This window comes from Kitasatospora sp. NPDC101447, assembly GCF_044767225.1.
GTDB lineage: Bacteria > Actinomycetota > Actinomycetes > Streptomycetales > Streptomycetaceae > Kitasatospora.
Window position 1 is genome coordinate 53,201 of the sequence record NZ_JBIWNL010000001.1, and the last position, 229,031, is coordinate 282,231.

Below are 229,031 nucleotides of genomic sequence, written 5' to 3' on the forward strand. Positions count from 1 at the left end.
GGGGGGGGGGGGCGGGGGGGCCGCCCGCCCCCCCCCCCCCGCCCCCCCCCCCCCCGCCGGGGGCCGGGGGGCGCCCGGGGCCCCGGCGCGGGGCCCCCCCCCCCCGCGGGCCGGGGGGCGCCCTTCCGCGTTACGCGGGGCGCCGGAACGCGTAGTTGAACTCGGCGCTGCCGAAGTGCCCCATCATCCGGAGCCAGAGCGGCATCATCATCTCCGTCGCCCGGGCGGCCGAGATGTCCCCGAGGTCGATGATCCACTCGGCCGGCCAGCCGAAGCCGCCGAGCAGCGCGACGGCCTCGGCCTTGGCCGCCGCGTCGTTGCCGGCGATGAAGAGGTTGTGCTCGCCGCTCAGCCGGCCCGGCTCCACCATCAGCTCGCAGTTGACGGTGTTGAGCGCCTTCACCACCCGGGCCTCGGGGAACTCGCGCTGGATCTGCTCGCCGACGCTGTCGGTGCTCACCGGGTCGAGCGTCACATGGCCCTCCGGGCCGAACACCAGCGGGTTGGAGACGTCGATCAGCAGCTTGCCCGCGAGGTGCTCCGCCCCGGCGGCCCGCAGCGCCGCGAGGGAGACCGTCCCGCCGGTGGCGTTCAGCACCACCTCGCCGAAGGCGGCGACCTCGGCGAAGGTCCCGCACCCGCCGCCGGGGCCGGCCTGCGCGGCCCAGGCCAGCCCCTTCTCGTTGTCCTTGCTGCGGGAGCCCAGCGTCACCTCGTGGCCGAGCGACACCAGCTTGCTCCCCAGGGTCTGCCCGACCATGCCGCTGCCGATGATTCCGATGCGCACTGTTTCCCCGTCTCGTCGGATGGCGGCGCGTTCCTGCCGAACGTGCCGGCGACGACCATAGTTGACCGAGGGTCAGTACCGGCGGAGCGTCCGGAACGCCGGTCAGGTGTTCCCCTCGATGCCGAACATCGCGACCACGGCGACCAGCAGCGCCACCCCCGGGAGCAGCGTGACCAGCACCCGGCCCCGGGGGACCAGGTACCCGACCGGCCACTGGAGCACGATCAGGGCGAGCAGCGCGAACAACCCGTAGTCCGCCACGGCCAGATGGGCGCGGGTCGACGGGCAGGACGCCGGGCCGTCGCAGGAGTCGGTCATCATCTCGGCGAGACCGCGGAGGACCCCCGCCGGGGGCAGCAGCATCAGGTACACCGCGGTGGAGTTCGTCACGGCGTTCCACCACTGCCCGCGGGCGGAGCCGGTCGCGCGGCCGGAGGTGCGGGGGAGTTCGCTCATGCGGCCCATGCTGCCGTCCGGTCCGGGCCGTCGGGCAGCGCCGGAGTACTCAGTGCGCCTGGGTGCGCGTACTCAGGTGCGGGGCTCGCCGAACCAGGTGCGCAGCGCCAGGGTGAGGCCGTCCGGGTCCGCCCCGCCGACCTCGCAGGCCCAGGCCACGTAGCCGTCCGGGCGCAGCAGCAGGGCGCCGGCCGGGGGCTCCGCGCAGTCGGCCGCGATGCCGTCGACCCGGTCCTTCCAGCCCGCCGCCTGCCCGGCGACCTCCCCGCCGGTGAGGTCGAGCAGCAACGGGCGGCCGCTGCGGGTGAGTTCGGCGATCCGGGACGGCCCGGCGGCGGTGCTGAGGGCGAGGTCGGGGACGAAGCGTCCGGCGAGCGGGTGCGGGCAGTCCGTGTCGTAGCGGATGTCGCTGCCGGCCATCAGCGCGGCGATCCGCCCGAGGTTGTCCTCGTGCGCCAGCAGCTCGCCGAACAGGGCGCGCACCGCCGTGGTCCCCGGGCCGGGGGACATCAGCGCCATCTGGACCTGGGAGTGCATGAAGACCCGTTCGCCGACCGGGTGCCGCTCGCGGTGGTAGCTGTCCAGCAGGCCGGGCGGGGCCCAGCCCCGCAGGTCGGCGGCGAGCTTCCAGCCCAGGTTGGCGGCGTCCTGCAGGCCGAGGTTGAGGCCCGGGCCGCCGGTCGCGGCGTGCACGTGCGCGGCGTCGCCGACCAGCAGGACGCGGCCCTGCCGGTAGCGCTCGGCGAGCCGGGTGTTGTGGCCGACCTGGCGGCGCGGGGTGAACGGGCCGGGCGTACGGGCCGGGGCGAGCGCGAGGTCGGCGCCGGTGACGCGGCGGACGCTGGCGCGCAGCTCGTCCAGGGTGAGCGGGCTCGACTCGTCCGCCGGCGGGCCGCCCCACTCCAGGGTGGCGACCATGGTGGCGTCCGGGCCGAAGGGGGCGAGGACGAGGACGCCGTGCTCGGTGCGGGTGTGGGTGAACGGGCGGACCGGGGTGGCGAATCCGGGCAGCAGGAACTCGCCGGTGCCGGTGGTGCGCACGTCCCCGGGGAGCAGGACGTGGGCGATGCGCGAGACCGGGTCGGGCGAGGTGACCCCGGGGAAGCCGATCCCGGCCAGCTTGCGGACGGTGCTGCGCCCGCCGTCGGCGCCGACCAGGTAGCGGGCCCGCAGCTGCCCGGAGCCGTCCGGACCCCGGTAGTCGACGGTCACGCCGGTGCCGTCCTGGGCGAGCCCGGTGACCTCGCAGCCGTGGCGCGCGGTGATGCCGAGTGAGCGGGCGCGCTCCTCCAGGACCTCCTCGATCCGGTGCTGCGGCACCGGCAGGGCGTGCAGCGGGTTGTCGTCGAGCCGGTGCAGCTCCAGCGGGAAGGCGCCGAACACGAAACGGGGCACGGGCTGCGGTGCGCCGGGGCCGCCGAGCGGCTCGTACAGGCCCCGGTGGTCGAGCAGGCGGATCACCTGGCCGACCAGGCCGTTGGCCTTCTGGACCGGGGAGCGTTCGGGCAGCCGCTCCAGCACCACCGGCCGGATCCCGGCCAGTGCCAGTTCGCAGGCCAGCATCAGCCCGTTCGGGCCGGCGCCGACGACGGCGACGTCGTGGATCATCTCAAGTCCCCCTCGGACAGGACGGTTTCATCGGGCCGACGGATCGGGCAGCCCGGCCGCCAGCAGCTGCAGCGCCGTTGTGAACAGCGGCTGGAACGGCACCGGCGGATCGGCGTTCAGGTACTGGTCGTTGGCGGCCTTGACCGCGGCCATGGCGGTCGCGGCGACCAGCTTCGGGTAGAGGTCCCGGGCCGCGTCCGTCCCGGTCCTGGCGGCCACCGCGGCGGCGAGCCCGGCCTCCGCCTCCGCCCCGCCGCGCCACAGTTCGGCCTGGAGCACCGGCTCGCGCAGCAGCAGCCGCACCGCGGCGGTCCACTGCGGATCCGGTTGCTCGACCACGGGCCCGAACGGTTCGAGCAGGGCGTGGGTCAGCGCCTCCCACAGCGGCTCGGCGGCGGGTCGTTCCCGCAGCGCCGCCGCGGCCTTCCGGACGCGCTCCTGGTGGCGGGAGACGATCGCCTCGGCCTTGCTGGAGAAGTAGTTGTTGTACGTGCGCGGGGACACGCCGGCCGCGGCCGCGATGTCCTCCACCCGGACGTTCTCCAGCCCCTGCTCCACGGCCAGGCGCAGCGCCGCCCAGCTCAGTGCCTCCCGCGTGGCGGCCTTCTTCCGTTCCCGCAAGCCGGGCTGATCCGTCGTCATGGCCCTCACTGTGGTGCAAAAGATGCGTGGCGCGCAAGAGTGCGCGGCACGCAACTTTTGGCCCGCGTCGGAGGAGGGGCGGCCCGCGGGAGTCTCGGCGCGTCGCCCACTGCCCCCATCTGGTCACTGATAGTAGTTGCCTGGTTGCGGAGCGATCCGCCACGCACAGCCCACTCCCGCGCGGCCGACCAGGCGGGACGACTCGACACGAGGAGCGGTCATGGGTGGCAGGCAGCGTCCGCCGAGAGCGCGGAACCCCCGCCAGAGCAGGCCCGCCGGGGCGGGCCGCCGGGCGGACTCCCGGGTGGGGCTCGCCCGCATCGAGGGCTTCCTGGCCTGGGAGGCGGAGGTCGCGGCGGCCGAGCGGGACGCCCGCGCCTTCGCCGGACAGTTCCCCTGGCTCCCGGCCGCGGAACGGGAGAGCCTCGAACAGGCCTACACCGCCGACCGGCTGCGCTACGCCGAGGAGGTCGTGGACCGCGCGGTCGAACGCTGCCGCCGGCTGGCCGCCCGCTACCGCAGCGAATGCCGCCGGATCTGCACCCGCTGGGCGGCGCTCTGCCTCTCCGTCACCATCGCGGCGGCGCTGTTCGCCGTCGTCCCGGCGGCCCTGCGGGGCTGAGCCCGTCCGGTCCGCCCGTTCGGTCCGCACGACCGACACGCAGGACGAGGGCCCGCCGTGCCGTTTCCGGCGCGGCGGGCCCTCGTCGTGCCCGGGAGCGGATCAGTGGTGGCCGTGGCCGCTGGTGACCTCCTCGTGCTCCTCGGCGGTGGGCTTCGGGATCTGGCTGCCCCGGCCGTAGAAACCGCGGGACAGCTTCACCCGGGCGCGGGTCCACAGACCGGTCTTGCGGACCACCCCGTTCTCGTCCACCTCCGGCGGCAGGACCCCGGGCTGCGGCTGCTCGTGCGACGTGAGGGTGTAGAGCCGGCCCGGCGACAGCGGGTCGTGGATCTCGACGTACTCGCCGTGCTGGAGGCGCTTGATGACGCCGGTCTCCCGGCCGTGCAGCACCTTCTCCTTGTCCCGCCGCTGCAGGCCCAGGCACCAGCGCTTGACGATCACGAAGACGACGATCGGCACGACGAAGACGCCGATCCGCACCGCGTAGGTGATCGCGTTGATCGACAGGCGGAAGTGGGTGGCCAGCAGGTCGTTGCCGCCGCCGGCCAGCAGGACCAGGTAGAGGCCCATCCAGGCCGCGCCGAAGGCCGTGCGGACCGGGGCGTTGCGCGGCCGGTCGGCGATGTGGTGCTCGCCGCGGTCCCCGGCGGCCCAGGCCTCCACGAACGGGTAGGCCCAGATGGCCACCAGGACGAGCGGGAAGACCATCAGCGGGATGAACACCCCGAGGTTGAGGGTGTGGCCGCCCCAGACACTGACCTCCCAGCCGGGCATCACCCGGATCAGGCCCTCGGAGAAGCCCATGTACCAGTCCGGCTGGGCGTCGGTGGACACCTGGTCGGGCCGGTACGGGCCGTACGCCCAGATCGGGTTCACCGTGGCGATCGCCGACATGAACGAGACCACGCCGAAGACCAGGAAGAAGAAGCCGCCCGCCTTGGCCGTGTAGACCGGCAGCAGCGGCATGCCGACCACGTTGTCGTTGGTCCGGCCGGGCCCGGAGAACTGGGTGTGCTTGTGGTAGAAGACCAGGATCAGGTGCGCCGCGAGCAGGCCCACCATCACTCCCGGGATCAGCAGGACGTGGACGGTGAACAGCCGCGGGATGATGACGAAGCCCGGGAACTGGCCGCCGAAGATGAAGAACTGCAGATAGGTGCCGACGATGGGCACGGCCAGGATCGCGCCCTCCATGAACCGGATGCCGGTGCCGGAGAGCAGGTCGTCCGGCAGCGAGTAGCCCATGAAGCCGTCGAACATGCCGAGGAACAGCAGCATCGCGCCGAAGATCCAGTTGATCTCGCGCGGCTTGCGGAACGCGCCGGTGAAGAAGACGCGCATCATGTGCGTCAGCATCGCGGCGACGAAGACGATCGCCGACCAGTGGTGGATCTGGCGCATCAGCAGGCCGCCGCGGATGTCGAAGCTGATGTCGATCGTCGAGGCGTAGGCCTGGGACATCTCGATGCCCCTGAGCGGGACGTACGTCCCGTCGTAGATGACCTCGCCCATGCTCGGCTGGAAGAACATGGTCAGCCAGACGCCGGTGAGGATGATGATGACGAAGGTGTAGAGCGCGATCTCGCCCAGCATGAAGGACCAGTGGTCCGGGAAGATCTTGCGCAGGTTGGCCTTGGCCAGGGAGTAGATGCCGAGCCGGCCGTCGGTCCAGTCGGCCAGGGACTCGGCCGCGTTCGCGGGCTTGGCGCGGGTGCTGGTCACCGGTCCCGGCTGCGACTGCTGGTCGGCTCTCACGACGTGCTCCCCGGCGTCCTCGACGTGCCGGACCGGAGCCCCGTCGGCGGGAACGGCGGCCGGCGAAGTGTTGTGATCATGGGACCTCTCGATACGGGCCCGCCGGTCGGACCGGCGCGCGGACCTGCGCGGCCCGCTGGACCCGTTGCTCAGGGTGATGGAGCGCTTACTCTGTCATGCTGTCGGCAGGGGGCCGACTGTGCACGTCCATCGGCCCGTCCGGCCGTGCGTGTCGGTCCGGACGGGGGTTCCTGACGCCCGATCGGCTGGCCGCCGGTCGGTCCAACGGGTGCCGATGCTGCGGTCGGGTGCCACTGGAGCCGTTCGGCGCGCGCCGTGTCCGGGGGTCGCGCGGTCCGCGGCCTACGCTGCGCCAATGGTGGATCACCGTGAACTCTTCGAGGACGTCACCGAGGCCCTGGCCCGGGCCGGGTTCGACACCGCGCCGGGCGCCTCACCGCTGTGGATCGACCACCACCCCGAGGGCGTGGTGGTCGGCTGGACGCCGGGCGCGGAGCCGGACGGACCGCCCACCCGGGAGGCGCGCGCGGCGGTGAGCGGCGCGGCCGCGCTCGTGCTGCGCGAGCGCGGCTACCTGGTCGCCGAGACGGAGGCGGGCGACCTGCTGGTGCGCTGCGCCGAACCGGTGACGGTCCCGGCCGAGCCGGAGCCGGTGCCCGAGCAGTGGTGGGGGTGACGGCCGGGCGGTGAACGCGCTGACGGCACCGAGGGCGTTGACCGTGCCGCCGGTACTGACCGAGTCGGCCCGCCGACCTGCCGCGTCGGGAAGCGCATGGAGGTTCCCATACCGAACCCTTACCTGAAGCGGGGGTGCAGTTGACCTGCGCGCCTCTAAGGTTTGCCTAAGCTAAGCCGCAACGCCCCGGACCGCCGTGTCCGGGGCGTTCGGCCGTGCCGCCCCACCGCCACCGCGGCGGGGCGAGGACAGGTGACGGCCCGGCACGGCCCGGGGGAGGAGCCCGCTGCATGTGGGATGAGGCGTTTCCCAGCTTCCTGATCGGGCTGCGCGAGGGACTGGAAGCCGGACTGATCGTGTCGATCCTGGTCGCCACGCTGGTCCGGGCCGGTCAGAAGGGACGTCTGCCCCAGGTGTGGACGGGCGTCGCGGCGGCCCTGGCGCTCAGTCTGAGCTTCGGCGCCGTGCTCACCTTCACCGCCGCCAACCTCTCCGGCCGCGCCCAGGAGGCGTTCGGCGGGGTGCTCAGCCTCGTCGCGGTCGGCTTCGTCACCGCCATGGTGTTCTGGATGCGCCGCTCGGCCCGCACCCTCTCCACCGAGCTGAAGGAGAAGGTCAGGGCCTCGCTGGCGATGGGCGCCGGCGCGCTGGTCCTCACCAGCTTCCTCACGGTCGCCCGCGAGGGCCTGGAGACCTCGCTCTTCCTGTGGACCAACGTGCGCACCGCCGGGGAGTCCACCGGCCCGCTGATCGGCGCGGCCGTCGGCCTGCTGCTCTCCACCGGGCTGTGCTGGGGCCTGTACCGGCGGGCGCTGACGATGAACCTCACCCGGTTCTTCACCGTCACCGGCGCCGGTCTGATCGTCGTCGCGGCGGGCGTGCTCGGCTACGGCCTGCGCGACCTCCAGGAGTCCGGCCTGGTCGGCGGGCGCGGCACGTACGCCTTCGACCTGAGCGGGCACCTGGACGCCGCGTCCTGGTACGCCACGCTCGTCCAGGGCACGCTCAACCTGACCGTCACCATGACGGTCCTGCAGGTCGTCGGCTACGTCGCGTACCTGGGCATCGTGATGACGATGTTCATCGAGGGCGTCCGGGGCGGTGCGGCCACGCCGGCCGCGGCACCGGCAGCGACGCCGACAGCGACGCCGGCCACGGGTTCCGCTGCCGGTTCCGCGGCGGCCGTGCCCGCCGAGGACGCCGCGCCCGTCGAGGACGCCGCGCCCGTCGAGGACGCGGCTCCCGTCGAAGGGAAGGCGGAGCCGGCCCGCGCCGGCCGTCCGCGCTGGGTGCTGCCGACCGCGCTGGTCGCCGTGCCGGTCGTGGTGGCCGGCGCCGTGATCGCGGTCAGCGACGGCAAGCCGGCCGGCTCCGCCACCGTCACCGTCTCCGAGCGGGACTGCGGCAAGGGCTTCGGCACCCCCCGCCCCGGCCAGCAGGTGTTCCAGATGCACAACGCCGGCGACAAGGTCTCCGAGGTGTACCTGGTGAACCCGGGCACCGGTGCCGTCTACGGCGAGGTCGAGGGCCTGGCCCCCGGCACCACCAGGGCCCTGACCGCCACCATCGGCGCGGGCGACTACGCCTGGCGCTGCGTGCCCACCGGCGGGAACGCCGTCACCTCCGCCGCCGTGCACATCAGCGGCGGCAGCGAGGTCAAGGCCGTCAAGCCGGTCGCCGAGGACGACCTCCAGGGCCCGCTCGACAGCTACCGGGGCTACGTCGACCAGGGCCTCGCGACCCTCATGACGCAGACCCAGAAGCTCCAGACCGACGTGCACTCCGGCGACCTCGCCGCCGCCAGGGCCGACTGGCTCACCGCGCACCTGCAGTACGCCTCGCTCGGCGCGGCCTACGGCACCTTCGCCGACCTCGACGGCAAGATCGACGGGCGCCCCGACGGCCTCCCTGACAAGTACCGGGACCCGGGCTTCACCGGCTTCCTGCGCCTGGAGTACGGCCTCTGGCACGGCCAGTCCGCCGCCGAGCTCACGCCCGTCGCCGACGAGCTGGCGCAGAACGTCGCCAAGCTGGTGCACGACTTCCCGGCGCAGGACTTCGACCCGGCCGACCTGCCGCTGCGCGCCCACGAGATCCTGGAGAACACCCTCCAGTTCGAGCTGACCGGCGACACCGACATGGGCAGCGGCACCAACCTGGCCACCGCCCAGGCCAACCTGGCGGGCACCCAGGAGCTGCTGACCCTGCTGCAGCCGCTGCTCGACGATCGGGACCCGCAGCTGCTGGTCCGGGTGAACGCCGGGATGAAGCGGGTCGGCGACCTCGTCGCCGCCGCCCGCACGCCCGAGGGCTGGACCCCGGTCGACCGGCTGCCCGCCGACACCCGCCGTCAACTCGACGGCGCCACCGGCCAGCTGCTCGAAGACCTCGCTCCGATCCCCGCCCTGCTCGAAATCCGGAAGGCCGCCTGATGACCGACGACACCGCAGCCGCCGGCTCCTGCCCGTACCCGCACACCACCGTCCGGGACGCCGCCGAGGGCGCTCCTCAGGCCACTGCTCGCGCCGATGCCCAGGTCGGGGCCCGGACCGGTGCCCAGGTCGGGGCCCAGGCCTCCGCCGGGGCCGTGTCGGAGAGCGGCTGTCCGGCCCGTCCGGCCCGGCGCAGCGTCGTCCGGGCCGCGCTGGGCGCGGGGGCCGGAGCGGCCGCGCTCGCCGGCGGCGCCCTCACGCTCGGGGCCGGCCCGGCCTCCGCCGGGGACACCCGGCAGTCGGCGAGCGGGGCCGTCCCGTTCCACGGCGCCCACCAGGCCGGGATCACCACCCCGGCCCCCGCCCACGCGGCCTTCGTCTCGTGCCAGGTGATCGCCCAGGACCGCAAGGGCCTCGAAGACCTCCTCCGGACCCTGACCGAGCGGATCCGCTTCCTCACCGCCGGGGGCACCCCGCCCGACCTCGGCGTCGGCGCGCCGCCCTCGGACAGCGGCATCCTCGGCCCGACCCTCCCCACCGACAACCTGACCGTCACGGTCGGTGTCGGGGCCTCCCTCTTCGACGACCGCTACGGGCTCGCCAAGGCCAAGCCGCTCAAGCTGACGCCGATGAAGACCTTCCCCAACGACAACCTGCAGGCCGCCGAACTGCACGGCGACCTCTCGCTGCAGATCTGCGCCGACCGCCAGGACACCGTGCTGCACGCGCTGCGCGACATCACCCGGCACACCCGGGGCGCGCTGCAGATCCTCTGGCGGATCGACGGCTTCCAGAACCAGTCCCGGCCGGACGGCGCCCAGCGCAACCTGCTCGGCTTCAAGGACGGCATCGTCAACCCCGACACCGGCTCGGCCCGGGAGACGGACCGGCTGATCTGGGTGAACGGCGCGACGGGCGAACCCGCCTGGGCCGCCGGCGGCAGCTACCAGGTGATCCGGATCATCCGGATGCTGATCGAGTTCTGGGACCGCGTCACCCTCACCGAGCAGGAGAAGATGTTCGGTCGCCGCCGCGACACCGGCGCTCCGCTCGACGGCCACCGGGAGACCGACGCACCGGACTACGCCAAGGACCCGGACGGCAAGGCGATCCCGCTCGACGCGCACATCCGCCTCGCCAATCCGCGCACCGCCGACACCGACGACTCGCGCATCCTGCGCCGCGGCTTCAACTACGACCGGGGCATCGACAAGGCGGGCAACCTGGACATGGGCCTGGTGTTCTGCTGCTACCAGCAGGACGTGGTGCGGCAGTTCGAGGCCACCCAGACCCGGCTCATCGGGGAGCCGCTGGTGGACTACATCTCACCGACCGGCGGGGGGTACTTCTTCGTCCTGCCCGGGGTGAAGGACGAGGCCGACTGGCTCGGGCGGGGACTGCTGACGTCCGTCTGGGTCTGACGTCCGGCCGGTTCCTGGGTCCGGGGGCCGGGCTCGGGGCGCACCGGGCCCGGCCCCGGCGTCGATCGGGGCCCGGCCTCCGGGCCCGTCAGCCGCCGAGCGTGAAGCCGATCACCGCGCCGCCGCCCTCGCGGTTGGCGGCGAAGGCGGTGCCGCCGTGCGAGCGGGCCACCTCGTGCACGATCGCCAGGCCCAGCCCCGAACCGGGCAGGCTGCGGGCGGCGGTGGCCCGGTAGAAGCGGTCGAAGACCCGGTCGAGGTCGGCCTCGTCGATGCCCGGGCCGCGGTCGCGCACCTCCACCCGCGGGCCGCGCACCACCACCTCGATCGGGCCCGCGCCGGCCGGGTCGAACTTGGCCGCGTTGTCCAGCAGATTGCCCACCGCGCGGGCCAGCGCGTCCGGGTGGGCGGTGACGACGGTGTCGTCCGCGTCCACCAGGATCTCCCGGTCGCTGCGCCGGCGGGCCTGGGCGGCGGCCCCGCGGACCACCTCGGCCAGCACCACCTCGGTCGGCGGCCCGTCCGACCTGCGCTCCGCGGCGAGCGCCACCAGCTCCTCCACCAGCTGGGTCAACTCCCGTGCCTCATCGGTCAGATCGGCCATCAGCGCAGCCTGCTCGGCGGGCGGCAGCCGGTCCAGGGCGGGCAGCACGGCGAGGTTGGTGCGCAGGCTGGTCAGCGGGGTGCGCAGCTCGTGTCCGGCGTCCTGGACGAGGCGGCGCTGGTTCTCCTTGGCGGTGGCGAGCCGGACCAGCATCCGGTCGAAGGCCCGGCCGAGCCGGCCCACCTCGTCCGATCCGGCGGCCGGCACCGGGACGTCCAGCCGCCCGCTCGCGGCGACCAGCTCGGCCGCCTCGGTGAGCCGCACCAGCCGGCTGGTGATCCGTCCGGAGAGCAGCCAGCCGGCTCCGCCCGCGATCACCGCGACGACCGCCACCAGGGCGGAGGTGCGGACCCGCAGGGCGGCCAGCAGCTGCTCGGTGGGGCCGACCTGCTGGATGATCTGGACGGCGCCGCGGTGGCCGCCGAGCGACACCACGCCCACCCGGAGGGTGTCCCCGTGCAGCCGGCGCAGCCCGGTCACGGTGCGGCCGGGCTCGTCGGTCCTGGCGAGTTCGAGATCCGTCGGCGTCGACGGCAGGTCGAGCCGGGCGGTGCCGGGGAGCAGCCGGGCGTCGGGGGCGAGCGCCTGCGAGGTCACCCGGATCGGGCGCAGCAGGTCGTCGCTCAGGCCGCTGGGGCCCGCGAAGTCGCCCGGGAAGAGGGTCTCCTGCGAGGCCTGCCGGGCGACGGAGTCGACGGCCGCGCCGAAGTCGGCCGTCTCGTCGTCCGTGATCAGCCGGGCGGCGGCATGGTAGCCGAGCGCGCCGATCAGGACCGCCACCAGGGCGGCGATCGCGGCGAAGGCGAGCGAGAGGGTGGTGCGCAGGCCCGGGCGCGGCAGGCGCGGGCGGCGCGGCGCCGGGCCGCTCACGGCTCGCGCAGCGTGTAGCCGACGCCGCGGACGGTGTGGATGAGCGGTGCCAGGCCGGGGCGGTCGAGCTTGCGGCGCAGGTAGCCGATGAAGACGGCGAGGTTCTTCGAACCGGGGCCGAAGTCGTAGCCCCAGATCCGCTCGTACAGGGTGGCCTGGTCGAGGACGGCGCCGGAGTGCCGGGCCAGCAGCTCCAGCAGGTCGAACTCGGTGCGGGACAGCTCCAGCTCCTCGCCGGCCCGCCAGGCCCGTCGGGCGGGCGGCTCGACCCGCAGGTCGGCGACGCTCAGGACCTCGGCGGTCGGGGCGTTCCGGTCGCGGCGCAGCAGGGCCCGCAGGCGGGCGAACAGCTCGTTCACGTCGAAGGGCTTGACCAGGTAGTCGTCGGCCCCGGCGTCCAGCCCGGCGATGCGGTCCGGGACCTCCACCCGGGCGGTGAGCATCAGCACCGGGGTGCGGTCGCCGGCGGCGCGCAGCCGGCGGCAGACCTCCAGGCCGTTCGGCTCGGGCATCATCACGTCGAGCACCAGGACGTCCGGGCGCTGTTCGGCGAGGACGGCCAGGGTCTGGGTGCCGTTCGCAGCGATCCGCACCCGGTAGCCCTCCAGCATCAGCGCGCGGACGAGCGAGTCGCGGATGGCCCGGTCGTCCTCGGCGATCAGCACGGTGTGGGTCATGACGGAGATTGTCCCTGGCGTGCTCACGGCGGATTCGCGCGGGTCGGAGGGGCGGTCGGGCGGGTGCGACCGGCCGCCTCTTCCGCGTGCTCATTCGTGGGCGTACGGTGGCCACACGGTGGCGTGCCGCCGGGTGGGCCGCCTGGTCAGTGTCGGCACGCCCTGCCGGAGGCCGCGATGGCAGACCGGATGGCCTTCTTCACCACCCCGCGCGCGGAGCGGGCGCGGCGGGACGCGCGGGAGCGGCTGGGGGACTGGCGGGAGGTGTACCGGCCGGGTGCGCTGCTGCCGGTGGTCGGCGGGCAGGCGGAGCGGTGCATGGACTGCGGGCTGCCGTTCTGCCACAACGCCTGCCCGCTGGGGAACCTGGTGCCGGAGTGGAACCAGCTGGTGGCGGCGGAGGACTGGCGGGCGGCCGCGGCCCGGCTGCTGGCGACCAACAACTTCCCGGAGTTCACCGGGCGGCTCTGCCCGGCCCCCTGCGAGAGCGCCTGCGTACTGGCGATCGACGGGGCCGCGGTGACCATCAAGAACGTCGAGCTGGCGATCGCCGACCGGGCCCTGGACGAGGGCTGGGACGGGCCGCACCCGCCCGAGCGGGTCGGCGGCCGGGGCGGCGGGCGGCGGGTCGCGGTGATCGGATCGGGCCCGGCCGGGCTGGCCGCCGCCCAGCAGCTGACCCGTGCCGGGCACGCCACCACGGTGTACGAGCGGGCCGACCGGCCGGGCGGGCTGCTGCGGTACGGCATCCCGCCGTTCCGGCTGGAGAAGCACCGGCTGGAGCGGCGGCTCGACCAGTTGCGGGCCGAGGGCACCACGTTCCGCACCGGGGTGTGGGTCGGCCGGGACGTGCCGGGCGAGGAACTGCGGGCCGAGTACGACGCGCTGGTCGTCGCGGTGGGTGCGACGGCCCGCCGGGAGCTTCCGGTGCCGGGGCGCGAACTGTCCGGGGTGCACCAGGCCATGGACTACCTGACCTGGGCGAACCGGGTGGACGAGGGCGACTGCGCGGCCTCGCCGCTCTCCGCCGAGGGCCGCCACGTGGTGATCGTCGGCGGCGGGGACACCGCGGCCGACTGCCTGGGCACGGCGCTGCGCCAGGGCGCCGCCTCGGTCACCCAGTTGGACATCAACCCGCGCCCGCCGGAGCGCCGGGCGCCCGGGCAGCCCTGGCCGGTCCATCCCAAGGTGTACCGGGAGACCACCTCGCACGAGGAGTCCGGCGCCGCCGCGGCCGGGCCCCGGGTCTTCGCGGCGGTCACCGTCCGCTTCGAAGCGGGCCCGGACGGCCGACTGGCCGCCGTCCGCCTGGCCGAGGCCGAGCCCGCCGACCGCAGCCCACTGGCCGGCACCGAGCGGATCCTGCCGGTGCAGCTGGCCCTGCTCGCCCTCGGCTTCACCGGGCCCGAGCCGGACCAGCGGCTGTTCGCCCAACTCGGCCTCGCCACCGGGCCGGAGGGCACCCTGACCAGGGACGACGGCTTCGGCACCACGGCGGAGGGCGTGTTCGTCGCCGGGGACGCCGGGCGCGGACAGTCGCTGATCGTCTGGGCCATCGCCGAGGGGCGGGCGGCCGCTGCGGCGGTGGACCGCTACCTGCGCGGGCGGACCGAACTCCCGGCGCCGATCGCGGCGTCGACCCGGCCGCTCACGGCGTGAGCGCGCCGCTGGGCCCCGCGGGCCCGGGGCGTCGGTGTCGGGAGGTGGGTCCCCGGCGGTCGGAGGGCGAGGGGTCTGCTTCATGCGCTGGGCTCCGCGGCCGGTTCGACGGCAGGTAGGGCGGCCGGTTCGAGGGCAGGTAGGGCGGCCTGTTCGGCGGTCGGCTGGGTGGCCGGTTCGGCTGACGGTGGCGCGGGGTGTGCGCGCTGGTCGTATCGCCAGAGCGCGGGGAGCGCGGCGGGCAGGAGCGCGGCACTGCCGAAGCAGAGCAGGCCGCCGGTCCGCAGCGCGGCCCGGATGCCCTGCCGGGCGGCGAGGCCGCCGGCCCGGAGGTCCCCCAGGGCCGGCCCGGCGGAACCGATCAGCATCTCCAACCCGGCGGCACGGCCCCGGAGTTCGTCCGGGACGGACTGGTTCCAGATCGCGCTGCGGAAGGTGTCGCCGATCCAGTGCGCGCCGCCCGCGACGACCAGGCAGAGCAGGACGACCCACAGGCCCGGGGCGAAGGCGGCGGCAGCCGTCGCCGCGCCGACCAGGACGGCGGAGAGCACGACCAGTCGGCCGTGCCGGTGCACCCGCTCCGTCCAGCCGCCGGTCGCCGCGGCGATCAGGCCGCCCACCGCACTGGCCGAGTAGAGCAGGCCGAGCGCCCAGGTGGCGTCCAGGTCCTCGGCCAGGAACGGGAACAGCGCGGTGGGCAGCGCGAAGACGGTGGCCGCGAGGTCGGCCAGGTAGGTGCCGATCAGGTCGGGCCGCCGGGCGGCGTACCGGGCGCCCTCGACGAACTCGCCCAGCCGGGGCTTCTCGGCGTCCCGCTCCGAGGGGACGGGACGGATCCGGGCGAGCAGGGCGATCGAGAGCAGGAAGGTTCCGAGGTCGACCAGGAAGGCGGCCGGGACGCCGGCCGTCGCGATCAGCAGACCGGCGGCGGCGGGGCCCACCACCCCGCCGACGCTCCAGCGCAGTGAGAGCAGTGCCCCCGCCGCCACCAGCTGATCGTGCGGCACCAGCCGCGGGATCATCGCCTCGACCGAGGGCTGCTGGATGCCCTGCAGCGCCGCCGCCAGCCCGGCGGCGACGTAGAGCGGCCAGACGGCGGGGGTGCCGAGCAGGGCGTTGGCCAGCAGCAGGGCGCTGAGCACGGCCAGTGCCACCTCGGAGACCAGGGCGACCGTGCGGCGGTCCGCCCGGTCGGCGAGGACGCCGCCGTAGAGGCCGAACAGGACGGTGGGCACGAGTTCCACCGCGCCGACCGCACCCACGGCCCACGGTGAGCCGGTGAGGTCGGCGATCTGCAGGGGGATCGCCGTCATGGTGAAGATCGAGCCGAACAGGGTGATCGTGCCGGAGGTCCAGGCCAGGCGGAAGTCCCGGGAGGACCGCCAGGGGGCGGTGTTCGGGAGCAGCCGGGACCGGAGGCGGTCGGGCGGGTCGGGCGAGCCGTGGGCGTCGGGTGTGCCGGGCGTGTCGGGGGCGTCGAGCGCATCGGGGGCGTCGGGGGCGTCGGGGGCGTCGGGGGCGGAGCTCATTCGGGGGTCGGTCCCTTCGTGGCCGTCGCCGCGACGGCCGTCCTTATCACTGATAAGTTCCAGCTCGGGAACTTATCGGCGATAAGGTGGGCCTGGCAAGCGATTAACCCGGGAGGGCGAACGGATGGCGCTGCAACGCGACGAGGTGGTGCGCACCGCGCTGCGCCTGCTCAACGAGGAGGGCATCGAAGGGCTGACCACCCGCCGGCTCGCCCGCGAACTCGGCGTCCAGTCACCGGCGCTGTACTGGCACTTCAAGAGCAAGCGGGAACTGCTCGACCTGATGGCCGAGGCGATGCTCGCCGAGGCGCTCCCGCCCGATCGCGAACCGGATCCGGAGCACTGGCCGGAGTGGATCGCCGCCGACGCCCGCGCCAAGCGCAACGCCCTGCTCGCCTACCGCGACGGCGCCCGGGTGCACGCCGGCACCCTGCCCACCGAGGAGGAACTCCCGGCCGTCGAGGTCCAGTTGAGCGCCCTCTGGCGGGCCGGGCTGCGCCCGCGTACGGCGCTGCGGCTGCTGCTGACCGTCGACCGGTACATCATGGGCTGGGTCACCGAGGAGCAGGCGTGGCGGCAGGACGCCGCGGACCGCGAGCGGCCGCCGTTCCCGGACGACGCGCTGCGTGAGCTGCCGCTGCTGCGCGAGGCGGTCGACGTGCTGCGGATGACCGACCACGACGCCGACTTCGAGTACGGGCTGCGCGTGATGATCGAGGGGTTCCGGGCCGAGATCGCCCGGGAGTCGGCGTCGCCGGCGTCGCCGGCGTCGCCGTCGGCACCCGAGGCACCCGAGGCACCCGAGGTGCCCGAGTCACCCGAGGCACCCGATTCGGTCGCGCCGGGGAGTGGGCTAGGTTGGCGTCATGACCACCCTTGATCCCCGCAGCACGGCCCTGGTCCTGATCGACCTGATGGACCGGATCGTCGCCAACCCGCTGGCACCGCGCCCCGGTTCGGACGTGGTGGCGGCCTCGTTGGAGCTCGCCCGGTCCTTCCGCGCCGCCGGTGCCCCGGTCGTCGCCGTCCGGGTCGAGCGGCCGAACGTCGCGGAACAGCCGCCCGGGAGCGAACTGCTCGCGGAGGTCGAGGCGGTGGCCGACGAGGTGGTGGTCAAGCGCACCATCGGCGCCTTCCAGGGCACCGGCCTGCACGAGCTGTTCCGGGAGCGGGGCGTGGAGACCCTGGTGTTCGCCGGGATCGCCACCAACCTCGGGGTGGAGTCGAGCGCCCGCGCGGCCGCCGACCACGGCTACGAGCTGGTGTTCGTCGAGGACGCGATGGCCGCGCTCACGGCGGAGGAGCACCGGGCATCGGTGGAACTGGACTTCCCGCGCCTCGGCGCAGTCGTGACGACGGGGGACCTCCGGCTGGGCTGAAGCCCGGCGGCGCCGCTCGTTGCGGAAGGCCGCTTCCCCGTGACCGCCGCTCTGCGACTGCTTCCCCGCGACCGCTGCTCCGCGACTGCGGTCCGGCTCCGCTTGACCTTGACACGGTGACAAGGCCTTCACTGTGGCCGAGGAGGTGGTCCGGATGACCATGTCGACGGAGAACACGACCACGGCCACGGCCACAGGCACGGCCACGGCGACGAGCACCGCCACGGCCACGGCCATGACCCCAGCCCTCCGGGCGCTGGAGCACGACGCCCCGTCGGTCCGGTTGCAGGCGGCGCTGGCGATCGGCACGACGCCCGACCCGGGGTCCGTGGGCAGGCTGATCGAGCGGTGCGCGGTCGAACCCGACTTCTCCGTGCGCGAGATGCTCACCTGGGCACTCACCCGCCACGCGGCGGGAACGACCGTCCCGGCGCTGCTCGACGAGGTCCGCTCGGAGCGTGCGCAGGCACGGAGCCAGGCCCTGCACACGCTCTCCAAGATCGGGGATCGGCGGGCGTGGCCGGCGATCACGCCGGCGCTGCTGTCCGACGCCGACGAGGAGGTCGCCCGCAGCGCCTGGCGGGCCGCGGTCGTCCTGGTGCCCGAAGGTGCGGAGCACGGGCTGGCCGTAGGGTTGGCCACGCAGCTCGGGCGCGGCGACCGCGCGACGCAGCTGAGCCTCAGTCGGGCGCTGATCGCGCTCGGGGAGGTGATGCTGCCGGTCCTCGGCGTCGCCGGGACGGATCCCGATCCCCTCGTGCGCGCGCACGCGATCGCCACGGAAGGGTTGTGGCGGGACCCGGACGCGGGATTCGAGTTCGCGATCGAGGAGGCGAAGCGCGTCGTCGCACTCGGCGGGGCCGACAAGGAGGGCCGGTAGGCAGTGTTGATCGGTGACGTCGCGCAGCGGTCCGGGGTCAGTGCCCGCATGCTCAGGCACTACGAATCGCTCGGCCTGGTGCGGCCGTCGGGTCGGACCGACTCCGGCTACCGGGAGTACTCCGAGGAGAACATCCGGCGGATCTTCCACATCGAGAGCCTGCGCTCACTGGGGCTGTCGCTGAGCGACGTCGGACGCGCCCTCGACGATCCCGGCTTCGCGCCCGCCGAGCTCGTCGACGACCTGATCCACCGGACGCTGGACCGCATCGCGGCGGAGACGGAGCTGCTCACCCGGCTGCGGCGGATCGGTGCCGCGGAGCCGGGCGGTTGGGAGGGCGTCCTCAGGATCGTCTCGCTCCTCCAGGGGCTGGAGTCGAACAACGCGGGGGCGCGGCAGCGCGCCGCGCTGTCCGCGGTCTCCGCCGTCGAGGAGACGTCCGTACCGGTGGAGGCCCTGGCCGAGGCGGTGCTGGGCGAGTCGGACCCGAACGTCGCGGGAGCCCTCCGCTGGGCCCTGGCGCAGTCGGGCGAGGATGCGGTCGCGCCGTTGGCGAAGGGGCTGGGCTCGCCCGAGGCGGCGGTGCGCGAACGTGCCGTCCGGTCCGTCGCCGAGCTCCCGACCGACGGGGCGACCGCGGTGCTGCGGGACGCCCTCGCGCACCCCGACGTCGTGGTCCGCGGGTACGCGGCCCTGGCGCTCGGCGAACGCGGAGTGGCCGACGCGGTCCCGACGCTGATCGACATGATCGTCGGGGCGAGGAATGACGCCGACGCGGCCGACGCGCTGAGCACCTTGGCGACTGACCCCGTGTCGGCGGACCGGATCGCCACCGGGCTCGTCGACCGCCTCGCCCTCGGCACCACCGGCACGCCGGCCCGCCGACGGCTGACCCAGGCGCTCGCGGATATTCCGGGCAGCACGGCGTCACGCGCCCTCGCGGGGCTGGCCCGGGACGACGACCGCGCCGTGGCGCTCACCGCCACCTACGTGCTCACCCTGCGCGACGACGCGCCGTAGCCGCGGTGCGCCGTAGCCGCGGTGCGGGGTGGCCGGGGAGTGGGCCAGCCGCGGAGTGGGGCAGGCGCGGTGGTACAGGGGCCGGAGACTACGCCGCCCGCGGGCTCACCAGCATGCGGATGTCGTCGGCGGCCCGCAGGACGAACCGCTCGATCGGGACCACCGGGTGGCCGGGCACGGGCCGGAAGCGGAAGCGCTTGAGCAGGACGGCCAGCAGCAACAGCGCCTCGACGGTGGCCAGTCCGGCCCCCTCGCAGCCGCGCGGGCCCAGGCCGAACGGGATCCAGGCCAGCCGGGGGCGGCCGGCCGACTCCTCCGGGGTGAAGCGCTCCGGCCGGAACCGTTCCGGCTCGGGCCAGTACGCGGGGTTCAGGTGGACGGCCCAGAACGGGTAGAAGACGACCGCCCCGGCGGGGATCAGGTACCCGCCGACGGTCAGGGGTCCGGCGGTCCGCCGGGCGCCGTACGGGCCGGGCGGGTAGCGGCGGAGCGATTCCCGGAGGACCATGCCGAGGTACGGCAGGTGCCGCAGGTCGGCGTGGTCCGGCGCCGCGCGGTCACCGAGCACGCGATCGAGCTCCTCGGTGACGCGCCCGGTCTCCTCCGGGTGCGCGCCGAGCAGGTGCAGGGTCCAGGAGACGGCCACGCCCGTGGTGTGGTGGGCCGCCAGCATCATCGCGAGGACGGTGTCTCGGATCCGCGCGGGGCGTTCGCCGGCCTCGACGAGGGCGCCGATCAGGTCGCTGCGGTCGCCGGGGCGGCCCGGACGGCGCGCCGCGATCACCCGGTCGACCGTCGCCCGCAGTCGGGCGAGCGCCTGTGCGGTCCGGTCGGCGCGGCGGTCCGCGGTCTGCTCCGGCGGGAGCAGGTAGAGACGCTCCAGGTAGTCGGTGAGCACCACTTCGAAGGCCTCGACCACGGCGTCCGGGTCCTCGACCTCACCGCCCAGGGCGTATCCGCAGATCATCCGGAGGGAGAGCCCGGTGAGTTCCCGTTGGAGTTCGACGGGCCCGCCGGAGGGCAGGGCGGCCCAGCGGTCGGCGAGTCCGGTCGCCAGGGCCGCGAAACGGGCGAAGTGCCGTTCGTGCGAGGGCCGTCCGGCCAGGACCGTGAGCAGCAGCCGGCGCCACGGGGTGTGCTCCTCGGCCGGGAGCACCTGGAGGTTTCCCGCCTCGAACAACGGGTCCAGGAAGGAGAAGAGCCGCTCCGGCCGCTCGTCGAGGTGTGCCGTGGCCTCCAGCAGTACCGGGTCGGCGATCGACACGGCCGTCCCGGCACCGGGCAGCTGGAAGCGCGCGACCGGTCCGAACTCGGCGTGCAGCCACAGCTGGTAGGCGTGCAGCCCGCCAGCCCGCGCGATGGCGCCCACCCCGCCGTCCGGCCGGGGTTCGGGACCGGGGATCTTCATCGGACCTCCTCGTGACGACCCGTCGGATTCTGCCCGCCACCGCGCGCCACTGCTGCGGACACCGGGGCGGCGTTCCGGGCGCGTCACCCGCAGGGGTGGTCCGGCGCGATGCGCCGGACGCGGTCCGGCCGGCGGCCTACGCTGGGACGCGCCGGAACCACCACCCGGATGCTTCAGAAGGAGTCCCGTGCCGCCCTGCGACCCCGCACACGCTCCCGTAGGCGATGTGAGTGCAGCACTGCTGGTGATCGACTCCCGGCTCAGAGCCGTCTACGACGGGAAGAGCGGGACCGACCCGGAACGGCAGCGGATGGTCGACGAGATCGTCGCGTCCTTCGGCCCCACGGAGGCCGAGGAGCTGCTGGAAGGCGTCTGCACGCTCATCTACATGTACATGAAATGGCTGCGATCGGCGTTCGAGGAGCACGACGAGGACGCGGTCGACCACGTGGTGCCCAGCCTGGTGGCCACGATGCGGATGATGCCGAGGACCTTCCGTCCGGAGGTGGTCCCCACGATGGCCGCGCTGCTCATCGCGGCGGGGAGCGGCCTGAGTCCGACGCTGTGGCGCGCCCAGTACGGTCCCTGGACGGAGGCCGAGATGAACCCCCTGGAGGCCACCGCGGTCCTGCTCGCCGAGTACATCAACCGGATCTCCGGCAACGGCAACGACTTCGCCACCCGGCTGGTCGGCGACGCGCTGGCCGCGCTGGACCAGGACTGACCCGGTCGGTTCGCGCAGTCGCCGCCCCAGCAGCGACCGTCGGGGCCGGCCCGCCGAGGGGCCGGTCGGCTCAGCCGTGGGTCGGTTCGCGGGTCTGCGTGTGACCCCCCGAGGTCGAGGCGCCGCTGGCCGAGGATCCCGCGGTGATCGGTGAGCCGCCCACGGAGGCCTGACGGGTCCGCAGGGCCGTACGGGTTCGCCGTTCCGTTCAGGCCGGGCCACCCGAAGGGGACGGCGTCGGTACGGACCGGCTGTCGCAGGCTGCCCTCAGGGCCTCGCGCAGGTGGCCGTTCGCGCTGGTGAGGAGCCGGGCCGCGGTGGGGGCGTCCACGTCGGCGAGCAGGAGCAGGATGGCGTCCTTGGCCCGCCCGTCGGTCGCGCTGAGGGCGTGGCTGATGCTCCGGTCGTCGGCTCCGGTGGCCTCGGCGACGATCCGGCGGGCGCGCTCGCGCAGCTTGGTGTTGGTGGCCCGGAGGTCGACCATCAGATTTCCGTACGTCCGGCCGAGGCGGACCATGACGGCCGTCGACACCATGTTGAGCACCAGTTTCTGTGCGGTGCCCGCCTTGAGCCGGGTCGAGCCGGCCAGCACCTCAGGGCCGACCTCCACCTCGACGGCCAGCTCGGCGGCGGCAGCCAGTGCCGAGCCGCGGTTGCAGGCCAGTCCGACGGTCAGGGCGCCGACGGCCCGCGCCGCCCGGACGGCCGCCACCGCGTACGGCGTGCGCCCGGAGGCGGAGATCCCGACCAGGGCGTCGGCGGGGGTGAGGGCGATCGCGGCCACGTCGGCCTCGGCGAGGTCGGGGCGGTCCTCGGCGCCCTCGGCGGCCTGGGTCACGGCCGTACGGCCGCCCGCGATCAGGCCGACGACGAGCGCCGGGTCGGTGCCGAAGGTCGGCGGGCACTCGGCGGCGTCCAGCACGCCGAGCCGGCCGGCCGTTCCCGCCCCGGCGTAGACCAGCCGTCCGCCGTGCGCCATCCGGGCGGCCACCGCGTCGACCACGGTGGCGATCCGCTCCAGCTGCCCCCCGACGACGGCGGCGACCGTGCGGTCCTCGGCGTTCATCAGGCGGAGCAGTTCGGCGGTGGGCAGTTCGTCGATCGAGGCCCACTCGGGGCGAATCGTCTCGGTCGGCGGCACGGCGGGCCGGTCCTGGTCGTCGTGGTCCGTCGGGCCGAGGCCGGTCGAGGGCCGGTCGGTTGCGTGCTTGTCCATGCGGCGAGCGTCCCCTGGTGCGAAGGGTCCGAATCCGGGCAAGCGTGGGAGGGAGGAGGTGATGGCCGTGGAGACGACCGTTTCCGAGCTGCTGGACCGGTTCGGCCGCACCTACGCGGAGGAGGCCGGGATCACGCTGCGCGACAAGCCATCGCCGCTCTACCGGCTGCTCGTCCTGACCGTGCTGTGCTCCGTGCGGATCAGCGCCGACACCGCGACGGCGGCGGCGCGCGAGCTGTCGGCCGTCGGGCTGCGGACGCCGCGCGCGATGGTCGGTGCCCGGCGCGGCACGCTCATCGCCGCGCTCGGCCGGGCCCACTACGTGCGGTACGACGAGAGCACCGCCACCGCGCTCGGGGAGGGCGCCGAGCTGCTGCTCGACCGCTGGCACGGTGACCTGCGGCGGCTGCGGGAGGAGGCCGGCGGCGAGTCGGGGCGGATCGGGGAGCTGCTGCAGGAGTTTCCCCGCATCGGGCCGGTCGGGGCCGGGATCTTCCGGCGCGAGGCGCAGGCGGTCTGGCCGTCACTGCGGCCGTACTTCGACGAGCGGGTGCTGACGGAGGCCCGGACGCTGGGGCTGCCGACGAGCCCCGCGGGGTTGGCGGCGCTCGTGGGGGCGAAGGACCTGGCCCGGTGGGCGGCGGCGCTGACGCGGGCGAGCCTGGCGCACGTCGGGGCTTCCTGAGCCGCCCGGCGGCGTGCGCCGCGGCGTAGGGCCGGCGAGCCATCGAGCCCGGCAGGGCCGTTGCGCCGTCGGGCCGTCACACCGTCAGGCCATCCAGAAGAACACCGCCGTCATCCGGCGCTCCGCCAGCTCGTTGCCGTAGTAGCCGGTGGCGCTGTGGATCAGGTTGGCGTTGTAGAGCAGCAGTTGGTTGTAGCGGTTGGGGACGCGGACGTCCTCGACGAAGTGGTCGGCGGGCACGCGGCGGGTGCCGAGCGCCTCGACGAGGTTGTTGTGCGGGGCGTCGACCACGTTGCCGCCGAGGCGGCCGCCGGGGAACTGCTGGCGGTAGAAGCTGGTGCCGGCGTCCTTGGGGGCGCCCGGGCTGAGGTAGAGCACGGCGGCGTAGCGGCAGAGCGCACGGGAGTCGGTGTGCGGGCGGGACTCCGACTCCCCGGCGCCGACCACCTGGACGCAGTTGTGGTTGAGCGTGCCGCCGCCCGGGGTGCTCTGCACCCAGAGCCGGGAGGCGCCGGTGGCCTTGCGGACCAGGGCCTCGACCCGGGCCAGTTCGTCGGGCTCCAGGCCCGGCATGGTGCGCAGGCCGGGCCAGGTCTCGGGACGGTGCGGGTATCCCTCGGTCCACTCGCCGCGGGCCAGGCAGCGCTCACGGACGGCGTCCGGATCGGGCAGGACGTCGTTCAGGACCCAGTAGTCGCGGCCCCGGGTGGGCTTGCGGTACGGCAGGACCGGCAGCGTGGTGGGCCTGATGGGCTGTGAGGGCATGGGCCGACGATAGAGGCGGTGATCGTCAATCTTCTGCCGTGAGCAGGTCAACCTTTCGTCAAGGGTTCTCCGTTCCGGCCGGACCACCGGGTTCCCGTACGGCGAAGCCGCCCAGCGCGCCCTCCAGGCGGTCGTAGGCCTGCACGGCCGAGGGGCGCACCGCGGCGGCGATCGCGGCGGGCGCCTCGTCGGCCAGGACACGACGGAGCACCTCGGTGAACACCGCCCGGTCGACGGCGGCGAGCAGCGCGGCGGCGACCCGGCTCTCGAAGCCGACGGGTCTCTCGTGCACGGCCTCGGCGAGCGCCTCGGCGAGGGCCGTCTCGCTCTGCTCGTGCACCTCGCGCAGCCGGGCGGCCAGGGCCGGGCTGTCGAAGACCGTGCGGACGAACGCCGGGCCGGAGAAGCCGAGCCGGGCGTCGTGGCGGTCGATCCCGGCCAGGCAGTCGCGGCGCAGCGCGGCGAGCGCGGACTCGCCGGGCGCGCGCTCGGCGACGGCCCGGGCGAGCCGGCCGACGAGCTCCTCGTGCAGGTCGAAGAAGAGGTCCTCCTTGCGCGGGAAGTGGTTGGTGACGGTCATCTTGGCGACGCCCGCGGCGGCCGCGACCTCGGCGATGGTCGTCCGGTCGAAGCCCTGCTCGATGAAGAGCCTGGTCGCGGCGTGCGAGATCGCCTCGCGGGTGCGGCGCTTGTTGAGCTCGCGGAGGTTCGGCGTGGTCCCGGTCTCGGTCATGGCGGGGAGCCTAGCGCAGGTCGCTGGGTCGGGTACAGGAATTAGGCTTGACCCAATCACTGTGTCCGTCCTAAGTTCTTCTCGGGCGGTCGGGGTGACCGCCGGGGCGACCGCCCGCCGGAGTGACATCCGGAGGGTCGGAGGGCGGTTCGCTCAAGGGCTGCCAAGGGGAGGGCGCATGACCACATCCGTCACTGCGAAGGGCCGCGGGGGAGTCCGCGCACCGGAGCCGGAGGCGATTCCGCCGGGCCTGTGGAAGATGGCCTCGGTACTCGCGCTGGGCCCGATCCTGGCGCTGCTGGACGCCACGATCGTGAACGTCGGCATCGACTCCGTCGGCCGCGATCTGCACAGCTCGATCGCGGCGGTGCAGTGGGTGGCCACCGGGTACCTGCTGGCGATCTCGTTGACCATGCCGCTCTCGGGCTGGGCCGCCGGCCGGTTCGGGGCCCGGCGGGCGTGGCTGGCCTCGGTCGTCCTGTTCGTCCTCGGATCGGCGCTGTGCGGCCTGGCCTGGTCGACGGGCAGTCTGATCGCCTTCCGGGTGCTGCAGGGGATCGGCGGCGGGATGATCCAACCGCTCGGCCAGGCGATCATCGTACAGGCGGCCGGGCCGTCCAGGGTCGGGCGCGTGATGGGCACCCTGATGCTCCCGATCAGCCTGGCGCCCGTCCTGGGGCCGATCCTCGGCGGGCTGGTGCTGGAGCACCTCGACTGGCGGTGGATGTTCCTGCTGAACATCCCGGTCGGCTTGCTGACGCTGCTGCTGGCCGCCCGCTGGCTGCCGGCCGACGAGGCGTCCGAGGCGCCGAAGCCCCGGCTGGACGTGACCGGCCTGCTGCTGCTCTCGCCCGGCCTGACCGGACTGCTCTACGGGTTCTCGACGATCGGTGACGGCGGGTCGGTCGGCTGGGCCGTCCTCGCCACGGGGGCCGTGCTGGTGGCGGTCTACGGCGGGTACGCGCTGCGGCTGGGGCGTGGCGGTGTCCGGACGCCGCTGATCGACCTGCGGCTGTTCGCCCGGCGCGGCTTCTCCGTGGCCACGGCGAACAGCTTCCTGCAGGGCGCCGCGCTCTACAGCTCGATGTTCCTGGTGCCGCTCTACTACCAGCAGGTGCAGCACGCCGGGGCGGTGGAGGCCGGGCTGCTGCTCGCACCGCAGGCCCTCGGCACGGCGGTCACCGCGATGCTGGCCGCCCGAATAACCGACCGCTTCGCGCCCCGTCCGCTGATCATGATCGGTATCGCCTGCTCGCTGGTCGGCACGCTCGCCTTCACCCGGCTGGGAAGTGGCTCCGATCCGGCCCACTGGCTGATCGCCGGCTCGTTGGCGCTGCGCGGCGCGGGCATGGGGATCATTGCGATCCCCGGCCTGGCGGCGGTGTACGGGAGCGTCGAGAAGGCCCAGGTCCCGGCGGCGGCCGGCGCGGTCAACGTGCTGAACCGGGTCGGCGGGGCGCTCGGCACGGCCGTACTGACGCTGGTCCTCCAGCAGGCGCAGCACGGTCATCCGGAGCGGCCGGGCGCGGCCTTCGGGGAGACCTTCTGGTGGGTGCTGGCCCTGTCCGCGCTGGCGATCGCACCGGCCTGGCTCTACCCGAACACCCGTAAGAACAGCGATGCCTGACCAGTCGTCAGTGACTCTGTCCCAGTCCGCGGCCCTTGAGTGGCCGCCGCCCTGGACCGACAGTCCTTCGGTCGACTGATCGACCCCTCGATCCCATGGAGGTCCCCGTGTTCACCAAGCACCCCGGCGATCTGCGCCTGCTCACCGTGCACGCGCACCCCGACGACGAGTCGAGCAAGGGCGCGGCCACCCTCGCTCGTTACGCCGCCGAGGGGGTGGAGGTCCTGGTCGCCACCTGCACCGGCGGTGAGCGCGGCTCGGTGCTCAACCCGGCGATGGACCGCCCCGAGGTCCGGGCCGACCTCGCCCGGATCCGGCGTGAGGAGATGGCGGCCGCCCGGGAGATCCTCGGGGTGCGCCAGCAGTTCCTCGGTTTCGTCGACTCCGGGATGCCGGGGCCGGACGAGCCGCTGCCGGAGGGCTGCTTCGCCGCCCAACCGCTCGACGTCGCCGCCGCGCCGCTGGTCGCGCTGATCCGCGAGTTCCGTCCGCACGTGGTGATCACCTACGACGAGACCGGCGGGTACCCGCACCCGGACCACGTGATGACCCACCGGGTCACCGTGGCGGCGTTCGAGGCCGCCGCCGATCCCGCGCGCTACCCCGGGGCGGGCGAGCCCTGGCGGGCCTCCAAGCTCTACTACCACCTGGCGCTGTCCCGGGCCTGGTTCCAGGCGCTGCACGACGGCATGACGCAGCGCGGCGTCCCGTCGGCGATGGGCGAGTTGCTCGCCGAGTGGCCCGACACCCCGCCCGCCCTGGCGACCACCACCCGGATCGCGTGCGCCGAGCAGTTCGCCGTACGGGACGCGGCGCTGCTGGCGCACGCCACCCAGGTCGCCCCGGGAGTCGCGTTCATGGCCCACCCCCGGGACATCGAGCGCGAGGTCTGGCCGACCGAGGACTACCACCTGGCCCGCAGCCTGGTGCCCGCAGCCGACGAGGCGGACGGAGCGTACGAGGCAGGCGGGGCCCTCGGGGCGGGCGGGGTCGAGAGCGACCTGTTCGCCGGGCTGCGGACGGGAGAGGGAGTGGGATGAGCCCGGAGCCGGAGAGCGCCGCGGCGTTCGTGGGTGCCGCGTCGCTTGCCGTCAGCTCAGGACTGGCCGGCAGCTCAGCACTGGCCGTCGGCGAGGACGTAGTAGCTCGGGCCGGTCTGCTTGAGGGTGTGGGTGACGAAGGTGTTCCAGAGGCCCATGCTCTGGCCCGAGCCGAGCGCGTAGGTCAGGCCGCTGCTCTGGGTGGCGCGGCCGGCCAGCACCTGGTCGTAGTTGCTCGCGGTGAAACACCGGGGAGCGTTCCCGGAGGTGGTCGCGGTGACCGCCGTCGATCGGGCGCCCACCGTGCCGGTCGCGTCGACCGCCGCCACGGCGTAGCCGTAGGTCGTGCCGGCGGCGAGACCGGTGTCGGTGAACGACGGTCCGTCGGTGCCGGCGACCTGGCTGCCGTCGCGGTAGACCCGGTACGAGGCCGCACCACTGACGGCCTGCCAGCCGAGGGTGATGGAGTTCGCCCCGGCCGGGCTCGCGGTCAGCCCGATCGGGGCGGGCAGGCCGGGGGAGGTCGGTCCGGTGCCGCCGTCCAGGCCCCAGAACTGGGCGGTGTAGTAGCTGGAGCAGATGGTGTCGAGGAAGTAGGCGCCGGTCGCCCCGCACCGGTCGTCGCCGGAGCCCGGGTGGACGGCCAGTCCGTGGCCCATCCCGCTGACGGTGAACAGTGCCACGACGGGGCGTCCGGCCGCGTCGGCGTAGAGCTCCTGGCTGGTGCCGCCCGGGAGGCTCCGGGTGCCGGTGGGCCGGGGGTCGACGCCCTGGACGTCGGTCCACTGGTCCCGCAGCTCGGTCGCGTTCACCGGCCGGACGACGGTGTCGGCGCTGCCCTGCCAGATCGCCACCCGGGGCCACGGTCCGGTGTAACCCGGGTACGCGGCCCGGACCTTGTCACCCCACTGCGTCGGCGTGAGCCCCTGGTCGCTGTTCTGGCAGCCCGAGGCGGCGCCCTGGGTGGTGGCGCAGTGGGCGGGCAGACCGGAGTCGACCGCCCCGCCGGCGAACACGTCGGGGTAGTCGGCCAGCAGGTCGGCGGTCATCCCGCCGCCCGCGGAGAGCCCGGTCACGAACACCCGCCGGGCGTCCGAGCCGTACAGGGCCTCGGCCTTGGTGACCATCTCGACCACCGACTCGGCCTCGCCGACGCCCCGGGCGTCCTTGCCCGCGTCGAACCAGCTGAAGCAGGACAGGCTGTTGTTGGCGCTGCTCGTCTGCGGAAACACCACGGCGAAGCCGTACCGGTCGGCGAACGTGGTCCAGCCGGAGTCGCGGTAGTAGTCGGTGGCGCTCTGCACACAGCCGTGCAGGGCGACCACCAGGGGCGCGCCGGCGGGCAGCGCGGCGGGGGTGTAGGTGTACATCGCCAGGTTGCCCGGGTTCGGACCGAACCCGGTGACCTGCTGGAACGTCCCGCTCACGGCGGCGGCCGCGGCGGAGGAGGCGGTCGTGGTCGCGGCGGGGACGGTCGCGGCGGTGGAGGCGCCGGCGGGCGCGGCGGCGGGGACCGCGAGGGCGGCAACGGCCAACAGCGCTGCGGCGAAGGGGCGCAGGGGCATCGGGACTCCTGGGTGGGGGAGGAGCGGGGGCGGATCCCGTGCAGCGTGGCGCGCCGCGCACCCCGGAGCCATGTGGTGGTCACCCGAGGTCCGCCGCCCGCACATGGCGCGATCCGCCATGGCTCGACCATCGCGCCGGGCGCGGGTCGAACGGAGGTTGACCCGCCGTACACCGGAAGGCACTTGAGACGGATCACCGAACCGGGCAGGTTGATCACATGACGACTTCCGAGATCGACTCCGACGAGCAGCAGCGCTCGGACGGCCAGGAGCTGCGCACCCGGACCCACACCTGGACGGCCGGCCCGCCGATCGCCGAGTACTCCCACCTGACCGGAGAGGAGATCCTGCTGGAGTGGATCGCCGGGCGGATCCCGGAGCCCTCGATCTGCAGCACCATGGGCTTCCACCTCACCGAGGTGAAGCCGGGAACGGCCGTGTTCGAGGGCCACTTCGGCGACCACCTGCACAACCCGATGAACACCGTGCACGGCGGCTACCTGGCCACCCTGCTCGACTCGGCACTCGGCTGCGCCGTGCTGAGCAAGCTGCCCGCCGGGCTGGGTTACACGACCACCCAGCTGAACGTGCACATGCTGCGGCCCCTGTTCGCGGACTCGGCGCCGGTGCGCTGCGAGGCCGAGGTGCTGCACCTGGGCCGGACGATGGCGACCGCCGAGGCCCGGGTGATCGGCACGGAGAACGGCAAGCTCTACGCGCACGCCACCACCACGTGCGCCGTCCTGGCCCCCCGTCCGGCGGTCTGACGGGTCCGAGGAGCGGGCGAGCATCCGATGGGACGACCGTGCCCCGGCCGCAGAAGCAGCCGGGGCACGAGCCGGCGCAGCCACACGGAGCCCTGTGAACCCCGACGAAGCCCTACGCGACCCCGGCGGACCCTACGCACCCCGGCGGAACCCGGAACCCGGAACCAGGGCCGGCTCAGAGCGCCGCGAGCACCCCGCAGAGCGCGAGGAGGCCGCAGATCCCGAAGTTGACGAGCTTGTGCGCGAGGAACACCGCCGCGAACTCGCGGATGGTCGCGGTCGGCCAGTAGTACCGGGCGGTGGGCGAACCGAGGACGTGCCCGTTGACACCGGTCTTGCGGGCGAGCAGCGCCGCCCGGAAGGCGTGGAAGTTGTTGGTGACCACGACGCACCGGTAGTCGGGCTTGGCCCGTTCCATGACGGCCTTGCTGAGGAGCAGGTTCTCCTCGGTGGTGCGCGAGCGGTCCTCCCGTTCGATGTGCTCGGCCGGGAAGCCGCGTTCGGTCAGGTAGTCGGCCATCGCGTGGGCCTCCGGCAGCTTCTCGTCCGGTCCCTGGCCGCCCGAGGTGATCAGCACCGGAGGGTTGCCCCGCGCGGCCTGCTTCTCGTACGCCTCGCGGCCCCGGTTCAGCCGGCTGGCCAGCAGCGGGGGGACGCGCTCGCCGTCGATCAGCCCGGAGCCGAGGACGACCACGAAGTCGACGTTCCGGCGCGGTCGGTGACGGCTGTAGAGGAAGGCGTAGCCGACGAAGCAGACGAACAGGAACGAGACGTAGAGCACCACCAGGACGGCGGTGCCCGCCAGGACGGCGAGCCGCCGGGAGCCGGTGGCGAGAGCGGCGAGCAGCAGCAGGGTGACGGCGATGATGCCCAGCCCGGCGAGCAGGGACAGCAGGTTGGCGGGCCGCCGGCCCTCCTTGCGGATCATGGTCATCCCGTTGGCGATCAGGAACCAGACCAGGGCCACGGTGCCGAAGGCCGGCAGCAGGATGATCGCGGCCGCCACGCCCTCCACCACCAGGCTGGGTGCTCTGCGGAGTTCGGTGAGCAGGGCGAGCGAGAGGAGCGAGACGGCGATGCCGAGGAGGACGGCGTTGCTGAACCGGCGGCGGTCGCGCAGCACCCCGACTCCGAACAACAGGAAGAACAGGGCGGCCGGGGCGTAGGCGATCATGCGTCGTATCGTAGGGGGTCATTGGTATGGGCCACTTGGGGCGAACGGGTCGGACGCGCCCTCGCGGATCGCGGATCGCGGATCGCGGATCGCGGCCCGCCGGCCGGGCCCCGGGGGCTCAGGCGAAGCGCTCGATCGCGGCCAGGACCGCTTCCGTCATCCGCGGGCTCCCGGTGTGCCCGGACTCGTCGACGACGGTCAGGCGGGCGTCCGGCCAGGCCTTGGCGAGCTTCCAGGCGATGCCGAGCGGTGCGCCGAGGTCCAGCCGGCCGTGGATCAGCTCGGCCGGGATCCCGGCCAGCCGCCCGGCGTCGCGCAGCAGTTGGCCGTCCTCCAGGAAGGCCCCGCGCGCGAAGTAGTGCGCGGTGATCCGGGTGAAGGCCATCAGGGCGTCGGAGGGGCGGTCGGAGTACGCGTTCGGCTTGCCCAGCGCCTCGTGCGAGATGACGGCGTCCTCCCAGGCGGCCCAGGCGTTGGCGGCGGCCCGTCGGACAGTCTCGTCGGGGCTGTCGAGCAGTCGGCTGTAGGCGGCGAGGAGGTCGCCGTCCCGGTCGGCGGCGGGCAGGAAGTCCCGGAACTCCTCCCAGGGGCCGGGGATCAGCCGGCTGACGCCCCGGTAGAGCCAGCCGAGTTCGTCGGCGTCGGTCGTGGTGACCCCGCAGATCACGATCCCGGAGACCCGCTCCGGGTGGGCCTGGGCGTAGGCGAGGATCAGCGTGGAGCCCCAGGAGCCGCCGTACAGCAGCCACTTGTCGATGCCGAGGTGCTCCCGCAGCCGCTCCATGTCGGCGATCAGGTGACCGGTGGTGTTGTGCTCCATCCCGGTCGACGGATCGGCGGCGTGCGGCAGGCTCTGCCCGCAGCCGCGCTGGTCGAACTGGACGACGTGGTAGCGCTCCGGGTCGAAGTACCGCCGGGAGCCCGGGTTGTGGCCGGATCCGGGCCCGCCGTGCACCACGACGGCCGGGGTCCCGGTCGGGTCGCCGGAGGCGTTCCAGTGCATCCGCTGCCCGTCGCCGACGTCCAACAGGCCCTGGGCGTACGGTTCGTAGAGCGGGTACGGGCCGGGCATCGGTGACTCCTCCGTGGTCGTACGGGCGGGCGCCCGGCGAGCCTACCCCGCAGGCCCGGTACGGGTGGGGCGGTCGGAAGCATCGGGCCGGGCCCGTGCACCCGGCCCGGCCTGATGCGGCCCGCCCCGGCCAGCCGGCCCGTCCGATCAGCGCCGTTCCGGCGGCAGCAGCGTCGCGAGGCCGTCGAGGATGCGCTCCACGCAGAACTCGAACCGGACGTCGAGGTCGGGCTCGGTGAGGTCCCCGGCCAGCTCGACCAGGTTGGGGAAGACCTCCACGGGCAGGGCGCGGAAGCGGTCGCGAACGGCGGTGACGGCGTCGAGCCGGCTGGCGCCGCCGGCCTCGGCGGCCGAGATCGGCGACTGCTCCTGCAGGACGAAGCCCTGGACGAACGAGCTCAGCAGGTAGGTCGTCAGGGCGGCGTGCGCATCGGAGAACCCGGCCTCCCGCAGCCGGTCCAGCTGGTCCTCCAGCAGCCCGAACAGGTGGGGGCCGGGGGCGAGGCGGCCGGCGACGACCTTCGCGGCGTCCCGGTTGTCGTGCAGGAGCTGTCGGTGACGCCAGCAGTAGCCGCGGAGTTGCACGCGCCAGTCGCCCTCGCGCGGCGGGGGCTCGGCCGAGGCCATGATCGCGTCGTTGAGCAGGTCGAGCAGCTCTTCCTTGTTGCGCACGTGCCAGTACAGCGAGGCCGCCTTGACGCCGACCTCGGCGGCGACCTTGCGCATCGAGAGCCCGGCGAGACCGTCCCGTTCCAGGACGCGCAGGGCCGCCTGGGCGAGGACCTCCCGGGTCAGGGCGGGCGTCCCGGGGCTCTTCTCCGGGGCGGCGGCGTCGTTCGCCGGTTCGGTCGCGCCGCTTCCTTGCGTGGTCGCGCCGCTCCCTCGTGCGGTCGCGTTGTTCCCGTGCGTGGTCGTGTCGTTCTCCGCCATGGCCGTGCGGACGCCTCCCGTGCCGTCGTGGATGTCCCACTTGCAATCTAACACCGTTAGGGGCACTCTGTGGCTGTCGAATCAGCCCCTAACGGTGTTAGGGGCTCTTGCTCGGGAGGGAATCCATGGACGGGTCGAGCGCCCGCCAGAGGCGGCTCGCGCTGCTCACGCTCTGCGTCACCATGTTCATGTCAATGCTGGACAACGTCATCGTCAACAACGCCCTGCCCCGCATCGGGCAGGACCTGGACACCGGGATCAGCGGCCTGCAGTGGATCGCCGAGGGCTACAGCCTGGTCTACGCGGCCCTCGTGCTGACCGGTGGCGCGCTCGGCGACCGGTACGGCCGCACCCGGGTGTTCCGCCTCGGCCTCGCCCTGTTCACGGCGGGCTCGGCCCTCGCCGCCCTCGCCGGGACGATCGGCGTGCTGGTCGGCGCCCGGATGCTCCAGGGCGTCGGGGCGGCGCTGCTCACCCCCGGCAGCCTCGCCCTGCTGCGGCACGTCTTCACCGACGAGCGCGAGCGGGCCGGGGCCATCGCCACCTGGTCCGGGGTCTCCGCGCTCGGCCTCTCGGTCGGCCCGGTGGTCGGCGGCCCGATGGTCGAGCACCTCGGCTGGGCCAGCGTGTTCTGGATCAACGTGCCGATCGGTGCGGCCGGGCTGCTGCTCGCGGTGCGCGTCCTGCCGGACATCCCGCCGCGACCGCGCCGGATCGACCTCGGCGGCCTCGCGCTGTCCGCCACCGGCCTGGCACTGCTGGTCTACGCGCTGGTCGAAGGGCCGTCCCGGGGCTGGACCGATGACCGGGTGCTCGGCTGCGGCGCCGTGTCCGTCGTCCTGCTGAGCGCCTTCCTGGTGCTCGAACTGCGCCTCGCCGAGCCGATGCTGGAGCTTCGGCTGTTCCGTGACGGGGCACTGGGCGGCGCGCTGCTCAGCGGATTCACGGTCAGTTTCGGGATGTTCGGCGCGCTGTTCTTCCTGCCGCTGATGATGCAGGGCACCCTCGGGTGGTCCCCGGCCGCGGCCGGCTACGCCGGGCTGCCGATGACCGCGATGCTGGTGGTCGCCGCGCCACTGTCCGGCCGGCTGACCGCGCGGTACGGCCCCAGGCCGCCGCTGGTGCTCGGCCTCGCCCTGTGCGCGGCCGGCCTCGGCGGCCTGGCGCTGTACGGCGACCACGCCCGCTACCCGCAGTACCTGTGGACGCTGTTCGCGATGGGCCTCGGAATGGGGCTGACCTTCACCCCGGTGTCGATCGCGGTGATGATGCGGGTCTCCCCGGCGCAGGCGGGGATGGCCTCGGCGACCGTCAACACGCTGCGGGAGCTCGGCGGTGTCCTCGGGATCGCCGTGCTGGGCGCCGTGCTGACCAACCGGCTGACGGACTCCCTGACGGCCGCCCTGCACCGGCTCGGCGTCCCGCCGGAGGCGGTCGGCCCGATCGCGGACGCGCCCGCCGGCGCGCTGCACGGCGCCGGCGGCCCCGGGGCGGCGGCGCCGTCGGCTCCCCTTCCCGGCCCGGTCCGGGACGCGGTGGACGGTGCGTTCATCGACGGCATTCACCTCGCCGTGCTCTGCGGCGCGGCAGCGCTCGCCGTCACCGCCGTCCTGGTCGCCGTACTGCTCGGCCGGGCCCGACCGGTCGTCCCTGGCGGTGCCGTCGCCGCCCGGCGCCCGCAGCCGGCGGACCCGGCAGAGCAGGCGGACCCGGCGGAGTCGCCGGCCTCGGCGGGTTCGGCCGGGGCCCACAGGGCCGAGGCCCACCGGGCCTGACCGGCCGCCGTCGTGGCGGCCGGTCAGTGGATCCCCTCGACCGCCGCCTGTGCCGCGCGGGCCAGGTCGCGGCGGGCGCCCGCGCGGGTGGGCCGCGGGGCGGGCGGCGGGATCGGCGGCAGGAAGGTCACGTCGGCGACCAGCCCGCGCGCCGCGACCACCCGCGAGAGCGAGGTGAGCAGCCCGTCGTCCCCGATGAAGGCGGGGATGCTGGTGGGCCGTCCGTCCGCCAGCCGGTAGCGGATGGTCACCGGCTGGACGCAGGCGCCGGCCTCCACCGCGGCCTGGAACAGCGCAGGCCGAAAGCGACCGCTCTCCCGCCCGCACCAGGTCGAGCCCTCCGGGAAGACGATCACCGGGTGGCCGGCGCGCAGCACCTCGGCCACCGCGGTGACGGTCTGCGGCAGCGTCCGCAGCCGGTCGCGGTCCAGGAACACCGTGCCGCCCCAGGCGACCAGCGGGCCGAGCACCGGCCACCGCCGGACCTCGGTCTTGGCCAGCGACCGGCCGGGCCGTCCGGCGGCCAGCAGCGGGATGTCCAGCCAGGACACGTGGTTGGCCACCACGAGCACCCCGCCCCCGCCACCGGGCGCGGCGCTCCCGCCCCCGCCACCGGGCGCGGCGCTCCCGGACCACCCGGACCCGGAAGCGGACCCGGTGCCGGGCCCGGCGAGGTGGACGGTCACCCCGAGCGTGCGCAGCACGACGCGGGCCCAGAGCCGGATCAGCCGCTCCCGCCCGCCGTGGGGGATGAGGCGGACCGGCAGGCTGAGCGCCACCCCCGCCACGACCACCGCCAGACAGGCCGTCAGTCGCAGCACCCGCCGGGCGTGGGAGACCTCCGGCGAGGGGTCGGCCAGGCAGGTCTCCGGCCGGCAGGTCGCCGTGGGAAGCCAGACGCTCATGACGCGGTGCCCGTGCCGGGCATTCCGGCGAGGAAGTGCCGCAGGTAGCGCGGGTCGGTGCGCTCCAGCGAGAGCAGCACGTACAGGTCGGCGCAGTCGAAGTCCGGGTCGTACGCGGGCTCCCCGCAGACCCAGGCGCCGAGCCGCAGGTAGCCGCGGAGCAGGGCCGGCAGGGCTCCCCGCTCGGCGCGCGGCACACCGGTGGAGTCCCAGCGGCGGTGCGGGGCGACCCGGTACTCGGCGGGGGCCAGGTGCTTGGCGCTGACGGTGTCCCAGACCCGGGCCGCGGTGGCGCCGCCGTCGTCGAGGCCGATCGAGCAGCAGCCGCCGACCCAGGTGTTGCCGGTGTCGGCGAGGTAGCGGGCGATGCCGCCCCACATCAGGTTGATGACGGCGCCGTTGCCCCGGTGGTCCGGGTGGATGCAGGAGCGCCCGAGCTCGACCAGGCCGGGGCGGACCGGCGCCAGGGCGGACAGGTCGAACTCGCCCTCGGAGTACAGCCCGCCGGCCCGCCGGGCCGCCTCGGGGCGCAGCAGCCGGTAGGTGCCGACGACGGTGCCCTGCTCGCCCTCGCGGACCAGGAGGTGGTCGCAGTACTCGTCGAACGGGTCGACGTCCAGGCCCGCGACCGGGCTGTGCAGGACGGCGCCCAGCTCGGCGCCGAACACCTGGTGGCGCAGCCGCTGGGCGGCGCGCACGTCGTCCTCGTCGCGGGCGAGGGAAACCGTGTAGGCGGGAGCGGCGGTGGCGGTGGCGGTGGCGGGGGCCACGGCCAGGGCGGGCCGGCGGCGGGGGGCCGGGACCGTCGGGGCGTCGTGGGTGGGGGCTACTGCGGACGGAGCGTACGTGGGGACGGTGGTCATGGCGGACCCTCCAGGGCAGCACGATCGGCGGTGCCGAGGATCACCAGGGCACCGTCCCGGTCCGCAGGTGGTTGGGCATGGACGCGAACCGGTCTCGGTATGTTTTTCCGAGTCGGTTGGCATTCACGTTGCGGCCCGGCGGAGCGCAGATGTGCACCTGTTGAATGGGACCACCCGTGGCCCGCCGGTCACCTGCTCGGCACCGGGCGCTCGCCCGCAGGGGGTGGACAACGGGGGCGTACGGCTGCCTTCCCCGTACGCCCCCGCGAACCCGGTCACCCCGGTCGCCCCGGTCGCCCCGGTCGCCCCCCGTCGTCACCCCGCTCACCCCGGGGACCAGGGCCGGCCCACCCTGCTCACCGGTGCCGCAGGGCATCCTGGTTCACCCGGAGCCGCAGGGCATCCTGCTCACCCGGTGCCCGCAGGCATCCCGCTCACATCGCCTGCCAGCCCTCCGGCTCGACGCCGCCCGGGACGGCGTCGGCCGGGCCGTACGGCTCGCGGGTGTAGACGAAGGAGCCGACGTCGAGGTGGCTGACCGTGCCGTCGGAGCGCCGGACCACCCGCAGGGTCTCGCCCGCGTAGTAGTTGTCCAGGCCGGTCCAGGTGCCGTCCGGCTCGGGCCGGAAGCGCGAGCCCCGGGTGCCGCCCGCGAGCTGGGTGAGCTCCAGGACGCCGCCCGGCCGCAGCCGCAGGACGTTCGGGGCGGCGCCCCAGTACCAGGGGCCGGTGAGCGCCAGCAGCTCCTGGTCGACCTCGGGCAGCGGCCGCCAGGGTTCGGGCAGCCGGGGCTCGTGCTCGGCGGTGAGTGCGATCAACTGGGCGGCCAGCAAAGGGGTGCTGGGGCCGCTGGTGGCGTTGGCGAGGGCGTACGCGGCCAGTCCGTCGGCCGCGCTGACCCAGAGGCCCGCCGTGAACCCGGGCATCGAGCCGGAGTGTCCGTACAGCAACCGGCCCTCGTGGCGGTGCAGTTGCAGGCCGAGGCCGAAGGCGGTGGTCCACCCGTCGTCGAGCGGGGCGACGACGGGGCGGCGCATCTCGGCGAGCGTCCCGGTGGCGAGCACCTTGTCGTCGCCCGAGGCGAGGAAGGCCGCCCAGCGGGCCAGGTCGGCGCCGGTGGACCAGAGTTGGCCGGCCGGGCCCATCAGGCCGGTGTCGGTGAGCGGTTCGGGTCGCATGACGTCGGCCCACGGGTGGACGGCGAAGCCCCCGGCGTGCGGGTGCTCGGGCAGCAGCGTGGTGCGGTCCATGCCGAGCGGGGCCAGCACCTCGCGGCGCAGCACCTCGCCCCAGGGTTCGCCGCGCAGTTTCTCCACCAGCGCGCCGAGCAGCGCGTAGCCGGGGTTGGAGTAGTGGAGGAGGCGGCCGGCCGGGTGCTTGAGCGGGCGTTCGGCCTCCAGCAGGTCGGCCAGGCCGGGGCGCAGCGAGCCCTCGGTCCGCTCCCACCACGGGCCGGGGGTCTCGGCGGCGAGGCCCGAGGAGTGCGAGAGCAGCTGGGCGACGGTCGCGTCGTCGGCCGCGGTGCCGGGCAGGTGGCGGGCGAGCGGGTCGGCGAGGTCGAGCAGGCCCTCGTCGCGCAGCCGCAGCACCAGCACGGCGACGAAGGTCTTGGTGAGCGAGCCGATCCGGAACTGGACGTCGGGGGTGGGCGCGTGCCCGTCGATCATGCTGCGGGCGCCGCTCCACACCGGCTGCCCGTCCCGCACCACCCCGGCGACCACGGCGGGCGCGCGCCCCTCGGCCTGGGCGACGGCGACCCGGTGCAGCAGGGCGCGGCGGGTGACCGGCAGCAGCTCGGCGGGCAGGTCGGTCATGTGGTCTTCGAATGTCGTCGACATTGGACGGACAGTAGCCCAGTCCGGCCGCGCCTCCGACCGGATATACCGCGCCCCGACCGGACCCGCCACGCCCCGACCGGACGACCCGCGCCCCCGACCGGACCAGCCACGCCCCCGACCGGACGAGTCGCACGTCCGGCCGGGTGACCGCCCCGCCCCGACGCGGGCTCAGCCCGGCAGCGGCGGCAGCTCCGGCCGTTCCAGCCAGGCCTCGAAGAGCGGGCCGAGCGGGGTGGTGGTGTACCGGGAGGCGTGCGCCCGCAGGTCGGCGGTGTTCACCACGCCGTGCCGGTTGAGGCTCGTCCAGTCCCGCAGCATCGCGAAGAACGCGTCGTCGCCCAGCGTGCGCCGCAGCGCGTGCACGACGAGACCGCCGCGCTGGTACAGCCGGTCGTCGAACATCAGCTTCCGGGTCGGGTCGCCGAGGATCAGGTCCTGCGGCTGCCCGCCGAGCAGCGTGTGCGCGACGGCCGCGCGGGTGGCCGCGGCGGGGCCGCCGGCGTGCTCGGACCAGAGCCACTCCGCGTACTTGGCGAAGCCCTCGTTGAGCCAGATGTGCCGCCAGTCGGCGATCGTGACGCTGTTGCCGAACCACTGGTGGGCCAGCTCGTGCGCGATCAGCCGCTCGCGCTCCCAGCCGCCGCCGAGGTGGTTGGTGCCGAAGGTGGCGACGCCCTGCGCCTCCACCGGGACGTCCAGTTCCTCGTCGGCGAGGACGACCGCGTACTCGCCGAACGGGTACGGCCCGAAGACCTCGCCGAAGTAGCTCAGCATCTCGGGCTGCCGGGCGAAGTCCCGGGCGAACCCGTCGGCCAGCCGCTCCGGCACGTGCCCGGTCTGCGGCACGGCGGGCCGGGCGGCCAGCGGCACTGCCCGGTAGTGGCCGATCGACACCGTCACCAGGTACGTCGAGGTCGGCGCGCTCTGCTCGTACACCCAGGTCGTGCTGGACGCCCGGGTGGTGCGGGTCAGCAGCCGGCCGCTCGCCACCACGGTGAACGGGGACGGCGTGGTCACCGCGATCTGGTAGGTCGCCTTGTCGGCCGGCCGGTCGTTGCACGGGAACCAGGACGGCGCGCCGACCGGCTGGCTGGCCACCAGCGCGCCCTCGGTCAGCTCCTCCCAGCCCAGGCCGCCCCACGGGCTGCGCACCGGGCGAGGGTTGCCGGTGTAGTGCACCTCGACGGTGAACGCGGCGCCCGCCGCGAGCGGCTTCGCCGGGCGGATGCGGAGCTTGCCGGCGCGGTGGGTGTAGCGGGCGGCCCGGCCGTCGACGAGCACCCGCCCGATCCGGAAGTCGGCCAGGTCGAGCGCGAACTCCGCCAGGGCGGTGTCCGCGACCGCGCTCAGCCGGGCCGAGCCGGCCAGCCGGTTGGGGCCGGGCCGGTAGTCCAGCGTCAGCTCGTAGCGGTGCACCCGGTAGCGGTGGTCGCCGCTGTTCGGGAAGTACGGGTCCGGGGCGCCGGCGGCCGCGGGGGCGTGCTTGGACTTCACGGGGACGTGCGCTTCCTGCGGGCCGGGACGGGTGGTCGTCGAGGCGGTCATGACGTGGTCTGCCACACCTCGATGGGGTTGCCCAGCCACCGCGTGTCGGCGGGGACGGACTCGGCGCGCATCACCAGCGAGGCCGGGCCCAGCGTGCTGCGCGCGCCCACCGTGCTGCCGGGCAGCACGATTCCGCCCGGGCCCAGGGTGGCGCCCTCGCGGAGGACCACAGTATCCATCCGCATGATCCGGTCGTGGAAGAGGTGGGTCTGGACGACGCAGCCCCGGTTGATGCTGACGCCGTCGCCGAGGGTGACCAGGTCCGCCTCCGGCAGCCAGTAGCTCTCGCACCAGACACCGCGCCCGACCTTCGCGCCGAGCCCGCGCAGCCACAGGTTCAGCACCGGCGTGCCCGGCACCGCGCCGACCAGCCAGGGCACCGCCAGCATCTCCACGAAGGTGTCCGCCAGCTCGTTGCGCCACACGAAGCCGCTCCACAGCGGGTGCTCCACCGCTCGGAACCGCCCGACCAGCAGCCACTTCGCGACCACCGCGACCACACAGGCCACCGCGCCGGCGCCCAGCAGCACCAGGCCCGACAGCAGCGCCGCGGTCAGCGGCGAGCCCGCCGCCAGCCAGGACAGCGCCGCCACCGTCAGCAGGCCCAGCGCCCCCGAGGCCAGCACCGGCACGACCCGGGCCACCTCGACCAGCCCGCGCGCCCACAGCAGCCGGGCCGGCGGCTCGTACGTCAGGCTCTGGTCGGCCTGGTCCGCCGAGCGGGGCAGCCGCATCGGGGGCATGCCCAGGTACGAGCCGCCCTTCTTCGCCTTCGCCGGGGTCGCCGACAGCACGCCCACCAGGCCGCGCTTGGGCACCGAACGGCCCGGCGCGGTCATCCCCGAGTTGCCGAGGAAGGCCCGCTCGCCGACCTTCGCCTCGCCGAGCCGCACCCAGCCGCCGCCCAGCTCGTACGGGGCGATCAGGGTGTCGTCGGCCAGGAACGCGCCGTCGCCGACCGTGGTCAGGCTGGGCAGCGCCAGCACCGTCGAGACCTCGGCGTGCCGGCCGATCCGCATCCCGAGCGCCCGCAGCCACAGCGGCGTGACCAGCCCGGCGTACAGCGGGAAGAGCACCTCACGGGCCCGGTCCATCAGCTGGGTGACCGTCCAGGCCTGCCAGCCGACCCGCCCGTGCAGCGGGTGCGTGCCGGGCACCAGACCGATGCTGAGCAGCCGGACCAGCGCCAGCAGCTGCCCCGCGTACACCGCGCCGTACGCGAGGGTCGCGGGAAGCAGGCCGAGCAGCGCGCCGCCGAGCGCCGGGCCGAGCGCGTCGCCCTCGTGGACGAAGCGGGAGAGCACGGCGAGGCCGGCCAGGGCGGGCAGTGCCGGGAGCAGGCCGAGCACGGCACCGCTGGCGCCGTACAGCGCGGCCCAGCGGGCCCGGCGGTGCGGGCGCTCCTTGGGCCAGGTGCGCTCGGCGCGGCCCAGCTTGGCGGCGGGCGCGCCGCCCCAGCGCTGGCCGGTCGGCACCTGGCCGGTGACGCTGGAGCCGGCCACCACCTGGGCGCGCTTGCCGATCCGGGCACCGGGCAGCAGTGTCGAACGGGTGCCGACCACGGCTCCGGAGCCGACCTTGACCTGGCCGATCAGCAGCCGGTCGCCGTCCAGCCAGTAGCCGCACAGGTCCACCTCGGCCTCGACCGCGCAGCCGCGGCCCAGCTTGAGCATCCCGGTGACGGGCGGCAGCGAGTGCAGGTCGACGTCGGACGCGACCTTGCAGCCCAGCGCGCGGGCGTAGCGCACCAGCCAGGCGCCGGACAGCGAGGTGGCGCCGCTCAGCTCGGCGAGCCGCTCGGCGGCCCAGAGCCGCAGGTGGACGGCGCCGCCGCGCGGGTGGCTGCCGGGGCGCAGGCCGCGCAGCAGCAGCCGGGCGCCGCCCGCCGAGACCGCGAGCCGCCCCGCCGGGGTGTACAGGGCCAGCGCGCCCGCGCCGACCCACCACCAGGAGGCGGTGGGCGCCCACGGGTAGTCCCCGAGGTGCGTGAGCAGGTTCCCGGCCGCCAGCAGGGCGACCGTCCAGCGCAGGCCGACCACCGTGAACAGCGGGATCAGCAGGAGCAGCTGCAGCAGCTTGGCCCGGGTCGGCACCAGGGTGACGGTGCGGGCCTCGGCGCTGTCGGCGGCGGTGCGCTCCAGGTGCCGGGCGAGCTTGCGCAGCGTCGGGTTCTGGTAGATGTCGAGGACGGCCGCGCTCGGGTAGCGGGTGCGCAGCAGGGTGGTCAGCCGGGCGGCGGCCAGGCTGCCGCCGCCGATCGCGAAGAAGTCGTCGCGCGCGCCGCCGACCTTGATGCCGAGGATCTCGGACCACTGCTCGGCCAGCCACGCCTCGGTGCCGTACAGCTGCTCGCCGGGGCCGGCGGTCTCCAGGTCGGGCAGCGGCCAGGGCAGGGCGGCCCGGTCCACCTTGCCGGAGGTCCGGGTGGGCAGGGTCTCGACGGTGGCGAGCAGCGGGACGAGGGCGGCCGGCAGCTCGGCGCGCAGCCGCTCGACGGCCTGCTCGCGGTCGAAGCCGTCCTGGACCACCAGGTAGCCGACCAGCAGTTGGTTGCCGCCGCGCGCGGTCCGTACGGCGGCGGCCGCGCCCGCCACGCCGGGCAGGGCCTGCAGGGCCGCGTCGACCTCGCCGAGCTCGATCCGGCGCCCGCCCAGCTTGATCTGCTCGTCGGTGCGGCCGAGGAACAGCAGGCCGGCCGGGTCGGCCTGGACCAGGTCGCCGCTGCGGTAGGCGCGCTCCCAGCCCAGCGAGGCCAGCGGGGCGTACTTCTCGGCGTCCTTCTCCGGGTCGAGGTAGCGGGCCAGGCCGACCCCGCCGATCACCAGCTGCCCGGTGCCGCCGGGGGCGACCGGCTCGCCGGCCTCGTCCACCACGGCGAGGTCCCAGCCGTCCAGCGGCAGGCCGATGCGCACCGGGCCCTCACCGGTGAGCAGCGCGGCGCAGGCGACTACGGTGGCCTCGGTGGGGCCGTAGGTGTTCCACACCTCGCGGCCCTCGGTGACCAGGCGCTGCACCAGCTCGGGCGGGCAGGCCTCGCCGCCGAAGATCAGCAGCCGCACCTCGTTCAGTGCCTCGGCCGGCCACAGCGCGGCCAGGGTCGGGACGGTGGAGACCACGGTGATCTCCTGCTCGGCCAGCCAGGGGCCGAGGTCGGCGCCGCTGCGCACCTGCGAGCGGGGTACGGGCACCAGGCAGGCGCCGTGCCGCCAGGCCAGCCACATCTCCTCGCAGGAGGCGTCGAAGGCCACCGACAGGCCGGCCATCACCCGGTCGCCGGGGCCGATCGGCTCGTCCTGGAGGAAGAGCGCGGCTTCGGCGTCGACGAAGGCGGCGGCGTTGCGGTGGCTGACGGCGACGCCCTTGGGCTTGCCGGTGGAGCCGGAGGTGAAGATGATCCAGGCGTCGTCGGCGGGGGTGGGGCGGCGTCCGACGGCGGGCGCGCGCTCGGCCGTGGTGGCGAGGGCACGGTCGGCGCCCAGCACGGCGGCGACACCGGCCTCGCCGAAGACCAGCTCGGCGCGCTCGTCCGGGTCCTCCGCGTCGACCGGCACGTAGGCGGCCCCGGCGGCGAGCACCGCGAGGATCGAGACGTACAGGTCGTTGGTGCCGGAGGGCACCCGCACGCCGACCCGGTCGCCGGGGGCGATCCCGGCGGCGGCCAGGCGGCGGCGCAGCTGCTCGACCTCGGCGGCCAGCGCGCGGTAGCTGAGCACGGCACGGCCGTCGTCCAGGGCCGGCTCGTCCGGGTGGGCGCGCACGGTGGCGTCCAGGACGTCCACCAGGGTGCGCGGCGCGGCGGCCGGGCGGCCCGGGAACAGGGCGCGCGGCGGCCGTGCGGTCTGCAGCGGTCGGCCGGGTTCGTTCGACTGGCTCGGTTCAGCTGTCATGGCAGCCCGTGCGCTCCTCGTCCTCGCCCCGTTCCGATCGATGCCCGGCCCTTGGGGGCGGTGGGACCACTCGCCGTAACCGGGTGACCCCACTCCGGGGCCGGAGCGGACAACCTGACCGATGGTAGCTCCGTATCTTCGGCGCTGCAGGAGGACGTGTGTGGCCAACTCGGCCGGAGGAGCGTGAATATGACGTGACGTCAGATCGCAACTCGGGCTCGGTCAAACCAGTGTGACGACCGGTCAGTCGAATTGACGGTTCGTCAGATCGTATTTTCGATCGTGATCCACACCACAGCGAATGTTGCTCCCTCCGGGTGGCGGGCCCGGCGTTTCGGCCGTCCGTGGGCCCCTTTCGGCCCCGCGGCCCGGTCGGTCCGGGCGCCTTTCGGCCCTGCAGCCCGGTCGGTCCGGGCCCGCCACCGGGGGCGGGAGGGTCAGCGGAAGCGGTGCAGGTGCTCCTGGAGGAAGGCTTCCAGGGTACGCGGACTGCGCCCGGTGGCGAGGGTGTAGGAGCCGTCCGGGGTCTCCCGGCGGACCACGGCGAGCCGCTGGATCTCCACCACGTGGGCGGCGAGCCAGTCCGGCATCCCGGCCCGCGCGACCAGGTGGGCGTGCAGTTCGGCCGGGGCGAGGTCGACGTAGCGGACCGGGCGGCCGAGCAGCTCGCCGAGCAGGGCGGTGAGCTCCGGGTGGCTGTAGGCCCGCCCGCCGGTGAGCGGATAGGTGCGGCCCGCCAGGTCCGGACGGGTGAGGACGTCGGCGGCGAGGTCGCCGATGTCCCGGACGTCCACGTAGTTGCAGCGCGCCGAGCCCGTCGCGCCGTGCACCACCCCGGCGGCGGCGATGCCGGGCGCCAGGAGCAGCAGCTTCTGCATGAACGCGTACGGGCGCAGGACGGTGGTGGTGACGTCGGAGGACCGCAGGCGCTCCTCGATCAGGTGGTGGCCGCGGGAGACCGCGACCGGGGAGTCCGGCTCGGCGGCGGGCGCGGAGACCTTCACGATGTGCTCCACCCCGCAGTCGAGGGCCGCGTCGATCGCGTTCAGCTCGTGGTGGACCTGGTCCGGGCTGTTGGCCATGGTGAGGAAGAGCTGGTGGGCACCGTGGAAGGCGGTGCGCAGGGAGGCCGGGTCGGCGGCGTCGGCCGGGAACGGCTCGGTGAGGGCGAGCGTGCGCTCGTCCAGTCCGGCGGCCAGGCGGGCGGGGTCGCGGCTGAGCGCGCGGCTCGGGGCGCCGAGGGCGGTGAGGCTGCGCAGGGTGGCGCCGCCGGTGGCGCCGGCGGCGCCCATGATGACGATCATGATGTCTGCCTTTCGGGTCGGGGTGCGGTGTGTCGGGGTGCGGTGGGGAGCGGGTGCTGCGGTTCGCGGGTGCGGCGGCTCCCGCGCCAGCGCCAGGTGGTGATGATGGCGGCGATGGCGGCGGAGACCGGCAGGTCGATCGGCAGCCGTTTCGGCCACGGGCTGTCGGCGAGGGCCGGGACGTGCGGGAGCCAGCGCGCGGCGGCCAGGCCCACGGCGAGCCCCAGTACGGCGGCGGCCAAGCCGAGGGTGGCCGCCGCCACGGCGCGCGGGATCCGGGCGGGCCGGGTGCGGGGCGGGCGGCGGCGCAGCACGGCGCCGAGCGCGGCGGCCACGAGGGCCGAGGTGCCGCCGATGGTGGTGAGCGCGGCGACCACCAGTTGCCGCTGCCCGGTGACGGCTCCGCCGAGGCCGGCCGTCACGGCGGGCATGAGGTAGGCGACCAGGACCTCGCGCCACAGGACGAACGGCGGGGGAGCGCCGGGGGCCTTCTTGCTCATGGGGTGTCCTCACGTTCGGGGTGGTTGTTCCGGTGGATCTCATTAGGTGCCTAAGTATTTGTGCTTAGGTGCCTAAGCAATGGGGCTTGAGAAAGGGCGGGCCGTCGGGCGGCCCGCCTACGGGGTCGGTCGGGGGTGCGGTCGGGGGTGCGGTTCGCGCCGGTCGGGGCCGGCTCGCGAGCGGTCCGGGGTCAGTCCGCGGTCAGCGCGTCGATGCCCGTGACCACCCGGGCCAGCAGGTCCAGGAAGGTGGTGCGCTCCTCGACGGAGAGGCCGGCGACCATCGCCTGCATCCGGGCGAAGTGCTCGGGTGCCACCTCGCGCAGCCGGTCGGCGCCGCGCGCGGTGAGGATCACCACGTTGCCGCGCCCGTCCTCGGTGGACGGGCGGCGGGCCACCAGGCCCTCCCGTTCCAGGCCGTCGACCAGGCCGGTCACGGTCGCCCGGGAGACGCCGAGGCTCGCCGCGAGCCGGGAGGGCGACTTCTCGCCGCCGTGGTCCTCCAGGTCGGCCAGCAGGCGGTAGCGGCCGGTGGAGAGCCCGAAGCGGCCGAAGTGCACCTCGCCGGCCTGGCCGAGTCGGGCGCCCGCCGCCATCAGCCGGGCCGCGACCAGGACCGCCTGCGGGTCGGCCGTGAGGCCGTAGCGGGAGATCTGGCGTCGGGCCTGGTCGAGGGTGGGAGCGCCGTGGTGGGCCTCGGGATGCTGCGTCATGAGAAGTAATATGGCGCCTAATCGGATGGCCCGTCAAGTGCGGGGCCGGACCTCGCCCGGGTGGCACGGAGCGCGGGCCGGGACCTACAGGGCCCGGCCGGACGGGCCCTGGGCGGCGCGGGGCGCGATCCGGGGCGGCGTCCAGTCGGCGTGCTTCAGGACGGTGCGGACCATCACGCCGGGCGGGGTGAGCCGGATCGCGGCGTTGCGCAGGCCGACCGCCAGCGGGTTCGCGAGCTGCTGGCCCATCCGGCCGGCCCGGCGGGCGTCGCGGGCGACGGTCTGGCTGCGCGGCCGGCGGACCGCGTCGTAGCGGGCGAGCGCGTCCTCGACCGTCCGCTCACCGGCGAGGGCCGCCGCCAGGGTCACCGCGTCCTCCAGCGCCTGGCAGGCGCCCTGGCCGAGGTGGGGCGTCATGGCGTGCGCGGCGTCGCCGAGCAGGGCGATCCGGCCCGCGACGTACGAGGGCAGCGGGGTGGCCAGCTCGTGGACGTCGTGGTGCAGCACCGCCTCCGGGCGGGTGGCGGCGAGCAGCGCGGGGACCGGTTCGTGCCAGCGCCCGAAGCGGCGGCTGACCTCCGCCAGCGGGTCGCGGTAGCGGACCCCGGCCGGGGCGTTGAGGACGGCGTGCCACTCGGCCGTGCCGTCCGGGAAGGCGATGTGGCCGAACTCGGCGCCGTGGCCCCAGCTGAGCTCGAAGTCTGCGGCCAGTCCGTCGACCGGGCGCTCGGTGATCGCCCGCAGCACCGTCGAGCCGCTGTACACCGGCCCGGGATGGGCGGGGAAGAGGCGGCGCCGGATGCGGCTGTTGATCCCGTCGGCCGCCACGAGCAGGTCGGCGTCCAGGGTGGTGGCCCCGTGGGTGACCCGGACCCGGGCGGGGTGAGAGGTGTCCGGGTCGGTCACCTCGGCTCCGACCAGCAGGGACCCGGCCGGCAGGGCCTCGCGCAGGATCCGGTGCAGGGCGGCGCGCGGAATGCCCACGATCGGCGCGCCCAGCTCCCGCTCCAGCGCCCGCCCGTCCATCGCCGCGAGCCGACGGCCGTCCGGCGTGCGGGTGCCGCCGGTGTACTGGCGGCGCGAGGCCGCCTCGACCGCGGCACCGACACCCAGGGCGGCGAGCGCGCGCATCCCGTTGGCGGCCAGGGAGATGCCGGCCCCCGCGTCGTCCAGGACGGCCGCCCGCTCGACCACGGTCACGTCCCACCCCGCCAGCCGGAGCCCGATCGCGGCCGCCAGCCCGCCGATCCCGCCCCCGACCACCACTGCACTGTTGCTGCCCATGCCCGGCCCTCCCGTGCCACACGCTGCTTTCTACAGATGTAGAAGGAGCGTACTACGGGCCTACGGGAGCCTCGGCGGGGCCGGGGAGGACCGCAGCGCGGGCCGGTCCCGGGCGCGCGGGCAGGACCGGGACCGCCGTACGCCGCCCGTACGGGCCCCGGGGGTGGTGCCGGTAGAAAGGGGGGATGCGCAGAGACGAGGAGCAGGGGCGGCCGGACCGGCGGACGGTGTTGGCGGACGCGGCGATCGGGGTGCTCGCGGACCTGGGGGTGCGCGGGCTGACCCACCGGGCGGTGGACGCGGCGGCGGGGCTGCCGACCGGCACCACCTCGGCCTACCTGCGGACCCGGCAGGCGCTGCTCACCGCGCTGGTGCGCCGGCTCGTGGAGCTGGACCAGGGGGAGCTGCAGGTCATGGGCGAGCTGGTGCCCGTCCGCTCCGTGGAGGAACTGGTCGACGGCATCGCTGAGTTGATGCGGCGTCGGCTGTCCGGGGAGGGGCGGCGGCGCTCGCTGGCGCGCTACGCGTGCGCGGTGGAGAGCGTGCGCGATCCCGAACTGCGGGAGATCCTCGTGCCGCGGGAGAACGCGGGCCGCGCCGCCGTCCGGGCCTTCCTCGCCGAGCGGGGCGTGTCGGACCCGGACGGACGGACCGCCACGCTGCTCGCCTGCATCGACGGTCTGGTCTTCGACCGCCTGGTGGGCGGGGGAGAGCCCGGGGCCGACGAGATCCGGGGGCTGGTGGCGGCCGCGCTGCGCGGGGCGGCCGCGGTCTGACCCCGCCCTCGCCCCCGTACCCGGCGGCGACCGCGCGGATCGACCTCGATTGACCAATCGTCAGGTCAACCAACCGTCAAGTCGGTTCATTCACAGAATAATCTGCGGCCAACGGAATGGTGTGCGGAGAATTTGCGCTGCCCCGAGGTCTTCACACGGAGATCTCCGACTGACAGTCTGGGGCAGCCCTTTTCAGGACCGAGGAGGTTCCTTGTCCCGCATATCCACGATGGCCGGAGCGGTCGCCTGCGCTCTCGCACTTGTCACCGGTTCCGCCGTCGCCGCGTCGGCGGCGCCGGTCGACCAGGCCCCGGGCCTGGCCGAGGCGAAGGTCGACCCCGTTGCCTGGACCCCGTGCAACCCCGACCCGAGCAAGCCGGACCCGGGCATCTACGACTGCGCCGTCTACCCCGTGCCGCTGGACTACGACAATCCTTCGGGCGAGAAGATCGGCATCGCGATGATGCGGCGCCGGGCGAGCGACCCGTCGAAGCGGATCGGCTCGCTGTTCCTCAACCCGGGCGGCCCGGGCGGCAGCGGCTACCTGTGGGCGACGACCAGCCGCTTCGGCCCCGAGGTGCAGGCGAAGTTCGACCTGGTCGGCTTCGACCCCCGCGGCGTGGCCCGGAGCAACCCGCTCAAGTGCTTCAAGACCCAGGAGGACGCCGACGCGGTCAACAACCGCATGGTCGGCGTTCCGGTCACCAAGGCCGAGGTCAACGAGACGCTGGACGCGGACCAGGACTACACGGACGCCTGCAGCAAGAACGCCGGCCCGCTGATCGAGCACATGTCGACCATCAACGTGGTGCGCGACCTCGACCGGATGCGCCGCGCCGTCGGTGACTCCCAGCTCACCTTCGCCGGCTTCTCCTACGGCACCCTGATCGGTTCGACGTACGCGAACATGTACCCGAACAAGGTCCGCGCGGTCATCATCGACGGCAACGTCGACCCCAACCTGCGCCTGCACAACGGCCTGGAGTACGACCGCCAGCGCGCGGGCGGCTTCGAGCTGGCCCTGGACGAGTTCCTGAAGCGCTGCCAGGCGGCCGGCGCCCCGCGCTGCGCCTTCGGCGAGGGCGACACCCGGGCCAAGTTCGACGAGCTCCGCGACCACCTGCGGACCAGCCCGATCACGCTGGCGAACGGCACCCAGGTGACGCTGTCCAGCTTCACCAGCGAGGTCGCCGGCGCGCTGTACTCGCAGGCCAAGCTGGCCCCGCTGGCCAAGTCGCTGCAGGCGACGTACCAGGTGCTGCAGAAGCCGAACGCCGCCACCCTGCTGGCCCCGAAGGCGAACGTCGCGGAGGAGGACGCCAACCTCCTCACCGTGAACCTGCCGCGGGCGCTGCGGGAGGCCCCGGCGGACTCCGAGTACACCGCCGACGACTCCTACATGGGCGTCAACTGCCAGGACAAGCCGTACCCGTCGAACGACCGCGTGTTCGCCAACGTGGCCAAGACCTGGGAGCAGGAGTCGCCGACCTTCGGCCGCTACCAGGCCTTCGACGCGCCGGCCTGCGCCAGCTGGCCGGCCCCGGCCCGGGACGCCGAGCGCTTCTCCGGCCCGTGGAACAAGAAGACCTCCAACACCGTGATGGTCATCGGCAACCTCTACGACCCGGCGACCCAGTACAAGTTCGCGCAGCGGATGCAGCAGGAGCTGGGCAACGCGGTGCTGGTCAGCGTCGACTCGATCGAGCACTGCGCCGTCGGCCGGAGCAAGGCGCTGAACGACCTGGTCACCCGCTACCTGGTGGACGGCACCGCGCCGAAGCCGGGCCAGCTGCTGAAGCCGGACGCGGAGATCTTCCCGGCGGTCTGAAGGCCCGGACGTGTGACGGCCTGAGGGCCTGAAGGCCTGAGGGCGTGAGAATCCCGGGGCCTCACGAAACGAGGTGACGGTTGTGGTGGTCGGCGGGCGCCGGCCACCACAACCGTTTTTCTGGCCCGGAGCACTCCCGGAGCTCCCGGAGCTCCCGGAACTCCCGGAACTCCCGGAACTCCCTGGGCTTTCAGGGAAATCAGTGGAAGATCGCCGTCGAACATCCTGGGGGACGGGGTGGCGAATCGTCACACCCTCTCCCCGCAGCTCTTCCCCGGTCGAATTGCCGGGTCGGCACACGAACCAGCCGGCTGCCGATCGGATCGGATTCCCGCGATTTACGCGGCCTGCTCCGCCTCCGCCTCGACGATCCGCCCGTCCCGGAGCTCGATCACGCGGTCGGCGAGTTCCATCAGCGTCGGGTCGTGGGTGGCGACCAGCACCGTGACGCCCTCGCTGCGCACCACCGCGCGCAGCAGCTCCATGATCGAGCGGCCGGTCTCCGAGTCCAGCTGGCCGGTCGGCTCGTCGGCGATGATCAGGCCCGGCTCGTTGGCCAGCGCGCGGGCGATGGCGACGCGCTGCTGCTGGCCGCCGGAGAGTTCGCCGGGGCGCTGGTTGGCGTGGTCGGCCAGGCCGACCAGGGCCAGCAGGGTGTGCGCCCGCTCCTCGCGCTCGGCCGCCGCGACCTTGCGCAGCCGCATCGGCACGCCGACGTTCTCGGCGGCGGTGAGCATCGGGATCAGCCCGAAGGACTGGAAGACGAAGCCGATCCGTTCCCGCCGCAGGGCGAGCCGTCCGTCCTCGTTCAGCCCGCCGAGGTCGATGCCGTCGAGGGAGATGCCGCCGGCGGTGGGGGAGTCCAGGCCGCCGACCAGGTTGAGCAGGGTGGTCTTGCCGGAGCCGGAGCGGCCCTTGAGCGCGGTGAGTTCGCCGCGGCCGATCGTGAAGGAGACGCCGCGCAGGGCGTGCACGGCCCGCTCGCCGGTGCCGAAGCTGCGTCGGAGATCGGTCACGGCCACCATCGGTGCGGTGGTCGTGGCGGTGACGGTGGCGGCCTGGTCCTGCGTCATGCGTCGTCCCCCCAGTGGGCGTGGTTGCCCGGTTCCGTTCGGCTCTACGGGTGCGGCGGCTCCGCGGGTTCAGGATTCCGGGAACGGAATCCGTGCGGACGGAGTGTGTGCCGGTCGAAGGAGCGTGACGGAGCCGGAGTTGTGAAGTGTGCATGGCATTTCAATGGGTCATCCCGGCCGGGATGCTATCAATGATGGAATTTGCTCACTGCTTACTTGATTCGCGCAAGTCCCTTCCGTTCCTGGACTGTTTCTGACAGCATCGTCCGCTATCCGGTGATCGAATGCCGGTGATCAATGCGCCGGTGTGCCCTCGAAGTGTCCGCCCGTGGCCGATTTGTGCCCGGAACGGATCGATGGGCGGGGCCGGTCGACGCTACCGGGGACGTAATCCGGGGGAGGAACTCGATGCTCGGCTTCGTCGTGCGCAGACTGCGCGGACGACTGCCGCTGGCTGCTGCCGTCCTGCTGACGGTACTGATCACCACGGCGGTGCTGACCGCCCTGGTGACCTTCAACAGCGGCGTCGGTCAGGCGGGTCTGCGGCAAACGCTCCAGGGGCCGGGCCATGCCCGGACCACCGTGGTGGTGACCGCCGAACACGGCCTCGAAGAACGGCAGAAGGACGAGGAGGCGCTCGCCTCCTACCGGCAGAAGCTCTTCGGCGGGCTGCCCGTCCACACCGACAGCCTGCTGCGCAGCCGCTCCTACGGCCTCCCGGGCGGCGGCGACGCCGCCCCGGCCGCAAGCGCGACGGCCGGTCAGTCCGGCGCGGCCAAGGTCGACCTGACGGTCCTCGCCGACCTCGACCGCACCCGGGTGCGGCTCACCGCCGGCGCCTGGCCCGAGGCCGTCGGCGGGCCGGTCCAGTCCGCCGCTCCGCAGGTCGCCGTCCCGCAGGCCGTGTTGGCCCGCCTCGGCCTGACGGCCCAGGCCCTGCCCACGGACGTCCGGCTCGCCGACCGGGTGGACGGCAAGCCGCTGACCGTCCGGATCACCGGCACCTACCGGGCCGCCGACCCGTTCGCCCCGTACTGGCACATCGACCCGGTCGGCGGTCACGAGATCCAGACCGGCGGGTTCACCACCTACGGCCCGATGCTGGTCGACCCGAGTGCCTTCACCGCGGGCGGCCTGCCGCAGAGCAGCCGCGGCTGGCTGCTCGACGCCGACTTCGCGGGCGTCGACCAGGGCGCGGCCGAGGCCATCGGCGGCCGGGCCCAGCTCCTGGCCGACGATCTGCGGAAGACCTCCGGCCTCGCCGCGAGCACGGAACTCCCGGATGTGGTCCGTGAGTTGAAGGCCAGTCTGATGGTCGCCAGGTCGACCCTGCTGATCGGCGCCCTGCAACTCGCCGTGCTCGCCGCGGCGGCCCTGCTGCTGGTCGTCCGGCTGATCTCGGCTCGCCAGGAGCGGGAGAACGAACTGCTCGCCGCCCGCGGCGCCTCCGGCAGCCGGCTCGGTGGCTTCACCGCTCTGGAGTCGGTGCTGCTCGCCCTCCCCGCCGCGGTGCTCGCCCCCGTGCTCACACCGTTCCTGGTCCGCGTCCTGGCCGGCCTCGGCCGGTCCCACCAGGTCGCCCTGGACACCCAACTGCGCTGGACGCTCTGGCCGGTGGCCCTGGTCTGCGCCGTCGGCTGCGTCGTCCTGGCCACCGTGCCGAGCCTGCTGCGCGGCGCCGGCGCCGCCCTGCGCCGCCGGGCCGGCCGCCGCCAGGCGGTGGTCTCCGGCATCGCCCGCAACGGCGGTGACCTCGCGGTGCTCGCCCTGGCCGCGCTCGCCTACCAGCAACTCGACCAGTACGGCGGCGGGCTGTCCGCCGACTCCTCCGGCGACCTCGGCGTCGACCCGCTGCTGGTCGCCACCCCCACCCTGGCACTGTGCGCGGGCACCCTGATCGTGCTGCGGCTGCTGCCCGTGGTCGCCCGGCTGGGCGCCCGGGTCGCCGCCCGCGGCGACGGCCTCGGCCCGGCCATGGTCGGCTGGCAGCTGGCCCGTCAGCCCGCCCGGGCCACCGGACCCGTGCTGCTGCTGGTGATGGCCGTGGCCACCGGAGTGCTCGCGCTCGGCCAGCACGCCACCTGGACCGCCTCCCAGCGCGACCAGGCCTCCTTCGACACGGCCGGCGGCCTGCGCGTCTCCGCCGCGCGCACCTCGCTGATGGGCCAGGGCGGCCACTACGACGCACTGCCCGGCGGCGACCGGCTGATCCCGGTCGACCGCGAGGAGCAGACGCTGTCGAACGGCACCGGCCAGATCCTCGCGGTGGACTCCGCCGCGCTGGCCGACCGCGTCCCGTTCCGCGCCGACCTGCTCGGCGGGGCCGACCCGGCGAAGGTGTTCGGCACGCTCGCCCAGCCCGCGCCGACCGGCGCGCAGGCCGGCGTCCCCCTGCCCGGCCGTCCGCTGCGGATCGACGCCGACCTGGCCCTCCGGCAGGTGTTCGACACCAGCAGCGCGCGCCCGCCGCTCCCGTCCCCGCCGGAAGTGACGCTGCTGCTGCGGGACCGCTTCGGCTACGTCCACAAGGCCCCGTTCGTCGACCTCCCGGCCAGCGGCGAGCAGCGCGTCTCGGCCCCGCTGAGCGCGCTCGTCGACGCCCCGGTGGGCGCCGCCGCCGCGCCGCTGACCCTGGTCGGGGCGACCGTCTCCTTCGGCGACCGGGTCGTCGGAGAGGTGACCGTCGGCCGGCTGGCCGTCTCGGACAGCGCGGACGGGCCCGCGACCGACGTCCCGGTACCGGCCGGCCTCTCCTGGAAGGGGGGCGTGGTCGACGGACCGACCCTGCGGCCCGGAGCCGCGCCGCCCGTCACCGTACGGCCCGAACCGGCCGACGCCGCGCGGCTGATCACCGTCGGCTACGCCTCGGAGAAGGTCCCCCTGCGGGCCGTCGTCGGCATCGCGGGCGCGGAGGCGCCGAACGTCCTGAGCGGCGTCGCCACCCGGGACTACCTGAAGCTCGTCGGCGCCTCGGTCGGCGACGTCGTCCGGGTGCCGATCGCCGGCGCCGTCGTCCAGGTCAGGATCACCGGGGCGGTCCCGGCCGTGCCGGCGACCGGGCCCGACGCCCTGGTCGTCGACCTGGCCACCACCGCGCGCCTGTTGGCCGCCCAGGGCCGCACCCTGCCCAGCCGCGCCGAGTGGTGGCTGCCCGCCGCCGCGCCGGGCGACCGCGCCCCGGCCGAGCTGGCCGCCGCGCTGCGGGCCGCCCCGGGCTCCCAGGACGTCCGGCTGTACGACGAGGTCTCCGAGGGGATGCTCAGCGACCCGGTGGGCGCCGCCCCGCAGAACGCGCTGATGGCCATCGCGCTGGTCACCGCCCTGCTCGCCGCGATCGGCTTCGTCGCCGCCGTGGCCGGCTCCGCCCACGAGCGCGCCCGGGACTCCGCGCTGCTGCTCGCCCTGGGCGCGCCGCGCAAGCAGGTCACCCGCACCGTCGCCGCCGAACAGGCGCTGCTGGTCGGACTCGGCGGGGTCGTCGGACTGGCCCTCGGCGCCCTGCTCGTCCACCTGATCGTCCCGTTCGTCGTCCTGACGCCCGCCGCCCGCCGTCCGAGGCCCGAGGCGCTGATCACGCTGCCCGTCGGCCAGGCCCTGCTGTTCGCGGCGGCGATCGCCGTCGCCCCGCTGCTGTCGGCCTTCCTCATCGGACGTCGCCGTCGAGACGTGGCCAACCGGCTGCGCCACGTGGAGGAGATGTGACCACCCAGGCCGGCACCCGCGTGCCCACCACCGACACCGCCCACCGCCCCGCCGGCTGGGTCCGCACCAGGCTGCGGGCGAACCCGCTCGCCGCGCTGCTCATGGCGGCCCTCACGCTCGTCACCGTGTTCCTGGCCGCGGCCTTCCCCCGCATCGCGGACCGGGGCGCGGACGCGGCGCTCCAGGACTTCGTCCGCCAGAAGGGCCTCGTCCAGAGCAGCCTGCAGACCACCTCCAAGGTCCTCGCCGACGACGACGCGGGAAAGCTCGACCGGGTGCAGCAGACCCTGGTCGAGACGGTCGGCCGTGCACTCACGCCGGACCGGTCGGGCGAGGCCCACGGCGCCCGCGCCCTGAGCCCCCGCACCATGGGCAACCCGGGGTACGCCCGGATCGCGGAGAAGGCCCTCCCGGACCTCAGCCTGCTCTACCTGCACGAACTGCCGGGCCGGGCCACCCTCACCGACGGCACCTGGCCGACCCCCGGCGTCACCGGCAGCCCGCTGCCGATCGTGATCAGCAAGAAGGCCGCCGAGACGATCCGCATCAAGCTCGGCGACGTCATCGACAACGGCGAGGAGGGCTCGGGCGTCAAGCGGACCACCGTGGTGGTCGGCTTCTACCAGGCCAACGACCCCCTGGACCCGTTCTGGGACGACCTCGGCTGTTCGGTCCGCGCCTGCCTGCGGACCGACCCCGACAACGAGCACTGGACGACCAGCGGGTTCGTCGACGGCGGCAGCCTGCCGGCGATGGCGCACTGGGGTTCGAGCGCCGAGATCTTCTGGCGGCTGCCCGTCGACCCCGCGTCGCTGCACGCCGACCGGATCGACCGCACCCGCAGCGCCATCAGCTCCGTCCTGACCGGCCGCGACGCCACCGCCCTGGTCGGCGCGACCGGGCGCACCGACCTGCACACCAGCTCCAACCTGCCGGAAATCCTCAGCCGGGCGGACGCGCGCTACCGGGCCGCGCTGCCGCTCAGCGCGATCGGCCCGGCCGGCGTGGCGGGCGTCGCCACCGTGGTGCTGTTCCTGGCCGCCGCCCTCACCACCGACCGGCGCACCGCCGAGATCAGACTGCTCCGGGCCCGCGGCGGTTCCGCCGCCGGGGTGCTGCGACGGCTGATCGGCGAGGGCGCCGTCACCGTCCTGCCGGCCGCCGTGCTCGGAACGGCCCTCGCCCTGGTGCTGCTGCCCACCCCCCGCTGGGACCGCTCGGTGCTGACGGCCCTGGTGGCGACCCTGATCGCGCTGCTGGCCTTCCCGGCCCGGACGGCCCTGCTGTGGGCGCGCCGACGGGCGGCCGGCGGCCGGCGCCGACTGGTCGGCGAACTCGCCGTCCTGGCGGTCACCGCCGCGGCCGTGGCGGAGGTCCGGCGCCGGGGCGTCGGCACCGGCGCCGACGCCGGCGTGGATCCGCTGCTGGTCGCCGCCCCGCTCCTGCTCGCCGTCACCGGCGGGCTGCTGCTGGCCCGGATCGAACCGGTGCTGGTCGGCTGGCTGGCGGCCCTGGCCGGCCGGGGCCGCAGCCTGATCGGCTTCCTCGGGCTGGCCCGCGCCGCCCGTGACAGCTCGGGCCGCCGCAAGCCGTCCGTGCTGCCGCTTCTCGCCCTGCTGATCGCCGTCACCACGACCGGCTTCGGCGCCACCGTGCTCGACACCGTCGACCACGTGCGGACCCGCGCCGCGCGCATCGCCACGGGCGGGGACATCGGCGTCTCCCTCCCGGGCTACGCCGGCCTGACCGACGAGTTCACCAAGACCGCCGGCGCCCTGCCGGGCGTCCGGGCCTCGACCGCGGTCTGGGTCGAGCCCAAGACCCGCATCCTCGGCGCCGACCAGACCTACACCGAGGCCTACCTGGTGATGGTCGTCGATCCGGCGGCGTACGCCGAGATCGCCCGGACCCTGGGAGCCGGCGAGTTCGACCCGGCGAAGCTGGCCGGGGCGGCCGGCGGCCGGGACACCCCGGTGCCCGCCCTGGTCAGCCGCGACCTGGCCAAACGCCTGGCCGAAGGGTCCTCCCAGGTGCGCACGCCCAACGGCAACGACCTGCGCCTCACCGTCGCCGCGACGGTCGGCGCCACCCCCGCGCTGCCGGACCCCGGAAAGCCCTTCGTGGTCGTTCCGGCCGGCCCCGCCTGGGAGCGACTGCCGGACGCCAGGCGGGTGAACCAGTGGTTCGCCGTCGGCGACGTCGACCCCGAAGGGGTCAGGACGGCCCTGCGGGACAACAGCGGGGCCCGGCCGGTCGGCCTGGCCAAGCTGATCGCGGACGACGCCGCGGCCGGCGGCAAGGCCACCCACGGGCTGCCCGCCGGATACACCGTGCACAGCAGCCGGGAGACCGCCGCCGCCCTCGGGGACGACCCGCTGCAGCACGCCGCCGGGCGGCTGTTCTGGTACGCGGCCGCCGCCGGAGCCGGGTACGCCCTGCTCGCCGTCCTGCTCACGCTGTTCCGGGCCGCGCCCGACCGTACGGCCGTGCTCGCCCGGCTGCGCACCATGGGCCTGCGGCCCCGTCAGGGCCTGGCACTGATCGTCATCGAGGCGCTGCCGCAGACCCTGGCGGCCGCCATCGGCGGCGGGCTGGTCGCGGTGGCGGCGGTCGCCCTGCTGGGCGGCGGCTTCGACATCTCGACGCTGGTCGGCGCCAGGGTCGGGGAGGTCATCACCCCCGCGCTGATGCCGGTACTGCTGCCCACCGCGGGCCTGGCCCTGCTGGTCGGCCTCGGGGTGGTGCTGGAGACGCTGATCGCCGGCCGGCGCCAGATCGCCACCGAGCTGCGGGCGGGGGAACAGGCGTGACGGCGGAACCCGCGGCGCGGGCCGCGGCAGTGGAGGACGCCGGGAGTCGGCCCGGCGGGGCCGTCCTTGCCCGCCAAACCGTCCGTACCCGCGAAACCGTCCGTACCCGCGAAAGCGGCCGTGCCGGTGAAACCGTCCGAACCGGCGGAACCGTCGGTAGCAGCCAGACCGTCGAGACAGGAGACGAGCGGTGAACAGCACCCCCCAGGGGCCGACGGCCGTCGCGACCCCCAGCCTGCAGGAACTCCGGCAGCGGGCGCTCGCCGCCGCCTCGCCCAAGGCGTACGGCGAGGGCGCGGCCATCGTCTGCGACCGGCTGGTCCGGATCTTCAGCACCGAGGGCGTCGAGGTCCAGGCGCTCCAGGGCCTGGAACTGACCATCCGGCAGGGCGACCTGGTCGCCCTGGTCGGCGCCTCCGGCAGCGGCAAGTCCACCCTGCTCACCATCCTCGCCGGGCTGGACGTGCCGACCGCCGGCACCGCCACCGTGGCCGGCTGCGACCTGCTGGAGATGTCCGCCAAGGAGCGGCTGCGCTACCGGCGCGAGGTGGTCGGCTTCATCTGGCAGCAGACCGCCCGCAACCTGCTGCCGTTCCTCACCGCCGCCGAGAACATCGCCCTGCCCATGCAGCTGCGCGGCCGCCGGTCGGGCGCCGGCGGATCGAAGCAACAGGCCTCCCGGGTGGCCGAGTTGATGGAGGCGCTGGAGATCGGCGACCTCGCCCGGCGGCGCCCCTCCGAGCTCTCCGGTGGTCAGCAGCAGCGGGTGGCGATCGCGGTGGCGATGGCCAACAACCCGCCGGTGCTGCTCGCCGACGAGCCCACCGGTGAGCTGGACTCCGAGACCGCGGGAGTGATCTTCGAGGCCTTCCGCACCGTCAACCGCGAACTCGGCGCCACCGTCGTCATCGTCACCCACGACCCGATGGTGGCGGGCGAGGTGCGCCGTACGGTCGCCATCCGGGACGGGCGGACCAGCAGCGAGGTGCTGCGCCGCACCGTGACGGACGAGCACGGCGAGGAGTCGGTGAACGAGCGCGAGTACGTGATGCTGGACCGCACCGGACGGGTCCAGCTGCCGGTCAAGTTCCTGGAGGCGCTGGGCATGGAGCACCGCGTCGCGGTCGACCTCGCGGCCGACCACATCGAGGTGCGCCCGGACGACATCGCGGGGCACTGACCGCCCTCCGGCGGGTGGGTGGCGTCAGCCGTCGCCCATCCGCCGGAAGAGGCCGCTGTCCTCGGCGTCCGTCCGGAGATCGGACGGCGCCTCCGGGGCGGCGCGCTCGCCGCGGGGGGCGGCCGTGCACCGGGCGAAGACGATCAGGGCAATGGCCGCCACGGCGAGGATGCCCAGTGCGGTCAGGACGCGGAGCCAGGTCAAGGTCGTGCCTCCCGGGGACGGTGCGGGGAACGTTGCCCGGGAGGTATCGGCAGGTGGGCCCGCACGGTCGAGTGCCCACGGACGGTTTTCCCGCCGGGTGCCGCGCGAGAGGTTGCCCGTGTGGGCGCTTGGAGCACTCGCGGGGCGCGTCACGCTCCTTCGCACGCCCCTGCAGTGGCGGCGGCCCGGCCGGTGTCGTCGGTGTCCGTCAGGGCGCCGTCCGCGGTGCGGGCTTCGGCGTCCGTCAGGGCGCGCAGGAGGCCGAGGTCCGGCTTTCCGAGGCCGTTCAACGGGATGGCGGGCAGCAGCAGGACGGTGTCCGGCGCGCACCGTGTGCCCCCGTGCTCCCGGCTCCAGCACCGCAGTTGGTCCGCCGTCGTCCGGGAGCCGTCCGCCAGGGCCACCGCCGCGTGGACGCGCTCCAGCCGGTCCGGGTCGGTGGTCGTGAACATCACCGCCTCCCGGACGTCCGGGTGGGCGCGCAGCGGCTCCTCCACCTCGCTGGGGAACACATTGTGCCCCTCGACGATCGCCATCGGATCCCGCCGCCCGGCCACCGTCAGATAGCCGGCCGCGTCCAGGCTGCCCAGGTCGCCGGTGTGCAGCCAGCCCTCGCGCAGCACCCGGGCGGTCGACTCCGGATCGCGCCAGTAGCCGACCATCGCGGTCGGCGTCCGGACGCAGATCTCCCCGGTCCGGCCGGGCGGCAGCGGCGCACCGTCCTCGTCCAGGATCCGCACCCCGGTGTCCGGGTACGGCCGGCCGGCGGTGGACAGCAACCGCGGGTCCAGGTGCTCGTCCGGGCTCAGCCGGGCGACCGGCCCGCACTCCGTCAGGCTGTAGGTCTGGTGCAGGACCCGGCCCAGCCGCCGGGTCGCCTCCGCCAGCCGCCGCGGCGACGGCCGGCAGCCGGTGTAGCCGACGCGCCGCAGACTGCCGGTGTCGGTCACGGGCAGCAGCGGGTGGTCCAGCAACCGGTAGAGCAGGTGCGGCGGCAGGTACAACCGGGACACCCGGTACCGCTCCACCGCCGCCAGCACGGACCCGGCGTCGAACCCGTCCTGCAGCACCACCGTGCCGCCCGCGGCCAGCGCGAGGTCCGCCGTCGTCCCGCCGCCGTGGCAGAGCGGCGTGCAGAGCAGGAAGGTCGAGCCGGACAGCAGCGGTGGGCGCGGCGGCCGGGCGAAGCGGCGCAGCACGCCTTTCGGCCGGCCGGTGGTGCCGCCGGTGAAGCGCACCGCCATCACGTCCTCCGGCCGGTACCGGGGTTCGAGCGGGGCGGGGGAGCAGTCGGCGGCGAGGTCCAGCAGGTCCTCCCCGAGCCCCAGCGGCGCCGGGCCGAGGGCGAGGAGGCGGGCTCCGGGCACGGCGCGCGCGATCCCGTCGGCCGCGGCCCGGCAGCGCAGCGGATCGAAGACCAGCGCCGACGTCCCGGCGAACCCGGCCAGCGCCACCTGCTCCCGGACCGGCCCGTCGGGGTACGGCATGGCCACCCGGCAGCCCAGCAGGTTCGCGGACAGTCGGACCAGCAGCGCCTCCGGCCGGTTCCCCGCCAGCACCGTCACGCCGTCCCCGCGCCCCAGCCCGACCCGTGCCAGCGCCCGGGCGCCGCGGTGGACCGCGTCCAGGCAGGCCTGCGCGGTGAGCGCGGTGCCGTCCCCGGACCGGATCGCCACCCGCCCCGGATCCCGCGCCAGCCCGTCCAGTACCAGCCCGGTGTACGTCGGACCCGTCTCGACCACGGCCCTGCCCCCTTTCTGAGGGTGCGTCAGCCTAGTGGACGGGCGGCCCCGGAGATGCACGGCGGTCGACCGGAGCCCCACGAGCACCGCCGACCGGCCGGAGCCGGGTACTCGGGCGCCGGGTACTCGGGAGCCGGGCGCCGGGAGCGCGGGCGCCGTACGGGTCCGGGCCCGGCCCGGCGGCGGGTACCGCGGGGGCCGGCCGGGCGGGCCGGCCGGGATTGTTAGGGTTCCCGGTCGGACGTGAACGGGGAGACCGGTGGGCAGCGGAGTGGATGCGGTCGTGGTGCCGCGCGGGGTGGTGGACCTGCGGGGCGAGGCCGGGGCGGGCTTCGTGGTGGTTTACCCGGCCGATGCCGTGGTGGTGGTGTCGGGCCTGCCGGGCGCCGGGAAGAGCACGTTGCTGCGCCGGTGGTCCGGGGCGGCGGTGCGCGCGGTGGACCCGCGGACGGTGCACGAGGCCTGCGAGGCGGTGATGCCGGCCGGCCTGCCGTACGCGGTGTACCGGCCGTGGGCGCGGCTGGAGCACTTCCGGCTGCTGCGCGCCTCGGTGCGGCGCGGCGGTCCGCTGCTGGTGCACGACTGCGGCAGCCGCGCCTGGATGCGGCGCTGGCTCGCCCGGGAGGCGGGCCGCCGGGGACGCGAGCTGCACCTGGTGCTGCTGGACGTCGGCGCGGCGACCGCGCTGGACGGCCAGCGGGCCCGCGGCCGGCACGCCTCCGCCCGGGTGTTCGCCCGCCACCATCGGGGCCTGGAGCGGCTGTTGGCCGCCTTCCCCCGGCAGGCGCGGTGGGCCGGGCCGATGCCGACGCCCGAGGCCTCGTCCGTGCTGCTGCTGGACGCGGTCTCAAGGTCCCGGGCGGCGGCGGTGCGGTTCGGCCTGGATGACGCCGGCGCCGGCCTCGGTGGAGGCGCCGGTGCCGGCGACGGTGACGGCGGCGGGGTGCCGGGGGCGGGCTGACCTCAGCGGCGGGCGCGGCGCTCCGCCTCCGCGTGCCACCAGCCGGGCGGGGACGGTCCGTCGACGGTGGCGGAGGGCTGCTCGGGGTGGAGCCCGAGCGGGCGCAGCGCCTCGGCGGCGACCTGGACCTCGACCCGGCACTGCCGGCGGCCGTCCGGGCCGGTCCCGCAGGTCAGGCCGTAGCGCACGGCGCCCTCGGAGAACGGCATCCAGTCGATGCCCCGGTCACGCAGTCAGGCGCGGACGGCGGCCGGCAGGGTGGGACGGCCGGGCAGGCTCCGGTGGGCGGCGATGGTGATCCACTCGGTGTCGGGCTCGCTCATGGGAGCCATGATGCCACCGGTTCGGGCCGGAACGGGAGGGGATTCCCGGGGCAGGACCGGCGGTCGCGCGGGTGTTCCCAAGCCCCGGGTGCCCTCCTAGCGTGGATCCGGTGATGGTCTATCTCCTGGGGGTGGAGGACCTCGCCGTCACCCGGTGCGGGTACTCCCCGTTGCACGAGACGGTGTGCAGCCTGCGACTGCGCGGCCGACCCGGCGGGTTCCCCGAGCAGCGCGGCTGGGCGGCCTCCTGGGCGCGCGACTACGCGGGCCTGGACACCGAACTGCTGGACGCCCTGGTGACGCCGAGGGGCTTCGCGCCGGACGTGCTGACCCCGCGCCCGCGCGGCTGCCGGCCCTGCATCCAGGACGAGTTGCCGCTGCTCGCCGCCGTACCGCCCGACCGGCTGCCCGCCGGCTTCCGGACGGCCTACGCGCGCGACGGGAGCCCGCTGCCGCCGGTGCTCGACCTGCTGCTCGACGATCCGTACGCGCTGCGCGGCCGGCTGGTCTCCGCGCTCGGCGAGTACTGGACGCGCTGCCTGGAGCCCGCCTGGTGGCCGCGCGCCCGGACGGTGCTGGAGGCCGACCTCGCCTACCGGGGGCGGCGGCTCGCCGAGTGCGGCCCGGTCGGGCTCTTCGCCGACCTGGATCCGGGGGTCTCCTGGGCGGACGGCGCGCTGCGGATCCGCGGCGGCGGGCGCGGGGCGCCCGCGCCGGCCCGGCGGGAGCCGGTGGCCGGGCGCGGGCTGGTGCTGATGCCCACGCTGTTCGCCGACCGTGCGCTGTGCGAGGCCGCGTCGGGCGGCGCGCCGGTGGTGGTCTACCCGGCCCGGGGCCGCGGCACCATGGCCGAGGGGACCGAGGGGGTCGAGGGGCCGGACACCGGCGCGGCGGCGGCGTCGGCCGCGCTCGCGGACCTCATCGGCGTGCCCCGCGCCCGCGTGCTCGGCCTGCTCGACACGCCGACGACCACCACCGCCCTGGCCCAGCGGCTCGGGGTCACGCCGGGCGCGGTCAGCCGCCACCTCGGGGCGCTGGCGGCGGCCGGACTGCTGGAGCGCACCCGCAGCGGCCGGGCGGTGCTCTACCGGCGCTCCCCGCTGGGTGAGTCGCTGGCGGCCGGACCTGGCCGCTTCGGTCCGGCACCGTGACCCCGTTGTGGTGTCAACTCCCTTACTGCAAGCGACAATTGACCTGTACGGTCAAAGGATTCCGATGCTGTCGGCGCCCGCCTAGGTTGGGTGCCGCTCGTCCGCGCCACCGGGCAACCGGCCCGGTCGCGGTCCCATGCATCAGGGGGAACCATGCGTATCCGCACCACTGCCGCGGTGCTGGCCTCGGCCGCCGCGCTCGCCGTGCCGCTGCTGCCCACCGCCGCCTCGGCCGCCGCTCCCGCCGCACCGGCCGACCGCCTGACGCTCGGGCAGAGCGCCGCGCGCACGCCCGAGGCGGCGCCCGCGCTCGCCAGCGGCTACATCCGCATCCACAGCCTCTACCAGGTCACCCCGGGCCAGTGTCTGGACGCGGACGCCAACGCCGGCGGCAACGGCACCAAGGTGCAGGTCTGGGGCTGCAACGGCACCACCCAGCAGGAGTGGATCTCCTGGGACGACTACAGCATCGAGAGCGTGCGCTTCCGGGGGATGTGCCTGGACGCGGACACCAACGGCGGCGGCAACAACGGCACCCGGATGCAGCTGTGGCAGTGCAACGGCAGCAGCCAGCAGAAGTGGTTCATGCGCGCCAACGACCTGGCGATCTACAACCAGCGGTTCAACAACAACCTGAACACCGTGGTGGACCGCGACACCAACGTGCGCGGGGACGGTGCCCGGGCGCAGCTGTGGGCGAAGAACTTCCAGTCCCAGCAGTGGTGGCAGATCGCCGGCGCCTGATCCCCGGGCCCGACGGCGCCTGATCCCCGCCCGGCCCACCGGTACCTGATCGCGGGCCGGAGGAACGGGCACCGTGCCGGACGAACACCGTGCCGGACGAACGGCGTGCCGGACGAACACCGTGCCGGACGAGCGGCGGGACACCGAACGGGTGTCCCGCCGCGTCGTCGATCGGCGCCGCCACGCCCGGCACGCGTGATCACCACAACACCCGCAGCCACCCCGCGCGCTGCCAGACTGGGGCCGGCAGATTCCGTCACGGAGAGAGGCCCCACCCCGCATGCCCAGCAGCGCCGCCGTCGACAACCCGTGGTTCCGCCGGTTCAACCCGTCCGACTCCGCGCCCGCCCGCGTCGTGGTCTTCCCGCACGCCGGCGGCTCGGCCAGCTACTACCTGGGGTACGCCAACGCGCTGGCACCGTACGCCGACGTGCTCGCCGTCCAGTACCCCGGCCGGCAGAACCGCTTCATGGAGCCGCCGATCAGCACCGTGGCGGGGCTCGCCGAGGAGCTGTACCGCGAGCTGCTGGACTGGACGGACCGGCCGCTCGTCTTCTTCGGCCACAGCATGGGCGCGGCCGTCGCGTTCGAGACCGCCCGGCGGTTCGAGCGCCACGGCGTGAAGGGCCCCGAGCGGCTGTTCGTCTCGGCCGGCCGCGCGCCCTCACTGCCCCGGGACAGCGAGATGTACAAGCTGCCGGACGACGAACTGCTCGCCAGGATCGTCGAACTCGGCGGCACGGACGAACGGATCCTCGACATCCCCGCGCTGCGGGAGCTGGTCCTGCCCGCCCTGCGGGCCGACTACACCGCCATCGAGACGTACCGCTGCGCCCCGGACGCGACCGTGTCGGTGCCGATCACCGGCCTGGTGGGGGAGAGCGACCCGAACGCCACGGCGGAACAGGTCGGGCAGTGGGACCGGCACACCACCGGCGGCTTCGACCTGCGGGTCTTCCCGGGCGGGCACTTCTACCTGGCCGACCGGACCCCCGAGGTCGTCCGACTGCTCGTCGCCCACCTGCGCGGCTGAGCCCGCCGGACCGGTCCGTACGGGTGACCGAAGCCGCCCGCTCGGCTACTGTGCGAGCTTGACGAGTCGTCAACGGATCACCGGGAGGCCGAGTTGCGCCGGATCGCCGTCGTCGGAGCCGGTCAGGCCGGCCTGCAGTTCGCGCTCGGGCTGGTGGCCGACGGGTACGAGGTGACGCTGGTCGCCGAGCGCACCCCGGAGCAGGTGCGCGGCGGGCGGGTGCTGTCCACGCAGGCGATGTTCGGACCGGCGCTGCGGCTGGAGGCGGCCGCCGGGCTGGACCTCTGGGCGGACCGGACGCCGGCCGTCTCCTCCGTCGACGCGGTGCTGGCGGCGCCGCCCGCCGTACGGGCGCTGGAGTTCACCATGACGCTCGACGAGCCCGCCCGGTCGGTGGACCAGCGGCTGAAGCTGGCCGGCTGGCTGGAGCTGCTGGCCGAGCGCGGCGCCCGGGTCGAGTACCGCTCGCTGGACCGGGAGGGCCTGCACGAACTGGCCCGTCGGCACGAGCTGACCGTCGTCGCGGCCGGTCGCGGCGAGCTGGCCGGGATCTTCGGCCGCGACGCCGCCCGCTCGCCCTTCGACCGGCCGCAACGGGTGCTGTCCTGCCTCTACGCGCACGGCGTCGGCGCGCCCGACCCGGCCGCCGCTCCGACCGCGCGGATGCACGCCCTGCCCGGCCTCGGCGAGCTGTACCTGCAGCCGGCGCTCACGTTCTCCGGCCCGTGCGCGATCCTGCTCTGGGAGGCGCTGCCCGGCAGCCCGCTGGACGCGTTCGGCGACGCCCCGGCGCCCGACGTCCAACTGGCCCGGATCCGCACGCTGTTGGGCGAGTACCTGCCGTGGGAGGCGGAGCTCTGGACGGAGGCCGAGCCGACCGACGGCGGGGCCGGGCTCTTCGGCGCCGTCACCCCGACGGTCCGGCGCGCGGTGGCCGAGCTGGGCTCGGGCGTGGACGCCGTGCACGTGCTGGGCCTCGGCGACGCCGTGGTGGTGAACGACCCGATCACCGGCCAGGGCGCCAACAGCGCCGCCCGCGCGGCCCAGGCCTACCGGCGGGCCGTCGTCGAGCACGGCGACGCCCCGTTCACGGCCGACTGGATGTGCCGGACCGCCGAGCGATTCTGGCAGCAACACGCCCGCCACACCGTCGACTTCACGGCCACGATGCTGACCGTGCCGGACCACGTGCAGGGCGTGTTCGCGGCCGCCGCGGCACACGAGGAGGTCGCCCGCCGGCTCGCCAACACCTACGCCGAGCCGAGCGACCACGCCGCCTGGCTGGCCACCCCCGAGCTGACCGCCGGCTACCTCGCCTCGTTCGGAGGCCCGCGGTAGGAGCCGTCCCCGGATCGCCCGCCCGACGGCCGCCGCGCCCCCGGTCCCGGCCCCCGGCCCGCGGCCCCGGCCCGGCCCCGGGGGTGCTTCCGTCCGCCGGGGACCGCCGCACTTGCCGCCGCACTTGCCGCCGGACCGCCCGTGGGACGACGCTGGAGGGAGGACGGCAACGGGTGCGGGAGGCGTCGCTCGTGGACGGACGCGAGCCCGCCGGCCGGTCCGGGCGCGGTCACCGGAGCGTGCCGCACACGGCGGACCTGCGGGTGGAGGCCTGGGCGCCGACGGCCGAGGGCTGCATCGGCGAGCTGGTGCACGCCGTCGTGGGCAGCTTCGCCGACCTGACCGGCGCGCAGGTCGTCGGCGAGCGGGCCTGCACCGTCCTCGGGGTGAGCGACGCGGACCTGCTCGCCGGGGTCCTGGAGGAGGTCATCTACCGGATGGACGCCTACGGCGAACTGCCCGTCGCGCTGGCGATCGCGCACATCGAGGGACTGGACGGCGCCCGGACGGTGGCGGTCCGCTTCCGGATGGCCGACGCCGCCACCGCCGTGCTGGTCGGCGCCGTGCCGAAGGCCGTTTCGCTGCACGACCTGGACCTGCGCGCCGGGCCGGACGGCTGGACCTGCCTGGTCACCGTGGACGTCTGAGCGGCTGAGCATCCGAGCGGCAGGACGTCCGAGCGGCAGGGCGTCCGAGCAGCCGATGCGGGCGCGCCTGAGCACCTGAGCACCGGGGTGCCGGAGCGTCCCAGAAGCGGGAGCGGGATGAGCGAGATGCAGATCGCACTGACCGAGGCCGGCCATCACCGCTGGCGGATCGAGCCGCGCCCGCCGATGCGGGTGCCCGGGGTGGTGTTCGCCTCCGAGGCGCTGCTGCCGCAGGCCGGCGGCGACAAGGCGCTGGAGCAGGTGGCGAACGTGGCGACGCTGCCCGGGATCGTCCGCGCCTCCTACGCGATGCCCGACGTGCACTGGGGCTACGGCTTCCCGATCGGCGGGGTCGCGGCCACCGACGTCGACGAGGGCGGGGTGGTCTCGCCCGGCGGGGTCGGCTTCGACATCTCCTGCGGGGTGCGGCTGCTGGCGGCCGGCGTCACCCGGGACGAGCTCGACCACGAGCGGATCCGCCGCCTGATGGACCTGCTGGACAAGACCGTCCCGCGCGGCCTCGGCCGGGGCGGCCTCTGGCAGCTCTCCGGACCGGAGGAGCTGGACGACCTGCTGCTCGGCGGCGCCCGGTACGCCGTCGAGCACGGCCACGGCGTGCCGCGCGACCTGGAGCGCTGCGAGGACCGCGGGGTGCTGGACGGCGCGGCCCCCGGCGAGGTGAGCACCCGGGCCGTCGAGCGCGGGCTGCAGCAGGTCGGCAGCCTCGGCTCGGCCAACCACTTCCTGGAGGTGCAGGCGGTCGACCGGTTGTACGACCAGGACACCGCGGCCGCCTTCGGACTGCGGCCCGGCCAGGTCTGCGTCATGATCCACTGCGGCTCGCGCGGCCTCGGCCACCAGATCTGCACCGACCACGTGCGCGCCATGGACCGCGAACTGCACCGCTACGCGATCGACCTCCCGGACCGCCAACTCGCCTGCACCCCCGTCGACTCGCCCCGCGGCCGCGCCTACCTGGGCGCGATGACCGCCGCCGCCAACTACGGCCGGGCCAACCGGCAACTGCTGTCCGAGGCGGCCCGCCGGGCCTTCGCCACCGCGCTCGGCATCGGGCTGGAGCTGGTCTACGACGTCTCGCACAACCTCGCCAAGCTGGAGACCCACGAGGTGGACGGCGTCCCCCGGAACCTGTGCGTCCACCGCAAGGGCGCCACCCGCGCGCTGCCGCCCGGCGACCCCGACCTGCCCGCCGACCTCGCCGACGCCGGGCAGCCCGTGCTGGTGCCGGGCACCATGGGCACCGCCTCGTACGTCATGGTCGGCCTGCCGGACAACGAGGCCTTCCGTTCGGCCTGCCACGGCGCCGGGCGGGTGCTCAGCCGGCACCAGGCGCTGCGCACGGTGCGCGGCGAACGGCTCAAGAGCGACCTGGAGGCGCGCGGCATCGCGGTGCGCCCCGCCTCGTGGCGGGCCCTGGCCGAGGAGACGCCCGAGGCCTACAAGGACGTCGACGCGGTGGCCGCCGTCACCGAGGCCGCCGGGCTGGCCCGGAGGGTCGCGTGCCTGGTGCCGCTGGGCGTGTGCAAGGGATGACACGGCGCGGGCCGGCCCGGAACGGGCGTCCGACCGCAGCAGGAGCCCGTCCGGAGTCGCCGCCCGTCGGCCGGTCCGGGGCCGGTCCGGGGCCGATCCGCACCCGGTTGCCCCGGCCGGGTCTCTCGACAGGCTCCGCCGCGAGCGCTTTGATGTCCGACGCACCCGTCACTGGAGGTGGGTCATGCCGGGGAACGGAGCCGGGCCGGTCATCGAACTGCGCTCGCTCACCAAGCGTTACGGCGACACCGTCGGCATCGAGCAACTGGACGTGTCGGTCGAGGCCGGCGAGGTGTTCGGCCTGCTCGGCCCCAACGGCGCCGGGAAGACCACCACCCTGCGTTGCCTGGTCGGCCTGCTCGGCCCCAGTGACGGGCAGGTGCGCGTGCTCGGCCTGGACCCGGTGGCCGACCACCGACGGGTCGCCCCCTCGATCGGCTACCTGCCCGGCGAACTGCGGCTCTACCCCGAACTCACCGGGCAGCAGACCCTCGACCTGCTCGCCGCCCTCCAGGGCGCCCCGGTGCCGCGCCGGCACGAGCTGTGCGAGCGGCTGAAGCTCTCCCGCGCCGACCTCGCGCGCCCGGTGGGGGAGTACTCGCGCGGCATGAAGCAGAAGCTCGGCCTCGTCCAGGCGCTGCAGCACCGGCCCCCGGTGGTGGTGCTGGACGAGCCGAGCGAAGGGCTCGACCCGCTGGTCCAGGAGACCTTCTACGAACTGCTCGCCGAGGAGGCCGCGGCCGGGCGGACCGTCCTGCTCTCCAGCCACGTGCTGCCCGAGGTGCAGCGCACCTGCGGGCGGGTCGCCATCGTGCGCCACGGTCGGCTGGTGACCGTCCGCTCGGTGGCCGAACTGCGCCAGGCGCGGGCCCGCAGGGTCCGGCTGGTCTTCGCCGACGACCTGGGCGCCCGGCCGCTGGGCGCCGCCGAGCGGTGGTCCCCGCGCTGGGACGGCCGGCGGGTCGAACTGCTGGTGCCGCCGGACGAGGTGGTCCGGGCCGTGCGCACCCTGCTGGCCGAACTGCCGGTCGCCGACCTGACCGTCGAGGAGGCCGGCCTGGACGAGGCCTTCCTCGACCTCTACCGCTCGGAGGACGACCGCGGCCACGATGCGGCGGGCGACGACCGCGGCCACGGTACGGCGGGCGACGACCACCGGCCGACAGCAGCGGGCGACGGCCACCGCCCGGAAACGGAGGACAAGCCGTGAACCCGGGTACCGTCAGTCGCCGCCTCCCCCTGGTCTGGCTCGCCCTGCACCGGCGGCGCCGGATGCTGCTCTCGCTGCTGTTCGGCATGGTCGTCTTCGAGACCCTGATCGTGGTGATCGCCGGGACCATCGCGCCCGGCGACCTGTTCGGCGCCGCCCGTCGCAACCCGCCCGGCGCGTTCCGGGCCTTCAGCGGTTCCAACGGCGACGTGTCCATCGCCAGCTACCCGGGCCTGCTCGGCGCCGGGCTCACCCACCCGTTCTGGATCGCCCTCCAGCTCACCGTGATCGGCTCGCTCGGCGCCGCCGCCGTCGCGGCCGACGTCGAGTCCGGCACCATCGAGCTGCTGATGACCCGCCCGGTCTCCCGGCGCCGGCTGCTCGCCGAACGGGCCGGCGCCATGGTCGCCGCCTCGGTGCTGCTCAACGCCGCCGCCACACTGACCATCGCGCTCGGGGTCGCGTTCTCCCCGAAGCTGCGCGCCGCCGTCCCGGAGGGCGCGGTGTTCACCGCCGGACTGCTCGGCTGCGCCCTCGCCTTCAGCCTGACCGGGCCGGTGCTGGCGGTGTCCGCGCTCAGCCGGCGGCGGGCGTACGTGATCGGCGCCGCGGTCGCCTTCGGCGCGGTCGGCTTCGCGCTGAACTTCGTCGCGCTGGCCTGGTCCCCGGCCCGGCCGCTGCGCTACCTCAGCCCGTTCCACTACTACGCCCCGGGCGACGTGCTCGGCCACGGCGGCGTGCCCTGGGTGTCGCTGGGCCTGCTGATCGGCGTCGGCCTGCTCGGGCTCCTGGCGGCGTTCCGGCTGCTGGAACGGCGCGACCTGGCGATCTGAGCGCGCCGGCGGCCGGTCCGCCGGGCCGACCGCCCCTGCGTGGCATGCCCGGCCGTGCCCCGTCCGGCGCACCGAGAGCACCGACCGCACCCCGACGGACCGGCCGCCGGGCGGCTCCGGCATGCTGTACCCCCGCCGACCCGGCGGCGACGATCATCCTGCACGGACGGACCGATGGACAGCAGCGACCACAGACCGGCCCCACCCCTCGGGGGACGGCGCCCGACGGCCCGACGGACGCCCTGGAGGGCGGTGGTGACCGCACTGGCGGTCGCGGCATTGGCCGGCTGGGCTGCCACCACCGCCCCGGACTGGAACGGGCCGTGCGCCCCGGGCTTCCCCGGGGTGCAGGAGCTGCAGGACGACCTCCCGTCCTTCGCCTGCTTCAGCGTGGGCGAACGGACGGCCACGGGCTACCGGTTGGACGTCCGGTACTCGGGCCAGGAGCACGACCGGGACGAGGCGATGGCCCTCGCCCGCTCCGAGGCGGGGGTGTTCTGGCAGCGCTTCCCCTACCCGGTGTCGAGCGTGCACATCGACACCACCGCGGCGTTCGGCGAGTCGGCGGTCAAGCAGGTCACCCTCGACGCGGGCGAGTTGACGTCCCGGTTCGGCCCGCAGCCGGTCGCACCGGATGCCCGCTTCCCCGAGCGACCCGTCGGGCGCACCGAGATCGTGTTGTGGTCCGCCTGCGGCCTGCTGCTCGCCGTCGCGGCGGGGCTGCTGCTCCGCCGTCCACCGCAGGGCCGTTCGCCGTGGCGCCGTCGGCCGGGTCGCTGGTCGGGAGGCCGGACGGGTGGCCGGCCGGACGGGCAGCCGGGGGCTCAGTAGGCCCGGGCCGCGGCCAGCAGGCGTTCGCGGACCAGCGCGACGTGCGGGTTGGCCGAGCCGGCCGGGCGCCGGACCAGGTAGGCGGTGTTGATCGGCGGGTCGGCCGGCTCGTGGAGCAACACCAGTGCGCCGGAAGCGAGTTCGGTCCGGCAGAGGTAGCCGGGCAGCACGCTCCAGCCCGCGCCCGCCGTCACCGCGGCGAGCACCGCCCGCAGGTCCGGCACGGTGACCGCGGCCCGGGCGTGCAGCCGCCGGTCGAAGACGTGCCGCCAGTAGCGCCGGGCGATCGGCAGGTCCTCGGCGTAGCTGAGCAGCGGCACGTCCGCCAGGGCCTCGGGCAGCTCCCGGCCGGACAGCCGCTCGGCCCACACCGGGGCGGCGACCAGCACGAACTCCTCGTCGGCCAGCGGCTCGGCGAGCAGCGTCCGGCCGCGCGGGCGACGGGTGGCGACCACCAGGTCGTGCCGCCCGGCCCGCAGTTCCTCCAGCAGCGGGTCGGTCAGCCCGCCGGTCACCCGCAGCCGGACGCCCTCGGCGACCAGCGGCGCCAGCTCCGCCAGCAGGACGGTGCCCAGGAACTCCGCCGGCCCGGCCAGGTGGACCGGCTCCGGCACGCCGCCGCCGCGCCCGTCGGCGACACCCGCCAGCCGGTCCAGCGGCTCCGCCAGGCGGGCGGCGAGGTCGTCGGCGTACGGCAGCGGGCTGACCCCGCGAGCCCGGCGCTCGAAGAGCTCCCGGCCGAGTCGCTGCTCCAGCGCGCGGATCTGCGCGGTCACCGTGGACTGGGAGAGGCCCAGCAGGTGCGCGGCCGCGGTGAAGGAGCCCGCGCGGTGCACCGCGAGGAAGGTCCGCAGTTGGTTGAGGTCCAGCGGGCCGGAGCCCGGCAGCAGCCGATCGCTCATACCGCGAGCCTACGGGATCCCGATGGCTGGGCCGCCCGTGGGAGCCATCGGAATTCCGATGCCCCGCATCGCGTGGCCCATTGGTTCCCGTGGGCTCGCCCGGTCTAGCGTCGACGACGTGAGCGCCGCGGCGGGGTCGTCGCGGCGGGGACCGCACCACCGCAGCCACTGGAGGCACCCACCATGGCCGACATCCTGTTCGTCCTGACCGGCTCGGACGTCTGGACGCTGAACGACGGCACCAAGCACCCGACCGGCTTCTGGGCGGAGGAGGCCGTCGTCCCGTACCAGGCCTTCACCGCGGCCGGCCACCGGGTCACCGTCGCCACCCCGGGCGGCGTCGTCCCGGTCGCCGACCGGGCCAGCCTGACCGACCCGGGCATCACCGGGGCGCTGGAGGCGATCGACGAGTTCCGCCAGCCGCGCGTGCTGGCCGAGGTCGACCCGGCCGACTACGACGCCGTCTTCTACCCCGGCGGCCACGGCCCGATGGAGGACCTGGCGGTCGACGCCGACTCCGGCCGGCTGCTCACCGCCGCGCTGGCCTCCGGCCGACCGCTCGGCGTGGTCTGCCACGGCCCGGCCGCGCTGCTCGCCGCCCGCACCGAGGACGGCGGCTCGCCGTTCGCCGGGTACCGGCTGACCGGCTTCACCAACGCCGAGGAGACCCAGGCCGGCCTCGCGGAGCGCGCGCCCTGGCTGCTCCAGGACCGGCTGGTCGCGCTCGGCGCGGACTTCGAGGAGGGCGAGCCCTGGGCGCCGCACTCGGTCGTCGACCGCAACCTGGTGACCGGTCAGAACCCGGCCTCCTCGGCCCTGGTGGCCGCCGGACTGCTGGACCGGCTCTCGGCGTAGCAGCGGCGCCCCGGACCGATCCGGACGGATGAGCGGTCGGCCGTACGTGCGCGTCGTACCGTGCGTACCCACCGATCGCCCGTCCGGGTGGTGTGTCCGGGACAGGCTCCGCAGACGCCGACGGGGGCGGTGGCCGCCCGCGAGCATACGGCCATGATCACGCTACGCCGTACCACCGTCGCCGCGGCCGCCGCCTGTGCCGCGCTGATCGCACCACTGCTCCCCGCCGCCGCCCAGGCCGCGCCGCTGCCCGCCGCCAAGGTCGCGGGCGGCGGCGCCGAGCACCGGGTGGACGCCTACCTGGACAGCGTCCGCAACGACCCGGAGGCGCTGCGGCGCTTCCTCTACCAGCTGCCCAAGGGCGGCGACCTGCACAACCACCTCTCCGGAGCCGTCTCCACCGAGCTGCTGATCCGGCTCGCCACCGAGGACGGGCTCTGCATCGACACCGCGACCCTCACGGCGCAGGTGGCGCCGTGTTCGGCGACCGCCCGTCCGGCCGCCGACGCGGAGTCCGACCCGGACTTCCGGCGGCAGGTGATCAGGGCCTGGTCGATGCAGGACTTCGTGCCCGGCGCCGAGTCCGGCCACGACCACTTCTTCGCCACCTTCCTGAAGTTCGGCGAGGCCAGCTGGCGCCACCCCGGCCGGATGCTCGCCGAGGTCACCGACACCATGGCGGACCAGCAGCAGAGCTACCTGGAGACCATGCTCACGCCGGCCTCGGTGAGCGGTTCGGCGCTCGCCGCCAAGGTCGGCTTCGACCCGGACTTCGCGGCGATGCGCGAGAAGCTGCTCGCCGACGGCGGCATGGCACAGGTCGTCGCCGACGCCCGCGCCGAGGCCGACCGGATGTTCGAGGAGTACGAGGACACCCAGAACTGCGACTCCGACCGGCCGGCGAAGGGCTGCTCCGTCACCGTCCGGCTCATCTCCCAGGCCGCGCGCACCTCGACGCCCGCCCGGGTGTTCACCCAGCTGATGCTCGGCATGGAACTGGCCGGTCAGGACGACCGGTTCGTCGCGGTCAACCTCGTCCAGCCGGAGGACGCCCCGGCCTCGCTGGAGAACTACGACCTGCAGATGCGGATGCTGGACTTCCTGCACCCGCTCTACCCGAAGGCCCACATCACCCTGCACGCCGGTGAGTTGGTCCCCGGCCTGGTCAAGCCCGAGGACCTGCGCTTCCACATCCGGGAGGCGGTGCTGACCGGCCACGCCGAGCGGATCGGCCACGGCGTGGACGTCGTGGACGAGGACGACTCCGCCGAGCTGCTGAACACCCTGGCCGAGCGGCACACCCTGATCGAGGTGCCGCTGACCAGCAACGAGCAGATCCTCCAGGTCTCCGGCCCGGACCACCCGTTCCCGCTCTACCGGCGGCACGTGGTGCCGACCGCCCTGGCCACCGACGACCCCGGGGTCTCGCGCGGCGACATCACCGAGGAGTACCAGAAGGCCACCACCCGCTACGCGCTGGGCTACCGGGACCTGCGGAACCTGGCCCGCACCTCGCTGGAGTACGGCTTCCTGCCCGGCCGCAGCCTCTGGCAGGACCGGGACCGCTTCGAGCCCGTGCCGGAGTGCGCGTCCGACGTGCTCGGCGGCGACCACCCGAGCGCGGGCTGCGAGGCGCTGCTGGCGGCCAGCCCCAAGGCCGAGCAGGAGTGGCAGCAGGAGTGCGGCTTCCGGGAGTTCGAGGCGGCCGTGGTGCGGCACGACATCTGACGGCCGTGGAGTGGCCGCCCGTGAACTGCCCGTCGCCGGGTGACCTCCGTCGACTGCCCGTCGCCGGGTGACCGCCGTCCGCCGGGGCGTCGCCGGACGGCGGGCCGTGTCAGCGGAGGTCGTCGGCGGTGAGGGGGTGCCCCGCCCAGATCCGGCCGGAGGCCTGTTCGGGGTACCGGACGGTTTCCGAGCGGGCGTCCAGGACCCGGGTGAGTCGCCCGTCCGGCTCGAAGGCGGGCCAGCCCGGGTCCCCGGTGGTGGCGAAGCGGACCCAGGCCCGCTGCAGCTCCTGCGAGACCCGGACGGCCTCCGGGGAGGGCGGGTCGCCCAGGAGCCGGAGTCCTGCGGGGCTGCCCAGGGTGCCGAACGCCAGCGGGACGTCCAGGGCGTGGCAGGCGCCGAACACGCCGCCCGCTGCGGGGGCGGGGAAGGTCAGTTCGAAGAGGTACGAGGTGCCGCCGGCCGCGGCGTTGGCCTCGGCGAGCCGAAGGGACGGCATCCGGAACAGCGCGTCGGAGCTCACCGTTTCGAGGAGGTCCGGGGCGGTGGCCCCCGGATACGCGGCGCGGTACTCGTCCGGTGCGGTCGGCCACGGGGCGTACAGCTCCAGGGCGAGGCGGGCCTCCTCCTCGGTGTAGCTGCCGTGTCGGCCGCTGAGGACGCTGAACAGCCGGAACTCGTCGCGGGTGTGACCGGCCAGGAGCTCGATGCCGTCCGCCCGGCCGGAGTCGAGGGCCGACCAGGGCGTGCCGCGCAGGACCTCGCCGTCGACCACCGGGATCGTGGCGATGCCGGCCTGCGCGAGCCGCCCCCAGCGGGCGAGGTGCTGCGGGAGCGCCGTGCCGAGGTCGGTGACCGCCGCGGCCAGGCGCCAGGGGTCGACCTCGGCCAGCGCGGCGGCCGTCGGGGTGGTGCCGAGCAGCTTCGCGAGCTCGGCGGTGACCTCGGCGGCCAGCGCCGGGGTGCAGAACCTGCCCGGGACACTGTGGGTGACGGCCCGTCGGAACAGGCCGCGCGCCCCGTCCACGGTCAGCAGCGCGGCGATCGAGCCGGCGCCCGCGGACTGGCCGGCGACGGTCACCCGGTCCGGGTCGCCGCCGAACCCGGCGACGTTGCGCCGCACCCACTCCAGCGCCGCGATCTGGTCGAGGAAGCCCCGGTTGGCCGGGGCCCCCTCCAGCAGTGCGAAACCCTCCGCGCCCACCCGGTAGTTGACGCTCACCACGACCAGTCCGGCGCGGGCGAGCTCGACCGGGTCGTACATCGGGTCGTTGGCCGTCCCCGAGATGTAGCCGCCGCCCGGGAGCCAGACCAGCACCGGCAGCCCCCCGCTGTCCGGGTGCGGGGTGCAGACGTTGAGCGTGAGCCAGTCGGTGCCCGTGGACGGTTCGCCCGCGGGCAGCGGACCGGACTGCGGCGGGACGGGGCCGAACTCGAAGGCCTCGCGGACGCCGTCCCAGGGCTCGGGCGGGGCGGGGGCGGCGAAGCGGAGCGGTCCGACGGGCGGCTGGGCGTACGGGATGCCGCGGAAGACCGCGAGCCCCCGGTCCAGGAAGCCACGGACGGTCCCCTCGGTGGTGCGGACGACGGGCTGCGTGAGCATGTGGACACTCCTCCCTCGGAGCGCCGTCCGCGGGGCGTCGCGGGCGGTGCTGTTCGAGATGCTGCCACCGTTCGCCGACGCGAGGGCGGCCGATCGGAGGAGTGTCCGGGCCGAATCGGGCTCCGGGGTGCCGAGTCGCGGTTCGGGACCCCGGAGCCGGGGTCGGGCCGGGACCGGGCCGGGCCGGGAGTGGGCGGTGGCGGTGGCCGGGGGCGGGGGCACGGTGGCGGGGGATGCGGGCGGGGCGGGGAGCACGGAGCGCCGGGAGCGTGGCAGGCTGACCCGGGTAGCACCGCAGCCCGCGACCAGGAGCACCACCATGGACCGACCCGCCACCTTCCGCCTCGACGCCACCGACTTCGGACACCCGGCGGGCATCCTGGCCGCCGCCGAGCGGGCCGAACGCCGGGGCATGGACCGGCTGGTGGTCGCCGAGACCGCGTACGACCCGTTCCTCCAGCTCGCCCGCGCCGCCGACCGGACCACGTCGATCGAACTCGCCACCGGCATCGCGGTGGCCTTCGCCCGCACCCCGATGACCCTGGCCTACCAGGCCTGGGGGCTGCACGCGGCATCCGGCGGACGGGCCGTCATCGGGCTGGGCTCGCAGGTCAAGCCGCACATCGAGAAGCGCTTCGGGATGCCCTGGGACCGTCCGGCCGCCCGGATGCGCGAGTACGTGCACGCGGTGCGGGCGATCTGGCACAGCTGGCAGACCGGTGAACGGCTGCGCTTCCGGGGCGAGTTCTACACCCACACGGTGATGACGCCGGTCTTCTCGCCGGACCCGGTCCCGGCCGGCGTGCCGCGGATCCTGCTGGCGGGCGTCGGACCGCTGATGACCCGCACCGCCGGGGCGGTGGCGGACGGCTTCCTGAGCCACCCGTTCTCCTCCACCGCGTACCTGGCCGAGCAGGTGCTGCCCGGGCTGACCGAGGAGCGGGCGCGGGCCGAGGCGGAGGGCGCGGTGTGGACGCAGCGCCCGTTCGAGGTCGTCGGCAACGTGCTCACCGCGACCGGCCGCACCGAGGAGGAGCTGGCGGCCAACCGGGCCGCGACCCGCGAGCGGCTCGCCTTCTACGCCTCCACGCCCGCCTACCGTCCGGTGCTGGCGCAGCACGGCTGGGAGGGCCTGCAGGAGGAACTGCACGCCCACTCGGTGCGCGGGCGCTGGGCGGAGATGGCCGCGCTGGTCGACGACGAGGTGTTCGACACCTTCGCGGTGTCCGGGCCGGTCGAGGAGGTCGCCCGGGAGATCCGCCGCCGGTACGCGGGCCTGGTCACCCGGCTCTCGGTCAGCCAGCCCGAGAGCGCCGACCCGGAGCTGGGCCTGGACGTCCTGGCGGCGGTGCGCGCCCTGGACTGACGCGCGTGGTGGGGCCGCCCGTCGCCGTCTCGCCGTCCTGCGGTTCCTTGCCGTCTCGCCGTCTCGCCGTCCCTTGCCGCCTCGCGGTCCGTCCCTTTGCCGGCCCGGCTGGTCCCCGGCGGACTCCGCCCGCGGCCGAACGGAAACAGGTGCACCGCGAACGCAATCGGCCGTCGATTGGGCAGTAGGCGATCAAGTCCGGGCAGAATCGTGCAGCGGGTTTCCGGTGGTGAGGGCGGGAGGCAGGATCGCGATGGCAGGCCGGACCGTGCGATGGGGCGTGGAGTTCCCGGCCTGTCATGTCTTGGCCATCCGTTCCCCGGCCAGCCGCTGCCGATCGTGGGGGTGCCCGCGTGTCCTTGTCCGACGACCGCCCGGCCGACTACGACCTGGCGGACTGCTGGGACCCCGTCGAGGCCGACGAGGCCGACGAGTTGGCCGACCCGGACGAGTTCCTGCGCGTCTGCGCCGAGCTGACCGGCTTCGACGTGCCCGAGCTGCGCGCCACCGGCATGGTGGACGAGCACCACCGCACCGTGCTGGCCCACCGGGTCCGCGACGAGCACGCCCTCGTCCACCTCTGGTACGTCGGCGCCTGGCCCGGCGAGGCGCCCAGCTCCACCCGCGCCCACGACCAGGGCCTGGTCTGGCGGACCTTCCGGGCCACCCCGCCCGGCGCCGCCGCGCCCGGGCACGGCAGCTGGGCCGAGGCACCCCCGGGCGGGACACCCGCGATCGAGCCCTCCCCGGCCGGGACACCCCGGGCCGGGACACCCCGCCCTGAGGCGCCCCGAGGCGGCGACGGCCGATGAGCGTGCGCTGGGACGCCGTCGTGGTCGGCGCGGGCTTCGCCGGCTCACTGGTCGCCCACCGGCTCGGCGCGCAGGGCCGGCGGGTGCTCGTCCTGGAGGCCGGCCGGGCCGCGCCCACCGGCGCCGAGGCCTCCGCCGCCCACCGCGCGGCCGGGGGCGGGCCGCCCACCTCGCCCTACCCGCACAGCCCCGAGGCGCCGTCACCGGATGTCACCGACCTCACCGGACTGCCGGGCGGCGGCTTCACCGCCACCGGCCACCTCCGCCAGTACGGGCCGCTGCCCTACGCCAGCGGCTACCTGCGCGCCAACGGCGGCACCGGCCTGCTCTGGACCGGACTCACCCCGCGCATGCACCCCGAGGACTTCCGCACCGGCGACCTCGGGCACGGCCGCAACTGGCCGATCGGCTACCACGACCTGGAGCCGCACTACCGCGACGCCGAGCGCGAACTCGGCGTCGCCGCCGACGCCGAGGAGCAGCGCAGGGCCGTCGGACTGCCCATCCCGGACGACTACGCCTTCCCGATGCGCGCCATCCCCGCCAGCTTCCTCGACCGGCAGCTGGCCGACGCCCTCGACGGCCGCACCGTCCGCGACCCGGCCGTGCCCGGCCCCGCCCGACTCGCCGTCACCGCGACCCCGCACGCCCGCAACGGGACGCCGACCCGCCCCGGCACCGCGCAGGGACCGCTCTGCGCGGGCAGCGCCGGCTGCGTCCCGGCCTGCCCGACCGGTGCCAAGTACACCCCGCTGCGCACCCAGGCCCGCTGGGCTGCCGGGGTCGAGCTGCGCACCGGGGCCGTCGTCAGCCGGGTGCTCGCCGACCCGCGGACCGGCCGGGCCACGGCCGTCGAGTACCGCTCCGGCGGCGCCACCCACCGGGTGGAGGCGCACCTGGTGGTGCTCGCCGCGCACGCGATCGAGAACGCCCGGCTGCTGCTCCTCTCCGGTCTGGCCAACGGCAGCGACCAGGTCGGGCGCAACCTCATGGACCACCCGGCCCTGCTGACCTGGGGCCTGATGCCCCGCCCGGTCGGCCCCTTCCGGGGGCCGGGTTCCACCAGCGGCCTGGAGGCCTTCCGCTTCGGCCCGGGCCGCGGCCACCGGGCTCCGTTCCGGATCGAGATCGGCAACTGGGGCTGGTCCTGGGCCGGCCGGGCGCCGGAGGCGGAGGCCGCCGCGCTGCTCGCCACCGGACTGCGCGGCAAGGAGCTGCGCGAGCGCCTCGGTGACCGCCTGGGCCGTCAGTTCTCGCTCCAGTTCGAGCTGGAGCAGCCCGCCGACCCGGCCAACCGGGTCACCCTCGACCCGGAGCGGCGCGACCCGCTCGGTCTCCCCGCCCCGGCGATCCGCTACGACCTCTCCGACTACGTCCGCGAGGGCATGGCCTCCGCCCGGGCCGTCTCGGACCAGCTCTTCGCCCTGCTGGGCGCCGAGGACCACACCGCCTATCCGGCGGACTCCTGGCCCGGCCGGCTAGAACACCGGGGAGCCGTCCACGGCTACCGCGGCGCGGGCCACGCCGGCGGCACCCACGTCATGGGCGACTCGCCCGCCACCTCCGTGGTCGACCACTGGCAGCGCTGCTGGGAGCACCCCAACCTGTACGCCGTCGGCTGCGGCTCGATGCCCTCCCTCGGCACCTCCAACCCCTCGCTCACCATGGCCGCGCTCGCACTGCGCAGCGCCGAGCGGATGCACCGGGACCTCCTGGAACTGCACCGACCCGCCCAGGTGACGTCCCCGGCCCCCTCCTCCCGTACTCCCGAACCTCCTTCGTCCTCGGAGTCCACATGACCGGCCTGCCGCTGCCGCCCGTCCCGGAGCCCTACCACCTGCCGTTCCACTACGGTGCGCTGCACAACATCGGCGTCGACTACCTGGTCGATCGCGAGCGGGCGCGCGAACTGCTCGGCAAGCGCCACCCCGGGCTGAACGCCGCCTCCTTCGACGGCGGGGCCTGCGTGTCGCTCAACTACCAGCTCTACTTCGCCCAGTACCCGAACGGCGGCGGCATCACCCAGGAGCTGGAGATCAACCTGATCGCCCACCCGGTGTTCGCCGAGGACCGGATCCCGGTGGTCGACTACGGCCAGTACGCCCGGGGTCACGACCAGACCAAACTGCTCGGCATCGCCCGGCTGCACGTGCTCTGCGACAACCCGCTCGCCATCGACGCCGGACGCCGGCTCTACGCCGAGCCCAAGTACCCGGGCTGGTTCGAGACCACGCTGCCCTCCCTCAACGCGCCCGCCGTGCGCGAACGCTGGTCCGTCACCTGCCGCCGCGCCACCCTCGGTCCGGACGGTCTGGACCGCCACGACGAGGAACTCCTCACCCTGGACGTGAACCTGGTCGGCCTCACCCCCGAGGCGGTCAACAACACCCCGATCACCGGCTACGGCACGGACGACGAGGGCAAGCTGCTCGCCGGTCCGCTCAACGTGTACCAGCCGTACCGCTACTACGCCCTGGACGACCGCACCGCCGAGCGCGTCCGGCTCGACCTCGGGAACCCCGCCGAGGAGTCCGCCCGCGACCTCGCCCACCTGATCGCCGACGCCCCGGCCGCCGGGGTCTGGACCTACCAGTCCCCGCCGGTGGCCGCCCACAACCGGGCCTACTACGTCCGATGACGGCCGGCCGCATCACCGCCGGCCGTCTCACCGCCGGCAGCACCGCCGTCCGCCGGGACATCGCCCACGGCCGGGTCTGGACGGCCATGCCGTACACCGTCCTCGCGGACGACGGGGCCACCCTGACCCTGACCGCCCGCCCCGGCACCGCGATGCTGGCCCCCCGGAGCTGGACCGCCTCGCTGCGCGCCGGCGACGACGCGGCCCGCAAGCTCGGCATCGAGGACCTCGCCGCCGGCCACTGGGAACTCGACCACTGGGTCTGGCGCGACACCGTGGTCCTCAGCCGTTTCACGGCCGGGGACCACTACAGCGTGCACCGCTTCCTGACCCCCGAGGGCCGACCGCTGCACTGGTACGTCAACTTCGAGCGCCCGTACCGGCGGACGGCCATCGGGATCGACACCCTCGACCTCTTCCTCGACCTGGTGATCACCCCCGATCTGTCGACGTACGCCTGGAAGGACGAGGACGAGTACGCCCAGGCCCGACGCCTCGGCCTGATCGACACGGTCACCCACCGGGAGCTGGAACGCGCCCGTGAGCTGGCCCTCGCTCAAGCCCTGGAGCACAGCGGGCCGTTCGCCCCCGACTCGGACACCTGGACGCTGCCGCCCCCGGGCCCGCTGCCCGTCCTGCCGACCGCCGCGCTCAGCACCCCCACCGGGTGAGCCCGGGGCCGGCCGGCCTGCTAGGGTCACGCCTCGACATGGACGACACTGACCGGATGGACGACGTCGAGGCGCTGCGCCACCTGCACGACGGCGGGGACTACCGCCGGCTGGCGGAACGGACCTCGAACCCGGAGGTGCTGCGCGAACTGGCCGTCCGAGCCGAGTTGCCGTTCGTCTGGCACGCGATAGCGCGGAACGCCGCCACGCCCGCCGAGGTGCTGGTCGCGCTCTCCACCCGGCGCCACACGACCAGCAACGACAACTGCCTGCTCCAGCTGGTCGCCGCCCACCCCGCCCTCACCGGCCCGGACCTGGACGGCCTGGTGGACGTGCTGGCCGTCCGGCTGAGGGAGGGCGACCGCCCGTACGCGGCGGTGCTGGAACTGGCCCGGCGGCCGGAGCCGGCAGTCGAGCGGCTCAACTGGCTGGGACATCTGCCGGGGGCCTCGACCTCGCTGCGCCGGGGCATCACCCGGGCGCTGGCGACGCGCCCCGACCGGTGAGCGCGGCCGGATCGGTCGGCGTCGCCGGTTCGTGCCCGCCGAGCCGGTCCGGGCCTGCTTCAGTTGCCTCCGGGTCGGCCGTCGGCTTGGCCGCAGGGGGGTCTGCCGCCGTGGCAGTCGCCCTGGACCACCGTCCGGCCAGCACCGTGCCGACGACCAGCTGGAGCTGGTGGTAGAGCATCAGCGGCAGCACCAGCAGCCCCGCCTCCGGCCCGAACAGGACGGTGGCCATCGGCAGGCCGTTGGCCAGGCTCTTCTGCGATCCGCACAGCACCGCCGCGATCCGGGCCGGTCCGTCGAGCCCCAGCAGTCGCGCCCCGGCCCCGGTGGCGGCCAGGGCAGCGGCGAGCAGGGCGAGGAGCACCGCGAGCAGCCCGAGCAGGGCGGTCGGCGTGGCCAGGCCCCACATGCCCTGGGCCACCGCCGCGCTGAACGCCGTGTAGACCACCAGCAGGATCGAACCGCGATCCACCGGCGTCAGCACCCGTTTGTGACGGGCCAGGAGACCGCCGATCCACGGCCGCAGCAGCTGCCCCAGCAGGAACGGCGCGAGGAGTTGCAGCCCGATCCGCAGCAGCCCTTCGGCGGACAGCTCGGTGTGCGAGCCCAACAGCCAGGCCGCCAGCAGCGGGGTGAGGACCAGCCCCGCCATGCTGGAGTAGGTGCCCGCGCAGATCGCCGCCGGGACGTTGCCCCCGGCGGCGCCGGTGAGCGCCACTGAGGACTGCACCGTGGAGGGGACCAGACAGAGGAACAGCACCCCGGTCTGCAACGGCCCGGTCAGCGGAGCCGGCGTGAGCAGCGCGGTGGCCGCCCCGAGCAGCGGGAAGAGGCCGAAGGTCGTGGCGAGCACCAGTCCGTGCAGCCGCAGGTGCCGCAGCCCGGCCAGCGTCTCGCGGGTGGACAGTCGGGCGCCGTAGAGGAAGAACAGCAGCGCCACCGCGAGGTCGCAGGCGGCCTCGGCGACCCGGGCCGCTCCGCCCGAGGCCGGGACCAGTGCGGCCAGGCCGACCGTCCCGGCCAACGCGACCACGTACGGATCGAGCCACCGCGGCCGCAGCCCGTGCAGGCGGTGCAGCAGGGCCCGGTGCGGTGGCCGTGGCGGGCGCGCGCGAAGCTCGTCCGCGCGCGCCTCGGGCGGCTGCTCCGGGAGAGCCGAGCCGTCGGTCACGGGCCGCCTCCTGGGACCGGGCGCAGTGCCCGCCCGGCGGCGGACCCCGGGCCCAGCAGACCGCCCACCAGCGAGCCCGCGCCGTCGTGGTCGCTCCCCGCCGAACCGCTGCCGTTCTGGAGGTTGGCCGTGCGGTCGACCTCCAGCCACGAGTCGGCGTGGGAGTTGTCCACGACCGTGATCAGGCTGTCGGCGGCCGCGGGTACGGCGCCGCCCGCGAACAGCGCGCCGACCCCCGTCAGCCCCAGCACGCCGACCCGCAGCACGCCGGTCCGCAGGGCACCGACCCGCAGGACGGCTGCGCTCGGGGGCGGGGCGGGCCCGCGCTGCCCGGCCCTCATACCGTCACCGCCGTCAGCCCCCGGGAGCGGGAGATGTTCCGCTCCAGCAGTTCGGTGGACTCCCGCACGCCGACCTGCCGGTCCTCCTCGGCCGACGCGGGCAGCCGTCCGTCGGCGACCTTCAGCCCGGCCAGCGCCTCCTCCATGGCCCGGTGCGCGGCGAACAGGCACGGCGTGCTGTAGATGGCCACGTCCACCCCCAGCTCCGTCAGCTCCGAGAGCGACAGTCGGGGGGACTTGCCGCCGGCGATCTGGTTGAACAGCAGCGGTTTGTCGCCGACCACGGCGCGGATCCGGCGGATCCACTCCTCGCTGCGCACGCCGTCGACCAGCACCACGTCGGCGTCCGTGGCGGCCAGCGCCCGGGCGCGGCGCAGGATGTCGTCCTCCTCGGTGGCGTCCGTCCGGGCGACGACCACGAGGTCCGTCCGGTTGGCGAGGACGAGCTCCAGCTTCTCCAGGTACTCCTCCAGCGGGAGGACCTGCTTGCCGTCCGCGTGCCCGCACCGGCGCGGCCGTTTCTGGTCCTCCAGGATCACGCCCGAGGCGCCGATGCGTTCGAGCCGGCGCACCACGTGGCAGGCCACCTCGGGATCGACGTAGCCGTCGTCGATGTCGACCAGGAGGTGGTGCCGGGGGAACGCGCCGCGCAGCCGCTCGACGAATCCGACCATGTCCGGCCAGGCGATGAAGCCGATGTCGGGCAGCCCGTAGTAGGAGGCCGCGAAGCCGAAGCCGGAGACGAACATGCCGTTGTAGTGCTCGGCCGCGATCGAGGCCGAGTACATGTCGTAGACGCCGATCAGGGGCGTGGTGCCGGGGCCCGCGATCTCCGCCCGGAGCCGCTGCCCGGGGGCGCCCTCCGTCGTGGTTCCGTGGAACAAGGCCTTCTCCTCACCTGGGATGACTTTGCCTGAACTTGGTGTCCGCTAGACCAAACTGAGGTGTCATCACTATGCTCCCTTTAATGTTCCGTGGGCAAATCTTTAAAAGAGATTCCCCCGTTGGAGTGAAGGTGTGGCGAAAATAGGAACATCGCAAAAAGCGGCCACGTGGCGAATCCCATGTGTCGACGGGTGTGAAAGGGGCGACTCACCGAGGCCTGCGGTCGGGCGGAAGCAGCGCGCCCGCGCGCTTCACGGTGCGGATGACGGGTGCGGTCTCGATCGCCCGGATCCCGTCCGGCGCGGCGATCCGGGTGGTCAGGTAGCGCCCGAGGTGCAGCGTGTCCCGGCAGTTGACGGCTGCGAGCAGGTTGGTGGGCCCGGTCGTGTGCGCCGCCAACGACACTTCCGGGCGCTCCGCCATCGCGGCGTCCGTGGCGGCGAGCCGCGAGGGTCGTACGGACATCCACGGCCGGGCCTCGGCGCGGAAGCCGAGCACCGCGGGCGGAACCGGTGCCACCGGCGCAACCGGGGGTGCCGCCGGTGCCGACGCCCGCCCGTCCGCGCTGAGGTACGGACGGGAGCCGGCCGGGCCGGGGAAGGGGCCGGGAAGGGGCGGGGCCGGCGTGGCGGCCCCGCCGGGGCTCAGGTGCTCGGCACCGGCGGTGCGGCACGCCGCTCGCGCAGCGTCCGGAGCATCCGGCGGGTCGCCTTGGTGGCGACCGGCGGCAGCAGCTCCAGCGCCAGCCGGCGCGAGGCGGAGCGGTGGACGGGTGCCTTGACCTGGTAGTTGAGGCGCAGCACGGGCGTTCCGGCGATGGTGTCCTCGTCGACCGTGTAGCCCTCGGCCCGCCAGTCCCGTTCCAGCAGGACCTGCCGGGCCGCCGCGGCGTCGCCCCAGGTGCCGTAGAACTTCATCGGGGTGAGCAGCACGGGCTGCAGTCCGCCGGTGAAGACCGCCTCCCAGACCGCCGCCGAGACGCCCGGGGTGTGCTCGGAGCGGTAGTCGTCCAGGGCGACCAGGCCGTTCTCGGCGAGTGCGGCCCGGGCGACGGCGATGTCTCCGGCCACGTGCTCGTACAGGTGGGAGGCGTCGACGTGGACGAACCGGCAGCTGCCCGCCGGTATCCGGCCGTCGGCCAGCACGGAGGTGGGGGCCTGGACGATCTCGGGCAGTTCGCGGTGGAAGGCCAGGTAGTTGGACTCGAAGGCGCTGCGGGTCAGCGTCTTGCGGTAGGACATGGCCATCTCGGCGGCGTTGTCGTCGTCGTCCGCCTCGGAGTCGAACAGGTCGCAGACGGTCAGCCGCTCGCCCGCCCGCAGGTGGTCGCCGAGCAGGACGGCGCTGCGGCCCAGGTAGCTGCCGAGTTCCAGGATGTCGCCGGTGACCCCGGCGGAGCTCTGGCTGGACAGCAGGTGGCCGAAGGCGGCCCGATCGAGACTGAAGAACCATCCGGGGATGTCGTCCCGCTTCAGCGGCGCGGGGCGGGCGGCTGCGGTCTCGGCAGTGGGCACGGCGGCCTCCAGGGGGACGGCGGGGCGCGGTGGCGGATCACGCCGCGGAGGGGACGCCGAGGACGTGAGGCGGATCATCATAGCCACGCCGGGGCCCGGTGGAGCCAGGTGTGGAACGACCCTCTTCCTGTTGTCCGCTGGGCCGTCCGGGCGACCGGGGCCACTGGGGGCACTGGGCCAGGGGAGTTGTCGAGATCGCCGGGGCTAACTGGGCCGTCCGGACTGTTCCAGCTCCGCGATGGTCTCCTCCAGCCAGGCCCGCTCGGCCGCCGTGGACGCCCGGGCGACGAGCAGCATCCCGCGCCGGAACGGGTTGGGCTCGCGTTCGGCGCTGACCGGCCGGCCGTCGCCGTCGTGGAAGAAGCTGCTCGGCTCGGTCAGGAAGGCCAGGCGGCGGCGGAGGACGGTGGCCTGCCGGGGCGGGTCGGCGAGGTGGTGCAGGAACGTGACGAGCGTGAAGAAGCGCATCTGGTCGGTGATCTCGGCCTGCTCCGGGTCCGCCAGCCGTCGCAGCAGCTCGGTCCGGCCGGCCTCGGTCGGCTCCAGGGTCTGGCGCGGTGCGGCGCCGGTGCCCGGTTCGGTGCGGCGGGACAGCAGGCCGGCCTTCTCCAGCCGCGCGATGGCGGGGTAGAGCGCACCGTCGCTGACCGGGCGGACGTGGCCGGTCAGGCCGGTGATCCGGGACTTGAGCTCGTAGCCGTGCAGCGGCTGGTCGTACAGGAAGCCGAGGATCGCGAGGGTCAGCACGGCGAAGCCCTTCCGTCGGAGTGCGCCCGGTGGAGCGTCATATTACCTCTTGCCGATGTACCTCGAAACGATGTATCTCTCATCGAGGTCGCCGTTCAGGCCTCCGGCCGGGCGGTCCGGGTCGAGGTGGCGGCGGACCAGGGGAGGAACCAATGCGCGGGCACACGTCCCGACTCGCGGCGCTCGCCGTACCCGTCTACGCGGAACTGCTGTCCGGAGTGATCGCCTCGGTGATCGGCACGCTCTGGGTGGCCGGCCTCGGCGGGGCCGCGGTCGCCGCCGTGACACTGGCCGGAACCGTCGAGAACCTGCTGCTCGGGCTCGTCTTGGTGGTCAGCTCCGGAACCGGCGTCCGGCTCTCCCACGCCCTCGGCGCGGGCGACCACGCCGAGGCCGCCCGGACCACCCGCGCCGCCTGGCAGCTCTGCGCCGTCGGCAGCCTCGCGCTCGCCGTCCCCGGCTTCCTGCTGCGCGACCGGCTGGCAGGCGTCTTCCTGGACGGCGAGGCCGCCGTCCGCGCCGCCGAGTACCTCACCGTCGCGTTCCCGGCGTTCGTGCTGTTCTTCGCCCAGCGCGTCGCCGACGAACTGTTCAAGGGCGCGGGCGACACCCGCACCCCGATGCGGCTCGCTCTGCTCTCCAACGCGCTGCTGCTCGCCCTCGACCCCCTGCTGATCCTCGGTGGCGGTCCGCTGCCGGCCCTGGGCGTACCGGGCGCGGCGCTGGCCCTGGCCGCCTCACGGGCGATCGCCTTCGCCGTCACGCTACGACTGCGGGGACGGCGGCCGGAGCGGCGGTCGGAGTGGCGGTCGCGACGGCGGTCGGGACGGCCGGAGCCGCGGCCCGGTGCGGCCAGGGCCACCGGAGCCGCCGGGGGAACGCGGGCGGCGGCGGTGCGGATCGTGCGTGCGGGAGCACCGTTCGGCCTGGACTTCACCGCCCGGATGGCCGTCGGCACCGCCCAGCTCGGGCTGGTCGCGGGCTTCGGCGTCGCGGCGGTGGCCGGGTACGGGGTCGGCTACCGCGTCCTGCTCGTCGTCACCATGGCCTTCTACGCGCTGCGCCAAGCCGCCGCGATCGAGGCCGCCCGCCTCACCGGCGCGGGGGAGGACGGCGCGCTGCGCTCGCTGCGCCGCGACACCGGACGCCTCGCCGCACTCGTCGGCGCCGTGGCGGCCCTGCTCTCCGCGACGCTCGCCACCCCGCTGACCACCCTCTTCACCGACGACCGGGCGGTGGCGGCGCAGTCCGTCGGGTTCCTGCGGATGGCGGCGCTCTACCTGCTCCCGTACGCCCTGGTGGTGGCGCTCGGCGGTGCGTACCAGGCGGCCGGCGCCGGCCGCCCGGTCGTGCTCGCCGTCCTGCTCGGCCTCGGTGCCCAACTCGCCACCTCGGCAGCCCTGTCGGGGCCGTGGGGAGTGTCGGGCGTGTGGCTCGGGCCGGCGGTGGGTGCGGCTCTGCAGCTCGCCCTGCTGGCGGCCCTCACCCGCGACCGGGCGCAGCCGGATTCGACGCCGACGCCGAACCCGAGGACCGCAGCAACGCTGGACCCGAAGCCGAAGCCGAAGCCGGACCCGAAGCCGCAAGCAGCACCGCTCCCGTCGGCGGCCCACGCACCACAGTCGCTCCAGCCGCTCGAATGACGCGCGACGGCGCGGCCGTTCAGCGACGACCGGTCGCGCGCCCGGGCCGACGCCTGGCGCGCCGCACGGCCGTGCCGCCGTCGACGACGACCCTGCTGCGCCCGGTCCAGCACCTCGCCGGGGTCGAACGCACCTGGCACCAGCGGGCGTTCTTCGGCCGAGAGGCACCACCGGGCCACGGCGCGGACGACAGGCGGAGGTCGCGTACGGGCGCGAGCCGACCGCCGGAGCCTCCCCGGACGCCGACGGAGGTTCCCGCCCGCCACCACGGCCACGCCGACCGGCGGCCCCGTGAGCGCCCCGACGGGGTCACGGGCGGGTGGCGAACTCCCTTTGCGGGTCGGCCGTTCGACCCGGCAGCCGGGCCGCGAGCAGGATGCCGACAGCCGCCACCGCGGCCATCGCCAGCGCGGAGGGCGTCAGCGCCGCGCCGGGCTGCGCACGGCCGGCCGCGGTGGTGGCGAGTGCGATGCCCAGGGCGGGGCCGATGTTCAGCGCGGTCTGCTGCAGCCCGCCCGCGACACCGGCCTCGGCGGCGGCCGCGCCCCGGACCACCAGGGCGGTGGCGGTGGCCATCACGGCGCCGAAGCCCGCGCCCAGCAGCAGGAAGCAGCCGGCGATCGCGACGGTCCCGGAACCGGGCCCGAGCCGGGCGGTCAGCAGCGCGCCCGAGGTGACCAGGGCCGTTCCCGTCAGCACCACGGCCCGTTCACCGTGACGCCGCGTCACCCGGGCCGAGGTCGCCGCCGTCACGATCATCGCCACCGCGAGCGGCGCCGCCCGCAGGGCGCTCTGCAGGGGGTCGAGCCCCAGCACGTCCTGCAGGTAGTACGTCGCCGGGAAGAGCACGCCCTGGAGCGCCGCCGAGGCTGTGAGCAGGACGCCGAGCGGCAGTGCGACCACCGGCGAGCGGAGCAGGTCGGGCGGCAGCAGCGGACGGGGGGTGCGCCGCTCGTGCCGGGCCAGGGCCAGGGCGAGGGCGGCGGCGGCCGCGAGACCGAGCGCCGTGCCGGCCGACCAGCCGGAGTCCGGGAGGGCGACCAGGGTCTGCACCAGGCAGGCCAGGGCCAGCGCGAGCAGGGCCGCGCCCGGCAGGTCGAGCCCGCCGCCCCGGACGGCAGCCTCGGGGCGCGCCGCGGCCGGCACGGCGAGGGCCGCCAGCAGCGCGGCGCCGGCCGGCAGCAGGCCGAACAGGAAGACCGACCGCCAGCCGAAGTGCGCGGTGAGCGCCCCGCCGACCAGCGGCCCGGCCGCGGCCGCGAGCCCGATCGCCGCCGTGCGTGCCGCGATCGCGCCGGCCAGCCGGTCGGCGGGCCAGGCGGCGCGCAGCATGCCGAGGGTGGCCGGCTGCAGCAGGGCGCCCGCGACGCCCTGCACCACCCGCAGGGCGATCACCCAGCCGATGCCGGGTGCGAGGGCGATCCCGGCCGAGGCCGCGGCGAAGCCCGTCACGCCGACGGCGAAGACCCGCCGGTGCCCGTAGCGGTCGCCGAGCCGGCCCGCGAACACCAGCAGGGCGGCGACGGTGACGAGATAGCCCGTCCCGGCCCACTGCACGGCGGCGACGGACGCGTGCAGGTCGTGCTGGAGGACGGGCCGGACGACGGTCAGCGCGGTGCCGTCGAGGGCGACCAGGACGGCACCGGTGATGCTCGCGGCCAGGGTGAGCCGTCGGTGCAGCCGCGGCGTCACCGGGCGGCCGGACCGAGATGGGCGTCCAGCGCGGCGCGCAGCAGCGGTTCGACGTCCTCGCTGCCGGTGATGAGCCGCAGGCTGCCCCAGGTGCGCAGTTGGGCGAGACCGTGCAGGTTGGCCCAGAGGGCGGCGGTGGCGACGGCCGGATCGCCGGAGCCCGGGTGCAGCTCGGCGACCAAGTCGACGAAGGTGAGAAACAGCGGCACGGTGGTGCGGCGCAGCTCCGCACCGCTGCCCTCCAGCAGGTCGTGACGGAACATCAGCTCGAACATGCCCGGGTTGGCGGCCGCGAAGCCGAGGTAGGCGCGGGCGAGCGCGTCGAGGCGGCCGCGGGCGTCGGCGCCGCTGCCGACCGCGAGGGCGTCCGCGCCGGCCATGGCGTCGGTGAGCCTGCCGAAGCCGTTCCGGGCGATGGCGGCGAGCAGCTCGCGGTGGGTGGGGAAGTAGCGGCGGGGCGCCCCGTGCGAGACCCCGGCGTGGCGGGCGATCTCGCGCAGGCCGAGCGCCTGGACGCCCCCGGTGGCCACCAGTTCGACGCCGGCGGCCACCAGTCGGGCGCGGAGGTCACTGTCCTGATCGGTCATGGACACTGTCTACCAGGCGCTCGTAGACAGTGTCTACTCGCCGCGGCGGGCAGCCCGGGGGCAGAATCGGCGGCATGGACGAAGGCGGCGAGTCGGCCTGCTGGCTGGAGCGGGTGTGCCCGGAGTGCGGACGGCTGCGCGAGCGGCCCGGACCGGCACCGTGCGAGCACTGCGGCGCGGCCGAGGACGACGCCCCGCGCCCGGACGACACCCCGCACACGGACGGCGCCCCGTGCAGGGACGACGCGCCGCCGCCGCGTTCGACCTGACGCCCGGGCGCTCCGACGCCGCCGCCCCCCGAGAAGCCCGAACCCCGGCCCGGCCGAGGGCCGGACCGGGGCGGCGGACACGGAGCGCCACGGCCCGGTCCGTGCGTCCGCTACGGCCTGCCTACTGCGGCGGCTCGTCGCGGAACTGGTTCTTCATCTGCTCCTGGCCGGCGTCCACCTGGCCGCTGTACTTGCCCTGCGTGCGTTCGTCGACGGCGTCACCCGCCTTGTCGACGGCCTTGTCGGCCTGTTCCTCGTGGCCCTTCAGCAGGTTCTTGAGCTTATCCATCATGGACATGTGGTCACACTCCCGGATGAGACGGCCCCACTCCTCCAATATCACCGCGCATCCCCCCGCGCGCATCCCGCCGGGTGCGCGGCGGGCTTGGCAAGGCGATTCCGGTCCTGTCAAATCGTGAGTTCACGGCCCGTCGGAAGGAGTCGCCTTGAAGCTGCGCACCCGTCGCTCGACCGCCCCGCTCGACCGTTCGCCCCGGTACGACCACGCCACCCGGCCCGACACCGCCACCCCGTTACGGCGCCCCCGCACCGCCGTCACCGGGCGTCGCGCGGGCGCCGCACTGACCGTCGCCGCCCTGGTCACCCCGCTGCTGCTGGCCGGTGCCGGGAGCGCGGCGGCCGACCCGGACCCGGCGCGCAAGGGCGCCAAGCTGGCCGCCCGGCTGGTCGACGCCGCCGATGCCGAGTCCGCCCACGACACCCTGGCCGCGCTGCAGCGGTTCGCCGACCGCAACGGCGGTACCCGGGTGGCCGGTTCGAAGGGCCACGAGCAGTCCGCGCAGTACGTCTACGAGCGGGCACGGCGCGCCGGTCTCAAGGTGTCCAGGCAGGAGTTCGAGTACACCTTCTTCGAGGCCCGCACGCAGCGGCTCGACGTGCTGTCCCCGACGGCGGAGTCCGTGCCGGTGATCGCCATGACGTACTCGGTGGGCGGACCGGAGGCGGGCCTGACCGCCGAGTTGGCGGTCGCCCCGGTCAGCGCCACGACCGGTTGCGCGTCCACCGACTACCCGGCCGGCGGGTTCACCGGCAGGATCGCCCTGATCCGGCGCGGCGGCTGCAGCTTCGCCCAGAAGCAGGCCGCCGCGGCGGCGGCGGGCGCGATCGGGGCGCTCGTCTACAACAACGCCGAGGGCGACCTCAACGGGACCCTCGGGGACCCGACGGCCGGGAAGGTCCCGACCGGCGGGATCACCAGCGCGGCGGGTGAGGCCCTGGCCGCCGCGGCGGCCGCCGGGCCCGTCCGGGTGACCCTCGACATCCGCACCGTCATGGAACCGCGCAAGACCTGGAACGTCATCGCCGAGACCCGAGGCGGGGACCCGGAGAACACCGTGATGGTCGGGGCGCACCTCGACTCCGTCCCGGCCGGGCCGGGCATCAACGACAACGGCTCCGGCTCGGCGGGCATCCTGGAGGTCGCGGAGAACCTCAACGTCCACCCGGTGAAGAACAAGGTCAGATTCGCCTGGTGGTCCGCCGAGGAGTTCGGCCTCAAGGGCTCCGAGGCGTACGTGAAGTCACTCTCCGAGGCGGATCGCAAGAAGATCCGGCTCTACCTCAACTTCGACATGATCGCATCCCCCAACCACGCGCAGTTCGTCTACAACGGCTCCGGCAGCGCCGGCGGCGGCGCCGGCCCCGAGGGCTCGGCGCAGATCGAACGGGACATCACCGGCTACCTGGACGGCCTCGGCCGGCCACACGACCCGACCGCCTTCGACGGCCGCTCCGACTACGGTCCGTTCATCGACGCCGGCATCCCGGCCGGCGGCACCGACACCGGCGCCGAGAAGATCAAGTCCCCGGAGCAGGCGGAGCGTTACGGCGGCACGGCGGGCGCCGCGTACGACTCCTGCTACCACAAGGCCTGCGACAACCTGGGCAACATCGACATGGAGGCCTTCGACGTCAACATCGACGTGATCGCCCACGCCGTCGGCACCTACGCCTGGGACCTCTCCTCGCTGCAACGGCCCGTACCGGCGCAGTCCCCGGCCGACAAGGCCGCGGCCGCAGCAGCCGACGCGAGCGCCGCAGGCACCGGCGGCGTGAGCGGCTGCGCCGACGAAGTGACGGCCTGACGCCCGGGTGGGCCCGCTGCCGTCCTCGGGCGGCGGGCCCACCCGCCCGCCGTAGGCGCCGCTCGCGCGGCGAACACCCTGCGTGACCTCGGCATCCGCTCCCTCCCCTCCGTCATCGCCCCTGGTGGGCGCCGGTGCGGTCACCGTAGCGGAGACCACTGACAATTCGGCCCCCGGGCCTGTACGGTGCCGCGCGGAGCGCATCCGTCGAGACCCGATGGGTGCGCCGAGCCCGGTCCTGCCACCATGGGACCGAGATCACGACACCGTGACACCCTCGGAGGAGTCAGCAACATGAGCACGCACTACGACGTCGTCGTCCTCGGCGCGGGCCCCGGCGGCTACACCGCCGCCGTCCGCTCGGCCCAGCTGGGCCTGAAGGTCGCGGTCATCGAGGCCAAGTACTGGGGCGGCGTCTGCCTCAACGTCGGCTGCATCCCCTCCAAGGCCCTGCTGCGCAACGCCGAGCTCGCCCACATCTTCACCAAGGAGGCCAAGACCTTCGGCATCAAGGTCGAGGGCCAGGTGACCTTCGACTTCGGCGAGGCGTTCCGCCGCAGCCGCTCGGTGGCCGACGGCCGGGTCAAGGGCGTCCACTACCTGATGAAGAAGAACGGCATCACCGAGTACGACGGCTGGGGCACCTTCGTCGACGACCGCACCATCCAGGTCGCGCTCAGCGGCGGCGGCTTCGACGTCGTCACCTTCGACCACTGCATCATCGCGGCCGGCGCCACCACCCGCCTGCTGCCCGGCACCAGCCTGAGCGACCGCGTGGTCACCTACGAGGAGCAGATCCTCACCGAGCAGCTGCCGGAGAGCATCATCATCGCGGGCGCCGGCGCGATCGGCGTCGAGTTCGCGTACGTGCTGCACAACTACGGCGTGAAGGTCACCATCGTCGAGTTCCTCGACCGCGTGGTGCCGCTGGAGGACGTCGAGGTCTCCACGGAACTCGCCAAGCAGTACCGCAAGCTGGGCATCGAGGTGCTGACCTCCACCCGCGTCGAATCGATCGACGACAGCGACGCCAACGCCAAGGTCCGCGTCACCGTCACCAAGGACGGCGAGCAGAAGGTGCTGGAGGCCGACAAGGTGCTCCAGGCGATCGGCTTCGCGCCGCGCGTCAACGGCTACGGCCTGGAGAACACCGGCGTCAAGCTCACCGACCGCAACGCCATCGCCGTGGACGGCCGCGGCCGCACCAGCGTCGAGCACATCTTCGCCATCGGCGACGTCACCGCCAAGCTGATGCTCGCGCACGCCGCCGAGACGATGGCCGTGATCGCCGCCGAGACCATCGGCGGGGCGGAGACGATGGAGGTCGACTTCGTCATGATCCCGCGCGCCACCTACTGCCAGCCGCAGATCGCCTCCTTCGGCTACACCGAGGCGCAGGCCCGCGAGCTGGGCTACGACGTCAAGGTCGCCAAGTTCCCGTTCACCGCCAACGGCAAGGCGCACGGCCTCGGCCACCCGATCGGCTTCGTCAAGGTCATCAGCGACAACACGCACGGCGAGCTGCTCGGTGCCCACCTGATCGGCCCCGAGGTCACCGAGCTGCTGCCCGAACTGACGCTGGCCCAGCAGTGGGACCTGACCGTCCACGAGGTCGCCCGCAACGTGCACGCCCACCCGACCCTGGGCGAGGCGGTCAAGGAGGCCATCCACGGCCTCGCCGGCCACATGATCAACATGTGACGCAGCCGTCCTGACGGCCGTCGTGCCCGTCGTGCCCCGTCGAGCTGCTGTTCGACGGGGCACGACGCGTCGGGGCGTGCGGTCCTCAGGCCCGGCCCGCGATCAGGCCCGGCCCGCGATCAGGCCGAGCCGGCCGTCGAAGCGCCGGTAGAGCACGCGGCCGCGCCCGTCGGCGGGCTGCGCGAAGAACAGGAACGGCAGCTCGGCGCCCTCCAGCCGCTCGACGGCCTGCGCCTCGGTCAGCCGGGGTGCGCCGTGCGGACTCAGGGTGATCGGCACGGTGCGGCGGCCGGGCGGCCCGGCGGCGACGGTCCGGGCGAGGCGGTAGCCGGTCGGCCCGACGCGGTAGACGACGGCATCGGTCTCGGTCGCCGGATCGGTGAAGAGGTGGATGTCGTAGTCCATCGCGTCCATCGTCCGGGCGGCCGCCTCCGGCGAGCACCACACCAGCGCGGGCTCCTTGCGCCGGACGATCCGGGAGCCCGCGCTTGTGCCCGCGCCGGCAGCCTCGACAACCTCGGCGGTATCGGAGGGCGCGAAGACCGGGACGGCCGGGAGGACCGGGACGGCGAGCGCGGCCGTCCGGGGGCCGGGCCACGGACGCGGCGCCCACGCGCCGGTGACCGCCCGGATCCTGCCGCGCAGCGCGTCGGCGACCCGGTCGAGCGAGTCGCCCAGCCCGGCCGCGACCTCCTGCACGCGGATCCGCCGCCCGTCCACCTCCGCGTTCACCTGCGCCAGCACACCGTCGGCCACGGACGCCAGCCTGATCCGCAGCGCCTCCACCAGCGTCCCCACCCCGGGAGCCACCGCCGCGGCGGCGACCCGGGCCCGCGCCTCGGCCAGGACCTCGCCCGTCAGCCCCTCGAACGCCCTCACCGCCACCAACTCGCCCATCACCCAGGCCCTTCCACTCCCGTCCGGCGCATCCGTCGATCAGAATCCCGACCCCAGAGCCTCCCCGGCCAGGGCCCAACGACCCCACCTCATGGGCCCGCCGGGCATTGACCTGCACCGCAGGCCCGGCCACGCCGGGAAGGCCGGGGTCGCCCGGGCCGTTCCGCCCTCCTGTGGTCGGTCCGTCCCCTCCCGCTCGGCGCCTCCCCGACCGCACCGGAGGTTGGGCCGGGCCGCGATGGGCAGCCGCCCGACCGGGGGACCGGAGGTGGAGGCGATGGACGGCCCGGCACTCTCGCGTCGGGAGCTGCGGATCCTGGCCGAGATCGAGTTCGACCTGCGTGCGGACGGCCGACTGGACCGCGCCCTGCGCACCATGCGGCGCGGTCCCCGCTGGGTGCCGGGCGGAGCGTCGAGGGCCGCCGCCCGGGTGCCGCCGTCCGTGCTGTCGGTCCTGCTCGCCCTGTCGGCGGGTCTGCTGCTGGTCAGCGCCGATGCGCACTCAGCGGCCGTCCTTGCCGCCTTCGGCCCGGTCCGGGCGGCGACGCTCGTCCTTTCGGCCGTGCGACTGGTCGCCCGCCGCCGGGGGAGCGGGCCCTGACCGTGAGCGCCCGCCCGGGGCACGTTCGGCCCGGATGTCGCGGAGCTCGCCGATCACCGCCCAGGCGACCGACACCACCGGTACCGCCACCACCGCGCCCAGGACACCCGCCAGGACGGCGCCGCCGGTCACCGACAGGGCGATGACCACCGGGTGGATCCGGACCGACCAGCCGAGCACCAGCGGGTGCAGCAGGTGGCCCTCGATCTGGCCGATGACCACGATCAGGGCGAGCACCAGCAGCGCGATCACTGGGCCGCGGGCCGCCAGGGCGACCACGGAGGCGACGGCCAGGGCGATCGGGGAGCCGATCAGCGGGATGAGCGCCGCGACGAACTCCAGCACGGTCAGCGGCAGGACCAGCGGCACCCCGAGGATCGACAGGGCGATGCCGACCAGCACCGCGTTGGTCGCCGCGACGATCAGCACGCCGCGGGTGTAGCCGGCGAAGGTGCGCCAGGCCGCCCGCCCGGCCCGGTCCCAGACCGTACGGCTGCCGGTGGGCAGCTGCTGCTGGGCCCAGGACCACATCCGGTCGCCGGAGTGCAGGAAGAACACCGAGCAGAACACCGCGAGCGCGGCGCCGGTGAGCAGTTCGACGGCCCGACCGGCGCCGCTGAGCGCCGTGCTGACCAGCGTCGAGCGGTGGGCGGCGATGAATTCGCCGATCTTGGCCCGCAGGTCGGTGACGGTGCCGGGTCGCAGGTGGAAGGGGGAGCCGGTCAGAAAGCGGTCGATCCGGCCGAGGCCGCCGCGCAGCTCGTTGCCCAGTCGGTTCCACTCGTCGGCGACGGTGGTGCCCACCAGCGTCAGGACCCCGCCGATCACCACGATGGTGCAGAGGAAGGCGAGCAGGACGGCCAGCGAGCGGGGCGTCACCCTCGCCAGCAGGTCGACCAGCGGGCGCAGCACCGAGGTGACGACCAGGGCCAGGAACAGCGCGATCAGCGGCAGTTCGAGCCGGGTCAGGACGTCCACCACCAGGTAGGCGCCGACGCCGAGCAGCCCCAGCCGCCAGGCGTACCCGGCGGCGGTCCGCAGTCCGGCGGGCACCCGTTCGGCGGAGGGCGCCCGGCCCCCGGGCGGTGCCGTCGAGCCTTCGCGGCGCGGCGTCACCCGGGGGCGGCGGCTGCCGAGCGGCACGGCCCGGCGGCCCGGTCCGGTGGAACCGGGCGGCTCGTGCCCCGGGCGGGGGCTCACCGGCGCCTCATGCCGAGGACCCGGTCATGCGGCCCGCTCGCGGCCCGCGGTGGTGACTCTGCTGTCCATGGAAGCCTCCCGGATGGAAGTCCTGCACCCAGTCTCTCCGGCGGGGCCGTCTCGCACCTGCCGTGTGCGGGGCGCACGCGGCGTCGGTCGCCCGTGTCACGGCGGCGAGCCGGGCGCGGGCGGGGCGGCCCTCGCCGCGTCGGCCGTCGGCGGGTCGGCCGTCGGCGGGTCCGACGCCCGCGGGTCGGAAACCGGCGGGTCGCGAGCGGGCGGCCCGGCTCCGGCGGGCGGTGAGGAGAGCCGCCCGTCGTGCCGGTGCAGGTGCAGGACCGGGAGGAGCAGCCAGGTGCACAGGAACCAGAGCATGACGGCTCCGGCGATCCAGCTGGAGGAGGCCGAGTCGTCGGTCGCGACCCGGAGCAGGAGCAGCAGCGCGGAGCTGATGGTCAGCGCCAGCAGCACCAGCCCGGTCGTCACCAACCGGGCCGCCGCGGTCACCAGTTGGGGCTTGAGGCGGTGGCCGGCGAAGATCCGGTGGTAGGCGACCGGGGCGGCGAGCGAGCCGGTGGCGAGTGCGCCGAGGACGACGGTGGCCACGTACAGTCCCTGGTCGAAGTCGCCGAGCCCGGGGAAGCGGGCCATGAAGACCACGCTCAGCAGGAAGCCGAAGAGCACCTGGGAGCCGGTCTGGGCGACGCGCACCTCCTGGAGCAGGTCGCTCCAGCGCCGGTCCGCCCGTTCCTCGGGTGACTCCCGGCGTCCGGTCCGGCGTGCGGTCCGGTGCTCGGCGGGGCCGGTCCGGCCGGTGTCCGGCGTCGTGGTCATGGGATCGCCTCCGAGTCCTGCTCCACCGGTGCGTGTAGCCGGGCCCGGAGCGGGCAAACGCCGAGCCGGACTCCCTTGCAGCGGCCGGTCACCGCGGGCTGCCGGAACAGGCGGGCGGTCCGTGTACAACCGGCCTGGTGCGGGAGGAGAATCGATGGCACAGGGTGGGGGGAGAAGGAGGCCGTCATGGGAAGCCTCACGCACCGCTACGCGGTGACGCTCCCCGGCCCGATCGGCGGGCACGCTCCACCGGCCGTCGTCGTCGTTCACGAGACGCAGACCGTCGGGCCCGACGGAGGCCTCGTCTGGGAGAGTACGGACGGTGGGCTCCGGGTGGAGATCAGCGGCGAGGTGGCCACGGTCCTCGCCGCCCAGGGAACCGGCAGCCGACACCCCTGTCTGCTGGCCGTGCCACTGCCGTGACGAACGAGGGCCGCGACCACGGGGCGCCGCGGCCGACGGAGGACGGAGGACGGACGCCGCGGTCGAGGCCGCGGCGTCCGCCGTGACGCGTGCCGGAAGGAGGGCCGGCCCGGGCGCCGTCACGGGCGCTGACACGGGAGCCGTTGCGGGAACGGGACGGGAGCCGGGACGGGCGTCGGCTGTGACGGCCGTCGTGACGGGGCTGACGGGACCGCTACCGGGCGCTGGCCGCCAGGGCCTCACGCACGGTGACCAGGCAGGGATCGCAGTACCGGTCCGGCCCGGCCGAGTCGGTGCCGTCCCCCGCCGGGACGACGCGCTGGGACGGTTCGAGGAACCGTCCGCACAGCGAGGACGACGCGTCGTCCTTCGCCACCACGTGCCACACCACGGCGGGCGGGGACACCGCCGGGTCGTGCTCGGCCCACATCTCGTACACGGCGCTACCTCCGGATCGCTGGGGCTCGGTCAGTCCATGCTCTCCGGGGGTGTTCCGAACGGCCACCGGGCCAGACCCGGTGGGATGGTTGTGAAGGACATCCCGTGAAGGACCGCCGCTGAACGACACCCTGGCCGAGTACCGCCGCCGCCGGGAGGCGTAGCTGCCCTGGTTCGGGGCCGGGCCGGGGGAGGCCAGGGCGGCGAGGACGGCGAAGGCCGCTGCCCCGACGGCGAACAGCACCAGGAAGACCCGGGACAGCAGGTGGCGCAGCTCAAGGTCCGAACGCTCGGTCACGGGTTCGCTGCCCCAGCGCACCGTGTCCTGCGGGCGGAGCTGGGGCGTGGTCCGGCCGGGGCCCTGCGGGGCGTGCGGGAAGTCGTGGCGCTCGCCCGCCCGGCGTCGGGTCCCGCGAAGGAAGCCCGGTCGGCGTTGTACGGCCATGGTGGCCCCCGAACGGAGTGGTCGGTCTGGGGGACCGGTCTGCTGCCGTCCGCGTCTACCCCGGCACGGCGGTGGCACACGCGCGGCCACACCCGACGTCCGCCCCCAGCACGCCCGCTACCCGTGCGGTCGCCCGAGGCGCAGCCGTACGGCCAGCTGGGGGCCCTGCTCCTCGCGCGACTCCTCCTCCGTCGCGCAGAGCCCGGCGAGCACGCCCAGCACCCGTCGGACGTCATCGGGCGAGCCGAGCAGGTCCGCGCCGACTCCGCCTGTCAGGGCGATCGGGTGCGCAGGCCCGTCCGGGCTCCCGGTTCCGGGCGACTCCCGGGCTTCCGGCGGATCACGCGGATCGCGCGCGTCGAAGGACTGGGAGAGGCGCACCGAGACGCCGTCGGGCTGGGCTCCGGCCACCACCCGGGTGCCCTCCGAGGTCACGGTGGCAGGGTCCTCCCACGCGTTGCCGATCCTGGTCCGCCCGCGCCCGGTGTGGGTGGGGAAGGCGGCCTCCAGCGCGTCGAGCACCGCCTCCGCCGCCTGCTGCGGGCCGTCGCCGAGCCGGACGAGCACGTGTCCGGCCGCCAGGGGCAGGCCCATGGCCGCGCCTCCTCCCGGTCGGGTTCGTTCCCTTCCGTTCTACGACCGGTGGTGCGCCTCGCGCACCCCGGCCTGCCGCGACCTCAGCCCGCGCGCAGCCGGGCCAGCAGCTCCGGCAGGTCCGCCACCGAGTCGAGCACGTGGTCGGGCTCGCCGTCCGCGCGTTCCGGCGCGCCCGGGGCCGCCTTGCCGGTGCGGACCAGCACGCCGCCGATCCCGTGGTGCTGCGCCCCGAGCACGTCCGACTCGATGTCGTCCCCGACCATCACCGCCTCGGCCGCCGAGACCCCCAGGTGGGCCAGGGCCGCGGCGAAGAAGGCCCCGGCCGGTTTGCCGACCACCTCGGCCCGGACGCCGGTCGCGTACTCCAGCCCCGCGACGAAGGCGCCGCTGTCCAGCCGCAGGCCCTCCGGGGTCCGCCAGTAGGCGTTGCGGTGCATGGCGACCAGGCGTGCCCCGTCGCGGAGGGCGGCGAAGGCCCGGTCCAGCGCCCGGTACCCGAACTCGGGCCCGGCGCCGCCGACCAGCACCACCTCGGCGTCCGCCGGGTCGTCCACCAGCCGCAGCGGGGCCAGGTCGTCCTCGATGTCGCCGCTGTTGAGCAGCAGGCATCGGGTGCCGGCGAGGCGTTCGGCGGTGGCGGCGGGCGCGGTGAGCACCTGCTCGATGCCGACCGGGAAGCCGTGCGCGGCGAGCGTGTCGGCGATCGAACGCCGGGTGCGGGAGGTGGTGTTGGTCAGCAGCACGTACCGGACGCCGTCGCCGTCGAGCCGCCGGAGGGCTTCCACGGCGCCCGGGAGCGGCTTCCAGCCGATCGTGAGCACGCCGTCGATGTCGAGCAGTGCCGCCTGGCCTCGTCCCATGCCCCCGACCCTAACGAGCGACACCGGCTGCGGCGCGCTGCCGAGCCGGTGCGCAGGCCCCGGTGCGCAGGACCCGGTGGGCGGGTTCACGGCCCCTGCCCGCCCCCGGCGGTGTCGGGTCACCGCGCGTCACACGCATCGCCGCAGGTCACCGCGCGTCACACACATCGCCGCGCGTCGCCGGCGCCACCGGAGACGGCGCGCGCCGGACGGGTCGTCAGGCGCGGCGGCCGCGCCGGCGGCGGGTGACGTACACCGCGCCGCCGCCGAGCGCCAGCAGCGCCACGGCCGTGGCCGCGATCGGCAGGGTGTTGGAGTCCGCGCCGGTCGTGGCCAGCGCGGGGCCGGACGCGCCGCTGGTGGGCGCCGCGACGGCGGTGCCGCTGCCGGAGCCGTCCGTCGGGCCGGCCGGGGCGGAGGTCGAAGCACCGCCGGTGGGCCCGCCGGTCGGGGTGGCGGTGCCGGCCGGCTGGCCGGTGGCGGGGTCGAGCAGGAGGGTCGCCGGCTGCGGGTTCTTGAAGTCGAACATGCCCTCGATGGAGGCGGCGTGCTCGTCGAAGGAGAAGTCGCCGATCCGGCCGGTCTTCCAGTTGTCCTCGACGAAGCGCAGGATCGAGGTCTGGTCGGTCTGCGTGTGGTCGACGAAGTTGGCCTTGGCGAACGGGGAGGCCACCAGCAGCGGCAGGCGCGGGCCGAAGCCGCAGCGGTCGGCGTAGCCGCCCCACCCGGCGTCCTTGCCGCACTGGCCGGGGCCGTTGAGGCCGTCGTTGGCGGCGTCCCGCGAGCCGTTGACGGGCTCGGCGAACTTGTGGTCGTACCAGCCGTCCGAGTCGTCGTAGGCGATGACGACGGCGGTGGAGGCCCAGTCCTTGGACTTCTGCAGCTTGTTCAGGGTGTCCACGACGAAGTGCTGCTCGTCCAGCGGGTCGGAGTAACCCGCGTGGCCGTCCTGGTAGTTGGCGGCCTTGAGGTAGCTGACGGCGGGCAGGTTGCCGTGCTGCAGGGCGGCGTCGAAGTCGGTCAGGTCGTACTGGTGGTTGGCCTGGCCGTTGTGGCCGATCTCGTCCACGTCCTTGGGCGCCTGGTGCTTCGGGTTCGCCGTGGACTTGTAGTACTGGAACGGCTCGTGGTGCGGGTTGTAGTCGGTCTGGGAGGCGCCCACGATGTTGTCGTGCGCGGCCCCGCAGACGGCCTTGCCGTCCTTGTCGCCGGTCGGCTTGAAGCCGCCCTGGAACCAGCCCCAGCTGACGCCCTTGTCGTTGAGCAGGTCGCCTATGTTCTTGCCGGTCATGACCAGCTGGTTGTGCTGGGGGTTGGAGCACTCGTCGTAGCCCGGGTCCGGGTCGTTGATGACGGTGCCGACGCCGTTGGCGTCCGGGGAGGCGACCACGTAGGCGTCGGTGGTCTTCTGGCCGGTCTTCGGGTCCACCGGGTAACCGCCGTGCAACTGCCCGGAGATCAGGTTGAGCGCGCCGGGGGTGGACGGGCCGTAGTTGGTGCCGAAGGAGTTGTCGCTCATCGCGAAGCGCTGGGCGTAGTTCCACATGCCCGTGACGGTGTTGCCGTCGTAGTAGTCCATCACCAGGCCGGGCTGGGTGAACATCGGGGCCTTGCAGCTCTCGACGTCGGTGTGCTCGACGAACTTGTCCATCTTGCCGCCGTCGAAGGCGAGTTGCTCGTCCTTGTAGGTGTGGTCCTGGTCGCAGGTGACGGCCTGGGCCGGGCTCAGCCGCTTCGGGTTGGTCCCGTTCGGGTTGTGGTGGAGCAGGTCGTCGGAGAGGCCGTCGACCTTCGGGGTGCCGGGCTTGGCGGTGAACTTCACCTTGTCGTCGGCGGTGTTGGCCGCGTTCGGGTAGGTGCCGAAGTAGTGGTCGAAGGAGACGTTCTCCTGGAAGATCACCACCAGGTGCTTGACCGGGGTGGAGGTCTGTGGGGCGTCGGCCGCGAAGGCTGCGGGCGCGCCGCCGAAGGTCGCCAGCGAGAGCGCGCCGACCAGGCCGGCGCCGTGCCGGAGCCACCGTGAGCGGGTGGGAACTGCGTGCATGGTTGGTACCTCGAACGTCATGTCATTTTCGGAGTCGGGCCCCGCCACGTGGATCTTCGGGTGGATCTTCGGGTGGATCTTGGAGCGGCGGGGCGCCATGAAGGTAGACGGGCGAGGTGAACGCAATTTACATGTGCATGTGAACCCGGAATGAACCGGGGTGGTCCGAGGGGGAGCCTTCGGGCTTCGAATCGGTTCGGGTGCGGTCGGACGGCCGATGGTTCGTCAACCGCCTTTCGGGGCCCGGCGGTCGACCGGCCGTCAGTCGACGAGCAGGGACTCGGCCCCGACCAGCACCAGGGCCAGTCCCTGTTCGAAGCCCTCGTCGAAGTCCACGAACATCGCCCGGCCCGCCTCGGCGGCGAGTGGGTGGGCGGACAGCCGGTCGGCGCGGGCCTCGACGTCGTAGCCCTCGTCGCCGTCGAACGGATTGGGCGCCATGGCCTGCTCCTCGATGACGTAGCCGATGGTGTAGCTGTACGCCGTGTACCAGGCCCGGGTGGCGGTGGTCAGGGTGAAGCCGGCGTCGATCAGCAGGCGCAGCGAGGCGTCCAGGCCGGCCGCGTACGAGGTGTCGGTGAACCGGGCGCCGCTGTACACCTTGGCGCCGTCGCGGTAGCGCAGCAGCTCGGCGCGCAGGGTGCGCATCGTCGTGAGGTAGGCGTCCCGCCAGTCGCCGGCGCGCCATCCGTCGCCCGCCTCGGCGGTCCGGGCCGTCATGCGGCGCATGATCTCGGTCGCCATCTCGTCCAGCAGTGCCTGCTTGTCCTTGAAGTGCCAGTACAGCGCGGGTGCCTTGACGTCGAGCTCGGCGGCGATGGCGCGCAGGGTGAGGCCGTCGAGGCCGACCTCGTTGAGCAGCTTCAGTGCGGCGTCGACGACCTGCTTGCGGTCGAGCTTGGGGGTCTTCTGCGGGGTCACGCTTGACAGTTTAACGCCGTTAAGTGCACGCTTCCGGCATCGGCTACTTAACAACGTTAAGGGGGTTGCCGTGACTGCTCGCGGCATGCACACGGACGTCCTGATCATCGGCGCCGGGCCCACCGGCCTCGCCCTCGCACTCGACCTCGCCCGGCACGGCGTCACCGCGCTGCCGGTCGAGCGCGGCGCGGAACTCTTCCCCGGCTCGCGCGGCAAGGGCCTGCAGCCGCGCACGCTGGAGGTCCTCGACGACTTCGGCGTGCTCGACCGGGTCCGCGCGGTCGCGGGCCACTACCCGCCCACCCTGTTCTGGAAGGACGGTGAGCCGCAGGACGGGCAGAGCATGTACGACCCGACCGAGCCGTCCGAGACCGAGCCGTACACCGAGACGCTGATGCTGCCCCAGTGGCGCACCCAGCAGGTCCTCCACGAGCGGCTGCGCGAACTGGGCGGCGAGGTCGCGTTCGGCCGCGAGCTGGTCGCCCTCACCCAGGACGAGGAGGGCGTGACCGCCGAGTTCGCCACCGGCGCGCCGGTCCGGGCCCGCTACCTCGTCGCGGCCGACGGCGGACGCTCGACCGTCCGGCGGCTGCTCGGCATCGGGATGACCGGGGAGACGGTCGACCCGGCCCCGATGCTGGTCGCCGACGTCCGGGTGACCGGGCTGGACCGCGAACACTGGCACGTGTTCCGGTCCGACGACGGCCTGCTGGCGATCTGCCCGCTCGGCGGCACCGAGGACTACCAGCTGGTCGCCCAGTTCCCCGAGGGGGCGGCCGTGGAGCACACCCTCGACGGTCTGCGCGCGGTGGTCGCCGCCCGCTCCCACCTGACCGCCGACCAGGTCACCGAGCTGCGTTGGGCCTCCGAGTTCCGCCCGCGCGCGGCCCTCGCTGACCGCTTCCGCGCCGGCCGGGTCTTCCTTGCCGGCGACGCCGCGCACGTCCACTCGCCGGCCGGCGGGCAGGGCCTCAACACCAGCGTCCAGGACGCGTACAACCTGGCCTGGAAGCTCGCCGCCGTCCTGGCCGGCCGTGCGGACGCGTCGCTGCTGGACACCTACGAGGAGGAGCGCCGGGCCAACGCGGCGGCGATGCTCGCCCTGTCGACCCGCGTCCACCGGGGCGAGGAGCGCCGCGGTCGGGCCACCCAGCAACTCGGCCTGGGCTACCGGGAGTCCTCGCTCGCCGTGGACACCCGCCCGGACCTCCCGGAGGACGCGCTGCGGGCCGGTGACCGCGCCCCCGACGGCCGCCGGGGCGGCACCCGCCTGTTCGACGCCTTCCGCGGGCCGCACTGGACCCTGCTCGCCGTCGGCACCGACGACCCGCTGCCCGCCGTCGCCGCTCCGGTCGTCCGCATCCCCGCCTACGAGGCGTACGGGACCGGCGTGTTCCTGGTCCGGCCCGACGGCTACCTCGGCTGGGCCGGAAGCACCCCCGACGGCCTCGCGGATTACGCGGCCCGCCACGGCCTGCTCGCCGGCTGACCGGCGCGCGAAGCCTCCGGTCCGGGTCGTGGGCCGGACCGGAGGCGGCGCGGGCCGCAGCGGGCGGGAACCGTCCGATGACGGTCCCCGCCCCGCCGGGTCAGTGCTTCCCCGCGTCCTTGATCTTCTCGCCGGCCTGCTTCAGGTCGCTCGTCATCTGTTCGCCCTTGCCCTTGAGCTCGGTCGAACGGTCGCCGGTGACCTTGCCGACGGCTTCCTTGGCCTTGCCGCCGGCCTTCTCCGCCATGTTGCGCATCTTGTCGTCGGTGCCCATGGCAGGCGCTCCTCTCGTCGACGGGGCGAAGTCCGCCCCGGGCCGCGTCTGCCCCGGGGGCCGGGTTCCATGCGCCGTGGCGCGCGGTCAGTTCGTCCGCGCGTCGGCCTCGGCGGCGGCCTTCAGATCGTGCAGCCAGCCCTCCAGGCCCTGGCGCAGGAGCGCGGTGGCGGCGGGGGCGTTCGCGTCGACCTGGGGGCCGGTGTGGGTCTCCTCGGTGCGGACCAGGACGCCGCCGTCGACCTCGGTGAAGTTCCACACGTGGACGCCGTCGATGTGCAGCCCCGCGGCGTCGGCCGGGCCGGTCCAGCGGATGCAGGAGCCGGGCCGCAGCTGCCGCACGGTCGAGGTGATGTCGAGGCTGGTGGCCGTGGTGGCGGGGTTCGGGGGCAGCGGGGTGGTCCACCGGAACGCGGAGCTCGGGCGCAGCGGTCCGTGGTCGAGGCGCTCGGCGGTCGCCACGGTGGCCTGCCAGGCGGGCCAGCGCGCGACGTCGGTCTGCAGCTTCCAGACGGTGCGCAGCGGCGCGTGGACGACCGTCTCGGTCCGGTACCGGACCTGCGCGTCGGGGTCGACGCCGGCCCCGCGGCAGGTGAGGGGGGTGTCGCGGCGGGAGGCGGTGGCCCCGGCGGGCGCGGCGGCGGTGCCGAGCAGGCCGAGGACGAGCGGGACGGTGACGAGGGCGGCGCGGCGGATCGCGGACATGGGGGTCCCCTTCGCTGACGGGCCGTCGGGACGGACGGCGCGGTTCGCGATGAGCTACATGCTCATGCGTTCGTTAGAAGTTCTAACTCCCCGGCGCCCGGGGCGTCAAGGGCTTCCGTGATAACCTCTAACGAAAGCGTGAGCATGTAGTCGGACCACCGGGAGCGGGCGGACCATGGCGAAGACGGGCGCGGACACCCCGCGCGAGCGCTACCGCGCGCAGCTGCGCGAGGAGGTCAAGCAGCACGCCTGGCAGCAGATCGCCACGGCGGGCGCCTCCGCGCTCTCGCTCAACGCGATCGCCAAGCAGATGGGCCTCAGCGGCCCCGCGCTCTACCGCTACTTCGCCGGCCGCGACGAGCTGATCACCGAGCTGGTCCGGGACGCCTACCGCAGCCTCGCCGACACGCTGGCCGCGACCGCGGCCGCCGACGGGGCCGACCTGGCCGGGCTCGCCCGCGCCCTGCGTGGCTGGGCCCTGGCCGACCCCCAGCGGTACTTCCTGCTCTACGGCACCCCGGTCCCCGGCTACCACGCGCCCGAGGACACCACCGCCATCGCCGACGAGATCATGCGCACCCTGCTCGACGCCTGCGCCGCGCTCGCCCCCGCTCCCGCCGACACGCCCGGAACCCCGTTCGCCGATCACCTGGCGGCGCACCGGGACTGGGTCGGCGACCACCCCGCCACGCCCGCGGCCCTGCACCGCTTCCTGGTCCTCTGGACCCGCCTGCACGGAGTCCTGTCCCTGGAACTCGCCGGGCACTTCACCGGCATGGGCTTCCGGCCCGAGCTGCTCTTCGAGGCCGAACTGGACGGCCTGACGGCACCCCTGGCCTGACGGCGTCGCCGTTCCGACGGCACCCGGCGGCTCAGGCCTGTCCGGGGTGCGGCTCCGGCGGCGGCGCCGGATCCGGGTCCGGGAACGGCGGGACCGGCGGCGGTACCGGGTCGGGCGGCTCGCCCGGCCGGGGCGCGGGGTACGGGTGCGGGATCGGCCCGGTGTCCGGGTCCGGGGGTGTCGGGATGGTCATCGCGCACCTCCTGGTCGGGTGGTTGCGCCGCCGCGCCTACCCGGCGCGCCCCCCGCGAATCCCCGGCGGTGCTACGAGGCCTCGCCCGGATCCGGGAAGGAGTGGTGCTCGTGCGCGACCAGCCACCGCCCGTCCTCCTTGCGCAGGCCGACGGTCAGCCGCAACCGCTGCGCCGGGCGGTCGGCGAAGTCCTGCGGGGTGCCGCAGCGCAGCAGGGCGTGCGCGAAGGCGACGTCCGCACCGGCGGTCACCTCCAGCGATTCGATCTCGAACGCGGCGCCCTGCGCCTGCCACTCGAAGAACGGTGGCCAGGTCTCCCGGTACGCGTCGAGCCCGCGCACGCCTTCGTACGGCGGCGGCACGTCGAACATCACGATGTCCGCCGCGTGGTCGGCGACGACCCCTCGGAGGTCGCCCGCATGGACCGCGGCGGCCCAGCTCCGGACCAGGTCGGCGACCTGCTCCTCGTCACTGTCGGCCATGGTCAGGATGCTACGGCCGCACCTCGGGCCCGCGCCTGCGCACCGGGCCGTTTGCCGCGGCCCCGCCACCCGGAACCGGCCCGGCTCCGCCACCGGGCGACGGCACGCCGGGCCGATGGGGCGTGTACGGCCCGTCGCGCTCCGTCGGGGAGCGCGCGCCGAGCGCCGGAGTGTTCACGAAACCATCACTCCGGGTAGTTGATCAGGTGCAAAGAGTGCCAGGGGGGTGGTTCAGGGAGTCACGATGTCGGAACACGATCCGCTCGGCACGCGTGCCGGTTCGGAAGGGCCCCCGGTGCAGTCCGGCAGGGTGCCGCCGCAGCTGCCACCGACCGCGAGCGACGCCGGGCACGCCCCGGCAGTCCCGGGCGGCCCGGGCGGCCACGACTCCGCAGGCCCCGAGGAGGACGCGGACCCCGCGGACCCCTGGCCCGACCGGATGCTGCCGCTGCTGCGCACCCCGGCGGCCGAGCGCAGGCTGGTGGCGGAGGCCCCCGGGGCGGGGCGGCCGGGCGCGGCCGAACCGGCCCGGGTCCTGGACCTCGCCCTGCTGGTGGGGGAGCTGCTGCTGGCCAGCGGTGAGGCGGCGGAGGACGTCGAAGCGGCCATGCTCGCCGTCGCCCGGGCCTACCGCGTCCATCCGTGCGACCCGCAGGTCACCTTCACCCGGGTGGCGATCTCCTACCAGCCGGGCGCGCCCGAGCCGTCGCTGACGGCGGAGTGCTCCGTGCGCAGCCCGGCCGGGGACTACGCGCGGCTGGCCGCCGTCTTCCGGCAGGTCACCGCGATCACGGCCGGCGGCGTCCCGGTCCACGAGGCGTACGAGCGGCTGGTGGCCGTGCACCGGCGCGGTCGCCGCTACCCCGGCTGGCTGCTCCTGCTGTGCTGCGGCCTGCTGGCCGGAGCCGCGACGCTGCTGGTCGGCGGCCGCACCGACGCCCGGGCCTGGCTGGTGTTCGCCAGCGCCGTCGTCGCGGCGCTGGCGGGCGACCGGCTCTCGGCCCTGGTGACGCGCCACGACCTCCCGGCCTTCTACCGGTTCGTGGTGGCCGCGGCCCCGGCGGCCGTGATCGGCATCCTGCTGTCGTTCAACGGGCTGCACCTGCGCGGATCGGTGGTGATCACCGGCGGACTGTTCGCGCTGCTGCCGGGCTGGCCGATGGTGGCGGCGGCCCAGGACGGCCTGGCGGGCTTCTACCTGACCGCCGCCGCCCGCCTGCTGGAGGCGCTGTACCTGATGGCCGGCGTGGTGATCGGCGTGATGACGGTGCTCTACGTCGGCGTCAACAACGGCGCGGACCTCGCCTCCCAGGACGTCCCGGCCGGGGCCGTGAACCCGCCGCTGCAGCTCGCCGCGGCGGTGCTGCTGACCCTGACCTTCGCGGTGCTGCTGAACACCGAGCCGGGCGCGCTGCCCGCGGTCATGCTCAACAGTGCGGCCGGCTGGACCACGTACGGGGTGCTGGCCAACGCCGGTGCGGAGCCGATGCTGGCCACCGGACTCGCCGCGGGGCTGGTGGGCCTGTCCGGCCAGCTGATGGCGCGCTACCGGGGCGGCCCGGTGCTGCCGCACGTCACGGCGGCGCTGGGGCCGCTGCTGCCCGGGTCGGTGCTGTACTTCGGGATGCTCGCCTTCGTCCGGGGCCGGCCGGAGGTCGGGCTGAGCGGCATCGGACGCGCCGTCGCGATGTCGATGGCCCTCGCGATCGGCGTGAACCTGGGCCGCGAACTGGCCCGGCTCTTCCTGCCCGCCCCGCGCGCCGCCCCGCCCGCCCGCCGCAGCGGCGGCCGCCACCGCAGGTGACGGTGGGGGCGTGCCGGTGGCGTCCGACCGGTTCGGCGTGCGAACGGTTGGGCGTACGACCGTTTGGCGTGCGGCCGGCGCGGTAGACGCGCAGCTGTGAACCGGGCCGAGGACGGGCGGCGTCGAGAGGCCGCCCGTTCGACGCCCCCCTCGTCAACCCCGGGAGGCTCCCGTGATCGTGCTCGGCGTCATCCTGCTCATCATCGGTTTCGTCACCGGCATCTCGATCCTGTGGACCATCGGCCTCGTGCTGCTCCTGGTCGGCCTCGTCCTGTGGGTCGCCGGGGCGCTCGGCCACGCCGTCGGCGGACGCCGCCACTACTACTGACGAGGCCGGTGATGTGACCCCCGTTCAATGCCGTGCCGGCCGGTGCGGGCGCTCGGCGCCCCGCCGGCCGGCGTCAGCGCAGCAGTGCGGCGAGCAGCTCGGCGATGGTCGGACCGGCGTCGGCCGGGTGCCGCAGCTGCTTGCCGGTCATCACGCTGTAGTGGTTGGCGCGGCCGCGCCGCTCGTGCGCGAGGTAGCCCGCCTCCTCCAGGTCGGCGATGATCCGCTGGACGGCGCGCTCGGTGAGCAGGCACCGGGCCGCGATGTCGCGCACCCGGATGCCGGGGTCGCGAGCGATCTGCACGAGGACGCGGGCGTGGTTCGTCAGGAAGGTCCACTGCCGCGCCGTGGCCGGGCCGGTTTCCACGGCCCAAGGATATGGCCGCCGGGCCCGCCCCGAAAACCGGCCGCACCCCTCAGGGGCACTCCTCGTGCAGCCCGCACAGCCAGGCCAGCGCCTGGTGGGCGCCGAGGACGTACGCGTGGTCGGTGCCCTGCACGAGGGCCCGGCGCAGGCGCACGGCGGCGGCCTGGCACTCCGCCAGCAGCTGCGCCCGGCACGGCTCGGCCGTGCCGACCGCGGCGGTGGCGGTGACCGGTGCCGCGACCTGGGCCCCGGCGGCCCACCGGTACGCCCCCAGCACGCCGTGTTCGAAGCCGGTCCACGGCCGCGGGCGCCGGTTGGCCGTGTCGATCGCGGCGAACACCTCGTCCAGCGGGCGCACCCCCACGGCCGGGATCGTCTCGTCACTGGTCATGCCCGCAACCTACGTCCGCCCGGCGCCGCCGCCCCCTCCGGCGGCCCGGCGGCCGCGTGATCCACCCGAGCGGCGCACGGCCCGGTGGCCCGGCGTCCCGGCGGTGCGGGTCGGCAGGAGCCCGCCCGGTAGTCTGACCGGGTCGTGCCCGGCCGGCGAGGTGGCCGGGCCGGATGGACGGTGCGGGCCGCGGCCCGCCGTGGAGAACCTTGATGACTCGTCGTTTTGACTGCTCGGACGCGTCCGAGCGCGCAGCCGGGCTGCGCGAGGCCGTGGCCGCGGTGCGCCGCGGTGAACTCGTCGTGCTGCCCACGGACACGGTGTACGGGGTGGGGGCGGACGCCTTCGCGCCGGAGGCGGTCGCCCGCCTGCTGGCGGCCAAGGGCCGCGGCCGCAACATGCCCTCGCCGGTGCTGGTCGGCTCCCCGGAGGGCCTGGACGGCCTGGTCGAGGTGACGGACCGCGCGCGGGCCCTGGTGGCGGCGTTCTGGCCGGGCGGGCTGACGGTGGTCGCCCGTCACCTGAAGTCGGTCGAGCTGGACCTCGGCGAGACCGGCGGAACGGTCGCGGTCCGGATGCCCGCGCACCCGGTCGCCATCGAACTCCTCAACGCCACCGGCCCGTTGGCGGTCTCCAGCGCCAACCTGACCGGGCAGGACTCCCCGCAGGACTGCGACGCCGCCCAGGGCATGCTGGGCGACTCGGTGGCCGTCTACCTCGACGGGGGCCGGACCGCGGCCGCGGTGGGGTCCTCGATCGTGGACGTCACCGGCGAGGTGCCCGTGCTGCTGCGCGCGGGCGCGATCGGCGCCGAGCGGCTGCGCGAGGTCGTCCCGGACCTGCTGGAGCGCTGAGCCGCCCGGCCCTGCGCGCGCAGGGCCCACCAAGGCCGCGAGCGCAGGGCCGCCCGGCCCCGGACGCCGCCCGGTCGGGGCGCCGCACCGCGTGGCGCCCCGGCGGGCCGGACGGCCGCCGCTAGGGTCGGCGATGGCGCGCGGGAGTGGGCCCTCCCGCCGAGCGGGGGGAGGGGGCGGCGCCGCCGCGAGGGGGGCTCGTCGGCTCCGCTGCGGAGGTTCCATGAGCGCCACGTCCACCGCGTCGCGTCGCACCCAGGCCCGTCTCCACCAGGGCAGCACGCTGCTGCGCTGGCTGTTCACCACGGACCACAAGGTCATCGGGAACCTCTACCTGGCGACCGCGTTCGGGTTCTTCCTGGTCGGCGGTGTGCTGGCGCTGCTGATGCGCGCCCAGCTGATGGGCCCCGACACCGGGTTCCTGTCGAACGAGCGCTACAACCAGATGTTCACCATGCACGGCACGGTCATGCTGCTGCTGTTCGCCACCCCGACCTTCGCCGGGTTCGCCAACGCGATCATGCCGCTGCAGATCGGGTCGCCGGACGTCGCGTTCCCCCGGCTGAACGCCTTCACCTACTGGGCGTTCCTGCTCGGCGGGCTGATGGTGCTGAGCGGCTTCCTCACCTCCACGGGGGCGCCCGCCTTCGGCTGGTTCGCCTACGCGCCGCTGAACGGGCCGGTGTACTCCCCGGGGCAGGGCGGGGACCTCTGGGCCTTCGGCCTGGTGGTGGCCGGCCTCGGGACGATCCTCGGCTCGGTCAACTTCATCACCACCATCACCTGCCTCCGGGCGCCCGGCATGACGCTCTTCCGGATGCCGATCTTCACCTGGAACGTGCTGTTCACCTCGATCATGGTGCTGCTGGCCTTCCCGGTGCTGACGGCGGCGCTGCTCTGCCTGGAGGCGGACCGGAAGTTCGGCGCGCACGCCTTCGACCCGGCGAACGGCGGGGCGATCCTGTGGCAGCACCTCTTCTGGTTCTTCGGTCACCCGGAGGTCTACATCGTCGCGGTGCCGTTCTTCGGCATCATCAGCGAGATCATCCCGGTGTTCAGCCGCAAGCCGCTGTTCGGCTACTACGGCATGATCGGTGCGACCATCGCCATCACCGCCCTGTCCATGACGGTGTGGGCGCACCACATGTTCGTCACCGGCCAGGTGCTGCTGCCGTTCTTCTCGATGATGTCCTTCCTCATCGCGGTGCCCACCGGGGTGAAGTTCTTCAACTGGATCGGCACGATGTGGAACGGCTCGCTGTCCTTCGAGACCCCGATGCTGTGGTCGCTCGGCTTCCTGGTGACCTTCCTGTTCGGCGGGCTGAGCGGGGTGCTGCTGGCCGCGCCGCCGATCGACTTCCACGTCTCCGACAGCTACTTCGTGGTGGCCCACCTGCACTACGTGGTGTTCGGCACGGTGGTGTTCGCCACCTTCGGCGGCTTCTACTTCTGGTGGCCCAAGCTGACCGGGAAGCTGCTCGACGAGCGGCTGGGGAAGGTGCACTTCTGGGTCCTGTTCGTCGGGTTCCAGACCACCTTCCTGGTGATGCACTGGCTGGGGGCCCAGGGCATGCCGCGCCGCTACGCGACCTACCTGGCGGTGGACGACTTCACCGCCCTCAACGTGTGCGCCTCGATCGGCTCGTTCCTGCTCGGCGTCTCCAACCTGCCGTTCTTCTACAACGTCTGGACCACCACCCGGCACGGCACCCGGGTCACCGAGGACGACCCGTGGGGCTGGGGCCGCTCGCTGGAGTGGGCCACCTCCTGCCCGCCGCCGCACCACAACTTCGAGGCGCTGCCGCGGATCCGCTCCGAGTCGCCGGCCTTCGACCTGCACCACCCGGAGGTGCCGACGGAGGAGCCGGTGGGCGGGGCGGCCGACCGTACGGGCGGGCGGGGGAGCGGGCGATGAAGGGGGAGGGCCGGCTGTTCGCCGTCATGACGGTGTTCTTCGCGGTGACCGGGCTGATCTACGGGTTCTGGGCGCAGGAGCCGGCCGGCACGGCGATCCTGGCGGTGGCGTTCCTGATGTCGGGGCTGATCGCGCTGTTCTGGTTCGTCCAGTACCGGCGGAGTGGCGGCGGCCGGCCGCAGGACCGCGGGGACGCCGAGATCGCGGAGGCCGTCGGCCCGGTGGGGTTCTTCCCGGCCCGCAGCGGCTACCCGGTGCTGACGGCGGCCGGCCTGACGCTCCTCGCCCTCGGCCTGGTCTTCGCCCGCTGGCTGGTCGTGGTGGGTGCCGTCGTGCTGGCCCTCGCCGTGTCCGGGTTCATCTTCCAGTACGGCGACGACGACGGGTGAGCCGGCGGAGCAGCCGGCGGACCGGGCCGGCCCCGGTCGGCCCGGTGGGCGGTCCGGCGGGTGCCTCGGGGTGGGCGGGGCTGGTGAGGACACCCGCGATGAACTCCGACTCCCCTTCGGTGGCGGGGAGTTCGACCCGGTCCCGGTAGAACCAGGCGCCCGCCGCGGCCCGGGCCCGCTCGCGCCGCGGCGCGAGGTCCGGGGCCGGGAGCGGGTCCGGCACGGCCCGCGCGAGCAGGACGAACCGCTCGTCGGCGGGCAGCGGGCGGCGGTGGCCGGTGAAGCCGCCGTCGTGGCCCTGGTCGATCCGGCCGGTCTCGTCGCCCTTCAGCAGCCGGTCGCGGTCCCTGGCCTGCAGGGCCAGGCAGAGCCGCCGGGTGAGCAGGAAGGCCGCGGGCGGCAGCAGGATCAGCGCCGCCCGCAGCACGACGGTGATCGCGTTGACCGAGAGGCCGAAGACGAAGGCGATCACGTCGTTGCCGCCGGCGATCAGCAGCACGGCGTAGACGGTGATCCCCGCGACCCCCAGTCCGGTGCGGGTGGGCTTGTTGCGCGGGCGGTCGCACAGGTGCTGTTCGCCGCGCTCGGGGTCGAGCCAGCGCTCGGCGAAGGGGTAGGCGTACAGCACCGCGAAGAGCAGGCCGGGCAGCACCAGGGCCGGGAGGAGGACGTTCCACGACACCGTGTGCCCGAACAGGGAGGTCTCCGCGGCGGGCATCAGCCGCAGCGCGCCCTCGATGAAGCCGATGTACCAGTCCGGCTGGGCGCCGGCCGCGGCCACGTCGGGCCGGTAGGAGGCGTAGCGCCAGATCGGGTTGACCTCGGCGAGGAAAGCGGACAGCGCCATGATGCCGGCCACCGCGAAGGTCAGACCGACCGTACGGGTCAGGAACTGCGGGAAGAAGGGCATCCCGACGACGTTGCGGTTGGTGCGGCCGGGGGCGGCCCAGTGGGTGTGCTTCAGCACCACGATGAGCGTCAGATGGGCCCCGACCAGGGCCAGCAGCAGGCCGGGCACCAGGAGGATGTGCACGGTGAACAGCCGGGGGATGACGTCGTGGCCGGGGAACTGGCCGCCGAAGGCGAAGAAGGTCAGGTAGGTGCCGACCAGCGGCACCGAGAGCAGTACGCCCTCGGCGATCCGCAGCCCGGTGCCGGAGAGGGAGTCGTCCGGCAGCGAGTAGCCGGAGAACCCTTCGAGCAGGGCCAGGTTGAACAGCGTCACCCCGATGACCCAGTTGAGCTCGCGCGGGCGGCGGAAGGCCCCGGTGAAGAACACCCGCAGCAGGTGCACGCCGATCGCCGAGAGGAACAACAGCGCCGACCAGTGGTGAATCTGACGGATCATCAGGCCGCCGCGCACCTCGAAGCTGATGTCCAGCGTCGAGGCGTAGGCCTCGGAGACCAGTACCCCGCGCAGCGGAAGGTAGGCGCCGTCGTAGACGACCTCGTTCATGTTCGGGACGAAGAAGAACGTCAGGAACACGCCGGTCAGCAGCAGCACGACGAAGCTGTACAGCGCGAGCTCGCCCAGCAGGAACGACCAGTGGTCCGGGAACACCTTGCGCAGCAGCTCCCGGCCGGCCTCCATGACCGGCAACCGCCCGTCCAGCCGGGTCGTGACGCGTTCACCGGCGGACGGCTCACGCCCGTTCGTAGCCTTGGTTGCCTCCACGCAGGCAACCTAGTGCGCGGCGCTCCGCGCGGGTCGGCCGAGCGGGGCGGGTCCCGTGGCGGCCGTCGGCAGAACACCCGGATGGCGGCACCCGGGAGCTCCTCCGGGCTGCGCCCGCGGCTCCGGGCGGCCCGCGGTCAGTCGTCGGACAGCAGCCGGGCGAGCGTGGCGTCCACGTCGAGGTGCTCGGACTCCGATCCTTCGGGCACCAGGCTGAAGCAGTCCGAGAGGAAGGCCGTGACGCCCTCCTCCGGTGCGCTGAGGACGGCGTTGCCGGCGGGCCCGCACAGGGTGATCAGCACCTCGCCCGCGGGCCCCGGGCCCACCCGGACGTCACCGCTGCCGGTGGGGGCGTGCCGGCCCTCGTTCAACAGCTCGCGACTGAAGTACCAGCACACGCGGGCGTCCGCGGTCACGCACTCGCACGGGGCGATCGGGAACGCCAGACAGGCCGCGTACGGCAGGTCCGGGTCGAACCGCAGTTCCGCGACCACCGGGACGTCGGGCAGCGGACTGTCGGGGAAGGTGACGGGCATCGAGTGGACGGGCATGGGCATCGCACGACCCTCCTACGGTCGCGAGCGTCGTCCCCGGGCGGGCCGACGCTCCTGTCCGGTGCCTACCCGGTGCCGGTCCGTGCAGTCGGCCTCCGCCGAACCTCCACAACGTCCTTGCCTGCGGGGGCGCCGTCGACCGCGGTCGTGCCCGGGGCGGTCAGGATCCGCACAGCCGCCCGAGCTGGGCGCTGTCCGCGTTGATGTCCGTGATCACCTGGTTGGGATCGGCCAGCACCATGCCGTTCAGGCGGAAGCGCAACTCCGAGAACTCGGCGGCCAGTCGGCGGATCGTCGAACCGACCGCGCCCTGTGCGTCCAGGCCGGCGCCCATCAGGTCCTGGTAGGCCTGGCCGGCCGCGTCGGCCCGGCTGCCGCGGGTGTCGCCGGCGTTCCGGCGGTACGCGGCCAGCGCCGCCTCGGCCTCGTCGCAGCCGCCGGGCCGGACCGCCGGGAGCGGCGGTTCCGGCGTCGGGGCGGCGGTCCGGGTCCGGATCGGCGACGGGCTCGGCTCCGGGGACGGCGGATCGGGCTCGGGGGTCGGCGTGGGTGTGGGCGCCGGCGTGGGCGTCGGTACGGGCGACGGAACCGGCTTCGGCGTGGGAGCGGGGAGCGGCTCCGGCGGCTGCGGGGCCGCGGTGGTGACCACCGGGGCGGCCGCGGGCTGCGGCGCGTCCGGTGGCACCAGGTAGGCGACCAGGGCGATCAGCGTGGCCACCGCGCCCGCGATCGCGCCGACCGCGCCCCAGTCCGGGCGCCGCGCCGGCCCGGCACCCGATGCGGGCGGCTGCGCCGATTCGTCGTCCGTCATGCACCCATCGTGGGGCGCCGCGTCGGGCCCGTCCAGAACACCGGGTGCTGACCTTCCTGAACCCGAACCCGTGCCCGGTCGGGCCGAGTTGGAGGCGCGCCGGGGCCGGCTGCGGCTCCTGCCCGCCCGCCGTCGGGTCAGGCGCCGGCGATCGCGGGGCGGGCCAGCCACTCCGCCCAGGAGACCTCGTGGCCGATCAGACAGGGCCGACCGAACGGCCATGCCTCGGCGATCCAGCGCGGCACCAGGGCGTCCAGCTCCCGCTCCAGCTCGGAGCCGACCTGGTCGTCCACCACCCACCAGGAGATCTCCGCGTCGGAGCCGGCCTTCTGCGGCGGGTCGATGTAGACGCAGCCGAGCAGGGCCGACTCCGCCTCGTCGAACAGCGCGTAGTTGAACGACTCGTGGGCGGCGATCTCCCGCTCGTGCCGGATCAGGTCGTCGAGGTCCGCCTGGTAGGTCATGGTGGCCGCGGGCCAGCCCCAGGCCTCGCCGTAGATGGACCACAGGCGCTCCCGGGAGCCCATCACGGCGGGGTAGTCGAGCTCGGTGTCCGTCCCGGCGATGGGGCGCAGGTGGTAACCGCCACCGGGGAGCGGCACGTGGACGGGGTGGACGAAATCGGCGGGCAACCAGGTCATGGGCCTGGAGGCTAGCCGAGAACCGGCCCGCGCCGCGCGGATTATCAGTCCGGGTCCCGGGCCCCGGGACCCGAGCGGCCGGGATGACGCCGGCCCCGCCGCCGGGGCATCATCACCGGATGACGATGATCAGGACCAGGTGGGGGCGCCTCCGGACACCGGTGGTGGCGGCCCTGGCCGTACTGGCGGCGGGGTGCGGGACGGAGCACGTGGGCGCGGCCGGTGGCGCGGGGGCGCCCGCGGCGGCCGTGACGGCGGTGCCGACCACCGAGGCGGACTACCCCTGCCCCGGCGAGACGCCGACCAGGACCCCGACCCCGACCGCGAGCAGCGCGGCCCCGACCGGGCCGCCCGTCGACCACTACGCCGAGAACCACGGCTTCCGGGTGCCGATCCCGCTCCACGGCCGGCGCCGCTGCGACGGCCTGGACGCCGTGAAGCGCATCAAGGGCGCCCTCGAACCCCTGCGCACCCGGGGCGACTTCGCCCCCGACAGCACCCGCGGACAGCTCACCGGGCTGGGTTACCAGGCCGCCAAGGTGAAGGTCACCCAGAACGGCCCGACCGGCATCGCCTTCCTGGTCGACGCCACCGGGTTGTGCCTGGAGGGCACGATGAACAGCGCCGTCACCACCGCGGAGGCGTTCGCGGGCTACCCGGACGGCACCGACTGCGAGGAGCCGCGCGGCGGCCACTGACCGCGTCCGTCCGCGCGGCTGCTCAACTCGGCTGCACCGCGCCGCTGTTGTCGCCCGCACCCTTGTCGAGCGACAACGGCGGCTGCGCCGCCCCGGCCTCTGCCCGGACGGCCCCGGCCTCTGCCTGCACGGCCCCGGTCGGTGCGTCCCCGGCGGGTGCCGCCCCGGGGTCGCTCCGCTCGATGCGGTCCAGCAGCCGGGCGACGGAGTCGGTGCGCTCGCGCAGCACCGCGACCCGGGCGGCGTCGGTCGGCTCGGCGAGCTCGTCGACGGGCAGGACCGGGATGCCGCGCTTGCGGGCGGTGGCGATCAGGCTCTCGCCGGCCCGGTCGGCCAGGACGAGCGTCGCGGCGGCGAACGCGCCCGCGTCCAGGGTGCGTCGGCGGCCGAGCAGCCCGCGGCACACGATGCGGGCCGGGACGGTCAGCTCGTCCAGGCGCTGGTCGTCCGAGCCGCGTTCGAGGGCGGCGAGGACGACGGTGGCCAGCGCCTCGCCCGCCTTGGTGACGACCCACTTGCGGCCGGGAACCGGCGGCAGGAACTCCCGGATCCGGTCCACCTCCTGCTCCAGTGCGGTGGTGGTCAGCACCTCGAAGGCGTTGCGGGTGCGGATCTCGACGACCTTGTCCCACTCGACCTCCTCGCCGTCGAAGCCGACCTTCGACGGCCCCAGGTGAACGGCGCCGAGACCGTCGAGCAGCCCGAGCAGCTTGTGCACCACGGCCGGCGTCAGCGGGTGGCGGCCGATCAGGGTGCCCACCGACAGCTTCCACGGCTCGGTGGCCGGTACCTCCGGCGGCATGACGGAGGTCAGGGCCGTGTACGCCCACCGCCCGCCCGCCGCCGCGCCGCGTCCGCCCCGCCGTACGGCCTGCCGCCCGGCCTCGCCCAACCCGGCCGCGGCCCCCGCCGCCGCCCCGACCAGCCGTCCCAGTCCGCCCACCAGCTCGCCCCCGCGCACGTCCCGTTCCTCTCCTCACACCGCTCGTTCCGGAAGCCGCCATGCTACGGGCAGCCTCCGCCGGGCCCGCCGCGGCCGTCCCCACCGTGCCGCCGTCCGGTGCGGTGCGGCCGAACTCCCGGACGCCGTCGGGCAGTACGAGCAGCCGACGCCCGACCACGGCTCCGCCGCCATCGCCGCCGCCGTCGCCGGGAGCCCGGAGCGCCTGCCGGCCGTCGCCCCCGCACGCCGCCGCCCCGGCACGCCTCCGCACGCTGACCCGCCCGTGGGCCCGCCACCCGGGTGAACGGGCGGCGCGGCACGCCGCACCGGCCGGGGCGCCGCCGGACCGGGGGTGATGATCGCCGGGTTCCCGGCCGCCCGCACCCCGGAGGCAGACATGCGGATCCTGCTCCTCGCCAGCGCCTTCAACAGCCTCAGCCAGCGCCTCCACGCCGAACTGCGGGACCGGCGGCACACCGTGGACGTCCGACTCGCCGGGGACGACGAGGAGCTGCGGGCGTCGGTCCGCCGGTTGTCGCCGGACCTCCTGCTGGCGCCCATGCTGCGCACCGCGATCCCCGCGGACGTCTGGTCGGCGCTCACCTGCCTGGTCGTCCACCCCGGCCCGCCCGGTGACCGGGGCCCCTCGTCCCTGGACCGGGCGGTCCAGGAGGGCGTCGCCGACTGGGGCGTGACGGTGCTCCAGGCCGAGGCGGAGATGGACGCCGGACCGGTCTGGGCCTGGGAGCCCTGCCGGCTGCCGGCGCTCGGGAAGAGCGACCTGTACCGCAACGAGGTCGCCGACGCCGCCGTCCTGGCCGCGCTGCGGGCCGTCGAGCGCTTCGCCTCCGGCTCGTACGCGCCGCAGCCGCAGCACGGCCCCTCCTGGCGGGAGCCGGTGCGCGTCCGCCCCTTCCTGCGCCAGGCGGAGCGCCGGATCGACTGGGCGGCCGACTCCACCGGGACGGTCCTGCGCAGGCTCCGGGCGGCCGACTCGCAGCCCGGGGTGCTCGACACGCTGGGGGCCGACGAGTGGTACCTGCACGGCGGGCACCCGGAGCCGCAGCTGCGCGGGCGCCCGGGCGAGCTGATCGCCACCCGCGCCGGTGCGGTGTGCCGGGCCACCGTGGACGGCGCGGTGTGGATCCCCGAACTCCGGCGCCGGCGCGCACCCGGCGGGCCCGCGACCTTCAAGCTCCCGGCGGTCACGGCGCTCGGCGCCCTGCTGCCCCCGCTGCCGGAGGTCCCGGCGCCGCTGACGGCGGAACGGGACGGGGAGCCCGCCTGGACGGACGTCGAGTACCGCGAGGAGGGCCCGGTCGGCCTCCTGCGCTTCTCCTTCCCCGGCGGCGCGATGTCCACCGACCACTGCCGCCGCCTGCTGGCGGCGTACCGCTACGCACTCGGCCGGCCGACCTCGGTGCTGGTGCTCGGCGGGAGCCGGGACTTCTTCTCCAACGGCATCCACCTCAACGTCATCGAGGCCGCGCCGGACCCGGCCGCGGAGTCCTGGGCCAACATCACCGCGATGGACGACCTGGTCGCCGAGGTGCTGACCACCACCGACCGCCTGGTGGTCGCCGCGGTGGCCGGGAACGCGGCGGCCGGCGGGGTGATGCTGGCCCTGGCGGCGGACGAGGTGTGGTGCCGGCGGGGCTCCGTGCTCAACCCGCACTACCGGCTGATGGGGCTGTACGGCTCGGAGTACTGGACGTACACCCTGCCGCGCCGGGTGGGCCCGGCGCAGGCCGAGCGGCTGACCCGGCAGGCCGTGCCGGTGTCCGCCGCGTCGGCGGAGCGGATCGGCCTGGTCGACCGCGTCCTGGACTGCGGGCCGCAGGAGTTCGGGCCGGCCGCGGCCCACCTGGCCGGGCTGCTCGCCGCCTCGCCGCTCGCCCGGCGGCGGATCGCGGCGAAGAAGGCCGCGCGCGAGGCCGACGAGCAGGCCAAGCCGCTCGCCGCCTACCGCGAGGAGGAGCTGGCGGTGATGCACCGGCAGTTCTTCATCCCCGAATCGCCGTACCACGCGCTGCGGTCCGCGTTCGTCGGCAAGCGCCCCGCGCCCGCCGGGCTCCTCGCCGGGACGTGACCCGAACGGCCCCGCCGGCTTGCGCCCCCCGCGCCGCTCCGACGCCCGCCCCGACCGGCGTCGGAACCGGACTGTTGCTATGACTGTGTTTGAGCCATTACGTCCGGCTCCCATCCCCGAGGAGGCATCCTCATGGGTGCTGCAACAACCGACACCGACGTGGTGCACATTCTCTGGATCAACGCCGGCCTCAGCTGTGACGGCGACTCCGTCTCGCTGACCGCCGCGATGCAGCCCAGCATCGAGGAGATCGTCACCGGCGCACTGCCCGGCCTGCCCAAGGTCGCCGTGCACTGGCCGCTGATCGACTTCGAGTGCGGCCCGGTCCAGGGCGCGGACAACTTCGTCGAGTGGTTCTTCAAGGCCGACCGCGGCGAGATCGAACCGTTCGTCCTGGTCGTCGAGGGGTCCATCCCCAACGAGAAGATCAAGAAGGAGGGCTACTGGTGCGGCTTCGGCGACGACCCGGCCACCGGCCAGCCCATCACCACCAGTGAGTGGCTGGACCGGCTCGCCCCCAAGGCGACCGCCGTGGTCGCGATCGGCACCTGCGCCACGTACGGCGGCATCCACGCGATGGCCGGCAATCCGACCGGTGCGATGGGCGTGCCGGACTACCTGGGCTGGGACTGGAAGTCCAAGGCCGGGCTGCCGATCGTCTGCGTGCCGGGCTGTCCGATCCAGCCCGACAACTTCGCCGAGACGCTCACCTACCTGCTGTACCAGCTGGCCGGCTCCGCGCCGATGATCCCGCTGGACGACAAGCTGCGGCCGGCCTGGCTGTTCGGCGCCACCGTCCACGAGGGCTGTGACCGCGGCGGCTACTACGAGCAGGGCCAGTTCGCCACCGACTACGGCACCCCCGAGTGCCTGGTGCGGCTCGGCTGCTGGGGACCGGTCGTCAAGTGCAACGTCGCCAAGCGCGGCTGGACCAACGGCATCGGCGGCTGCCCGAACGTGGGCGGCATCTGCATCGCCTGCACCATGCCGGGCTTCCCGGACAAGTTCATGCCCTTCATGGACCCGCCGCCCGGCTCCCGCGTCTCCACCGGCGCCAGCAACGCGTACGGCTCGCTGATCCGTCGGCTGCGCGCGATCACGCTGGCGACCGTCGACAAGGAACCGAAGTGGCGCCACACCGGCCGCCATCTGACCACGGGTTACCGCCCGCCCTGGTGACGCCGGAGGGCCGCACGCCCCCGCGGCGTGCGGCCCCTCGCCGCCGCCCCGCCCCCTGCCCCCGTTCAGAGAAGGACACGACAACACGATGGCGACACCGACGACGAGGGCGGCCGGCGACGGCAGCGGCCTGACCGAGATGTCCTGGGACCCGATCACCCGGATCGTGGGAAGCCTCGGCATCCACACGAAGATCGACTTCAAGCAGAAGCGCGTCGCGGAGTGCTACAGCACCTCCTCGGTCTTCCGCGGCTACAGCGTCTTCATGCGCGGCAAGGACCCGCGCGACGCGCATTTCATCACCAGCCGGATCTGCGGGATCTGCGGCGACAACCACGCCACCTGTTCGGTCTACACCCAGAACATGGCGTACGGGGTGAAGCCCCCGCACCTCGGCGAGTGGATCATCAACCTCGGCGAGGCGGCCGAGTACATGTTCGACCACAACATCTTCCAGGAGAACCTGGTCGGGGTCGACTACTGCGAGAAGATGGTCCGCGAGACCAACCCGGGCGTCCTGGAACAGGCCGAGCGCACCGAGGCGCCGCACGCCGCCGACCACGGGTACAAGACCATCGCGGACATCATGCGCTCGCTCAACCCGATCGAGGGCGAGTTCTACCGCGAGGCACTGCAGGTCAGCCGGTACACCCGGGAGATGTTCTGCCTGATGGAGGGCCGCCACGTGCACCCCTCCACCCTCTACCCGGGCGGCGTCGGCACCGTCGCCACGGTGCAGCTGTTCACCGACTACCTGACCCGGCTGATGCGCTACGTCGAGTTCATGAAGAAGGTCGTGCCGCTGCACGACGACCTCTTCGACTTCTTCTACCAGGCCCTGCCCGGCTACGAGGAGGTCGGCCGGCGGCGGGTCCTGCTCGGCTGCTGGGGCAGCCTCAACGACCCGGACCACTGCGACTTCACGTACCGCAACATGACGGACTGGGGCCGGCGGATGTTCGTCACCCCCGGCGTCGTCGTGGACGGCAAGCTCGTCACCAACGACCTCACCGAGATCAACCTGGGCATCCGGATCCTGCTCGGCAGCTCCTACTACGAGGACTGGCAGGGCAAGGAGCTGTTCGTCACCCACGACCCGCTGGGCAACCCGGTCGACCCCCGGCACCCGTGGAACCAGCACACCATCCCGCAGCCGCAGAAGCGCAACTTCGACGACAAGTACAGCTGGGTGATGTCCCCGCGCTGGTTCGACGGCAAGGAGCACCTCGCCCTGGACACCGGCGGCGGCCCGATCGCCCGGCTGTGGTCCACCGCGCTGTCCGGGCTGGTCGACATCGGCTACATCAAGGCCACCGGCCACAGCGTCCTGATCAACCTGCCCCGCTCGATGACCAAGCCCGAGGTCACCTTCGAGTGGAAGATCCCGCAGTGGAGCAACGCCCTCGAACGCAACCGCGCCCGCACCTACTTCCAGGCGTACGCGGCCGCCGCCGCCCTGCACTTCGCCGAGAAGGCGCTCGACGAGGTCCGGGCCGGGCGCAGCCAGACCTGGGAGCGCTTCGAGGTGCCGGACGAGTCGATCGGCTGCGGCTTCACCGAGGCCGTGCGCGGCGTGCTCTCGCACCACATGGTGATCCGCGACGGCAAGATCGCCAACTACCACCCGTACCCGCCCACCCCGTGGAACGCCAGCGTGCGCGACAGCTACGGCACGCCCGGCCCGTACGAGGACGCGGTGCAGAACACCCCGATCTTCGAGGAGAACTCCCCGGAGAACTTCAAGGGCATCGACATCATGCGCGCGGTGCGCAGCTTCGACCCCTGCCTGCCCTGCGGCGTGCACATGTACGTCGGCGGGCGCACCGTCCAGACCATGCACGTGCCCACCGGCCTCAGCGGGCTCACCGCATGACGGCCGAGCAGACCGGGCTGCGCATCCAGGAGGCCCTGGACGCCCTGGCCGGCAGCGGGGCCGAGAGCGCGGGCGAGCAACTGGTCCGCGACCTGATGGACTTCTACGGCGAGGGGCTGGCCAGGATCGTCCCGGCGCTGCCCCCGCCCGCCCTGGAACGGATGCTGGACGACCCGGCGGTGGCCGGGCTGCTGCTCCTGCACGACCTGCACCCGGAGGACGTCAGTGCCCGGATCGACCGGGCGCTCGCGGCCCTGCCCGAACGGGTCGAGCCGATCGGCTTCGACCCGGGCACCGGTGTCCTGCGGCTGCGCCGGACCGCCTCCGGCTGCGGCTGCGCGGAAGGGGACGTCGAGGCCGTCCTCGCCTGCCACGCGCCCGAGGTGACGGCCGTGGAGCTGGAGCGCGCCCCGAAGCTGCTGCAGATCGGCACCCGCCCGCCGCAGGCCGCGGAGGTGCGATGAACACCCGCCGGATCTCCCGCGACGGGACCGCCCTGCTGCACCGGCTGCGCGAGCCGGCGCCGCCGCGGCCCGAGCAGTGCGGCTTCTGCGGCCGGGACATCCCGGCCGGCCACCGCCACCTGGTGGACGTCGAGGAACGGGCGCTGGCCTGCACCTGCACCGCCTGCGGCCTGCTGTTCCAGCAGCCGGGCGCGGCCGGCGGCCGCTTCCGCACCGTGCCGGACCGCTACCTCGCCGACCCGGACGGCGGCTTGGACGAGCGGGCCTGGTCGGTGCTGGGCATCCCGGTCGGCACCGCGTTCCTGTTCCGCAACGCCCTGCTGGACCGGCTGCTCGCCTTCTACCCCGGCCCGGCCGGCGCCACCGAGAGCGAGGTGGACGAGGAGGCCTGGGAGCGCGCCCTCGGCGGCAGCCGGCTGGCCGCCGTCCTGGAGCCCGACGTGGAGGCCCTGCTGCTGCGCCGCCACGACCACCGCGTCGAGTGCTTCCTGGTGCCGATCGACGTCTGCTACGAGCTGGTCGGCCGGCTGCGGCGGTGCTGGCACGGCTTCGACGGCGGCGCCGAGGCGCGGGCCGAACTCGACGCGTTCTTCGAGCGGTTGACCGCCCGCGCCCGCCCGCTGCCCACGGCGGTGACGGCGTGACGGCGCTCGCCTTCGCCTGCACCGGCGTGCGGTCCGACCCGTACGCGGCGGTGCCGACCCTGGTCTTCCGGCTGCGGATCACCGGGCCGGCCGACACCCGGGTGCACGCCCTGGCGCTCCGCTGCCAGCTGCGGATCGAACCGGGCCGGCGGTCGTACGCCGAGCCGGAGGGCGAGCGGCTGGCCGACCTCTTCGGTGAACGGGAGCGCTGGGCGAACACGCTCAACCCGATCCAACTCGCCACCGTGCCGCTGCTGGTGCCCGGCTTCACCGGCGAGACCGAGACCGACCTCGTGGTGCCGTGCAGCTACGACCTGGAGGTGGCCTCCGCCCGCTACTTCCGGGCGCTCGACGGCGGCGAGGTGCCGCTGCTGCTGCTCTTCTCCGGCACCGCCTTCGCCGGCCCCGGCGGCTTCCAGGTCGCCCCGGTGCCCTGGGACAAGGAGGCCGCGGTGCGGATGCCGGTGCGGGTCTGGCGCGAGGCCATCGACCAGCACTTCCCCGGCTGCGGCTGGCTGCGCCTGCCGGACGACCTGATGGACCGGTTGCTGGCCTACCGCTCCCGGCGGGCCCTGCCCTCCTGGGAGGCGACGGTGCGTGAACTGCTCGCGGCGGCCGCGATCGAGGAGGTGGCCCGGTGAGCGCCTTCCCGCCCGGGATCGAGCGCGGCTTCGCGGCCGCCCGGCAGATCGCCGACGCGGTGCTGCTGGAGGGCTACGTGCTCTACCCGTACCGCGCCTCGGCGGCCAAGAACCGGCTGCGCTGGCAGTTCGGGGTCCTGGTGCCGCCCGAGTACACCGCGCAGGGCGGCGAGCACTCGCACCAGCGCACCGAGTGCGTCATGGAGGCCCGTGCCGGGGACCGGCTGGCGGTCGAGCTGCGCTTCCTGCGGGTGCAGCGGCGGACCGTCGAACAGGCGACCGCCGCCGGCGGGTTCGAGCCGGTGGAGCGGCTGGAGCTGGCCGACCGGGTGTTCACGGAGTGGGACGAGGGCGTCGAGGAACGCATCGAACTCCTCTTCCCGGCCGAGGAGTTGACCGGCGCCGGGGTGGAGCGGGCGTTCCGGCTGCCGGGCGTCGGCGAGACCGAGCTGCTGCGCGCGCACGGCACCGCCGTCGGACGGCTGGTGCGCCGCCGCGAACAGGTCGACGGCCTGGTACGGGTGACCGCCGAGGAACTGCCCGGCCGGTACCGGGCCCAGCGGCTGACGGTGGTGGTCGAGAACGTCTCCGCCTGGATGCCGCCCCGACGGGCGAGCCGCGAGGAGGCGCTGCCGCGCTCGCTGGTCTCCGCCCACCTGCTGCTGGGCCTGGAGCAGGGCCGCTTCGTGTCGGCCACCGACCCGCCCGAGTGGGCCCGCGCCGAGGTCGAACGGTGCCGCAGCCGGCACACCTGGCCGGTCCTGGCCGGGCCGCCGGGCGAGCGCGGGGTGGTGCTGTCCTCGCCGATCATCCTGGAGGACCACCCCAAGGTCGCGCCGGAGAGCCTCGGCACCCTGTACGACGCCACCGAGATCGACGAGATCCTGGCGCTGCGGACGGCCGCCCTGACCGAGGAGGAGAAGCGGGAGGCCCGGGGCACCGACGAGCGGGCCGCGGCCGTGATCGACCTCGCGGAGTCCATGCCGCCCGAGGTGCTGGAGCGGCTGCACGGCGCCATCCGCGGGCTGCGCGACCTCACCGGCGGCGCCGCCGACGGGGAACAGCCCTGGTGGGACCCGGGCAACGACCCGGCGGTCGACCCCGAGCGGGACCGGGTGCAGGTCGGCGGCCACGCCGTCGGCGCCGGCAGCCGGGTCGTGCTGCGGCCCGGACGACGGCGCACCGACGCCCAGGACCTCTTCCTGGACGGGCGCACCGGCGTGGTGGAGGCGGTGCTGCACGACGTCGACGGCTCGGTGCACCTGGCCGTGACGGTGGAGGACGACCCGGGCGCCGACCTGTGGCGGGCCCAGGGGCGGTTCCGCTACTTCCAGCCCGACGAGGTCACCCCGCTGGACGGCGACGACGTGCCGGAGGGGTCGTGAACAGCCGTCAGGTGCTGGTCGCCGGGGTGGGGAACATCTTCCTCGGCGACGACGGGTTCGGCGTGGAGACCGTCCGGCGGCTCGCCGGGCACCCGCTGCCGGACGGCGTCGAGGTGGTCGACGTGGGCGTGCGCGGCGTCGACCTGGCGTACCGGCTGCTCGACGGCTACCGCACCGCCGTCCTGGTGGACGCCACCTGTCGCGGCGGGGCACCCGGCACGGTCTACCTCATCGAGGCGGCCGACGAGCCGCTGGAGGCGCCGCTGCTGGACGGGCACCGGATGGGGCCGGACGCCGTGCTCGCCCTGCTGGCCACGCTCGCGGCCGGGACCGGCGGCGAGCCGCCCGGTCGGGTGCTGGTGGTCGGCTGCGAGCCGGCGTCGTTGGAGGAGGGCATCGGGCTGAGCGCGCCCGTCGCCGCCGCCGTCGAGGAGGCGGTCCGAGTGGTCCTGCGGGTCGTGGACGAGGCCACGCAGCCGGAGAGGGAGACAACACCATGCTGAGGAAACTGTTCTGCCTGGCCCTGCTGGCCGGGATCGGCGCACTGGTCTGGCAGAGCCTGCCGGACCTCAAGCGGTACCTGCAGATCTCGCGGATGTGACCCGCGCATTGCTGCGAACGGTGCAGCCCCGGGAGCGGTGGCGGCGCGGCTTCGAGCCGTCGCCGCCACCGCGCCTTGTAATGGGGCGCGCCTCGGCATCGGGGCCCGCCCGGTCGTCGGGCCCGATGCCGCCCGCCGAGGGAAAGGGACCCATGCACGAGATGTCGATCGCCGCCGCCGTGGTCGAGCAGGTCGACGCGGCCGCGCGCGACCACGGGGCCGCCGGGGTGGCGCGGGTACGGCTGCGGGTGGGCGAACTGGCCGGCGTCGTCCCGCAGGCCCTCGACTTCTGCTTCGAACTGGCCTGCGCCGGAACGCTGGTGGAGGGCGCGGTGCTGCACACCGAGCCGGTCACGGCGCGGGCCCGGTGCCGGCCCTGCGAGACCGAGTGGGCCGTCGGCATGCCGCCGGACCTCTGCTGCCCGAGCTGCTCCGGCGGCGGCGTCGAGCTGCTGTCCGGGCGCGAGCTCCAGATCCTCGACGTCGAGTGGGCCGAGCGCCCGGACGTCCCGGCCGAACAGAAAGGCTGATGCCGATGTGCCGCACGGTCGACCTCCGTCAGGCGGTCCTCGCCCGCAACGACGACAGCGCCCGCGAGCTGCGGGCGGCACTGGCCGCCCGGGGCACGGTCGCGGTGAACCTGCTGTCCAGCCCCGGCAGCGGCAAGACCGCCCTGCTGGAGGCCGAGCTGGGGCTGGCCCGGCGGCGCGGGGTACCGGTCGCCGCCCTGACCGCCGACCTCGCCACCGAGAACGACGCGCGGCGGCTGGCCCGTTCGGGCGCGCCGGTCAAGCAGGTGCTCACCGACGGGCTCTGCCACCTGGAGGCGCGGATGCTCGCCGGGCACCTGGACGGCTGGCTGCCGCAGGAGTGCCGGCTGCTCTTCGTGGAGAACGTCGGCAACCTGGTGTGTCCGGCCTCCTACGACCTCGGTGAGTCCCTGCGGGTGGTGCTGGCCTCGGTGACCGAGGGCGAGGACAAGCCGCTCAAGTACCCGACCGCCTTCGGGCTGGCCAACCTCGTCCTGGTGACGAAGGCCGACCTCGCCGCGGCGGCCGAGTTCGACGAGGCCGCGTTCACGGCGAACGTCCGCCGGGTCAATCCCGGGGTGGAGGTGGTGCACACCTCGGCGCGCACCGGGGACGGCGTCGGGGCGCTGCTGGAGCGCGCGCTGGCGGTGCTGGAGGGGGCCGAGCCGCACCGGCCGGTGATGTCGGCCGCGCCGCACGGGCACGGGCACGACCACGGGGACGGGGGAAGGCCTGAGCACGGGGACGGACACCGGCACGAACACGGACACGGGCCCGCGGTGGTCGGGGAGACCCCGTGACGGCCGGTCACCCGGAACTCGACCGCGAGCGACGCCGGGTCGCCGTCCGCGGCCTCGTCCAAGGGGTCGGCTTCCGGCCCTTCGTCTTCACCCTGGCCGGTGAACTCGGCCTGGCCGGCAGCGTCACCAACACCGGCGAGGGCGTGCTCGCCGAGGTCGAGGGCGACCGCGCTGCGGTCGAGGCGTTCTGCCGACGCGTGGCCGGCGACGCGCCGCCGCTCGCGTACGTGGCCTCCGTCGAGCACACCCCACTGGCCGTCACCGGCGCGACGGGCTTCGCCATCACCCCGTCCCGCACCGACGGGCCCCGGGCCACGCTGATCCCGCCCGACGTCGCCGTCTGCGCCGACTGCCTCGCCGAACTCGCCGACCCGGCCGACCGCCGCCACCGGCACCCGTTCATCAGCTGCACCAACTGCGGCCCCCGGCACACCATCGTCACCGGCCTGCCGTACGACCGCGCCAACACCACCATGGCCGGCTTCCCGATGTGCGCGGACTGCGCCCGGGAGTACGCCGACCCGGCCGACCGCCGCTTCCACGCCCAGCCGGTCGCCTGCCACGCCTGCGGGCCGAGACTCGCGCTGACCGTGACCGGCCACGCCGACCTCGCCGACGAGGACGCCCTCACCGAGGCCCGCCGGCTGCTCGCCGCCGGGGCGGTCCTCGCCGTCAAGGGCATCGGCGGCTACCACCTGGCCTGCGACGCGCGCGACCCCGCGGCGGTCGCCCTGCTACGGCGGCGCAAGCGGCGCGGCGACAAGCCCTTCGCGCTGATGGCCCGTGACCTCGCCACCGTCGAGGGCCTGCTGCCGCTCGGCCCCGTCGAGCGGGAACTGCTCACCGGCGCGGTCCGGCCGATCGTCCTGCTGCGCCGCACCGGCACGGTGACACCCGGGTTCGAGGCGGTGGCCCCGCGCAGCCCCGACCTCGGGGTGATGCTCCCGTACACGCCGCTGCACCACCTGCTGCTCGCCGCGCCCGGCCCGGACCTGCTGGTGATGACCAGCGCCAACCTCTCCGGCGAGCCGATCGTCACCGACGACCGGGAGGCGCTGGAGAAGCTCGCCCCGCTCGTCGACGGCTGGCTCACCCACGACCGGCCGATCCACGTGCCCTGCGAGGACTCGGTGGTGCGGGTGGTGGACGGCGAGCAGCTGCCGCTGCGCCGCTCGCGCGGGTACGCCCCGCTGCCGCTGCCCCTGCCGGTGCCCGTCCGCCCGGTGCTGGCGGTCGGCGGCGACCTGAAGAACACCTTCGCACTGGCCCGCGACGGCTACGCCTGGCTGTCCGGCCACATCGGGGACATGGACGACCTGGCCACGCTGCGCGCCTTCGACAACGCCGTCGAGCAGCTCGGCACGGTCAGCGGAGTGCGGCCCGAACTGCTGGTCGCCGACCGGCACCCCGGCTACCGTTCGGTCCGGCACGCCGAGCGGACCGCCGCCGGACGGCCGGTGCACCGGGTGCAGCACCACCACGCGCACATCGCCGCCGTGATGGCCGAGCACGGGCTGGACGGCAGCCGGCCGGTGCTCGGCCTGGCCTTCGACGGCACCGGCTACGGCGAGGACGGCGCGGTCTGGGGCAGCGAGGTGCTGCTGGCCGACTACGACGGCTTCCGCCGGCTCGCCCACCTCGCCTACGTGCCGCTGCCCGGCGGGGACGCGGCGGTCGAGCGCCCGTACCGGACGGCGCTGGCGCACCTGCGGGCCGCCGGGCTGCCCTGGACCGCCGGACTGCCGCCGGTCCTGGCCTGCCTGCCGGAGGAACTCCGATTGCTGGAACGGCAGTTGGAACGCGGGCTGAACACCGCGCCGAGCTCCGGCATGGGCCGGCTCTTCGACGCGGTCTCCTCGCTCGCCGGGATCTGCCAGCGGGCCGGGTACGAGGCCCAGGCGGCGATCGAACTGGAGGCCGCGGCCGCGGAGTTCGGACCTGCTCCGGGCTACCGGTTCGGGCTGCTCGCCGGGGCGGACGGCTGGACCGCCGACCCCGGGCCGGTGCTGGCCGCGGTGGTGGCGGACGTGGTCGCCGGCCGGCCCGCCGGACTGGTCGCCGCGCGCTTCCACACCGCGGTGGCCGAGCTGTGCCGGCGGATCTGCGCGGCCGCCCGGGAGCGGTACGGCACGACCACGGTGGCGCTCAGCGGCGGCGTCTTCGCCAACGCCGTGCTCTCCTCGGCCTGCGCGCGCGGCCTCGGCGAGGACGGCTTCACCGTGCTGCGGCACCGCCGGGTGCCGCCCAACGACGGAGGACTGGCGCTCGGCCAGCTGATGGTGGCCGCCCGCGCGGCGGCCGCCAGGGAGGAGTGAGAGCGGATGTGCCTGGCAGTGCCCGGCAGGGTGACGGAGATCGGCGAACGCGACGGGACCCGGATGGCGGTCATGGACTTCGGCGGGGTGGTCAAGGACGTGTGCCTGGAGTACCTGCCCGACCTGGCGGTGGGCGACTACGCGATCGTCCACGTGGGCTTCGCGCTGCAGCGGCTGGACGAGGAGTCCGCCCGGCGCACCCTCGCGCTGTTCGAGGAACTCGGGCTGCTGCAGGAGGAGTTCGGCGACCCGTGGGAGGCGGCGGGGCAGTGGCAGGCGCCCGGGGAGCGGCCGGCGGCGGGCGGGCCCGACGCGGCACGAGCGGCTGAGGAGGCCGGACGGTGAAGTACCTGGAGGAGTTCCGGAACCCGGAGCTGGCTGAGGGCCTGCTCGCGGACATCAGGGCCACGGTCACCCGGCCGTGGGCGCTGATGGAGGTGTGCGGCGGCCAGACGCACAGCATCATCCGGCATGCCATCGACCAACTCCTGCCCGAAGAAGTGGAGTTGATCCACGGGCCGGGGTGCCCGGTGTGCGTCACCCCGCTGGAGGTGATCGACCGCGCACTGGCGATCGCCGCCCGGCCCGAGGTCGTCTTCTGCTCCTTCGGGGACATGCTGCGGGTGCCCGGCACCGACCGCGACCTGTTCCGGGTCCGCGGCGAGGGCGGCGACGTCCGGGTGGTGTACTCGCCGCTGGACGCACTGCGGATCGCACGGGAGAACCCGGACCGGGAGGTCGTCTTCTTCGGCATCGGCTTCGAGACGACCGCACCGCCGAACGCCATGGCCGTCCACCTCGCCCGCAAGCAGGGCCTGCGGAACTTCAGCATGCTGGTCTCGCACGTCCGGGTGCCCCCGGCGATCGACGCCATCATGGAATCGCCGGACTGCCGGGTCCAGGGCTTCCTCGCCGCCGGGCACGTGTGCAGCGTCATGGGAACCGACGAGTACCCGGCGCTCGCCGAACGGCACCGGGTGCCGATCGTGGTCACCGGCTTCGAACCGCTGGACATCCTGGAGGGGATCCGGCGCACCGTACGGCAGTTGGAGCGCGGCGAGCACAGCGTCGACAACGCCTACCAGCGGGCCGTCCGGCCGGAGGGCAACCCGGCGGCGCGCGCCATGCTGGAGGACGTCTTCGAGGTGACCGACCGCGCCTGGCGGGGCATCGGCGTGATCCCGCTCAGCGGCTGGCGGCTCTCGCCGCGCTACCGCGACCACGACGCCGAACACCGCTTCGACGTCGCGGGGATCAGCACCCGCGAACCCGCCGCGTGCCGCAGCGGCGAGGTGCTGCAGGGCCTGCTGAAGCCGCACCAGTGCGAGGCCTTCGGCACGCTGTGCACCCCGCGCACCCCGCTCGGCGCCACCATGGTCTCCAGCGAAGGGGCCTGCGCGGCGTACTACCTCTACCGGCGGCTGAGCACGCCGGTCGCCGCGGAGGCGGTGAGCACCGTTGGCTGACACCGAGACCCTCACCGGCGCGGCCCCCGAGGCCTCGCCCGCGCCCGACTTCTCCGGCTGGAGCTGCCCGCTGCCGCTGCGCGACCACCCCCGGGTGGTGATGGGACACGGCGGCGGCGGGGCGATGTCCGCCGAACTGGTGGAGCACCTCTTCGCCCCGGCCTTCGGCGGGCCGGCCCTCGCCGGGCTCGCCGACTCCGCCGTCCTGGAACTCGGCGGCGCCCGGCTCGCCTTCTCCACCGACTCCTACGTCGTGCGGCCGCTGTTCTTCCCGGGCGGCAGCATCGGCGACCTCGCCGTCAACGGGACGGTCAACGACCTGGCGATGAGCGGCGCCCGGCCGGCCTACCTCTCCTGCGGGTTCATCCTGGAGGAGGGCGTGGAGATGCCCGTGGTCGACCGGGTGGCCCGGGCGCTCGGCGCCGCGGCCCGGACGGCCGGGGTCGAGGTGGTCACCGGGGACACCAAGGTGGTCGAGGCCGGGCGCGGCGACGGCGTCTACCTGAACACCGCCGGGATCGGCCTGGTGCCCGCCGGGGTCGACATCCGGCCGCAGCGGGCCGTCCCCGGCGACGTGGTGATCGTCAGCGGGCCGATCGGACTGCACGGCGTCGCGATCATGAGTGTCCGCGAGGGCCTGGAGTTCGGCGTCGAGGTGCGCAGCGACTGCGCCGCGCTCGGCGGCCTGGTCGAGGCGATGCTCGCCGTCACCCCCGACCTGCACGTGCTGCGCGACCCCACCCGGGGCGGGCTGGCCGCGGCGCTCAACGAGATCGCGGCCGCCGCCGGGGTGGGGGTGACGCTCAGCGAGCGGGCCGTCCCCGTCCCGGACGCGGTGGCCAACGCCTGCGCCCTGCTCGGCCTGGACCCGATGTACGTCGCCAACGAGGGCAAGCTCGTCGCCTTCGTGCCGCGCCGGGAGGCGGACGCCGTCCTCGCCGCGATGCGGGCCCACCCGCTCGGCGCAGAGGCGGTGGTGATCGGCGAGTGCGTCGAGGACCACCCCGGCATGGTCGTCGCCCGGACGGGCTTCGGCGGCACCCGGGTGGTGGACCTGCCGATGGGCGAACAGCTGCCGCGGATCTGCTGACGGCGCGTGCGCACCGCCGCCCCGGGGGACCGCCTCCGGGGCGGCGGTCGTGCGGGGCGGCGGTCGCGCGGAGGGCTCGCCCGGCTCCGTCCGCCGAACCCGGATACGCTGAGCACGGAGGCCCCTCGCCCCCGGTGAGGGCGGGCGGCACGGAGCGGTTCGGCCTGGTGCGGAGGTGCGTGGTGCCGGAGGAGAGCAGACCGCGGCGGTGCGGGGGCCGGTGGTCCGGAACCCACTCCCGGCCCGGTGCGCCGCCCGCGCACGGCGCCTGACGGGACACCACGACCGTGCGCACCGCGGACCCCGAGGTCGAGGTGGTCATCACCGTGCCCAACCACGGCATCGGCCTGTGGATGGTCGGCGCGTTCGTCGTCACCTTCGTGGGCACCCGCGTGATCACCCGGCTGATCCGGGCGGGCCGCGGCCCCTTCCGCAACGTCGAGGTCGGCGGCACCCACGTGCACCACCAGGTGTACGGGATCATCGCGATGCTGGTGGCCGGCGCGATGGAGTTCGCCTACCGCCCGGACACCCCCGGGGCGCAGATCCTGGCCGTGCTGTTCGGTGCCGGCGCCGCACTCACCCTCGACGAGTACGCCCTGTGGCTGCACCTGGAGGACGTCTACTGGAGCCGCGAGGGCCGCAAGTCCGTCGACGCGGCGTTCCTCGCGGTGGCGGTCGGACTGCTGCTGGTGGCCGGGTTCAACCCGTTCTCCGACACCGGCCGGGGCACCGCCGCCAACGTGGCCTTCGCCGCGCTGCTGCTGGTCGACCTGATGTTCTCCGTCGGGGCGATCCTCAAGGGCAAGACGGCCACCGGGGTGATCGGGCTGCTGGTGCCCCTGGTGTCGCTGGTCGCCTGCCTGCGCCTGGCCAAACCCGAGTCGCCGTGGGCCCGCTGGCGCTACCGGCCGGGCTCGCGCCGGGCCGAGCGCGCCCTGCGCCGCTACCCGCCCGGCCGGCGGACCCGGATGGACGCGCTGAAGGACTTCGTCGGGGGCGTCCCCAAGCAGTGAGGCCCGAGCAGTGGGGCCCCGGGCGGGTGGCGCAGCGCCGGTCGGCCGGTCGGACAGCCGGTCAGCCGGCCGGGTGGCCGAGGAAGCGGTGCAGCGAGTCCGCCATCGCCCGGACGAAGCGCTCCCGGGTCTCCTCGGGCACCAGGTCGAGCGACAGGTAGGGGTTGAGGTCCTCCAGCTCGACCAGCAGCAGGCGCCCGTCCGGCGCCCGGCAGGCGTCCACCCGCTGGATCCCGTGGTCGAGGGTGTTCCAGTCCACGAAGCGCCGGGCGAAGTCGAGGTCGGCCGCGCTCGGCTCGTACGGCTCCAGCACCCAGCGGCGGTCCGGGTCGGGCGCGTGGAGGGCGTACTGGAAGGCGTCGTCCACGAAGTAGAAGGAGACCTCGTAGCGGAAGTCGATCCGCGGCTGGACCAGCAGCCCGCCCCATGCGAGGCCGTCCAGCTCCTCGCGGCCGAGGAAGCGCAGACCTATGCTGTCGGCGCCCTCCTCGGGCTTCACCGCGTAGCGGTCGGCGACGGGCAGCCGGTCGAGGTCCTGCGGCCGGTCGACGGTGGGGATGACCGGGAGGCCGGCCTCGGTGAGGTCGAGCAGATAGCGCTTGCCGGCCATGTCGCCGCGGCCGGTCAGCGGGTTGTACACCCGGACGCCGGCGGCCACGGCCTCGGCGCGGAAGCGGGCGTACTCCTCGCGGTAGTGCAGCACCGGCCCGCTGTTGCGCACGACGACCGCGTCGAAGCGCCCCATCAGGGCCCGGGCGTCGAGCGGGTGGCACAGGGCGAGGTCGAACCACTCCCGCAGCCGGGAGGTGAGCAGGACGTCCTCGTCGCCGTAGCGGCGGCCCCGGGCCGGGTAGGCCAGATCGGTCACGTACAGCAGGCTGGGACGGTCGGGCACGGGCGCTCCCTCGGTCGGTGGCGGGGGAGCGAATCTACCGGCCGGGCGGGCGGCCGCCCGGCCGGGGGCCTCCGGCGGGTGCGCGGGGCGGGGGGCTCAGTCCTGGAAGGTCCGCTCGTTCAGCACGTCGAGGTTGCGGAAGGTCGGCGGGCCGTCGCACAGCGCCGCGACCCGGGTCGCGAACGCGGCGGTCTCCGGGCGGGCGGAGTTCTCCATCGCCACCTCGTGGGAGGGGAACTCCACGATGTCCAGGTACACGTCCTGGCCGTCGCGGTCACGGGTCTGCACGGCCCGGGCCGCCAGACGGTGGCCGGCATTCTCCTCGACCCAGCTGTCGAGCAGGGCGGTGAACTCGTCGATGCGACTCGTCCGGTACTCGATGATCTGGATGAACTTCACGGGGCGGCCTCCTCGGCTCGGTGCAGGGGCAGTCGACTGCCTCCTCCAGGGTCGCCCCGGCGGTCGCGCCCGGCCACCGCTCCCGGCGGCGCACGCGGCGTCAGAGGGTCGCGGCGTCAGAGGGTCGCGGTGTCGATGACGAAGCGGTAGCGGACGTCGCTGCGCAGGACCCGTTCGTAGGCCTCGTCGGCCTGGTCCGCGCGGATCGTCTCGATCTCGGCCGCCACGCCGTGCTCGGCGCAGAAGTCCAGCATCTCCTGGGTCTCGGCGATGCCGCCGAGGCCCGAGCTGCTCAGACTGCGGCGGTTGCCGTTCAGGGACTGGAGTTCGAGGTGCACCGGGTCCTCGGGCAGGCCGAGGTTGACCAGCGCGCCGTCGGTGCGCAGCAGGGCGAAGTAGGCGCCGAAGTCGAGCGGCGCGGAGACCGTGTTGAGGACGAGGTCGAAGGCGCCCGCGAGCTCCTCGAAGGTCGCCGGGTCGGCGGTGGCGTGGTAGTGGTCGGCGCCCAGCCGCAGGCCGTCGTCCTTCTTGCGCAGGGACTGGGACAGCACGGTGACCCGGGCGCCGAGCGCGTGCGCGAGCTGCACGCCCAGGTGGCCGAGGCCGCCGAGGCCGACGACGGCGACCGTCCGGCCCGGGCCGGCGTGCCAGTGCCGCAGCGGGGAGTAGGTGGTGATGCCGGCGCACAGCAGCGGGGCGGCCACGTCCAGCGGCAGGGCGTCCGGGATGCGCACGACGTAGTTCTCGTCGACGACGATCTTCTGCGAGTAGCCCCCGTAGGTGGGCTGCCCGTCGCGGCCGACGGCGTTGTACGTCCACACCGGGCCGTCGGAGCAGTACTGCTCCAGGCCGGCCCGGCAGTTCGGGCACACCCGGCAGGAGTCGACCATGCAGCCGACGCCGACCCGGTCGCCGACGGCGAACGCCGCCACGCCGGGGCCCCGGGCGGCGACGACGCCGGCGATCTCGTGGCCGGGCACCATCGGGAAGATCGCGGTGCCCCAGCCCTCGCGGACCTGGTGGATGTCGGAGTGGCAGATGCCGACGAAGGCGATGTCGATCAGGACGTCGTGCTCACCGACCGCGCGGCGGGTGACGGTCGTGCGCGCCAGCCGGGCCCTGGCGGCGGGTGCGGCGTAAGCGGCGACGGTGGTGGTCATGGCGGCTCACACCCTTCGGTGGGGATGGCCCGGGGCCGGGCCGTTCGACGGATCCGGCCCCCGCCGGCTACGGACCCCTACCGCCATTGTCGGCGCCCCGGCACCGGGCGGCTCCCGGACCTCGCGGGGCGGGCCCGGGCGGGCGGCCCGTTCCGGCGCGGATGCGCGTTGGGCCGTCGGAGTGCAGGGTGGACGGGTAGATCCGGCCACCGGCGGACGTCCGGGGGAGCCGAGAACGATCGAAGGAGGCCGCCATGCCGACCAGGAAGCTCCTCGGCCGGGCCCTGGCCCTGACCGCCCTCGCCGCCCTGCCGGCCGCCGGGTTCGCGCTGCCCTCGCCGGCGGTCGCCGCCGCGGCCCCGGCCGCCGCTGCCCCCGCAGCCTCCGCAGTCTCCGCCGCCTCCGCCCCGCAGGCGGTGGCGGTCGCCGTGCCGACGTCCTTCGTCGACCTGCCGAGCCGCCCGCTGCCGTCCGACCACGCGCCGCACCGGATCACCGTCACCTACCGCAACCCGACGGCGGCGGACCAGACCGTCGCCCCGCAGATCCTCGTCGAGTCGCCGGACGACGGTCCCTTCCTCACCCCGGCGAACGTCAAGCTGGAGGTGCTGAGCGGCGGCCACTGGAGGACGGTGCCGCTGGGCAGCCAGACCGGCACGCTGTTCACCACCCTGACGTCGGCGAAGCTGGTCCTGCACAGCCACCACACTCTGACCCAGCACTACCGGATCACCGTGCTGAAGGCCTCGCCGGGCACCATCCAGCCCCGGGTGGCGCTGTACGGCTGACGCCCTCGGGCGCGCGGCACGGGCGGTCGGTGCGGTTCACCAGTCGCGGCGGTCGGCCGGGGTGCCGAGCCCGGCGCGCAGGTGGCGGACGAGGGCGCGGCGCAGCTCCCGGTCGTGATCGGTCTCCACGGAGAGGTCGAGCTGGACGATGTCCACGCCCGCCGAGCGGAGCAGCCCGATGCGGGCCGCGACGGTGGCCGGGGAGCCCGCGTAGGCGGCGGTGAGGGAGCGGCGGATGTAGGCGGCCACCTGCTCGTCGCCGTGGTCGGGGTCGGAGCGGCCGCGCTCGCGGTCGCGGTCGAGCTGGACGGCCTCGCGCCAGCGGCCGCCGGCGCCGCCGGAGGTGAGGCGCAGGGCGTCCCGGCGCAGTCGGCGGACGCGGTCGCGGGCCTCCTCGTCGGTCTCGGCGAGGACGACGGTGACGTGCCGCCAGATCCGCAGCGAACGGCCGTGGACGGCGGCCGCGGCGCGGGCCTCGGCGATCCGCCGCCGGGTGTCGGGCAGCGGCAGCGGGCCGACGGCGTACACCTGCGCGTACCGGGCCGCGAGGGAGAGGCCCTGCGGTGAGGAGCCGCCGAAGGAGAGCAGCTCGCCGCCCGGTCCGGGACGCAGGCCGGGACGGGCGGCCGCCACCGTGTAGAACTCGCCCTCGTGGTCGATGTCGCGGTCGGCGGCCAGGTAGCGGGTGAACAGGTCGAGGTACTCCTCGGCCCGGCGGTAGCGCCCGGCCTTGTCGAGGACGTCGCCGTCGCGGGCGGTGTCGCGGTCGCTGGAGCCGATGATGACGTGCGCCGCCGCCCGTCCGCCGGAGAGGCGGTCCAGGGTCGCCAGGGTGCGGGCGGCCACGGTGGGCGCGGTGGTGCCGACCCGGTGGGCGACGGCGACGCGCAGCCGGCTGGTGGCGGCCAGCGCCCAGGAGGCCACCAGCCAGGGGTCGGGCCACGAACTGGACTGCACCACCAGGGCGCTGTCCAGTCCGTCCTCCTCGTTCTCGCGCGCGGTGCGGGCGACGTACGCGGGGTCGGCGGTGCGGTCGCGGCCGTCGGGGGCCCAGCGCAGGGCCTGGCGCTCCTGCGGGGTGCTGCCGGGGACGGGGGCGGCGCGGACCCCGCCGCGGATCTCCAGGGGCACGGGCTCTCCTCGGGGGAACTCGGACGGGAAGGTGGACGGGAAGTCGGGCGGGACGGGGGAGGGGCGGGTCAGCGGTCAGCGGTCAGCGGGCGGCCGGGCCGAGCCGGGCCAGGGTGTCCAGCAGCTTGGCCCGGCTGACGAACACCTCGGGCGGCAGCGAGACGTACAGCTGGATGGTGGTGACGCCCGGGCGGTGGTAGGCCAGGATGCGCTCGCGGCACTCCTCCGGGGAGCCGCTGACGAAGAGCCCGTCGACGACCTCGTCCGGCAGGGCCTTCTGGGCGCCCTCAGGGTCCCCCGAGGCCCAGAGGCGGTGCGTCTCGGCGAGCAACTCGCCGTGGCCCAGCCACTCGTGGAACTTCCGGTACGGCTCGCGGTTGAGGATCCAGGCCAGGAACGGCCGGGTGGCGCGGTGGGCGTAGTCGGTGTCCTCGGTGGGGCAGACGAAGACCTTGACCACGAGTTCCTTGCCGGGCGGCTGCGGGCCGACGGTGTCCAGGATCTTCGGCACGTCGTGCGGGAACAGCAGGTTGGTGATGGCGCCGTCCCCCTCGGTGAAGCCGAGCCTGAGCATGTTCGGCCGCAGCGCGCCCAGGATCACCTTGACCGGTTCGGCCGGCGGGTGCGGCAGCCGGTAGCCGGTGATGTCGAAGGTGTCGAACCCGCCGGTGACGTACTCGCCGCGCAGTGCCCGGGTGACGAAGCGCAGCACGTCCCGGGTGCGCTTGAACGGCTCGTCGAAGGGGATGCCGTTGATGTCGGTGACGTGCGCGGGGACGGACGCTCCGATGCCCAACAGGACCCGGCCGGGCGCCAGTTGGGCGAGCGTCGCGGCGGTCTGGGCGAGCACCGCCGGGCCGCGGGTGTGCACCGGGACGATGCCGGTGGCGATCCGCAGCGAGGGGGACCACGCCGCGGTGGCGGCCAGCGGGGTGAAGGCGTCGGTGCCGCCGCCCTCGGCGCTCCACACGTCGGTGTAGCCGAGGTCGGGCAGGCGCTCGACCAGGAAGCGGTGCCGGTCGATGGTCAGGCCCGGCAGGGGCAGGGTGATGCCCCACTTGGGCGGCTCGGTCTCGGTGTGGTGGTGCGGCGGGTGCGGGCTGGTCATCGGGCGGGTTTCCGTTCTGTGGGACTCGGGGGCGGGGCTCAGCCGACCCAGACGGTGGTCAGGTCGAGGAACCAGGACTGCGGTTGGACGAGTCCGTGGACCTTCGGCGAAAGGGCCCGCGGATTGCGGTCGTTGACCACGAACAGCCAGGGCGCGTCCTGGGTGACGAGCGCGAGGGCCTTGCGGTACCCGGCCTGCCGGGCGGCCTGGTCGGCGTCGGCGGCGGAGGCGCTGAGCAGCTGGTCGACCTGCGGGTTCGCGTAGTGGCCGGTCCAGAACGGGCTCGTGGAGCCGATGAACAGCGGCAGCAGCGCCTCGGACTGGAACAGCGTGGTGGACTGGGCGACGGCATCGGAACCGAGCGCCACCTGGCCCTTGGCCTCGGCGCCGATCAGGGTGGTCCAGTCGGTGGTGCGCAGGTCGACCTTGATGCCGACGGCGGCGAGGTCCCGCTGGAGGGCCTCGGCGATCGGCACCGGCAGCAGGTTGCCGCTGCCGCCGGTGGGCACGGTGACGGAGGTGGTGAACCCGTTCGGGACGCCGGCCTCGGCCAGCAACTGCCGGGCCCTGGCCGGGTCGTGGGAGTAGGCGTCGCCGGCCGGGTCGTAGGCGGCGGTGGCGCGCGGCGCGGCCTGGTAGGCGGGGTCGGCGGTGCCGTGCAGCAGCTTCTCGGCGATGGCCCGGCGGTCGATGGCGTAGTTGGCGGCCCGGCGCACCCGCGGGTCGTTCCAGGGGGCCTTGGAGGTGTCCAGGATCCAGTACCACAGGTGGTCGTAGCTGTTGGTGGCGATGGTGACGCCGTCGGCCTTCAGGCTGTCGATGTCGTCCGGATTCGGGTACTCGATCCAGTTCGCGCCGCCGGAGCGCAGGGCCGCGGTGCGGGCGGCGGCGTCCGGCAGGGCCTTGATCACGAGCCGGTCGAGCCTGGGGGCGCCGCGCCAGTAGTCCTTGTTGGCGGCGAGCTCGATCTGCTGGCCCTCGGTCTGCGAGACGAAGGAGAACGGGCCGGTGCCGACCGGGTGCCGGGCGAAGTCCGCCGAGCCGGTCCTGCGGACGGCGGTGGGGCTGGCGATCAGGACGTGCGCGAGGTCCTCCGGGAAGTGGCCGTTGGGCTCCTTGGTGACCAGTTCCACGTGGTCGGCGTCGGTCTTGCGGTAGGAGGCGATGTCGCCCGCGTACTCCGCGGCGGCGGCGCCGAGGGCGTCGGTGTACTCGGGGCTGCCCTTGTCGAGGTAGCGCGCCAGGTTGAAGACCACGGCGTCGGCGTCGAAGGGGGTGCCGTCCTGGAACTTCACGCCCTTGCGGAGGGTGAAGGTCCAGGTCCTGCGGTCGGCCGCGACCTGCCAGTCGGTGGCGAGGGCGCCGGTGACCGCCGGCGGCTTGTCGGTGTCCTTCAGCAGCTCGTAGCGGGTGAGGCCCTCGTACAGCTGGAAGGAGACCAGCCGCTTGCCCTCGAAGCCCGCGCCGCCGATCACGGTGTCGGTGTTTGGCAGCTTGCCGGTGGCGCCGATGACCAGGGTCCCGCCGCGGCCGGTGCCGCCGCCCGCCCCGGTGGAGCCGTCGCCGGAGCCGCCGCCGGGCCCGGCGCAGCCGGCCGCCGCGGCGAGCAGGACGGCGGCGGCCGGCAGGGCGACGGCTCTGGAGCGGGTACGGGCGGTGCGCGTCATGGTGGTTCCTCGTCAGATGTGGTCGGTGGTCCGGTGGTTCGTCGTGCGGGGGAGCCCGGGTGCGGGCGGGGCGGCGCCGGTGGCGGCGTCCAGCAGGGCCCGGGTGTACGGGTGCGCGGGGGAGTCCCAGAGCCGGTCGGCGGGGCCCTCCTCGACCACCCGGCCGTGCCGCAGCACCAGCACCCGGTGGGCGAGGCGGCGCACGACGGCGAGGTCGTGGGAGATGAACAGGTAGGCCAGGCCGGTGCGTTCGCGCAGCTCGGTGAGCAGGTCGAGCAGGCGGGCCTGCGCGGCGCGGTCCAGGGCGGAGGTCGGCTCGTCGCAGACCAGCAGGTCGGGCCCGGTCGCCAGGGCGCGGGCGACGGCCACCCGCTGCAGCTGCCCGCCGGACAGCTCGCGCGGGTAGCGGGCGGCGAGCGCGGGCTCCAGGCCGACCTGCGCGAACAGCCGGGCGACGGCCGCGGCACGCTCGGCGCGCGGCGTGCCGTGAAGCCGCAGCGCGAAGCCGACCGCCTCCCCGGCCCGCAGCGCCGGGTTGAGCGAGCCGCGCGGGTGCTGCGGGACGAACTGCAGCCGCCCCCGCAGCGCGCGGTCGGCCCGGCCGCGCAGCCGGTACGGGTCGCGGCCGGCGAAGCGGACGGTGCCGGAGTCCGGGGCGAGCAGGCCGAGCGCGAGGCGGGCCAGCGTGGACTTCCCGGAACCGGACTCGCCGACCAGGCCGACGGTCTCGCCGGGGGCGACGGCGAGGCTGACGCCCTGCAGGGCCGTCCGGTCGCCGTAGCGCTTGCCGACGCCGTCCAGGGCGAGCAGGGGAGCCGAGGCGTCGTGGTTCACCGGCGGGCTCCCGGTTCGGCGGCCACCAGGGCGGCGGTGAAGGCGTGGTCGGGCCGGTGGAGCACCCGCTCGGCCGGGCCGACCTCGACGACCCGGCCGGCCCGCATCACGGCCACCGTGCCGCCGATCCGCCGGGCCACCGCCAGGTCGTGGGTGACCAGCAGCAGGGCGATGCCGCAGTCGGCGCGCAGGGCCCCGAAGAGGTCCAGGATCCGGCCGCGGACCAGGGCGTCCAGCGCCGTGGTCGGCTCGTCGGCGATCAGCAGCTCCGGGCCGCAGCAGATCGCGAGGGCGATCGCGGCGCGCTGGCGCAGGCCGCCGGACAGCTCGTGCGGGTACGCCCGGGCGACCCGCTCCGGATCCGGGACGCCGGCGGTGGCGAGCAGCCCGGGGACGGCGGCGCGGGCGGCCCGTCGACCGGTGGCGCTCCCGTGCCGGCGCAGCACCTCGGCGATCTGCGGGCCGATCCGGCGCAGCGGGTCGAGCGAGGCGCCCGGGTCCTGCGGCACGTAGCCGATCCGCCGGCCGCGGACGTCGCACAGGGCGCGCTCGTCGAGGGCCCGCAGGTCCGTCCCGGCGAGGCGGACGGCCCCGGTGACGGCGGCGCCGCGCCCGGGCAGCCCGAGCACCGTACGGGCGACGGTGGTCTTGCCGCTGCCGGACTCGCCGAGCAGCACCAGGGCGCCGCCGGCCGGCACGGCGAGGGAGACCCCGTCGACGGCCCGGACGCCTCCCGGGTACCCGACGGACAGGCCGTCGACCTCCAGCAGCGCGCTCACCGGACCACCTGCTCCGCGGCTCGTCGCGTCGCCGCCGGGACGGCCCGCGGCAGGCGGGCGGCGCCGTCGCCGACGCGGGTGCGCAGCGCCTCGCCGAGGGTGTTGAACACCACCGAGACGGCGAGGATGACGAGGGCCGGCAGCACCGCCACCCACGGGTGGGTGAGCAGCGCGGGCCGCAGCTCGTCCAGCATCGCGCCCCACTCGGCGGTCGGCGGTGCGACGCCGAGCCCGAGGAAGGACAGCCCGGCGGCGTACACGACGGCCAGCCCCACCAGCGAGGAGGCGTACACCAGCACCACCGGCGCCACCACGGGGGCGACCTGGCGCAGCACCAGCGCGCCCCGGCCCGCGCCGCTGACCCGGGCGGCCTCCAGGTACTCGGAGGTGCGGATCCGCCGGGCCTCGGTGAAGGCGACCCGGGCGACCGCGGGGGTGAGCACCACGGACAGCGCGAGCACGGTCGCGCCCAGGCCGGGGGTGAGCAGCGAGGCGACGGCGATCGCCAGCAGCACACCGGGGAAGGCGTAGAGCACGTCCAGCGCGCGCAGCAGCGCCTGCTCGGTGAGGCGGCCCCCGAGCCCGGCCGTGATGCCGAGCAGCGTGCCGGCGACGGTCGCGACGGTGACCGGCACGAGCCCGCCGGTGAGCGAGGCGCGCCCGGCCCAGATCAGCCGGCTCAGCAGGTCGCGGCCCTGCCCGTCGGTACCGAGCGGGTGGCCGGGGCTGCCGGGGTCGAGCAGCCGGTCCGCGAGCCGTCCGGCGGCCGGGTCGTACGGCGCGACCAGCGGGGCGGCGAGGGCGAGCAGGACGATCAGCACGGCGAGGGTGCCGGGCACGGCCAGGCCGAGGTTGCGTCTGAGCCACGGAGTCGACACGTCAGATCCTCACCCGGGGGTCGATCGCCGCGTGCGCCGCGTCCACCAGGACGTTGACGCCGACGAACGCGACCGCCACCACCAGCACCCCGCCTTGCACCAGCGGCAGGTCGCGGGCGGTGAGCGCGTCGTACAGCAGCCGGCCGATGCCGGGCCAGGCGAACAGGGTCTCCACGAAGACCACCCCCTCCAGCAGGTAGGCGAGTTGCAGGCCCCCGATGGTCAGCAGCGCGGGCGAGGCGTTGTGCACGCAGTGCCGCAGCACGGCGGCGGGGCGCAGGCCGCGGGCGCGCAGCGAGTCGGCCAGCTCACCGGCCAGGACGGTGCCGAGCGCTGCCCGGAACACCCGCGCGGTCAGCCCGAGCGGTACGAGCGCGGCGGCGACCGCCGGCAGGACCAGGTGCCGGGCGAGGTCGGCCGGGCCGCCGGAGCCGAACACGTCGTGGGTGCCGCCGGCCGGCAGCCAGCGCAGCCCGACCGCGAAGACGGCGATCAGCAGCAGCGCCACCGAGTACTGCGGGGCGGACACCGCGAGGGTGGACAGCGCGCCGGAGATCCGGCCGCCGGGGCCGCGCGGGCGCAGCGCACCGAGGGCGCCGAGCGCCACCCCGCCGACCAGGACCAGCAGGAACGCGGCCGCGGTCAGGACGAGCGTCTGGCCGAGCGCGGGGAGCAGGAGGTCGACGACCGGGCGTTGCCCCGAGACGGAGGTGCCGAGGTCGCCGGTGAGCGCGTGGCCGAGCCAGTCGGCGTAGCGGACGGGCAACGGCTGGTCCAGGCCCAGCCGTTCGGCGAGTTCCCGGCGGGCCTCGGGCGGCGCGCCCGGACCGAGGAAGGCGGCGACCGGATCGCCGGGGACGAGCGCGACGGTCGCGAAGACGACGGCGGTGACGCCGAGCAGCGTGGGGACGGCCGGCAGGAGCCGGCGCAGCAGGAACCCGGTCACCCGTCGGCCCTCCGGGACGGGGCGCCGGGCGGGCCGGCGGCGGGCCGGTGGGGTGGCGCGGGCATGGCGGTGCTGGTCCTTCCGGTCGGGGTGTCGGGCCGTCATCACGCCGCCGGGGCAGAGGCGTTCGGCCGTACGGGACGGGGGTCGCCGGCGTCGTCGGGGCGCCGTCGCGACGGCCGCGGCCGCTTGGAGGAGCGTTGCGGACGGACGGCCCGGACAGCCAGTCAGTTCCTGATGCTGTTACCCGTGGTCACAGGATCCGCGGTGGCGGGAGCGCCACTGCCGGGGCTGCCGGGGCCCGGTCCCGTCCTTGACCTGCACAAGGAACCGGACCTAGGGTTCCCGGCATGGCTATCCGGCGGACCGACTTCACCCTGGTGGGGATCGGCGGCTCGTGGCACCGCAGGTCCTTCGACGAGCTCTGTCGACCGCGCGCCGCGCGCTGACCGCCCCGGTCCACATCCGCCGCGGTCGGCGCCCCCTCCTCTCCCGGATCCGCGCCCGACGCCCGTCCGCGTCCCCGACGGATCCCCGCCGCAGCACACCGCGTCCATGGCGGCCGACCGGCCGCCAGCTAGGGGGACCGCATCGCCATGCCACACCACAGACGTCCAGCCTCCGCCCCCGGAGGTGCCCGATGGCAGCAGTGAGCACCTTCGCCGGGCCGACCGCCCCGACCGCCCCGACCGGCCCGCGCGGCCGGCGGCTCCCCGCCCGCCGCGGCGCCTGCGGCGGCACCGGTGCGGGGGACGCCCCCGTCACCAGCCCCGTCGCCAGCCCCGCCCCCGCCCCCGCCCCCGCCACCGTCACCGTCACCGCCCCGGACCGGCCGCAGGCCGAGACCGACAACCCGCTGGACCTGATCGCCGGGCACCAGCTGCTGGCCGAACCGGCGCCGCCCGCCGCGGGCCGGGCTGCGGCCGGCTGCGGCTGCGGCCACCCGATGTGCGTGGACGAGGACCGCGACCGCGCCGCGCTCGCCCGGGTCTTCCTGGTCGAGCGGCACTCCGTCGCCAGCGCCGGACTGCGCAGCGTGCTGGCCACCGCGCCCGGCCTGACGGTGGTCGGCTCCACCGGCGACCCACTGCGCGCGGTGGCGGCCGTGCGCCGGATCGCGCCCGACGTCGTGCTGCTCGGCCGCGGCGCCAGCCTGGAGGAGGACCTGGCGACCGTGGTGGCACTGCGCGGACCGGACGGGGCGCCCGACGCGCGGGTCCTGCTGCTGCGCCGGGCCGAGTCGACCGCCGAGGCGAGCCGGATGCTGCTGGCCGGAGCGGGCGGGTGCTTCCCGCTCGACCTGGCCGGGGAGCGGATCATCGGCGCCGTCCAACTCGCCGCGGCCGGCGGGTCGGTGTTCCTGCCGGCGCCGCCGCCCGCCCGGATCCACGCGGCGGCCCCCGTCCGGCACCTCGGCGAACTGCCGCCGCAGCGCGCCGGGTTGACCGAGCGGGAGCGGGAGGTGCTGGTCAAGTTGGGCCTCGGGCTGAGCAACGCCGAGATCGGGCGCGAACTCGCCCTGGCCGAGGCCACCGTGAAGAAGCACCTCACCCAGGCCATGCGCAAGATCGGGCAGCCCGACCGGCTGCGGGCCGCGCTCTACGCCCACCGCCACGGGCTCGCCGGGTAGTCCCGCCGCCCCCACGGGGACGTCCGGACGCCCGGACACGCAGACACCCGGACACGCAGACACCCGGACACGCAGACACGCAGACACGCAGTCACCGCCCGAGGGCGGGTCCCGCCGGTACGCGGGGCCCGCCCTTCGTCGTGCCCGGGGCCCGTGCTCGGTCGCGCCGGGGCCGGGCGGGTGGCGCGCGGTTCCCGGGAGGGGCGGGAAGGGCTCGCGCAGGGCGACCTTCGGAGCATCCGCACGGCGACGATCGGCGCCCCGACCGGCGCCGTTCGGGGCTACCGGGTCGCGCGGGCCGCTTCGTAGCGTGGCGGGAACGACGACGACACGACGGTCCGAAGGATCGTTCAGCCGAAGGGAGATGGCCCGATGGGGGGTGTGTCCGACGGGACCGGCGCTCCGACCGGCTCCGCTGCCCGGGCGGGCGGCGAAGCCGGCCCGCGTACGGCGGTCCTGGCAGCCGCGAGCCAACGGCACCCCGGCGCGGAGCAGCCGAGGTCCCCGTACCGGGGGATGCCGGACGCCGAGCGGTCCGCGCTCTGGCGGCAGCGGCTGCACGAGGCGGAGGCCGGCCTGACGCGGTACCTGGTGTCACGCGGGGACGAACTGCACCTCACGGACTGGTTCGTCCTGCAGTCCGAGCTCTTCGCCGACCTGCCCGGGCCGGACGCGCCGGCCGTCGAGTGGCAGCGGGTGTTCTTCCGCGACCAGGCGCTGATGGAACGCTTCCTCGTCCTGCGCTACGGCGAGCAGGTGCTCGGCGACTGGGCCCGGTCCAACGCCGAGGTGCACCGGGAGGTCGAGCCCGACCACGGCCGGGGCGCCGCCGACCCGATCCACCGGATCGCCCGGCAGGCCGAACTGTACGGCTCGCACTACGAGTTCGACGACGATGCGCCGCCCGGCCCCGAGCGCGCGGCGCTCACCATCACGCACTGCGCGATCTGGGACTACCGGGAGAAGGCCCGGCGCTCGGGCGTCCGGCTGACCCTCGCCTCGCCCTGCACCTACTGCACCGAGGCGCTGTCCGCGAACATCCGCGCCAAGGGCTACCGGCCGGCGCACCGGCTGACCCACGGCCCGACCGGCCACGGCTGCCGCTGGGAGTCCACGACCGCCGACGAGCCCGCGACCACGACCACGACCGCGACCGCGGCTGCCGTCGAACCCGCGACCACGACCACGACCACGACCTCGACCGAGCCCGGGCCGCCCGCCGGAACGACCCGGCCCACCGCCACCGACGAACCCGGGGAGTCCTGAGATGTGCGGCATCACCGGCTGGATCGACTGGGACACCGACCTGCTCCACCAGGCCCGGACCGTCCGGGAGATGACCGCCACCCTGGCCTGCCGGGGCCCGGACGCGGACGGCCTCTGGCTCTCCCGGCACGCCGCCCTCGGCCACCGCCGGCTGTCGGTGATCGACCCGGACGGCGGCGCCCAGCCGCTCGCCGACCGCCCCGGAGCGGACCCGTCGGCCGTCCTCTCCTACAACGGCGAGCTCTACAACCACCGCGAGCTGCGCACCGAACTGGAGGCCCTCGGGCACGTCTTCCGCACCCGCTCCGACACCGAGGTGGTCCTGCGTGCCCACCTCCAGTGGGGCAGGTCGGCGCCGACCAGGTTCAACGGCATCTACGCCTACGCCCTGTGGGACACCCGGCGCGCGGAGCTGCTGCTGGTCCGCGACCACCTCGGCATCAAGCCGCTGTACTGGCACGCCCACCGCAGCGGCGTGCTGTTCGGCTCCGAGCCGAAGGCGGTGCTCGCCAACCCGCTGTTCCGCGCCGAACTGGACGCCGAGGGCATCGCCGAGCTGTTCGCGCTGCCCGCCGCGCCGAGCGCCGGCCACGGCCTCTTCCACGGCCTGCACGAGGTCCGGCCCGGCCACCTGGTGGTCGTCACCCGTACCGCCACCCGCGAAGTCCGGTACTGGCGGCCGGAGTCCGCCGAGCACCGGGACGACGCCGCGACCACCCGGCGGACCGTCCGGGAGCTGCTCGCCGACGCCGTCGAGCGCCAGCTGATCAGCGACGTGCCGCTGTGCACCCTGCTCTCCGGCGGCGTCGACTCCAGCGCCGTCACCGCGTTGGCCGCCGCCGCCCGCGAACGGGCCGGCCAGGGCAAGATCACCAGCTTCTCCGTCGACTTCCCCGGCAGCGCCGACCGCACCCCCGACGCCTGGCGGACCACCCGCGACGCCCCCTACGTGGAGGCCGCCGCCGAGCACATCGGCACCCTGCACACCACCGTCCTGGTGCCCGACGACGACCTGCTGGACGCCCGCGACGCCGTCCTGCGCGCCCGCGACCGCCCCGGGTGGGGCGAGATGGACGCCTCCCTGCACCTGCTGTTCCGGGAGGTGCGGCGGCGCTCCACCGTCGCGCTCTCCGGCGAGGCCGCGGACGAGATCTTCGGCGGCTACCCCTACTTCCACGACACCGACGCGGTCGCCGCCCCGACCTTCCCGTGGCTGCACGGCAGGGCCACCCCGGCGGACCTGCTGCGCGCGGACGTCCGGGCCGAGGTGCGCCCCGAGGAGTACACCGCCGCCGCCTACCACCGCTCGCTCGGCGAAGTGCCGCGCCTGGACGGCGAGTCGGCCCGCGACGCGCGGATCCGCGAGGTCTTCCACCTGGCGCTCACCCGCTGGCTGCCGCCGCTGCTGGACCGGGTGGACCGGGTGTCGATGTCGGTCGGCCTGGAGGTGCGGGTGCCGTTCTGCGACCACCGGCTGGTGGAGTACCTGTGGAACGTCCCGTGGGCGCTCAAGGCACCGGACGGCCGGGCCAAGGGCCTGCTCCGGGACGCCGTCCGGGACCTCCTCCCGCCGCAGGTCGCCGACCGGCCCAAGAGCGGCTACCCCTCCACCCCCGCCGTCCGCTACACCGAGGTGCTCACGGCCCGCGCGCAGGAACTGCTGGCCGACCCGAACGCGCCGGTCTTCGAGCTGGTGGACCGCGAGCTGGTCCGCCGACTGCTCGCCGAGGGCCGGCCGCTGCCCAGTCCGCGCACCGCGCCCAACCCCGTCGGCGGCCTCGACCACCTGGTCCAGGTCGACGAGTGGCTGCGCGCCTACCGGGTGGGGCTGCGATGAGCGGAGCCCTGACCCGAACCGCCGGGAACGCCACCGAACAGGACTTCCGGGCCGCCTCCCGCGGCTGGACCACCGGGGTCGCCGTCGTCACCACCACCGCCGACGAGGAGGTCTTCGCCAAGACGGTCTCCTCGTTCAGTACCCTCTCCCTCGACCCGCTGCTGGTCACCGTCGCGGTCGGCCGGCACAGCCCGCTGGTGGCCGCCGCCGAGGCCTCCGGACGCTTCGGCCTGTCCGTCCTGACGGCCCACCAGGCCGACGTGGCCCGGCGGTTCGCCACTCCCGGGGCCGGACGCGCGAGCGGCACCTTCACCACCGTACCGATGCGGACGGCCGCCACCGGCGCGCCGCTCGTCGAGTCCGCCCTGGCCTGGTTCGACTGCCGGCTGCACTCGGCCCTCCCCGGCGGCGACCACACCATCCTGATCGGCCGGGTCGCCGCCGCGGACCGCGGCGACGGCGAACCCCTCCTCTACCACGACGGCCAGTACCGCCTCCTGGCCCCGACCCCCCTCACCACCACCGGAGTCCGCGCATGACACTGCTGGAAACCACCACCGGCCGCGGCGCGCCCGCCACCGCCCGGGGCCTGCTCACCGGCGACCGCTACCGCGCCGAACTCGACGACGGACGCGAGCTCTACCTCGACGGCCGGCGGATCTCCGACCCCGCCCGGCACCCGGCCTTCCGACCGGCCGTCGACGAGCTGGCCCGCCTGCTCGACCTCCAGCACGACCCCGACCACCGCGAACTGCTCACCTGGCAGGACCCGGACAGCGGGCTGCGCCTCGCCCGCGCCTACCAGCCGCCGCGCACCCTCGACGACCTCCGGCTCCAGCGCCGCAGCGCCGAGTTCTGGCACGCCGAAGCCCTCGGGCAGCAGGGCCGCTCACCCGCCTTCATGGCCTCCATCGCCGTCGGCGTCCACGACTTCCGGCACCGGCTCGCCGAGGCCGACCCGCGCTTCGGCGCCAACGCCGAAGCCTGGTACCGGTACTGCGCCACCAACGACCTCGTCCTCTCGCACGCCCTCGGCGACCCCCAGATCGACCGCTCCGCCGACCCGCTCGACGACCCGGACCTCGCCCTGCGCGTCATCGAGGAGAACGACCGGGGCATCGTGGTGCGCGGTGCCAAGCAGCTCACCACCCTCGCCCCGCTCGCCCACGAGGTCCTGGTCTACCTCTCCGCCTCCTTCACCGAGGGCCGCGGCGAGCAGTTCGTCAGCTGGTTCGCCCTGCCGCTCAACACCCCCGGGCTGGTCACCCTCGCCCGCGAACCGCTCGGCAGCGCCCCCTGGGGCCACGCCCACCCGCTCGGCGCACGGTACGACGAGCAGGACGCGATGCTCTTCTTCGACGACGTCCTGGTGCCCTGGGACCGCGTCTTCCTGCTGCGCGACGCCGCCCTCGCCCGGCTCGGCCTCGGCCGGATCAACGCCTGGAGCGCCTACATCGGCCACGTCCGCTACCGCGAGCGCCTGCGCACCCTGCTCGCCACCGCCACCCTCGTCGCCGAGTCGATCGGCGTGGACGGCTTCCGCAACATCCAGGAGGACCTCGGCCGCCTCGCCGGCTACGCCGAACTCACCGAGTACTTCCTGGACGCCGCCGAGGCCCGCGGCGGCCTCACCGACGGCGGCCTGTTCGCCCCCGGCGACACCGCCGCCTCCCGGGTCTGGTCGGCCGAGGTGGCCGGCAGCGCCGTCGAGATCGTCCGCCGGATCGGCGCCTCGGGCCTGCTCATCCAGCCCACCGCCGCCGACCTCGCCCACCCCCGGCTGCGCCCGCACCTGGACCGCTACATGCGCGGCCGCGGCATCGACGCCGAACGCAAGGCCCGGCTGTTCCGGATCGCCTGGGAGCTCACCGGCGACGGCTTCGGCCAGCGCCAGGACCTCTACGAGTACGTGCACCGCGGCGACCTCACGCGCAACCGGATCAACATCTTCAAGCGGTACGACCAGAGCGGGGCCCGCGCGCGCCTGCTGGACCTGGTCGACCGGCCCACCGGCACCGAGGAGAACGAGAAGTGAGCACGTCCGCCGTCGAGATCCAGGCCCGCACCCTCGCCGGGTACGCCGACGCCAGCCGGCTGCGCCAGGTCCAGGACCGCGACTGGGTGCTCGACCAGGTCACCGGCGCCCCCGAGACCCTGATCGACCTCGGCAGCGGGATCGGCCAGCTGCTCCAGGCCGCCCTGGAACGCTTCCCCACGCTGCGGCGCGCCGTCGGCCTGGAACGCTCCGAGCACCGCATCGACGAGGCCGCCGCCCGGCTCCGGCCGTACGGCGAGCGGGCCACCCTGTACCGGGCCGACCTCACCGCGCCCGAACCGCTGCCCTTCCGCGCCGACGTGATCACCCAGACCTCGGTGCTGCACTGGCTCCACCCCGACGAGGAACGGATCTTCGCCTGGGCCGCCGCCCACCTCGCCCCCGGCGGCACGTTCCTGCTCACCACCTACCACCCCGCCCGGGACGAGCACGGCCTCGGCGGCGAGGACGAGCTCGTCCGCGACGCCCTGGTCGCCCTCGGCACCCCCGAGGACGAGGTGCCCGGCGCCTTCGCCCGCGGCGGGGTGCTGCCGATCGCGACCCGTACCAGGACCGTCGACGGCCTCACGGCGGTGATCGCCCCGCACCTCGCGGTCGCCGCGCACCGGGAGCGCGACGCCGTCGTCACCGTCGACAGCGCCGCGCAGTACGAGCACTTCCACGCCGCCACCTTCGGCGACTACTACAGCCGGCTGGTGCCGGAGGAGCAGCGCGCCGCGTTCTTCCGCGCCGTCGGCGAGAGCGCGTGGCGCCGGCAGCGGGAGCGCGGACACGTCAGCCACATGGCCGTCCGGCTCTGGACGCTGACCCCCCGTTAGCCCGGATCGTTAACAGCATGTGTAGCCCGCCGCTCACCCCTGGGAGGAGCGGCGGGCTGCGCCTACGCTGAGGCTCGTCATCACCGGACCGACCTGCATGGCCGAGGAGCCCCCGTGTCAACTCCCCCCGCCGGACGGGAACTCGGCGCGTTCCTGCGCGCCCACCGCGAACTCCTCAAGCCCGCCGACGTCGGGCTCACCGCCACCACCCGCCGCCGCACCCCGGGCCTGCGCCGCGAGGAGGTCGCCTCCCTCTCCGGGGTCGGCCTGGCCTGGTACACCTGGGTCGAACAGGGCAGGGTCGCGGCCTCCCGGCAGGTGCTGGAGGCCATCGCCCGCGTGCTCAGGCTGGACGACGCCGGCCTGCGGCACGCCCTGCGCCTGGCCGGGTACCACGAGCCCGCGCAGTCCGCCGGCCCGGAGGGCAGCGGCCGGATCGCCGAGGCCATCCAGCCCGTCCTCGACTCCTGGACCGTCAGCCCGGCCGTGCTGCTCGACCGGCACTTCGACCTGCGCGGCTGGAACGCCGCGTGGGCGGCGCTCTGGGGCTCGCCCGAGTGCGTGCCCGCGGACCGGCGCAACCTGATGTGGGTGATGGCCGCCCACCGGCAGGTGCGCGCGGTGCTGCGCGACTGGGAACCGCTCGCCATGAACGTCTTCCAGCACTTCCGCGCCCAGGCCGGCCCCGCCCTCGCCGACCCCCGCACCCGGGAGGTCTACCGGCACCTGGACGAGGACGCGCCGGAGCTCCGCCACTGGTGGGGGTGCCACTCGGTGGCGGAGCTGACCGTCCGCACCGTCACCGTCGAGCCGGCCGGCCTCGGACCGGTCCGGCTGACCCTGTCCTCCTTCCACCCGGTGGACGACCCCTCGGCGACGGTGCTGCTGTTCACCCCGCGCGGCGACGCCGACCGGGCGCGGATGACCGAACTGGTCGAGCATCCGTTGCGCGCGGTCGGCGGTGCGGAGCAGGAGCGCCGGGTGGGCTGAGCCCGTCGGGGCCTCAGACCTTCTCCGTGGCCGTGGTGGCCGTGGTGGCCGTGGCCGGGGTCGTGGCCGGGGTCGTGGTGGTCGTGGTGGCGGCCGGGCCGGCCGCGCTCGCCCGGCGCAGCCCCAGGCTCACCGCCGCTGCGCCGAGCGCGGCCAGCAGGGCCAGACCGCCGCCGACCAGCAGCGTGCCGTCCGCGACGTCGCCGAACGCGCCCACCGCCCAGGCGCCGACCCCGGTGCCCGCGTACATGGTCGAGGTCAGCCACGCGCTGGAGGTCGCGCGCAGCTCGGGGGCGACGGTGCCCGCCAGCGTCTGCTGGTCCGTCACGAAGCCGCCCGACGCCAGGAACCACACCGTCACCCCGGCCAGGGCGAGCACCAGGCCCGGACCCTTGGCCGCGACCGTGATCCCCACCGCGAGCAGGACGCCCCACAGCGGCAGCAGCGGCAGGTCGGAGCGCCCGGCGCTCCTGGCCCGGTCGCCGAGGCGGCCGCCCAGCAGCGAGCCGGCGATGCTGCCGGCGCCGACCAGCACGCCCACCAGGCCGAGCGCCTGCACCGACAGGTCGAAACGCTGCACCAGCACCGCGCCGAGGAAGGTGTAGGCGCCCAGGTTGGCGGTGTTGAACACGGTGTTGACCAGCAGGGCGCGGCGCAGGGTCGGGTCGGCCCAGCCGGCCAGGATCGCCCGGACGGCACCCACCTGCGGCGCCCGGGCCTCGGCCTGCGCCTGTGGTGCACGGCCCCGCACCTGGCGCAGCAGCAGCGGCACGGCCGCTGCGGTGCCGACGGCCAGCGCCCAGAACGCCGAGCGCCAGCCGGCCAGCCCGGCCAGGAAGCCGCCGAGCGGCACGCCGATCACCTGGCCGCAGGAGAACAGCGCCATCCCGAGGCCCAGCGCCCGCCCGCGCACCGCCTCCGGCGCGGTCTCGGCGATGTGCGCCCAGATCGCCGGCCCGGCCGCGGCCGCCGCCAGCCCGGCCACCGCGCGGGAGACCACCAGCAGGGTCAGCCCGGTGGACAGCGCCGCCGCGGCGTTGGACAGGACGAACAGCAGGCAGCCCGCGACGAGGGTGCGGCGGCGGCCGAAGCGGTCGCTCAGCAGTCCGAGGAAGGGTGCGGCGACGGCGTACACCAGGACGTACGCCGTGACGCTGGAGGCGACGGCCGCCTCGCTGGTGTGGACCGAGTCCGCGATGGTCGGCAGCAGCGGCGAGACCAGGAAGGTCTCCGTGCCGAACAGGAACAGCAGGAGGAACACCCCGGCGTAGCGCCACCGGTCGAAGCCCCGCGCCGACGTGTCCGCCGGCGGGACGTCCTCGGCCCGGTCGGGCAGGGGCGGGTCGGAGATGCTGCTCACGGTGAAGTACCACCTTCTCGTACGGGCGCGGCCGGCCCTCGGACGGCGGGCGGTAGCGGCCGCGCGACGGCTGACAGGACGTCCGATGCGGCCATCCTGCGGACCGCTCGGGCCGCCAGCCAGACAGGCGGTGATCCTGTGACTCCGGCTCACAGGCTGAGCCGCGGTGGCCTTCGTGGCGGGGCGCCTCCGCCCGTGCGCGGTCGTGGGGTGCCGTGGGTTGTCGTGCGCTGTCGTGCCGGCCTCCGGGCGCGGGGCGCACAGCGGGGCCGGCCGGCCGGTCGTAGCGTCGGGGCGTGTCGAGCCGCCGGGGCGGCGGGTTCCTCGGCCCCCGCGACGACCACCGAACGAGGATCCGTACGATGACCACAGCCTCCCCCGACGACGCACCGGACGACCGGGCGGGCGCTCCCCGGGAACGCCGCTTCGAACCGGACCTCCGGTCGATGACCCGGATCAACCTGCGTCCCATCGCCTCACCCATGCCGCTGGGCTTCTTCACGGTGGCGATCGCCTCCGTGATGACCGGCTGCCTCCAGCTGGGGATCCTCGGGCCGCAGGCGCGCGGCGCCGTCGCGCTGTGCGTGCTGCCCGCCTTCGCCCTGCAACTCCTGGTCAGCGTCCTGGCGTTCGGCGCCCGCGACGTGATCGCGGCGACGCTCATGGGGGTGTTCGCGGGCAGCTGGCTGGCCTACGCGCTCGTCATGTTCACCGGCGCGGCCGACGGCCTGCGCGTGCTGGGCGTGTTCAACCTGGCGTTCCTCTGCTTCGGGGCGCTGATGACCGCCGTGACCCGGCCCAAGCGGGCGCTCTGGTTCGTGCTGGCGGCCTCGCTGCCCCGCTGGGCGGCCACCGGGCTCTCCGGCCTCACGGGCGCCGAGTGGCTGACGCGCACGTCCGGAGCGCTCGGTCTCCTGGTGGCGCTCGTCGCGACGTACGCGGCGTTCGCCCTGATGCTGGAGGACATGCGGGCCGAGGAGGTGCTGCCGATCGGCCGCAGCGGACCCGCCCGCGCCGCCGTCCACGGCGATCTGGCCGTCCAGCTCCGCAACCTGGAACGCCAGGCGGGCGTGCGCCGCACGCTCTGAACGCCCGGCGCCCGGCGCCCGGCGCCCGGCGCCCGGCGCCCGGCGCCCCGCACCGCCTGCCCGGGCGGGCGCGGGGCGCACCGGCTGCGGGGCCCGGGCGGGCGGTCGAGGCTCAGCGGTCGAGGGTCAGGCCGTTCGCCGGGCGAGGCGGCTGCGGACGGAGTCCAGGGTGGTGGCGATGAGGAGCGACTGCGCGAGCGGGACGAGGTGGGCACCGCTGTCGCCGTGGGCCGCGGCGTCCATCGACTCGACCATGAGGCGGTAGGGGTCCTGCGGCGGGTAGTGGCGGTGGTGGCCCGCGGCAGCGGGCGTTCCGCTGGTCGTGAGCGTGCTGGGGGCCGAGCCGGCGCAGAAGGCCGGCGGGGTGAGGGTGAGGGAGCCGTCCGTACCGGTGGTGGTGAAGGTCTCGGACATGCCGCCGACGAGCGAGCAGCCGATCTCGGCCGTGCCCCGGCCGGGGAAGTCGAGCAGGAAGCGGGTGGCGGAGTCGGCGGAGCCGGGGTGCCAGTGGTCCTGTTCGGCCCGGACGACCCTCGGGCTCCGCCACCCGAAGGCGGCGAGTGCGGCGGCGACGGCGTAGTAGCCGACGTCGTAGAGGGCGCCGCCACCGAGGGCCGGGTCGAGGCGGTAGTTGCCGGCGGCGGGGGCGAGGCCGTCGAACCGGGCGGTGACGGTGTGGACGGTGCCGACCGCGCCGCGGGTGATCATGGATTCGAGGTCCCGGGTGCGCGGATGCCAGCGGTTCCAGGCCGCCTCGACGAGCAGGCGTCCGGTGGCGCGGGCGGTGGCGGTCATGGCGCCCACCTCGGCGGCGGTGAGCCCGAGCGGCTTCTCGCACAGCACGTGCTTGCCCGCCCGCAGGGCGCGCTCCACCCAGGGGCGGTGGGCGCTGTTGTGGAGCGCGACGTAGACGACGTCGACGTCGGGGTCGTCCAGCAGGTCCTGGTAGCGGGTGTACACCCGGGCCGGGTCGAGGGCGCGGGCGCGCCGGGGGTCGGTTGCGGCGACGGCGTGCAGGCGGGGGCCGTCGGCCGCGTGGACGGCGGGTGCGAGGCTGGAGGCGGCGATCGAACCGGCGCCCAGGAAACCCCAGTCGGCCATGGTCAGTCCTCCTCCGGCGTGGCGGTCGGACCGCTGGCCGTCGTCGGACCGGTGGCCGTCGTCGGCTCGGCGGTCGTCGCGGCGGCCAGGTCCAGGACGAGTGAGCTCCAGCCGAAGGAGCGTGCGCCGTGCCCGGCGGCGTCCTCCGGGCCGTAGCACTCCCGGGTGCCCGAGGCCGCGACGAGCGCGCAGGTGCGCGTCGCGAGCGTGTCGGCCTCCGCGCGGTAGCCGCGTCGGCGCAGGCCCCAGTACAGGTACCAGTTGAGGTTGACCCAGCTGGAGCCGCGGAAGATGGCCCCGGTGCGGAACGAGGGGTCGTAGGACGGCTCGGTGGCGGCGACGCTGGGGACGGGGTGGCGGAGCCAGAACTCCCGCTCGTTCAGGAGGTGTTGTTCGATGACCCGGTGCGCGGCGGTGTCCGGCACGGAGTCGAGGAGGACGGGCAGGAGCGCACTCGCCGTGAGGACGTCGCTGCGCCGCCGGGCGACGAGGTCGAGGTCGTGGAAGGCGCCGTCGGCCTCGTCCCAGCAGTGCCGCATCAGCGCGGCGCCGATCGCGCGGGACTCCTCGGCCAGCCGGTCCGCCGTGCGCCCGTTCGGTCCGGCCTTCCGGGCGAGGCGTGCCAGGCAGGCCAGTCCGTCGGCGTACACGGTGTTGACCAGCACGTCGTTCCAGACGAACAGCCTCCGGTCGCGGAGCGGGGCCTCGGGCGTGCGGGCGGGGGAGGCGTAGGCCGTGATCAGCGACCGCATGGCGCGGTGCCAGGCGGTGTGCACGGCACCCTCGGGGACGGCCTGGATGCCGAGCGCGGCATCGTACTTGGGGCTGCTGTCGAGTCCGGACTCGTCGGGCTGGTAGATCTCCAGCAGCCCGGTGCCGGGGCTGGTCCGGTGGTCCCTGAGCCAGCGGAAGAAGGCGAGCGCCGGCGGCAGGACGCGGCGCAGCCAGAGGTCGTCGCCGGTCGCCCGGTACACCCGCTCGACGGCTCGGGCCACCACGGGCGGCGCGATGGTGACGGACCGCCACACCTCCCAGAGGTCGATCCTGAAGTCCGCGGTGGCGCGCGGTCGGAGGTCGTCCTGCCAGAGGACCATGTGCGGCAGGAAGCCGGTGGGTGTGACCGCGCTGAGCAGGGAGCGCAGTTCGTCCCGGGCTCGCCGGGTGTCGACGTGGGTGAGGGCGACGGCGTGGAAGCTGCTGTCCCAGGCCCACTGGAAGGGGTAGCTGTCGGGGGAGGGGCAGGTGAAGTCGTAACTGCGCTGGGCCGCCCGGGAGAAGCCGGTGCGGTGGTTGCGGGCCAGCGTGTCGCGGGCCTTGGCGGAGCTCTCAGTGACGGACATGCGGGGTGACTCCCGAGGGGGACGCGTCGGCGGCGGCCGGGCGGCTTCGCCCGGCGGCGAGCAGCAGCGCGGCGAGGGGCAGCAGGCAGCCGGCGAGGCCGAAGGCCGAACGGACGCCGAGGTGGTCGGACAGGGTGCCGAGCAGCAGGGGCGCGAGCATGATGCAGGTGCTGACCGCGAGTTGGACGCGGGCCGTGGCCTGGTCGGTGCGGCCGGGCGCCGTGCTCACCGCGAGCGAGAGGGTCAGGGGGAAGAGGTTGGCGACGCCGAGGCCGCCGAGGGTCAGGCCCACCAGGGCGAGCCAGGTGGTGGGGGCGAGCCACAGGGCGAGGAAGCCGACGGCGGCGACGGTCAGGGCGCCGGCCACCAGCGCGACCGAGCGGGTGGGGCGGGTGCCGGCCGTGAGCCGGCTCCCCGCCAGGCGGCCGATCAGCTCGCCCCCGTAGAACAGCGCCAGTGCCACCGACGCCTGACTGTCCGTCAGGTGGAAGGCGCTGGTGAGCAGGGGGGCGGCGTAGTAGGCGAGGCAGAACTCGAAACCCACGACGAGGCCGCACAGGGCGGCCCGCAGCGGGAACGCGCCGGCCGGCCGCCGGGCCTCCACCACGCCCCGGGCGGGCGCGGCGGAGGCGGCGGTCGTGGCGGAGGTGGCGGTGGCGGCGGGGCGTGGGCGCAGCGGCTCGTGGCGGAGTACCGGGTACATCGCCGTGAGCGCGAGGGCGGGCAGCACCAGGGACCAGTTCCACGACACCCCGGCGCCCTCCAGGCCGCTGACGACCAGGGGCGCGGCGAGGGCGCTGACGCTCGCGGCCGCGTTGGCCTCGACCAGGGCGCGCGCCCGGAGGGACTCCTGCGCGCCGTGGTGTTCGGCCAGCACCGCCAGCGCCGTCGTCTGCAGCAGCGCCCCGCCGACGCCCCCGAGCACCGCCGCGCCGAGTGTGACGGCGGCCGACAGCGCGGTCGCCAGCAGGAGCGAGCCCAGGGCCAGGGCGGCGAGCGCGGACCAGAAGAGCAGCCGGTGGCCCAGCCGGGCGCGGAGGCGGCGGAACAGCAGGTTGGTGAGCATCGCGCCGGCCGCGAAGGCCGTGGAGTGCAGGCTCATCAGGGCGTAGGACAGCTGCAGGTCCTGACGCAGGAGCGGCAGCAGCGGGCCGAGTGCGTACAGGAGGTAGGCGTAGACGGCCAGGCCGGCGTAGGCGGTGGCGGTCAGCCGGTCCCGGACGAAGACGGGTGTGCGGTGATCCGCACCGACCGGCACCGACGTGCCGGTCACCCCGGTATCCCGGCCTGCTCGGCGAAGGCTCCGTCGGCGGGGGCATGGGCAGGGGCAGTGGCGGTCGCGGGGGCGGCGGTGGCCGCCGCGGCCGAGCGGCGTACGTGGTCGAGCAGGACGGACGGGGCGAGCAGCGAGGTCTTCATCGAGGCGCCCCGCCCGTAGCCGGTGAACGCCTCGCGGACGGCGTCCTCGTCGTCGAGGCAGGCCCGGGTGGTGATCAGCGGGGCGGGGTCGACCAGGCCGGACTCGACCAGCCGCAGGGCGACGGCGGTGACGTGCGCGGAGCGGGCCATCGGGAACGAGCGGACGTCGAAGGGCGTGGAGAGCAGCTTCAGCCCCTTGGCCAGGATCATCCAGGTGTTGAGCCGCTGCGGGACGGCCGTCGCGCCGTAGATGACGTACGAGCCGCCGGGGCGCAGCAGGCCCATCGCGATCTCCCGGATGTCCTTGCCCGGGCCGTCGGCCTGCCCGGCGGAGCGACGCGGTGCCGCGATGTGCGGCAGCGCGTCGAACACGTAGTCCGCGTACTGGTCGTGGTGTTCACGCACGTACGCTTCGAGCTCCGCCGCCTGGGTGTCGGTGTTGAAGGCGCGGGAGGCGCCGTGGCGCAGCGCGACGGCCATCCGGTCGCTGTTGCGGTCCAGTACGGTGATCGGGCCGGCGCCGAGGTGGCGGTGCAGCACCTGGACGGCCAGTTGGGCGCTGGGGCCGCAGCCGAGGACGACGCAGGTGTCACCCGGTTTCGGGGGGTTGAGCAGTAACGACCGCAGGACCGAGGTCAGCGGTTCGATGACGGAGGCCAGGTCCGAGGGCACGTGCGGCGGCAGGACGACGGCCGCGGCCTGGTCGGCGTCGTAGAAGTTGCGGCCGGTGTACCAGGCCGTCTCGACGCCGAGCCGGCCGGGGAAGAGCGGTCGGAGCGCCCGGTACTCGGCCATGCCGCCGAAGTCGGTCTGCCCCCAGTAGGTCACCCGGTCGCCCGGCCGGACGTCGTCCCGGAGCCGCTTCCCGACTTCGACGACCCTTCCCACGTATTCGTGCCCGGGAATGATCGGCCAGTCCTCCGGAAAGAGGTGGCCGCGGAAGTAGGAAACGTCGGTCGAGCAGATGGAAACCGCTTCGGTCTGCAGCAGGATTTCGTCCTCGCGGCATTCCGGATCTGGCACCGGGGTGCGTTCCAGTTTCCCGGGCGAGGTCATCAGGTATGCGTACAAGGTTTTTCCCTCCACGCCTGTGTGTCATTCCACCACCGGAATCGGCGGGCGGGATCGCCCGCCGATCGTGCAGTTCCCCCGCCGGAAATTCATCCTGCGTGGTTCGGTCGGCGCCGTTCGCCCCCGGGAGACGCCTCCGCGCTCAGGAATCGACCTCGAAGGCGACGTCCAGCGCGTACCTGTCGCCCACGTACCGGGTCTCGGTGAGCTCCAGGGGGAGCTCGTCCTGGTCCGTGATGAGGCGCTCCTCGACGAGCAGCGCGGTTCCCGGAGCCACCGCCAGCAGCTCCGCCTCCCGCTCGCCGGCCGTGGCGGCCCTGATGGACGAGTGTCCGCGGGTCGGTGTCCGGCCGAGCCCGACGAGCGTCTCGTGCATCGACGCCGTGCGGAAGTCGACCTCCAGCAGCGCGGCCAGGCCCTCGGGGAACACCGCCCGTTCCAGTGCGGTGGGGATCCCGTCGGCCAGCCGCACCCGGGCGACCTCCACGACCCGGGCGGACCTCCGCAGCCGCAGCCGGTGGACCTCCTCCGGCAGGGCGGCCCGGAGGCTCGCCGAAATCAGTTGTGACGAGGGCTTCCGGCCCTGTCTGCGCATTTCCTCGCTGAATCGGACAAGGTTCTCCGCGCGACGGTGGGTCGGCGGTTCCGCGACGAATGTCCCGCGCCCGGACACCCGGTACACCAGACCTTCCGTGACGAGTCGTTGAACGGCTGCCCGGGCGGTCATCCGGCTCACTCCGAATTCCTCGCACAAATCCGCCTCCGAGGGGAGGGGGTCATGCGGCCGGTGCTTGGCGATCCGGTTTCTCAGGGCCTGTTCGATCCGGTGGTACCTGGGCGCGAAATCCGTTTCCAAAAGGGGGCCTCCGAAATTGAGACTACGCCGTCCGGCTGTCTAGTCAACCAGCGTAGACCAGTACAGAGCGGGACATTTCCCGGTGAAATGCGCCAAGGGCAAGAGGCGTGCATCGTGATCCCCGTCACACCCGGCCCCGGTCGGCGGGCGGGACAGCTGTATAGACGGCTAGACGGCCCGAAGTTATCGTCGGACTGTCCGCGCGTCTCCCCCGGTCGGCGGGACGCGGAACGCCTCACCCCTAGGACAGGCTCATGGACCACACCGGCATCGACGACCCCACCGGCATCGCCGTCCGGGAGCTCGCCAAGATGATCGACCACTCGCTCCTGCGGCCCGAACTGACCACCACCGAGGTCCTGCGCGGCTGCGAGCTCGCCGCGGCCTACGACGTGGCCTCCGTCTGCGTGCGCCCCGCCGACACCGTCCTCGCGGTCAAGGCCCTCGCCGGCACCGCGGTCGCGGTCGGCACCGTCATCGGCTTCCCGCACGGCGGCTCCACCACCGCGGTCAAGGCGGGCGAAGCCGTGGACGCCCTGGCGGCGGGGGCGACCGAACTCGACATGGTGCTCAACATCGGCCTGCTGCGCAGCGGGGAGGACGACGCGGTGCGGGCGGACATCGCGGCGGTGGCCGATGTGGCGAGGGGCACCGCCCTCACCAAGGTGATCTTCGAGAACGCCTACCTCGACGACCAGGAGAAGCTGCGCGCCTGTCGCCTCAGCACCCTGGCGGGCGCGGACTTCGTGAAGACCTCGACCGGCTTCGCGCCCGGGGGCGCGACCCTGGCGGACGTCCGGCTGATGCGTGCGAACGTCCCCGCGCACATGAGGGTCAAGGCGGCGGGCGGGGTGCGCACCCTCGACCGGATGCTGGAGTTCGTGGCCGCCGGCGCCGAACGCTTCGGGGCGACCGCCACCGCCACCATCCTGGACGATCTGGCCGCCCGCCGGGCCGCCGGCTGAACTCCCGTCCCCCGCCCCGGCCTTCAGGAGGCCGGGGCGGCAGGGCGGTCCGGCCGGTCAGGGCGGTCCGAGCCGGCAGCGTGGTCGGGGTCGGCGGCGTGGTCCGGGTCGGCCGGCAGCCGGGTGCGGAAGGTGGTCGGCCCGGGCGCGGCGAGGACGGTGAGGCTGCCGCCGTGGATCGCGGCGATGTCGCGGGCGATCGGCAGGCCCAGCCCGGCGCCGCCGTCGTCGCGGCTGCGGGCGTCGTCCAGCCGGGTGAAGCGCTCGAAGATCCGTTCGCGGTCGGCGGGTTCGATCGGCGGCCCGTCGTTGGCCACGTCGAGGACCGCGTGGCCGGTGGACCGGTCGCTGTCGAGGCGGACGGTGACGTGCTGCCGGGCGTGCCGGTGGGCGTTGTCGAGCAGGTTGGTGAGGAGCCGGCCCAGCCACAGGCGGTTGCCGACCACCGTGACGGCGGAGTCCGTGTGCACGGCGACGGGGTTGGCCCCGGCGCCGCGGGCCGCGACCGTGGTGTGCACCAGCTCGGCGAGGTCGACGGCCTCACCGGGCCGGTCGCGCCCGGCGGCGTCGAGGCGGGCGAGCAGCAGGAGGTCGGCGGCGAGGGCCTGGAGGCGCTCGGTGTCCTCCAGCGCGCCGGTCACCAGGTCGGCGCGCACGGCGTGGTCGGGGTGGGCGAGGGCCACTTCGAGCTGGGTGCGCAGGACCGTGAGGGGGCTGCGCAGCTCGTGGGAGGCGTCGGCGATGAAGCGGCGCTGGCGGGTGCCCGCGGCTTCGAGGCGTCCGAGCATGGCGTTCATGGTGCCGGCGAGCCGGGCGATCTCGTCGTCGCTGTGGGGCTCGGGGACGCGGCGGTCCAGGTCGCGGTCGCCGATGGCGGCGACCTCGGCACGGATGGCCTCGACGGGCCGCAGGGCCCGGCCGGTCGCACGCCAGGTGAGGACGCCGACGGTGATCAGCAGGACGGTGCTCAGCGCGGCGAACGCGGCGGTGGTGAGGTCCTCGGCGGCGTCGACGGTGCGCAGCGACGCACCGACGTGGACGGTGACGGGCCCGGCCGGGGTGGCGGTGGTGATCGTGGTGACGCGCTGGTGGTGCTGGTCGCCCAGGGTGCGGACGTCGAAGGTGGTGTGGCCGTCCCGGTGACCGGTGGGCGCGATCGAGGGGTGGCCGGTCAGGTTCTGGCTGGTGGCGACCACCGTGCCGTGCGCGTCGACGACCTGGATGAAGTCGGTGCCGTGGTCGAGGGGGAGCAGGCCGGGCAGGCGCCCGTCCTCGGCGAGGCGGGCGACGGCCTGGGCCTGCTCGCGGGCGCCGGCTTCGACGGTGCGTTCCAGGTTGGCGTGCAGCAGCACCGCGACGGCGGCCGAGGCGGTGACGAGGACGACGGCGACGCTGACGCAGGCGGCGAGGGTGGTGCGGGCCCGGACCGAGCGCGGCGTGAGCCGGTCGACGAGGGCCGCGACCCCCGGGTGGCGGGCAAGGCGCCGGTGCAGTGCCGCGCGGATCCGGCGGGCGGCGGTCGGGTCAGCCACCGTCGGCCGCCAGGCGGTAGCCGGTGCCGCGGACGGTCTGCACCGCGGCCCGTCCGAACGGGGAGTCGATCTTGCGTCGGAGCGCGCTGACGTGGACCTCGACGGTGTTCGGATCGCTGTCGGGGCCGCCGTCCCAGACCGCGTCGAGGATCTCCCGCTTGGAGACGGCCTCGCCGGCCCGGCGGGCGAGGTGGTCGAGGATGGCGAACTCGCGGGGGGTGAGGGCGACGGCGGTGTCCGCCCGCGTGCAGGTGCGGGCCGCGGAGTCGACCACCAGGTCGCCCAGGACGGTGCGCCGGGGCGCACGGCTGCCGATCCGCCGGGCCAGCGCCCTGAGCCGGGCCACCAGCACGACGAACGAGAACGGCTTGGACAGGTAGTCGTCGGCGCCGGTGTCCAGCGCCTCGGCCTCGTCCCACTCGCCGTCCTTCGCGGTGAGCATGAGGATGCCGACGTCGCTGCCGGAGGCCCGCAGCCGCGAGCACACCCGGTAGCCGTTGAGGCCGGGCAGCATGATGTCGAGGACGATCACGTCGTAGGCGTGGTCCATGGCCCTGGCGAGGCCGGACGGGCCGTCGTGGGCCGTGTCCACGGTGAACCCCTCGGCCGTCAGCCCGTGCTGCAGGGCCAGGGCCAGCCGACGTTCGTCCTCCACCACCAGTACGCGCATGCCCACCAGGGTCGCAGGTCGTCGGCGGGGCCGGCCGACGGTGCCCCCCGGTCTTCAGCCGATCTTCAGCAAGGCCCGGCCATCCTGGCGCGGTCGCCCGGGGAAGGCCCGGGCCGTGACGAGGAGTGGTGCGGAACGTGAGCGAGCCCGGAGAAGGCGTGCAGCCCCAGCAGGACCACGCGGCGAGCCGCCCGAACAGGGCGCGGGTCGGCCTCGGGCGGGCCCGGCGCTGGGTGCGCGGCCGGTCGGTGCGCTGGGTCGCGGCCGGCGCGGCCGTGGTGGTGATCGGCGGCGGCGCGGCCGCGGCGGCGCTCCACCACGAGCACGAGGGCCACGGCGACGGCCGGTGGGCGGCGGGTGAGCAGGAGCACCACGACGGCCGGGGCGAGGGCCACGGCGACGGCCACGGCTGGGCGCAGGGCGACGGCCGGGACGCCGGTCGGGGTCACCAGGGCCACCAGGGCCGCACGGCTCCCGGACACGGGGACGAGAACGGGGACGGCCCGGCCGGGTCCGCTGCGCCGGCGCCGCTGCCGTCGACCGACGCCGCCGACGCGCTGGCGAAGGCCGCGGCGGCCGTCGCGGGCGGCAGGGTCGAGTCCCTGTCCACGGTGGCCGAACAGGGCGGTGGCCGCGCCTGGCGGGCCGTGGTCGTCGGCCCGGACGGCGTGCGGCACGCCGTGACCGTGGACGGTGCCACCGGCGCGGTCACCGGCAACACCGTGCTGGGCGGCTGACGCACCGACCGGGCGCGGCCCCCGCCGTGCCTGCCGCAGAGACGCAATGACGCAATGACGCAGTGACGTAGAGACACAGTGACGCAGAGAAGGGAGCGCCGTCCGTCATGGGCGCCACGACAACCCCCGCCACGACAAGCCCCGCCGCGGAAACCCCCGCCGCGACAACCTCCGGTTCGGGCCACCGACGCCCGGCGGCCCCCGCGGGGTCCGTCCTGAGCAAGGTCCCGCAGGTCACGGCGGTGTTCTGGGTCGTCAAGATCCTCACCACCGGGATGGGCGAGACCACCTCCGACTACCTCGCCACGGTGCTGGGGCCGGTCCCGGCGGTCGGTTCGGCCGGGCTGCTGCTCGTCGCCGCGCTGGTCGTCCAGGCCCGTTCCCGTCGCTACGTCCCGGCGGTGTACTGGACGGCGGTGATCATGGTGAGCGTGTTCGGCACCATGGCGGCCGACGTCGCGCACGTCGCCCTCGGGGTGCCGTACGCCGCCTCCGCGCTCGCGTTCGCCGGGTTGCTCGCCGTGGTGTTCGCGGTGTGGCGGCGGACGGAGGGCACGCTCGCGGTGGAGGCGGTCGCGGGCGGGCGCCGCGAGGTCTTCTACTGGTGCGCGGTGATGGCCACCTTCGCCCTCGGTACGGCGGTCGGTGATCTGACCGCGGCCACCCTGGGCTGGGGCTACCTCCCCTCGGGGCTGCTGTTCGCCGCCCTGATCGCCGTGCCCGCGCTCGCTCACCGGTTCTCGGGCCTGTCGCCGGTCCTGACCTTCTGGTGGGCCTACGTCCTGACCCGGCCGCTCGGTGCCTGCTTCGCCGACTGGGCCGGTGTCAGCCGCGCACGGGGCGGGCTGGATCTGGGCACCGGTCCGGTCAGCCTCGTCCTCGCGGTGGTCATCCTGGCGGCCGTGGGGTGGCTGGGCGTCGCCGGGCGGCGGGCATCCCGAGGGTCGGCCTGACCTCCCGCCCGGCGGTCCGCCGGGGCTTGGGGGGGGGGGGGGGGGGGGGGGGGGGGGGGGGGCGGGGGGGGGGGGGGGGGGGGGGGGCGCGGGGGGGCGGGGGCCGGCGCCGGGGCCCCCCCCCCCCCCCCCCCCCCCCCCCCCCCCCCCCACGCCCGGGGTCAGGCCGTCGCGCGCGACTGCCAGTACGTGAACTCCTGGAGCGGATCGCCGATGAGCGACCAGGGCCAGGCGGTGACCGCGTTGTCGATCAGCCGGAACGTGCCGCCGCTCTCGCCCACGCGGCCCGACTGGATCAGGGCGAAGGCCAGCAGGTTGAGGTCGGCGGCGGCCGCCGCGTGCTGCAGGCCGCCGAGGCGGGACCACCCGTGCAGGGCGGTGTCGAGCGCGTTGACCGCCCGGTTGTGCGTCCACTGGCGGCGGACCAGCAGCGCCTCGACGCCGCCGCCGGCGGTCGTGCGGGCGTGTTCGTCCACCAGCGCGGTCAGTTCCACCCCGGCGGTCGGCGCGGTCGGCGGTGCCGAACTCCGGACCGTGTCGACGAAGTTGAGCTGGGCGCTGCGCGACCCGCACTCCTCCGGCGAGAGGTACCGCAGCATCTGCAGGTGGGCCTCGCGGTTCCACTGGTCGCGCTCGGCGACCTCGTGCCAGACGGCGATCAGCTCGCGCGAGTCGGCGCGCATCACGCGCAGGATGCCGAGCAGCACCACCCACGGCGTCGGGTCCTCGGGCGCGAGGTCGGCCGCGGTGTAACAGTTGTCCGCGGCCGCGCGGGCATCGTCCATCCGGCCCGCGAACCGGCCTCGGACGAGTTCGACCCACGCCTCGAATATCAGCGCGTCCGCATTCTGGGCACGACGCAACCGCCAGTTTCGCGCCAGGGAGGAAGGAGCGGCGGTTTCGGCGAGCACGGCGAATCGGTGCCCGCGCCGGTCCCAGTCGGGGCCGGTCTCCCGTAGCAACCGTTCGACCTGGTCGACCTGGATGGCGTTCTGGCCGGGCAGGCCAGGGGACTTGAGCTGCCGCCGTACGCGGCCGAGCTCGGCGTCGCCGAGCTCGGGGCGCAGGCCAGGGCCGGAGGCGCGGTTTCTTCGGAAGAGCGACACGCGCCGCAGCCTAGGCCCATGGGCGATTTTCGGACAGACCCCGGAATGAAATTTTCCGATTCCGGTGAAGGCGGTGACCGTACCGCTCCGTACGGCGATCGGCCTGCGGTAATAGCCGGAATGCCGATTCGGGTATGTCGCCGGCGGGAATGCCGCCGGCCCCGGAGGCCCCGTGATTTCCGCCCCCCCTTGCTCGGACGCGGCGCCGGCGGCGTCCCCGGTCTCAGGCGAGCGGCTTGTCGACGACGGCCTTGGTGTGGCTGAACGTGTCGATCGAGTACTCGCCGTGGTAGCGGCCCATGCCGCTCTCGCCGACGCCGCCGAACGGCAGCTCGGGCATCGCCAGGTGCGAGACCGGCAGTCCGAAGCTGAGTGCGCCGGAGGAGGTCTCCTCGGTCAGCCGCCGCTTGGTGTCCGCGGACTCCGTGAAGGCGTACAGGGCGAGCGGCTTGTCGCGCTCGTTGATGAACGCGATCGCCGCGTCGAGGTCGGGGACGGTCAGGACGGGCAGGACCGGGCCGAAGATCTCGGCCTGCATCACCGAGGCGGTCGCCGGGACGTCGGCGAGGACGGTCGGGGCGAGGTAGCGCGCGGCGCGGTCGTGGTCGCCGCCGATGACGGTCCGTCCGTCGTCGAGCAGTGCGGTGAGCCGGTCGAAGTGGCGCTCGTTGACGATCCGCCCGTAGTCGGTGCTTCCGGCCGGGTCGTCACCGAACAACTCCCGTACGGCAGCAGCCAGTTCCTCCTCCAGGCCGGCCGCGGTGTCGCCGATGGCGAGGACGTAGTCGGGGGCGACGCAGGTCTGTCCGGCGTTGAGGAACTTGCCGCGGGCGATCCGCCGGGCGGTGACGGTGAGGTCGGCGCCGGGTTCGACCACGACCGGGCTCTTGCCGCCGAGCTCCAGGGTGACCGGGGTCAGGTGCTTGGCGGCGGCGGCCATGACGATCCGGCCGACCGCGCCGTTGCCGGTGTAGAAGATGTGGTCGAAGCGCTCCTCCAGCAGGGCGGTGGTCTCCGGCACGGCCCCTTCGACGACCGCGACCGCCTCCTCGCCGAGGTAGCGCGGCAGCAGCTCGGCGATGGCCGCGGAGGTCGCCGGGGCGAGCTCGCTGGGCTTGACGAGGGCGGTGTTCCCGGCGGCCAGCGCGCCGACCAGCGGCGCCAGGGCGAGCTGGAGCGGGTAGTTCCAGGGCGCGATGATCAGCACCACGCCCAGCGGATCGCGCACCACCCGGGCCTCGGCGGGGCGGAAGAATTCCGGCACCGCGGCCGGCCTCGGCTCCAGCCACTGCGCCAGGTGCGCCACGGTGTGGTCGAGTTCGTTGATCGTGAAGCCGATCTCGGTGCGGTACGCCTCGGTGGCGCCCTTGCCGAGGTCGGCGTGCAGGGCCTGCTGCAGCACCTCGGTCTGCTCGGTGAGCAGGCTGCGCAGGGCGGCCAGCTTGTCCAGGCGCCAGGCGAGCGGCCTGGTCCGGCCGGTGGTGAACTCGGCCCGCAGGCGGGCGACCACTGAAGGAACGTTCTCGTGCATGGGGATCTCGCGGTCCTGGGGTTCGGGGTGCATTGGCACATGGAACTTTCACTACATGAACAATTGCGACCCTAGGGATGAAAGGTTGAGTTTGTCAAGCATTGGGCGCTCCGTGTTCCCGGTCGTGAGCGGCTGCTCCCTCGCTCCTATGGCGATCAACTCGGCCACCTGGGGCCGGAGTTCGCCCGCGGGGCGGATGGGGTCGGGCCGATGTGTTCTCCGCCGTCGAGCCTCTGGGCAGCGCCGTCCGGATGTGCTGACATATGCATGCCAAGTCGCGAGGCGTCCGGCGCCCGGACCGTACCGCGCCGACTCCGCCTCTGCCTCCGGCTCCGACTCCGTGCCCGATCGAAGGGGAAGCCCATGCTGCTCCGTGTGCTGGCCGCCGCGACCGCCGTCGCCGCGTCACTGTCCGGCCCGTCCGCCTTCGGCCTCGACTCGCTCCCGACCCCGCCCGACCGGATCGTCATCGACGTCGCGACGGTCAACGGCTCCGGCTGCCCGGCCGGAACGGCCGCCGTGGCCGTCTCCCCGGACAACACCGCCTTCACCGTCACGTACAGCGCGTACCTCGCCCAGGTCGGCGTGGGGTCGAAGCCGACCGACTTCCGGAAGAACTGCCAGCTCGACCTGCGCGTCCACGTGCCCCAGGGCTTCACCTACGCCATCGCCTCCGCCGACTACCGCGGCTTCGCCCACCTGGAGAAGGGCGCGAGCGGCACCGAGCGGGCCAACTACTACTTCCAGGGCCAGGCCCAGACCGCCTACCAGTCCCACCGGTTCGACGGCCCGCACGACGACAGCTGGCAGGGGACCGACACCGTCGACGTCGCCGCCCTGGTCTGGGCCCCCTGCGGTGAGGAGCGCAACTTCAACATCAACACCGAACTGCGGGTCTCGGCCGGCAGCTCGGACCCGACCCGGACCACCAGCTTCATGACGATGGACTCGACGGACGGGAACATCAACACCGTCTACCACCTCGCCTGGAAGCACTGCCCCTGACGAACCGGCCGGCGATCGGCCGCCCCTCGGTGCCCCGCCCCGGCGACGCTTCGGCGCCGCCGGGGCGGGCGCGTCGGGATCGCGGACCGGGCGGGCGGCGGACTCGTGGAGGGTGGCCATGCCGTCGACGGAGGCCGAACACGCGCTGTGTCTGCCGCGCGTGCGGGGTGGCGGGTCGCGGGCTTTTCGAAGGCGGTGGCGCGGCCGCCCGCGGGCCGACCGGCCGGGCACATTGTTTGTGCCCGCACGACAGCTGCGGGGGAAGGCCTCCCGGGCGGTTTCGCCGTGCGCCGGGCGGGCAAGCAGAGGGTTGGGGAGGGGCGGTTCGACGGCACGAGAAGGAACGGCGGGACAGCGTCGTGGACACCCACAGTACGGTCGGCCTGCGGGGCGGGACGGTGCTCGCGGTGGTCGTGACCGGGGTCGCCACGGTGGCGGGGTGCGGAGGCGGCGCGCACGTGTCCGGGCAGGGGGCGCGGCCGGAGCGGTCGGCGAATCCGCTGGACAACATCGGAACGGCCGGCGACGCCCTCGCGGTGAAGATCGACAACGTCGGTGCGCAGGTGCAGGCGATCCACCGCGGGCTCGCCGAGGCCGACATCGTCTACTGGCTGGAGGTCGAGGGCGGTCTGTCCCGGTTCCTCGCCGTGTACGACGCCAACCACCTGCCCGCCCTGATCGGCCCGGTGCGCTCGGCCCGGCAGACCGACATCCCGCTGCTCCAGCAGTACGGGCACGTCGACTTCGCCTACAGCGGCGCCATCAGCGGGCTGATCCCGCTGCTCGACCGGGCCGACCTGCGCAACGTCACCCCGTTCACCGACCCCGACGTGTTCACCGACCGCGCCGTGGACCCGACCTTCATCGACCCGCACCGGATCCTCGCCGCGCACCCGTCCGTCCCCGCCCGCTCGCCCGGCTTCACGTTCGGTGCCGCACCGGGCGGGGGCGATGCGTCCGCCGCCATGACCTGGCGCCTGCCGGCCGCGTCCATCGGCGTGCGGTACAACGGCAGCACCTATGACGTCGCCGTGGACGGCCGCCCGGCCTGGTCCGGCACGGCGACGGTGGTCGCCCAGCACGTCAGCATCCGTCCCGGCCTGTTCACCGACTTCAACGCCGGGCACCCCGACAACGAGGTGTTCACCGTGAGCACCGGCTCGGGCCAGGCGGAGGTGCTGCGCGACGGCCGGATGTGGAGCACCCGCTGGACCCGGCCGGACCCGGCGGCGGGCACGACCTTCACCCTGCCGGACGGCACCGCCATGGCCTTCGCCACCGGGCCCGTGCTGATGGTCATGGTGCCGTGAGCGGCATGCCCGGCCCGGAGCACGAGCCCGGCCCGGAACACGAGCCCGGCCCGGAGCAGCGGTGCGCACGCGCCCCGGTCGTCCAGGTCGGCCGCCCCGTCGGTACCGTGGTGGCCGGGGCGGAAGGGGTGGGCATGGTGGGGTCGGGGATCGGGTCGACCGGGCGGCGTACGCCGCTCGCCGCGCTGCGCGCCAGGCTGCTGGCCGAGATCAACGCGACCGTGCACGGCCGGGACCTGCACCTGGAGCGCTACGACCGTCCGGCCGGCGACCCGGGTCTGTTCGGCCCGGACAGTGTGGTGTGGCGGGTGCACGGGCACCCGACCGGGATGCTGGTGGGCGGCTTCGCGGCGCTGTTGCTGCAGTCCCTGCACCCGCTCGCGATGGCCGCCGTCGACGCGCACTCGGACTTCCGCGCCGACCCGACCGGGCGGCTCAACCGCACGGCCCGGTTCGTCACCACCACCACGCTCGGCTCGACAGCGGCGGCCGAGCAGGCGATCGCGGCCGTGCGGCGGATCCACCCCCGGGTCAGTGGCACGGCGCCGGACGGCCGCCCCTACCGCGCCGATGATCCGCGGCTGCTCACCTGGGTGCACACGGCCGAGGTGTACTGCTTCCTGACCGGCTACCAGGCCTACGCCGCCACCCCGCTGTCCCCCGCCGAGTGCGACCGCTACTACGCGGAGGCGGTGTGCGTCGCCGAACGGCTGGGCGCCCGGGACGTACCGCGGTCCCGCGCCGAGGTGGCGGCCTATCTGGCCGGGATCCGGCCGGAGCTGCGGGTCACACCGCCGGCCCTGGACGTGCTCCGGTTGCTGCGGGGCTTCGGCCGGAGCCGCCGGGAGCGGGCCGCCGTCCGGGTGCTGACGAACGCCTCGATCGACCTGCTGCCGTCCTGGGCCAGGGCCGAACTCGCCGTCCGGCGGCCCCGGTTGGTCCGCGCCTCCTGGGACCGCCCGCTGGCGCGGACCGGTGGACGGATCATGGTGTGGGCCTGCGGCCCCTCACCGATCCGCGCCGCCGCGTACGCCCGGGCCACCGCGGTACCGGAGGAGGCCGACTGATGCCGGGGAGGCCCGCGGTCGACGTCGACCGCGGGCCTCCCCTGGTGTCGGGATCGGGCCGGCTCAGGAGGCGCTGCCGTGCTCCTGGGCGCGGTGCCCGCCCGACGCCTGCTCCTGGAGCAGGGCGGCGATCTGGTTGACGTCGTCGAAGATGCGGATGACGTCGTTGATGTCGGTGGCCGAAGCGCCGTTCACGCCGACGAAGAAGAGGTGCAGGCAGCCGTCGTCCGTCTCCAGGTAGCCCGCCAGGTTCTCGGCGTTGTAGGCGATCCGCTGGTTCAGGTCGTCCGCGCCGACGATGGTGCCGGGCTTGGCGAACACCTTGCCCTTGGCCGGGCAGTCGGTGGTGCACGAGATCGCCAGCGAGCCGTCGACGCCGAGGATCGGCAGGGCGTGGCGGAAGGCGTCCGCGTCGGGGGTGTGCAGCCAGTAGCCGAGCAGCTGGTCCAGGCCGATGGGCGTGGCGCGGTCCTGGAAGACGCCGCCGCGCCCGTCGGCGAGCTGGAACTGCGTCGGGTCGACGTGCGCCACGTCGACGAGGAAGTCGTGCTCGACGCCGAAGCCGTCGAGGCAGTTCTTGCTTCCGCGCGTCACGGCCATGTTGCACAGGGCCAGGTTGGCGCCCAGGTTGTGGCTGACCTTGAGGATCAGCTTGGCGTACTGGCTGTACGGCGGGGAGACGTACGCCGCGACCTGCGGGTCGCCGTCGTAGGAGGCCGGCAGCTTGCCCTCCGGGTTCGGACCGGTCGGGTCGGCGCTCACGGAGACCCCGGCCCGGGCGAGCGCCTCGATCAGGGCGGTGCGGCCGAAGGCGTTCGGGTCCTTGACGTCCGAGATCCGCAGGACGGGCTGCGCGTCGGCCGCGATGGTGCCGGACAGGCTGATCTGCGTGCCGTCGGGGGAGGCGGAGACCGTGATGTTCGTCGGGCCGCCGGCCGGCACGGTCTGCACCGTGGAGGTGACCTGGTAGGGGGCGACCTGGGGGCGCCACATGAGCTGCGCGGTCTTGCCGGGGACGGTGGGGGTGGTGAGCAGGTCGATGACGTTGTCGTTGATGATCAGCGGGGTCGGCTGCGGGTCCAGGTCCGGCGGGGTGAACAGATGGGGGTCGACGACGACGTCACCGTTGACCCGGGTGAGGCCGGCGTCCCGGACCTGGTGGGCGATCATGTCCAGCCCGGCGAGCGGGTTCTCGGGCGTGAGGGTGGCGCCGGGCAGGTCGTTGGCGCTGGTGTGGTCGATGGGGGTGTAGTCGACCGTCCCGTCGGGCCTGGTCCGGCCGCCCATCGTGAGGTCGCCCTGGGCGACCAGCGCGAGGTTGCCGTCGAGGGTCGAGCCGGTGCGGGTGCCGGTGGCCATGACGGGGGTGGTGAAGCGGTGGTCGGGGCCGAGCGTGTGCCAGGCGCCCGAGATGGTGACGAGCTTGGCCGTCGAGCCGGGGACGAAGAACTGGTTCGCGAACCGCGAGTGGAACACCTGGCCGGTCTCGGGGTCGGTCTCCAGCACGCCCCACTGCGCGTGCTCGTAGCCGGGCTTGTGCATGATCGCCTCGATGGCGGGCCCGAGGTCGTCGTCGTGCGCCGCCGCCGGGGGCGCGGCGATCGTGCCCGCCAGGGCGGCCAGCGTGGCGCCGGCGGCGGCCCAGGCCGGAAGGCGGCCGCGGAGCGTTCGTCTCATCTGTGCGTCCCGTCGTCTCAGGGGGTCGGCAGGCCCGGCGCGAACCGGCGCGGACCGGCTGTTCATGGGGCGGATCGTAGGAACCCGGACGGCCTACTTCCCGGTAGGCCTGGGCGCGCTGACGGCGTGCGGCGGGAAAGTCCACCGGTCAGCCGATCGTCGGCGGCGGTGCGGGCGCCACGCGTGGGAGGACTCCCGTCCCGACGCGCGGCCGGTTCTCGACCGGCCCGCCCGTGGCATGTCCCGGAGCCGGGCCGCGGCACTAAGGTATGGGCCCGTGACAGCAACGAACGGGGCAGTGGTCGGGGGCCGTTACCGCCTTCACGACCTCATCGGGCAGGGCGGCATGGGCCGCGTGTGGCGGGGGTGGGACGAGACCCTCGGGCGGGACGTCGCGGTGAAGGAGGTGCTCCTGCCGGCGGGCGTCGGCGACGACGAGCGCGAGCACCTCCTCCAGCGCACGCTGCGCGAGGCCCTCGCCGCGGCGCGGCTCAACCACCCGGGCATCGTCACCGTGCACGACGTGGTCGAGCACGAGGGCGCGCCGGTGATCGTCATGGAGTACGTGACCGGCGCCTCGCTCGCCGCGGTGCTCGCCCGGGAGGGCGCCCTCCCGGTCCGGCGGGTGGCCGAGATCGGCATCGCGATGCTCAAGGCCTTGCAGCAGGCGCACGCGGCGGGGATCGTCCACCGCGATCTCAAGCCGGACAACGTCCTGTTGATGGACGAGCGGGTCGTCATCACCGACTTCGGCATCGCCCACATGGCCGACGCGACCACGGCGCTCACCCGCACCGGCGCCGTCATCGGCACCCCCGCCTACATGGCCCCCGAGCAGTTGGAGGGCAAGCCGCCGACGGCCGCCAACGACCTGTGGTCGCTCGGTGCGACGCTGTACGCGGCGGTGGAGGGTCAGGCGCCGTTCCATGCGGAGACCTTCAGCGCACTGTGCATCGCCGTCGTCACCCGGCCGCCGCGCCCGACCGAACGGGCCGACGCGCTCGCGCCGGTGCTCGCCGGGCTGCTCACCAAGGACCCGGCGCAGCGGCTGACGGCGGAACAGGCGCTCGCGGCGCTGGAGTCGGTGGCGCGGGGCGGCGAGGCCCCGGCGTTCGTCCCGCCGCCGACGCAGGCCGACGGGTCGGGGCCCGCCGGGTTCGGGCCGCCCCCGGTCTACCGGCTGCCGGAGTCGCCGGCCAAACCGCTGCGGTCGGTGCTCGGCCCGCTCCCGCCGCAGGTGTCGACGCCGGGCGGCGGCTGGGTGCCCGGGCAGGCCGCGCCCTACCCGCCGACCGCGCCCTACCCGCCGACCGGAGCACCGACCGCGGCGCCGACCGTGACGCCGACCACCGACGGGAACCCCGCGGGCTCCGGGAGCAGCCTGGCCGTGGCCCGCCTGGTGCGCTTCCTCGGCAGCATGGCGCTGTTGTGGGCCGTCGGCCTGGTGCTGCCGTGGAACTACCTGCGGGACCTGCCGCCTTCCTACTACCCGGCCGTGGTCGCCACCACGGCCGTGATCTCCTCCATGCACGCCGCGCCCCGGTGGCGCCTCCACCCGGCGCCGGCCTGGGCGCTCTTCTTCGTCTTCGACGTCGTCGTGCTCTACGTCCTGACGCACAACTGGCACATCTTCTGGTGGCTCGGCCGGGACGGCTTCAGCCCCTGGCCCGGCCCGATCGGGGTGAACTCGCTGATCGTCTCCACCGGTGTCTGGCTCCTGTGGTGGAGGGTTCCCGGCGGCCGCCGCCGCGCATGAGGCGGACGCCGGGCCGGACGAAGATCATCCGGGCGTAGGCTCTTCGCGGACGACAAGGCAGGAGAGGCGAGGCAGACATGGGCCAGAAGATCATCCGGTTCTCGGACCTGACCGGCAAGCACGTGGAGGACGACGACGACCTGGTGCGCATCGTGGTCCACCGGCACCCCGACCTGGCGGACGGGCCGGTGGAGATCGAGGCGCTCGCCGGTGAGGTGGCCGACGTGGAGGAGCTGGCGCTCGACCTGGTGACGATCGAGCTGCACCACCCGGGCTCGGACGAGCCGCGGACGGTCGTGCTGGAGGCCGAGGCGTTCGACCGGCTGGCCTCGGCGGCGCCGATGGCCGAGGTGCTGCAGGGCGCCAAGCCGGTCGCCCGGTCGATCCCGGGCCAGGCCGTCGCGTCGCGCGCCGCCAAGGAGCGGGTCAACTACGCGACGCTGGACCACGCCGGCCGGCCGCACAAGGGCCGCACCACCGACGCCGAGAAGCAGCTCGTCCGAGAACACCTCGCGGAGATCAACGAGCGGCTGGCCGCCGAGGGCGTCCGGACGATCGACCCGGCCAACCCGGAGCACGTCGCCCGCTACGGCCTGGACGCCCCGGCCGGAGCGCCCGGCGTCACCCGGGACTGACGAGGGCCGCCCCCGCCCGGCTCACCGATGCCGGGCGGGGGCGTCGCGCGCCGCCCGGGATTCACGCGGCGTCCTCACGGCGGTCGTCGAGCAGGGCCAGCTCCTCCGGGGTCAGGCGCAACGCGCCGGCGGCGATGTTCTCGGCGAGGTGCGCGGGGTTCGCGGTGCCGGGGATGGCCAGCACGTGCGGGCCGCGGTGGAGGGTCCAGGCCAGCCGCACCTGGGCCGGTGTCGCGTCGTGGGCGCGGGCGATCGAGCGGACCCGCGCGTCCTGCTCCAGGCCCGCGCCGGCCTCCCGCCGCAGGCCGGAGACGGCGAAGAACGGGACGAAGGCGATGCCCTGCTCCCCGCAGAGGTCCACCAGCCCGTTCTCGTCGGCGCGGCGCGCGTCCAGCCCGTAGGAGTTCTGCACACAGACCACGGGTGCGATCGCCCGTGCCTCGGCCACGTGGGCGGGCCGCACGTTGGAGAGCCCGAGGTGCCGGACGAGCCCCGCCTCGCGCAGCTCGGCGAGGGCGCCGAAGTGCTCCGCGACCGAGGCCGTCCCGGGGCCGTTGTGGCGCAGGTTCACCACGTCCAGGCAGTCCCGGCCGAGCTGGCGCAGGTTCTCCTCCACGTGGCCGCGCAGCTCGTCGGGCCGGGCCGTGTGCCACGCGCCGGACGGGTCGCGCCACGGGCCGACCTTGGTCGCCACGACCACGTCGCCGTGCCACGTGCTCAGGGCCCGGCCGACGAGCTCGTTCGCGGAGCGCAGCGGCGAGAAGTAGAAGGCGGCCGTGTCGACGTGGTTCACACCCTGCTCGAACGCGCGGTGCAGCAGGCCGACCGCGGCACGGCGGTCGATCGGCGGGCCGTCGGAGTTGCCCAGCATGCCGTTGCCGGTCAACCGCATCGTGCCGTAGCCGATCCGGTTCACCTCCAGGTCTCCGAGCTTCCACGTTCCTGCGTCCGCTGCCGAACTCATCGCACTCCTCCGCTGTCGGGTCATCAGGCCGGTCCTGGAGTATGGAGTAGCAGCGGGGCCCGGCGACAGGCCGGGAAGCCGCGCGGAACGTCACACCACCAGCGGGAACGAACCGTCGGTGTCCGACCGTTGTACGGTTCGGCGGTCAGCCGGTGAGTGCGGCGTCGACGATCGCCCTGATGTACGGGAGGTCGTTGCCGGCTCCCGTCGGGTTCAGCGAGTACACCACGCGGTGCCGGAGGTCGCGGGTGGCGAAGACCCCGTTGTCCCAGCCGGGTCGCGAACCGGTCTTGCCCCAGGCGTACTCGCCGTTCGGGAGCTGGTGGCGCAGGAGTCCGCCGAGGCTGTAACAGGCCGTTCCGCCGACGCAGTTCGTGTTGTCCGCGGCGCTCGGCACGTCCGGCACCTCGAAGACCAGCTTCTGCTGGGCGGGCGGGAGGAGACGGCCCCGGAACAGCGCGGTGACGAAGCGGTCGAGGTCGGCGGCGGTGGAGATCATGCCGCCTTCGGCCCACGGGTACGGGCTCTGCTCGGTCACGTCCTGTCCGTCGACGCGCACCTGCGCGTGGGGCGAGGGGATGGTCGGGTCGTCGGCGGCGGGCAGGGCGGTGTGGGCCAGGTGCAGCGGCCGGATGATCCTGCGGTCCAGTTCGGCGGAGAAGGAACGGCCGGTGACCTTCTCGACGATCAGGCCGAGGACCAGGGAGTTGAGCCCGTTGTACTGCTGCTCCTCGGTCCGGGGCGCGGGCGGTACGTCGCCCGCCGCGGCGAACGAGTCGCGCAGGAAGTCCTCGGGCGTCACGGACCTGAGCTGCCACCCGGGTCCGTCGGCCGGGCCGGGGGTGGGCGCGGGCTTGGGCAGGCCGCTGGTGTGGTCGAGGAGCCGGCGCACGGTCACGTCCCCGTACGCCTCGGGCAGCACCTCGGGGACGTACTTCCGCGCCGGCGTGTCCAGGCCGATCCGGTGCTCGGCGACGAGCTGGAGGACCACCGTGTTGGTGAACAGCTTGGTCACACTGCCGATCCGGACGTACGCGTCGGCGGTGACCGGCCCGGCGGAGGCGCCCGTACCGTCCTGCCGGACCAGCGCGCCCGCGACGACGTCGTCGGGCAGCCGGCGGAGGACGTCGTCGACGGTCGGTGACGCGGGCGCGCCGGCGGCGGGCACGGCAGCGGCGGCCGCGGGCAGAGCCGCGCCGGCCGTGAGGGCCGTGGCCAGGGCGAGGGTGGTGACGGCGAGGCGGATGCGCATCGGGAGTGCTCCTGAACGGTGTGGGCGGGCGTGCGTCAACCCTGCCGCGCACCGCCGCCGTTGCCATCGGTGATCACCCTGACAACGACCCTGGACCGCCCCTGGCCCGACCCTGGCCCGTCCCCGGGATCCGCACCCCGGCGCCGCCACCGCAGGACGGTGGGCGGGGAGCACGTCCGGTCCCGTGTGCTGCCCGACGGTCCGCCGCGTCAGACGGGCGGCATCAGATCGCTCGCGCTGACGGTGTACGTCAGCGGGGGGTAGACGAAGTCCGTTTCCCTGTTCTCACGGCGCCTCAGTCGGTAGAACTCGTCCCTCTGCTCGTCGTCGGCCGCCGTGAGGCGCGCACCCTGGGGGAGGTACGCCTGTCCGTCGCGGAACCGCACGAGGGTCTTGGACGTCCGGAACGTCACGCCCAGCCACTGGTTGTCCGCCGTCGGGCCGGGGGCGTCCAGGACGATCCTGTGCCGGAGCCGCCGGTTCGCGTCGACGGAGAACACGACGACCCCGTGGTGGACGAGGGGGATCTCGAACGTCTCGCCGCCGGGATCCTTCGATTCGAAGATCAGTTTCCGCGACGGTGCCGCTTCGGGGTGTCGGTAGCAGGAGAAGACGGCGATGAACGAATCGTCGGCCAGGTCCAGGGCCTGGTCGGAATGGCCGCCCATGGTCCGGTAGGCGTTCGTGTAGCTCTCGACGAGGGCGTTGTCGAAGCCGACCGGAAGCCCCGCGCGTTCCCGGATCCGCTGCGCCAGCCGATCGTGCACGGGCCGGAACAGCTGCGCCGGGCTGCCGTACCGCGTGGTGGTGCGGACGAGCGGCACACCGCCCGCCTCGTCGGCCTTGGCGAGCACGGCGCCTCTCCGGCCCTTCCCCACGTCCTCCCAGCGCACCGACGCGGACAGCTCCGCGAAGGTGTCGTCCTCGGTCGGCACGACGAACGAGCGGACGTCGTTCGAGCGGACGTCGTTCGAGCGGAGGTCGTCCGAGCCGACGTCGTCCGAGGCCCTAGATCCGGGGGGCAACGTAGTCTCCCGTGTTCATGCTGAAGAGGAGTTCCCCGCCGTAGTCGACGAAGGACGAGGTCCTGTTCTCCTCGGCGTAGAGCCTGCGCAGCTCGTCCATGCCGTCCGGCGTGGGCGGCCCCAGCTCCACCCGTTCGTCGCCGACTTTGAGGAAGGTCCGGCCGTTCGTGTGGACGGCCTCGGCGTTCGAACAGCGCACCACGTATCCCAGGCGGGTCGGGAGCAGCTCGGCGTCCAGGGCCGAGGGCCGGATCTCGTGCGTGTAGAGGCGGTTGGTGGACAGCGGCACGAAGAACACCGACCCGGGGTGGAGGGTCACGGTGAACTGCGCCGGGAGCGTGGCACCGTCACGTCCTTCGGCGGGCTCCTTGAGGCGGAAGCGGAGGCTGGTCAGCCCGCCGGCACCCTTCACACCGTGGTCGAAGGCGTCCCCGGCGAGGGGCTGCAGCCTGTCGAGCCCGTCGTAGAAGGTGCAGAAGGCCATGATGCCGTTGACGGGCATGTCCTTGGTCTTGTCGGCGTGGGCCGAGATCCTGGCCTTGGACTGCTTGCGCTCGGCCGTCGCCAGGGTGTTGTGGTAGATCTGCGCGAGGACGTGGTTCAGCGGTGCCGCGTTCCGGAAGACGGCGGCGGCCTCGCGGTTCAGCGCCTCGACGATGTCGGTGTCGGTCGGGCGGAAGCCCTCGGTCGGCCCCGAGAGGTTCGTGGAGCACCGGAGCAGGCGGAAGTGCAGGTCGTCACCGTCGCGCGTGACGGGCGTGAGGTAGATGCCGGTGCGGTGGGCCGTTCCGGGCTTGGTGGACTCCGTCAGGGACTGGAACGCGTGCTCCGCGCGGATCCGTCCGAAGTGGTCGGCGCCGGGTTCGAAGAAGCGGCGGTAGTACACGCCGACACCGTGCACGCGGACGGGGACCCGGCCGAGGCCGACGACGGTCCACGGTGCGCCGCCGCCCTCCTGGTACCCGTGGGACAGCTCCCGGACGACGAACACCCGGGCGGCCGCTCGCAGTCGGCGGGCGTCGATCCCGGACACGTCGCCGCACAGGTAGACGGTCCGCTGCGCGAGGTCGGCCGAACCGGAGGCGAACTCCTCCGGGGTGACGGTGGACCCGAAGAAGTCCCTGACCGCGTCGTCGTCCTGCAGCGCCGAAGGCGCGACCAGGATGTTGCCCGCATCCTCGATGCAGGCTTCGGCCGGCTCTGGTGCGGACATCAACGGCACCTGCCATTCGCGGACATCGGCGGGACTCCTCGAAACCGTGGACACGGCAACGGCCCGCACTCCTTCGTCCGATCGCGTCGTGCGACGCAAACGGAAGGAGCCGGACCGCCGAATCCCGATGCTCTCACGGGGCCTTGACGGCGGGCAACGGAGTTCCGGGACGTCGGATCGACCGGCACGGCACTGCGGACCGGTGAGGTCCGGACCGGCCGAGCCGGCCGGCCGGTCAGTCGAGCTGGTCCTTGTGGACGATGCCGCCCTTGACGATGAGGCGCAGGTTGCGCCCGGGGTCGGCGAGGACGGACAGGTCGGTGGTCGGGTCGCCGTCGACGACCAGGAAGTCGGCCCAGGCTCCCGGTGCGACGACGCCGAGCGGCGCCGCGCGGTAGGGGTCGCGGCGGCCGGACATGCGGAAGAGCTCCGCGTTGCCGGAGGTGGCCAGCTTCAGGGCCTCGACCGGGCTCAGGTGGTGGCCGAGCCGGACGAGCATGTCGATCTGCCGGTCGGCCTTCGCCGGGTCGAACACCAGGTCGGTACCGAAGGCGAGTCGTACGCCGTGCCGCAGCGCCCAGCCGAAGGTGCGGGCGACGCCCTCGCACACCTCGCGGTTCTTGCGGGCGCTGTCCGGGGACGCGTAGTGGTGGTCGTCGACCTCGAACGGCTGGGTGCTCAGCCACACGCCCTTCTCCGCGAGGTAGCGGATGGTGGACTCGTCGACGAGGTGACCGTGCTCGATGCAGCGCACCCCGGCGTCCACCGCGCGGCGCACGGCGTCGGAGGTGTAGACGTGCGCGGTCACGTACGTGCCCCAGTCGGCGGCCGCCGCCACCGCGGCCTCCAGTTCCGCGGTGGTGAACTGCAGCACGTCCAGCGGGTCGAAGTCGGAGGCGACGCCGCCGCCGGCCATCAGCTTGATCTGTGCGGCGCCCTTGCGCAGCTGCTCGCGCACCGCCGCGAGCACCCGTGCCGGGCCGTCGGCCACCCGGGTGAACCCGAGCTGTTCGGTGCGGGCCTGCGGACCGCCGAACGCGGTCGGGGTGTCGTGGACGGCCCCGAAGTCGCCGTGCCCGGAGGTCTGCGAGACGGCGGCCTGGCTCGGGTAGATCCGCGGGCCGGGGAACAGCCCGCGGTCGAGGACCCGACGCAGCGGCTCGGTGTCACCCGCCATGTCCCGGACGGTGGTGAAGCCGCGCATCAGCATGTCGCGGGCCGAGGCCAGGGCCTGGTAGTAGACCGTGCCGGTCGGTGCGAGCTGCAGCTCCGCCATGGTGCCGCCGATCGCGAACAGGTGGACGTGGGCGTCGGTGAGCCCCGGGATGAGCGTGCCGCCGCCGCCGTCGAGCACCCTCGTGCTCCCGGGGACGCCGCGCGGGAAGGGGCGGCCCGGCACCACCTCCGCGATCCTGTCCCGTTCGACCCGGACGTGCCCCGGCACCGCTTCCGCTCCGATCCCGTCGAAGACGCGCACGTTCGTCACCAGCAGCCCGGCATCCGGGTCGTCGACACCCATACGGCCATCGTCGGCCGGAGACGGGTCCGGGACCAGTGGGCCGGTGCCTCGGCGGTGTCCGGTGCGGCCCGGTCGTCAAGGCCGTGGCGGCGCACACCGACGCCGTTCGGGTGGTTCCGTGGGTCGGGCGGTGGCCGGGGACGGGGCGTGCAGGGATGGGGTGCGGCGCGAACACACGGAGCAGGGGCTCGCGCTCGTCGGCCCTCGCGCCGGGCGGGCCGCGCCGGGGGAACCGTACGTGCGAGAACGGGCCCCGGGAGTACGTAGAGTGCGGCGGGAGAGGGAGTCCGGGTCGGGCGGGTCACAGCCGACCTCCGGACTCCCTTGCCTCATCTCCTGCGTGCCAGCAAGCCCTTGGCATCAATCGTCTAGTCGGACCGGAAGTTCACACGTGACGCCTCAGACCATCGACCTGCGCCAGACCGCCGGACCACGCCGGATGGCCGACCATGGCAGAACCGGCCACCGTGCCCTCATCGCGCCGGCCACCTCGCACGCACCCATCGGGCCCCACCCCGACCAGTTCGACCAGACCGCGTTGCGGGCCGCCCTTGCGGCCGCGACCGATGACCGGATCATCTACGACCTGGACGGCATCGGCCGTCAGTACGCCGCGCTGTGTGCCGAACTGCCGGGTGTCGCGGTGCGGTTCGCGATGAAGGCCTGTCCGGTGGACGAGGTCCTCGGCCACCTCGCCGCACTCGGCTCCGGCTTCGACGCGGCAAGCCCCCAGGAGATCGCCCAGGCACTGCGCACCGGCGTGGCGCCCGAACTGATCCACTACGGCAACACCGTCAAGTCCGACCGCCACATCGCCCAGGCCTACCGGCTGGGCGTGCGCGACTTCGCCACCGACAGCCCCCAGGACCTCGCCGCCATCGCCGAACACGCCCCCGGCTCAAGGGTGTTCTGCCGGATCGCAACCAGCGGCGAAGGCGCCCTGTGGGGCCTGAACCACAAGTTCGGCTGCTCACCCGAAGACGCCCTGCGCCTGCTCGACCAAGCCCGAACCGCCGGACTCCTCCCCTCCGGCCTGTCCGTCCACGTCGGCTCCCAGCAGATGACCGCCGAAGCCTGGAGCACCGCCCTGGACTCCCTCGCCGCCGTCCTGGAAGCCCTCAACCGGCGCGGCATCACCCCCCGGCGCATCAACCTCGGCGGCGGACTGCCCGCCCTCGGCGTCCTCGACCGCCACGGCAACCCCCTCGACCCCCCACTCGACAAGATGTTCACCGTCATCCGCGAAGGCACCGACCGGCTGCGCGCCGTCAACGCCGGACCACTGGAGTTCCTCGTCGAACCCGGACGCCACCTGGTCGCCGACCACGGCGCCATCCGCGCCCACGTCGCCCGCCTCACCACCCGCCACCGCCTCGACGGCACCCGCGAGGACTGGCTCTACCTCAGCTGCGGCAAGTTCAACGGCCTCTACGAGATGGACCAGCTCCAGTACCGCCTGGAGTTCCCCGGCCACCCCGGCGGCCAGTTCGTCAACGCCGTCGTCGCCGGCCCCACCTGCGACAGCGACGACGCCTACACCCACGACGGCGCCCCCGTCCGCGTCCCCCACGCCGTCGCCTCCGGCGACCCCGTCTGGATCCACTCCTGCGGCGCCTACGCCACCGCCTACACCACCCAGGGCTTCAACGGCTTCACCCCACTACCCCACACCAGCATCGGCGGCGCCCAGGCCCCGAACGGAGACACCCCATGACCGACCCCCGGATCCGACTCCTGCGCGCCGACGACTGGGACACCGTCGTCGCACTCGAAGAACACGCCTACGCCACCAGCGGCCTCTCCGAAGGCCGCGACGCACTCCAGTCCCGACACCGCACCTCACCCTCCACCTGCTTCGTCCTCGACCACGCAGGCCACGTCGGCGGCTACCTCCTCGCCCTGCCCTACCCCCTCCACCACTGCCCCGACCTCCACCACACCGAAAACACCACCACCAGGCACAAGCCACCCACCACCAACCTGCACGCCCACGACCTCGTCATCGCCGAGGAGTTGCGCGGCCGTGGCCTCGCCTCGCGCATGCTGCGCCACCTGGAGGCCACCGCCAGGGCGGCCGGCTACCGGAGCCTCTCACTGGTCGCCGTCCGCGGCTCGCACGTCCTGTGGACCCCACTGGGCTACCGCGCCCGGCCCGAGACCGACCTGCCCGCGAGCTACGGCGACGAGGCCGTCTACATGACGATGCCGCTGGAGTCTGCCGTTGCCGTCCCGACCCTCGGGCCCCCGCCCAGGGCCGAGGTGGGCTGAGGCGGACGCCCCGGCGGCCTGCCGGGCTCAGCGATGCGCGAAGGCGATGAGCCGGTCCTCGACCGGCTCATCGCCCGGGAAACGACGGTGTGGAACCGGCGCTCGTCAGTAGCGCCAGCGGACGGCCTCGATGACGTCGGCGTCCGTGTGCATCGCGAACGCCTCCGCCTCCGCGCGCCGCACGGCCAGCACGGTCTCGTAGAGCTCGGGGCCGAGCGCCTGGCGCAGCAGTGCGGACTTCTCGTACGCGTCGATCGCCTCCGGCAGGCTCGCCGGGAGGCGCTCGGCGTCGGCGAGGACGGCGGGGTCGCGCAGGGTCTCGGGCGGGAGGGGAAGGCCGGCGTCGAGGCCGGTGAGTCCGGCGGCCAGCACACCGCCGACCGTCAGGTACGGGTTGGCGGCGGCGTCGAAGCACTTGAGTTCGGCGTTGGCCTGCCGGGCGGCGGAGCCGGCGATCAGGCGCAGCGCCGCCTCACGGTTCTCCAGGCCCCAGCAGCGGTAGGCCCCGGCGAAGTGGCAGGGCACCAGCCGCAGGTAGGAGGCGACGCCGGGCGCGCCGAGGGCGAGCAGGGCGGGCAGCTCGGCCAGCACGCCCGCGAGGAAGTGCTCCGCCTCGGGGTGCAGCCCGTGGCGGCCGGGGCCGCCGTGCGCGAGGTTCCGGCCCTCGCGCCAGAGGCTGAGATGCAGGTGGCCGCCGTTGCCGACCGAGCCCTCGGCGAAGACGGGGGCGTACGAGACCCGCAGGCCGTGCCGGGCGGAGACGGCCCGGATGGTGTGGCGCACCAGCATCGTGGTGTCGGCCGCCTCGACCGGCCCCTCGGCGGCGACGGAGACCTCGAACTGCCCGGCGGCGTACTCGGGGTGGATCTGGAGGACGGCCAGTCCCTGGGCGGTGAGGGCCCGCAGCACCTCGCGCAGGTAGTCGGAGTGCTCGATGAAGCGGGTCATCCCGTACGCGGGCGCGACCGTGGCGGGTGCCCCGGCGGCGTCGGCCACCACCCACTCGATCTCGATCCCGGCCCGGACCGCGAGCCCGCGCTGCTCGACGGCCTCGGTGACCCGGCGGGCGAAGTGGCGCTGGCAGCCGGGGTGCGGGGTGCCGTCCTGGGTGTAGCGGTCGGCCGGGGCCCAGGCCCAGCCGGGCTGGGCGGCGAGCGGGGTGAGCCGGTCGAGGTCGGGGACGAGCCGCAGGTCGCCCACCGGGCCGGTGCTCGAAGGCGCGGTGGTGAAGGTGTCGTCCACCAGGGCGACGTCGAAGCACGGCACGGCGCCGACGCCGTACTCGGCGGCGTGTTCGAGCTGGGCGAGCGGGACGGACTTCACCCGGGTGAGCCCGGCGTTGTCGACCCAGCCGAACACCACCCCGTCGATTCCGTCGGCGGCGAGCTGGGCTTCGGCCGCCCGGGCCTGGGCGGCCCGCTCGGCTGGGGTGTTCGTGGTGGTCATGCGGGCCATGCTGGCGTTCGCGGCGGCCGGTGGGCGAGCTGTCGGCCGGGATTTCACCCGTCCGTGGAAGGTGGGGCCGGCGGGGTGACACGGCACCCGGGGGCGTTGCGGTGACCTCGGGCCGCCGGTCGGGTGCGGGGCGGTCGATTCCGGCGGTTCCGGTCGATTCCGTGGGAAGGTCCGGCGTCGGGCCTGGTGGATGGGGGAATGACTCCGGCAGAGATCGGTTTTCGAGCCCTTGCGGAGGACCGATGCGCCGGGACGGACGGGTCACGGACTCCTTGCTCGCGTTACTGAGCCGGGACTGGCTGGGTGTGCCGGTCACGGTGCTGGTGGTGGCGGTGGGTGGCGTTCTGCTCGGCGTGGGGTCGGCGTGGGCGGTGGTGCTCGGCGGCCTGGTGACGGCCGCCGGTGTGCTGCTGGCGGTGGGAGCCGTGCGGCACCTGGTACTGGTGGCCCGGGAGGCGCGGGCGAATCCGCCGCCGGGGCGGCTGGTCGACGTGGGCGGTCACCGGATGCACCTCCTCGCGGAGGGGGAGGCCGCGGGCGGGCCGACGGTGGTCTGGGTGCCCGGCGGGCACGCCCCCGGTGCGGACTTCCGGGAGCTGCACACGATGCTGTCGGCCCGGGCCCGCTCGGTGCTGGTCGACCGCCTCGGGACGGGCTGGAGCGATGTCGGGCCGTTCCCGCGGACGACGGCGGGCGAGGCGGAGGAGTTGGTGGCGGCGCTGCAGGGGGCGGGGGAGCGTCCGCCGTTCGTGTTCGTCGGCCATTCCTTCGGCGGCTTGCTGGTCGCGAACGTGGCCAGGCGCCGGCCGGAGCTGGTGGCCGGGCTCGTCCTGCTGGATCCGACGCCGCTGGAGGTCATCGCCTTCGCGCCGCCGAGCCGGCAGCTCGCCGGGATGCGTCGCGGCTTCGTGCGGGCGGCGGTGCGGCAGCTGTTCGGCGCCCACCGCGGCCCCGAGGGCCGGGCCGGGCAGGGCTGCGCCGCCGCGTCGGTCTTCGCCGAGCTGTCGGCGCCCGGGCTGGCGCGGGTGGGCTGGGACACCGTGGTGTACGACGGGGACCTCGGGGACCTGCCGCTGGTGCTGGTGATACCCCGGGACCTCATCGGCGGCGAGGCGGTGCTGGCCGGGGCCCGGGACGCGGTCGAGGCCGAGCGGATCCGCCGCTTCTACCTCCGGAGCCGGACGCGGTACCTGGCGGCGTCGACGGCGTCACGGCTGGTGCACACCCCGGCGGGGACGGGACACGACTTCCCGCACGAGGCGCCCGGGTTCGTGGTCGACGTGGTCGCGGGCCTGGTGCAGGAGCTGCGGGTGGTCAGCCCATGACGGTCCGCGCCGGGTCCGCCCGGGGCGGGCGCCGGCGGGAGAAGGCGCCCAGGTCCACGACGTTGCCGGTGTGCTCGCAGCGGTACCGGAGCGGGTCGCCGTCGTGGTCGTGGCCGGCTTCGACCGAGTCGATCAGGGCGGCGAGGAAGCGGCCCACCAGCGGGGCGTTCTTGAACTGGTTGCCGCTGGTGCCCATGGCGACGTAGTAGCCGTCGAGGGCGGTGCGGTCGTAGATCGGCGTCCAGTCGTCGGCGACGTCGTACACCCCCGCGACCCCGAGCGGCCGGTTGGGGACGCCGATCGCGGGGAGGCGCCGGGCGGCCCGGGTCACCTGGGTGCGGAAGCGGCGGGCGGTGGGGCGGGGGTCGGCCGCGTCCGGGTCGTCGATCCACTCGTGCGGGTCGCAGTCCGGTTCCGTCCCGCCGACCAGGAGGTGTCCGCCCGGGGCCGACCGCAGGTAGGTGCCGAGGTCGAGGTCGGCGACGACCGGCACGGGGGTGTGGCCGGTGGGCAGGGGGACCTGGTGGACCTCCTCGCGCAGGGGCCGTACGCGGATCGTGAAGTCGTGGCCGACGCCGGCCAGCCGGTTGAGGCCGCCCGACCAGGGGCCGGCGGCGTTGACCACGACCGGTGCGGCGATCCGCGTGCCGTCGGCGAGCCGGACGCCCGCCACCCGGTCCGCGTGCCGGTCGACGGCCGTCACGGTGTGGTGGAACAGGAAGCGCGCGCCCCGTTCGGCTGCCGCGTCGGCGAGGTTCCGGGCGGCGAGCTGCGGGTCGTCGACGAACCCGGCGTCCGGGGTGAACAGGGCGCCGAGTTCGCCGGCCGGTCCGTCGAAGAAGGCGTCGTCCTCCACCGGCTTCGGCGGCCAGTACCGGCCGGGGTCGATCCCCGGGAGGCGTTCGCGCAGGGTCGGGGTGTCCCATCGCTCGTACGGGACGCCGACGCGGTCGAACAGGGCGGCCACCTCGGCCGGCGCGGCGCCGGGGGAGTCGAGCACGACGGCGCCGGTGCGGTGGAAGGCGGCGAGCGGGTGGCGGTGGGTGAGCCGGAGGTGGTCGGGCCAGGACGTCCAGAGGTGCCGGGCCTCCCAGGCCGTGGCGACGCCGTCGAAGGTGGAGTAGTTGAAGCGGATGATCGCACTGGAGGCGCTGGTGGAGCCGTGCCCGGCGGCGCCCGCCTTGTCCACGACGACCACCCGGCGTCCGGCGCGGGCGAGTTCGAGGGCGACGGCCGCGCCGATCACGCCGGCTCCGACGACCACCGCGTCCGGGTGCCTGGGGGTCATGGGAGCCTCTCCTCGGGTGGGGGCGTGCGCAGGCTCGGTACGGCGGCGAGCAGTTCCCGGGTGTACGGGTGCTGCGGGGCGCGCAGGACGGCCGCGGTGGGGGCGGTCTCCACGATCCGGCCGTGCCGCATGACGGCCACCGCGTCGGAGACGTGGCAGACCGCCGGCAGGTTGTGGCCGATGAACAGCATGGACAGGCCGAGCCGCCGCTGGAGGTCGCGGATGGTGTTGAGCACGGCGGCCTGCACCGAGACGTCGAGCGCGGAGGTGAGCTCGTCGGCGATCAGCAGGCCGGGTTCGACGGCCAGGGCGCGGGCGACGGCGACCCGCTGGCGCTGGCCGCCGGACAGCTGCCGGGGCAGGCGGTCCGCGAACCGGGGGTCCAGGCCGACGAGTTCGAGCAGGGCGGGGACGCGCTCGGCACGGGCCCGCCGGTCGAGCCGGCGGAACGCGGTGGCCGCTTCGAGCAGGGTCCGGCGGACGGTCATCCGGGGGTCCAGCGCGGTGTCCGGGTCCTGGAGGACGATCTGGACCAGCCGGCCGAGGCGGCGGCGGTCGCCGATCGTACGGACCCGGACCTCCCGGTCGTCCAGCAGGATCCGGCCCCCGTGCACGGGGGTCAGCCCGACGATCGCGCGGGCCAGGCTCGACTTCCCCGAGCCGGACTCGCCCACCAGCCCGAGCGAGGTGCCCGGCGGGATCTCCAGCGAGACCCCGTCGACGGCGGCGACCGGGCCGCGCGGTCCGCGGTGGCGGACGGTGAGGTCGCAGACCCGGAGTTCGGTCATGACACCACCACCTCCGCCGCCACCGGGTACCAGCAGGCCACCCGGTGGACCGCGTCGAGGTCCCCCAGCGGCGGGGCCTGCTCGGCGCAGTGGTCCCGGCGGCGCGGGCAGCGGGGCTCGAACGCGCAGCCCGGCGCGGTGGCGAGCGGGTCGGGTGGCGCGCCCTCGACCGTCGGCAGCGGCCGGTCGCGGTCGGCGGTGAGGTCCGGCACCGAGGCGACCAGTGCGCGGGTGTACGGGTGCCGGGTGCCGTCGGCGAGGCGGTCGGCGGGCAGGGACTCGACGACGCTGCCCGCGTACATCACCAGGACGCGGTCGCAGAAGCCGCCGACCAGCGCGATGTCATGGCTGATGAACAGGATCGCGGTGGCGGTGTCCCGCCGGAGGTCGCCGAGCAGGCGGGTGATCTGCCGTTGCACGGTGACGTCGAGCGCGGTGGTCGGCTCGTCGGCGATGACGAGGGCCGGCCGCACCATCAGCCCGGCGGCGATCATCACGCGCTGGCGCTGGCCGCCGGAGAGCTGGTGCGGGCGCGAGCGCAGCAGCGCGGGGGGAAGGGCCACCCGGCGCAGCGCCTCGGCGGCCTCGGCCTCGGCCCGGGCGCGGCTCGCGCCGCGGTGGGCCCGGACGGCTTCGGTGAGCTGGGTGGAGATCCGCAGGGACGGGTTGAGCGCGGAGGCCGGGTTCTGGAAGACCGTCGCCAGGGCGGTCGCGAGGTGCCGGTCGCGCTGTTTCGGGGTCATGGTGGCGAGGTCGGCGCCGAGCAGGCGCAGGGTCCGCCGGGTGACCCGGGCCCGTTCGGGGAGCAGGTCGGCGACGGCGAGTGCGGTCAGCGACTTGCCGGAGCCCGACTCGCCGACGAGCCCGACGATCTCGCCCGGTCGCAGGGCGAGGCTCACACCGCGCACCGGCCGGATCGTGCCGTCCGGGGTGGGGAGTTCGACGCTGAGGTCCTCGACCTGGAGCACCAGGCCCTCCTCGGCCGGCCCGCTCGGGGCGGGCGGTGACGCGGGGGTCCGGGGTGCCGGATCGCGCCCGGCGACGCGACGGGCCAGGACCTCGCCGAGCAGCTGGAAGGTCAGGGCCGCGTAGAGGACGGCCAGGCCGGGGGCGAGCGCGGGCAGCGGGTCGGCGTAGATGCGGTCGAGGCCCTGGTTGAGCAGCTGCCCCCAGTCGTAGTCGGGCGGCTGGACGCCCAGCCCGAGGAAGCTCAGCCCGGAGAGCGCGACCAGGGCCGTGCCCGCGGCCGTGGTGGCGGCCAGCAGCAGCGGCTCGGCGATGTTGGGCAGGACGTGCCGCCACAGCAGCCGGTGCCGGCGCAGGCCGAGGACCCGGGCCGCGGCCAGGTGGTCGGTGCCGGCCACGGCGGCGGCGAGGGTCTGGGCGAGCCGGGCGAAGCCGGGGACGCCCGCGACGGCGAGCGCGAGCACCGCCCCGCCGGCGCCCGCGCCGAACACCACCGCGAGGAACATCGCGACCAGCAGCGCGGGGAAGGCGAGCAGCAGGGTGATCAGGCCGGCGACCAGCCGGCGGGCGCGCGGGCCGACCACGGCGGTGGCCGCGCCGAGCAGGACGCCGCCGGTGGCGCCGAGCACCGTGGCGGCGAGGGCCGGCAGCAGGGAGGGCCGGGTGGCGGTCAGGACCCGGGCGAGCACGTCCCGGCCGAGGTTGTCGGTGCCGAACGGGTGGGCCGCGGACGGGCCCTGGAGCACCGCGAAGGGGTCGGGGCGGTCGGCCGCGGTGCCCCACACGAGCGGTGCGGCCACGGCGAGGACGAGCAGCGACGTCAGCATGACCGCCGAGATCCAGGCCATCGGCGAGCGGGGGTGCCTGGTGGGACGGGGCATCTCAGCTCTCCCGGATCGTCGAACGAGGGTCCAGCACGGCCAGCAGCACGTCGACCAGGAGGCCGGAGAGCAGCACGGCAGTGCCCAGGACCAGCACCATCGCCTGGATCACCGGGTAGTCCTGGGCTACCACGGACTGGGCCATCGCCGATCCGATGCCCGGCCAGGCGAACACCTTCTCGACCAGGACGGTACCGGCGATCATGCCGGGCAGCAGGCTCCCGGCGACGGTGAGCGCGGCGGTGGCCGTGTTGGGCGCAGCGTGCCGCAGGTAGCGGCGGGCGGGGGACAGCCGCTTGCTCCGGGCGGTGCGCAGGTAGTCCTCGCCCAGCACCTTCAGCGCCTCGACCCGGACGATGCGCAGCAGGACGGCCGTCGGCGCGAGGGAGAGCGCCAGGACCGGCAGGACGAGGGACTCGGCTCCCGCGGTGCCGGCCACCGGCAGCAGTCGCAGGCCGACGGCCAGCAGCGCGGTGAGTCCGGCGGCCAGCACGAAGTCGGGCACTCCGGCCAGGCCGGCGGTGACCACGGTGAACGACAGCTCGCTGCGCGGGTGGCGGCCGCCCCGGGTGCGGACGGCGGCGAGCAGTCCGCCGGGCAGGGCGACGGCGAGGGTGACCAGGAAGGCCAGGGCGGCGATCTCCAGGGTGGCCGGCAGCCGGGTGCGGACCAGCTCCGCGACCGGGGTGCCGGTGACCAGGGAGGTCCCGAGGTCCCCGTGCAGCAGGCCGTCGAGGTAGTGCCGGTACTGGTCGAGGAAGGGCACGTCGAGGCCCAGTTCGTGCCGGCGGGCGGCGACCAGGTCGGGGGCGGCGTCGACGCCGAGGGCGGCGCGGACCGGGTCGCCCGGGACGAGGCGGACCATCGCGAAGGACGCGGTGAGCACGACGGCGAGGGAGAGCAGCAGCCGGGCGGCGCGGCGGCCGAGGAACGCCGTCCACGGGTGTCGCAGCAGGTCGGGCAGGGACAACACGGTGGGCCCCCGGGTCATCGGTGGAGGCGGATGCTGGTGGGGACGAGCCGGCCGCCGAAGGTGGTGGCGAAGGTGGTGCGGTAGCCGTACACGGTGCTCCGGCCGTCCGCGATCGGCAGGGCGGCGGCCGAGCGGAAGAGCGCGGCGGCGGCCCGGTTCCAGGTGCCGCAGCCCTCGGTGTCCGGTTCCCGGAGGGCCTGGGAGACCAGGGCGTCGTACTCGGGGTCGGCGACCCCGGCGAAGTTGAGGCCCTGGGCGGGGGTGGGGCCGGAGAAGAACGGGACGAAGCCGACCGGCAGGGCGAAGCCCGGGGTGCTGCCGACCACGACGTCGAAGTCGCCGGTCCGGTACATGGCGTTGACGAGGGCGGGCAGGCTCTCGGTGACCAGGTCGACGTCCGCGCCGAGCGCCGTCCAGGTCCGGGCCATCAGTTCGGCGGCGGGCGGCAGGGTCGGGCCGAGGTCCGGGCTGGTGATCAGGCGCAGCCTCAGCGGCCGGCCGTCCTTGCCGAGCGGGCCGTCGCCGGTGCGGGTCCAGCCGGCGGCGCGCAGGGCCGCGGGGGCGTCCTGCGCGGGTAGGTTGGCGGTGGCGAGGTCGGCGTGGCAGACGGCGCCCTCGGCGCCGAAGTCGCCGGCCGGGTGGCCGGTGCCGCCGACGGCGACGTTGGCGAGCCCCTGGCGGTCGAGGGCGGACACCAGGGCGCGGCGCAGCGCCGGGTCGGCGAGGGGGCGGCCGGGGCGCTGGTTGAAGAAGGTCAGCCCGACCACCGTCGCCACGTCCTCGGCGGCCAGGCCGCGTCCGGTGAGCCGGGCGCGGTCGGGCCCGGTGACGTTCGCGATGTCGAGGCCTCCGGTGAGCAGCAGGTTCGCGGTGGTGGAGGCCTGGGGCACCACGGACAGGACGATCCGGGCCGGCAGGCCGGGTGCGGCGGTGGTCGCCCCGTCGGGGCCCCAGGTGTAGCCCTCGCGGACGGTGAACTCGTAGGGCCCGCCGGGGGAGTAGCGGGTGAGCACGTACGGGCCGGTGCCCCGGGTGGTGCGCTCCAGCGTCTCGGGCCGGTCGAGGCCGGCGGGGCAGACGATCGGCAGCAGCCCGAGGGTGCGGGTCAGGAACGGGAAGGGCGCGGCGGTGGTGACCGACACCGTGCCGGCCCGGTCGTCGGCGTCCGCGGTGAACGGGACGTTCGGCAGGACGGTCCGGGCGCCGGCCAGCCGGCGGGCCGGGTCGCCCGCGTACGTCAGCGCCCGGACCACGGCGGAGGCGGTGAGCGGGGTGCCGTCGGAGCAGGTGACGCCCGGGCGGAGGGTGAAGGTGGCCGCGGTGGTGGTGGCCTGCCAGGAGGAGGCGAGTCCGGAGACCACGGTGCCGTCGGGGGCGACGTCGACCAGCGAGTCGTAGGCGTAGCGGGCCTGACCGGCGCCGAAGGTGGAGTACGGGTCGAAGCTCGGCGTCTCGCTGGACTCGGCGATCCGGACGGTCCCGTGGTCGACGAGCGGGGTGCTCGTCGAGGACCGGGCGGCGCCTCCGCAGCCGGCCAGCGCGACGGCCGCGGCGGTGAGGGCGGCCGCCGGCGCGACCGGCGGAGTGCGTCGTGGCATGGCGGCCATGGTGCCACCGGGTCCTCGCTGTGACGGTTCAACTGACCGGCGCCGCAGGCATGTTCGAACGCCCGGAGCCGCCTGTCGGCCCGGCCGGGAGCCGTGGGCGGCGGCCGGGGAGGGGATCGTGATTCACCCTTTCGAGGGGTGTCACGTCCGTGCGTCCCGGACCGGGGGCGCTCGGCGGCCGGCCGTCGCCAGGATGGCCGCATGAGCACGAGTGCGAACGAACCGGGCCGGGAGGTCCGGCGACTGACGGACCGCTACTGGGGCTTCCTGTCGGAGCGCGATCCGCTGCTGAGGGTCCGCCAGGGGCTCCCGGTCGAGACGCTGCCCAGGGCCTCCCCGGCCGAGGCGGAGGAGCGGGCGCGGTTCGCCGAGGAGGTGCTGGGCCGGGTGCGGGCGCTCGACGGCGCGGGGCTGTCCGGTGCCGACGCCGACACCGCCGCGTTCCTGGCGGGGCTGGCCGATCAGGAGCTGCGCACCCACCGCAGCTACTGGCTGACGTCCGCGGCCACGCCCTACCGGCTGTTCCCGCTGTCGCTGTACGTCGACGCGGTGCTGCGCCCGCTGTCCTTCGCCCAGCCGTCGGACGTCGAGCGGTACGTGGGGCTGGTGCGGGAGCTGGCCGGGGTGGTCGGCTCGATCGGCGACAAGGTGGCGGGTCAGGCGGCGCGCGGCTTCCGGGTGCCCGCCCCGGCGCTGGCCGGAGCGCGCGCCACCCTCGCCGGGCTGCGGACGTCGGTGGCGGGCCGGGTGGAGGTGGCCGAGGACCGGCTCGACGGGCTGGGGCCGGCCGGGCGCGGGCGCCTCCGGGACGGCGTACGGCGGCTGGTCGAGGACGAGTTGACGCCGGGCTTCGACCGGCTGCTCGCCCTCCTCGACGACCCGGCCTACCTGGGCGCGGCGCCGCGGGCCGTCGGCTGGGCGCACTACCGGGACGGCGAGGCGGCGTACCGGGACTTCGCCCGGATCCACAGCGGGGGCGACACCGCGCCCGAGCGGCTGCACGAACTCGGCCGCGAGCAGTGCCGGGAACTCGCCGAGCGGATGCGGGAGGTCCGCGCGACGCTGGGCTTCCACGGCTCGGAGGCCGAGTTCCACGAGCGGCTGCGGACCGAGCCCCGGCTGTACGCCCGGACGCCGGAGGAGGTCGAGGCGCGCTACCGGGGCCACCTCGACCGGCTGGCCCCCGTGCTGCCGCGCCTGTTCGCCACCGTGCCGCGGGCGCCGTACGGGCTGGCCCGGCTGGATCCGGCGCTGGAGCCGGGGATGACCTTCGGCTACTACGAGGCTCCGACGGCGGCCGAGCCGGTCGGGCGCTACCGCTACAACGGCTCCGACCTGGAGCACAGGTCCCTGCTGGGCTCGGCCTCGCTGATCCTCCACGAGCTGGCTCCGGGCCACCACTTCCACCTCGCCCGGCAGGCCGAGGACCGCTCGCTGCCGCAACTGCGGCGCGAGGCGGCGGAGTTCGGTGCCTTCAACGAGGGCTGGGCCGAGTACGCGGCGGGTCTCGGCTGGGAGGCGGGTCTCTACGCGGATCCGTGGGACGCCTACGGGCGCCTGGCGCAGGAGCGGTTCACCGCCCAGCGCCTCGTCGTCGACACCGGGCTCAACCTCGGGACGATGGGTCTGGAGCAGGCACGGGAGTTCATGCGCGTCAACTGCACCGAGGCGGACGGCCAGATCACCTCCGACCTGCTGCGCTACTCGACCGACCTGCCCGGTCAGGCGCTCTCCTACCGGGCGGGCTTCCTGGAGTTCGGCGGGCTCCGGGCGCGGGCCGAGGCGGAGCTGGGGGCCGGGTTCGACGTGCGGGCCTTCCACGAGGCGGTACTGGGAGGCGGGGCGTTGCCGTTCCCGGGACTGCGGCGGAGGGTGGCGCGTGAACTGGGCCTTCCACGTGACGTCGAATGAATATGAAAAGCGGGTCATCGCATTTAGCTTGTGTACAGCGCGCCGCCATTCAGGGTGTGGGTGCAAGCCATGAACACTCACAAGAGTGAACCGGCGGAGCCCGCTTGGCTCCGGCGGACATGGTTCGACTACGGTGGCCATGAGATCGGGCGGCGCATGCCGGTGTCCGGAATACCGATTCGGTAGGTGAATCCCGGATTCCGAGGTGGAATGCTTCCGTCCACCCGGCTGTGCGCTGCTCCGTGTCCGCAGTGCCCGGGTCCCAGTCATACCTGTGTGTGGAGAGGATGGAGCATCATGCCGCCCGTAGTACCGCCCTTCCTGATCGGCCTCGTGGTCGCGCCCCTGGCCAAGCGTCTGCTCAAGCCGCTGGTGCGAGGAGTCGTCAAGACGTCCGTCGGCATCGCGATGGAGGTGAAGAAGGCCGCGCACGAGGCCGGGGAGAACATCCACGACCTCGCGGCCGAGGTGGCCGCCGACATGATGGCGGCCCAGATCGCCGCCGGTGAGGCCGGACCCCGGCCGGCCGACGGCCAGCGCACCACCGCCGAGGGCGCCGCCCCGAGCAACGCGAAGGACGAGGCCACCGAGCGGGCCCGCCGGGCCGCGGAGGAGGACCCCAGGGCCCCCAAGATCCGCGCGACCGCGGGCGCCGGCAAGACGCACTGACGGCCCGTCCGCAACCAGGCCCGCCGCCGGGCTCGCATTCCGATCGATTGCGAAGGAATGCGCCCCGGCGGCGGGCGACTGCAGGCCCGCCGGCCGCAGCGCATTCGCTTCCCGACATTCCCAATCCGTCGTGTGATCCGTCGTGCCCGAGACGATTTTCCGCGACCTCCGCAAACAGGTGATCGTACACATGCCATCGCTACTGGGTGCCGCAGCCGGATTCCGCTCCGTGGAATTGGACGCGAGCCCGCGCTCGGTCATTCCGGGCCGCCAGCGCTGGGACGTCAAGCTGGTGCTCGGACGGCCCCGGACGGCCGAGGTCCTCGCCGCCGTGCTGCGCCGCATCCCCGGGATCACCGAGGCCCGGGCCAACCCGGTCACCGGCGGGCTGCTCGTCCGGCACGATGCGCGGGTGCGCGCCGCGGACGTCGGCCGGATCGTCCGCAGAGCCGTCAGCCTGGTCGCGGCGGACCCGACCGGCGCGGGGCGCCCGGCACCGGCCCGGCCCGCCGCCGCACCGGCCCCGCGGACGGACCGGGGCCTGGTCGTGCGGCCGGTGCTCGCCGTCGGCGGCGGCGTCGCGGCCGGAGTCGCCCTGATCAAGGGCTCGGCACTGAGCAGGCAGCTGGTGGCGGTGGGCGGGGTGGCCGCCGCGACCGCGGCCGTCCTCCGGAACGCCTGGCGCAGAACGGTCGACGCGTCCCGGGAGGCGGTCGGGGCCGGCGCCCTGCGCCACCCCCTGCTGGAGATCGTCGGCCCGCACCGCACCCGCCTCTACCGGGCCGCCGCGCTCTCGGTCTCCTGCCAGGTCTCGGAGATGGCGCTCGGCACCTTCCTCGGCTGGACCGGACTGGTCCTCATCAAGGGCGAGGCGGCGCCCCTGGTCAGCCTCGGCCTGACCACCGCGTCCGCCCAACTCTGGGGCCTGGCCGGGCTGGTGGCCGCCGCCTGCGCCGCCGTGGCGGGCCTCTCGTACGCCTCGAACCTCCAGTGGCGCCGGCTCGGCCAGGACATCGAGCACGACTGGCGCAGCCGCACCTACCGGCACGTCCAGCACCTCGAACTGGGGCACCTGGAGGGCGAGCGGACCACCCGGGTCGCCGGGGCGCTCACCGACGACGTCGGCCAGCTCGGCGCCTTCTTCGCCGGCCCGGCCAACGACGTGCTGCAACTCGGCACCAGCCTGGCCCTCCTGGTACCGGCGTTCCTCCTGCTGGCGCCGCAGATCGCCTGGATCGCGTTCCTGCCGATCCCGGTCATCGCCTGGCTGTCGCTGCACCACCAGGACAAGGCCGCGGCCGACTACGCCGACACCGGCGAGCACCGCGCCAGGCTGGGCAGCCAGGTGATCAACTCCCTGGAAGCCGGCGCCACCGTCAAGAGCTTCTGCACCGAGGACCACGAGGCCGGACGCGTCGACGAGTTGAGCTCGGCGGCCCGGGAGAGCAGGACCCGGACCGACCGGGGCACACTCCGCCACGCCGAGACCATCCGGGCCTGCACCACCGCGTCGATGGCCGGCACCCTGCTGATCGGCGGCCGGTCGGTGCTCGACGGCACCCTGCGCTTCGAGGTGTTCAGCCCGCTGATCGGGCTGCCCCAGATGCTGCTGATGCGGATGAGCCGGCTCGGCGGCATCGTCGACCAGTACCAGCGCACCCTCGCCTCCTACGACCGGGTCCAGCGGCTGCGCGCCCTGCCCGTCGAGGCCGACGGCAGCAACGGCACGCTCGACCCCGCCGAGGTGCGGGGCGAGCTCGTCCTCGACGCGGTCACCTTCGCCTACCCCGGCCGGCCGGCGGCGCTGGAGGACCTCTCGCTGACCATTCCGGCCGGGCAGGTGACCGCCCTGGTCGGCGCCACCGGCTCCGGCAAGACGACGATCGCCAAACTCCTGATGCGCTTCCAGGACGCGGAATCCGGCAGCGTCCGGCTCGACGGACAGGACGTCCGCGACCTGCGCCGGCACGACCTGCGCCACGCCATCGGCTTCGTCGCCCAGGACCCGTTCCTCTTCGACGGCAGCATCGCCGACAACATCCGCTACGGCAGCTTCGGGGCCTCCGACGAGGCCGTGCTCCGGGCGGCCGCCATGGCCGAGGCACACACCTTCATCGCGACGCTGCCGGACGGCTACGACACCCTGATCGGCGAACGCGGCGCCGCGCTCTCCGGCGGCCAGCGGCAGCGGATCGCCCTGGCCCGCGCGATCCTCAAGGACCCGCCGGTCGTCGTCCTCGACGAGGCCACCTCCGCCGTGGACAACGAGACCGAGGCCGCCATCCAGCGCACGCTGCGCAGCTTCGCCGCCGACCGGACGATGGTCGTCATCGCCCACCGGCTCTCCACCGTCCGCCACGCCGACCGGATCTACGTCATGGACAAGGGCGGCGTCGTCGCCGAACAGGGCACCCACGACGAACTGCTCGACCGGCACGGACTCTACGCATCCCTCTGGCAGCTCCAGGCCGGCGAACTCGCCGCCTGACCGCAGCCGCCGCGACCGCCCGCCGGCCGACCGCGTGACGACACCGCGGTCGGCGCGGTCCGGCGTGCCCCGCCACCACGCCTGCCCACATCCCCGGAGGTACCCCCATGTCCCGTCGCGACGGTGACGTCCTTCCCCTGACAGCCGCCCAGCGCGAGATCTGGCTCGCCGAGCAGAGCTCCCGGACACCGATCCCGGGCTACCGCGTCGGCGAATGCCTGGAGATCCACGGGCCGGTCGACCGGGAGCTGTTCGAGACCGCACTGCGCCGGGTCGTCGACGAGGTCGACGCCCTGCACGTGACCTTCGTCGACGACGGCGAGGGCCCGCGCCAGGTCCTCCGGAAGAGCTGGGACTGGGCGCCCGCGCACCTCGACCTCAGCGGGGAACCCGACCCCCGCACGGCAGCCGTCGAGTGGATGGAACGGGACCTGCAGCGCCCGCTGGACCTCGCCCGCGACCCGCTGTTCGGCCACGCGCTGATCAAAGCCGCGCCGACCGAGTTCCTCTGGTACCTGAACTACCACCACGTGGTGCTGGACGCGATCAGCAGCTCCATGCTCCGCCGGCGGGTCGGCGAGGTGTACTCGGCCCTCGCCGAGGACGGCGCCGTGCCGCCGTGCCCGTTCGGCTCGCTGCAGGACCTCGTCGACAGCGACGCCGCCTACCGCGCGTCCGCCGACTTCGCCGCCGACCGCGCCCACTGGACCGGGCGCTTCGCCGACCTGCCCGCCCCGACCCGGCTCACCGACACCTCCGCGACCGACCCGCACCGCGCGCTGCGCCTGGCCGAGGAGCGCGAACTGCGCCGCCCGGACGCCCTGCGGGCCGCGGCCGGCCGTTCCGGCGTCCGGTGGTCCCGGCTGGTGATCGCGGCGACGGCGCTCTACGCCCACCGGATGACCGGCAACCGGGACGTGGTGCTCGCCATGCCCGTCACCGCCCGCCGCGGCGCCGACCGGGACCTCAGGGCCGTACCGGGCACCGTGTCCAACGTGGTGCCGCTGCGGCTGACGGTGCGACCGGACATGCCCTGGCGCGACCTCGTCGCCCAGGCGGCGCGGGAGGTCGAGACGGCCGTCGCCCACGAGCGCTACCGCAGCGAGGACCTGCTGCGCGACCTCGGCGCCCCGGGCGGCATCGCGACGGCGTTCCCGCTGATCGTCAACATCATGGCCTTCAACTCCAGGCCGAGCTTCGCCGGGCACCCCGCCGACGTGCACCACTTCGTGTCCGGGTCGACCACCGACCTCGCCGTCTGGGTCTTCGACTACCGGGACGGCAACCCGCCGCTGCTCCGGCTGCACGGCTCGCCGGAGGCGTACGGCGACGACGACCTCGCGGCCCACCGGCAGCGCCTGCTCGCACTGTTCGACACCGTCGCGGACTGCGACCCGGACGCCCCGGTGGGCCGGATCGGGCTGCTCACCGCGGAGGAACACGGCGCGCTGACGGCCCTCGGCACCGGACCGGTGGCGCAGCCCCCGGCCGCGAGCCTGCCGGAGCTGTTCCGCGAGCACGTGCGGGCGACCCCGGACGCCGTCGCGCTGGTGTGCGGCGAGGTCTCGCTGACGTACGCGGAGCTGGACGCGCGGGCCAACCGGCTGGCGCACGAGCTGATCGCGCGGGGCGCCGGGCCGGAGCAGCTGGTGGCGGTGGCGCTGCCGCGCTCGGCCGAGCTGGTGGTGGCCGTCCTCGCGGTGCTGAAGACCGGCGCGGCGTACCTCCCGGTCGACCCCGAGTACCCGGCCGCCCGCATCGCGTACCTGCTCGACGACGCCCGGCCGGCCCTGGTGGTCACCGACTCCCGCAGCGGGGCCCGCCTGCCCGACGGCGCTCCCGTCGACCTGCTGGTGCTCGACGACCCGGAGACGGCCGCCCAGCTGGCGGGCCGTCCGGCGGCGGACCCGGCGGTCGCCGTCGATCCGCGGCACCCGGCGTACGTCATCCACACCTCCGGCTCCACCGGACGGCCCAAGGGCGTGACACCGACCCACGGCGGCCTGCTCGACCTGCTCACCGAGCTGCGGCAGGTGCACTTCGCGTCGGTGCTCGGGGAGCGGCAGCGGCTGCGGGTGGCCCTGACCACCTCGGTGTCCTTCGACGCGTCGTGGAACCAGCTGCTCGCCCTGTTCGCGGGCCACGAGCTGCACGTCCTGGAGCACGCGACCTGGACCGACCCGGACGCCTTCGTCCGCTACGCGGCGCGCTGCGGACTGGACTACATCGAAGCCACCCCCTCCTACCTGCACGTCCTCGTCGCCCACGGGCTGCTGGGCGACCCGGCCTGGCGCCCGGCGCTGGTCGCGGCGGGCGGCGAGGCCGTCCCGGAGCAGCTGTGGGAGCAGCTGCGCGCGGCCGAGGGGGTGACCTGCCTCAACCTCTACGGACCGTCCGAGTGCACCGTCAACCCGGTGATCGCGTCCGTGGGTTCGAGCCCGCGCCCGGTGATCGGCCGACCGGCCGCCAACGCCCGGCTGCACGTGCTCGACGGCGCCCTGCGGCCGCTGCCGGCCGGCGTGGCGGGGGAGCTGTACATCGCGGGCGCGTGCCTCGCGCGCGGCTACCTGAACCGGCCCGCCCTGACCGCCGCGCGCTTCGTCGCCGACCCGTACGGGCCGAGCGGATCCCGGATGTACCGCACCGGGGACCTGGTCCGGTGGGGCGCCGACGGGAACCTGGAGTTCCTCGGCCGTCTCGACGACCAGGTGAAGATCCGCGGCTTCCGGGTCGAGCTCGGCGAGATCGAGGCCGTCCTCGCCGAGCACCCGCTGGTCACCCGGACCGCCGCCGTGGTGCGGACCGAGGACGAGCCCCGGCTGGTGGCCTACGCCGTCGCCGAGCCCGGCACCACCGTGACCGAAGCCGTCCTGCGCGACCACCTGCGCGAGCGGCTGCCCCGGCACCTGGTGCCGTCGGACCTCGTGCTGCTGGACGCGCTGCCGCTGACCCCGAACGGCAAGCTCGACCGGCGGGCCCTGCCGGCGCCCGGGCGGCAGTCCGCCGCGCCGGGCCGAGCGCCGCGCACCGCGACCGAGCACCTGCTCGTCGGGCTGTTCGCCGAGGTGCTCGGGGTCTCCGAACCCGGGCCGGACGACAGCTTCTTCGACCTCGGCGGGCACTCCCTGCTGGCCACCCGGCTGGTCGCCCGGGTCCGCTCGGTCCTCGGCGTGGAGCTGCGGCTCGGCGACCTGTTCGAGGCGCCGACGGTGGCGGAACTGGCGGCAGCGGTGGACGTCGCGGGCCAGGCCCGCCCGGCGCTGGCGCGCCGCGAGCGGCCGGAGACCGTCCCGCTGTCCTTCGCGCAGCGACGGCTGTGGTTCCTGCACCGCATGGAGGGCCCCAGCGCCACCTACAACATCCCGCTGACCCTGCGGCTGTCCGGCAGCCTGGACCAGCGGGCGCTGGCGACCGCCCTGGCGGACCTGGTCGAGCGGCACGAGAGCCTGCGCACCGTCGTCCCGACGGTCGACGGCGTGCCGTGCCAACGGGTACTGGACCCCGACGAGGCCCGGCCGCGGCTGCGGGTCACCGAGCTCGCCGAACGCGAACTGCCGGAGCGGCTGGCGCAGGCGGCCCGGCACGGGTTCGACCTCGCCGCGGAACCGCCGCTGCACGCCGAGCTCTTCCGCCTGGCGCCCGAGGACCACGTGCTCCTGCTGGTGGTGCACCACATCGCCGGTGACGGCTGGTCGACGGGGCCGCTCTCGCGGGACCTGACGACCGCCTACGCGGCCCGCGCCGAGGGCGCGAAGCCGGAATGGTCGCCGCTGCCCGTCCAGTACGCCGACTACGCCCTCTGGCAGCGGGAGCTGCTGGGGGACGGCTCGGACCCGGACAGCCTGCTGGCCGGCCAACTCGCCTACTGGCGTGAGCAGTTGTCCGGCCTGCCCGAGCAGGTCGAGCTGCCGTTCGACCGCCCCCGGCCGGCCGCGATGTCCTACCGGGGCGCCCAGCTGCCGGTGCGGATCGACGCCGAACTGCACCAGGGCCTGCGGGAACTCGCCCGCGACGGCGGGGCCAGCCTCTTCATGGTGCTCCAGGCCGGACTCGCCGCCCTGCTCGGCAAGCTCGGCGCCGGCACCGATGTCCCGATCGGCACCCCGATCGCCGGGCGCACCGACGAGGCCGTCGACGAGCTGGTCGGCTTCTTCGTCAACACCCTGGTGCTGCGCACCGACCTCTCCGGCGACCCGTCGTTCACCGAACTCCTCGGCCGGGTGCGCGCCGACGCGCTGGCCGCGTACGCGCACCAGGACGTGCCGTTCGAGCACCTGGTGGAGGCGCTCAACCCGACCCGCACACTGGCGCACCACCCGCTGTTCCAGACCATGCTCGCCCTGCAGAACGCGCCGCTCGGCACCTTCGACCTGCCGGGGCTGCGGGTGGCGACCGACCTCGTCCCCACCGGGACGGCCAAGTGCGACCTCACCTTCGTCCTGGCCGAACAGCCCGGCGAGGACGGCCTGTCGGGCGTGCTGGAGTACAGCACGGACCTGTTCGACGCGGCCACCGCGGCCGGGATCGTCGAGCGGTGGCTGCGGCTGCTGCGCGCCGTGGTCACCGACCCCGGCCGGCGGATCGGCCGGGTCGACGTGCTGTCCGCCGAGGAACTCGGCGCGCTGCTCCCGGCCGGAACGGACCAGGGCGAGGCCCTGCCGGCGGAGGGCCTGACCGCGCTGTTCGAGCGGCGGGTGCGGGCGACCCCGGCCGCCGTCGCCCTGACGGACGGCGACGTCACCCTGACCTACGGCGAGTTGAACGCCCGCGCGAACCGGCTCGCACACGCCCTGATCGACCGGGGCGTGGGCCCGGAGCAGCTGGTCGCGCTGGCCCTGCCGCGCTCGGCCGAGCTGGTCGTGGCGGTGCTCGCCGTGCTGAAGGCCGGCGGCGCGTACCTCCCGGTGGACCCGCGGTACCCGGCGGCCCGGATCGCCTACCTGCTCCAGGACGGCCGGCCCGCACTGCTGGTGACCACCGGCGCGGCCGGTGAGCTGCCCGGAGCGGAGGGCGTGGACCGGCTGCTGCTGGACACCGCCGACCTCGCCGGACAGCCGGACACCGACCCCCGGGTCGCGATCGACCCCGCCCAGGCGGCCTACGTCATCCACACCTCCGGCTCCACCGGCAACCCCAAGGGCGTCGTCGTCCCGCACCGGAACGTGGTGCGGCTGTTCGACACCACCCGCGAGCTGTTCGGCTTCACCACCGAGGACGTCTGGACGCTCTTCCACTCCTACGCCTTCGACTTCTCGGTGTGGGAGCTGTGGGGCGCGCTGCTGCACGGCGGCCGGCTGGTGGTCGTCGACCACGAGACCAGCCGTTCGCCCGGCCGGTTCCTGGAACTCCTCGCCCGCGAGCGGGTGACGGTGCTCAACCAGACGCCCTCGGCCTTCTACCAGCTGATGCAGGCGGACCAGGAGGCGGAGCCCGAACTCGCCCTGCGCACCGTGGTGTTCGGCGGCGAGGCGCTGGAGCACGCCCGGCTGGCGAGCTGGTACGAGCGGCACCCGGAGGACACGCCGCGGCTGGTCAACATGTACGGCATCACCGAGACCACCGTGCACGTCACCCACGCCGCGCTCGACCGCTCCGGCACCGCCGCCGGGCAGATCGGCACGGCGCTGCCGGACCTGCGGACGTACGTGCTCGACGCCGGCCTGCGCCCGGTGGCGCCGGGCGTCGCCGGCGAGCTGTACGTGGCAGGCCCCGGCCTGGCCCGCGGCTACCTCGGCCGGCCCGGCCTGACCGCCGGCCGCTTCGTCGCCGACCCCTTCGGGCCGGCCGGCTCCCGGATGTACCGCAGCGGCGACGTCGTGCGCCGCGCGGCGGACAGCGGCCTGCGCTACGTCGGCCGGGCCGACCAGCAGGTGAAGGTGCGCGGCTTCCGGATCGAACTCGGCGAGATCGAGGCGGCGCTGGCCGCGCACCCCGGCGTCGCCCAGGTCGCCGTACTGGCCCGGCAGGACCGCGCCGACGACACCCGGCTGGTCGCCTACGTGGTGCCGGCCGCCGGAGCCGCGCCGCGCCCGGCCGAGCTGCGCCCCGCCGAGCCGCGCCCCGCCGAGCTGCGCGGGTACCTGGCCGAGCGGCTGCCGGAGCACCTGGTGCCGTCCGCGTTCGTCCTGCTGGACGCACTGCCGCTGACCGCCAACGGCAAGCTCGACCACCGCGCCCTGCCCGCCCCCGACCTCGCCCCCGCGGTCGGCGGCCGCGCGCCGCGCACCGCGCAGGAGCAGGTCCTCTGCGAGCTGTTCGCCGAGGTCCTGGGCGTGGCGTCGGCCGGCGTCGACGACGGCTTCTTCGACCTGGGCGGGCACTCACTGCTGGCCACCCGCCTGGCCGCCCGGATCCGGGCGACGCTCGGCGTGGAGATGCCGCTGCGCACCCTGTTCGAGGCGCCGACCCCGGCGGGCCTGGCCGCCACCCTGGTGGCCGCCGGGCCGGCGCAGGCCGCCCTGGCACGGCGCGAGCGCCCCGAGGTGGTCCCGCTGTCGTTCGCCCAGCGGCGACTGTGGTTCCTGCACCAGCTGGAGGGTGCCGGCGCGAACTACCACATCGCCCTGGCCTGGCGGCTGTCCGGCAGCCTGGACCGGCGGGCCCTGGAGGCCGCCGTGGCGGACGTGGTGGCCCGGCACGAGAGCCTGCGCACCGTCTTCCCGGCGGTGGACGGCGTGCCGCACCAGCGGGTGCTGGACGTCGTGGCGGGGCGCCCGCGGCTGCGGGTGAGCCGGACCACCGAGGCCGGGCTGCCGGCCGTCCTGGCGGAAGCGAAGGACCGTCCGTTCGACCTGGCGGTCGACGTGCCGCTGCGGGTCCGGCTGTTCGAGCTGGCACCGGACGACCACGTGTTCCAGCTGGTGCTCCACCACATCGCGGGCGACGGCTGGTCGCTGGGCCCGCTCGCGCAGGGACTGACCGCCGCCTACGCGGCCCGCTGCCGGGGCGAGGAGCCCCGGTGGGAGGAACTGCCGGTCCAGTACGCCGACCACACCCTGTGGCAGCACGAGCTGCTGGGCGAGTCCACCGACGAGGACAGCCTCTTCGCCCGCCAGTCGGCCTACTGGACCCGGCAGTTGGCGGACCTGCCGGAGCGGATCCAGCTGCCCACCGACCGGCCCCGCCCCGCGGTCGCCTCGCACCGGGGCGGCTCCGTGCACGCCGGGCTGGACGCCGAGCTGCACCGCGGGCTGCGCGAGCTCGCCAGGCGGCACGGGACCAGTCTGTTCATGGTGCTCCAGGCAGGCCTGGCAGCGCTGTTGAGCAAGCTCGGCGCGGGCGAGGACATCCCGGTCGGCAGCCCGGTGGCGGGCCGGACCGACCAGGCGCAGGACGAACTGATCGGCTACTTCGTCAACACCCTGGTGTTCCGCACCGACACCTCGGGCGACCCGACCTTCGCCGAACTGCTGGGCAGGGTCCGGGACACCGCGCTGGCCGGGTACGCCCACCAGGACCTCCCGTTCGAGCACCTGGTCGAGCTCCTGAACCCGTCCCGGTCGCTGGCGCACCACCCGCTGTTCCAGGTCATGCTGGTGCTGCAGAACGCCCCCCGGGCCGAGTTCGCACCGCCCGGCCTGCGCGTCGACGACGTGCCGTCGGCGTCGACCACCGCCAAGCTCGACCTGATCTTCACCGTGTCCGAGCGGCACGCGCCGGACGGTCCCGCCACGCCGGGCGGCCCGGGAGGCGCCCCCGCGCCGGAGGGGGTCGACGTCTTCGTCGAGTACGCCGGCGACCTGTACGACCGGGCCACCATCGAGACGATGATCGGACGGTGGGAGCGGCTGCTGCGCGCCGCGGTCGCCGACCCGGCGCGGCGGCTCAGCCGGTTCGGCCTGCTCACCGCCGAGGAGCGCGGCGAGTTGACGGCGCTGGGCACCGGCCCGGCGGCCGGGGCCCTCACCGCGGGCATGCCGGAGCTGTTCCGCGCCCAGGTGCGGGCGACCCCGGACGCCGTCGCGGTGGTCGGGCCGGAGGCGTCGCTGACGTACGCGGAGCTGGACGCGCGGGCGAACCGGCTGGCGCACGCGCTGATCGCGCGCGGGGCCGGGCCGGAGCAGCTGGTGGCGGTGGCGCTGCCGCGCTCGGCCGGGCTGGTGGTGGCGATCCTCGCGGTGCTGAAGACCGGCGCGGCGTACCTCCCGGTCGATCCCGGGTACCCGGCCGCGCGGATCGGGCACATGCTCGACGACGCCCGGCCGGTCCTGGTGCTGACCGACTCCCGCACCCGCGGCGGGCTGCCGGACGGCCCGGCCGGGTGGCTGGTCACGGACGCCCCGGAGACGGCCGCCCTGCTGGCGGCCTGCCCGGCGACGGACCCGGCGGTGGCCGTCGACCCCGGCCACCCCGCGTACGTCATCTACACCTCCGGTTCCACCGGACGGCCCAAGGGCGTCGTGGTGACGCACGGCGGCCTGTCCAACCTGTTCGCCAACCAGCGTCCGCTGATGTTCCGCACGGGGGAGCGGGTGCGGATGGGGCTGACCACGTCCGTGTCGTTCGACGCCTCCTGCGACCAGCTGTTCGGCCTGTACGACGGCCACGAACTGCACGTCCTGGACGAGGAGACCTGGTCCGACCCGGACGCCTTCGTCGCGTACGCCGCGCGGGTCGGGCTGGACATGGTCGGCGGCACCCCGTCCTACCTGGAAGTCCTCGTCGCGCACGGCCTGTTGGACCACCCTCGGTGGCGTCCGTCGCTGGTCGGCCTGGGCGGGGAGGCCGTGACGGAGCAGCTGTGGGAGCGGCTGCGCGCCGCCGACGACCTGGTCTCGCTGAACTACTACGGGCCGTCCGAGTGCACGGTGGACTCGGTCGTCGCGCCGCTGGATTCGAGCCCGCGCCCGGTGATCGGCCGGCCGCTCGCCGGCGTCCGGCTGCACGTGCTCGACGCCAGGCTGCAGCCGGTGCCCGCGGGCGTCCCGGGCGAGCTGTACATCGCCGGTGCGGGCCTGGCCCGCGGCTACCTGAACCGGCATGCCCTGACCGCCGCGCGCTTCGTCGCCGACCCGTACGGGCCGAGCGGATCCCGGATGTACCGCACCGGGGACCTGGTGCGCTGGGACGCCTCCGGCCACCTGGAGTTCCTCGGCCGTCTCGACGACCAGGTCAAGGTCCGGGGCTTCCGGATCGAACTCGGTGAGATCGAGGCGGCACTCGCGGAACACCCGCAGGTCGCGCGGGCCGCCGTGGTCGTCCGGCAGGCCCGGGCCGAGGACCGCCGGCTGGTCGCCTACCCGGTGCCCGTCGCCGGGGCGGAACTCCAGCCGGAGGCGCTGCGGGCACACCTGCGCGAGCGACTGCCGGACTACATGGTCCCGGCCGCGTTCGTCCCCCTGGAGAGCCTGCCGATGACGGTCAGCGGCAAGCTGGACCGCCGGGCCCTGCCCGAGCCCGTGTACACCGCGGCACGGGGCGGCCGGGCCCCGCGCACCGCGCAGGAGCACGTCCTCGCCGAACTGTTCGCCGAGGTGCTGGGCGTGGCCCGGGTCGGCGTCGACGACGACTTCTTCGACCTCGGCGGGCACTCGCTGCTCGCGACCAGGCTGGTCGCCCGGGCGCGCACCACCCTCGGGGTCGAGCTGGAGCTGCGCAGCCTGTTCGAGACCCCGACGGTGGCCGGGCTCGCGGCCGGGCTCGGCGTCGCCGGCCGGGCGCGGCTCGCACTGCGCCGCGCGGAGCGCCCCGAGGTGGTCCCGCTGTCCTTCGCGCAGCAGCGGCTGTGGTTCCTGCACCAGCTGGAGGACGCCGGTCCGGTGTACAACATGCCGCTGGCCTGGCGGCTGTCGGGCGAGCTCGACCGGGCCGCCCTGCACACGGCCCTCGGCGACGTCGTCGCCCGGCACGAGAGCCTGCGCACGGTCTACCCCCAGAGCGACGGGGTGCCCCACCAGGTGGTGCTGGACGCCGGCGCCGCCGCGCCGCGGCTGCCCGTCACCCGGGCCGCCGAGGCGGACCTGCCGGGGCTGCTGACGGCGGAGGCGGCGCGGGGATTCGACCTCGCGACCGAACCGCCGCTGCGCGCCGGACTGTTCGAGACGGCGCCGGACGAGCACGTGCTGCTGCTGGTGATCCACCACATCGCCGGTGACGGCTGGTCGCTCGGCCCGATGGCCGCCGACCTGGCCGACGCGTACGCGGCCCGCCGCCGGGGCGAGGAGCCGCAGTGGGCGCCGCTGCCGGTGCAGTACGCCGACTACAGCCTGTGGCAGCACGAGCTGCTGGGCGGATCCACCGACCAGGACAGCCTGTTCGCCCGTCAGACGGCCTACTGGAAGGAGACGCTGGCGGGCCTGCCGGAGCAGATCCGGCTGCCCGCCGACCGCCCCCGCCCGGCGAGCCCCACCCACGCCGGCGGCCACCTCGCGATCGAACTCGACGCGGACCTGCACGCCGGACTGGTCCGGCTGGGCCGGGAGCACGGCGCCAGCGCGTACATGGTGCTGCAGGCCGCCCTGGCCTCGCTGCTGGACAAGCTCGGCGCGGGCACGGACATCCCGGTCGGCAGCCTGATCGCCGGCCGCACCGACCAGGCGCTGGACGACCTCGTCGGGTTCTTCGTCAACACCCTGGTGCTCCGGACGGACACCGGCGGCGACCCGACCTTCGCCGAGCTGCTGGTCCGGGTCCGGGAGGGCGCGCTCGGCGCGTACGCCCACCAGGACCTGCCGTTCGAGCACGTCGTGGAGGCCCTCAACCCCTCCCGGTCGCCGGACCGGCAGCCGCTGTTCCAGGTGCTGCTCGCGCTCCAGAACACGCCCCGCACGGACTTCGCGCCGAGCGGTCTGGCCGCCGAGATCGTCCTGGTGCGCACGCCCACGACGATGTTCGACCTCGGCTTCCACCTGCTGGAGCGCGGCGGCAGCGGCGGCCCGGCCGAGGGCATCGTCGGGCGGGTCGAGTACAGCACCGACCTGTTCGACCACGCCACGGTGGAGACCCTGGTCGCCCGGTGGCAGCGGCTGCTGGCGGCGGTGGTCGCCGAGCCCGACCGGCCGCTCAGCCGGATCGACGTGCTCACCGCCGAGGAGCGGCACGAGCTGCTGGTCGCGCGCAACGACACCGCCCGCCCGGCACCCGCCGCCACGCTGCCCGCCCTGTTCGAGGCGCAGGTCCGGGCGACCCCGGAGGCCCCGGCGGTGGTCGTCGACGACACCGCGCTGACCTACCGCGAACTGAACCGCCGGGCCAACCGGCTGGCCCACGCGCTGATCGCGCGCGGGGTGGGGCCGGAGCAGGTCGTCGCCCTGCGGCTGCCGCGCTCCGCCGAGCTGGTCGTCGCCGTCCTCGCGGTGCTCAAGACGGGTGCGGCCTACTTGCCGGTCGACCCGGACTACCCGGCCGCCCGCATCGCGTACATGCTGGAGGACGCCCGCCCGGCCGTGGTGCTCGACGACCTCGCCGCCGTCACACCGTCCGAGGAGCAGCCGGAGCACGACCCGGCCGTCGCCGTGGACCCGCGCCACCCGGCCTACGTCATCTACACCTCGGGCTCCACCGGCCGGCCCAAGGCCGTGGTGATGCCCGCCGCCGGACTGCTGAACCTGCTGGCCTGGCACCACCGGGCCGTCGGCGGCGAACCCGGTACGCGCGTGGCGCAGTTCACCGCGATCAGCTTCGACGTCTCGGTGCAGGAAGTGCTCTCCGCCCTGCTGTACGGCAAGACCCTGGTGGTGCCGGCCGAGGAGCAGCGCCGCAGCGCCGAACTGTTCGCGCACTGGCTGGACCGGCACGAGGTCGGCGAGCTGTACGCGCCCAACCTGGTGGTCGAGGCGCTGGCCGAGGCCGCCGAGGAGGCCGGGCTGGAGCTGCCGGCCCTGCGGCTGGTCGCCCAGGCCGGCGAGGCGATGCGCCTCGGCGGCGCCGTACGCCGCTTCCGGGCCCGCCGGCCCGGCCGGGTGCTGCACAACCACTACGGCCCCGCCGAGACCCATGTGATCACCGCCTACCAGCTGCCCGCCGACCCGGCGGACTGCCCGGTCCCGGTGCCGATCGGCCGGCCGATCGCCAACTGCCGCGCGTACGTGCTGGATCCGGCCCTGCAGCCGGTCGCCCCCGGAGTGACGGGCGAGCTGTACCTCGCCGGAACGGGGCTCGCCCGCGGCTACCTGAACCGCCCCGGGCTCACCGCGGGACGCTTCGTCGCCGACCCGTACGGGCCGGCGGGCTCGGTGATGTACCGCACCGGCGACCTGGTCCGCTGGCGCGCCGACAGTGAGCTGGAGTTCGCCGGCCGGGTGGACCACCAGGTGAAGGTGCGCGGCTTCCGGATCGAGCCGGGCGAGATCGAGGCCGAACTGAGCGCCCACCCGGGCGTCGCCCGGGTCGCGGTCCTCGCCCGCGAGGACCGCCCGGGTGAGACCCGGCTCGTCGCGTACGTCGTCCCGCAGGCCGCGGCAGGGACGACCGCCGCGGCGCTGTCGGCCCACCTGCGCGACCGGGTGCCGGACCACCTGGTGCCGTCGGCGTTCGTGCTGCTCGACGCGCTGCCGCTGACACCGAACGGAAAGCTGGACCGGGCGGCGCTGCCCGCGCCGGAGCCGGGCCCGACCGCCGGCGGCCGGGCGCCGCGCACCCCGCAGGAGCAGATCCTCTGCGAGCTGTTCGCCGAGGTGCTGGGCCTCGCCGGGGTCGGGGTCGACGAGGACTTCTTCGGGCTGGGCGGGCACTCCCTGCTCGCCACCCGGCTGGTCTCGCGGGTCCGGGCGACCCTCGGCGTCGAACTGGAGCTGCGCAGCCTGTTCCGCACCCCGACACCGGCCGGACTGGCGGCCGGGCTGCACGACGCCGGCACCGCGCGGCAGGCCCTGGTACCCCGGCCCCGCCGCGATCCGATGCCGCTGTCCTTCGCCCAGCGCCGCCTCTGGTTCCTCCAGCAGTTCGGCGCGCCGAGCGCCACCTACCACATGCCGCTGGCCCTGCGGCTGTCCGGCGACCTCGACCGGGCCGCGCTGGGCGCCGCGCTCGCGGACGTCGCGGCCCGGCACGAGACCCTGCGCACCGTCTTCCCGCACCTCGCCGGAATCCCGTACCAGCGGGTGCTGGACGCCGAGGAGGCCGCCGTCCCGCTGACCGTGCACGCGGCCGGCGAGGCGGAGCTGCCCGCCCTGCTGCGCGCGGCGGCGGTCCGCGGCTTCGACCTGACCGCGGAAGTACCGCTGCGGGCCGAGCTGTTCGCGGTGGCGCCGGACGAGCACGTGCTGCTGCTGGTGATGCACCACATCGTCGGGGACGGCTGGTCCATGGGCCCGCTGGCCCGGGACCTGGCCACCGCCTACACGGCCCGGCACGGCGGCGGGGCGCCGGCCTGGCCGCCGCTGCCGGTGACGTACGGCGACTACACCCTGTGGCAGCACGAGATCCTGGGCGACGAGCAGGACGGCCACAGCCTGTTCGCCCGGCAGGTCGCCCACTGGACGGAGGCGCTGGCGGGGCTGCCCGAGCAGCTGCCGCTGCCGGCCGACCGGCCGCGCCCGGCCACCATGTCGTACGGCGGCGACCTGCTGGAACTCCGGATCGACGCCGAACTGCACACGGCACTGGCCGGGTTGGCGCGCCGGTCGGGTGCGACCCTGTTCATGGTGCTGCAGGCGGCGCTGGCCGCGCTGTACACGCGGCTGGGAGCGGGGACGGACATCCCGATCGGGAGTCCGATCGCGGGGCGCACCGACGAGGCGCTGGACGAGCTGGTCGGCTTCTTCATCAACACGCTGGTGCTGCGCACCGACACCAGCGGCGACCCGAGCTTCACCGAGCTGCTGGGCCGGGTGCGGGAGACGGCGCTGTCGGCGTACGCGCACCAGGACGTGCCGTTCGAGCACCTGGTGGAGGTGCTGAACCCGTCCCGCTCGCTCTCCCACCACCCGCTGTTCCAGACCGGACTGGTCGTGCAGAACGCACCGGGCGGTGACTTCGAGCTGCCCGGTCTGCTGGTCTCCGGGGTGACCGTGCTCACCGGGACGGCGCGGCTCGACCTGACCTTCGGGTTCGCGGAGGAGCACGGGCCGGCCGGCGAGCCGGCCGGGCTGAACGGGGCCGTCGAGTACAGCACCGACCTCTTCGACCGCTCGACGGTCGAGGCCCTGGTCGCCCGGTGGCTGCGGCTGCTGGCGGCGGTCGCCGCCGCCCCGGACACGCCGATCGGCGGGATCGACCTGCTGTCCGCCGAGGAGCGGCGCGAGTTGCTGCCGCTGCCCGCCGCCGACGTCGCGGCGGCCGCGGTGAGCCTGCCGGAGCTGTTCGCGGCGCAGGTGGCGGCGACGCCGGACGCGCTCGCGCTGGTGTGCGGCGATGCCGAGTTGACGTACCGGGAGCTGGATGCACGCTCGAACCGGTTCGCGCATGCGCTGATCGCGCGGGGTGTCGGTCCGGAGCAGCTGGTGGCGGTGGCGCTGCCGCGGTCGGTGGAGTCGGTGGTGGCCGTCCTGGGCGTGCTGAAGGCCGGGGCCGCGTACCTGCCGGTGGATCCGGCGTACCCGGCGGCCCGGATCGCGTTCATGCTCGACGACGCCCGCCCGGCCCTGCTGGTCGACGACCCCGCGACGGTGGTCGGGGAAGGCCGGCCGGAGGCCGATCCGGGCGTCGTGGTGGACGCCCGGCACCCGGCCTACGTGATCTACACCTCGGGCTCGACCGGGCGCCCCAAGGGCGTGGCCGTCACGCACGGCGGCGTGTCCGGCCTGGTCGCGGCACAGGTCGAACGGCTCGGCGTGGCGCCGGGCAGCCGGGTGCTGCAGTTCGCCTCGCCCAGCTTCGACGCGTCCTTCTGGGACCTGTGCAGTGCCCTGCTGACCGGCGCGGCCCTCGTCCTGGCCCCGGCCGAGGCCCCGCTGGAGGCCCTGACGGACCGCGGGCCGGACGTCACCCATGTCACCCTGCCGCCCTCGGCCCTGGCCGCCCTCCCGGAGGGCTCGCCGGCCGCGACGACACTGGTCGTGGCCGGAGAGGCCTGCCCGCCGGAGCTGGTGGCCCGCTGGGCGCCGGGCCGACGGATGATCAACGCGTACGGCCCGACCGAGACGACGGTCTGCGCGACGATGAGCGACCCGCTGTCGCCCGGCGCGGGCGTGCCGCCGATCGGCCGGGCGGTCGCGGGCTTCCGGACGTACGTCCTGGACGAGCGGTTGCGGCCGGTGCCGCCCGGCGTGGCGGGGGAGCTGTACGTCGCCGGCCCCGGTCTGGCGCGCGGCTACCTGAACCGGCCGGGGCTGACCGCCGGACGCTTCGTCGCCTGCCCGTTCGGCCCCTCGGGTGCCAGGATGTACCGCACCGGTGACGTGGTGCGCCTCCGGGCGGACGGTCAGCTGGAGTACGTCGGCCGCGTCGACGACCAGGTGAAGGTGCGCGGCTTCCGCGTCGAACTCGGCGAGGTCGAGGCCGCCCTGGCCGAGCACCCCGCCGTCGCCCAGGCCGCCGTCGTGGCCCGGGACGACCGGCTGATCGGCTACGTGACGGCCCGTCCCGGCAGGTCGGTGCGGCAGACCGAGCTGGCCGCGCACCTGCGCGAGCGGCTGCCCGACTACCTGGTGCCGGCCGTGTTCACGGTGCTGGACGCGCTGCCGCTGACCCCCAACGGCAAGCTGGACCGCGCCGCGCTGCCCGCTCCCGCTGCCGACCTCGGCTCGGCCGAGGCCCGCCGGGCGCCGCGCACGCCGCAGGAGCAGATCCTGTGCGGCCTGTTCGCCGAGGTGCTCGGCGTGCCGCAGGTCGGAGTCGACGAGGACTTCTTCGACCTGGGCGGGCACTCCCTGCTCGCCACCCGGCTGGCCGCGCGGGTGCGCTCGGTGCTCGGCCTGGAGCTCGGGCTGCGCGCGCTGTTCCAGGCGCCCACCGTGGCGGGCCTCGCCGCGGCGCTGGCCGGGGCGGGCCACGCCCGCCCGGCGCTGACCGTGCACGAGCGCCCGGACCGGGTACCGCTGTCCTTCGCCCAGCGCCGGCTCTGGTTCCTGCACCGGATGGACGGCGGCGCCGCGACCTACCACATCCCGCTGGCACTCCAGCTGACCGGAACGCTCGACCGGGCGGCGCTGGACCAGGCGCTGGCCGACGTGGTGGCCCGGCACGAGAGCCTGCGCACGGTGTTCCCGGAGGTCGACGGCGTCCCGTGCCAGCGCGTGCTGGACCCGGCCGCGGCCCGGCCCCGGGCACGGCTGACCGAGCTGACGGAGGCCGAACTCTTCGACCGGCTCGCCGAGTTCGCCCGGCAGCCCTTCGACCTCGGGGCGGAACCCCCGCTGCGCGCCGGGCTGTTCGCCCTCGCGCCGGACGAGCACGTGCTGCTGCTGGTGATGCACCACATCGCCGGTGACGGCTGGTCCACCGGCCCGCTGGCCCGTGACCTGGCCGAGGCGTACGCCGCCCGCTGCGAGGGCCGCTCGCTCGCCCGGCCGGCCCTGCCGGTGCAGTACGCCGACTACACGCTGTGGCAGCGCGAGCTGCTCGGCGACACCGCCGACCCGCAGAGCCGGTTCAGCGAGCAACTCGACTACTGGAAGCGCCAGCTGTCCGAGCTGCCCGAACTGCTCCAGCTGCCCGCCGACCGGCCGCGGCCGGCCGTCGCCGGCTGGCACGGGGACCACCTCGGCCTGGAGCTGAGCCCCGAACTGCACGCCGCCCTCACGGAGTTGGCCCGCAGCACCGGGACGAGCCTGTTCATGGTGCTGCAGGCGGCGCTCGCCGCGCTGTACACCAGGCTCGGCGCGGGGACGGACATCCCGATCGGGAGTCCGATCGCCGGGCGCACCGACGAGGCGCTGGACGAGCTGGTCGGCTTCTTCATCAACACGCTGGTGCTGCGCACCGACACCAGCGGCGACCCGAGCTTCACCGAGCTGCTGGGCCGGGTGCGGGAGACGGCGCTGTCGGCGTACGCACACCAGGACGTGCCGTTCGAGCACCTGGTGGAGGCGCTGAACCCGTCCCGCTCGCTCTCCCACCACCCGCTGTTCCAGACGATCCTGGCCGTGCAGAACGCGCCGATGGGCCGCTTCTCGCTGCCCGGACTGGAGGTCGCCACCTACGCGGTGGCCACCGGGACCGCCAAGTTCGACCTCGGGGTGAGCCTGGTCGAGCAGTTCGCCGAGGACGGGAGCCCGGCCGGGATCGTCGGCGCGGTCGAGTACGCCACCGACCTGTTCGACCGCTCGACGGTCGCCGCCCTGACCCGGCGCTGGACGCTCCTGCTGGAGGCCGTCACCGCCGACCCGGAGCAGCCCATCGGCGCGATCGACCTGCTCGACGCCGACGAGCGGCACCGGCTGCTGGAACAGGGCAACGCGACCGCCCTCGACGTGGGCGCCGTCCCGGTGCCGAAGGCCTTCGCGGCGCAGGTGGCGGCGACGCCGGACGCGATCGCGCTGGTGTGCGGCGATGCCGAGTTGACGTACCGGGAGCTGGATGCACGCTCGAACCGGTTCGCGCATGCGCTGATCGCGCGGGGTGTCGGTCCGGAGCAGCTGGTGGCGGTGGCGCTGCCGCGGTCGGTGGAGTCGGTGGTGGCCGTCCTGGGCGTGCTGAAGGCCGGGGCCGCGTACCTGCCGGTGGATCCGGCGTACCCGGCGGCCCGGATCGCGTTCATGCTCGACGACGCCCGCCCGGCCCTGCTGGTCGACGACCCGGCGATGGTGACGGACGTCCAGACATGGCCCGACACCGACCCGGAGGTCGCCCTCGACGTGCGGCAGCCGGCCTACGTGATCCACACCTCGGGCTCGACCGGCCGCCCCAAGGGCGTCGTGGTCGCGCACGGCGGTGTGGCGAGCCTGGTCGCCGCCCAGATCGAGCGGTTCGCGATCGACCCGGACAGCCGGGTGCTGCAGTTCGCCTCGCCCAGCTTCGACGCCTCGGTGTCGGAGATCTACACCGCCCTGCTGCGCGGCGCGGCCCTGGTGCTGCCGCCCGCGGCGGACCCGGTCGCCGCACTGAGCGACCCGGGCCTCGCCGTCACCCACGTCACCGTGCCCCCGTCCGTCCTGGCCGCCCTGCCCGAGGGCTCGGTGGCCGCGACGACGCTGGTCGTGGCCGGAGAGGCGTGCCCGCCGGAGCTGGTGGCCCGCTGGGCCCCCGGACGCCGGATGATCAACGCGTACGGCCCGACCGAGACCACGGTGTGCGCGACCATGAGCGACCCGCTCCCCCCCGGCTCCGGCGTGCCGCCGATCGGCCGGCCGATCACCAACGCCCGGGTCTACGTCCTGGACGAGCGGCTGCGCCCGGTGCCGCCCGGCGTGCCCGGCGACCTCTACGTCGCCGGCGCCGGCCTGGCCCGCGGCTACCTGAACCGGCCGGGCCTGACCGCCGGACGCTTCGTCGCCTGCCCGTTCGGGCCCTCGGGCGCCAGGATGTACCGCACCGGTGACGTGGTGCGCTTCCGGACGGACGGTCAGCTGGAGTACGTCGGCCGCGCCGACGACCAGCTGAAGGTGCGCGGCTTCCGCGTCGAGCCCGGCGAGATCGAGACGGCCCTGACCGAGCACCCCGCCGTCGCCCGGGCCGCCGTCGTGGCCCAGGACGACCGGCTGATCGGCTACGTCGTCCCGCGCCAGGAGGCGTCCCGGGACAGCGGCGTCGAAGCGGACCACGTGGACGAGTGGCGGGGCATCTACGACGCCCTGCCCATCGCCCCCGAGGAAGCCGCCTTCGGCCAGAACTTCGTCGGCTGGAACAGCAGTTACGACGCCGCCCCGATCCCGGTCGAGCAGATGCGGGAGTGGCGCGACGCCACCGTGGACCGCATCCTGTCGCTGCGCCCCCGCCGGGTGCTGGAGGTCGGCGTCGGCACCGGCCTGCTGCTCTCGCAGGTCGCGCCGCACTGCGAGACCTACTGGGCGACCGACTTCTCCGCCACCGCGATCGACGCGCTCACCGCCCAGGTCGCCCGGCAGCAGGACCTGGCCGACCGCGTCGTGCTGCAGACCCGCCCGGCCCACGACACCGACGGGCTGCCGGCCGGGGACTTCGACACCATCGTGATCAACTCGGTGGTGCAGTACTTCCCGTCCGCCGACTACCTCGCCGACGTGATCGGGAAGCTGATGCGGCTGCTCGCCCCCGGCGGCGCCCTCTTCATCGGCGACGTCCGGAACCTGCGGCTGCTGCGCCCGCTGGCCACCGCCGTCCGACTGCACCGGACCGGCGACGACGGCGACCTCTCGGCGGTGCGCCGCGCGGTCGAGCAGGCCGTCCGGGTCGAGAAGGAACTCCTGGTCGACCCGGACTTCTTCACCGCCCTGCGGGAGCACGGCACGGACATCGGCGCGGTGGCCGTGGAGGTCAAGCGCGGCCGGCACCACAACGAACTGACCCGCTACCGCTACGACGTGACGCTGTACGAGCAGCAGGCCGTACCGGTCGAGCCGCTGGACCTGGCGTGGGGCCGGGACATCGCCGGCCTGGCGGAGCTGCGCGAACTGCTCGGGCGGCCGGGTACCGGAGCGGTGCGCCTCACCGGCACCCCGAACCGCCGCGTCGCCCGCGAGGCCGAGCTGGACCGGGCGGTGCGCAACGGGGACGGCCCGCTCGCCGAGCTGCTGGAGCGGCTGCACCGGCCGGACGACGGCGACCTGCCCGACCCGGAGGACTTCCACGCCCTCGGCGGGGAGTTCGGCCGCCGGGTGCACCTCACCTGGTCGGCCGGGGCACCGGAAGCCCTCGACGTGCTCTTCACCGACGGGCTCTCCACCGACGGGCCCGTCACCGACGGACCAGCGGACGCACCCGTCGAGGCCCACCGCCCGACCCGGGCCGGCCGGCCGCTGTCCTCGCTGACCAACCGCCCTGCCGGCACCCGGGGCACCGGCGCCCTCCTCGGCGAACTCCGCGACTGGCTGCGCGGCCGGCTGCCCGACTACCTCGTCCCGTCGGCGTTCGTGGCGCTGGACGCACTGCCGCTGACGGCCGGCGGCAAGCTCGACCGCCGTGCCCTGCCCGCCCCCGACCTCGGCCCGGCCGCAGCCGGGCGGGCCCCGCGCACCCCGCAGGAGCAGCTCCTCGCCGAACTGTTCGCCGAGGTGCTCGGGCTGGCCCAGGTCGGCGTCGACGACGGCTTCTTCGACCTCGGCGGGCACTCCCTGCTGGCGACCCGCCTGGCCTCCCGGGTCCGGGCGACCCTCGGCGCGGAACTGGAGGTCCGCACGCTGTTCGAGGCCCCGACCGTGGCCGCCCTGGCGGCCCGCCTGGACGGCTCCGGAACGGCACGCCCCGCGCTGACCGCCCGGCCCCGCCCGGAGCACGTCCCGCTGTCCTTCGCCCAGCGCCGCCTGTGGTTCCTGCACCGGATGGACGGGCCCGGCGCCACCTACAACATGCCGCTCGCGCTGAGCCTGACCGGCGAACTCGACCGCTCGGCCCTGCACGCCGCGCTGGCGGACGTGATCGCCCGGCACGAGAGCCTGCGCACCGTCTTCCGCGAGACGGACGGCGTGCCGTACCAGGTCGTGCTGAGCGCCGCCGAGGCACACCCGGCCCTGCCGGTGGCCGAACTCGACGAGAGCGAACTGCCCGGGCGACTGGCGCGGGCGGCCCGGCGCGGCTTCGACCTGGCGGCGGAACCGCCGGTCCGGGCGGAGCTGTACGCGCTCGCCCCCGACCGGCACGCGCTGCTGGTCGTGGTGCACCACATCGCCGCCGACGGCTGGTCGATGGGCCCGCTCTCCGGCGACCTGGCCGCGGCCTACGCGGCACGCTGCCGGGGCGAGGAGCCGCAGTGGTCCCCGCTGCCGGTGCAGTACGCCGACTACACCCGCTGGCAGCGCGACCTGCTCGGCGACGCCGCCGACCAGGACAGCCTGTTCACCCGGCAACTGGACTACTGGAAGGACGAGTTGGCCGGCCTGCCGGAACAGCTCCAGCTGCCCGCGGACCGGCCCCGGCCGCCGGTGGCCTCCCAGCTGGGCGACCGGGTCGCGGTCCGGCTGGACGCCGAACTGCACCGGGCGCTGCGGGACCTGGCCACCGAACGCGGCGCCAGCATGTTCATGGTGCTCCAGGCCGGCCTCGCCGCACTGCTCACCCGGCTCGGCGCCGGCACCGACGTCCCGATCGGCAGCCCGATCGCCGGCCGCACCGACCAGGCGCTGGACGAACTCGTCGGCTTCTTCGTCAACACCCTGGTGCTGCGCACCGACACGGGCGGCGACCCGGCCTTCGCCGAACTGCTCGGCCGGGTGCGGCAGAAGGCGCTCGCCGCGTACGACCACCAGGACGTGCCGTTCGAGTACCTCGTCGAAGCGGTCAACCCGGCGCGCTCGCTGGCCCGCCACCCGCTGTTCCAGGTCATGCTGGCCCTGCAGAACGCGCCGCTGGGCGAGTTCGCGCTGCCGGGGCTGGAGACCGGCCACCTGGAGGCGCCGACCGGGACCTCCCGGGTCGACCTGACCTTCAGCCTGGCCGAGCAGTTCCGCGCGGACGGCCCCTCCGGGCCCGGCGGCCCGGGAGGCGCCCCGAGCCCCGACGGGCTGGTCGGCGCGGTGGAGTACGCCACCGACCTGTTCGACACCTCCACGGTGGAGCTGCTGTTCGACCGCTTCGCCCGGCTGCTGCGCGCGGCCGTCGCCGACCCGGACCGGCCGATCAGCCGGATCGACGTCATCTCCGACGAGGAGCGCCACCAGCTGCTGTCCGGGTTCATGGGCGTCGCCGCCGAGCTGCCCGAGGCCGCGGTGCCGGAGCTGTTCGCCCGCCAGGCCCGGACCACCCCGGACGCGGTGGCCGTCGTGGCGGGCGGCACCGAACTGACCTACCGGGAACTCGACCTGCGGACCGACCGCCTCGCCCGGGCGCTGATCCGCCGGGGCGTACGGCCGGAAACGCCGGTCGCGGTCATGCTGGACCGCTCGGCGGAGCTGGTCGTGGCGATCCTCGCGATCGTCAAGGCGGGCGGCGCCTACGTACCGCTGGACTCGCGCTTCCCGTCCTCCCGCATCGAGCTGATCCTGCGGGAGACCGGCGCCGCGCTCGTGCTCACCGAGGAGGTGCTGACCGCCCTGCTGCGGGCCGAGCCCGATCCGACCGGGGACGGTCCGTCCGAGCCCGGTCCGTCGCGGGTCGGACCATCGGGGGTCGACGTCCCGTGCGACCCGCGGCAGGTGGCGTACGTCCTGTACACCTCCGGCTCCACCGGGCGGCCGAAGGGCGTGGCCGTCACCCACCGCGACGTGGTGGGCCTCGCGCTCAGCCCCGAATGGCGCGGCGGCGGACACGAGCGGGTGCTGATGCACTCCCCGACCGCCTTCGACCTGTCGACCTACGAGCTGTGGGTACCGCTGCTCAACGGCGGCCGGATCGTGGTCGCACCGCCGGAGCAGCTCGACATCGACCTGCTGCAGCACACGGTCGCCACGCACGGGGTGACCGGACTCTGGCTGACGGCCGGCCTGTTCCGGCTGGTCGCCGAGGAGCGCCCGGGCCTGCTCGCCGGGGTGCGCGAGGTGTGGACCGGCGGCGACGTGGTCTCCCCGGCGGCCGCCGCCCGGGTGCTCGCCGCCTGCCCCGGCATCGAGGTGGTCAACGGCTACGGGCCCACCGAGGCCACCACCCTGGCCAGCTGCCACTCCGTGCGCGCCCTCTCCGAGCAGGCCGCCTCCGTGCCGATCGGCGCGCCGATGGCCAACATGCGCGCCTACGTCCTCGACGACCACCTGCGGCCGGTGCCGACGGGGATGGTCGGCGAGCTGTACCTCGCGGGGACTGGCGTGGCCCGCGGCTACCTCGGCCGGCCCGGCCTGACGGCCGAGCGCTTCACCGCCGACCCGTACGGGCCGCCCGCAAGCCGGATGTACCGCACCGGCGACCTGGCGTGGTGGCGGGCCGACGGCACGCTGGAGTTCGCCGGACGCGCCGACCACCAGGTCAAGCTGCGCGGCCTGCGGATCGAGCCGGGCGAGATCGAGGCCGTCCTGGCGGGCTGCCCGGGAGTCGCCCAGGCGGCCGTCGTGGCCCGCGAGGACCGGCCGGGCGACAAGCGGCTGGTCGCCTACCTGGTGCCCGCCCCCGAGGGCGCGCCCGAGCCGGGCGAGCTGTCCGGCCGACTGCGCCGCGACCTGCCCGACTACATGGTGCCGGCGGCGTTCGTCACCGTGGACGCGCTGCCGTTGACCGCGAACGGCAAGCTCGACCGGGCCGCCCTGCCCGCCCCCGAGTACGGGGCCTCGGACGCCGGGCGCGGCCCCCGGACGCCGCAGGAGCAGCTGCTGTGCGGCCTGTTCGCCGAGGTCCTCGGCCGGGAGCAGGTGAGCATCGACGACGGCTTCTTCGACCTGGGCGGTCACTCGCTGCTGGCCGCCCGGCTGGCCTCCCGGGTCCGCGAGACCCTCGGCCTGGAGCTGGGACTGCGGATGCTGTTCGAGGCGCCGACCGTGGCCGGGCTCACCGAACGGCTGCTCATGAACGATCCGGAGGACGCCCTGGACGTGGTGCTGCCGCTGCGCACGACCGGCACCGCCACCCCGCTGTTCTGCATCCACCCCGGCGGCGGCATCAGCTGGTCGTACAGCGGGCTGCTGAACCACGTCGGCCCGCAGCACCCGGTCTACGCGATCCAGGCGCGCGGCCTCGGCCGGCCCGAACCGCTGCCGACGTCCTACGAGGAGATGGCGGCCGACTACGCCGACCACATCCGGAAGATCCAGCCGGAGGGCCCGTACCTGCTGCTCGGCTGGTCCGCCGGCGGGCTGATCGCCCACGCGCTGGCCTGCGAGCTGCAGTCGCGCGGCGAGCGGACCGCGCTGCTGGCGATCCTCGACGCCTACCCGGTGAAGGACGTGACCTTCGAGGAGGTGCCCGTCCCCACCGAGCGGGACGTGCTCGTCGGGGTGCTCGACGTCGACCCGGACGAGCTGGGCGACCGGGACGTCACCTACGCCGAGGTCGCCGAGGTGCTGAACCGGCGCGGCAGCGCGCTGGCCGGCCTGACCGAGCGGCAGATCGAGGTGGTCGTCCAGATCATGATCAACAACGCGCAGCTGGCGGTCGACTTCGTCCCAGCGACGTTCGACGGGGACCTGCTGCTCTTCAACTCCACGATCGACCGGACCGAGGACAACGCCGGGCCTGAGATCTGGCAGCCCTACGTCACCGGCCGGATCGAATCGCACGAGGTCACCACCCGGCACAACCGGATGACCCAACCCGGCTCGCTGGCCCAGATCGGACCGGTCCTGGCCGCCAGGATCGCCGAGGCGGCCGGTGACACCGCTGATTCCCACCACCAGGAGGACTGACCCATGACCAACCCCTTCGACGACCAGGACGGCACCTTCCTCGTGCTCGTCAACGACGAGAACCAGCACTCGCTGTGGCCGCAGTTCGCGGACGTCCCGGCCGGCTGGACCGTCACGCACGGCCCGGACACCCACGCCGCCTGCCTGGAGTACGTCGAGCAGGCCTGGACCGACATGCGGCCCAGGAGCCTCGCCGACGCCATGGACGGCCGGCGGTAGCCGACGTGACCACCACCGACACCAGGGACGGGGCCCGCGGCAGCGCGGGCCCCGCCCGGCCCTCCGCGGACCCCGCCGGGCCCCGCGACCTCGCCGCGGACCTGCTCACCCCCGAGGCCCGGCGGGACCCGTACCCGTTCTACGCCCGCATGCGGCGCGAGATCCCGGTCCACCGCAGCGCCGACGGCATCTGGTACCTCACCCGGTACGCCGACGTCGAAGCCGCCCTGGGCGACCTGCGACTGTCCAACGACCGGGACCGGATGACCCGGGCCTACGTCGCGCTCGGCGGCGACCTGAAGGCCCTCAGCCGGCTCACCGACCGGCTCGGCCGGGTGATGTCCAACACGGACCCGCCGGACCACGCCCGGCTGCGCAAGCTCGCCAACCGCGCCTTCACCGCCCGCCGCGTCGAAGCCCTGCGCGGCGGCATCCAGCGGATCGTCGACCAGCTGATCGACCGGGCCGTCCAGGCCGGGCCGACCACGGACCTGATCGAAACCGTCGCCGCCCCGCTGCCGATGTCCGTCGTCTGCGAGCTCTTCGGCATCCCGCCGGAGGACCGCCCGCAGGTCGAGACCTGGTTCAGCCGCTTCGGCCGGCTGAGCGAGGACCTCGACAAGACCGAGGAGGCGATCGGCGAGTACGAGGAGTACCTCGCCCGCCTCATCCGGCACCGCCGGGCCGACCCGGGAGACGACCTGATCAGCGCCCTGGTCGCCACCCAGGCGCAGGACGACCGGCTCACCGACTCCGAACTGCTGTCCACCTGTTTCGTCCTGATCACCGCCGGCGACGAGACCACCACCCACCTGATCGGCAACGGCGTGCTGGCCCTGCTGCGCCACCCCGACCAGCTGGCCCGGCTACGGGCGGACCCGGGGCTGATCCGCGGCGCCGTCGAGGAGCTGGCCCGCTACGACACGGTGACCCAGGCCATCGTCCGGGTCGTCGCCGAGGACCTGGAGATCGGCGGACGGACGCTGCGCGCGGGCGAGCTGGTCTACCTGTTCCTCGGCGCGACCAACCGCGATCCCGAACGCTTCGAGGACCCCGACCGGCTGGACCTCACCCGCCCCGGCAACCGGCACCTCAGCTTCGGCAACGGCCCGCACTTCTGCCTCGGCGGCCCGCTGGCCAAGCTCCAGGCGGAGGTGGCCGTCGGCACGCTGGTGCGTCGGCTGCCCGAACTGCGGCTGGCCGACGGGGCACCGCTGGACTGGCGGCCCAACCCCCTTCAACGGCGGCTGTGCGCCCTCCCGGTCACCCACTGACCCCATGAACGACGACGAAGGAGAACCAACCGTGGCCCGAGAGTTCGAGGTCCGCAAGGAACAGGACCTGCCCGCCACGCCCGAACAGGTCTGGGCCGCGGTCGCCACCGGCGCCGGCAACCTCGGCTGGCTGTACCCGATGGAGGTCGAGCCGCGGGTCGGCGGAAAGGTCACCCGGGCCGAGAGCACCGTCGTGGCGTGGGAGCCGCCGAGCCACTTCGCCGTCCGCGCGACGCTCGGCGACGAGTTCTCCAACACGCTCAGCTACCGGATCGAGCCGGCGGACGGCGGAACGAGCCACCTGCGGATGGGGATCCACTGGGTGCACGAGGGCGTCTGGGACGACGTCTGGGACCGGAAGGCGGACGCGGCCGAGAAGCACGTCCACTTCTACCAGCACGGCCTCGCCGAGTACCTGCGGCACTTCGCCGGCCGCCCCGCCGTCTACGTCACCGCCCGGCGGACCGAACCCACCGCCGACCCGGCCGACTTCGCCGCACTGCGCCGACGCCTCGGCCTCGCGGAGGACGCGGCCGTCGGCGACCGGCTCGCACTTCACGTCCCGGGCCGGGACGGCGGCCCGGAGGAGGCGGTCGTGGACTGGCTCAGCGCCGACTTCGTCGGCCTGCGCGGCCCGGACGCGCTCTACCGCTTCTTCAACGGCAGCACCTGGAACACGCCGATCTGGCTGGCCCACCACCTGTTCGCCGAGGACACCGACGAGCAGCGGGCCACCGAGGCGTGGACCGCCTGGCTCAACGACACCCAAGCCTAGGACCCCGATGCCAACCTCCACGGAAACCCTGCTCTACGCCGCCGAACTCGTCGAGGAGGACGGCGCCTTCACCCTCGTCGTCCAGGACGTGCGGCGGGGCACCGTCCAGACCACGCCGGTCCCCAGGAGCATGGTCGACCGGCTCCCGGTCTTCCTGTCCGCGCTCAGCGCCAAGCTCAACCCGCCGGCGTCGCGCAGCCGTTGGTAGACCGCCCGGCAGGCCGGTGCCGTCCGGGTGCGTCCGCACCCCCTCGGCACCGGCCTCGCCGTTCCGGCCGGGTGCCGCCCCGGCTCCGGCGGGGGAGGTCCGGTCCGAATGGTCGGGGTTTCAGGGGTGTAGGGGTGTCAGGGGCGTCAGGTGTCCTCGCCGAGGTCCTGTTCGCACCAGATGGTCTTGCCCGTCCCGGTCTGCCGGGTGCCCCAGCGCTGGGTGAGCTGGGCGACCAGCAGCAGGCCCCGGCCGCCCTCGTCGAAGGTGCGGGCCCGGCGCAGGTGGGGGGCGGTGCTGCCGGTGTCGGAGACCTCGCAGATGAGTGAGCGGTCGTGGATGAGCCGTAGGCGGATCGGTTCGCTGCCGTAGCGGATGGCGTTGGTGACGAGTTCGCTGACGACCAGTTCGGTGACGAAGGCGACGTCCGCCAAACCCCAGGCCGTCAGCCGGCGGACGGCGTCGACGCGGACGGTGGCGACCTGCGCGAAGTCGGCGGGCACCGTCCAGGTCGCGACCCGGCGGGGGTCCAGGCGCCGGACCCGGGTCAGCAGCAGGGTGGCGTCGTCGGCGGGGTTGCCGGGCGGCAGGGCGTCGACGATCCGGTCGCACAGGGATTCCAGCGAATCGTCCACGGGAGGGAGGGCGTGCCGCAGGGCGTCGAGGCCGGTGTCGACCGAGCGGCGCCGGGTCGCGACCAGGCCGTCGGTGTACAGGGCGAGCAGGCTCTCCTCCGGCAGTTCGGTGTCGACGGCTTCGAAGGGCAGCCCGCCCAGCCCGAGCGGGGGACCGGCGGGCAGCCGGAGGACGACCGGGTCGAGGCCCGTGCCGGCCAGCACGGGTGCCGGATGGCCGGCGGTGGCCAGCGTGCAGCGGCCCGACACCGGGTCGTACACGGCGTAGAGGCAGGTGGCGGTGACCTCCCCGGCGGTGACCTCCCCGGCGGTGACCGCGTGCGGGTCCGTCGCGGTGTCCGTGTCCGGGTCCGTCACTGTGCCCGCGTCCGGGTCCGTCGCGGTCTCGGAGGCCAGTCGGATGACCAGGTCGTCGAGCTGGGTGAGCAGCTCGTCCGGCGGGAGGTCCACGTCGGCGAGGGTCCGCACGGCCGAGCGCAGCTGGCCCATCGTGGCGGATGCCCGCAGGCCGTGCCCGGCCACGTCGCCGACCACCAACGCCACCCGTGCGCCGGAGAGCGGGATCACGTCGAACCAGTCGCCGCCCACGCCGAGCCGGGGGTCGGCCGGCAGGTACCGGAAGGCGGCTTCCACGGCGGAGTGCACCGGCAGCCGTCGCGGGAGCAGGCTGCGCTGCAGGGTGAGCGCCGTGCCGCGCTCGTGGGCGAAGCGCCGGGCGTTGTCCACCGCGACCGCAGCCCTGGACACCAGTTCCTCGGCCAGCGCCAGGTCTTCGGACCGGAACGGCTCGCCGTTCCGGAAGCGGACGAACTCCACCACGCCCAGGGTGGTGCCCCGGGCGATCACCGGAACCTGGATCCAGGAGTGGAAGCCGTACGCACGGCTGTTCGCGGCCCGCCGGGGATCCTCGGCCAGCCACGTCGTGACGGCCGCGTCCTGCGCCTGGTGCAGCCCGGAACGCCCGGTCGCCAGGCTGCGCAGCGGGGGCGAGTCCGGCGGGAGGAC

The 229,031-nt window shown here is 74.7% G+C and carries 187 protein-coding genes and 3 pseudogenes (1 of these 190 cut by a window edge); 98 read left to right on the forward strand and 92 right to left on the reverse strand.

Translation table 11 applies throughout. The annotated features are described in order from the left end of the window. Positions 1-130: 130 nt before the first annotated feature. The 4 genes from ACIRST_RS00270 to ACIRST_RS00285 all read right to left on the reverse strand — a co-directional run bounded on the left by ACIRST_RS00270 (position 131) and on the right by ACIRST_RS00285 (position 3,493). Positions 131-787, reverse strand: a complete 657-nt coding sequence (locus ACIRST_RS00270; RefSeq protein ID WP_402798672.1) for an NADPH-dependent F420 reductase — start codon at positions 785-787, stop codon at positions 131-133. Positions 788-889: 102 nt separating this feature from the next. Continuing rightward, complete coding sequence (locus tag ACIRST_RS00275) at positions 890-1,243, reverse strand: hypothetical protein (protein WP_350520318.1); 354 nt, start codon at positions 1,241-1,243, stop codon at positions 890-892. A 72-nt stretch (positions 1,244-1,315) separates the two neighbouring features. Then, positions 1,316-2,851 carry an FAD-dependent monooxygenase gene (locus ACIRST_RS00280; protein WP_402798673.1) on the reverse strand — a complete coding sequence of 512 codons (1,536 nt, stop codon included), beginning with the start codon at positions 2,849-2,851 and terminating at the stop codon, positions 1,316-1,318. A 27-nt stretch (positions 2,852-2,878) separates the two neighbouring features. Beyond that, positions 2,879-3,493 (reverse strand): TetR/AcrR family transcriptional regulator, encoded by a 615-nt coding sequence (locus ACIRST_RS00285; RefSeq protein WP_350520316.1) that lies wholly within the window; start codon positions 3,491-3,493, stop codon positions 2,879-2,881. Positions 3,494-3,713: 220 nt separating this feature from the next. Between ACIRST_RS00285 and ACIRST_RS00290 the strand changes: the two genes are divergently transcribed. Beyond that, complete coding sequence (locus ACIRST_RS00290) at positions 3,714-4,115, forward strand: cytochrome C oxidase subunit I (RefSeq protein WP_402798675.1); 402 nt, start codon at positions 3,714-3,716, stop codon at positions 4,113-4,115. Between the two features lie 102 nt (positions 4,116-4,217). On the opposite strand, the gene ACIRST_RS00295 is transcribed toward ACIRST_RS00290, so the two are convergent. Further along, complete coding sequence (locus ACIRST_RS00295) at positions 4,218-5,873, reverse strand: cytochrome bc complex cytochrome b subunit (RefSeq protein ID WP_402798677.1); 1,656 nt, start codon at positions 5,871-5,873, stop codon at positions 4,218-4,220. Positions 5,874-6,249: 376 nt separating this feature from the next. On the opposite strand from ACIRST_RS00295, the gene ACIRST_RS00300 reads away from it, so the two are divergent. The 3 genes from ACIRST_RS00300 to efeB all read left to right on the forward strand — a co-directional run bounded on the left by ACIRST_RS00300 (position 6,250) and on the right by efeB (position 10,423). Next, positions 6,250-6,570, forward strand: coding sequence for a hypothetical protein (locus ACIRST_RS00300; protein WP_350520314.1), 321 nt, complete (start codon positions 6,250-6,252; stop codon positions 6,568-6,570). A 290-nt stretch (positions 6,571-6,860) separates the two neighbouring features. After that, positions 6,861-9,002, forward strand: a complete 2,142-nt coding sequence (gene efeU, locus ACIRST_RS00305; RefSeq protein WP_402798680.1) for an iron uptake transporter permease EfeU — start codon at positions 6,861-6,863, stop codon at positions 9,000-9,002. Further along, on the forward strand, positions 9,002-10,423 hold the full coding sequence (efeB, locus tag ACIRST_RS00310) for an iron uptake transporter deferrochelatase/peroxidase subunit (RefSeq protein WP_402798683.1): 1,422 nt from the start codon (positions 9,002-9,004) through the stop codon (positions 10,421-10,423). Before efeU ends, efeB begins: the two co-directional genes overlap by 1 nt. An 88-nt stretch (positions 10,424-10,511) precedes the next feature. Here the strand turns inward: efeB and ACIRST_RS00315 are convergent, their stop codons facing one another. Next, a complete protein-coding gene (locus ACIRST_RS00315; protein ID WP_350520311.1) occupies positions 10,512-11,897 on the reverse strand; it encodes an ATP-binding protein in 1,386 nt (461 codons plus the stop codon). Beyond that, complete coding sequence (locus ACIRST_RS00320; RefSeq protein WP_350520310.1) at positions 11,894-12,574, reverse strand: response regulator transcription factor; 681 nt, start codon at positions 12,572-12,574, stop codon at positions 11,894-11,896. The genes ACIRST_RS00315 and ACIRST_RS00320 overlap by 4 nt, the downstream gene beginning before the upstream one ends. A gap of 177 nt (positions 12,575-12,751) precedes the next feature. Here ACIRST_RS00320 and ACIRST_RS00325 point away from each other — a divergent pair, with 177 nt between their 5' ends. Then, the gene (locus tag ACIRST_RS00325) at positions 12,752-14,233 is read left to right on the forward strand and encodes a glutamate synthase subunit beta (RefSeq protein WP_402798685.1); all 1,482 of its coding nucleotides are present in this window, start codon (positions 12,752-12,754) and stop codon (positions 14,231-14,233) included. A gap of 80 nt (positions 14,234-14,313) precedes the next feature. On the opposite strand, the gene ACIRST_RS00330 is transcribed toward ACIRST_RS00325, so the two are convergent. Next, positions 14,314-15,762 (reverse strand): MFS transporter, encoded by a 1,449-nt coding sequence (locus ACIRST_RS00330; RefSeq protein ID WP_402798687.1) that lies wholly within the window; start codon positions 15,760-15,762, stop codon positions 14,314-14,316. A 124-nt stretch (positions 15,763-15,886) separates the two neighbouring features. On the opposite strand from ACIRST_RS00330, the gene ACIRST_RS00335 reads away from it, so the two are divergent. The 4 genes from ACIRST_RS00335 (at position 15,887) to ACIRST_RS00350 (ending at position 19,041) form a co-directional block, all read left to right on the forward strand. Continuing rightward, positions 15,887-16,642, forward strand: a complete 756-nt coding sequence (locus ACIRST_RS00335) for a TetR/AcrR family transcriptional regulator C-terminal domain-containing protein (protein WP_402798688.1) — start codon at positions 15,887-15,889, stop codon at positions 16,640-16,642. Beyond that, the gene (locus ACIRST_RS00340; RefSeq protein WP_350520306.1) at positions 16,629-17,141 is read left to right on the forward strand and encodes an isochorismatase family protein; all 513 of its coding nucleotides are present in this window, start codon (positions 16,629-16,631) and stop codon (positions 17,139-17,141) included. The genes ACIRST_RS00335 and ACIRST_RS00340 overlap by 14 nt, the downstream gene beginning before the upstream one ends. 235 nt (positions 17,142-17,376) lie before the next feature. Beyond that, positions 17,377-18,021, forward strand: coding sequence for a HEAT repeat domain-containing protein (locus ACIRST_RS00345; protein WP_350520350.1), 645 nt, complete (start codon positions 17,377-17,379; stop codon positions 18,019-18,021). Positions 18,022-18,024: 3 nt separating this feature from the next. Then, positions 18,025-19,041: a MerR family transcriptional regulator gene (locus ACIRST_RS00350; protein WP_402798689.1), complete on the forward strand. Its 1,017-nt coding sequence runs from the start codon at positions 18,025-18,027 to the stop codon at positions 19,039-19,041. Between the two features lie 88 nt (positions 19,042-19,129). On the opposite strand, the gene ACIRST_RS00355 is transcribed toward ACIRST_RS00350, so the two are convergent. Then, a complete protein-coding gene (locus ACIRST_RS00355; protein WP_402798691.1) occupies positions 19,130-20,449 on the reverse strand; it encodes a cytochrome P450 in 1,320 nt (439 codons plus the stop codon). Between the two features lie 226 nt (positions 20,450-20,675). Here ACIRST_RS00355 and ACIRST_RS00360 point away from each other — a divergent pair, with 226 nt between their 5' ends. Then, positions 20,676-21,173, forward strand: coding sequence for a hypothetical protein (locus ACIRST_RS00360; RefSeq protein WP_350520303.1), 498 nt, complete (start codon positions 20,676-20,678; stop codon positions 21,171-21,173). 208 nt (positions 21,174-21,381) lie between these two features. Here the strand turns inward: ACIRST_RS00360 and murQ are convergent, their stop codons facing one another. After that, entirely contained in the window at positions 21,382-22,389 is a 1,008-nt protein-coding gene (gene murQ / locus ACIRST_RS00365; protein WP_402798694.1) for an N-acetylmuramic acid 6-phosphate etherase, read from the reverse strand. Between the two features lie 61 nt (positions 22,390-22,450). Here murQ and ACIRST_RS00370 point away from each other — a divergent pair, with 61 nt between their 5' ends. Next, on the forward strand, positions 22,451-23,074 hold the full coding sequence (locus ACIRST_RS00370; protein ID WP_402798695.1) for an endonuclease: 624 nt from the start codon (positions 22,451-22,453) through the stop codon (positions 23,072-23,074). 84 nt (positions 23,075-23,158) lie between these two features. Here the strand turns inward: ACIRST_RS00370 and ACIRST_RS00375 are convergent, their stop codons facing one another. Then, complete coding sequence (locus ACIRST_RS00375; protein WP_350520300.1) at positions 23,159-23,839, reverse strand: DUF6445 family protein; 681 nt, start codon at positions 23,837-23,839, stop codon at positions 23,159-23,161. 58 nt (positions 23,840-23,897) lie between these two features. After that, positions 23,898-24,572 (reverse strand): TetR/AcrR family transcriptional regulator, encoded by a 675-nt coding sequence (locus tag ACIRST_RS00380; RefSeq protein ID WP_402798697.1) that lies wholly within the window; start codon positions 24,570-24,572, stop codon positions 23,898-23,900. A 178-nt stretch (positions 24,573-24,750) separates the two neighbouring features. Here ACIRST_RS00380 and ACIRST_RS00385 point away from each other — a divergent pair, with 178 nt between their 5' ends. Beyond that, complete coding sequence (locus tag ACIRST_RS00385; protein WP_402798700.1) at positions 24,751-26,199, forward strand: MDR family MFS transporter; 1,449 nt, start codon at positions 24,751-24,753, stop codon at positions 26,197-26,199. A 107-nt stretch (positions 26,200-26,306) separates the two neighbouring features. Then, positions 26,307-27,239, forward strand: coding sequence for a mycothiol conjugate amidase Mca (gene mca / locus ACIRST_RS00390; protein ID WP_402798702.1), 933 nt, complete (start codon positions 26,307-26,309; stop codon positions 27,237-27,239). Between the two features lie 74 nt (positions 27,240-27,313). On the opposite strand, the gene ACIRST_RS00395 is transcribed toward mca, so the two are convergent. Further along, positions 27,314-28,804: a PHB depolymerase family esterase gene (locus ACIRST_RS00395; RefSeq protein WP_402798704.1), complete on the reverse strand. Its 1,491-nt coding sequence runs from the start codon at positions 28,802-28,804 to the stop codon at positions 27,314-27,316. A 218-nt stretch (positions 28,805-29,022) separates the two neighbouring features. Between ACIRST_RS00395 and ACIRST_RS00400 the strand changes: the two genes are divergently transcribed. Next, entirely contained in the window at positions 29,023-29,571 is a 549-nt protein-coding gene (locus ACIRST_RS00400; protein ID WP_402798707.1) for a PaaI family thioesterase, read from the forward strand. Positions 29,572-29,746: 175 nt separating this feature from the next. Here the strand turns inward: ACIRST_RS00400 and ACIRST_RS00405 are convergent, their stop codons facing one another. The 3 genes from ACIRST_RS00405 to ACIRST_RS00415 form a co-directional block, all read right to left on the reverse strand. Further along, positions 29,747-30,745, reverse strand: a complete 999-nt coding sequence (locus ACIRST_RS00405) for a YdcF family protein (RefSeq protein ID WP_350520294.1) — start codon at positions 30,743-30,745, stop codon at positions 29,747-29,749. Positions 30,746-30,863: 118 nt separating this feature from the next. Continuing rightward, positions 30,864-31,817, reverse strand: a complete 954-nt coding sequence (pip, locus tag ACIRST_RS00410; RefSeq protein WP_402798709.1) for a prolyl aminopeptidase — start codon at positions 31,815-31,817, stop codon at positions 30,864-30,866. A 147-nt stretch (positions 31,818-31,964) separates the two neighbouring features. Further along, on the reverse strand, positions 31,965-32,747 hold the full coding sequence (locus ACIRST_RS00415; protein ID WP_402798710.1) for a TetR/AcrR family transcriptional regulator: 783 nt from the start codon (positions 32,745-32,747) through the stop codon (positions 31,965-31,967). A gap of 125 nt (positions 32,748-32,872) precedes the next feature. On the opposite strand from ACIRST_RS00415, the gene ACIRST_RS00420 reads away from it, so the two are divergent. After that, positions 32,873-34,522, forward strand: coding sequence for an MFS transporter (locus ACIRST_RS00420; protein WP_402798711.1), 1,650 nt, complete (start codon positions 32,873-32,875; stop codon positions 34,520-34,522). A gap of 23 nt (positions 34,523-34,545) precedes the next feature. On the opposite strand, the gene ACIRST_RS00425 is transcribed toward ACIRST_RS00420, so the two are convergent. The 9 genes from ACIRST_RS00425 to ACIRST_RS00465 all read right to left on the reverse strand — a co-directional run bounded on the left by ACIRST_RS00425 (position 34,546) and on the right by ACIRST_RS00465 (position 47,361). Then, positions 34,546-35,427: a lysophospholipid acyltransferase family protein gene (locus ACIRST_RS00425; RefSeq protein WP_402798713.1), complete on the reverse strand. Its 882-nt coding sequence runs from the start codon at positions 35,425-35,427 to the stop codon at positions 34,546-34,548. Next, complete coding sequence (locus tag ACIRST_RS00430) at positions 35,424-36,290, reverse strand: GNAT family N-acetyltransferase (RefSeq protein ID WP_402798714.1); 867 nt, start codon at positions 36,288-36,290, stop codon at positions 35,424-35,426. Before ACIRST_RS00430 ends, ACIRST_RS00425 begins: the two co-directional genes overlap by 4 nt. Before the next feature lie 434 nt (positions 36,291-36,724). Then, positions 36,725-38,128, reverse strand: coding sequence for a serine hydrolase domain-containing protein (locus ACIRST_RS00435; protein ID WP_350520288.1), 1,404 nt, complete (start codon positions 38,126-38,128; stop codon positions 36,725-36,727). Between the two features lie 168 nt (positions 38,129-38,296). Next, positions 38,297-39,688: a M1 family metallopeptidase gene (locus ACIRST_RS00440; RefSeq protein WP_350520287.1), complete on the reverse strand. Its 1,392-nt coding sequence runs from the start codon at positions 39,686-39,688 to the stop codon at positions 38,297-38,299. Then, positions 39,670-43,560 carry a Pls/PosA family non-ribosomal peptide synthetase gene (locus ACIRST_RS00445; RefSeq protein ID WP_402798717.1) on the reverse strand — a complete coding sequence of 1,297 codons (3,891 nt, stop codon included), beginning with the start codon at positions 43,558-43,560 and terminating at the stop codon, positions 39,670-39,672. The genes ACIRST_RS00440 and ACIRST_RS00445 overlap by 19 nt, the downstream gene beginning before the upstream one ends. Positions 43,561-43,997: 437 nt before the next feature. Beyond that, a complete protein-coding gene (locus ACIRST_RS00450) occupies positions 43,998-44,864 on the reverse strand; it encodes an NmrA family NAD(P)-binding protein (RefSeq protein ID WP_402798718.1) in 867 nt (288 codons plus the stop codon). Then, positions 44,861-45,364, reverse strand: coding sequence for a hypothetical protein (locus tag ACIRST_RS00455; RefSeq protein WP_402798719.1), 504 nt, complete (start codon positions 45,362-45,364; stop codon positions 44,861-44,863). Before ACIRST_RS00455 ends, ACIRST_RS00450 begins: the two co-directional genes overlap by 4 nt. 191 nt (positions 45,365-45,555) lie before the next feature. Next, complete coding sequence (locus ACIRST_RS00460) at positions 45,556-46,077, reverse strand: MarR family transcriptional regulator (protein WP_350520283.1); 522 nt, start codon at positions 46,075-46,077, stop codon at positions 45,556-45,558. Positions 46,078-46,161: 84 nt separating this feature from the next. Then, positions 46,162-47,361 carry an FAD-dependent monooxygenase gene (locus ACIRST_RS00465; protein WP_402798721.1) on the reverse strand — a complete coding sequence of 400 codons (1,200 nt, stop codon included), beginning with the start codon at positions 47,359-47,361 and terminating at the stop codon, positions 46,162-46,164. A 185-nt stretch (positions 47,362-47,546) separates the two neighbouring features. On the opposite strand from ACIRST_RS00465, the gene ACIRST_RS00470 reads away from it, so the two are divergent. After that, complete coding sequence (locus tag ACIRST_RS00470) at positions 47,547-48,137, forward strand: TetR family transcriptional regulator C-terminal domain-containing protein (RefSeq protein ID WP_350520281.1); 591 nt, start codon at positions 47,547-47,549, stop codon at positions 48,135-48,137. 211 nt (positions 48,138-48,348) lie between these two features. Beyond that, the gene (locus tag ACIRST_RS00475) at positions 48,349-49,965 is read left to right on the forward strand and encodes an alpha/beta hydrolase (protein WP_350520280.1); all 1,617 of its coding nucleotides are present in this window, start codon (positions 48,349-48,351) and stop codon (positions 49,963-49,965) included. 338 nt (positions 49,966-50,303) lie between these two features. Here ACIRST_RS00475 and ACIRST_RS00480 read toward each other — a convergent pair whose 3' ends face one another. Continuing rightward, the gene (locus ACIRST_RS00480; protein WP_402798723.1) at positions 50,304-51,038 is read right to left on the reverse strand and encodes an ABC transporter ATP-binding protein; all 735 of its coding nucleotides are present in this window, start codon (positions 51,036-51,038) and stop codon (positions 50,304-50,306) included. Positions 51,039-51,446: 408 nt separating this feature from the next. Here ACIRST_RS00480 and ACIRST_RS00485 point away from each other — a divergent pair, with 408 nt between their 5' ends. The 3 genes from ACIRST_RS00485 to ACIRST_RS00495 all read left to right on the forward strand — a co-directional run bounded on the left by ACIRST_RS00485 (position 51,447) and on the right by ACIRST_RS00495 (position 58,730). Then, a complete protein-coding gene (locus ACIRST_RS00485) occupies positions 51,447-54,740 on the forward strand; it encodes an FtsX-like permease family protein (protein ID WP_402798725.1) in 3,294 nt (1,097 codons plus the stop codon). Next, entirely contained in the window at positions 54,737-57,550 is a 2,814-nt protein-coding gene (locus tag ACIRST_RS00490) for a hypothetical protein (protein ID WP_402798727.1), read from the forward strand. The genes ACIRST_RS00485 and ACIRST_RS00490 overlap by 4 nt, the downstream gene beginning before the upstream one ends. Positions 57,551-57,740: 190 nt before the next feature. Next, positions 57,741-58,730, forward strand: coding sequence for an ABC transporter ATP-binding protein (locus ACIRST_RS00495; protein WP_402798729.1), 990 nt, complete (start codon positions 57,741-57,743; stop codon positions 58,728-58,730). Positions 58,731-58,754: 24 nt separating this feature from the next. Here the strand turns inward: ACIRST_RS00495 and ACIRST_RS00500 are convergent, their stop codons facing one another. Both ACIRST_RS00500 and ACIRST_RS00505 read right to left on the reverse strand, forming a co-directional pair. Beyond that, entirely contained in the window at positions 58,755-58,934 is a 180-nt protein-coding gene (locus tag ACIRST_RS00500) for a hypothetical protein (protein ID WP_402798731.1), read from the reverse strand. 149 nt (positions 58,935-59,083) lie between these two features. Continuing rightward, positions 59,084-60,676, reverse strand: a complete 1,593-nt coding sequence (locus tag ACIRST_RS00505; RefSeq protein ID WP_402798733.1) for an AMP-binding protein — start codon at positions 60,674-60,676, stop codon at positions 59,084-59,086. A 259-nt stretch (positions 60,677-60,935) separates the two neighbouring features. Here ACIRST_RS00505 and ACIRST_RS00510 point away from each other — a divergent pair, with 259 nt between their 5' ends. After that, on the forward strand, positions 60,936-61,637 hold the full coding sequence (locus ACIRST_RS00510) for an AAA family ATPase (RefSeq protein WP_402798735.1): 702 nt from the start codon (positions 60,936-60,938) through the stop codon (positions 61,635-61,637). A gap of 2 nt (positions 61,638-61,639) precedes the next feature. On the opposite strand, the gene ACIRST_RS00515 is transcribed toward ACIRST_RS00510, so the two are convergent. Next, positions 61,640-61,846: a hypothetical protein gene (locus tag ACIRST_RS00515; protein WP_350520272.1), complete on the reverse strand. Its 207-nt coding sequence runs from the start codon at positions 61,844-61,846 to the stop codon at positions 61,640-61,642. A gap of 227 nt (positions 61,847-62,073) precedes the next feature. Between ACIRST_RS00515 and ACIRST_RS00520 the strand changes: the two genes are divergently transcribed. The 9 genes from ACIRST_RS00520 (at position 62,074) to ACIRST_RS00560 (ending at position 71,301) form a co-directional block, all read left to right on the forward strand. Beyond that, positions 62,074-63,111, forward strand: a complete 1,038-nt coding sequence (locus ACIRST_RS00520) for a helix-turn-helix domain-containing protein (RefSeq protein ID WP_402799369.1) — start codon at positions 62,074-62,076, stop codon at positions 63,109-63,111. Positions 63,112-63,264: 153 nt separating this feature from the next. Further along, the gene (locus tag ACIRST_RS00525; RefSeq protein WP_402798737.1) at positions 63,265-63,855 is read left to right on the forward strand and encodes a ricin-type beta-trefoil lectin domain protein; all 591 of its coding nucleotides are present in this window, start codon (positions 63,265-63,267) and stop codon (positions 63,853-63,855) included. 280 nt (positions 63,856-64,135) lie between these two features. Beyond that, complete coding sequence (locus ACIRST_RS00530; RefSeq protein ID WP_350520269.1) at positions 64,136-64,888, forward strand: alpha/beta fold hydrolase; 753 nt, start codon at positions 64,136-64,138, stop codon at positions 64,886-64,888. A gap of 93 nt (positions 64,889-64,981) precedes the next feature. Next, the gene (locus tag ACIRST_RS00535) at positions 64,982-66,226 is read left to right on the forward strand and encodes a styrene monooxygenase/indole monooxygenase family protein (RefSeq protein WP_402798738.1); all 1,245 of its coding nucleotides are present in this window, start codon (positions 64,982-64,984) and stop codon (positions 66,224-66,226) included. Positions 66,227-66,465: 239 nt separating this feature from the next. After that, positions 66,466-66,873: an archease gene (locus ACIRST_RS00540; RefSeq protein WP_402798740.1), complete on the forward strand. Its 408-nt coding sequence runs from the start codon at positions 66,466-66,468 to the stop codon at positions 66,871-66,873. Between the two features lie 117 nt (positions 66,874-66,990). Beyond that, complete coding sequence (locus tag ACIRST_RS00545; protein ID WP_396546596.1) at positions 66,991-68,427, forward strand: RtcB family protein; 1,437 nt, start codon at positions 66,991-66,993, stop codon at positions 68,425-68,427. A gap of 184 nt (positions 68,428-68,611) precedes the next feature. Beyond that, complete coding sequence (locus ACIRST_RS00550; RefSeq protein WP_402798741.1) at positions 68,612-69,637, forward strand: ABC transporter ATP-binding protein; 1,026 nt, start codon at positions 68,612-68,614, stop codon at positions 69,635-69,637. Continuing rightward, positions 69,634-70,470 carry an ABC transporter permease subunit gene (locus ACIRST_RS00555; protein ID WP_350520264.1) on the forward strand — a complete coding sequence of 279 codons (837 nt, stop codon included), beginning with the start codon at positions 69,634-69,636 and terminating at the stop codon, positions 70,468-70,470. Before ACIRST_RS00550 ends, ACIRST_RS00555 begins: the two co-directional genes overlap by 4 nt. 255 nt (positions 70,471-70,725) lie before the next feature. Beyond that, positions 70,726-71,301 (forward strand): hypothetical protein, encoded by a 576-nt coding sequence (locus ACIRST_RS00560; protein ID WP_402798743.1) that lies wholly within the window; start codon positions 70,726-70,728, stop codon positions 71,299-71,301. Here the strand turns inward: ACIRST_RS00560 and ACIRST_RS00565 are convergent. Then, positions 71,295-72,203 (reverse strand): LysR family transcriptional regulator, encoded by a 909-nt coding sequence (locus ACIRST_RS00565; RefSeq protein WP_402798744.1) that lies wholly within the window; start codon positions 72,201-72,203, stop codon positions 71,295-71,297. The two genes, ACIRST_RS00560 and ACIRST_RS00565, sit on opposite strands and share 7 nt — an antisense overlap. 183 nt (positions 72,204-72,386) lie before the next feature. Here ACIRST_RS00565 and ACIRST_RS00570 point away from each other — a divergent pair, with 183 nt between their 5' ends. Next, positions 72,387-73,058: a type 1 glutamine amidotransferase domain-containing protein gene (locus tag ACIRST_RS00570; RefSeq protein WP_402798746.1), complete on the forward strand. Its 672-nt coding sequence runs from the start codon at positions 72,387-72,389 to the stop codon at positions 73,056-73,058. A gap of 153 nt (positions 73,059-73,211) precedes the next feature. Next, positions 73,212-74,786, forward strand: coding sequence for an adenosine deaminase (locus ACIRST_RS00575; RefSeq protein WP_402798747.1), 1,575 nt, complete (start codon positions 73,212-73,214; stop codon positions 74,784-74,786). A 109-nt stretch (positions 74,787-74,895) separates the two neighbouring features. Here the strand turns inward: ACIRST_RS00575 and ACIRST_RS00580 are convergent, their stop codons facing one another. Next, a complete protein-coding gene (locus ACIRST_RS00580) occupies positions 74,896-76,389 on the reverse strand; it encodes a carboxylesterase/lipase family protein (protein WP_402798749.1) in 1,494 nt (497 codons plus the stop codon). Between the two features lie 319 nt (positions 76,390-76,708). On the opposite strand from ACIRST_RS00580, the gene ACIRST_RS00585 reads away from it, so the two are divergent. The 6 genes from ACIRST_RS00585 (at position 76,709) to ACIRST_RS00610 (ending at position 82,382) form a co-directional block, all read left to right on the forward strand. Further along, a complete protein-coding gene (locus ACIRST_RS00585) occupies positions 76,709-77,755 on the forward strand; it encodes a TIGR03617 family F420-dependent LLM class oxidoreductase (protein WP_402798752.1) in 1,047 nt (348 codons plus the stop codon). Positions 77,756-78,108: 353 nt separating this feature from the next. Next, positions 78,109-78,567, forward strand: coding sequence for a hypothetical protein (locus ACIRST_RS00590; RefSeq protein WP_402798753.1), 459 nt, complete (start codon positions 78,109-78,111; stop codon positions 78,565-78,567). Continuing rightward, complete coding sequence (locus ACIRST_RS00595; RefSeq protein ID WP_402798755.1) at positions 78,564-80,366, forward strand: GMC family oxidoreductase; 1,803 nt, start codon at positions 78,564-78,566, stop codon at positions 80,364-80,366. The genes ACIRST_RS00590 and ACIRST_RS00595 overlap by 4 nt, the downstream gene beginning before the upstream one ends. Further along, positions 80,363-81,205, forward strand: coding sequence for a hypothetical protein (locus ACIRST_RS00600; RefSeq protein ID WP_402798757.1), 843 nt, complete (start codon positions 80,363-80,365; stop codon positions 81,203-81,205). Before ACIRST_RS00595 ends, ACIRST_RS00600 begins: the two co-directional genes overlap by 4 nt. Next, positions 81,202-81,876 carry a DUF402 domain-containing protein gene (locus ACIRST_RS00605; RefSeq protein ID WP_402798758.1) on the forward strand — a complete coding sequence of 225 codons (675 nt, stop codon included), beginning with the start codon at positions 81,202-81,204 and terminating at the stop codon, positions 81,874-81,876. The genes ACIRST_RS00600 and ACIRST_RS00605 overlap by 4 nt, the downstream gene beginning before the upstream one ends. A gap of 38 nt (positions 81,877-81,914) precedes the next feature. Further along, positions 81,915-82,382 (forward strand): hypothetical protein, encoded by a 468-nt coding sequence (locus ACIRST_RS00610; RefSeq protein ID WP_402798760.1) that lies wholly within the window; start codon positions 81,915-81,917, stop codon positions 82,380-82,382. Here the strand turns inward: ACIRST_RS00610 and ACIRST_RS00615 are convergent. From ACIRST_RS00615 to ACIRST_RS00640, 6 genes are all read right to left on the reverse strand, one after another. Further along, positions 82,348-83,460, reverse strand: coding sequence for a bile acid:sodium symporter family protein (locus ACIRST_RS00615; protein WP_402799371.1), 1,113 nt, complete (start codon positions 83,458-83,460; stop codon positions 82,348-82,350). The genes ACIRST_RS00610 and ACIRST_RS00615 overlap by 35 nt on opposite strands. A gap of 89 nt (positions 83,461-83,549) precedes the next feature. Beyond that, the gene (locus ACIRST_RS00620; protein WP_402798762.1) at positions 83,550-83,894 is read right to left on the reverse strand and encodes a hypothetical protein; all 345 of its coding nucleotides are present in this window, start codon (positions 83,892-83,894) and stop codon (positions 83,550-83,552) included. After that, a complete protein-coding gene (locus tag ACIRST_RS00625) occupies positions 83,891-84,778 on the reverse strand; it encodes an oxaloacetate decarboxylase (protein ID WP_402798765.1) in 888 nt (295 codons plus the stop codon). Before ACIRST_RS00625 ends, ACIRST_RS00620 begins: the two co-directional genes overlap by 4 nt. A gap of 208 nt (positions 84,779-84,986) precedes the next feature. Beyond that, a complete protein-coding gene (locus ACIRST_RS00630; RefSeq protein WP_402798768.1) occupies positions 84,987-85,298 on the reverse strand; it encodes an Lrp/AsnC family transcriptional regulator in 312 nt (103 codons plus the stop codon). A 125-nt stretch (positions 85,299-85,423) separates the two neighbouring features. Continuing rightward, complete coding sequence (locus ACIRST_RS00635) at positions 85,424-86,293, reverse strand: class I SAM-dependent methyltransferase (protein WP_396546564.1); 870 nt, start codon at positions 86,291-86,293, stop codon at positions 85,424-85,426. 204 nt (positions 86,294-86,497) lie between these two features. Further along, entirely contained in the window at positions 86,498-87,040 is a 543-nt protein-coding gene (locus ACIRST_RS00640) for a PadR family transcriptional regulator (protein ID WP_402798770.1), read from the reverse strand. A 152-nt stretch (positions 87,041-87,192) separates the two neighbouring features. Here ACIRST_RS00640 and ACIRST_RS00645 point away from each other — a divergent pair, with 152 nt between their 5' ends. Together ACIRST_RS00645 and ACIRST_RS00650 are read left to right on the forward strand one after the other, a co-directional pair. Continuing rightward, a complete protein-coding gene (locus tag ACIRST_RS00645; RefSeq protein ID WP_402798772.1) occupies positions 87,193-88,683 on the forward strand; it encodes an MATE family efflux transporter in 1,491 nt (496 codons plus the stop codon). Beyond that, a pseudogene (locus ACIRST_RS00650) lies at positions 88,680-88,868 on the forward strand (DUF664 domain-containing protein); the annotation flags it as partial. The gene ACIRST_RS00645 and the pseudogene ACIRST_RS00650, both read left to right, overlap by 4 nt. A 124-nt stretch (positions 88,869-88,992) precedes the next feature. Here the strand turns inward: ACIRST_RS00650 and ACIRST_RS00655 are convergent. After that, positions 88,993-90,375 (reverse strand): MFS transporter, encoded by a 1,383-nt coding sequence (locus ACIRST_RS00655; RefSeq protein WP_402798774.1) that lies wholly within the window; start codon positions 90,373-90,375, stop codon positions 88,993-88,995. Further along, on the reverse strand, positions 90,372-90,962 hold the full coding sequence (locus tag ACIRST_RS00660; protein WP_402798776.1) for a TetR/AcrR family transcriptional regulator: 591 nt from the start codon (positions 90,960-90,962) through the stop codon (positions 90,372-90,374). The genes ACIRST_RS00655 and ACIRST_RS00660 overlap by 4 nt, the downstream gene beginning before the upstream one ends. Before the next feature lie 74 nt (positions 90,963-91,036). Here ACIRST_RS00660 and ACIRST_RS00665 point away from each other — a divergent pair, with 74 nt between their 5' ends. Next, complete coding sequence (locus ACIRST_RS00665) at positions 91,037-91,231, forward strand: hypothetical protein (protein ID WP_402798778.1); 195 nt, start codon at positions 91,037-91,039, stop codon at positions 91,229-91,231. Positions 91,232-91,352: 121 nt separating this feature from the next. Here the strand turns inward: ACIRST_RS00665 and ACIRST_RS00670 are convergent, their stop codons facing one another. Beyond that, entirely contained in the window at positions 91,353-91,529 is a 177-nt protein-coding gene (locus tag ACIRST_RS00670) for an antitoxin (RefSeq protein WP_350524715.1), read from the reverse strand. Between the two features lie 283 nt (positions 91,530-91,812). On the opposite strand from ACIRST_RS00670, the gene ACIRST_RS00675 reads away from it, so the two are divergent. Together ACIRST_RS00675 and lpdA are read left to right on the forward strand one after the other, a co-directional pair. Further along, complete coding sequence (locus ACIRST_RS00675) at positions 91,813-93,336, forward strand: M28 family metallopeptidase (RefSeq protein WP_402799373.1); 1,524 nt, start codon at positions 91,813-91,815, stop codon at positions 93,334-93,336. Between the two features lie 294 nt (positions 93,337-93,630). Then, on the forward strand, positions 93,631-95,037 hold the full coding sequence (gene lpdA / locus ACIRST_RS00680; protein WP_350524714.1) for a dihydrolipoyl dehydrogenase: 1,407 nt from the start codon (positions 93,631-93,633) through the stop codon (positions 95,035-95,037). 102 nt (positions 95,038-95,139) lie between these two features. Here the strand turns inward: lpdA and ACIRST_RS00685 are convergent, their stop codons facing one another. Then, entirely contained in the window at positions 95,140-95,934 is a 795-nt protein-coding gene (locus tag ACIRST_RS00685; RefSeq protein ID WP_402798780.1) for a sigma 54 modulation/S30EA ribosomal C-terminal domain-containing protein, read from the reverse strand. 277 nt (positions 95,935-96,211) lie between these two features. Here ACIRST_RS00685 and ACIRST_RS00690 point away from each other — a divergent pair, with 277 nt between their 5' ends. After that, positions 96,212-96,535: a hypothetical protein gene (locus ACIRST_RS00690; RefSeq protein ID WP_402798781.1), complete on the forward strand. Its 324-nt coding sequence runs from the start codon at positions 96,212-96,214 to the stop codon at positions 96,533-96,535. Here the strand turns inward: ACIRST_RS00690 and ACIRST_RS00695 are convergent. Both ACIRST_RS00695 and ACIRST_RS00700 read right to left on the reverse strand, forming a co-directional pair. After that, entirely contained in the window at positions 96,437-97,735 is a 1,299-nt protein-coding gene (locus tag ACIRST_RS00695) for an AI-2E family transporter (protein ID WP_350524711.1), read from the reverse strand. The genes ACIRST_RS00690 and ACIRST_RS00695 overlap by 99 nt on opposite strands. Before the next feature lie 165 nt (positions 97,736-97,900). Continuing rightward, on the reverse strand, positions 97,901-98,569 hold the full coding sequence (locus ACIRST_RS00700; RefSeq protein ID WP_402798783.1) for a DUF6328 family protein: 669 nt from the start codon (positions 98,567-98,569) through the stop codon (positions 97,901-97,903). Positions 98,570-98,755: 186 nt separating this feature from the next. Here ACIRST_RS00700 and ACIRST_RS00705 point away from each other — a divergent pair, with 186 nt between their 5' ends. After that, positions 98,756-98,992: a DUF6296 family protein gene (locus ACIRST_RS00705; RefSeq protein ID WP_350524709.1), complete on the forward strand. Its 237-nt coding sequence runs from the start codon at positions 98,756-98,758 to the stop codon at positions 98,990-98,992. Positions 98,993-99,206: 214 nt separating this feature from the next. Here ACIRST_RS00705 and ACIRST_RS00710 read toward each other — a convergent pair whose 3' ends face one another. The 5 genes from ACIRST_RS00710 to ACIRST_RS00730 form a co-directional block, all read right to left on the reverse strand. Beyond that, on the reverse strand, positions 99,207-99,875 hold the full coding sequence (locus tag ACIRST_RS00710) for a hypothetical protein (RefSeq protein ID WP_402798785.1): 669 nt from the start codon (positions 99,873-99,875) through the stop codon (positions 99,207-99,209). 117 nt (positions 99,876-99,992) lie between these two features. Further along, positions 99,993-100,469, reverse strand: a complete 477-nt coding sequence (locus ACIRST_RS00715; RefSeq protein ID WP_402798786.1) for a hypothetical protein — start codon at positions 100,467-100,469, stop codon at positions 99,993-99,995. A gap of 83 nt (positions 100,470-100,552) precedes the next feature. Then, positions 100,553-101,332 carry an HAD-IIA family hydrolase gene (locus ACIRST_RS00720; RefSeq protein ID WP_402798789.1) on the reverse strand — a complete coding sequence of 260 codons (780 nt, stop codon included), beginning with the start codon at positions 101,330-101,332 and terminating at the stop codon, positions 100,553-100,555. Positions 101,333-101,549: 217 nt separating this feature from the next. Further along, entirely contained in the window at positions 101,550-103,376 is a 1,827-nt protein-coding gene (locus ACIRST_RS00725) for a phospholipase C (RefSeq protein ID WP_402798791.1), read from the reverse strand. A 261-nt stretch (positions 103,377-103,637) separates the two neighbouring features. Continuing rightward, positions 103,638-104,297, reverse strand: coding sequence for a TetR/AcrR family transcriptional regulator C-terminal domain-containing protein (locus ACIRST_RS00730; RefSeq protein WP_402798792.1), 660 nt, complete (start codon positions 104,295-104,297; stop codon positions 103,638-103,640). Between the two features lie 85 nt (positions 104,298-104,382). Between ACIRST_RS00730 and ACIRST_RS00735 the strand changes: the two genes are divergently transcribed. After that, the gene (locus ACIRST_RS00735) at positions 104,383-105,786 is read left to right on the forward strand and encodes an FAD-dependent monooxygenase (RefSeq protein WP_350524726.1); all 1,404 of its coding nucleotides are present in this window, start codon (positions 104,383-104,385) and stop codon (positions 105,784-105,786) included. 100 nt (positions 105,787-105,886) lie between these two features. On the opposite strand, the gene ACIRST_RS00740 is transcribed toward ACIRST_RS00735, so the two are convergent. Then, positions 105,887-106,060, reverse strand: a complete 174-nt coding sequence (locus ACIRST_RS00740) for a CsbD family protein (RefSeq protein WP_350524703.1) — start codon at positions 106,058-106,060, stop codon at positions 105,887-105,889. A gap of 87 nt (positions 106,061-106,147) precedes the next feature. After that, positions 106,148-106,765 (reverse strand): SRPBCC family protein, encoded by a 618-nt coding sequence (locus ACIRST_RS00745; protein ID WP_402798794.1) that lies wholly within the window; start codon positions 106,763-106,765, stop codon positions 106,148-106,150. Between the two features lie 175 nt (positions 106,766-106,940). Between ACIRST_RS00745 and ACIRST_RS00750 the strand changes: the two genes are divergently transcribed. Further along, positions 106,941-107,606 carry a TetR/AcrR family transcriptional regulator gene (locus tag ACIRST_RS00750; protein WP_402798796.1) on the forward strand — a complete coding sequence of 222 codons (666 nt, stop codon included), beginning with the start codon at positions 106,941-106,943 and terminating at the stop codon, positions 107,604-107,606. A 31-nt stretch (positions 107,607-107,637) separates the two neighbouring features. On the opposite strand, the gene ACIRST_RS00755 is transcribed toward ACIRST_RS00750, so the two are convergent. Together ACIRST_RS00755 and ACIRST_RS00760 are read right to left on the reverse strand one after the other, a co-directional pair. Continuing rightward, complete coding sequence (locus ACIRST_RS00755; RefSeq protein ID WP_350524700.1) at positions 107,638-107,799, reverse strand: hypothetical protein; 162 nt, start codon at positions 107,797-107,799, stop codon at positions 107,638-107,640. 71 nt (positions 107,800-107,870) lie between these two features. Beyond that, entirely contained in the window at positions 107,871-108,281 is a 411-nt protein-coding gene (locus ACIRST_RS00760) for a nuclear transport factor 2 family protein (protein WP_396546541.1), read from the reverse strand. A gap of 244 nt (positions 108,282-108,525) precedes the next feature. Here ACIRST_RS00760 and ACIRST_RS00765 point away from each other — a divergent pair, with 244 nt between their 5' ends. Together ACIRST_RS00765 and ACIRST_RS00770 are read left to right on the forward strand one after the other, a co-directional pair. Beyond that, positions 108,526-110,085, forward strand: coding sequence for a threonine/serine exporter family protein (locus ACIRST_RS00765; RefSeq protein WP_402798799.1), 1,560 nt, complete (start codon positions 108,526-108,528; stop codon positions 110,083-110,085). 172 nt (positions 110,086-110,257) lie between these two features. Further along, positions 110,258-110,413, forward strand: a complete 156-nt coding sequence (locus ACIRST_RS00770) for a DUF6131 family protein (protein ID WP_350524697.1) — start codon at positions 110,258-110,260, stop codon at positions 110,411-110,413. Positions 110,414-110,486: 73 nt separating this feature from the next. Here the strand turns inward: ACIRST_RS00770 and ACIRST_RS00775 are convergent, their stop codons facing one another. After that, positions 110,487-110,780, reverse strand: coding sequence for a helix-turn-helix domain-containing protein (locus tag ACIRST_RS00775; RefSeq protein WP_350524696.1), 294 nt, complete (start codon positions 110,778-110,780; stop codon positions 110,487-110,489). A gap of 49 nt (positions 110,781-110,829) precedes the next feature. Continuing rightward, a complete protein-coding gene (locus ACIRST_RS00780; protein ID WP_350524695.1) occupies positions 110,830-111,171 on the reverse strand; it encodes a hypothetical protein in 342 nt (113 codons plus the stop codon). Between the two features lie 212 nt (positions 111,172-111,383). Between ACIRST_RS00780 and ACIRST_RS00785 the strand changes: the two genes are divergently transcribed. The 3 genes from ACIRST_RS00785 (at position 111,384) to ACIRST_RS00795 (ending at position 114,329) form a co-directional block, all read left to right on the forward strand. Beyond that, the gene (locus ACIRST_RS00785) at positions 111,384-112,025 is read left to right on the forward strand and encodes an L-threonylcarbamoyladenylate synthase (RefSeq protein ID WP_350524694.1); all 642 of its coding nucleotides are present in this window, start codon (positions 111,384-111,386) and stop codon (positions 112,023-112,025) included. A 223-nt stretch (positions 112,026-112,248) separates the two neighbouring features. Continuing rightward, complete coding sequence (ctaD, locus tag ACIRST_RS00790) at positions 112,249-113,940, forward strand: cytochrome c oxidase subunit I (RefSeq protein WP_350524693.1); 1,692 nt, start codon at positions 112,249-112,251, stop codon at positions 113,938-113,940. After that, the gene (locus ACIRST_RS00795) at positions 113,937-114,329 is read left to right on the forward strand and encodes a cytochrome c oxidase subunit 4 (RefSeq protein ID WP_402798801.1); all 393 of its coding nucleotides are present in this window, start codon (positions 113,937-113,939) and stop codon (positions 114,327-114,329) included. The genes ctaD and ACIRST_RS00795 overlap by 4 nt, the downstream gene beginning before the upstream one ends. Here ACIRST_RS00795 and ACIRST_RS00800 read toward each other — a convergent pair. The 4 genes from ACIRST_RS00800 to ACIRST_RS00815 all read right to left on the reverse strand — a co-directional run bounded on the left by ACIRST_RS00800 (position 114,298) and on the right by ACIRST_RS00815 (position 118,010). Then, on the reverse strand, positions 114,298-115,920 hold the full coding sequence (locus ACIRST_RS00800) for a cytochrome bc complex cytochrome b subunit (RefSeq protein ID WP_402799375.1): 1,623 nt from the start codon (positions 115,918-115,920) through the stop codon (positions 114,298-114,300). The genes ACIRST_RS00795 and ACIRST_RS00800 overlap by 32 nt on opposite strands. Before the next feature lie 221 nt (positions 115,921-116,141). Beyond that, on the reverse strand, positions 116,142-116,561 hold the full coding sequence (locus ACIRST_RS00805) for an SsgA family sporulation/cell division regulator (RefSeq protein WP_402798804.1): 420 nt from the start codon (positions 116,559-116,561) through the stop codon (positions 116,142-116,144). Between the two features lie 157 nt (positions 116,562-116,718). Next, the gene (locus ACIRST_RS00810) at positions 116,719-117,369 is read right to left on the reverse strand and encodes a hypothetical protein (RefSeq protein WP_402798806.1); all 651 of its coding nucleotides are present in this window, start codon (positions 117,367-117,369) and stop codon (positions 116,719-116,721) included. 137 nt (positions 117,370-117,506) lie between these two features. Continuing rightward, positions 117,507-118,010: an N-acetyltransferase gene (locus tag ACIRST_RS00815; protein WP_402798807.1), complete on the reverse strand. Its 504-nt coding sequence runs from the start codon at positions 118,008-118,010 to the stop codon at positions 117,507-117,509. Positions 118,011-118,129: 119 nt separating this feature from the next. On the opposite strand from ACIRST_RS00815, the gene ACIRST_RS00820 reads away from it, so the two are divergent. After that, on the forward strand, positions 118,130-118,708 hold the full coding sequence (locus ACIRST_RS00820; RefSeq protein WP_402798808.1) for a hypothetical protein: 579 nt from the start codon (positions 118,130-118,132) through the stop codon (positions 118,706-118,708). 22 nt (positions 118,709-118,730) lie between these two features. Here the strand turns inward: ACIRST_RS00820 and ACIRST_RS00825 are convergent, their stop codons facing one another. Then, positions 118,731-119,669 carry a hypothetical protein gene (locus tag ACIRST_RS00825; RefSeq protein WP_402798811.1) on the reverse strand — a complete coding sequence of 313 codons (939 nt, stop codon included), beginning with the start codon at positions 119,667-119,669 and terminating at the stop codon, positions 118,731-118,733. A 379-nt stretch (positions 119,670-120,048) separates the two neighbouring features. Between ACIRST_RS00825 and ACIRST_RS00830 the strand changes: the two genes are divergently transcribed. The 17 genes and pseudogenes from ACIRST_RS00830 to ACIRST_RS00910 all read left to right on the forward strand — a co-directional run. Next, positions 120,049-121,740 (forward strand): enoyl-CoA hydratase-related protein, encoded by a 1,692-nt coding sequence (locus ACIRST_RS00830; RefSeq protein ID WP_402798813.1) that lies wholly within the window; start codon positions 120,049-120,051, stop codon positions 121,738-121,740. Between the two features lie 132 nt (positions 121,741-121,872). Then, positions 121,873-122,919 carry a hydrogenase expression protein HypE gene (locus ACIRST_RS00835; protein ID WP_350524685.1) on the forward strand — a complete coding sequence of 349 codons (1,047 nt, stop codon included), beginning with the start codon at positions 121,873-121,875 and terminating at the stop codon, positions 122,917-122,919. An 88-nt stretch (positions 122,920-123,007) separates the two neighbouring features. Further along, positions 123,008-124,792 (forward strand): nickel-dependent hydrogenase large subunit, encoded by a 1,785-nt coding sequence (locus ACIRST_RS00840; RefSeq protein ID WP_402798815.1) that lies wholly within the window; start codon positions 123,008-123,010, stop codon positions 124,790-124,792. Next, positions 124,789-125,256 carry a thioredoxin gene (locus ACIRST_RS00845; RefSeq protein WP_402798817.1) on the forward strand — a complete coding sequence of 156 codons (468 nt, stop codon included), beginning with the start codon at positions 124,789-124,791 and terminating at the stop codon, positions 125,254-125,256. Before ACIRST_RS00840 ends, ACIRST_RS00845 begins: the two co-directional genes overlap by 4 nt. Continuing rightward, complete coding sequence (locus ACIRST_RS00850) at positions 125,253-125,900, forward strand: DUF5947 family protein (RefSeq protein WP_350524682.1); 648 nt, start codon at positions 125,253-125,255, stop codon at positions 125,898-125,900. Before ACIRST_RS00845 ends, ACIRST_RS00850 begins: the two co-directional genes overlap by 4 nt. Next, the gene (locus ACIRST_RS00855; protein WP_402798819.1) at positions 125,897-126,541 is read left to right on the forward strand and encodes a DUF6084 family protein; all 645 of its coding nucleotides are present in this window, start codon (positions 125,897-125,899) and stop codon (positions 126,539-126,541) included. The genes ACIRST_RS00850 and ACIRST_RS00855 overlap by 4 nt, the downstream gene beginning before the upstream one ends. Next, entirely contained in the window at positions 126,538-127,926 is a 1,389-nt protein-coding gene (locus ACIRST_RS00860; protein ID WP_402798820.1) for a hypothetical protein, read from the forward strand. Before ACIRST_RS00855 ends, ACIRST_RS00860 begins: the two co-directional genes overlap by 4 nt. Next, positions 127,923-128,429, forward strand: a complete 507-nt coding sequence (locus ACIRST_RS00865) for a hydrogenase maturation protease (RefSeq protein ID WP_402798822.1) — start codon at positions 127,923-127,925, stop codon at positions 128,427-128,429. Before ACIRST_RS00860 ends, ACIRST_RS00865 begins: the two co-directional genes overlap by 4 nt. Further along, a complete protein-coding gene (locus tag ACIRST_RS00870) occupies positions 128,423-128,527 on the forward strand; it encodes a DUF6893 family small protein (protein ID WP_396546524.1) in 105 nt (34 codons plus the stop codon). The genes ACIRST_RS00865 and ACIRST_RS00870 overlap by 7 nt, the downstream gene beginning before the upstream one ends. A gap of 152 nt (positions 128,528-128,679) precedes the next feature. Beyond that, complete coding sequence (gene hypA, locus ACIRST_RS00875; protein WP_402798824.1) at positions 128,680-129,057, forward strand: hydrogenase maturation nickel metallochaperone HypA; 378 nt, start codon at positions 128,680-128,682, stop codon at positions 129,055-129,057. A gap of 5 nt (positions 129,058-129,062) precedes the next feature. Further along, complete coding sequence (hypB, locus tag ACIRST_RS00880) at positions 129,063-129,857, forward strand: hydrogenase nickel incorporation protein HypB (protein ID WP_402798826.1); 795 nt, start codon at positions 129,063-129,065, stop codon at positions 129,855-129,857. Beyond that, on the forward strand, positions 129,854-132,172 hold the full coding sequence (gene hypF / locus ACIRST_RS00885; protein WP_402798827.1) for a carbamoyltransferase HypF: 2,319 nt from the start codon (positions 129,854-129,856) through the stop codon (positions 132,170-132,172). Before hypB ends, hypF begins: the two co-directional genes overlap by 4 nt. A 6-nt stretch (positions 132,173-132,178) precedes the next feature. Further along, positions 132,179-132,517 (forward strand): HypC/HybG/HupF family hydrogenase formation chaperone, encoded by a 339-nt coding sequence (locus tag ACIRST_RS00890; protein WP_350524675.1) that lies wholly within the window; start codon positions 132,179-132,181, stop codon positions 132,515-132,517. Next, positions 132,514-133,638: a hydrogenase formation protein HypD gene (hypD, locus tag ACIRST_RS00895; RefSeq protein WP_350524674.1), complete on the forward strand. Its 1,125-nt coding sequence runs from the start codon at positions 132,514-132,516 to the stop codon at positions 133,636-133,638. Before ACIRST_RS00890 ends, hypD begins: the two co-directional genes overlap by 4 nt. Beyond that, a complete protein-coding gene (gene hypE / locus ACIRST_RS00900) occupies positions 133,631-134,728 on the forward strand; it encodes a hydrogenase expression/formation protein HypE (protein ID WP_350524673.1) in 1,098 nt (365 codons plus the stop codon). Before hypD ends, hypE begins: the two co-directional genes overlap by 8 nt. Before the next feature lie 287 nt (positions 134,729-135,015). Then, a complete protein-coding gene (locus ACIRST_RS00905) occupies positions 135,016-135,744 on the forward strand; it encodes a hypothetical protein (protein ID WP_350524672.1) in 729 nt (242 codons plus the stop codon). A 337-nt stretch (positions 135,745-136,081) separates the two neighbouring features. Beyond that, positions 136,082-136,135, forward strand: a pseudogene (locus ACIRST_RS00910) (hypothetical protein); the annotation flags it as partial. A 600-nt stretch (positions 136,136-136,735) separates the two neighbouring features. Here ACIRST_RS00910 and ACIRST_RS00915 read toward each other — a convergent pair. Together ACIRST_RS00915 and ACIRST_RS00920 are read right to left on the reverse strand one after the other, a co-directional pair. Then, on the reverse strand, positions 136,736-137,038 hold the full coding sequence (locus tag ACIRST_RS00915; protein ID WP_350524670.1) for a hypothetical protein: 303 nt from the start codon (positions 137,036-137,038) through the stop codon (positions 136,736-136,738). A gap of 116 nt (positions 137,039-137,154) precedes the next feature. Continuing rightward, positions 137,155-138,198 (reverse strand): NAD(P)-dependent alcohol dehydrogenase, encoded by a 1,044-nt coding sequence (locus ACIRST_RS00920; protein ID WP_402798829.1) that lies wholly within the window; start codon positions 138,196-138,198, stop codon positions 137,155-137,157. A gap of 254 nt (positions 138,199-138,452) precedes the next feature. Between ACIRST_RS00920 and ACIRST_RS00925 the strand changes: the two genes are divergently transcribed. Beyond that, a complete protein-coding gene (locus ACIRST_RS00925; RefSeq protein ID WP_350524668.1) occupies positions 138,453-138,986 on the forward strand; it encodes a signal peptide protein in 534 nt (177 codons plus the stop codon). A 36-nt stretch (positions 138,987-139,022) separates the two neighbouring features. On the opposite strand, the gene ACIRST_RS00930 is transcribed toward ACIRST_RS00925, so the two are convergent. The 7 genes from ACIRST_RS00930 to ACIRST_RS00960 form a co-directional block, all read right to left on the reverse strand. Continuing rightward, complete coding sequence (locus tag ACIRST_RS00930) at positions 139,023-140,117, reverse strand: LLM class flavin-dependent oxidoreductase (RefSeq protein ID WP_402798831.1); 1,095 nt, start codon at positions 140,115-140,117, stop codon at positions 139,023-139,025. 82 nt (positions 140,118-140,199) lie between these two features. Then, the gene (locus ACIRST_RS00935; protein WP_350524666.1) at positions 140,200-141,225 is read right to left on the reverse strand and encodes an LLM class F420-dependent oxidoreductase; all 1,026 of its coding nucleotides are present in this window, start codon (positions 141,223-141,225) and stop codon (positions 140,200-140,202) included. 38 nt (positions 141,226-141,263) lie between these two features. Continuing rightward, the gene (locus ACIRST_RS00940; protein ID WP_402798834.1) at positions 141,264-142,892 is read right to left on the reverse strand and encodes an ABC transporter substrate-binding protein; all 1,629 of its coding nucleotides are present in this window, start codon (positions 142,890-142,892) and stop codon (positions 141,264-141,266) included. 12 nt (positions 142,893-142,904) lie between these two features. After that, complete coding sequence (locus ACIRST_RS00945; RefSeq protein ID WP_350524664.1) at positions 142,905-143,726, reverse strand: ABC transporter ATP-binding protein; 822 nt, start codon at positions 143,724-143,726, stop codon at positions 142,905-142,907. Then, entirely contained in the window at positions 143,723-144,505 is a 783-nt protein-coding gene (locus tag ACIRST_RS00950) for an ABC transporter ATP-binding protein (RefSeq protein ID WP_402798837.1), read from the reverse strand. Before ACIRST_RS00950 ends, ACIRST_RS00945 begins: the two co-directional genes overlap by 4 nt. Continuing rightward, positions 144,502-145,383, reverse strand: a complete 882-nt coding sequence (locus tag ACIRST_RS00955) for an ABC transporter permease (RefSeq protein ID WP_402798838.1) — start codon at positions 145,381-145,383, stop codon at positions 144,502-144,504. The genes ACIRST_RS00950 and ACIRST_RS00955 overlap by 4 nt, the downstream gene beginning before the upstream one ends. Position 145,384: 1 nt before the next feature. After that, positions 145,385-146,329, reverse strand: a complete 945-nt coding sequence (locus ACIRST_RS00960; protein ID WP_350524661.1) for an ABC transporter permease — start codon at positions 146,327-146,329, stop codon at positions 145,385-145,387. A gap of 640 nt (positions 146,330-146,969) precedes the next feature. Between ACIRST_RS00960 and ACIRST_RS00965 the strand changes: the two genes are divergently transcribed. From ACIRST_RS00965 to ACIRST_RS00995, 7 genes are all read left to right on the forward strand, one after another. After that, positions 146,970-147,959, forward strand: coding sequence for a LuxR C-terminal-related transcriptional regulator (locus ACIRST_RS00965; RefSeq protein WP_402798841.1), 990 nt, complete (start codon positions 146,970-146,972; stop codon positions 147,957-147,959). 372 nt (positions 147,960-148,331) lie between these two features. Further along, entirely contained in the window at positions 148,332-149,225 is an 894-nt protein-coding gene (locus ACIRST_RS00970) for a hypothetical protein (protein WP_402798843.1), read from the forward strand. A 1-nt stretch (position 149,226) separates the two neighbouring features. Next, entirely contained in the window at positions 149,227-151,062 is a 1,836-nt protein-coding gene (asnB, locus tag ACIRST_RS00975; protein ID WP_402798844.1) for an asparagine synthase (glutamine-hydrolyzing), read from the forward strand. Then, positions 151,059-151,601, forward strand: a complete 543-nt coding sequence (locus tag ACIRST_RS00980; RefSeq protein WP_402798846.1) for a flavin reductase family protein — start codon at positions 151,059-151,061, stop codon at positions 151,599-151,601. Before asnB ends, ACIRST_RS00980 begins: the two co-directional genes overlap by 4 nt. Then, a complete protein-coding gene (locus tag ACIRST_RS00985; protein ID WP_350524656.1) occupies positions 151,598-153,097 on the forward strand; it encodes a 4-hydroxyphenylacetate 3-hydroxylase N-terminal domain-containing protein in 1,500 nt (499 codons plus the stop codon). Before ACIRST_RS00980 ends, ACIRST_RS00985 begins: the two co-directional genes overlap by 4 nt. After that, positions 153,094-153,936: a class I SAM-dependent methyltransferase gene (locus tag ACIRST_RS00990; protein ID WP_402798849.1), complete on the forward strand. Its 843-nt coding sequence runs from the start codon at positions 153,094-153,096 to the stop codon at positions 153,934-153,936. Before ACIRST_RS00985 ends, ACIRST_RS00990 begins: the two co-directional genes overlap by 4 nt. A 114-nt stretch (positions 153,937-154,050) precedes the next feature. After that, positions 154,051-154,926 carry a helix-turn-helix transcriptional regulator gene (locus tag ACIRST_RS00995; protein WP_402798851.1) on the forward strand — a complete coding sequence of 292 codons (876 nt, stop codon included), beginning with the start codon at positions 154,051-154,053 and terminating at the stop codon, positions 154,924-154,926. 13 nt (positions 154,927-154,939) lie between these two features. Here ACIRST_RS00995 and ACIRST_RS01000 read toward each other — a convergent pair whose 3' ends face one another. Next, the gene (locus ACIRST_RS01000) at positions 154,940-156,286 is read right to left on the reverse strand and encodes an MFS transporter (protein ID WP_402798852.1); all 1,347 of its coding nucleotides are present in this window, start codon (positions 156,284-156,286) and stop codon (positions 154,940-154,942) included. 362 nt (positions 156,287-156,648) lie between these two features. On the opposite strand from ACIRST_RS01000, the gene ACIRST_RS01005 reads away from it, so the two are divergent. Then, on the forward strand, positions 156,649-157,374 hold the full coding sequence (locus ACIRST_RS01005; protein WP_402798854.1) for a GPR1/FUN34/YaaH family transporter: 726 nt from the start codon (positions 156,649-156,651) through the stop codon (positions 157,372-157,374). Between the two features lie 126 nt (positions 157,375-157,500). Here ACIRST_RS01005 and ACIRST_RS01010 read toward each other — a convergent pair whose 3' ends face one another. From ACIRST_RS01010 to ACIRST_RS01035, 6 genes and pseudogenes are all read right to left on the reverse strand, one after another. After that, complete coding sequence (locus tag ACIRST_RS01010; protein ID WP_402798857.1) at positions 157,501-158,475, reverse strand: Gfo/Idh/MocA family protein; 975 nt, start codon at positions 158,473-158,475, stop codon at positions 157,501-157,503. 2 nt (positions 158,476-158,477) lie between these two features. After that, positions 158,478-159,815, reverse strand: a complete 1,338-nt coding sequence (locus tag ACIRST_RS01015; RefSeq protein ID WP_402798859.1) for an amylo-alpha-1,6-glucosidase — start codon at positions 159,813-159,815, stop codon at positions 158,478-158,480. Next, positions 159,802-161,088: an MFS transporter gene (locus ACIRST_RS01020; RefSeq protein WP_402798861.1), complete on the reverse strand. Its 1,287-nt coding sequence runs from the start codon at positions 161,086-161,088 to the stop codon at positions 159,802-159,804. The genes ACIRST_RS01015 and ACIRST_RS01020 overlap by 14 nt, the downstream gene beginning before the upstream one ends. Further along, the gene (locus ACIRST_RS01025) at positions 161,085-162,257 is read right to left on the reverse strand and encodes a zinc-binding dehydrogenase (protein ID WP_402798864.1); all 1,173 of its coding nucleotides are present in this window, start codon (positions 162,255-162,257) and stop codon (positions 161,085-161,087) included. Before ACIRST_RS01025 ends, ACIRST_RS01020 begins: the two co-directional genes overlap by 4 nt. A gap of 190 nt (positions 162,258-162,447) precedes the next feature. Next, positions 162,448-162,900: a UTRA domain-containing protein gene (locus ACIRST_RS01030; protein ID WP_350524724.1), complete on the reverse strand. Its 453-nt coding sequence runs from the start codon at positions 162,898-162,900 to the stop codon at positions 162,448-162,450. Between the two features lie 66 nt (positions 162,901-162,966). Further along, positions 162,967-163,161, reverse strand: a pseudogene (locus tag ACIRST_RS01035) (GntR family transcriptional regulator); the annotation flags it as partial. Positions 163,162-163,415: 254 nt separating this feature from the next. Here ACIRST_RS01035 and deoC point away from each other — a divergent pair. Beyond that, complete coding sequence (gene deoC, locus ACIRST_RS01040) at positions 163,416-164,126, forward strand: deoxyribose-phosphate aldolase (RefSeq protein WP_350524647.1); 711 nt, start codon at positions 163,416-163,418, stop codon at positions 164,124-164,126. A 23-nt stretch (positions 164,127-164,149) separates the two neighbouring features. Here deoC and ACIRST_RS01045 read toward each other — a convergent pair whose 3' ends face one another. Both ACIRST_RS01045 and ACIRST_RS01050 read right to left on the reverse strand, forming a co-directional pair. After that, entirely contained in the window at positions 164,150-165,658 is a 1,509-nt protein-coding gene (locus ACIRST_RS01045; RefSeq protein ID WP_350524646.1) for an ATP-binding protein, read from the reverse strand. Continuing rightward, complete coding sequence (locus ACIRST_RS01050) at positions 165,651-166,328, reverse strand: response regulator transcription factor (protein WP_350524645.1); 678 nt, start codon at positions 166,326-166,328, stop codon at positions 165,651-165,653. The genes ACIRST_RS01045 and ACIRST_RS01050 overlap by 8 nt, the downstream gene beginning before the upstream one ends. 137 nt (positions 166,329-166,465) lie before the next feature. Between ACIRST_RS01050 and ACIRST_RS01055 the strand changes: the two genes are divergently transcribed. Both ACIRST_RS01055 and ACIRST_RS01060 read left to right on the forward strand, forming a co-directional pair. Beyond that, entirely contained in the window at positions 166,466-167,065 is a 600-nt protein-coding gene (locus tag ACIRST_RS01055; RefSeq protein WP_402798868.1) for a hypothetical protein, read from the forward strand. A gap of 107 nt (positions 167,066-167,172) precedes the next feature. Continuing rightward, positions 167,173-168,018: a hypothetical protein gene (locus ACIRST_RS01060; RefSeq protein ID WP_402798870.1), complete on the forward strand. Its 846-nt coding sequence runs from the start codon at positions 167,173-167,175 to the stop codon at positions 168,016-168,018. A 161-nt stretch (positions 168,019-168,179) separates the two neighbouring features. Here ACIRST_RS01060 and ACIRST_RS01065 read toward each other — a convergent pair whose 3' ends face one another. Both ACIRST_RS01065 and ACIRST_RS01070 read right to left on the reverse strand, forming a co-directional pair. Continuing rightward, positions 168,180-169,124 carry a hypothetical protein gene (locus tag ACIRST_RS01065; protein WP_402798872.1) on the reverse strand — a complete coding sequence of 315 codons (945 nt, stop codon included), beginning with the start codon at positions 169,122-169,124 and terminating at the stop codon, positions 168,180-168,182. 223 nt (positions 169,125-169,347) lie between these two features. Continuing rightward, positions 169,348-170,688 carry an aldehyde dehydrogenase family protein gene (locus ACIRST_RS01070; protein WP_402798873.1) on the reverse strand — a complete coding sequence of 447 codons (1,341 nt, stop codon included), beginning with the start codon at positions 170,686-170,688 and terminating at the stop codon, positions 169,348-169,350. A gap of 330 nt (positions 170,689-171,018) precedes the next feature. On the opposite strand from ACIRST_RS01070, the gene ACIRST_RS01075 reads away from it, so the two are divergent. The 3 genes from ACIRST_RS01075 to ACIRST_RS01085 all read left to right on the forward strand — a co-directional run bounded on the left by ACIRST_RS01075 (position 171,019) and on the right by ACIRST_RS01085 (position 174,037). Further along, positions 171,019-171,660 carry a DUF4360 domain-containing protein gene (locus ACIRST_RS01075; RefSeq protein ID WP_350524640.1) on the forward strand — a complete coding sequence of 214 codons (642 nt, stop codon included), beginning with the start codon at positions 171,019-171,021 and terminating at the stop codon, positions 171,658-171,660. 359 nt (positions 171,661-172,019) lie between these two features. Beyond that, positions 172,020-172,970 (forward strand): DUF3048 domain-containing protein, encoded by a 951-nt coding sequence (locus tag ACIRST_RS01080; protein WP_402798875.1) that lies wholly within the window; start codon positions 172,020-172,022, stop codon positions 172,968-172,970. Between the two features lie 5 nt (positions 172,971-172,975). Beyond that, positions 172,976-174,037, forward strand: a complete 1,062-nt coding sequence (locus ACIRST_RS01085; protein ID WP_350524723.1) for an oxygenase MpaB family protein — start codon at positions 172,976-172,978, stop codon at positions 174,035-174,037. A 63-nt stretch (positions 174,038-174,100) separates the two neighbouring features. On the opposite strand, the gene dacB is transcribed toward ACIRST_RS01085, so the two are convergent. After that, a complete protein-coding gene (gene dacB / locus ACIRST_RS01090) occupies positions 174,101-175,714 on the reverse strand; it encodes a D-alanyl-D-alanine carboxypeptidase/D-alanyl-D-alanine-endopeptidase (RefSeq protein WP_402798877.1) in 1,614 nt (537 codons plus the stop codon). Positions 175,715-175,991: 277 nt separating this feature from the next. Between dacB and ACIRST_RS01095 the strand changes: the two genes are divergently transcribed. Continuing rightward, a complete protein-coding gene (locus ACIRST_RS01095) occupies positions 175,992-177,470 on the forward strand; it encodes a protein kinase (protein WP_402798879.1) in 1,479 nt (492 codons plus the stop codon). A gap of 77 nt (positions 177,471-177,547) precedes the next feature. Next, positions 177,548-178,105 (forward strand): hypothetical protein, encoded by a 558-nt coding sequence (locus ACIRST_RS01100; protein WP_402798881.1) that lies wholly within the window; start codon positions 177,548-177,550, stop codon positions 178,103-178,105. Between the two features lie 61 nt (positions 178,106-178,166). Here the strand turns inward: ACIRST_RS01100 and ACIRST_RS01105 are convergent, their stop codons facing one another. The 5 genes from ACIRST_RS01105 to ACIRST_RS01125 form a co-directional block, all read right to left on the reverse strand. Then, positions 178,167-179,069, reverse strand: a complete 903-nt coding sequence (locus ACIRST_RS01105) for an aldo/keto reductase (protein WP_402798882.1) — start codon at positions 179,067-179,069, stop codon at positions 178,167-178,169. A gap of 145 nt (positions 179,070-179,214) precedes the next feature. Continuing rightward, entirely contained in the window at positions 179,215-180,321 is a 1,107-nt protein-coding gene (locus ACIRST_RS01110; protein WP_402798884.1) for a serine hydrolase domain-containing protein, read from the reverse strand. 209 nt (positions 180,322-180,530) lie between these two features. Beyond that, positions 180,531-181,346, reverse strand: a complete 816-nt coding sequence (locus ACIRST_RS01115; RefSeq protein ID WP_402798886.1) for a hypothetical protein — start codon at positions 181,344-181,346, stop codon at positions 180,531-180,533. After that, positions 181,330-182,559 carry a hypothetical protein gene (locus ACIRST_RS01120; RefSeq protein WP_402798888.1) on the reverse strand — a complete coding sequence of 410 codons (1,230 nt, stop codon included), beginning with the start codon at positions 182,557-182,559 and terminating at the stop codon, positions 181,330-181,332. The genes ACIRST_RS01115 and ACIRST_RS01120 overlap by 17 nt, the downstream gene beginning before the upstream one ends. Positions 182,560-182,794: 235 nt before the next feature. Next, a complete protein-coding gene (locus tag ACIRST_RS01125) occupies positions 182,795-184,078 on the reverse strand; it encodes an amidohydrolase family protein (protein ID WP_402798890.1) in 1,284 nt (427 codons plus the stop codon). A 391-nt stretch (positions 184,079-184,469) separates the two neighbouring features. Here ACIRST_RS01125 and ACIRST_RS01130 point away from each other — a divergent pair, with 391 nt between their 5' ends. Continuing rightward, entirely contained in the window at positions 184,470-185,792 is a 1,323-nt protein-coding gene (locus ACIRST_RS01130; protein WP_402798893.1) for a type III PLP-dependent enzyme, read from the forward strand. Then, the gene (locus ACIRST_RS01135; RefSeq protein WP_402798895.1) at positions 185,789-186,346 is read left to right on the forward strand and encodes a GNAT family N-acetyltransferase; all 558 of its coding nucleotides are present in this window, start codon (positions 185,789-185,791) and stop codon (positions 186,344-186,346) included. Before ACIRST_RS01130 ends, ACIRST_RS01135 begins: the two co-directional genes overlap by 4 nt. A 105-nt stretch (positions 186,347-186,451) precedes the next feature. On the opposite strand, the gene ACIRST_RS01140 is transcribed toward ACIRST_RS01135, so the two are convergent. Continuing rightward, positions 186,452-187,792: a glutamine synthetase gene (locus tag ACIRST_RS01140; protein WP_402798897.1), complete on the reverse strand. Its 1,341-nt coding sequence runs from the start codon at positions 187,790-187,792 to the stop codon at positions 186,452-186,454. 251 nt (positions 187,793-188,043) lie between these two features. On the opposite strand from ACIRST_RS01140, the gene ACIRST_RS01145 reads away from it, so the two are divergent. Next, entirely contained in the window at positions 188,044-189,126 is a 1,083-nt protein-coding gene (locus tag ACIRST_RS01145) for an alpha/beta fold hydrolase (protein WP_402798899.1), read from the forward strand. Here the strand turns inward: ACIRST_RS01145 and ACIRST_RS01150 are convergent. Genes ACIRST_RS01150 through ACIRST_RS01170 form a run of 5 tightly spaced genes read right to left on the reverse strand, consistent with a single transcriptional unit; the run spans position 189,116 to position 195,620 of the window. Then, positions 189,116-190,414 carry an NAD(P)/FAD-dependent oxidoreductase gene (locus tag ACIRST_RS01150; RefSeq protein WP_402798900.1) on the reverse strand — a complete coding sequence of 433 codons (1,299 nt, stop codon included), beginning with the start codon at positions 190,412-190,414 and terminating at the stop codon, positions 189,116-189,118. The two genes, ACIRST_RS01145 and ACIRST_RS01150, sit on opposite strands and share 11 nt — an antisense overlap. Continuing rightward, positions 190,411-191,202, reverse strand: coding sequence for an ABC transporter ATP-binding protein (locus ACIRST_RS01155; RefSeq protein ID WP_402798902.1), 792 nt, complete (start codon positions 191,200-191,202; stop codon positions 190,411-190,413). The genes ACIRST_RS01150 and ACIRST_RS01155 overlap by 4 nt, the downstream gene beginning before the upstream one ends. Beyond that, a complete protein-coding gene (locus ACIRST_RS01160) occupies positions 191,199-193,049 on the reverse strand; it encodes a dipeptide/oligopeptide/nickel ABC transporter permease/ATP-binding protein (RefSeq protein WP_402798904.1) in 1,851 nt (616 codons plus the stop codon). The genes ACIRST_RS01155 and ACIRST_RS01160 overlap by 4 nt, the downstream gene beginning before the upstream one ends. 1 nt (position 193,050) lies before the next feature. After that, on the reverse strand, positions 193,051-194,040 hold the full coding sequence (locus ACIRST_RS01165; RefSeq protein WP_402798907.1) for an ABC transporter permease: 990 nt from the start codon (positions 194,038-194,040) through the stop codon (positions 193,051-193,053). After that, a complete protein-coding gene (locus ACIRST_RS01170; RefSeq protein ID WP_402798909.1) occupies positions 194,037-195,620 on the reverse strand; it encodes an ABC transporter substrate-binding protein in 1,584 nt (527 codons plus the stop codon). Before ACIRST_RS01170 ends, ACIRST_RS01165 begins: the two co-directional genes overlap by 4 nt. 210 nt (positions 195,621-195,830) lie before the next feature. Between ACIRST_RS01170 and ACIRST_RS01175 the strand changes: the two genes are divergently transcribed. From ACIRST_RS01175 to ACIRST_RS01210, 8 genes are all read left to right on the forward strand, one after another. Next, entirely contained in the window at positions 195,831-197,540 is a 1,710-nt protein-coding gene (locus ACIRST_RS01175) for a DUF885 domain-containing protein (RefSeq protein WP_402798911.1), read from the forward strand. 297 nt (positions 197,541-197,837) lie between these two features. After that, a complete protein-coding gene (locus ACIRST_RS01180) occupies positions 197,838-198,209 on the forward strand; it encodes a DUF5132 domain-containing protein (protein WP_350525053.1) in 372 nt (123 codons plus the stop codon). Positions 198,210-198,438: 229 nt separating this feature from the next. After that, on the forward strand, positions 198,439-200,697 hold the full coding sequence (locus tag ACIRST_RS01185) for an ATP-binding cassette domain-containing protein (RefSeq protein WP_402798914.1): 2,259 nt from the start codon (positions 198,439-198,441) through the stop codon (positions 200,695-200,697). A 107-nt stretch (positions 200,698-200,804) separates the two neighbouring features. Further along, on the forward strand, positions 200,805-224,915 hold the full coding sequence (locus ACIRST_RS01190) for a non-ribosomal peptide synthase/polyketide synthase (protein WP_402798916.1): 24,111 nt from the start codon (positions 200,805-200,807) through the stop codon (positions 224,913-224,915). 3 nt (positions 224,916-224,918) lie between these two features. Next, entirely contained in the window at positions 224,919-225,134 is a 216-nt protein-coding gene (locus ACIRST_RS01195) for an MbtH family protein (RefSeq protein WP_350525056.1), read from the forward strand. 5 nt (positions 225,135-225,139) lie between these two features. Continuing rightward, the gene (locus ACIRST_RS01200; RefSeq protein ID WP_402798919.1) at positions 225,140-226,408 is read left to right on the forward strand and encodes a cytochrome P450; all 1,269 of its coding nucleotides are present in this window, start codon (positions 225,140-225,142) and stop codon (positions 226,406-226,408) included. Positions 226,409-226,439: 31 nt separating this feature from the next. Then, positions 226,440-227,183 (forward strand): SRPBCC domain-containing protein, encoded by a 744-nt coding sequence (locus tag ACIRST_RS01205; RefSeq protein ID WP_350525058.1) that lies wholly within the window; start codon positions 226,440-226,442, stop codon positions 227,181-227,183. 7 nt (positions 227,184-227,190) lie between these two features. Beyond that, positions 227,191-227,391, forward strand: coding sequence for a hypothetical protein (locus ACIRST_RS01210; RefSeq protein WP_350525059.1), 201 nt, complete (start codon positions 227,191-227,193; stop codon positions 227,389-227,391). A gap of 146 nt (positions 227,392-227,537) precedes the next feature. On the opposite strand, the gene ACIRST_RS01215 is transcribed toward ACIRST_RS01210, so the two are convergent. Further along, positions 227,538-229,031, reverse strand: the 3' portion of a protein-coding gene (locus tag ACIRST_RS01215; protein ID WP_402798921.1) for a SpoIIE family protein phosphatase. Its footprint extends 1,206 nt past the window's final position; 1,494 of the gene's 2,700 nt are visible here — the last part of the coding sequence; its start codon lies off the right edge, out of view; the stop codon is at positions 227,538-227,540.

What these genes read in the sequence shown, in the direction of transcription:
- ACIRST_RS00605 (WP_402798758.1), top strand. Translation starts at nt 81,202, where the DNA reads ATGACGGCCGGCCGCATCACCGCCGGCCGTCTCACCGCCGGCAGCACC.
- ACIRST_RS00545 (WP_396546596.1), top strand. Translation starts at nt 66,991, where the DNA reads ATGAGCGAGATGCAGATCGCACTGACCGAGGCCGGCCATCACCGCTGG.
- ACIRST_RS00850 (WP_350524682.1), top strand. Translation starts at nt 125,253, where the DNA reads ATGAACACCCGCCGGATCTCCCGCGACGGGACCGCCCTGCTGCACCGG.
- dacB (WP_402798877.1), bottom strand. Translation starts at nt 175,714, where the DNA reads ATGAGACGAACGCTCCGCGGCCGCCTTCCGGCCTGGGCCGCCGCCGGC.
- efeB (WP_402798683.1), top strand. Translation starts at nt 9,002, where the DNA reads ATGACCGACGACACCGCAGCCGCCGGCTCCTGCCCGTACCCGCACACC.
- pip (WP_402798709.1), bottom strand. Translation starts at nt 31,817, where the DNA reads ATGCCCGGCCCGTACCCGCTCTACGAACCGTACGCCCAGGGCCTGTTG.
- ACIRST_RS00690 (WP_402798781.1), top strand. Translation starts at nt 96,212, where the DNA reads ATGGACGGCCCGGCACTCTCGCGTCGGGAGCTGCGGATCCTGGCCGAG.
- ACIRST_RS01110 (WP_402798884.1), bottom strand. Translation starts at nt 180,321, where the DNA reads ATGCGCATCCGCCTCGCCGTCACCACCCTCGCCCTGGCCACGGCCCTC.
- ACIRST_RS00840 (WP_402798815.1), top strand. Translation starts at nt 123,008, where the DNA reads ATGGCGACACCGACGACGAGGGCGGCCGGCGACGGCAGCGGCCTGACC.
- ACIRST_RS01190 (WP_402798916.1), top strand. Translation starts at nt 200,805, where the DNA reads ATGTCCCGTCGCGACGGTGACGTCCTTCCCCTGACAGCCGCCCAGCGC.
- ACIRST_RS00580 (WP_402798749.1), bottom strand. Translation starts at nt 76,389, where the DNA reads ATGCTCACGCAGCCCGTCGTCCGCACCACCGAGGGGACCGTCCGTGGC.
- ACIRST_RS01150 (WP_402798900.1), bottom strand. Translation starts at nt 190,414, where the DNA reads ATGACCCCCAGGCACCCGGACGCGGTGGTCGTCGGAGCCGGCGTGATC.
- ACIRST_RS00450 (WP_402798718.1), bottom strand. Translation starts at nt 44,864, where the DNA reads ATGATCGTCATCATGGGCGCCGCCGGCGCCACCGGCGGCGCCACCCTG.
- ACIRST_RS00405 (WP_350520294.1), bottom strand. Translation starts at nt 30,745, where the DNA reads ATGATCGCCTACGCCCCGGCCGCCCTGTTCTTCCTGTTGTTCGGAGTC.
- ACIRST_RS00620 (WP_402798762.1), bottom strand. Translation starts at nt 83,894, where the DNA reads ATGAGGGCCGGGCAGCGCGGGCCCGCCCCGCCCCCGAGCGCAGCCGTC.
- murQ (WP_402798694.1), bottom strand. Translation starts at nt 22,389, where the DNA reads ATGGACAAGCACGCAACCGACCGGCCCTCGACCGGCCTCGGCCCGACG.
- ACIRST_RS00670 (WP_350524715.1), bottom strand. Translation starts at nt 91,529, where the DNA reads ATGTCCATGATGGATAAGCTCAAGAACCTGCTGAAGGGCCACGAGGAA.
- ACIRST_RS00355 (WP_402798691.1), bottom strand. Translation starts at nt 20,449, where the DNA reads ATGAAGATCCCCGGTCCCGAACCCCGGCCGGACGGCGGGGTGGGCGCC.
- ACIRST_RS00435 (WP_350520288.1), bottom strand. Translation starts at nt 38,128, where the DNA reads ATGTCGACGACATTCGAAGACCACATGACCGACCTGCCCGCCGAGCTG.
- ACIRST_RS00745 (WP_402798794.1), bottom strand. Translation starts at nt 106,765, where the DNA reads ATGTCCGCGATCCGCCGCGCCGCCCTCGTCACCGTCCCGCTCGTCCTC.
- ACIRST_RS00465 (WP_402798721.1), bottom strand. Translation starts at nt 47,361, where the DNA reads ATGGGCAGCAACAGTGCAGTGGTGGTCGGGGGCGGGATCGGCGGGCTG.
- ACIRST_RS00645 (WP_402798772.1), top strand. Translation starts at nt 87,193, where the DNA reads ATGCGCGGGCACACGTCCCGACTCGCGGCGCTCGCCGTACCCGTCTAC.
- ACIRST_RS01135 (WP_402798895.1), top strand. Translation starts at nt 185,789, where the DNA reads ATGACCGACCCCCGGATCCGACTCCTGCGCGCCGACGACTGGGACACC.
- ACIRST_RS01060 (WP_402798870.1), top strand. Translation starts at nt 167,173, where the DNA reads ATGGGCGCCACGACAACCCCCGCCACGACAAGCCCCGCCGCGGAAACC.
- ACIRST_RS00610 (WP_402798760.1), top strand. Translation starts at nt 81,915, where the DNA reads ATGGACGACACTGACCGGATGGACGACGTCGAGGCGCTGCGCCACCTG.
- ACIRST_RS01180 (WP_350525053.1), top strand. Translation starts at nt 197,838, where the DNA reads ATGCCGCCCGTAGTACCGCCCTTCCTGATCGGCCTCGTGGTCGCGCCC.
- ACIRST_RS01120 (WP_402798888.1), bottom strand. Translation starts at nt 182,559, where the DNA reads ATGTCCGCACCAGAGCCGGCCGAAGCCTGCATCGAGGATGCGGGCAAC.
- ACIRST_RS00835 (WP_350524685.1), top strand. Translation starts at nt 121,873, where the DNA reads ATGGGTGCTGCAACAACCGACACCGACGTGGTGCACATTCTCTGGATC.
- ACIRST_RS00720 (WP_402798789.1), bottom strand. Translation starts at nt 101,332, where the DNA reads ATGGGACGAGGCCAGGCGGCACTGCTCGACATCGACGGCGTGCTCACG.
- ACIRST_RS00795 (WP_402798801.1), top strand. Translation starts at nt 113,937, where the DNA reads ATGAAGGGGGAGGGCCGGCTGTTCGCCGTCATGACGGTGTTCTTCGCG.
- deoC (WP_350524647.1), top strand. Translation starts at nt 163,416, where the DNA reads ATGGACCACACCGGCATCGACGACCCCACCGGCATCGCCGTCCGGGAG.
- ACIRST_RS00320 (WP_350520310.1), bottom strand. Translation starts at nt 12,574, where the DNA reads ATGACCCACACCGTGCTGATCGCCGAGGACGACCGGGCCATCCGCGAC.
- ACIRST_RS00740 (WP_350524703.1), bottom strand. Translation starts at nt 106,060, where the DNA reads ATGGGCACCGACGACAAGATGCGCAACATGGCGGAGAAGGCCGGCGGC.
- ACIRST_RS01160 (WP_402798904.1), bottom strand. Translation starts at nt 193,049, where the DNA reads ATGCCCCGTCCCACCAGGCACCCCCGCTCGCCGATGGCCTGGATCTCG.
- ACIRST_RS00485 (WP_402798725.1), top strand. Translation starts at nt 51,447, where the DNA reads ATGCTCGGCTTCGTCGTGCGCAGACTGCGCGGACGACTGCCGCTGGCT.
- ACIRST_RS00570 (WP_402798746.1), top strand. Translation starts at nt 72,387, where the DNA reads ATGGCCGACATCCTGTTCGTCCTGACCGGCTCGGACGTCTGGACGCTG.
- ACIRST_RS01195 (WP_350525056.1), top strand. Translation starts at nt 224,919, where the DNA reads ATGACCAACCCCTTCGACGACCAGGACGGCACCTTCCTCGTGCTCGTC.
- ACIRST_RS01175 (WP_402798911.1), top strand. Translation starts at nt 195,831, where the DNA reads ATGAGCACGAGTGCGAACGAACCGGGCCGGGAGGTCCGGCGACTGACG.
- ACIRST_RS00340 (WP_350520306.1), top strand. Translation starts at nt 16,629, where the DNA reads ATGACCACCCTTGATCCCCGCAGCACGGCCCTGGTCCTGATCGACCTG.
- ACIRST_RS00395 (WP_402798704.1), bottom strand. Translation starts at nt 28,804, where the DNA reads ATGCCCCTGCGCCCCTTCGCCGCAGCGCTGTTGGCCGTTGCCGCCCTC.
- ACIRST_RS00275 (WP_350520318.1), bottom strand. Translation starts at nt 1,243, where the DNA reads ATGAGCGAACTCCCCCGCACCTCCGGCCGCGCGACCGGCTCCGCCCGC.
- ctaD (WP_350524693.1), top strand. Translation starts at nt 112,249, where the DNA reads ATGAGCGCCACGTCCACCGCGTCGCGTCGCACCCAGGCCCGTCTCCAC.
- lpdA (WP_350524714.1), top strand. Translation starts at nt 93,631, where the DNA reads ATGAGCACGCACTACGACGTCGTCGTCCTCGGCGCGGGCCCCGGCGGC.
- ACIRST_RS00785 (WP_350524694.1), top strand. Translation starts at nt 111,384, where the DNA reads ATGACTCGTCGTTTTGACTGCTCGGACGCGTCCGAGCGCGCAGCCGGG.
- ACIRST_RS00890 (WP_350524675.1), top strand. Translation starts at nt 132,179, where the DNA reads ATGTGCCTGGCAGTGCCCGGCAGGGTGACGGAGATCGGCGAACGCGAC.
- ACIRST_RS00345 (WP_350520350.1), top strand. Translation starts at nt 17,377, where the DNA reads ATGACCCCAGCCCTCCGGGCGCTGGAGCACGACGCCCCGTCGGTCCGG.
- ACIRST_RS00600 (WP_402798757.1), top strand. Translation starts at nt 80,363, where the DNA reads ATGACCGGCCTGCCGCTGCCGCCCGTCCCGGAGCCCTACCACCTGCCG.
- ACIRST_RS00735 (WP_350524726.1), top strand. Translation starts at nt 104,383, where the DNA reads ATGCACACGGACGTCCTGATCATCGGCGCCGGGCCCACCGGCCTCGCC.
- ACIRST_RS01100 (WP_402798881.1), top strand. Translation starts at nt 177,548, where the DNA reads ATGGGCCAGAAGATCATCCGGTTCTCGGACCTGACCGGCAAGCACGTG.
- ACIRST_RS01070 (WP_402798873.1), bottom strand. Translation starts at nt 170,688, where the DNA reads ATGCACCCCGAACCCCAGGACCGCGAGATCCCCATGCACGAGAACGTT.
- ACIRST_RS00685 (WP_402798780.1), bottom strand. Translation starts at nt 95,934, where the DNA reads ATGGGCGAGTTGGTGGCGGTGAGGGCGTTCGAGGGGCTGACGGGCGAG.
- ACIRST_RS00765 (WP_402798799.1), top strand. Translation starts at nt 108,526, where the DNA reads ATGTCGGAACACGATCCGCTCGGCACGCGTGCCGGTTCGGAAGGGCCC.
- efeU (WP_402798680.1), top strand. Translation starts at nt 6,861, where the DNA reads ATGTGGGATGAGGCGTTTCCCAGCTTCCTGATCGGGCTGCGCGAGGGA.
- ACIRST_RS01145 (WP_402798899.1), top strand. Translation starts at nt 188,044, where the DNA reads ATGCGCCGGGACGGACGGGTCACGGACTCCTTGCTCGCGTTACTGAGC.
- ACIRST_RS00300 (WP_350520314.1), top strand. Translation starts at nt 6,250, where the DNA reads ATGGTGGATCACCGTGAACTCTTCGAGGACGTCACCGAGGCCCTGGCC.
- ACIRST_RS00595 (WP_402798755.1), top strand. Translation starts at nt 78,564, where the DNA reads ATGAGCGTGCGCTGGGACGCCGTCGTGGTCGGCGCGGGCTTCGCCGGC.
- ACIRST_RS00525 (WP_402798737.1), top strand. Translation starts at nt 63,265, where the DNA reads ATGCGTATCCGCACCACTGCCGCGGTGCTGGCCTCGGCCGCCGCGCTC.
- ACIRST_RS00415 (WP_402798710.1), bottom strand. Translation starts at nt 32,747, where the DNA reads ATGGCGGAGAACGACACGACCACGCACGGGAACAACGCGACCGCACGA.
- ACIRST_RS00370 (WP_402798695.1), top strand. Translation starts at nt 22,451, where the DNA reads ATGGCCGTGGAGACGACCGTTTCCGAGCTGCTGGACCGGTTCGGCCGC.
- ACIRST_RS01030 (WP_350524724.1), bottom strand. Translation starts at nt 162,900, where the DNA reads ATGCGCAGACAGGGCCGGAAGCCCTCGTCACAACTGATTTCGGCGAGC.
- ACIRST_RS00470 (WP_350520281.1), top strand. Translation starts at nt 47,547, where the DNA reads ATGCGCAGAGACGAGGAGCAGGGGCGGCCGGACCGGCGGACGGTGTTG.
- ACIRST_RS01210 (WP_350525059.1), top strand. Translation starts at nt 227,191, where the DNA reads ATGCCAACCTCCACGGAAACCCTGCTCTACGCCGCCGAACTCGTCGAG.
- ACIRST_RS00810 (WP_402798806.1), bottom strand. Translation starts at nt 117,369, where the DNA reads ATGACGGACGACGAATCGGCGCAGCCGCCCGCATCGGGTGCCGGGCCG.
- ACIRST_RS01165 (WP_402798907.1), bottom strand. Translation starts at nt 194,040, where the DNA reads ATGACCCGGGGGCCCACCGTGTTGTCCCTGCCCGACCTGCTGCGACAC.
- ACIRST_RS00760 (WP_396546541.1), bottom strand. Translation starts at nt 108,281, where the DNA reads ATGGCCGACAGTGACGAGGAGCAGGTCGCCGACCTGGTCCGGAGCTGG.
- ACIRST_RS00985 (WP_350524656.1), top strand. Translation starts at nt 151,598, where the DNA reads ATGACACTGCTGGAAACCACCACCGGCCGCGGCGCGCCCGCCACCGCC.
- ACIRST_RS01015 (WP_402798859.1), bottom strand. Translation starts at nt 159,815, where the DNA reads ATGTCCGTCACTGAGAGCTCCGCCAAGGCCCGCGACACGCTGGCCCGC.
- ACIRST_RS00800 (WP_402799375.1), bottom strand. Translation starts at nt 115,920, where the DNA reads ATGGAGGCCGGCCGGGAGCTGCTGCGCAAGGTGTTCCCGGACCACTGG.
- ACIRST_RS00420 (WP_402798711.1), top strand. Translation starts at nt 32,873, where the DNA reads ATGGACGGGTCGAGCGCCCGCCAGAGGCGGCTCGCGCTGCTCACGCTC.
- ACIRST_RS00585 (WP_402798752.1), top strand. Translation starts at nt 76,709, where the DNA reads ATGGACCGACCCGCCACCTTCCGCCTCGACGCCACCGACTTCGGACAC.
- hypA (WP_402798824.1), top strand. Translation starts at nt 128,680, where the DNA reads ATGCACGAGATGTCGATCGCCGCCGCCGTGGTCGAGCAGGTCGACGCG.
- ACIRST_RS01050 (WP_350524645.1), bottom strand. Translation starts at nt 166,328, where the DNA reads ATGCGCGTACTGGTGGTGGAGGACGAACGTCGGCTGGCCCTGGCCCTG.
- ACIRST_RS00430 (WP_402798714.1), bottom strand. Translation starts at nt 36,290, where the DNA reads ATGACCACCGTCCCCACGTACGCTCCGTCCGCAGTAGCCCCCACCCAC.
- ACIRST_RS00805 (WP_402798804.1), bottom strand. Translation starts at nt 116,561, where the DNA reads ATGCCCATGCCCGTCCACTCGATGCCCGTCACCTTCCCCGACAGTCCG.
- ACIRST_RS00920 (WP_402798829.1), bottom strand. Translation starts at nt 138,198, where the DNA reads ATGACCACCACCGTCGCCGCTTACGCCGCACCCGCCGCCAGGGCCCGG.
- ACIRST_RS00935 (WP_350524666.1), bottom strand. Translation starts at nt 141,225, where the DNA reads ATGACCAGCCCGCACCCGCCGCACCACCACACCGAGACCGAGCCGCCC.
- ACIRST_RS00815 (WP_402798807.1), bottom strand. Translation starts at nt 118,010, where the DNA reads ATGACCTGGTTGCCCGCCGATTTCGTCCACCCCGTCCACGTGCCGCTC.
- ACIRST_RS00455 (WP_402798719.1), bottom strand. Translation starts at nt 45,364, where the DNA reads ATGAGCAAGAAGGCCCCCGGCGCTCCCCCGCCGTTCGTCCTGTGGCGC.
- ACIRST_RS00290 (WP_402798675.1), top strand. Translation starts at nt 3,714, where the DNA reads ATGGGTGGCAGGCAGCGTCCGCCGAGAGCGCGGAACCCCCGCCAGAGC.
- ACIRST_RS00755 (WP_350524700.1), bottom strand. Translation starts at nt 107,799, where the DNA reads ATGACCATCCCGACACCCCCGGACCCGGACACCGGGCCGATCCCGCAC.
- ACIRST_RS00460 (WP_350520283.1), bottom strand. Translation starts at nt 46,077, where the DNA reads ATGACGCAGCATCCCGAGGCCCACCACGGCGCTCCCACCCTCGACCAG.
- ACIRST_RS00965 (WP_402798841.1), top strand. Translation starts at nt 146,970, where the DNA reads ATGGCAGCAGTGAGCACCTTCGCCGGGCCGACCGCCCCGACCGCCCCG.
- ACIRST_RS01010 (WP_402798857.1), bottom strand. Translation starts at nt 158,475, where the DNA reads ATGGCCGACTGGGGTTTCCTGGGCGCCGGTTCGATCGCCGCCTCCAGC.
- ACIRST_RS00710 (WP_402798785.1), bottom strand. Translation starts at nt 99,875, where the DNA reads ATGGCCGTACAACGCCGACCGGGCTTCCTTCGCGGGACCCGACGCCGG.
- ACIRST_RS00565 (WP_402798744.1), bottom strand. Translation starts at nt 72,203, where the DNA reads ATGAGCGATCGGCTGCTGCCGGGCTCCGGCCCGCTGGACCTCAACCAA.
- ACIRST_RS00660 (WP_402798776.1), bottom strand. Translation starts at nt 90,962, where the DNA reads ATGACCGATCAGGACAGTGACCTCCGCGCCCGACTGGTGGCCGCCGGC.
- ACIRST_RS01140 (WP_402798897.1), bottom strand. Translation starts at nt 187,792, where the DNA reads ATGACCACCACGAACACCCCAGCCGAGCGGGCCGCCCAGGCCCGGGCG.
- ACIRST_RS00530 (WP_350520269.1), top strand. Translation starts at nt 64,136, where the DNA reads ATGCCCAGCAGCGCCGCCGTCGACAACCCGTGGTTCCGCCGGTTCAAC.
- ACIRST_RS01005 (WP_402798854.1), top strand. Translation starts at nt 156,649, where the DNA reads ATGACCACAGCCTCCCCCGACGACGCACCGGACGACCGGGCGGGCGCT.
- hypB (WP_402798826.1), top strand. Translation starts at nt 129,063, where the DNA reads ATGTGCCGCACGGTCGACCTCCGTCAGGCGGTCCTCGCCCGCAACGAC.
- ACIRST_RS00445 (WP_402798717.1), bottom strand. Translation starts at nt 43,560, where the DNA reads ATGACAGCTGAACCGAGCCAGTCGAACGAACCCGGCCGACCGCTGCAG.
- ACIRST_RS01155 (WP_402798902.1), bottom strand. Translation starts at nt 191,202, where the DNA reads ATGACCGAACTCCGGGTCTGCGACCTCACCGTCCGCCACCGCGGACCG.
- ACIRST_RS00280 (WP_402798673.1), bottom strand. Translation starts at nt 2,851, where the DNA reads ATGATCCACGACGTCGCCGTCGTCGGCGCCGGCCCGAACGGGCTGATG.
- ACIRST_RS00325 (WP_402798685.1), top strand. Translation starts at nt 12,752, where the DNA reads ATGGCAGACCGGATGGCCTTCTTCACCACCCCGCGCGCGGAGCGGGCG.
- ACIRST_RS01125 (WP_402798890.1), bottom strand. Translation starts at nt 184,078, where the DNA reads ATGGGTGTCGACGACCCGGATGCCGGGCTGCTGGTGACGAACGTGCGC.
- ACIRST_RS00520 (WP_402799369.1), top strand. Translation starts at nt 62,074, where the DNA reads ATGGTCTATCTCCTGGGGGTGGAGGACCTCGCCGTCACCCGGTGCGGG.
- ACIRST_RS00385 (WP_402798700.1), top strand. Translation starts at nt 24,751, where the DNA reads ATGACCACATCCGTCACTGCGAAGGGCCGCGGGGGAGTCCGCGCACCG.
- ACIRST_RS00940 (WP_402798834.1), bottom strand. Translation starts at nt 142,892, where the DNA reads ATGACGCGCACCGCCCGTACCCGCTCCAGAGCCGTCGCCCTGCCGGCC.
- asnB (WP_402798844.1), top strand. Translation starts at nt 149,227, where the DNA reads ATGTGCGGCATCACCGGCTGGATCGACTGGGACACCGACCTGCTCCAC.
- ACIRST_RS00515 (WP_350520272.1), bottom strand. Translation starts at nt 61,846, where the DNA reads ATGCCGTTCTCCGAGGGCGCCGTGCGCTACGGCCTGACCTGCGGGACC.
- ACIRST_RS01085 (WP_350524723.1), top strand. Translation starts at nt 172,976, where the DNA reads ATGCCCGGCCCGGAGCACGAGCCCGGCCCGGAACACGAGCCCGGCCCG.
- ACIRST_RS00575 (WP_402798747.1), top strand. Translation starts at nt 73,212, where the DNA reads ATGATCACGCTACGCCGTACCACCGTCGCCGCGGCCGCCGCCTGTGCC.
- ACIRST_RS00845 (WP_402798817.1), top strand. Translation starts at nt 124,789, where the DNA reads ATGACGGCCGAGCAGACCGGGCTGCGCATCCAGGAGGCCCTGGACGCC.
- ACIRST_RS00830 (WP_402798813.1), top strand. Translation starts at nt 120,049, where the DNA reads ATGCGGATCCTGCTCCTCGCCAGCGCCTTCAACAGCCTCAGCCAGCGC.
- ACIRST_RS00820 (WP_402798808.1), top strand. Translation starts at nt 118,130, where the DNA reads ATGACGATGATCAGGACCAGGTGGGGGCGCCTCCGGACACCGGTGGTG.
- ACIRST_RS00780 (WP_350524695.1), bottom strand. Translation starts at nt 111,171, where the DNA reads ATGACCAGTGACGAGACGATCCCGGCCGTGGGGGTGCGCCCGCTGGAC.
- ACIRST_RS00550 (WP_402798741.1), top strand. Translation starts at nt 68,612, where the DNA reads ATGCCGGGGAACGGAGCCGGGCCGGTCATCGAACTGCGCTCGCTCACC.
- ACIRST_RS00400 (WP_402798707.1), top strand. Translation starts at nt 29,023, where the DNA reads ATGACGACTTCCGAGATCGACTCCGACGAGCAGCAGCGCTCGGACGGC.
- ACIRST_RS01170 (WP_402798909.1), bottom strand. Translation starts at nt 195,620, where the DNA reads ATGCCACGACGCACTCCGCCGGTCGCGCCGGCGGCCGCCCTCACCGCC.
- ACIRST_RS00705 (WP_350524709.1), top strand. Translation starts at nt 98,756, where the DNA reads ATGGGAAGCCTCACGCACCGCTACGCGGTGACGCTCCCCGGCCCGATC.
- ACIRST_RS00425 (WP_402798713.1), bottom strand. Translation starts at nt 35,427, where the DNA reads ATGAGCGTCTGGCTTCCCACGGCGACCTGCCGGCCGGAGACCTGCCTG.
- ACIRST_RS01075 (WP_350524640.1), top strand. Translation starts at nt 171,019, where the DNA reads ATGCTGCTCCGTGTGCTGGCCGCCGCGACCGCCGTCGCCGCGTCACTG.
- ACIRST_RS00725 (WP_402798791.1), bottom strand. Translation starts at nt 103,376, where the DNA reads ATGCACGCAGTTCCCACCCGCTCACGGTGGCTCCGGCACGGCGCCGGC.
- ACIRST_RS00375 (WP_350520300.1), bottom strand. Translation starts at nt 23,839, where the DNA reads ATGCCCTCACAGCCCATCAGGCCCACCACGCTGCCGGTCCTGCCGTAC.
- ACIRST_RS00750 (WP_402798796.1), top strand. Translation starts at nt 106,941, where the DNA reads ATGGCGAAGACGGGCGCGGACACCCCGCGCGAGCGCTACCGCGCGCAG.
- ACIRST_RS00700 (WP_402798783.1), bottom strand. Translation starts at nt 98,569, where the DNA reads ATGACCACGACGCCGGACACCGGCCGGACCGGCCCCGCCGAGCACCGG.
- ACIRST_RS00665 (WP_402798778.1), top strand. Translation starts at nt 91,037, where the DNA reads ATGGACGAAGGCGGCGAGTCGGCCTGCTGGCTGGAGCGGGTGTGCCCG.
- ACIRST_RS00925 (WP_350524668.1), top strand. Translation starts at nt 138,453, where the DNA reads ATGCCGACCAGGAAGCTCCTCGGCCGGGCCCTGGCCCTGACCGCCCTC.
- ACIRST_RS01105 (WP_402798882.1), bottom strand. Translation starts at nt 179,069, where the DNA reads ATGAGTTCGGCAGCGGACGCAGGAACGTGGAAGCTCGGAGACCTGGAG.
- ACIRST_RS00715 (WP_402798786.1), bottom strand. Translation starts at nt 100,469, where the DNA reads ATGGGCCTGCCCCTGGCGGCCGGACACGTGCTCGTCCGGCTCGGCGAC.
- ACIRST_RS00285 (WP_350520316.1), bottom strand. Translation starts at nt 3,493, where the DNA reads ATGACGACGGATCAGCCCGGCTTGCGGGAACGGAAGAAGGCCGCCACG.
- ACIRST_RS00480 (WP_402798723.1), bottom strand. Translation starts at nt 51,038, where the DNA reads ATGACGCAGGACCAGGCCGCCACCGTCACCGCCACGACCACCGCACCG.
- ACIRST_RS00980 (WP_402798846.1), top strand. Translation starts at nt 151,059, where the DNA reads ATGAGCGGAGCCCTGACCCGAACCGCCGGGAACGCCACCGAACAGGAC.
- ACIRST_RS00380 (WP_402798697.1), bottom strand. Translation starts at nt 24,572, where the DNA reads ATGACCGAGACCGGGACCACGCCGAACCTCCGCGAGCTCAACAAGCGC.
- ACIRST_RS00970 (WP_402798843.1), top strand. Translation starts at nt 148,332, where the DNA reads ATGGGGGGTGTGTCCGACGGGACCGGCGCTCCGACCGGCTCCGCTGCC.
- ACIRST_RS00330 (WP_402798687.1), bottom strand. Translation starts at nt 15,762, where the DNA reads ATGAGCTCCGCCCCCGACGCCCCCGACGCCCCCGACGCCCCCGATGCG.
- ACIRST_RS00335 (WP_402798688.1), top strand. Translation starts at nt 15,887, where the DNA reads ATGGCGCTGCAACGCGACGAGGTGGTGCGCACCGCGCTGCGCCTGCTC.
- ACIRST_RS00870 (WP_396546524.1), top strand. Translation starts at nt 128,423, where the DNA reads ATGCTGAGGAAACTGTTCTGCCTGGCCCTGCTGGCCGGGATCGGCGCA.